The organism is Sphingobium sp. DN12 (genome assembly GCF_051058005.1).
Lineage (GTDB): Bacteria > Pseudomonadota > Alphaproteobacteria > Sphingomonadales > Sphingomonadaceae > Sphingobium > Sphingobium yanoikuyae.
In genome coordinates this window covers 673,575-902,578 of the sequence record NZ_CP173717.1, presented here as the reverse complement: position 1 = coordinate 902,578, position 229,004 = coordinate 673,575, and the positions used below count along the sequence as shown (strand labels likewise).

Sequence of the window (229,004 nt, the reverse complement as noted above, 5' to 3'; positions counted from 1 at the left end):
GCTATGTGCCGGTGCTGGCCGTCTTCGCCGTCGCCGCGCTGCTGGCGCTGGCGCTGGCGATCAACTGGCTGACCTTGGCGCCGCTCATAGGCCTGCTGACGCTGGAGCGGTTCATCGCCATCGCCATGATGCTGCTCGCCATGCTGAAGCTGCAGGATGTGGAGCGGTTCGCCACCATGTTCCTCAACTATGACCTGCTCGCCCGCCGCATCATTCCCTATGGCCGTATCTATCCCTTCCTGGAACTGGGCGCGGGCGCGCTGATGCTGACCGGCCTTGCCCCCTGGCTGTCGATCCCGGTCGCCCTGTTCATCGGCGGCATCGGCGCGATATCGGTATTCAAGGCGGTCTATATCGAGAAGCGCGAACTGAAATGCGCCTGCGTCGGCGGCAGCAGCAACGTGCCGCTCGGCTTCGTCTCGCTGACCGAGAATGTCATGATGGTCGCCATGGCCCTGTGGATGCTGGCAGGCATCCACTAAATTGGCAGGACGGGGAGATTACTCCCCGTCCCGTCCATAGTCGTCGGGCAGGAACTGCACCCCGTCCGCCGTCGGCACCACCGTCAGATAGGTGAGATAGACCGGCACTGGCCGGGGCAGCAGCACATATTGTTCGGGCGCATCGCTCTCCGCCGTCGGCGTCTTGCCGAAGAACCAGCGCCCCAGACGCTGCGCATCCTCCAGCCGGACGCAGCCATTGCTGAAATGGCGCACCGGCTTGGCGAACAGCGCCCGGTCGGGCGTATCGTGCAGATAGATGCCTAGGTCATTGGGGAACATGAACTTGATCTTCCCCATGGCATTATTGCCGCCGGGCAACTGGCGCACGCGCAATTCGCGCTGCCCCGCTGCCACCGCCTGCCAGTCGATCTCGCTCTGGTTCAGCGTCTGCGCGTCGGCGGTCCAGTCGCTCAGCGCCTCATAGCGCATCTTCCTGAGCGTCGCCCCGTCCAGGATCTTGGGGGCGATCTTGCGCTCGACCAGATCGGGCGGGACATTCCAATAGGGGTTGAGCGTCGCATAGCGGATCATGCCCGCCATCATCGGCGTCTGGCTTTCCTTGGCGCCGGCCACGACCTTCATCGATCCGTCCAGTTCGCCGCCGCTATAATAATAGAGCCGCGCCGATGCCGCATCGACCTCCACATGCCGCACCCATGGACCGGGCAGCAGCCGCGCACGCTCCAGATTGAGCGTCAATATCCGCCCATAATGGCCCGGACCACGATTGAGCGCCTCGATCGTCTGCGCGCCGGCAATGCCGTCGGCATCCAGCCCATGATCGGCCTGGAACAGCTTGACCTTGGCCGCCAGCGCCTTGTCATAATCGACCCCGTCGGGCAGCCCCAGCCGATGGCGCAGGATCGCGATCTCGCCGCTCGATCCGCCCGGCCGCAGCTTGACGTCGGTCGGCACGCTCACCGCCGGCAGGCCGCCCCAGCGCGTCGCATAGGCGCCGCTCGCCGCGCGCAGCTTCATGTAGAGCGGGCTCATCCAGCCCGCCTTCTCGACATAGGTGGCCAGCGACGGCGCCACCGCCGCCGCGCGCAGCACCTCGGCCGCATCGGGCGCCTGCGGCTCCACCTCAGGGTCGAGATAGCGCATCTTCACCGCCTTGGACGGGCGGCGGACATCGGCGACATAGGTGGCCAGCGCCTTCGACAGGGCGACATCGACCCGCGCCAGCGCCTTGGGGTCGCCCGAGGCATCGGCCTCCTTGATCGCCCGCAACAATCCCCTGGCATCATAGTCGCGCGATCGCAGCCCGTCCTGATCGGCACTGTCGAGCAGCGCCAGCAGCGCTTGCGCCGGTTCGGCGCGGACCTTGCCCTTGTCGCTCCACAGCGGCCAATAGCCGCGCGTGCCATAGAAATCGCGCAGCTTGCCGCTTGCCGCCGACCGGATTTCAGCAGCCACGCTCGACCGCGCCGCCGTGTCGCTGGCGGCCGGCTGCGCAGCCGCCATCCCCGGCACGGAACCGGCGATCAGCATGGCGAGGATCAGGGAAACAGGATGTCGGGGGGCGCGGCGGGGATGCCGCGCCCGGAAAGGAAGATTGCTCAGCCGCGTTCTCCGGAACGGGGCGGTGCCGGCGGCGGCGGAGGCGGCGGACAGGGCGGCCCCTGGATCGGGTGATAGATGCCATCCGACGTGTAATAGCCGTCGACATAGCCATCGCCGTTGCGGTCGGCGGCCACCGTGCCGGCAATCGCGCCCGGCCCGAGCGGCGGTGCGCTGGTCACCGGCGCATCATTTTTCGAGCAGGCGCTCAGCGCCAGCAGGCTACCGGCGACCAGCGCCATTGTCTGGATTTTCATACCATCTCCCTGTGCGCCACGATCCTGTCGCGACGCCAATTGGACCCACTGCCGGGATGCAGTGCGACGACAACGGTTCAGGGGCGAAATGGAATCCATTACCCTTGTGCAATGACGGCAGGACGTGCCTCAAGCGCGCCCAGCCGTTAGGCATATGGGATTAGTCGCGGACCCAGTCGGCCGAAGCGATGCCCTGCGCATAGAGCAGCACCGACAGGTCGCCATGGACGATCTCGGCCGCTGCCGCCGCGCGGGCCTTGGGCTTGGCATGATAGGCAACGCCCAGCCCCGCCCCCTCGATCATGGGAATGTCATTGGCGCCGTCGCCCACCGCCAGCGTCAGCGCACGGTCGATCCCACCGTCGATCGCGGCCTCCAGTTCGGTGCGCTTGCGCGCGGCATCGACGATCGGCACGGTGACGGTGCCAAGCAGCGCGCCGTCGGCGATTTCCAGCACATTGGCGACATGGACGTCGAAGCCGATTTCCGCCGCCACCGGCCCGGTGAAGCGGGTGAAGCCACCCGACACCAGCAGGGTGCGCGCCCCGCGCGCCTTCATCGTGCGCACCAGTTCGCGGGCACCGCCCATGATCACCACCCGCTCCTCGCGGCACTGGTCGATCGCGCTGTCGGGCAGGCCTTTCAGCAGGGCGACGCGGCCATGCAGCGCACCCTCGAAATCCAGCTCGCCGCGCATCGCCCGCTCGGTGATCTCGGCAATCTGCGGCTTGATCCCGGCATAGTCGGCCAGTTCATCGATGCACTCGACCGTGATCATGGTCGAATCCATGTCGGCGATCAGCAGCGCCTTCTCGCGGCCCGCCGCCATCTGCACGATCACGTCGACGCGGTCGCCAATATCGGTCAGCGCCGCGCGGGCGGTGACGGGATCGCTGCCGAAGAAAATATCGGCCGCCTTGCCCTCGTCCAGCCAGACGCTATCGACCGGGGCGCAGCCGGCAGAGGCCAGCCGTCCGGCCGCTTCGGCAATATCCGCCTGTTTCAGGGTCTCAACTGCCACTAAGGTCGCGACGAACATGAACACTCCCGCACATATGCCGGGCGAATCCCGCCCACCGGTCGCGCTTATTGCCGGGCCGACCGCCAGCGGCAAGAGCGCGCTCGCCGTCCGCCTGGCCCAGATCGCCGACGGCGTCGTCATCAATGCCGATGCCAGCCAGGTCTATGCCGACCTCGCCATCCTGTCCGCCCGCCCGTCGCAAGAGGAAATGGGTGGCGTGCCGCATCGCCTGTTCGGCCATATCGATGGAGCGGAAGCCTGCTCCGCCGCGCGCTGGGCCGCCGAGGCCAGGGCAGAGATCGACGCCGCCCATGCGGCCGGCAAGCTGCCGGTACTGGTCGGCGGCACCGGCCTTTATATACGGACCTTGCTCGACGGCATCGCGCCGGTGCCGGAAATCGACGCCGATATCCGCACCGCCGTCCGCGCCATGCCGGTGGCGCAGGCGCATGAAGCATTGCGCAGCGAAGACCCGGAGGCCGCCGCCCGCCTCGCCCCGGCCGACACCACCCGCGTTGCCCGCGCGCTGGAGGTAGTGCGATCGACCGGCAAGCCGCTGAAGATATGGCAGCGGCACAAGCAGGGCGGCATCGCCGACCGCATCAGCCTGTCGCCGATGATCCTGCTGCCGCCACGCGACTGGCTGATCGAACGGTGCGACCGGCGTTTCGAACTGATGATCGATCAGGGCGCCGTTGCCGAGGTGGAGGCGCTGCTGCCCCGCAACCTCAATCCCGACCTGCCGGTGATGCGGGCGATCGGCGTGCCGGAAATCGCCGCCTGGTTCAAAGGTGACATCGATCATGACACGATGATGGCCCGCGGCCAGCTTGCCACGCGCCAATATGCCAAACGCCAATATACCTGGTTCTCCAACCAGCCGCCGCCGGACTGGCATCGCGAAACGCGACCGATTGATGCTAAAATCGCCAATCAATTAGCAATTAAATTACAACAATAGGGGTTGACCACGCATTTTATGTCCTCTAGATGCTGGCGCCTTGCCAATGCGGGCGCGACGGCGCAGACCCGCGAGCCAGCATCTTAAAAAAGAGGAGTTTCATCGTGGCCGAAAAGAGCGGCGCGGACATTTTGGTCGAGTGCCTGGTTGATCTGGGCGTCGAAGTTGTGTTCGGCTATCCGGGCGGCGCCGTGCTGCCCATCTATGACGCGCTCTATAATCACCCCACGATCAAGCATGTCCTAGTGCGCCACGAGCAGGGCGCGACCCATATGGCTGAAGGCTATGCCCGTTCGACCGGCAAGCCCGGCGTCGTCCTAGTCACCTCCGGCCCCGGCGCGACCAATGCCGTCACCGGCATCACCGACGCGCTGCTGGATTCGATCCCGATGATCGTCATCACGGGTCAGGTGCCCACGCAACTGATCGGCACCGACGCCTTCCAGGAAGCGGACACGGTCGGCATCACGCGCCACTGCACCAAGCATAATTATCTGGTGAAGGATCCGGCCAAGCTGGCCGGCGTCGTCCATGAGGCGTTCCATATCGCCACCACCGGCCGCCCCGGCCCGGTCGTCGTCGACATTCCCAAGAATGTCCAGATCGCGACCGCGCCCTATGCCCGGCCGGAACTCAAGGTCCATGCCAGCTATCATCCGCAGACCAAGGCGGATGCCGCCGCGATCGACACGGCGGTCGAGATGCTGGCCGCGGCGGAACGGCCGATCTTCTACACCGGCGGCGGCGTCATCAATTCAGGTCCGCAGGCCAGCGCGCTGCTGCGCGAACTGGCAGCGATGACCGGCGCGCCCGTCACCTCGACCCTGATGGGCCTGGGCGCCTTCCCCGCTTCGTCCGACCAGTGGGTCGGCATGCTGGGCATGCACGGCACCTATGAAGCCAATTGGGCAATGAACCAGGCGGACCTGATCCTCTGCATCGGCGCGCGTTTCGACGATCGCGTCACTGGCCGGCTGGACGCCTTCGCGCCCAACAGCCGCAAGGTGCATATCGATATCGACCGCAGCTCGATCAACAAGATCGTCGACGTCGATGTCGCGGTCGTCGCCGATGTCGGCAGCGCGCTGGAGGACATGATCGCCCTGTGGAAGCAGCGCGGCCATGAAAAGGCGGACTTGTCGGCCTGGTGGGCGCGGATCGCCGAATGGCGTGCCAAGAAGAGCCTGTCCTACCCCGAAAGCGGCAGCGAGATCATGCCGCAAAAGGCGATCGCGGACCTCTACAAGGCGACCCGCGCGACCGGCAAGGACATCATCATCACCACCGAAGTCGGCCAGCACCAGATGTGGGCGGCCCAGCATTTCGGTTTTGAAGACCCCAATAAATGGCTGACCTCGGGCGGCCTGGGCACGATGGGCTATGGCTTCCCCGCCGCCATCGGCGCGCAGATGGGCAATCCCGACAGCATCAGCATCTGCATCGCCGGTGACGCCTCGATCCAGATGAACATCCAGGAAATGGGTACGGCCAGCCAATATCGTCTGCCGGTCAAGATCTTCATCCTGAACAATGAATATATGGGCATGGTCCGCCAGTGGCAGGAACTGACCTATGAAAGCCGCTATTCCAACAGCTATTCGGACAGCCTGCCCGACTTCGTGAAGCTGGGCGAAGCCTATGGCTGGACCGGCATCCGCATCGAAGGACCGCAGGAACTGGAGGCCGGCATCCGCCAGATGCTGGAAACCGACGGCCCCGTGATCGTCGACTGCCGCGTGGCAAAGCTGTCCAACTGCTTCCCGATGATCCCGTCGGGCGCGGCCCATACCGAAATGCTGCTCGATCCCAACCAGATCGAAGGCGTCATGTCGGACGAGGCAAAGGCACTGGTGTGACCACCCCCGCCAAGGTCCGCATTTTCGTGACCGAACCCTGGGATTTCGAACGGATCACAGGCACGACCGAACTCACCGGCTGGACCAGCGACCATGCTGACCCCGACAATGAGGAATGGGAAGTGCATCTGGATAGCGGGTTCGAATATCATGGCCTGCAGGTCGATCGGCTGCTGGCAGGCCCACGCTATGTGGGCGAACATCTTCTGCGGATGTTCGACGCGGTGACGGCCTTCCCCGTCCGCCTCGCCCACCCGCAGGACGATGATTGGCACTATGCCTTTATCGGCATGATCTCGCCGCGCCCCGAGCGCGAAGAAATGGAAGACGGGAACAGCATCTGATGCATATCCACGAAGAACAGAGCGAGCGGCACGTCCTGTCGCTGACGGTGTCGAACGAGGCGGGCATCCTGGCCCGCATCGCCGGCCTGTTCACCGCGCGCGGCTATAATATCGACAGCCTGACCGTGGCCGACATTACCGACGATCATGCGATCAGCCGCATCACCATCGTCACCAACGGCCCGCCCAAGGTGATCGACCAGATCATCGCCCAGCTCGACCGGCTGGTCCCGGTCCACAAGGTCACCGACCTGACCGACGCCGGCCCGTTCGTCGAGCGCGAGCTGGCACTGGTCAAGGTCGCCGGCACCGGCGAGGACCGGATCGAGGCGCTGCGCCTGGCTGACGTGTTCCGTGCCAAGGTGGTCGACACCACGATCGAGAGCTTCATCTTCGAGATCACCGGTACGACCGAGAAGATCGACAATTTCGTCGGCCTGATGCGCCAGATCGGCCTGGTCGAAGTCGGTCGCACCGGCGTTGCCGGCCTGATCCGCGGCAAGGAGCCGGCCTGATATCTGCCCCTCTCCCACCGGGAGAGGGAGGGGCCCATCGCGCAGCGATGGGAGGGTGAGGGCGCGAAATGCGCCGACGCCCGGTGGTTCCCCCTCACCAACTTCGACTAGGGCCGGTCGGCCCAAGTCTTCGTATCCTCTCCATCCAGGGAGAGGGTCAGGATATGAAAAGGGAAGACGAACAATGAAGGTTTATTACGATCGCGACGCGGACATCGGCCTGATCAAGGGCAAGAAGGTCGCCATATTGGGCTATGGCTCGCAGGGCCACGCCCATGCGCAGAATCTGCGCGACTCCGGCGTTGCCGAAGTCGCCATCGCCCTGCGCCCCGGTTCGCCCAGCGCCAAGAAGGCCGAAGGCGCCGGTTTCAAGGTGCTGCCGAACAAGGAAGCCGCCCAGTGGGCCGACGTGCTCATGATCCTGGCACCCGACGAGCATCAGGCCGCCATCTATGAAGCCGACATCAAGGGCAATCTGCGCCCCGGCGCCGCGCTCGCCTTCGCCCATGGCCTGAACATCCATTTCGGCCTGATCGAAGTGCCCGCCGACATCGACGTCATCATGATCGCGCCCAAGGGTCCGGGCCACACCGTGCGCGGCGAATATCAGCGCGGCGGCGGCGTTCCCTGCCTGATCGCCGTCCATCAGGACGCGACCGGCAACGCCCATGACATCGCCCTGTCCTACGCTAGCGGAGTCGGCGGCGGCCGCAGCGGCATCATCGAGACCAACTTCCGCGAGGAATGCGAAACCGACCTGTTCGGCGAGCAGGCCGTTCTGTGCGGCGGCGCCACCGCGCTGGTCCAGGCTGGTTTCGAAACTCTGGTCGAAGCCGGCTACGCCCCGGAAATGGCCTATTTCGAGTGCCTGCACGAGCTGAAGCTGATCGTCGACCTGATGTATGAAGGCGGCATCGCCGACATGCGCTACTCGATCTCGAACACCGCCGAATATGGCGACATCAAGACCGGCCCGCGCATCATCACCGAAGAAACCAAGAAGGAAATGAAGCGCGTTCTGGCCGACATCCAGTCGGGCCGTTTCGTCAAGGACTTCATCCTCGACAACCGCGCCGGCCAGCCCGAACTCAAGGCCAGCCGCAAGCAGGCTGCCGCCCACCAGATCGAAAAGACCGGTTCGCAGCTGCGCGCCATGATGCCCTGGATCGGCGCCAACAAGCTGGTCAACAAGGACAAGAACTAAGCGGATAGCAGCCCCTCCCTTCCAGGGAGGGGTTGGGGTGGGTGCGAGCGTAGCGAGCCTGTGCCCTAGCGAATTGGCGCCGCAAGTGCGGCGCACCCACCCCCTGCCCCTCCCTGAAAAGGGAGGGGAGAAATAGCGGCAAACCGGAACGATCCGTTTCCGGTTACGCCTCTGGAACAATCGAGGGACGTGGCATATTCTGTGCCGCGTCCCTTGAATGCTTTTGGAGAGCGTTTCCCATGCGCAAATATCTGATCTCTGCCGCTGCCCTGATCGCGGTCGCCGGCGGCACTGTCGTCATCGCCCAGGCCCCGATGGCCGTCCCCGGCAGCAAGGATGTCGCCAAGGTCACCGGCGGCACCTACAGCGTCGAACCCAGCCACACCCAGATCGTCTTCGCCTATGACCATATGGGCTTCACCAACAATATGGGCGTCATCACCCAGCCGACCGGCACGCTGACGCTGGACAAGGCCAACCTCTCGGCTTCGAAGGTGTCGATCACCCTGCCGATCGCCAACCTCACCACCGGCATCCCGGCGCTGAACGAGCATCTCGCCAAGCCCGAATTTTTCGACGCAGCCAAGTTCCCGACCGCGACCTTCGTGTCGACCGGCGTGAAGCCCGACGGCGCAACCGGCGCGGACATCACCGGCGACCTGACCATCAAGGGCATCACCAAGCCGGTGACGCTGGACGCCGAATTCTATGGCGCCGGTGCGAACCCGATGAACAAGAAGGAAAATGTCGGCTTCGTCGCGACCGGTACGATCAAGCGCAGCGATTTCGGCATGGGCGGCTTCGTTCCCGTCGTCGGCGACAATGTCGAACTGAAGATCATCGTCGCCTTCCAGAAGTGATGCGATGATCCCCCGCCCGGCCCGCGCGATCCTGCTTCTGAGCCTGATCGCGTGCGGGCCGGCGGCGGCCAGTCCGGATGGCGGCCCTGCGCTCTATGCGCCGGGCCGCTACCTGGTGGATGGCGCAGCGACCAAAGTTCACTTCCATGTGAAGGCGCTGGTCGGCGGCTATGAAGGCGATTTCACCCAGCCCGAGGGCATGGTGATGATCGACCCCACTCGGCCTGAACGGGCCGACGTCGACATCAGCTTCCCGGTCGAGAAGATGACCACGGGCGATGCTTCGACCGACGCCATGCTGAAAGGCGACAGCTTTTTCGACATGGCCCATTTCCCGACCGTGCGCTTTACCGCCAGGGACGCGCCGCTGGCCGGCAGCGACGGCGCGACGATCATTCCCGGCGAACTCACCATGCACGGCCAGACCCGCGCGGTCGCCCTGTCCGTCCGGCTGACCGGCGTCACGCCCGACGAAGCGCCCGGTATCGCCACCCTTCATTTCACCGGCAGCATGAGCGTGGAACGCAGCCATTATGGCATGGGCTTTGGCCGCCCCTTCGTGTCGGACAAGGTCGACCTGACCATCGACGCAATTTTCCGTCGCGCCTGACGCCCCTTTCGCAAGAAACGGCTTTACGCTCCTCCCGTCCGCGTTTATGGGGACAGCATCATGCAGAGCGTCGCGCTTCTTACCCTGCTACGACTTACACGCCCTTAGGCGTGGCTTTTGTGCTGCCTTCCGGCTAAGGGCAGCGTCGATCCGCCTAAGGGCATTCATCACAGTCAAGTCGTACCCCGGAGCGCGCCATAGCGTCCCGAGCCAGGAAGTAGTTTGATCCCATGATGCTGACCGATCCTTCGCAGAAATACCGCCCCTTCCCTCAGGTGGACCTGCCCAATCGCCAATGGCCGTCCAAGGTCATCACCAAGGCGCCCCGCTGGCTGTCGACCGACATGCGCGACGGCAACCAGTCGCTGATCGACCCGATGAATGCGGAAAAGAAGCGTCGCTTCTTCGACCTGCTGGTCAAGGTCGGCGTCAAGGAGATCGAGGTCGGCTTCCCCGCCGCCGGTGCCACAGAGTTCGACTTCATCTCGGGCCTGGTCAAGGAAGGCGCGATCCCCGACGATGTCATGCCCCAAGTGCTGACCCAGGCGCGCGAAGACCTGATCGCCACCACCTTCGAAAGCCTGCGTGGCGCGAAGCAGGCGATCGTCCATGTCTATAACGCGATCTCGCCGGCGTGGCGCAACATCGTGTTCCAGATGGAACGCCCCGAAATCAAGCAGATCGCGATCAACGCCGCCAAGCTGCTGCGCGACAATGCGGCGCGCATGCCCGACACCGACTGGCATTTCGAATATAGCCCCGAAACCTTCTCGACCGCCGAGCTGGATTTCAGCCTGGAATGCTGTGAGGCGGTGATGGACATTCTGCAGCCGACGCCGGAACGGCCGCTGATCCTGAACCTGCCCGCCACCGTCGAGTGCGCGACGCCCAACATCTATGCCGACCAGATCGAATGGATCTGCCGCAACATCTCGCGCCGCGACAGCGTGGTGATCTCGCTGCACACCCATAATGACCGGGGCACCGGCGTCGCCGCTGCGGAACTGGGCATCATGGCCGGCGCCGACCGCGTCGAAGGCTGCCTGTTCGGCAATGGCGAACGCACCGGCAATTGCGACCTGGTGACCGTCGCGCTCAACATGTACACGCAGGGCATCGACCCGGAACTGGACTTCAGCGACATTGACGAGGTCATCCAGACGGTCGAATATTGCAACCAGCTGCCGGTCCACCCGCGCCACCCCTATGCCGGCGAACTGGTGTTCACCGCCTTCTCAGGATCGCATCAGGACGCGATCAAGAAGGGCTTTGCCGCACAGGAAGCGCGCAACGACCTGTTCTGGAACGTCCCCTATCTGCCGATCGATCCCAAGGATCTGGGCCGCGACTATGAAGCGGTGATCCGCGTCAATTCGCAGTCGGGCAAGGGCGGCGTCGCCTGGGTGCTGCAGCAGGACAAGGGCTACAAGCTGCCCAAGCGGATGCAGGCCGATTTCTCGAAGGTGGTGCAGGCGCTGGCCGACCAGTCGAGCCGCGAACTCAACGCCGCCGACATCTCGGCCGCGTTCGACGACTATTATCACCAGACCGGTGACCAGGCCTACAGCCTGATCGACTATCATGAGAGCGGCAGCGCAGGCGACCGCATCTTCACCGGCAAGATCGTCCATGAAGGCGGCGAACGCTCGATCTCGGGTCGCGGCAACGGCCTCATCTCGTCAGTGCTGGCTGCGCTGCGCGACGAACTGGGCGTGGTGCTGGAGGTCGCCGACTATAATGAGCACGCCATCGGCGCCGGCACCGACGTGAACGCCGCCGCCTATGTCGAATGCCGCACCGCCGACGGCCGCACCGTCTTCGGCATCGGCACCGACAGCGACGTCGCGACCGCCTCGGTCAAGGCCGTCCTCTCCGCCGCCAATGCGGTGGCCGTGCGGGGCTGATATTTGCCGACGCATGCATAAATAGCCGTCATTCCCTCGAAAGCGGGAACCCATCTCCTGACCTTGCCCAACAGACCGACCTTCGGGATATGGGTCCCCGCTTCCGCGGGGATGACGAAATTTTCTAGCGGCGGCCGTTACTTCGCCAGCGCCCGCACCACGCTGTCCCACTGGGCCAGTGATGCGGCAATCCCCGCCACCGGCACCCGTTCATTGAGCCCATGGGCGAAGCCGTCCTCGGCCTTCATGAACAGGCTGGAGACGCCATAGCTGGGCACGCCCAGCGCGCGAAAATAGAGGCTGTCGGTCGCACCGGCCGACATGCCCGGCATCACCGTGATCGCGGGCGAGCGCGCCTTGATCGCGGCGGCCACCGCCTTCACCACATCGTCGCGCAACGGCGAGGCATCGCTGCCGGTCGGGTCGTTGAGCGTGGTGAAGGTCGCGCTTTGATCATCCACCACCTTGACCAGCTGCGCCTTCACGTCGTCGATCTTGACGCCGGGGAAGATGCGGCAATTGACGCTGACCCTGGCGCTTTGCGGCAGGGCGTTGAGCGCATGGCCGCCCGACAGCATGGTCGCGACGCAGGTGGTGCGCACCTGTCCCACAAATTCGGGCCGGCTCGACAATAGTTCCGCAGAGGCCGGATCCTGGGTCGCGGCATAGAGGCGCATCGCTTCCCCTACATCGCCGCCGATCCGCTGCGCCGACAGGCTGAGCGACGCCTTGGTCAGCTCGTTGATCATCGGCGGAAACTGATAGGCCGCGATCCGGTCGATCGCCTTGGCCAGCCGATAGATCGGGTTGCCCGGCGTCGGCGCGCTGGAATGGCCGCCTGGATCGGTGAAGCCGATCTCGAAATCGGCATAGGTCTTCTCGCCCGCCTGCAACTGGTAGAGGACGGGCTTGCCACTCTCGTCGAGCAGGCCGCCGCCGCCATCGCCGTTCAGCAGCAACTCGGCATCCTTATATTTGGCCGCCAGCGCCTTGGTGGTGACCATGTTGGTCTCCTCGTCGCCCGACAAGAGCAGGATGACGCTGCGGCGCGGGGTCCAGCCCTCCTTCTTGAGCTGCGCCAGCGTCGCGACCATCATCGCCACGTCATATTTATTATCTTCCGAGCCGCGCCCGAAAATATAGCCATCCTCCTCGACCGGGACGAAGGGATCGCGTGTCCAGTCGGCCCGGTTGGCGGCCACCACGTCCATATGACCGATCATCAGCATCGGCTTCAGGCTGGGGTCGCGCCCCTTGATCGTCGCCGCCAGCGTCGCAGTCTCGCCCATCGGGGTGATAACGATATCGGCATCGGCAAAGCCGGCCTGCTTGAGCACCGACGCATAATAGGCGGCCAGCGCAGGCACCTGCCCCGCGCCCTCGACCGTCTTGAACGCGACCGATCGCTTCAATATCTCCTTGGCCGCGCCGGCATCTGCTGCCGCCTGCGCCCCGATCGGCATTGCCAGCATCACCCCCGCCAGCAATATCCCCCGCAATTGCATATATTTATACTCCCTGATGGACCCGAGCGGTGATTGTGGCATAGCGGATCGTGCCGTTCCATGCGTTTGATCGGACGGCGCGCGGAAAGAGGGCCACCTTATCCGCACTGAACCCCTTGAAAGAATTGCTTGCGCGCAATCGGATAGATGCCATCCGATATAGCGCGCCGGTCGTCCAAAGGAAAAATGCCATCATGGCCCTCAATTATCGCAGCTTCGGCTTCCAGGTTCTGCTCGGCATGGTCGTGGGCCTTGCCCTCGGTCTCGTCGCGCGCCAGATCGGCGCAGGCCCCGATGGTGACCTCAACTGGCTCGCGACCACGCTCAAGACGGTCGGGTCGATCTTCGTCTCGCTCTTGAAGGCGATCGTGCCGCCTCTGGTCTTCGCCGCGATCGTCGCGTCGATCGCCAATCTGCGCGCGCTCGACAATGCCGCCCGTCTCGCCGGCCAGACTCTGCTCTGGTTCGCGATCACCGCACTGATCGCGGTCAGCATCGGCCTCGCCATCGGCCTGATCGTCCAGCCGGGTGCGGGCCTGCACGGCACCGCGCTCGCCATGGGCAAGGCGGATTCGGTCGGCGGCTGGCTCGATTTCCTCAAAGGCCTGGTCCCCGGCAACAGCCTGGCCCTGTCGGGTAGCACCAAGATCAGCGACGGCAGCGCCAGCACCAGCATCTCGTTCAACATCCTGCAGTTACTGGTCATCTCGATCGCGGTCGGCCTTGCCACGCTGAAGGTCGGTGACAAGGCGGAACCCTTCCTCTCCTTCGTCCGCTCGCTGCTCGCCGTCGTCCGCGCGATCCTGGGCTGGGTCATCCGCCTGACGCCGATCGGTTCGGCCGCGCTGATCGGCACCGCGATCGCCACCTATGGCTGGAGCGCGCTGGCGCAGCTCGGCACCTTCACCGCCGCCATCTATCTGGGCCTCGGCCTCGTGCTGCTGGTGGTCTATCCGCTGCTGCTGATCGCCAATGGCCTGAAGCCCGGCCCCTTCTTCGCCAAGGCCTGGCCTGCAATCCAGCTCGCCTTCGTCTCGCGCTCGTCGGTCGGCACCCTGCCGGTGACCGAAACCGTGACCGAACGGCTGGGCGTCGACAAGGGCTATGCCGCCTTCGCGATCCCGCTCGCCTCGACCACCAAGATGGACGGCTGCGCGTCCATCTATCCCGCGCTGGCGGCGATCTTCGTTGCGGGCTTCTATGGCATCCCGCTGCACTTCATCGACTATGTGCTGATCGTCTTCGTCTCGGTCATCGGCTCGGCCGCGACCGCCGGCCTGACCGGCGCGATCGTGATGCTGACGCTCACCCTCTCGACGCTGGGCCTGCCGCTCGAAGGCGCCGGCCTGCTGCTGGCGATCGACCCGATCCTCGACATGGGCCGCACCGCCGTCAACGTCGCGGGCCAGGTGCTGGTCGGCGTGATCGTCGCCAAACGCGAGGGCATTCTCGACGAGAGCGCCTATTATGGCGAGGGCGAACTGGTCGCCGCCTGATCGAAAACCGGGCGGCGCGGGCATTCCGCGCCGCCGTCAGGGCAACTGGCCGCGCCCGGTCGCCGTCCAGTAGATGCCGCCCATCAGATGGTCGAGATAGCGCGGATCGCGATACATCTCGCCATTATGGCCCAGCGTGGTGACGAACACCCGCCCCTTCTCATAGTCATGATACCAGGCGACGGGATGCTCCCGCCCCATCGGCTTCGCTACCTGTCCCGGCCAGATTTTGGTCGGGTCGTAGCTGCTTTCCTCGACATCCAGCACCGGATGGATCGTCACCTTATAGGGGTTGGCGGTGACATAATATTCGTCGGTCCAGATCCAGCGATCGGGCAGGCCATAGGTGGCGGGAAAGCCCTTGTCGGTCGGCGTCACCACCGCCGTCTGCACCATCGGATGGATGACGAAACTGCGCCCGACCATCTTCTCGTACCAGGCCCATTCGCCCGGCGGCGTGATGAGCGCGCGATGCACGACGATGGCATTGCCGCCCGCCCGCATATAGGCCTCGAACCTGGCGCGCTGGGCCGGGTTCAGTTCCTCGCCCGGCGTGTTGAGGAACATCACCGCCGCATATTGGCTGAGATCGCCGTCAAAGACTGAGGTGTTGTTGGCCCAGGTGAAGCTGAAATCATGCAGCTTCCCCAGATGCTCCAGGCTGTCGCGCGCGATCGGGATATATTCATAATGATATTTGTTCGGGATGGCGAGGACCAGCAGCTTATACTGGTCCTCCGCCTGCACCGCTACGGGCACCGACAGCGCCAGCAGGGCGATGAGTGCCCCGACCTTGTTTCTCATCCGCCTGTCTCCTTCGCTCGCCTATCGCTAGGACAGGCAGCGACGGAAAGATAGCGCTCCCATGGTCGTAGTCAGCCCGGCAGCAGGCCGATCGCGTCCACTTCGACCAGACAGCCATGATGAAGCTCGGGTGCGGGCACCACCGTGCGCGCCGGCCTGGCATCCCCCATCAGCTGCGCATAGATGGCGTTGAAACGCGGCCAGTTCTCGACGCCGACGATATAGGCGGTGACGCGCGCGATCCGCTCCGGCCCGCATCCTGCCTCTGCCAGGATCGCCAGCATATTGCCGATCGCCAGCCGTGCCTGATCCTCGAACGACTGGTCGCTGCGCGGCCCCTGCCCCGCCACCACCGGCAATTGCCCCGACACGAAGATAAAGCCATTCGCAATCGTCGCCTGCGCATAATGGCCGGCGGGCGCCGGCGCCTTGTCGGTCTCGATCCGCGTCACGTCCATCACCATCCTCCAAATCGCGGCCAGACCGCTTCCACCGCATCGCTGCCGGGCCGCACCACATGATAGCGATCATGCTGCGCGCCGGTGGCACAGGCATGGTTGGGCAAGATCCGCACCCGATCACCCACCGCCAGGTCCGGCAGCACACCCGATGCCCCCGGCCGCAGCGCGATGATGCCATGCTCCTGATTGGCATCGACCAGGACCAGATCGCCATAGGGCCGCCCGTCCCGGTCGCAGACCAGGCCATAGCCCTGATCGACATCCTGCTTGGCCGTCCCGCGATCGCGCGACATCGCCATCCAGCCGGCATCGACCAAGATCCAGCCCTTGTCCCGCTGGTGCCCGATCACCGTCGCCAGCACCGACAGGGCGATGTCGTCCACCGAACAGATGCCGATCCCGGCCATCACCAGATCGAAGAAGACGAAGACGCCGGCGCGCACCTCGGTCACGCCGCTCAGGTCCGTGGCATGATGGGCGGTGGGGGTCGATCCGACGCTGATCACCGGGCAGTCATGTCCCGCCTCTTTCAAGGTCCGCGCCGCCGACACCACGGCATCCCGCTCGGCATCGGCGCAGGCGCGCAGTTCCGCCGCGCCGCGCGCGCCATAGCTGCCGCCGGCATGGGTCATCACGCCGCGCAATGCGCCGCCCTGCGCCAGCGCCGCGCCGATCGCCCGCAACCGCGCCGCATCGCCGGGCTGCACGCCCGACCGATGGCCGTCGCAATCAATCTCGATCAGGGCCGGAATGGCGGTTCCGGCCGCGCGCGATGCGGCCGCAACCGCCTCCGCCTGCTCGACCGAATCCAGCACGATCGCCAGGTCCACGCCCTGCGCCCGCAGCGCCAGTATCTCGGGCAATTTGGCCGGGCTGATGCCGACCGCATAAAGAATGTCGCGCACCCCGGCCGCCGCAAAGCGACGCGCCTCCTGCAGGGTCGATACCGTCGCCGGCCCCTGCGGCGTCGGCATCAGCCGCTGCGCGACCTCGACCGACTTGGCGGTCTTGAGATGCGGCCGCATCCCCACGCCCAGCCCGTCCAGATGCGCGCGCAGCCGCGCGATATTGCGATCCATCCGGTCTGCATCCAGCACCAGGCAGGGCGTCGACAAGGTATCGAGGGAGGCAGGATCGTCGGAAAGGGCAGACATAAGAGGCTCCGTTGCTGACCCGCAGATTGCCGAGATGCGGCGGCTTTTCAACGGGCTCGACGGATTTCGGCAATTTTTCCTCCTCCGCCGCAGCCCCTTGCCCGACTCACTTCATTCCGTTATTTCTGTTTTTACAGAAAGGAACGTCATGCCACTTCTCGACCATCCCGATGCCAAGGCGTTCCTGCTCCACTGGGGTGAGATGGGCACCCAATGGGGCGTCAACCGGTCGGTCAGCCAGGTCCATGCGCTGCTCTATCTGTCGGACCATCCCCTGCCCGCCGACGAGATTGTCGACCAGCTCGGCCTTGCCCGCTCCAATGTCTCGACCGCGCTCAAGGAACTGCAATCCTATGCGATTGTCCGCCGCGTCCATGTCGAGGGCGACCGACGCGACCATTTCGTCGCGGAAACCGATCTGTGGGAAATGCTCACCCGCATCGCTGCCGAGCGCAAGCGGCGCGAGATCGACCCGACCATCGCCCTGCTGAACGACCTCGCCCAGCGGTTGACCAAGGATGAGAGTTGCCCGCCCCATGTGCGCGAGCGCATCACCCGCATGCATGAATTCATGTCGACGCTCGGCAACTGGTATGAGCAGGTGAACAAGCTGCCCAAGTCGACCCTGATCGCCCTCATGAAGCTCGGCAACAAGATCGCCCGCTTCATCCCCACCGGCAAGAGCAAGGACTAGTCGCTGCTGATCGATGCGCCCCGACGCCCGATCGCGCCCGCAAGTTTCGGAGTTTACAGAAATGTCTGACACGAACGACAAAAACCCCGATCCCATCACCCCGCCCGTTCGCACCGGATCGGCCCCGCTGCGCATCGCCTCGGCTGTCGCTCTGGCCATGGCCTTCGCGATCGGTGTCTATCTGCTGCTCGACGCCACCCGCGTGAACGGCCTTGTCAGCTTCACCTTCCTTCTGCTCCTGCCCGCCGCGCTCACCGCATTCGTTGCCTATGTCGGCGACCCCTGGGCGGAGCGGTCGCGCCGCTATTATATGACGATGCCGCTCTGGCTGCTGGGCGCAACCATCCTCCTGTCCGTCCCGGTGCTGAAGGAAGGAGTGATCTGCATTGTCATGCTCGCCCCGCTGTGGATCGCCAGCGGCCTGGCAGGCGCCTATGCCACCTATCGGCTGCGCGGCCGCGCCGGCGATCGCGGCACCAGCTATTGCATGGCGGTGCTCGCCATGCCGCTGATCGCGATGCAGGTCGAACCGATGATCCCCCTGCCCGACGCCACCGCCACGGTCAGCCGCTCGATCATCGTAGAGGCCAGTCCGAACCGGATCTGGCCGCTGCTGCGCGGCATTCCCGATGTCCGGCCGGGCGACGGCACATGGACCTTCACCCAGGATGTGCTAGGCGTGCCCCGGCCGCTCGGCGCCCATATGCTGGGCGACGGGATCGGCGCGATCCGCATGGCCGACTGGGGCCGGCAGGTGCGGTTTCGCGAGCATATCATCAACTGGCAACCGGGCCGCAGCATCGGCTGGCGCTTTGATTTTCGCGGGCTCGACGCCTGGCAGTTCACCGACCGGCACCTGATGCCCGACAGCGCCTATTTCAAGGTGACGACCGGCGGCTATCGCATGGAACCGGCCGGCCCTGGCCGCACCCGCGTCATCATCGACACCCATTATTGGATGCAGACCCCGGTCAATGGCTATTCCCGGCTGTGGGGCGAACTTTTCCTGGGCGACATCGAAAAGAACCTGCTCGCCCTCATCAAGCAGCGCGCCGAACGGTCTGTCGCGCCCACCATCCTCTGACCGCCAAAAGGAGATGAACCATGGTTGAAACCGCCTATGCCCTCTATCTGGTCATCACGCTCGCCATCACCATCTGGGTCGCGCGCACCCTGTCGAAAAATGGCGAGGTCTTCCTGACCCAATGTTTCGGCCATGATGCGCAACTGGCCCGCTCGACCAACCATCTGCTCGTCGTCGGCTTCTACCTCGTCAATATCGGCTTCATCACCCTGACGCTCAGCCTGGGCAAGGAACCGACCAGCTATGCCGAAACGATCCGCTTCCTCAGTGCCAAGATCGGCCTCGCCGTGCTCGTGCTGGGCGGCATGCACTTCTTCAACATGGGCGCGATCGCCCATTTCGGTCGCAAGGTGAATGGCTGGCTGCACGACGGCCATCCCCAGGCCGCCTGATCGCCAGCCGGAAGGGTGCGCCCCACCCTTCCCCTTTTCCGGGAGGTTCCGATGACCCATGCCGATCCTGCCCATCTGCGCGGCGCCGCCCGCGCGATCCTGACCGCCGGCCCGTTGTTCATGACACTCTATCTGGCCGCCGATCTCTATCGCCGCATACCCGATGCCATTACGGTGGATCTGGGCATCCTCATCATCCTGCCCCTCATATTGCTCTTCGCGTTGATCTTCGGCCCCTTGGTTGCCGCCATCCCGATCATCATCGGGACGACGTCGATGCGCGTCCTGGCATATCATTGTCCCCTTTTTGCCCCCCGCGCCTTCTGGTTGCTCGCCGGTGCCGCCATCGGCTTCGGCGTGGCTTATGGCTGCGACCTATTGGGGGAAGTCCCTGATTTGAGCTTTGCCCTGATCGCCACCAGCGGCCTCAGCGGCTGGCTGGCCTACACGCCGGAATAGTATTTCCGCGCCCCTGTCCTATTGAACCATGCCCCGCTATACTGATTGCATCTCATAACAATATGTCCCACTGGCGTTTGGAAATTGCCGAATGTGCGGGAAAAGTGCGAAGTTAAGCGAAATATGTCCAATCATCAGATCCATGTCATCGGCGGCGGTCTCGCCGGTTCGGAAGCCGCCTGGCAGCTCGCCCAGGCCGGTATCAAGGTCCGCCTGTCGGAAATGCGCGGCACCGGAGAGATGACCCCGGCGCACCAGACCGATGGGCTGGCGGAACTGGTCTGCTCCAACAGTTTCCGTTCCGATGACGCGGACAAGAATGCCGTGGGCCTGTTGCATCAGGAAATGCGCCGCCTCGGCTCGCTGATCATGGACCGCGCCGAACCGGCCAAGGTGCCGGCCGGCTCTGCCCTGGCGGTCGACCGCCATGTCTTTTCCGACGGCGTCACCCGCGCGCTGGCCGAACATCCTAATGTCGAGATCGTGCGCGAGCGGATCGACACGCTGCCGACGGAGGGCATGACCATCGTCGCCACCGGGCCGCTGACCGCAGCGGCGCTCGCCAGCAGCATCGGCGAAGCGGCCGGCATGGAGCATCTCGCCTTTTTCGACGCGATCGCGCCGGTCATCCATTTCGACAGCATCGACATGGAAGAATGCTGGATGGCCAATCGCTGGGACAAGATCGGCCCCGGCGGTGGCGAGGGCAAGGACTATATCAACTGCCCGATGAACAAGGAGCAGTATCAGGCCTTCGTCCAGGGGCTGCTCGACGGCGAGAAGACCGAGTTCAAGCAATGGGAGTCGAGCACCCCCTATTTCGAGGGCTGCATGCCGATCGAGGTGATGGCATCGCGCGGACCGGAAACGCTGCGCCATGGCCCGATGAAACCGATGGGGCTCGACAATCCCAAGACCGGCCGCTGGCCCTATGCCGTGGTCCAGCTGCGCCAGGACAATGCGTCGGGCACGTTGTGGAACATGGTCGGTTTCCAGACCAAGCTGAAGCATGGCGCCCAGGTCGAGCTGTTCCGCACCATTCCGGGCCTGGAAAAGGCCGAGTTTGCCCGGCTGGGCGGGCTGCATCGCAACACCTTCATCCAGAGCCCCAAGCTGCTCGACCCGACGCTGCGCCTGAAAAGCGCGCCGCATATCCGTTTCGCCGGGCAGATGACCGGGTGCGAGGGCTATGTCGAAAGCGCTGCCATCGGCCTCATCGCCGGGCGTTTCGCTGCGGCCGAGATATTGGGCCAGGAACTGGCGCCGCCGCCCGCCGACACGGCACTCGGTGCGCTGCTCGGCCATGTCACCGGCAATGTCGAGACCGCCGACTATCAGCCGATGAATGTCAATTTCGGTCTTTTCCCGACGCTCGACGACGTCAAGAAGAAGCAGCGCAAGGAAGCCTATACCGCCCGCGCCCGCGCCTCCTTCGGTCGCTGGCTGGGTGAGGTGGTGGAACCGGCCTGACCTTTCCGGGACAGGCTCAGCATTTGCAGCGCGGTTTCGCCGCCCGCTTCGGCGCTGTGGTGGCGAATTCGGCCGGGGTCAGCTTGCCATCCTTGTCGGCATCGGCCCCAGTGAAGCGATCGGCCGTCGCCACCGCCCATTCCTCGAACGACAGGAGATTGTCCTTGTTCGCATCGAGTTGCTTGAACGCGGCAGTGCGGCTGCCCAGCATCTCGATCCGGCTGATGATGCCGTCGCGATTGCGGTCATAACGGGCGAAGCGCTTTTCCTCGCGGCTCTGCGGGCTGGCTTCGCCGGGCATCGGTGGTGCCTCCCCGACCGCATCGGGATCGCCCTCGGGCAGGGCTTCGTTCGCTAGCGGCGGCGGTGGCGCGAGCAGCGCCTTGGGCGGCGGCTCGTTGGTCGCCTGCCCCTGCCACCAGAACAGGCCGGCCGCGACCAGCAGCAACGCCCCCATGCCCCCAGCCAGCAACCGTCCCATCGCCCGCTCCCCACTTCGTGACGGCAGCGAACCTATCGCGATCGACTAGCGCCCGACAAGCGCGATCCGCATCAGCCGCCAAGCCATGTTCCGCGTCAGCCCGACCGGCGCCCGCTGTCCCCGCTCGACATCATGCCGCGCCAGCAGATAGGCGATGCGCAGCGGCTTCCACGCCCTGGGCCACACTGGATCGCCCACCTGCGGCAACAGATCGCGGGCAAGGCCGATGGCGGCGTCCGCCAGTGCGTCGTCGCCGCTATGGGCGGACAGATCCCACAAGGCCCAGACCTTGCCGGCCGCGATCAGCCAGTCGGGCGCATCGGCCACATCGGCCAATGCCTGGAACAGCCCGCCGCCGCGCCCGGCGGCATAGTCGCGCAGGCCGGTGAGGTCGATCTCCGGCTCCACCACCAGCACTTCCCAACCGTCGAGCATCGCCGGGATACCGGGCGCGGCCAGCGCACCGATCGCGCGCAGCCAGTCGACCACCGGTTCGCCCTGCCCCTTGACACCCGCCTCGTCCGTGACGACGCCCAGCCACCAGGCAAGGCGCATCTGCCCGATCGCCGGATCGCTGGTGGTTCGCGCAATTTGCGCAAAGCGCTGGTCCAGCGCCCAGAGCGCCCGATGCCGCTCGGCAAAGCGCCCGGCATGCCCGGAAAGCAGGCGCGCCAGCGGCGCCAGATCGTCCGTGCGATCCATCATTTCGATCCCGATCTAAAAATGGCTTATCAATCCTTTAACCAGACTTCGCATAGAGACCCTAACCAGTCCCGTTGCATGGCCGACGATGGCCCTGTCCAGATTTCTGGGGGGAAACGGGCGACATGGGTGAATGCGGAACATGGGCAAGCAGATCAAGCGCGCGATGACATTCCTTGGCCGGCTTCGGCGCAACCAGGCGGGCAATACGCTCGCCATGGTGGCCGCAGCCATCATCCCGCTCGCCGGCCTGATCGGTGGCGGCGTGGACATGAGCCGCGCCTATATGGTCCGCGCGCGCATGCAGCAAGCCTGTGACGCCGCCGCACTGGCGGGACGGCGTGCGATGACCACCGCGTCAATGACGGATGACAACAAGGCCGAAGCAAAGAAATTCTTCGACTTCAACTTCCCGCAGCAGACCTTCGGCGCCGCGAGCTTCACGCCCGTGATCCAGAGCAAGCCCGGCGAGACGACGACCGTCCAAGTGTCGGCCGAAACCACCATCCCGACCACCATAATGCGCATCTTCGGCGTTCAGACATTGTCGTTGGCCGTGAACTGCGATTCGCGTTTCGACATTGGCAATACGGATGTGATGCTGGTGCTGGATACCACCGGGTCAATGAAGGATTCGATCTCCACCGGTTCCGGCAGCGGAACGACCACGAAACTGGCAGCGCTGCAACAAGCGGTGAAGGATTTCTACGACACGCTGGGGCCGGGTTCCGATATCACCGGCCGCATCCGCTATGGATTCATGCCTTATAGCAGCACGGTCAACGTCGGAAAATCACTACCTGCCAGCTATTTGCAGGGTGGGACGTCAGGCGAAACCTGGGATTATCAGACCCGGCGCTGGGGTTTCTGGGGCAATTATGACACCACCACGACCTATGGCACCTGGACGAAGCTTTCCGGCAGCGAGAGCACCAGCACCGGCACGGAAAGCAGCAGGAACAGTTGCCCGTCGATCCCCAGCAACACGGGCACGACCACGACCAGTAATTCGAATGTCCAATCGACAACCGACAGCAAGGGCGTGATCACCGAAACGGCGACCGTCACACGCACGCGCAACGGCATGTTCTACACCGCATCAGGCAATTGCTACTATTCCAACAGTCGCTATCGACAGGATTGGGAAGCAAAAAATTATAGCAGCTATAAGGATCAGACCACCGCAACGACGACCCGCACGCCCAAATATGAGTGGCAATATACGCAACTGCCGCTGGACGTGACGCAATTCGTGAAGGGTAGCGCGGTGGCGAATCCGGCCTACAACTCCGAATCCAACAGCGACGGACTCTCATCGACATCCACCTGGAATGGCTGCATCGAGGAACGCTCCACCGACAGCAGCATCACCAAAGATACGTCGACCGCGTCCATCCCCAGCACGGCATATGACCTTCAGATCGATACCCTGCCCAACAGCAAGGATACAAAATGGCGCCCTCACTGGCCCGACGTCGAATTCTCGCGCAGCGGGACGGGAATGGCCTATACCGGCAGTTGGCTGAACAGCGCGGGCAATATCAGCGGCGGCTATGTGGCCTGCCCGACCCAGGCGCGCAAGCTGACATCCTATAGCAGCCGGACGGCCGTGCCCACCGGTCAGACCAGCAGCTATAACAGCTATGTCGACAGCCTCGTCGCGGTCGGCGGCACCTATCACACCATCGGCATGATGTGGGGCGCTCGCTTCCTCTCACCGACCGGCATCTTCTCGGCCGACAATGCAGCGGCGCCCAACGGGTTCAACGTTTCCCGCCACATCGTCTTCATGACCGATGGCAAGATGAGCGCATATAATAACGTCTATGGTGCATGGGGTTATCAGGCGCTCGACCAGCGCGATGGCCCTTCCGGTGCCAGCAATGACGATCTGACCGCCATCCACAAGCGCCGCATGGAAATGATGTGCAACGCGATCAAGTCGAAGGGCATCACCATCTGGGTCATCGGTTTCAGCGACGAGGACGTGATGAGCAGCGAGCTCCAGAATTGCGCCAGCAGCGCAAACCACTGGAGCATGAACTATACATCGGCCTCCCTGAAGACGACCTTCCAGAATATCGCCAAGAATATTGGCGGCCTCCGGTTGTCGAACTGATGCGCTGGCTCTCCTCCCTCCCCCGCAGGCTGGCGCATGACCAGCGTGGCGCGACGCTCATGGAATTCGGGCTGATCGTCACGCCGCTCTGCTTGTTCATCATGGGCGTTGGCGACTTGGGCTATCAGTCCTATCTGCGCTCAGTGACCCAGGGCGTGCTCGATAGGGCCTCTCGCGCGGCATCGGTCGGCACGCTCAGCAGCACGCAGATCGACGCCTATATCGACAGCCAGATGCAGGCGATCAACAGCAAGAACGGCTCCACTTCAGTGACCAAGAAGAGCTATTACAACTTCTCGCGTGTGGGAAAGCCCGAGAAGATCACCACGGATACGGCACCGCTTGGCAGCTTCAACACGGGCGATTGCTTCGAGGATTCCAACGGCAATGGCAGTTACGATAGCAGCGCGGGCTCCACGGGCCTGGGTGGTGCTGACGATATCGTCTTCTATCAGGTGACCGTGTCCATGCCCCGCCTGTTCCCGATGGCCAAACTGCTCGGCTGGAGCGCAACCCAGACCGCCACAGCCAACGCCACCATCCGCAACCAACCCTGGTCCAACCAGGCCACATTGCCGATCATCTGCACATGAAACCGACCCATCTCCCCCTTGCGCGCTGGGCGCGCCGTCTGCGCGACGATCAGTCCGGCCTGGCCCTGATCGAATTTGCCTATTCCTTGCCGGTGCTGATGGTCCTCTCCATGGGTGGGCTGGAAATCGCCAATCTGGCAACCGCCCATATGCGCGTTAGCCAGATCGCGATGCTGGTGGCCGACAACGCCTCGCGCGAGCGAACCTCGATTGACGAGGCGGATATCAACGAAATCTTCACCGGCGCCGAACTGGCCGGCGCCAACCTCAAGGATTTCAAGGCGAATACCCGCATCTTCCTGTCCGACCTGGAACCCAATACCCAGACCGGCACCAAAGCGGGCCAATATATTCGCTGGCAGCGCTGCTGGGGCGGCGGCGCTTTCACCTCCACCTATGGCAAAGCGGGCGACGGCACCAGCGACGCCACATTGGCGGACGGACTGGGCCCTACCGGGACCAAGATCAAATCGGGCAGCGGTACCGCCGTCATGTTCGTCGAGGTGGCCTATACCTACCAGCCACTGGTATCCGACAGCATCTTCGGCACCAAGGTCATCCGCTACACCAGCGCCTTCAACGTCCGTGAACGCACGGATCAGCAGATGAAGAATGCGGGCAAGCTGACGACCGCTCAGACAGCCGCTTGCCCTACCTGAAAATCGGCAGAAACAACGTGAATAGAAAAAGGGGCGATCCGATCGGACCGCCCCTTTTTCATTCTCACTTGTAGCAGACCTTCTTGGCCGCTTCGACCACGCGGGCCGCGTCGATCAGTGCCAGCTTTTCGAGGTTGGCGGCATAAGGCAGCGGCACATCCTCGTTGGTGACACGCAGGACCGGGGCGTCGAGGTCGTCGAAGCCCTTTTCCATCACGACGGCGGCGATTTCCGACGCGATCGAGCAGGTCGGCCAGCCTTCTTCCACCACCACCAGGCGGTTGGTCTTCTTCAGGCTTTCCAGCACGGTCGCGGTGTCGAGCGGACGCAGCGTGCGCAGGTCGATCACTTCGGCGTCGATGCCTTCGGCAGCAAGCTGCTCGGCCGCGTCGAGCGCCAGGCCCACGCCGATCGAGTAGCTGACCAGGGTCACGTCCTTGCCCGGACGCATGATGCGCGCCTTGCCGATCGGCAGGACATAGTCGTCTACCTTGGGTACGTCGAAGCTGCGACCGTAGAGAAGTTCATTCTCCAGGAACACGACCGGGTCGGTCGAGCGGATCGCGGCCTTAAGCAGCCCCTTGGCGTCGGCCGCGTCATAGGGCGCGATGACGATCAGGCCGGGAACCGCGGCGTACCAGGGGCCGTAGTTCTGCGAGTGCTGCGCGCCGACGCGGCTGGCCGCACCGTTGGGACCACGGAACACGATCGGGCAGCGCATCTGGCCGCCGGACATATAGTTGGTCTTGGCCGCCGAGTTGATGATGTGGTCGATCGCCTGCATGGCGAAGTTGAACGTCATGAACTCGATCACCGGACGCAGGCCACCCATGGCCGCACCAGAACCGATGCCGGCAAAGCCATATTCGGTGATCGGCGTGTCGATGACGCGCTTGGGACCGAATTCGTCGAGCAGGCCCTGGGTCACCTTGTAGGCGCCCTGATATTCGGCGACTTCCTCGCCCATCACGAAGACGCGCGGGTCCGACCGCATTTCCTCGGCCATGGCGTCGCGCAGCGCTTCGCGCACGGTGGTCTTGACGAACTCGGTGCCGGCCGGAAGGTCCGGATCCTGCACGGTCGCCTTGGCTTCCGACGCCAGCTTGGAGGTACCGCTTTCCGCCTTCTTGGGAGCTTCTTCAGCCTTGGGCGCTTCGGCCTTCTGCGCAGGTGCCGGGGCCGCTTCGCCGCCCTCGCCCGCCATCGTCGCAATGACGGTGCCGACCTTCACGCCTTCGGTGCCTTCGGCGATCACGATCTGACCGATCTTGCCTTCGTCGACGGCTTCGAATTCCATCGTCGCCTTGTCGGTCTCGATCTCGGCGAGGATGTCGCCGGACTTCACTTCATCGCCTTCCTTCACCAGCCACTTGGCCAGCGTGCCCTCTTCCATCGTCGGCGAGAGCGCCGGCATCTTGATTTCGATACCCATTAATATTGCTCCACCAGCACGTCGGTATAGAGTTCATGCATCTCAGGTTCGGGCGAGGTTTCGGCGAAATCGGCCGCTTCGGCGACGATCTTGCGGATATCCTGGTCGATGACCTTGATCTCGTCCTCGCTGACGCCGGCGTCGATCAGATATTTCTTCACGCCCTCGATCGGGTCGCTGTTGTCGCGCACCGCCTGAACCTCGTCACGCGAACGATATTTGGCCGGGTCGGACATGGAGTGGCCGCGATAGCGGTAGGTCTTCATTTCGAGCAGGATCGGGCCATTGCCGCCCTGGACCCACTTGAGCGCTTCCTCGGTCGCACCGCGCACCGCCAGAACGTCCATGCCGTCGACCTGGATGCCGGGGATACGGAAGCTCTCGCCACGGCGATAGAGCTGGTCTTCCGACGAGGCGCGGTTGACGCTGGTGCCCATGGCATATTGGTTGTTCTCGATCACGAAGATGATCGGGAGCTTCCACAGCTCGGCCATGTTGAACGATTCGTAGACCTGGCCCTGGTTGGCCGCGCCGTCACCGAAATAGGCAACGCACACGCCGCCATCATCATTATACTTGTGGGCAAAGGCCAGGCCCGCGCCGAGCGACACCTGGGCGCCGACGATGCCGTGGCCGCCATAGAATTTATGCTCGACGCTGAACATGTGCATCGAACCACCCTTGCCGCGCGAAATGCCGGCTTCGCGGCCCGTCAGTTCGGCCATGATGACCTTCGGATCGATGCCATAGGCGAGCATGTGGCCGTGGTCGCGATAGCCGGTGATCACGCTGTCCTTGCCGGGCTTGAGCGCCGACTGGATGCCGACCGCAACCGCTTCCTGGCCGATATAGAGGTGACAGAAGCCGCCGATGAAACCCAGACCATAAAGCTGGCCGGCCTTTTCCTCGAAGCGGCGGATCAGAACCATCTGCCGATAGAATTCCAGCAGCTCTTCCTTGCTGGCCTTGTAGTCGGTGGGCGTTTCGGGGCGCGGACGATTATGGTCCGCACCGGCCGGCACTGCGGCCTTTGCCTTTGCGCTGTCGGCGCGCGGCGTGGTTGGTTTCGCCAAGGCTATTATCCTTTTGCGTGGGTAGGATGGAAGGAAGCCCGATATGCGTCAGAGTTGCATAGATTGCAACGGCGGACCCCACGGAATCCCGGCATAATGAATGTCCCGAGTGCAAAAACGACAATCCATGACAACGCTGTCGAAAACGGGTCACGAACGGCTGGCAACAAAATGTTGCCGCGACATGATTTTACCAAATAAATGGAAAGCGCACTCCGTCGGAGTGCGGATCAGTTCAGCGGAACGATCACTTCGTCATGGTGAATCACGCCGAGCTGGCGACGGATCAGCTCGTCCGACAGATCAGGATCGACGCGGCGCGGATTGAGCAGATCGACCCGGTTGCGCAGCTCCTGGCGATGCAGCTGGACGATCTTGAGCTCAGCCTTCGCATCGCGCAGCTGGCGCGAATAATCGCCCCAGGCAAGCACGCCATTGGAGCCGAGGACGACGTAGCCGGCGAAGAACAGCAGCAACAGCACCGCGATTGCCGGCCCGAGGGCCGACATCAATAGCATGCGGAGCTTTGCGATATGCGCCATGAATCGCTTGAATCACAGGATTCGACCGGTCGCAAGCAAAAACATGCCCGATGCGACCAGCCGAATCCCTAACCTGAAATCAGCCGTGGATCAGCGGAAGATCGAACGACCGGCATAGACCGCCATGTCGCCCAGCTCTTCCTCGATGCGGATCAGCTGATTATACTTGGCAAGCCGGTCCGAACGGGCGAGCGAGCCGGTCTTGATCTGACCGCAATTGGTGGCGACGGCGAGGTCGGCGATGGTCGAATCCTCGGTCTCGCCCGAACGGTGCGACATGACCGCCGTGTAGCGGGCACGGTGCGCCATATCGACGGCGGCGAGCGTTTCCGACAGCGTGCCGATCTGGTTAACCTTCACCAGCAGCGAGTTGGCCAGCCCCTTGCCGATGCCCATCGACAGGCGGGCTGGGTTGGTGACGAACAGATCGTCGCCGACCAGTTGGACCTTGTCACCGATCTTGTCGGTCAGTGCCTTCCAGCCCTCGAAATCATCCTCGCTCATGCCGTCTTCGATCGACTTGATCGGATAGTCGGCGGCCAGCGCGGCGAGATAGTCGGCCATTTCGACCGGCGAGAGCGACAGGCCTTCGCCCGAAATCTCATATTTGCCGTTCTTGAAGAATTCGGTCGCTGCGCAGTCCAGCGCCAGCACGACATCGTCACCGGGCTTGTAGCCGGCCTTTTCGACCGACACCATGATGAAGTCGAGCGCATCGCGGGTCGAGGCGATGTTGGGGGCAAAGCCGCCCTCGTCACCGACCGAGGTCGCCAGGCCCTTGTCGTGCAGGCCCTTCTTGAGCGTGTGGAAGATTTCCGAACCGATGCGCACGGCGTCGGCGATGCTCTCCGCACCGACCGGCATGATCATGAATTCCTGGAAGTCGATCGGATTGTCGGCATGCTCGCCGCCGTTGATGATGTTCATCATCGGCACCGGCAGGACATGCGAGGAGACGCCGCCGACATAGCGATAGAGCGGCAGGCCGCGCGCGTCGGCGGCAGCCTTGGCGGTGGCCAGCGACACGCCCAGGATCGCGTTGGCGCCCAGACGCGACTTGTTCTCGGTGCCGTCGAGCGCGATCATCGCGGCATCGACTTCGCCCTGATCCTCGGCATCGAGGCCGATGAGCTGCTCGGCAATTTCGTCATTGACGGCGGCGACAGCGGCCAGCACGCCCTTGCCCAGATATTTGCTCTTGTCGCCGTCGCGCTTTTCGACCGCCTCATAGGCACCGGTCGATGCGCCCGAGGGCACGGCGGCGCGGCCGAAGCTGCCATCTTCCAGCATCACATCGACTTCGACGGTCGGATTGCCGCGGCTGTCGAGAATCTGGCGGGCGTGGATATCGAGAATGGCGGTCATGATCGCTCCCTGATCTGGGCCCGGACACGCGCCGGGCGGCCTTTTCGCGGCCCCGCTTAGCCAGCAGCCCCAAACTTGGCAATCCGGGGGGACTTGCCATCGGACAAAAAATGCCGATGCTCAAAATAGTAACGGCGCCGGAACTGTAGGCCGCCGCCAAGCATTAGGATCATGACAGCCCGCCCCGCGCGGGACCATGAGGTTGAGCTTTAGGGAGACTTTGGACAATGGCCGACACCCCGGAAACCCCGCCCGTCAAGCGCGCGAAGAAGGCGGTTGCCGCCAAGGCGAAGCCGGCGTCGACCAAGGCCTCCACCCCGGCCGTCAAGGCCGCGCCGGTGAAGAAGGCCGCCACCCGCAAGGCCCCCGCAAAGCCCGGAAACGGGGCCGCCCATGGCTGGTCCGCACAGATCGCCCCAATCAAGGCGCAAGCCGAAAAGGCCGCCAAGGCCGCAACCGACAAGATTAATTCGGTCGACTGGAAGGCGCATATCGATCCGATCAAGGAACAGGCCGGCAAGACCGCCAAGTCTGCGGCAAGCAGTGCCAAGGACAAGACCGGTTCGGCCATGCAGAGCCTGTCGAAGCTGATTGCGGATACCGCCGGCACGGTCGATGCGAAGCTTGGCCCTCAATATGGCGACTATGCCCGCCAGGCGGCGGAATCGGTGGCCAGTGCCGCAGATACGCTGGACAGCAAGGATGTCGACCAGTTGATGACCGAGGCGCGTGATTTCGTGCGCAAGAGCCCGGCCGTTGCCATCGGCGCAGCCGCCGTGGTCGGCTTCGTGTTGATGCGCCTTGCCAAAGGATCGTCCGACAGCGACGCCTAACGAACGCAAGACAGGATTATCGTGACGGCTAACCGCAGGCCCCGGTTGACGGGGCGGAGGGGCAATTGACGCAGGAACCAGCGGATACGGTGGCAACGCCGCAGACCGAAGGGAATGAGGAGTCTGTCCGCGCGACATTCGCCCGCCTCTATACCGATGGCCGCGCCTATGCGCAGGCGGAGGTCGAGCGCCAGAAGCTGCGCGCGGGCATTGCCGGCGCCGGCGTCCGTAACGCCGCGATCCTGGGGATCGTCGCCCTGATGCTGCTGTTCGCCGCGATCGTGACCCTGTTGATCGGGTTGGTGATTGCGCTGTCCGCGATGATCGGGCCGCTCTGGGCAACGCTGGCGGTGTTCGGCGGCGCCGTACTGATCGCCGTCCTGCTGCTGCTGCTGGCCAAGGGGCAGATCAGCCATATGTTGAAGACGATCAAGTCATGAGCCGGGAACAGGCCTATCGCGAAGCGACGGAACGCGCGGCGCATCTGCGCAGCAAGGCGGTCCTGAGCCTTGCCGATGCTCAGGCGCGGATCGCACCCGATCGGCTGAAGGCCGATGCCGAGGCGAAGATCACGGCGACCGCGCTCGACGGCGTCGCCTATGTCGGTGCCAAGGTGCGCCAGCGGCCGGTTGCCACCAGCGCGGCAGCGACCGGCATCGTCCTGTTTCTCTTCCGCCGCCCCCTCACGGCACTTTTCGGACGACTGTTCGTTCGACTGAGGAACCGTAACACGGAAATTTCGGAGATTGATGATGGCTGACATCCGCGCCCAACTGACCCGCGTCCGCGAAGCGGCCAATGACGCCGCCGGCAGCGCGACCGACATGATCAAGGACAGCACCGGCAAGGCGCGCGAAAGCGCCGGCGAGCTGATCCAGACCGGCAAGGACAAGGCGAGTGAAGCCTATGGCGACGCGCGCGATCGGGGCCAGCGGGTCGCTGCCCGCGCCAACGAGATCATTCAGGAGCATCCGGTTGCGGCCGTGGCCGGCGCGGTCGCGGCCGGCGCAGTCATCGCCTGGATGTTCCCGAAGAGCCGGAAAGTGATGAAGGCGCTGCCGGGCCTGGCCGCCACTGCCGGCGCGCGGGTGCTGGAAGCAGCCGCCACCGCCCGCACGGCCGCGAGCGAGAATAGCGAGTCGCTGCGCCACAATGCGGGCGAAGCGCTGGCCAGTGCGCGGGACAATGCCGGCGAAGTGCTCAGCAAGGCCCGCGAAACGGCCAGCCATGCGCTGTCGAGCGCCAAGGAAAGCGCAAGCGACACCGCGACGGCGGCCCGTGACGCTGCGGCATCGGCCGATCTTGGCGGCAAGGCATCGAAGCTGGCGGACGAACTGGTCGCGCTCGTCTCCACCCGCGTCGAGGCGTTGGGCGACGCGATCAAGGCACGATTGCCGAAAAGCTAATCGCGATTGCCGCAAACGCAATCGACACAAAGGCCGCTTTCCTTGGCGGATCGCAGGGACGATGCTAAGGCACCGCGATCAGTCAAAGGAGAACATATAACGCCATGAGCAAGATGCATCTGGTGATGGGCGGCCGCGTAACCAACCCGCAGACGCTGGAATTCCAGGACCTGAGCAAGGTCGACTTGGTTGGCGTCTTCCCCGACTACGCCTCGGCCGAAAAGGCTTGGCGCGGCGCGGCGCAGCGCACCGTCGATGACGCCGAAATGCGTTATGTGATTGTCCATCTGCACCGCTTGCTGGAGCCTGAGCTGCCGGCAGCCTGATGGCCCGTTTCGGGCGAGACCGGATCATGCCCCGGTTTCGCCCGAACACAGTTTATCGAACGATCAATTGATAGCCTGGGGCCGTTTACGGAAGCGCCAGCGCAGCAAGGGCCGGGTCAAGGCCAGCCCTGCAAGGAAGCCGCCGATATGCGCGGCAATCGCGATTTGACCCAGATCGCCCAATCCCCCCGCCGTCGCCACGCCGATCATCAGCTGGATCGCGATCCAGGCGGCCGCCAGCCACAGCACCCGCACAAAATTGGCCGACAAAGGCCCGATCCGCCGCACCTGTTGCTGGCTGTAGAGCAGCGCATAGGTTGCGATGATCGCGGAAATGGCGCCACTCGCCCCGACCATCGGATTGACCGATTCCGGCGTGATCGCCCATTGCGCGAAGCAGGCCGCATAGGCGCCGACGACATAGAGGATCAGCGTGCCGGTGCGGCCCAGCACATGCTCGACCTGCCGACCGCAGAAAAGCAGCATCAGCAGGTTGAAGCCGATGTGCAGCCAGCCGGCATGGACGAAGGTGCAACTGAGCGGCGTCAGCCACCAGGGCACCGCCGCCATGCCGTCCAGCAAGCCGGGGTTGCCAATGCGGGCGGGAATGAACCCGCCCAGCAAGGCCGCATTGTCGATCTGCCCGGTTGCCAGCAGCAACAGGAACAGGACGAACGTGACCAGCGCGATCGCGTTGGTCGTGCGTCCGGCAGGCAGTTTCACGGGATCAGATGAACGCGATCTTGTCGACCAGGTAGAATTTGTCGCCCGACGGGACCGACACTTCCACCTCGTCACCGACCTCGCGGCCGATCAGCGCACGGCCCAGCGGGCTGTTATAGCTGATCATGCCCGCCTTGGCGTCCGCCTCGGCCTGGCCCACGATCTGATATTTGACCGGCTTGTCGTCCTCGTCCAGCAGGGTCACGGTCGCGCCGAACACGATCTTGTTACCCGACAGGGTGGTCGGATCGATGATCTGGGCGCGCGACAACTTGTCTTCCAGGTCGGAAATCGTTGCCTCGACCTGCCCCTGCCGTTCCTTGGCGGCGTGATATTCGGCATTTTCCGACAGGTCGCCGTGGGCACGAGCTTCCTCGATGGCGTCCACGATCAGAGGGCGCTCGGCCTTCAGTTCGCGGAGCTGCGCATTGAGCTTGTCATAGCCCACCTGCAGCATCGGCATCTTCTCGACGGTCGCCATTATTGCAAATCCTTCGTCAAAACTTCCCTTTGGCGGCGCCGAACGTGGCGCCACCCGCAGCATGCTTCCTGGTGAAGGTGATCAGGCGTGCGACCCAGGATAATAGGACTGGAGCGAGCGCACTTCAAGGGCGCGGTCCCGCAAAGCCTCGATTGCGTCCGCCGCAGCGACGCTGGCGGTCGCGGTGGTGAAACTCGCAATCTTTGCGCGTAGAGCACTGGTGCGGATCGCCTTGCTGTCCTTCAGGGACTGCCAGCCTTCGGTGGTGTTGAAGATCAGCTGCACGTCGCCATCGGTGATCCGGTCGACAATGTGCGGGCGCCCTTCGGCCACCTTGTTCACATGCTCGACGGCGATCCCCTGCCCTTCCAGATAGGTGGCGGTGCCGCCGGTCGCGATGATGGTGAAGCCCATGCCCGCCAGCTTCTGCACCGCCGGCAGGATCACCGGCTTGTCGCTGTCCTTGACCGACACGAAGACGGTGCCGCTGGTCGGCAGCACGGTGCCCGCACCCAGCTGCGCCTTGGCAAAGGCGGTCGCAAAATTGCTGTCGATGCCCATGACTTCGCCGGTGCTCTTCATTTCCGGCGAGAGCACGGGGTCGACGCCGGGGAAGCGGTTGAACGGGAAGACGGCTTCCTTGACCGCGACATGGTCGATCGCGTTGCGATCGATCCTGGGCAGATCCTTGATCTTTTCACCGGCCATGACGCGCGAGGCGATCTTGGCGATCGGGGTGCCGATCGCCTTGGCGACGAAGGGCACGGTCCGGCTGGCGCGCGGATTGACCTCGATCAGATAGACGATGCCATCCTTGACCGCGAACTGGATGTTCATCAGGCCACGGACCGACAGGGCACGGGCCAGCACTTCGGTCTGACGCTCGATCTCGGCAATCACCTCGTCCGACAGGCTGTAGGGCGGCAGCGAGCAGGCCGAGTCACCGGAGTGAACGCCGGCTTCCTCGATATGCTGCAACACGCCGGCGACAACCACATCGTCGCCGTCGCACAGCGCGTCCACGTCCACCTCGACCGCATCACGCAGATACTGGTCGATCAGCACCGGGGAGTCGCCCGACACCTGCACGGCGGTGGTGATATATTCTTCGAGCTGGGCCTGGCCGTCGACGATTTCCATGGCGCGACCGCCAAGGACATAGGACGGACGCATCAGCACCGGATAGCCGATGCGATTGGCGACCGCGATCGCCTCCTCGCGGCTGCGGGCGATGCCGTTGGCCGGCTGGCGCAGCTTCAGCTTGTCGATCAGCGCGGCGAAGCGCTCGCGATCCTCGGCCAGGTCGATCGCGTCCGGGCTGGTGCCCAGGATCGGGATGCCGGCATCTTCCAGCGCCTGTGCCAGCTTGAGCGGCGTCTGGCCGCCAAACTGCACCAGCACGCCCGCCAGCGTCCCCTTCGACATTTCGACATGCAGGATTTCCAGCACGTCTTCGGCCGTCAGCGGCTCGAAATAGAGGCGGTCGGACGTGTCATAATCGGTCGACACGGTTTCCGGGTTGCAGTTGACCATGATCGTCTCATAGCCGGCTTCGCTCAGCGCAAAGCAGGCATGGACGCAGCAATAGTCGAACTCGATGCCCTGGCCAATGCGGTTGGGACCACCGCCCAGGATGACGACCTTCTTGCGGTCGCTGGGCTGCGCCTCATTCTCCGGCTCGCCGAAGATCGGGGCTTCATAGGTCGAATACATGTAGGGCGTCTTCGCCTCGAACTCGGCGGCGCAGGTGTCGATGCGCTTGAACACCGGACGCACGCCCAGCTTGTGGCGCAGGCTGCGCACCTCGTCCTCGGTCACGCCGCCGGTCATGGCGACGACGGCATCGTGGATCAGGCCGCTACCGCGCGCGACGCCGCGCTCATTGCCGCGCAGATTGGCGGACTTGAGCGCCAGCCAGGCGAGACGCTTGTCGGAAAAGCCCATGGCCTTGAGCCGGCGCATGCCGTCCGCGTCGCGCGGCAGGCCATGTTCCAGCACCTCATTCTCGGCCTCGACGATTTCCTTCAGGCGCTCCAGGAACCAGGGGTCGAACTTGGCGATATTGTGGATTTCCGCGACGGTCAGCCCTTCACGAAGGGCTTGCGCGGCGACCAGCAGACGATCGGGCGTCGGCTGTGCCAGGGCGGCGATGATGTCGTCCTTGGGCGCGCCGACCAGATGATCGACCTGGTTGAAGCCGGACAGGCCGGTTTCCAGACCGCGCAGCGCCTTCTGCATCGATTCATGGATGTTGCGGCCGATCGCCATGACTTCGCCGACCGACTTCATGGCGGTGCCCAGCAGCGGTTCGGCGCCCTTGAACTTTTCGAAGGCGAAGCGCGGGATCTTGGTCACGACATAGTCGATGGTCGGCTCGAACGAAGCCGGGGTCGCGCCGGTAATGTCATTCTCGATCTCGTCGAGCGTGTAGCCGACGGCCAGCTTCGCCGCGACCTTGGCGATCGGGAAGCCGGTCGCCTTCGACGCCAGCGCCGAGGAGCGCGACACGCGCGGGTTCATCTCGATGACGACCAGGCGGCCATCCTTGGGATTGACCGCGAACTGGACGTTGGAACCGCCGGTCTCGACGCCGATCTCGCGCAGCACAGCCAGGCTGGCGTTGCGCATGATCTGATATTCCTTGTCGGTCAGCGTCAGCGCTGGCGCGACGGTGATGGAGTCGCCGGTATGGACGCCCATCGGATCGACATTTTCGATCGAGCAGATGATGATGGAATTGTCGTTGCGATCGCGCACGACTTCCATCTCATATTCCTTCCAGCCGAGGAGCGATTCCTCGATCAGGACTTCGGTGGTCGGCGAGGCATCCAGGCCGCCACGGACGATGTTCATGAACTCGTCGCGATTATAGGCAATGCCGCCGCCAGTGCCGCCCATGGTGAAGCTGGGACGGATGATCGAGGGAAGGCCGGTGAACTCCAGCGCTTCCATCGCCTCTTCCATGGTGTGGGCGATGCGCGAGCGGGCCGATTCCAGGCCTATCTTGTCCATGGCGTCGCGGAACTTGATCCGGTCCTCCGCCTTGTCGATCGCCTCGGCGTCGGCGCCGATCATCTGGACGCCGTATTTCTCCAGCGTGCCGTCGTTGAACAGCGCCAGCGCCGTGTTCAGCGCGGTCTGGCCGCCCATCGTCGGCAGCACCGCATCAGGCCGCTCCTTCTCGATGATCTTCGCCACGATTTCGGGCGTGATCGGCTCGACATAGGTCGCGTCGGCAAATTCCGGATCGGTCATGATGGTGGCCGGGTTGGAATTCACCAGGATGATGCGATAGCCCTCTTCCTTCAGCGCCTTGACCGCCTGCGTGCCCGAATAATCGAACTCGCACGCCTGGCCGATGATGATCGGACCAGCGCCGATGATGAGGATGGAGGAGATGTCGGTTCTTTTAGGCATCGGGCTTTTCGCAATCCAGTTGCATGCGTTGTGGCTTAATCGGGAAGCCGGACCAGTGAAGTTTTTTAAGAAGCTTCGAAAGGGGCGGAGCGCCATCGCTGGCTTTGAACGTTATTCTTTCGCAGTTGTGTTCGGCGACCTCGCGCTTGATCAAATTCCAACCCATTGGCTCGGCTCGTTTTGCAATCCGGTCGCACATCCAACCTGCTGCGCAGTACTGAAAGTACTTGATGTCATCACAATCAAAAGCTTCGATTTTTCGAAGATCAACGATGAACTTGGCCAGCAGCGAGCCCGCCAGAAAAATGAGGAATACCGTAATGAGAACGGCTCTCCAATTGACGAAGAGCCAATCGAGCATCAATGCACGCCCCCCGCCTGCGCCTCGCAGCCCCAGCCGTCATATTCGACGCCGCAGAGGATTTCGATCTGGAGGCACTTTTTGGTCAGCACGCGGATCGAGGCTTCGTCGACCGGCTGCACGCATTCCAGGAACAGGAACAGGTCACCTTCCTCATCTTCCTCACGGTCCAGTTCGACGAAGCCGAACTGGCTGGCGATGGTCAGGACACGCTCGAAATCCTTCTCGCTGCCCCGGAAGCTGACATCCACGGGCCGCGCGAGACGCGCGACGTCGCCATTGCACTTGAGATTGGCGAGGACGGCCTTGTCCGCCTCCCACTCTGCGGCAAGGCGCGCTTCGTCAACCGGGGGCAGGTTCTGGCTCACGCGGCGACCGCGCCCTTGAGGCCGTCGACGAACTTCTTGAACAGATAGAAGCTGTCCTGCGGGCCGGGCGAGGCTTCGGGGTGATACTGGACCGAAAAGGCATTCTTGTCGGTCAGTTCGATGCCGCAATTGCTGCCGTCGAACAGCGAGACATGGGTCGAGCGCGCATTGGCCGGCAGCGTGTCGACATCGACGGCGAAGCCATGGTTCATGCTGGTGATCTCGACCAGGCCGTCCGACAGGCGCTTGACCGGATGGTTGGCGCCGCGATGGCCCTGATGCATCTTGATCGTCTTGGCGCCGACGGCGAGGCCAAGCAGCTGGTGGCCGAGGCAGATGCCGAAGACGGGAATGTCGGCGGCCAGTACCTGCTGGATCACCGGCACGGCATATTCGCCGGTCGCGGCCGGATCGCCAGGGCCGTTCGACAGGAACACGCCGTCGGGATTGAGCGCCTTGACCTGGTCAAAGGTCGCGGTGGCGGGCAGCACGGTGACGCGCGCGCCGGCCTTCACCAGATTGCGGAAGATGTTGTTCTTCGCGCCATAATCGATGGCGACGACATGGGGGCGTTCCTCACCCGCTTCATTGAGGCCATAGCCGTGGCCGATGGTCCAGATGCCGTCCTTCCACAGGCGGCTTTCCTTGCCCGTGACTTCGATGGCGAGGTCCATGCCTTCAAGGCCCGGCCAGGCGGCCGCCTTGGCAGCGAGCGCGGCGATGTCGAAATTGCCATCCGGATCATGGGCGAGGACGACGTTGGGGGCGCCCTTCTCGCGGATCATGCGGGTCAGCGCGCGGGTATCAACACCGGCGAGGCCGATGCGCCCCTTGTCCTTCATCCACTGGTCGAACGGTTCGACATTGCGGAAATTGCTGGGCGCGGTGACGTCCTGCCGCACGATGCAGCCCAGCGCATAGGGGCTGTCGGCTTCGACATCGTCGAGGTTGGTGCCGACATTGCCGATATGCGGGAAGGTGAAGGTGATGATTTGCCCGGCATAGGAGGGATCGGTCATGATCTCCTGATAGCCGGTGATCGAGGTATTGAAGCAGAGTTCGCCGACCGCGTCGCCGACCGCGCCGAAGCCGCGACCGAAGACGGCGGAGCCATCGGCAAAAACCAATACCCCTGTCGCTCCTTTGGGCACAATGAGGGTCTTGGCGTCAGCCATGGTCTGCGGTCCTTTATGCTTTTGCGGGAACCCGTCTGGTGCGGGTTAAACGGCCGGTCACCTATTCCCGCAACGCGTGAAGGTCAACGTCTGTTAAAAATCTCTTTTCGCATTATATCTACTCCTTTCCCGAGAAACAGGATTAATTCGCCCATGATTCGCGACACCATCAAGAGCGCCCAAGTGGAGTCCATGAAGGCCGGCGACAAGGATCGCCTGGCTGCCGTGCGCCTGATCCTGGCCAAGCTCAAAGATCGCGACATCGAACTGCGCACCGCCAGCAACGTGCCCGACGACGATACGGTCGTGGTCGAGGTGCTGCAGAAGATGGTGAAGCAGCGCCGCGAATCGATCGACATGTTCAAGAGCGGCGGACGCGACGAGCTGGCCGCCAAGGAACAGGCCGAGCTGGACGTCATCGAAACCTTCCTGCCCGCGCAGCTGAGCGAGGACGAGACCAAGGCGGCGATCGAGGGCATCAAGGCCGAGATCGGCGCGGAAAGCGTCAAGGACATGGGCAAGGTGATGGCCGTGCTCAAGGAACGCCATGGCGCGGTGATCGACATGAGCAAGGCGAGCGGGCTGGTGAAGGCGGCGCTGAGCTGATCTCTCGCTGGGCTGACATGCGCGTGCGATACTGACATAATAGCCCCTCCCTTCCAAGGGAGGGGTTGGGGTGGGTGATGGCGCTGCGCATCAATGCGAGACTCGGGCAATTTGCGCGCGAGATGCGGCGGGAGCCTACGGAATATGAACGCCGCCTTTGGGGCGCCCTACGCGGCTCCCAGCTGGAAGGCTTCAAATTCCGCCGTCAAGCCGTGATCGAACCCTATATCTGTGACTTTCTCTGCCCCCTCCTCGGCCTCATCATAGAAGTCGATGATGATAGCCATGATGCTATCAAGGATCGAGATAGAGACTTTGACCTTGCACATCAGGGCTATCTGGTTTTGCGCTTCTCCAACTTCGACATTCGGGACAATCTGGAAGGCGTGCTGAGCGTCATTCTGGATCGTGCCCGCGCCATGCCGGAAAGGCAGAAGATCACCCACCCCAACCCCTCCCTTCGAAGGGAGGGGCTTTAAGTTGACCCTCACGCCCCAATGGCTGGACGAACTGCGCGCGCGGACGTCGCTTTCAACCTTGATCGGCAAGACCGTGAAGGTGCAGAAGGCGGGCCGCGAGTATAAGGCTTGCTGCCCCTTCCATAACGAGAAGACGCCCAGCTTCACTATCAACGACGAGAAGGGCTTTTATCACTGCTTCGGCTGTGGCGCGCATGGCGATGCGATCCGCTGGATGACCGACCAACGCGGCCTGCCCTTCATGGAGGCGGTAAAGGAGCTGGCCGCGACCGCCGGCATGGACGTGCCCGCCGCCGATCCGCGGGCGGCCAAGCGCGCCGAGCAGGCCAAGGGGCTGCATGACGCGATGGGCGCCGCGCAGAACTTCTTCGAGGACCAGCTTGGCGGCATCGACGGCGGCGACGCCCGCGCCTATCTCGCGAAGCGCGGCATCAGCGACGCGACCCGGCGCACGTTCGGCTTTGGCTATTCGCCGGATTCGCGTGGCAAGCTCAAGACATCGCTGCGCGATTTTGGCGAGCCGATGCTGGTCGAGGCTGGCTTGCTCATCGACCCTGACGGTGCCGAGCCGGATGGCGGCCAAACCAAAAAACGTGACACATATGACCGGTTCCGTGGTCGCCTCATGCTGCCGATCCGCGACATTCGCGGCCGGGTGATCGCCTTTGGCGGCCGGATCATCGGCCAGGGCGAACCCAAATATCTGAACTCGCCCGACACGCCGCTCTTCGACAAGGGGCGCACCCTCTACAATATCGACCGTGCCTCCCCCGCCAGCCGGCAGAGCGGCCGGGTGATCGTGGTCGAGGGCTATATGGACGTGATCGCTCTGGCCCAGGCGGGCTTTGGCGATGCGGTCGCGCCGCTCGGCACGGCGCTGACCGAGCATCAGATCGAACGATTGTGGAAGATGGTCGAGGTGCCGATATTGTGCTTCGACGGCGATGCGGCCGGGCAGAAGGCGGCGATCCGCGCGGCGACGCGCGCCCTCCCCCTGCTGCGCCCTGGTCACAGCCTGGCCTTCGCCACCCTGCCCGCCGGGCAAGACCCCGACGACCTGCTCCGCGCCGAAGGGCCGCGCGCGATGGACGCCGTGCTGGCTGGCGCCCAGCCGCTGGTCGATCGGCTGTGGGAGCATGAGCAGAAGGTCGGTCCGCTCGACACGCCCGAGCAGAAGGCCGCGCTCAAGCAGCGCCTGGCCGCCCATAGCGACTCGATCCAGCATCCCGATGTCCGTGCGCTCTATGGCCAGGCATTCCGGGAGCGCTATGACGCGCTCTTCTTTGCCCGGCCGGATCGCTTCGGCGGCGGTCCGCGCGCGCCGCGCGGCGCTGGCGGCGGCGGTGCCCGCGCCGGCTGGCAGCGCGACAAGAAGGGCAATTGGAAGCCCCCCGTCCCGCCCGCCGGCAACGAGGCGCGGGAGATCGGCGCGAGCGGCATGGAACATCGGCTGCTGCGGGCGATATTGGCCAGCCTGCTGCGCGATCCGGAGCAGATTGCCCTGCACCGCGAGACGCTGTCAGGCCTGCGAATCGGCGATCCCGCGCTGGCGCGATTGCTGGATGCGATGATCGCCGCATCCTTCCGCAAAGAAACAGTTGAAACGCAGGCCCTCCTTACCATATTGGGGCAAGGTGACTTGTATAATATGGCTAAGGGGATGCTCCGGGCCGATACGTTCACATTCACCCCACATAGGATGACAACCGACCCCAGTCGCGTGCAACGCGACCTGGACGAGGCCATCCGGGTGATGGCGCAAGGACCGGAGCTGGAAACGGCGCTGGCGGAGGCTACTAGACGGTTCGAGAGCGACTTCAGCGAAGAGAATTTCGCTGAACAGCAGCGCATCCGCGCGCTGAAAGCCGATCACGACAGCCGCCTGGCGGAACTGGCGCAGTCCGAAGACATTGTTTGATTGAGGCTCGTTCCTGTCGGGACGACGGAGTTAAGGCGAATAGATGGCGACCAAGGCGAACAGCAAGAATGGCGGGATGGGCGATGGCGAGGATGGCGATGCCCCCCTGCTCGACCTCAACGAAGCGTCCGTCAAGAAGCTGATCGCCCGCGCGAAGAAGCGCGGCTACATCACCTATGACGAACTGAACGACGCCCTGCCGCAGGACCAGATGTCCTCCGAGCAGATCGAGGACATCATGTCGGCGCTCAACGAGATGGGCGTCAACATCGTCGAGAATGAAGAGGCGAGCGAAGACGGCGACGAGCAGCGCGAGCGCGAGGAAGCCGACGACGCCGACGATGATTCGAGCGACGATGACGGCCCCAAGCTCGTCACCGAGAAGAAGAAGGAAACGGTCGATCGCACCGACGATCCCGTGCGCATGTATCTGCGCGAGATGGGCGCCGTCGAACTGCTCAGCCGCGAGGGCGAAATCGCCATTGCCAAGCGCATCGAGGCCGGTCGCGACACGATGATCCTGGGTCTGTGCGAAAGCCCGACCACCTTCAACGCGATCATCGAATGGTCGACCGCGCTCAACAATGGCGAGATGCAGCTGCGCGAGATCCTCGATCTCGACGCCATGCTGTCCAAGGATCCTGCTCCTGAAAATATGGAGGAAGGCGCCGAGGATGATGATGGCGAGATCAGCGAGAAGACCGCTGGCCCCAGCTTCAAGGAAGAGGAAGAGCCGGAGGAGGAATCCGCCGACGGCGACGAGGACGAGGATGGTGCGCCCCGCGCCCGTCGTGAGGAGGACGAGGAAGAGGACAACACCCTGTCCCTCGCCCAGATGGAAGAAACTTTGAAGCCGATGGCGCTGGAGAAGTTCGCGACCATCACCGAAATCTTCCGCGCCTTCTCCAAGGCCCAGGAATCGCGCATGGTCGCCATGGCCAATGGCGAGAGCCTGAGCCAGAAGGCCGAGGACAGCTATCATGAGCTGCGCGAGCAGCTGACCGCCGAGGTCGAGAGCGTCCAGTTCCACCAGCAGAAGATCGAATATCTGGTCGATCAGCTCTATGCCTATAACCGGCGCCTGACCGCGCTGGGTGGCCAGATGCTGCGCCTGGCCGAGCGCCACAAGGTCAGCCGCAAGGATTTCCTCGAGCGCTATATGGGCCATGAGCTGGACGATGCCTGGCTGGAAAAGGTGCAGGGCCTCGACAAGAAATGGGCTGCCTTTGCCGCTGCCGAAGGCCGCGCTGTCGAGCGCATCCGTAACGAAGTGAGCGAGATCGCCCAGGCCACCGGCATGTCGCTCAGCGAATTCCGCCGCATCGTGAACATGGTGCAGAAGGGCGAGCGCGAGGCCCGCATCGCCAAGAAGGAAATGGTCGAGGCGAACCTGCGCCTCGTCATCTCCATCGCGAAAAAGTACACGAACCGCGGTCTGCAGTTCCTGGACCTTATCCAGGAAGGCAATATCGGCCTGATGAAGGCGGTGGACAAGTTCGAGTATCGCCGCGGCTACAAGTTCAGCACCTACGCCACCTGGTGGATCCGTCAGGCGATCACCCGTTCGATCGCGGACCAGGCGCGGACCATCCGCATCCCGGTCCACATGATCGAGACGATCAACAAGCTGGTCCGCACCAGCCGCCAGTTCCTGCACGAGCAGGGCCGCGAGCCGACGCCGGAGGAAATGGCCGAGCGCCTGTCCATGCCGCTCGAAAAGGTGCGCAAGGTGATGAAGATCGCCAAGGAGCCGATCTCGCTTGAAACGCCGATTGGCGACGAGGAAGACAGCCATCTGGGCGACTTCATCGAAGACAAGAATGCGATCATCCCGGTGGATGCCGCGATCCAGGCGAACCTCAAGGAAACGGTTACCCGCGTCCTTGCCAGCCTGACCCCGCGCGAGGAACGCGTGCTGCGCATGCGCTTCGGCATCGGCATGAACACCGACCATACGCTGGAGGAAGTGGGCCAGCAGTTCAGCGTGACCCGCGAGCGTATCCGCCAGATCGAGGCGAAGGCGCTGCGCAAGCTGAAGCACCCGAGCCGCAGCCGCAAGATGCGCAGCTTCCTCGACCAGTAAATCCGGTCAGATTATCGCTTCAAACAAGGGCCCGGCCGGACATTCCAGCCGGGCCTTTTGTTTTTCAAGACGATAGCATCATTTGTTAACCATAACGGCCTAGACCATTGGTGCCACATTTGCGACCAGCCGAAGCGACAAGTTTAACCCGGCGTTTACGCACCTTGCCCTAAATTATGCCCAGCGGCGCCCCTTACGCCGTTGCCACAGGGAAATTTCTATGAGCGAAGTGACGGCGCTGCGCCGGGGCGACGATATTGCGCAAATCCTGGACATGCTGGTTCGGGCCGATGGCAGCTATAGCCACAGCTATATTGCCCAGGCGAGCCAGGATGCCCGCTCGCGCGATGGCCTTGGCCTGCCCGACCTTGCCGATGCCGCCTATTATCTCTGCCTGCTCCATGGTCGCCATCCTGGCGTGATCGATCACGCGGCCACCCGCTCGGTCGACAATGCTGCGCGCCGCTGGCTGATCGAGGCCGCCGACGCCTTTGCGCGGGAGCGCGCCTATCTGACCCAGGTCACCGTGGCCGCCGGCCCCGCCCCCAGCACGGCGGGCCAGAGCAGTTGCGAAACCATCATCAGTCAGCAGCGCCATGCGCTCGACATGCTGGCCCAGTCCGACCGGCGCGGTTGCGCCATGGGCGCAGCGATCGCGTTGGTGCTGGACTGGCGCGCCGTGCGCAAGCTGCTGGACATTGCCGCGCTTCGTGCTGGCATCGAACCGGTTCCCTGCTCCTTGCCCGATCATCGGGCAACGCTGAACGTGGCCCGCGCCATTGGTGGCGACCCGGCGGTTGATCGCGCGATCCAGTTCGGCATGCGCCAGCTGCTGGCCCAGCATCGCCGCCTATGGGATGTGCTGGAGGCGCGCGCCGCCATCCGCCGGCAACAGCAGGACTGATCCATCGCCCCACCGCTTGCCGCAACGCACAAACGCGTTGCGCCGCTATCCCGCTTTGCCTAGTCCGGTCCTCCAGCAATGATGGAGCGGAAGAAAGCCATGCGCTTTGAGGGCACCCAGGATTATGTCGCCACCGACGATCTGAAGGTCGCGGTCAATGCCGCCGTGCTGCTGCGCCGGCCGCTGCTGGTGAAGGGCGAACCGGGCACCGGCAAGACCGTGCTGGCCCAGGAAATCGCCAAGGCCATTAACGCCCCCCTCATCGAATGGAACGTCAAGTCGACGACCAAGGCGCATCAGGGCCTGTATGAATATGATGCGGTCGCCCGCCTGCGCGACGGCCAGCTGGGCGACGAGCGGGTCCATGACATCGCCAACTATATCCGCAAGGGCAAGCTGTGGGAGGCCTTCACCTCCCCCACCCTGCCCGTCCTGCTGATCGACGAGATCGACAAGGCCGATATCGAATTTCCCAACGACCTGTTGCAGGAACTCGATCGCATGGCCTTCCATGTCTATGAAACCGGCGAGACGGTCGCGGCCAAGGAACGGCCGGTCGTCATCATCACCTCGAACAACGAGAAGGAATTGCCCGACGCCTTCCTGCGCCGCTGTTTCTTCCACTATATCAAGTTTCCGGATCGCGAGACGATGCAGGCGATCGTCGATGTCCATTTCCCCGGCATCCAGAAGATGCTGGTCAGCCGGGCGATGGATATTTTCTACGACATTCGCGAGGTGCCGGGCCTCAAGAAGAAGCCCAGCACCAGTGAATTGCTCGATTGGCTGAAGCTGCTGCTGAACGAGGACATGCCGCTCGACGTGTTGCAGAATGCCGATCCGACCAAGGCGATCCCGCCGCTGCACGGCGCGCTGCTCAAGAATGAGCAGGACATCATGATGTTCGAGCGCCTGGCCTTCATGGCGCGGCGCCAGGGGCGCTGAGGCCACCCGCCAGCCTTGCCGAATCGCGATCCTGACATTGACCGCACCCGGCCCGGTCGTGGCCGAAGGCGTCATCCGGACCGATGCTGCGCCGCAATAGGCCTGTCACGGCCCGCAATTGTGGCAATTTCCGGGGCAAATAGCACCGGCAGCGTGAAGGCGGCTTGCGCCCCTGCGAAATCCGTGATTTCCTGATCCTCTGTCATTCAAGGCCGCGCCAAGACGGTCTGGATCGAGAGAGAGGATGCCAATGCCCCGACGTGCGTTGTTCCTATGTTCGATGGCCCTCTGCCTGGCCCTGCCCTCGCTGGCGCAGGCGGCGGACGATATCGAGGCATGGACGCCCAGTGATACTGCCATACGTGCCACCGCCGCCGGCATCAGCCTGCCGCAGACGGTCGCCAGCCTGTCGCTGACCAAGAGCGGCGAAGTATCGAACGGCGGCAAGGGCATCGACAATTACGCCCAATATATTTCGCAGGATGGCGCCATCCAGGCGACCCTCTATGTCTATTTGCCCGCCTATGCCGACGCTTCACTCGCCGCCTACATGACCGACAAGGCGGTGATGGAGCGGTTCGGCGGCAAGACCCATCGCACCGCTTATGACAGCGTCGCCGCCGGCGGCCGCGCGGGCACGGCCATCCGCGCCGTCTATGATGATGCCGCCGATGGCGCGCTGACCACGGCGGCCGCCTTTGCCCATGCCGGACGCTGGATGGTGAAGCTGCGCGTCACAGGGCCGACCGAACGCCGCGCCGAGGTGCTGGCCGGATTGGACGGCATGCTGGCCGGCCTGAAATTTGACGATGCGACAAGCCTGCACGAGACCAGCCCCGCCAGCTTCAGCGCCTGCCCGACCGGCGATGGCGGCGACGCCCGCCTGACCAAGGCCGTGCCAAGCGGCACCGCCGGCCAGCCCGTGCCGCAGGAAGTCCGCATCCCGCGCGAGGGCAAGGACAATCTGTGCATTCGCGGCACCGTCCAGACCGCGCAGGGCAGCTATGACATGCTGCAGCAGACGGGGCGCAGCGATGGCGCGATCATCGTGCCGGTCGACGATAGCGGCACCGTTCTCGCCTTCGATCCCGCCACCCGCGACCTTGGCTATCAACTGTCGATCCATATGGTCGGCCAGACCGATCTTTACGGCGTCTATGACAAGGTGCCCAGCGGTCGCCAGATCGCCGCGATCCTGGACGGCAAGGATCCCCAGACTGCCCAGGCCGAAGCCACCGCACTCTACGCCGCCAATGGCGAAGTGACGATCAGCCAGGGGGCACGCAAGCCCAACTGAGGCAGTTTTGAACGAGCGGCCGGCACTTCGGACATTCCAAAGTGCCGGCTGATTTTCCCCTTCCAATCAGCGGCTGGGGCAAAGACCAACACGCTTGCCCGACAATTCGGTCTTTACGGTCGCAAAGAAAGCCGGCTGCTGCATACCCTTCCCACGCAAGCCTCTTCCTCCAACGGTCTTATGTTCGGCGGACGCCTCCAGGGTATCGCCCGTGACTGATCCGGTCATCCTGCCATAGGAGTTTCCGCCATTAGGACGGCTGCAATTTAGACGTCCCTCGAATTTGCTGCCCGACAGCGTGACCCGCCATTGATGACACTCGCGCTGGATCCGCGTTCCCGCCGGCAAAGGCGGCCCCTCCACGGCATAGCGGATCGCCAGGTCATCGCGGCGATCGGGGATGCATGCCTCCCACTGGCGGGTGCCGGGAGGATGATGTCCGGACATGCTGCTTACATAGGTGCCGATCTCGGTAAAGCGCCACAGGCCCGGATTGATGACATGGCGCGCGCCGGTGACGATGATCGCGTCGGATTTTTCGGCTTCGTCTGCTTGTGCATCCTGCCCGGCAGCGGCGGTTTCAAGCGCGGCCTCGCTCACCAGCGCAGGCAGGGTGCCACGATGATTGGCGAGATCGTCGATCCGGGCATTGACGCATCGCTTGGCCTCTTCGCGCCGGGTCTTCCCGTCGAGCAGGCATTGCTGCAGCAACATGCAGATCGCTCGGTCGGCCGCCGGCGTGCCGGTCGTCCCGTCGAGATTGCAGGCCTTGAGCCAGGGGCCACGAAGCGCATATTCGATGTTGATGATCTTCATCCGGGCGGCGATCACGATGATCTCGTCCTCGGCCTGCTGGGGCGTATCGGTCCCCAGCGCCGCGCCCGAAGCGCCAAGCAACGCCAAAGCCAGACCTCGCGTCCATTGCCGTCCCGCCATCGGCAGCCTCTCCTCATTTTTGTCGTTCCGTCAGCTTAACGATCATGCGCGCGCTGCAAAGCCCTTTCGTCGGGGCCGGAATGATTGGCGTCCGGGCCGTGGCGCGCTAGACATGGGGGCATGAACGACCCCACGGGCGCGACCCGCTTTGCGCGGTTACGCGCCCATCTGGAATCGGTCCGCGTCGTGGCGGGGCCACGCGCCTGGACCTATGAGTTCCTGCTGTTCGGCTTCAAACAGGGCTGGGCCTGCCTGTTCGGCGGACTGATGCTGGCGCTGCTGCTCGCCACCCATCTATTCTACCCCGCCGGCGCGCCGCTGCATCGCTATGATTTCCTGACCCTGGCCGCGATCACGATCCAGATCGCGATGCTGGCCCTGCGGCTGGAAAGTCCGCGCGAGGCACTGGTGATCTGCGCCTTCCACCTGATCGGCACGATCATGGAATTGTTCAAGACCCATGCGGGAAGCTGGGTCTATCCGGAGGCCAGCCTGCTCCATATCGGCCCGGTACCGCTCTTTTCCGGCTTCATGTATGCGGCCGTCGGCAGCTATATCGCGCGGGTCTGGCGCATCTTCGACTTCGGTTTCAGCCGCTATCCACCCGTCTGGGCGACGGCGCTGCTGGCGAGCGCCATCTATGTCAATTTCTTTGCCCACCACTGGCTGCCCGATGTCCGGATCGCGCTGTTCGCCGCCGCCATCCTGCTGTTCGGGCGAACGTGGATCTGGTTCACGCCCTGGCGGGAAGCACGGCGGATGCCGCTGCTGCTCGGCTTCTTCCTGGTGGCGCTGTTCATATGGCTGGCGGAGAATATCGGTACCTTCGCCAATGCCTGGACCTACCCCAGCCAGCGCCATGGCTGGGAGATGGTCAGCCTGATGAAGCTAGGCGCCTGGTATCTGCTGATGATCATCTCCTTCGTGCTGGTCTCGCTGATCCACGGCGTCAGGCGGGTGGATCAGATCAGATAGCCGACCTCATAGAGACCCCAGCGGCGCCCGGCGAAGCGCAGCGGCACGAACACACTGCGCAGTGCCCGATAGCGCCCCTCCCCCAGATTCTGGCGATAGGTGAAGAGGTAAAACTCATCGTCGCCGTCGAGCGCGCGGCGGGTCTGGGCGTCCATGAAGATTTGCCGATTGCGGGCATGCTCCATGTTCCAGCGCGGGTCGCCGATGCGCTGCGGCTGGCTGCGCGCGCTGATATGGGTGGGCAGATAGCCGTCCATGTCGATCAGGCAGCAGCCGATGATCGTCGCGTCCTTCGCGGTATGCCGGTCGAGCAGCGGCCGCACCCGCAGATCGGCATAGGCGGTGAAACCAGTCTGATATTGGGTCGGTTCGGACCCCGCTATCGGGCGATGGCTGCGATCGAACAAGGCCTGTTGGGACAGTTCGCCGCGGGCCAGCGCCTCCTCGATCAGCGCCGCGACCTCCGCCGCGCCATCCTCGGCCAGCGCGATGTAATGGCTGTTGCGGGTACGCAGCCGGCTCTGCGCCGCGGTGTTGAGCATGTCGTTGGCCAGGCTCTCCAGCGTCTCGATCTTGTCGCGGGCCATGTCGACACGCCCCGCGCTCTCGGTCGAGGAGCGGCCGAACAGCGCCAGCCCCTGATCCAGTGCCGCGACATGGGCGTCCGCCTCGTCAGTGCAGGCGACGATCGCGCTGGATCGCTCGCCGAACTGGGTCACCAGCGAGGCGATTTCCGCCATGGACAGGCGCAGCTGGTCGATATGAGTGCCGACGTCGCGGCCGCGCTGGATATTCGCCTCCACCCCGCCGATCAGATGGCGGGCATCGCGGTCGAGCTGGCCAAGCTTGCTGCCGACCGAGGCCGAGGATTCGGCCGCCTGCTCGGCCAGCCGGCGGATTTCCTCCGCCACCACGGCAAAGCCCATCGTCGCCTCGCCGCCGCGCGCCGCCTCGATCGCGGCGTTGACGCCCAGCAGGCGTGTCTGCCGCGCGATCGTGCCGAGCTGGTCGGAAATACCGCCCACCGCCTCGATCACCTGCAGGAACTGGCGCAGATGGCCTTCAAGGCCGGTGACATGCTCGACCAGTCCCGCCACTTCGCCCAGCGACAGGGTGATGACATCATGCCCCTCGGCAATGATGCGCCCGGCGCGCCCTGCGGTGAGGCTCAACTCCTGGGCCGCCGCCACACTCTCATTCTGGCTTGCGGTCAGCGTCTGCATGTTCGCCTGCAGGTCCGACAGGCGCGCCGAATCGCCCTGGATCCGGCGGTTCACTTCGCCCAGAAATCCAGCGGTTTCGCTGCATTGCAATGCTATGTCGCCCGACCGTTCCCCCAGGTCAGCCAACAATTCTCCGTTTTCCAAGCCGCCCCCGCAACTTAACTGTCACAATGAATACTGAACTGTTTACCGTGCGGCGCAACACTTAATATTTCGCCAATGCGATCCGCCCGGCGCTTGCATCACCGGGCGCGCTGGCCGACAAGATCGGCACCATGATGCTCAATTTCCTCGACGCGCTGCGCGCCGCCGGCATCCCCGCCAGCATCAAGGAGCATCTGCTCCTCCTGGAGGCGCTCGACCGCGACGTGATCGAGCGACGGCCCGAGGATTTCTATTATCTCGCCCGCGCCACCTATGTGAAGGATGAGGGGCTGATCGACCGGTTCGACCAGGTCTTTGCCCGCGTGTTCAAGGGACTGCTGGGCCAGGACGGGGTCGAGGCGGAGATACCCGAGGAATGGCTGCGCCTGGTCGCGGAGAAATTCCTCAGCCCCGAGGAGATGGAGAAGATCAAATCGCTGGGCGACTGGGACAAGATCATGAAGACGCTGAAAGAGCGGCTGGAGGAGCAGAAGGAGCGCCACCAGGGCGGCAGCAAGTGGATCGGCACCGGCGGCACATCCCCCTTCGGCCATGGCGGCTATAATCCCGAAGGCGTGCGGATCGGCGGGGAAAGCCGACACAAGCGCGCGATCAAGGTCTGGGAAAAGCGCGAATTCGCCAATCTGGACAGCAATCGCGAGATCGGCACCCGCAACATCAAGGTCGCGCTGCGCCGGCTGCGCCGCTTTGCGCGAGAGGGGGCGGCCGACGAACTGGACCTGGACGCCACGATCCGCGGCACCGCACGGCAGGGCTGGCTCGACATCCGGATGCGGCCCGAGCGGCACAATGCGGTCAAGCTGCTGCTGTTCCTGGACGTGGGCGGATCGATGGACCCGCATATCAAGCTGTGCGAGGAGCTGTTTTCCGCCGCGACCAGCGAATTCAAGAATATGGAATTCTTCTACTTCCATAACTGCCTCTATGAAGGCGTGTGGAAGGATAATCGCCGCCGCTTTGCCGAGCGCACCCCGACCTGGGACGTGCTGCACAAATATGGCCATGACTATAAGGTGATCTTCGTCGGCGACGCGGCGATGAGCCCCTATGAGATCAGCCATCCGGGCGGATCGGTGGAGCATATGAACGAGGAAGCCGGTGCCGTCTGGCTGCAGCGCGTCGCCCATACCTATCCCGCGACCGTGTGGCTGAATCCTGCGCCGGCGGAACATTGGGGCTATAGCCAGTCGACCCGCATCATCCGCGACCTGATGAACGAGCGCATGTATCCGCTGACCTTGGAGGGGCTGGACGAGGCAATGCGGGAATTGACGCGCAAGCGCTAGGGGCGATCGACATCCAGCCCTGACGGCCTGCAAATGGCGGTTTCCCGCGCTTCCGGTGCTCACGTACTTTAAGTACGCTGCGCTCCGGGTCACGGAAAACCACCATTTTCGTCACGTCATCATCTGAATGTCGATCGCCCCTAGGGCTCGCCTCCACGGCGCACGGGCATATCCGACAGGTCAAAGAGCCGTCCGCATAGTGGCGGAGGGGCGTGGTGTAGGACAGCGCGAATTTGCCGCCTTGAAGGTCGGCCGGCCGGGCGAATGACGCGACAGTTTATTTCGGCCCGAAGTTCACAGTGTCGTCGGGCCATTTCGGGCCTTTTGCACTTGTGACGCGCCCGCGACGCGACACCTACGCGCCTGTGGCGCGACTATTGCGTCACGATCAGGGTCACTGTCCCGCACCACCGACGCGACAGTCAGGCGACAGGGACGCGACAGCGGCGCGACAATTCTGGACATGCTTGCGTAAGGGGGCGGTTGTTCATGGCTGGAGTAGATCATGAACGGGCCGAATAGGACAGACGGGGTGCGGCCTTGGTTGGGTCGCGCTCGCAAAGCAAGAAAAGCGGGATGCCGGGTCAAGCCCGGCATGACGGGGTGGGGATGGAAGATAGCGACCAAAATCGGTCAGTTAGTCGAAAATGCACGGTGCTCAGAAGGAGACGCTGACGGCAAACGCCTGTTATTGGCTATCGGACGTTAACGGACATAATCGATGGTGAGTTGTTGTTGTCTGCGCTAACCACGGTGCATGTGCGATCAGAGCAAATTCATTTTATGGTTTGAAGGTGGCGATGACTTAAGCCAGTTCAACGCGACCGTCACAGCCAACGGCTTTTCGGGCGAAACTGGGTATGTCACCTCCCCGGATCAAATTAACGATTTTCTTGACAGGCTTACCAGTTTCCCGATTGCAGACCTCATCACCTTGACAATTGGGGAAGAGTTCCAAGATGGTCCCTTGCTGGTGCTGACCATCGAACCAGCAGACCGACGCGGTAGCCTACGTGTGCAGGTGTGCTTGGCAGCAGACGACAACCGGAGCAGGAAAGTCTCTACCGACTTTTTGTGTGTTTATTCGGATGTCGAGCGCTTTGCTCGCGGGGTCGAAAGCGCCTTACGGTTGGGCGGCGTGGCAACCCTCAGCGCGAGCATTAACTAATAGGCCGTCAGCCACCGGCAAAGTGTCAATCGGCAGCAGGCCAGAGAAAGCAATTTCCCGACCGCTATTCTGACGACATGTCAGCGTCTGATAGTTAAGATATCTGATTGAAAGCCGACAGTCCCCTACCCCCCCCCAACTCCGTCATCCCCGCTCAGCGTGGCGGATGGAGGCCGGGGATGTTGTCGATCGTGACCCAGCCCTGCACATAATTGGCATAATAGAGGCCGAACAGGATGGCCGAGAGCAGGGTGGCGCGGAGTATGACGCGGCCGGGGCGGAAGTTGCTGGGGGCGCTGTCCGCCTGGCCTTTCAGCAGCACCTCCCCCGTCTCGTCGGGCGTGCGCAGGCCGAAGGGCAGGACGAGGAAAGCGCTGATCACCCAGAACAGCACATAGATGGCGAAGATGGCGTACCAGTTCATCCGGCCCGCCCGTTATTGCAGCGCATGCCCCTATCCTCTCCCGTCATCGCGGCGCTTCGATTGCCATGACGATTCAACTTTGATCTGCCCGAGCCTAGAGCGAGATGATATGAGATCAACCCATGCCGTCATCTCGCTCCAGATGTTTCCGGCTACGCGCGAAAGCGCCGTCCGCATCTGCCCAAAGGTCGGACGCGAACGGCAGTCTGGCCTAAATCATCCGCGGATCAGCAGTACGTCGACGATCGGCTTCTTGCCGGTCCAGCGGGTGGCGGTACGGCGCACGGCGAGGCGCAGGCGTTCCCGCAGGGCTTCCTGCTCCATCGAACCCTTGGCGACGGCGGCGGCCGCTTCCTCGGCCGCTTCGGCGAGGAAGGCATCCTTGTCTTCCTCCACCGGCACGCCCTGGGTGCGCAGCACGGGTTCGCCGATCAGCCGGTTCTTGGCATCGAGTGCCACGGCGACGCTGATCTGGCCGTGCAGGCCGAGCTTGCGCCGTTCGTTCATGGTCGCGCCGTCGGCGGGCAGGATGACATCGCCGTCGAGGACCAGACGGCCGGTATCCTCATGGCCGATGATCGTCGGCTTGCCCGGCGCCAGGCGCAGCAGGTCGCCGTTTGACTGCACCACGGCATCCGGGATGCCGGTGGCGAGGCCAAGCCGCGCCTGCTCCGCCATGTGGCGACGCTCGCCATGGACCGGCAGCAGGATGGCGGGGCGGATCCAGCGATACATGGATTCCAGTTCCGGGCGGCCCGGATGGCCCGAGACATGGACCTCGGCCTGGCGGTCGGTCACCATGATGATGCCCTTGGTCGCCAGCGCATTCTGAATGCGGCCGATCGCTATCTCATTGCCCGGAATCTGCTTGGACGAGAAGACGACGGTGTCGCCTTCGGCCAGCTTGATCGGGTGGCTGTCAAAGGCGATGCGCGACAGGGCGGCGCGCGCCTCGCCCTGGCCGCCGGTGGCGATGAACATCACTTCCGAGCGGGGCAGGTCCATCGCATCGTCCCAGGCGACCAGCGGCGGGAAATCCTTGAGATAGCCGGCGGCCTTGGCGGTGCTGATGATGCGATCGAGCGAGCGGCCGGCGACGCACAGCTTGCGCCCGGTGGCGGCCGCGACCTCGCCCAGCGTCTGCACGCGCGCAGCGTTCGACGCGAAGGTGGTGACCAGCACGCGGCCCTTGGCTGCCGCGACGGTCTGCATCAGGCCATCGCGCACCGTGCTTTCAGAACCCGATGGTTCTGGATTGAAGACATTGGTGCTGTCGCACACCAGAGCCAGCACGCCCTCGTCACCGATCGCGGTCAGCTCCTCCGGCGTGGAGGGCTGTCCGAGCAGCGGGGCGGCGTCCAGCTTCCAGTCGCCAGTGTGGAAGATGCGGCCGTGCGGCGTGTCGATCAGGACGGCATTGCCCTCCGGGATCGAGTGCGCCAGCGGCACATAGCGGAAGCCGAACGGGCCGAGATTGAAGCTGCCTTCATTCTCGATGACGTGGAGCTTCACCTCCTTGGTCAGGCCCTCTTCCTCCAGCTTCAGCCGGATCAGGCCGGCGGTGAAGGGCGTGGCATAGAGCGGCACGCCCAGGTCCGCCGCCAGATAGGGGATGGCGCCGATATGATCTTCATGGCCATGGGTCAGCACGATGCCCAGCAGGTCGTCCTTGCGCTCCTCGATGAAGGCAAGGTCGGGCAACACCAGTTCGACGCCGGGATAAAGCGGGTCGGCAAAGGTCAGGCCGAGATCGACCATGACCCATTTGCCCTGGCAACCATAAAGATTGACGTTCATGCCGATCTCGCCCGAGCCACCGAGGGCCAGGAAGAGCAGCTCGTCCTTGGGTGTCATTCTGTCTGTAAACTCCGTTCGTACAGCAATGCGAGGCCCTGGATCGTCAGGTCGGGCGCGATCGCATCGAAAATATCGCTATTGTCATTGAAGAGGACGGCGAGTCCTCCGGTCGAAATCACTTTGGTCGGGCGGCCGATCTCGGCGCGCATCCGGGCGACCAGCCCCTCCATCATCGCCACATAGCCCCAGAAGACGCCGATCAGCATGGCGTCGGCCGTGGTCCGACCGATAACCGATCGGTTCTCCGGCGGGGCGATCGCGATGCGGGGCAGCTTGGCCGCGGCCGCCACCAGCGCATCGAGCGACAGGTTGATGCCCGGCGCGATAATGCCGCCCTTATAGGCGCCGCGATAATCCACCACGTCGAAGGTCGTCGCCGTGCCGAAGTCGATGACGATCAGGTCGCCCTCATAAAGATGGTGGGCCGCGATCGCGTTTACAACCCGGTCGGCGCCGACCGAGGCCGGTTCCGCCACGTCCAGTTCGATGCCCCAATCGACCGGTGACTGACCGGCAACCAGCGCCGTCGTCTTGAAATATTTGTCGGCCAGCACCTGAAGATTGTGGAGCGCACGCGGCACGACCGTGGCGACGATCACCGCGTCGACATCGGCCATGGCATAGCCTTCCAGCATCAAGAGCTGGTTCAGCCACACCGCATATTCGTCAGCCGTGCGGCGCGGGTCGGTGGCGATGCGCCAGCGCGTCTTGATCTCACGCCCGTCGAGCAGCGCGAAAACGACATTGGTGTTGCCCGCGTCGATCGCGAGAAGCATGGCCGAACCCTCAGATGAGAAAGATATCGCCGGCATGAATGGCACGGGTGTCGCCATTCGCCAAGCGCAGGATCAACATGCCCTGGCTGTCGAGCGTGCCGAAGCCACCCTCCACCACGTCGCCGTCGGGCTGGACGACACGCATCGGCGTGCCGGTCGGGTGGGCGTTGAGCAGCCAGTGGGTGCGCACCGGATCGAGCCCCTGCGCGCGCCAGATCGCCAGCCAATGGCCGAAAAGCTGGGCGAGGCGCTCCAGCAGCGCCGCGGCATCCGCCCCCTCCCCGCCCGCGCCCTGGGCTGCGAGGCTGGTGACCGGACGGTCGAGACCTTCAGGAAAATGGGTGACGTTGATGCCGATGCCGACGACCACGGCATCGCCGGTGCGTTCCAGCAGGATGCCGGCGATCTTCGCGCCATCGACCAATATGTCATTGGGCCATTTGATCCGCGCCTGCCCGGCACAGAGCGGCGCGACCAGCGCATGGACGGCGTTCGCCGCGACCAGCGCCAGCGTGTGCGCCATCGGGTCGCCCGGCTGCAGCCGGATCAGGGTCGAGCAATAGAGATTGCCGACCGGGCTTTCCCACGCCCGGCCCAAACGACCGCGGCCTCCGGACTGTCGCTTTGCGCGCAGCCAGAGGCCCTCGGTTTCACCCTGCTCCGCCAATGCCAGCATGTCGGCATTGGTGGAACCGGTTTCTTCTACGGTGCGAAACTGCGTCAGAACAGCGAAGCCGCCGCAGCCGCGCTGGCCTTGTCCAGCAGCGGGTTGAGCAGATAACCAAAGACGATCACGATGGCGCAGGCGGCCATGATGATGTTTTCGACCGCCCCGCCCTTCGCCTCATAGGGCGCGGCCGGCTCGTCGAAATAGATCGTCTTGATGATCTTGAGATAATAGAAGGCGCCGATCACCGACATGGCGATGCCGAAGGCGGCGAGCGCGGTAAGGTTGGCAGCGACCGCGGCATCGAACACCAGGAACTTCGCCCAGAAGCCGAACAGCGGCGGGATACCGGCCATCGAGAACATGAAGATCGCGAAGGCGGCCGACAGGCCCTTGCGCGACTGCGACAGGCCGGCAAGGCTGGCGATCGTGTCGACCGGCTTGCCGTCGGCATCCCGCATCTGAAGAATGCAGGCGAAGGCGCCGATGGTCATGACGACGTAGATCGCCATGTAGCTCATCGTCGCGGCGACGCCGGCGGGCGTGCCGGCGGCGAGGCCAACCAGCGCGAAGCCGACATTGTTGATCGACGAATAGGCCATCAGACGCTTGATGCTGGTCTGGCCGATCGCCGCAACCGCACCGAACAGGATCGACGCGAGCGCAACGAAGATGATGATCTGCTGCCAGTCGAGACCGGCCGGGCCGAGCGCTTCGATCGCAACGCGGACCATCAGGCCCATCGCGGCGACCTTGGGCGCGCTGCCGAAGAAGGCAGTGACCGGCGTCGGCGCACCTTCATAAACGTCGGGCGTCCACATGTGGAACGGCACGGCGCTGATCTTGAAGGCAAGGCCCGCGAGCACGAAGACCAGGCCGAACAGTTCGCCCTTCGACACGCCGTCACCCATGGCGATGGCGATGCCGTCGAACGCGGTCGAACCGGTGAAGCCGTAGAGCAGCGAGATGCCGTAGAGCAGGATGCCGCTGGCCAGCGAACCGAGCACGAAATATTTCAGGCCCGCTTCCGACGACTTTTCGTCCTGGCGCATGAAGCTGGCCAGCACGTAGGACGCAAGGCTGTTCATTTCCAGGCCGACATAGAGCGTCAGCATGTCGCCGGCCGAGACCATCATGCCCATGCCGATGGCGGCAAAGACGATCAGGACGGCATATTCGGGACGCAGCGCGCCGCCGGTGGCGAAGAAGCGCGGGGCCAGCAGGATAGCCGCACCGGCCGCGCCATAGATCAGCGCCTTGGCATAGACCGAGAAGGCGTCGGCACGGACCAGGCCGTCGAACGCGACCGGGCCATGCGCCATCGAGGTGCAGAGGCTGAGGCCGGCGGCGAGCAGTGCCAGCACCGCCAGCCAGTTGACGGCATGGGTCGAGCGGTCACCACCGAAGGCGGCGATCAGCATCAGCACCAGGCCGGAGCCGGTGAGGATGAGTTCCGGCAATACGGCCAGAAGGGAAGCGGTTTCGATCATTAGTGCGCCTCCCCGTGCGCAGCGGCTTCTTCATGATGGCCCTCGCCTACCGGCTTGGGCGCACCCATCTTGATCTGGGAATCTCCTGCGGGAGCCGCAGGGGCGAGACGCGCTTCGAGCGCGCGGATGTCGGGACGCATCGGGGCCAGGAAGCTTTCCGGATAGACGCCCATCCAGAGCACCGCCGCGGCAATCGGGGCGAGCAGCCAGATTTCACGCGCCGACAGGTCGGGCATGGCGGCGGCATCGGCGTTCACCTGATCGCCGTAGCAGATGCGGCGATAGAGGTAGAGCATATAGGCCGCACCCAGGATGATGCCGGTGGTGCAGATCAGCGCCGCCCAGGTCGAAACCTGATAGATGCCCATCAGCGACAGGAATTCGCCGACGAAGTTGCTGGTGCCCGGCAGACCGACCGAAGCCATGGTGAAGAGCAGGAACAGCACGGCGTAGCGCGGCATGTTGATCGCGAGGCCACCATAGCGGTTGATCTCACGGGTGTGCAGGCGGTCATAGATGACGCCGACGCACAGAAACAGCGCGCCCGACACCAGGCCGTGGCCCAGCATGACCATCATCGCACCTTCCAGGCCCGCCTGGTTGAAGGCGAACAGACCGATGGTGACGATCGCCATGTGCGCGACCGACGAATAGGCGATCAGCTTCTTCATGTCCGACTGAACCAGCGCGATGAGGCTGGTATAGACGACGGCGACCATCGACAGGCCCCAGACCCAGGGCGCGAGCTGCGCCGAGGCTTCCGGGAACATCGGCAGCGAGAAGCGGATGAAGCCATAGCCACCCATCTTCAGCAGCACGCCTGCCAGGATGACCGAACCGGCGGTCGGCGCCTGAACGTGCGCGTCGGGCAGCCAGGTGTGGACCGGCCACATCGGCATCTTCACCGCAAAGCTGGCGAAGAAGGCCAGGAACAGCCAGATCTGGATCTTCGGATCGAAGTTGTAGGCCATCAGGTCGGGAATGCGGGTCGTGCCGGCCTCATGCACCATCCACATCATCGCGATCAGCATCAGGACCGAGCCGAGCAGCGTGTAGAGGAAGAATTTGTACGAGGCGTAGATACGGTTCGCACCACCCCAGATACCGATGATCAGATACATCGGGATCAGGCCGGCTTCGAACATGATGTAGAAGAGGTAGAGATCCTGCGCGGTGAAGACGCCGATCATCAGCACCTCCATGAACAGGAACGCCGCCATATATTCGCCGACGCGCTTGTTGATCGCGTTCCAGCTGGCGCCGATGCAGATCGGCATCAGGAACACGGTCAGCGCGATCAGCAGCAAGGCGATGCCGTCGATCCCGAGCGCCCACGCGAAGCGGCCGAAGATCGGCGCATATTCGGTGAACTGCCACTGGGCGCCGGCGCCCGACTGATCGAAATTGACCCACAGGACGATGCCCAGGACCAGATCGACCAGCGTGGCGATCAGCGCAATCCAGCGCGCATTATTGGCGCCAGCGAAGAGGCAGGCGATGGCACCAGCCATCGGCACTGCCATCATCAGGGAGAGGATGGGGAAGCCGTCCATTATCGTGTCATCGCCCAGGTTGCAGCCGCGGCGAGGCCAATCAGCATCACCAGCGCATAGGTGTAGAGGTAGCCGGACTGAAGCCGACGGGTGATCTTGTTGCCCTGCACGACCAGAGCAGCCAGCCCGTTGGGGCCGAAGCGGTCGATGAAGCCGACGTCACCGAACTGCCAGAAGAAGCGGCCGATGGCGAAGGCGGGCTTGACGAACAGGAAGTTGTACAGCTCGTCAAAATACCACTTGTTCAGCAGGAACTGGTGCAGGGCGCCGAAGGTGGCGACGAAGCGCCGCGGCCAGTCGGTGTTCTTGATGTAGGCGAGCCAGGCAATGACCAGGCCGGTCAGCATCACGGTGAACGGACCGAACTTGACCCAGGTCGGCACTTCATGCGCGGCGTGCATCAGGTGGCTGTCGAACGCGAGCGCGCCCTTCCAGAACTCGATGCCCCCTTCCGGACCAATGAACTGGTCGTGGAAGACGAAGCCGGCGAACACGGCGCCCAGGCTGAGCACGAGCAGCGGGATCAGCATGACCAGGCCGCTTTCATGCGGGTGGTAGCCACCGGTGCCGTCGCCAGCGTCATGGGCATGATGGTCATGGCCATGATCGGCGTGGGCATGGGCATGATCGTCATGATCATGGCCGGCATGGGCGTGATCGTCATGGCCGTGGCCGTGATCGTCGTGCCCATGGGAGTCATGGAGGGCATGCTGGATATGTTCCGACTGGGTCCAGCGCGGCTTGCCGAAGAAGGTCAGGAAGACCAGGCGCCAGCTGTAGAAGCTGGTCAGCAGCGCGGCGAACACGCCGACATAATAGGCCCCGATGCCCGCACCGCCCGAAGCGAAGGCCGCTTCGAGAATGCCGTCCTTCGAATAGAAGCCGGCGAAACCGACGCCGACGAGCGGCAGGCCGACGCCCGTGATGGCGAGAGTGCCGAGCGTCATGGTCCAGAAGGTCACGGGGATCTTCTTACGCAGGCCGCCATAGTAGCGCATGTCCTGCTCATGGTGCATCGCATGGATGACCGAGCCGGCGCCCAGGAACAGCAGCGCCTTGAAGAAGGCGTGGGTGAAGAGGTGGAACATCGCCGCGCCATAGGCGCCGCAACCGGCCGCGAAGAACATGTAGCCCAGCTGCGAACAGGTCGAATAGGCGATGACGCGCTTGATGTCGGTCTGCACGGTGCCGACGGTGGCAGCGAACAGACAGGTGGCGGCACCGACATAGGTGACGACGGTCAGCGCGGTCGGCGACATTTCGAACATCGGCGACAGACGGCAGACCATGAAGACGCCGGCGGTGACCATGGTGGCCGCGTGGATCAGCGCCGACACCGGGGTCGGGCCTTCCATCGCGTCGGGAAGCCAGGTGTGAAGGCCGAGCTGCGCCGACTTGCCCATCGCGCCGATGAACAGCAGCAGGCAGAGCACGGTCATGGTGTCGAAGCGGTGACCCAGGAAGCCGATGGTCGAACCCGCCATCGACGGGGCCATTTCCAGGATTTCCGGGATCGAGATGGTATTGAACACCAGATAGGTGCCGAAAATGCCCATCATGAAACCAAGGTCGCCGACGCGGTTGACGACGAACGCCTTGATCGCGGCCGCGTTGGCCGAGGGCTTACGGAACCAGAAACCGATCAGCAGGTAGGAGGCCAGACCCACGCCTTCCCAACCGAAGAACATCTGCAGCAGATTGTTCGCGGTCACGAGCATCAGCATCGCGAAGGTGAAGAGCGAGAGATAGGCGAAGAAGCGCGGCTGATCCGGCTCTTCGTCCATATAGCCCCAGCTATAGAGGTGGACGAGGCTGGACACGCTGGTGATGACCACCAGCATGACCGCCGTCATGGTGTCGACCCGCAGCGCCCACTGGGCGTCGAAGCTGCCGCTTTCGATCCAGGTGAAGACGGGCGCGACATAGGGTTCGGCGTGGCCGGTCAGGAAGCTGATGAAGATCGGCCAGGACATGGCGCAGGCTGCGAACAGCGCGCCAGTCGTGACGATCTTCGCCGGGATCTTGCCCAGGGCCTTGTTGCCTAGGCCGGCGATGGCTGCGGCGAGCAGCGGGAGAAGGACGATAAGCTGGATCATGGGATTTGGCTCAGCCCTTCATCCGGTTGACATCGTCGACGGCGATGGTGCCGCGACCACGGAAGTAAATGACGAGGATGGCGAGGCCGATGGCCGCTTCACCCGCCGCGACGGTCAGCACGAACATCGAGAAGACCTGGCCCACCAGATCGCCCAGGAAGGCGCTGAAGGCGACGAGGTTGATGTTCACGCTGAGGAGGATCAGCTCGATCGCCATCAGGATGATGATGACATTCTTGCGGTTGATGAAGATGCCGAGCACCCCCATCACGAAGAGGATGGCGCTGACCACCATATAATGTTGAAGGCCGATCACAGCTCCACCCCCTGCCCCACGGGCTGATTGATGTTGCGCACGGCGTCCTGCGGACGACGGCGGTTCTGCTTGGCAACATTCTGGCCACGGACGCCGCCACGGGCACGATGGGTCAGCACGATGGCGCCGATCATCGCGACCAGCAGGACGATACCCGCCGCCTCGAACAGGAAGATGTAGCGGGTGTAGAGGATACCGCCGATCGCCTGGATGTTGGAAAGTTCCGGATTGGCCGGGGCCGCACGCTGCGCGAGTTCGATCGGGCCGGCGCTCCACAGGCCGATGCCCAGGACGATTTCCGCCAGCAGCACCAGCGCGATCAGCAGGCCGAACGGCAGATAGCTGACGAAGCCGGCGCGCAGTTCGGCGAAGTCGATGTCGAGCATCATGACGACGAACAGGAACAGCACCGCGACCGCACCGACATAGACGATGACAAGCAGCATCGCGATGAATTCGGCGCCGAGCAGGATCATCAGACCGGCAGCGTTGAAGAAGGCCAGGATCAGCCAGAGGACCGAGTGGACCGGGTTGCGCGACAATATCGTGAGCGCGCCGCTGCTCACCACCAGAATGGCGAACAGGTAAAAGGCGAGGACGTGGATCACAGGTTCATATTCCCTTTGACGCCGGCGGCTTAACGATAGGGGGCATCGGCAGCAAGATTGGCAGCGATCGCGCGCTCCCACTTGTCACCGTTTTCCAGGAGCTTGGCCTTGTCGTAGATCAGCTCCTCGCGGGTTTCGGTCGCGAACTCGAAGTTCGGGCCCTCGACAATCGCATCGACCGGGCAGGCTTCCTGGCAGAAGCCGCAATAGATGCACTTGGTCATGTCGATGTCGTAGCGCGTGGTGCGGCGGCTGCCATCGTCGCGCGGCTGCGCCTCGATGGTGATCGCCTGCGCCGGACAGATGGCCTCGCACAGCTTGCACGCAATGCAGCGCTCTTCCCCGTTGGGGTAGCGGCGCAGCGCATGTTCACCACGGAAACGCGGCGAAATCGGGTTCTTCTCATAGGGGTAGTTGATCGTCGCCTTGGGCTTGAAGAAATACTTCAAGGTCAGCCAGTGCGCCTTCACGAACTCCCAGAGGGTGAAGCTTTTGACGTAGTAACCGAGGCTCATTGTGCGCCTCCATAGCGCGTCAGCATGAGGAAGCCCGAAACCAGGAAGACGAAGAAGAGCGAGGTCGGCAGGAAGATCTTCCAGCCCAGCCGCATCAGCTGGTCATAACGGTAGCGGGGCACCGTCGCCTTCACCCAGGAAAAGACGAAGAAGAAGAAGGCGATCTTGAGCAGGAACCAGATGATGCCCGGCACCAGGTACAGCGGCGCCCAGTCGAACGGCGGCAGATAGCCACCCCAGAACAGGATCGCGTTGAGGCCGCACATCAGGATGACGTTGGCATATTCGCCGAGCCAGAACAGGGCGAAGGCCATCGACGAATATTCGGTCTGGTAACCCGCGACCAGTTCGGATTCCGCTTCGGTAAGGTCGAACGGCGCGCGCGCCGTTTCCGCCATGGCCGAAATCAGGAACATGATCGCCATCGGGAACAGCAGCGGGTTGAAGCCGTTGCCGTTGAGGAAACCATAATACCCCTTCTGGCTTTCCACGATCGCCGACATGTTGAAGCTGCCGGCCCACAGCACGACGGTGATCAGGATGAAGCCGATCGAGACTTCATAGCTGATCATCTGCGCACTGGCGCGGATCGCGGAGTAGAAGGGATATTTGGAGTTGGACGCCCAGCCCGCCAGCACCACGCCATAGACGCCGAGCGACGAGATGGCGAGGATGTAGAGCAGGCCGACATTGATGTTCGACACCAGCACGCCGACGCCGAAGGGGATGACGGCCCAGGCCATCAGCGCCACGGTGAAGGTGATGATCGGCGCGATCAGGAACAGGGCCTTGTTCGACGCCGAGGGAACGATGGTTTCCTGCAGGAAGACCTTGAGGCCGTCCGCGAAGGACTGAAGCAGGCCCAGCGGGCCGACGACGTTGGGACCACGGCGCAGCGCCATGGCGGCCCAGATCTTGCGGTCGGCATAGATGATCATGGCGACGGCCAGCATCAGCGGCAGTGCGATGACCAGAATACCGATAATGGTCGAAAGCAGCCAGGCGCCCTCGAAAGGCAGGCCAAGGCCTTGGAAGAAAGCGGTCACTCTGCGGCCTCCGCGAAGCTTTCACCATGGATCAGCTCGGCCGAGCATTGCTGCATCGTCGGGCTGGCGCGGCAGATCGCGTTGGTGAGGTAGAAATCCTTGATCGGCGAACCCAGCTCGCCGGTCGCACCGGTGGGCAGCGACGGGACCGACCAACCATAGTCGGCGATACCTTCGACGCCCAGCGCGGGAACCGCCTTGACCATTTCGGCGCGCAGCGCGTCGAAGCTGTCGAACGGCAGCTTGGCACCCAGCGCTTCCGACAGGGCGCGCAGGATCGACCAGTCCTCGCGGGCGTCGCCCGGCGCGAACACGGCCTTTTCACCGAACTGCACCCGGCCTTCCAGGTTGACGTAGGTGCCGGCCTTTTCGGCATAGCTTGCGCCCGGCAGGATCACGTCCGCCGCGTGGGCGCCCTTGTCACCATGATGGCCGACATAGACCTTGAAGCTGCCCTCGAAGGCCGAATAGTCGACCTCGTCGGCGCCCAGCGAGAAGAGCAGCTTCGGCGCGGCCGCAGCCACCGCCTTGATGCCGCCCTTGGTCGCATAGCCCAGCATCAGGCCGCCCATGCGGGCCGCCGCGAAGTGCAGGACATTGTAGCCGTTCCAGCCGTCCTTGATCAGGCCCAGCGTCTCGACCAGCGCCAGCGTGTCGCCATGCGCGCCGTCCTTGGCCAGCACGCCGCCGCCGACGATCATCGCCGGACGGGCAGCGCCCTTGAAGGCTTCGAGCACGGCGTCCGGCAGCTTGGCCAGCAGCGACGCGTCATTGCCCAGCCATTCGACCTTGTAGGTCAGATCGAATTCGGGACCGACGGCGAAGACCTTCGCGCCCTTCTTGATCGCCTTGCGGATGCGGGTGTTCACCAGCGGCGCTTCCCAGCGCAGGTTGGTGCCGACCAGCAGGATGACGTCCGCGGTTTCGAGATCGGCCAGCGGCGTGTTGAACACCACCGACGACAGGCTCGACACGTCGTAGGACAGGCCGGTCTGACGGCCTTCCAACAGCGAACCGCCGAGCTTTTCGACCAGCGCCTTGCCGGCGAACATGGTTTCGCAGTCGAGCAGGTCACCGGCGATCGCCGCGACGCTGCCGCCATGCTGGACGGCGGCGACGGCGGCAAAGGCTTCCGCCCAGGTCGCCGGAACCAGCTTGCCATCCTTGCGGACGAACGGCTTGTCGAGACGCTTGCGGACCAGACCGTCGACATTGTGACGGGTCTTGTCCGACGCCCACTCCTCGTTCACGTCATCATTGATGCGCGGCACGGCGCGCAGCACCTGACGACCACGGCTGTCGAGGCGGATGTTGGTGCCGAGCGCGTCCATCACGTCGATCGCATGGGTCTTCTTGAGTTCCCACGGACGCGCTTCGAAAGCGTAGGGCTTGGCGGTCAGCGCACCGACCGGGCAGAGATCGACCACATTGCCCGACAGCTCGCTCTTGGCGGCATGTTCGAGATAGGTGGTGATCTGCATATTTTCGCCGCGATAGATGGCGCCGATTTCCGGCACGCCCGCGACTTCCTCTGCAAAGCGCACGCAACGGGTGCACTGGATGCAGCGGGTCATGACCGTCTTGACGATCGGCCCCATATTCTTCTCGGTGACGGCGCGCTTATTCTCGTCATAGCGCGACGAGCCACGGCCATAGGCGACCGACTGGTCCTGCAGGTCGCACTCGCCACCCTGGTCGCAGATCGGGCAATCCAGCGGGTGGTTGATGAGCAGGAACTCCATCACCCCTTCGCGGGCCTTCTTGACCATTTCGCTGTCGGTGCGGATTTCCTGGCCTTCGGTGGCCGGAAGCGCGCACGACGCCTGCGGCTTGGGCGGCCCAGGCTTCACCTCGACCAGGCACATGCGGCAATTGCCGGCGATGGAAAGGCGCTCATGATAGCAGAAACGGGGGATTTCCTTCCCCGCCTGCTCGCAAGCCTGGAGGACTGTGGCGCCCGCCGGGACTTCGAGTTCTACGCCGTCTACTTTGACCTTCGGCATGGTTACTCCGCTGCCTCCATGACGGGGGCACTACCCTTGTTCTCGTTGATCCGGCGCTCGATTTCCGGACGGAAGTGCCGGATCAGCCCCTGGATCGGCCATGCCGCTGCGTCGCCAAGCGCGCAGATGGTGTGGCCTTCAACCTGCTTGGTCACCTGGAACAGCATGTCGATTTCGCTCTGGTCGGCGTCGCCGGTGCGCAGACGCTCCATGACGCGCCACATCCAGCCGGTGCCTTCGCGGCACGGCGTGCACTGGCCGCAGCTCTCATGCTTGTAGAAGTAGGAGAGACGCGAAATGGCGCGGACGATGTCGGTCGACTTGTCCATGACGATGACGGCGGCGGTGCCCAGGCCCGAGCCCAGCGCGCGCAGACCGTCAAAGTCCATCGGTGCGTCCATGATTTCCTTCGCAGGAACCAGCGGCACCGACGACCCGCCCGGAATGACCGCGAGCAGATTGTCCCAGCCGCCACGGATGCCGCCGCAATGGCGATCGATCAGTTCGCGGAACGGGATCGACATCGATTCCTCGACGACGCAGGGCTTGTTCACATGACCGCTGATCTGGAACAGCTTGGTGCCGCGGTTATTCTCACGGCCAAAACCGTTGAACCAGGCGGCGCCGCGACGCAGGATCGTCGGCGCAACCGCGATCGACTCCACGTTGTTCACGGTGGTCGGGCAACCATAGAGGCCCGCGCCGGCCGGGAAAGGCGGCTTCAGGCGGGGCTGGCCCTTCTTGCCCTCGATGCTTTCGATCTGGGCGGTTTCCTCGCCACAGATGTAAGCGCCGGCGCCACGATGGACGAACACGTCGAAATCATAACCCGAACCGCAGGCATTCTTGCCGATAAAGCCCTTTTCATAGGCCTGCTCGACGGCGGCGAAGAGCACCTTCGCCTCATAGATGAACTCGCCGCGGATATAGATGTAGGCGGCACGCGCCCGCATCGCGAAACCGGCGATCAGCGCGCCTTCGATCAGCTTGTGCGGATCGTGGCGGATGATTTCGCGGTCCTTGCACGAACCCGGTTCGGATTCGTCGGCGTTGATGACCAGGAAGCTGGGACGGCCGTCCTTGCTTTCCTTGGGCATGAAGCTCCACTTCATGCCGGTCGGGAAGCCGGCGCCGCCGCGGCCGCGCAGGTTCGACGCCTTGATGGTGTCGATGATCGCGTCCTGGCCGATTTCCATCAGCTTCTTGGTATTGTCCCAATCGCCACGCTTCATCGCGGCGTCGATGCCCCAATCCTGGAATCCGTGGACGTTGGTGAAGATGCGGTCCTTGTCGGACAGCGGCCCGACGAAGGGGGCCGGTGCGGGTGCATCGGTCATGCCGTCGCTCCTTCGTTCCATTGACCGCGATAGTCGTGATTTTCGCCGACCATCTCCTTGAGGGTGGTCGGGCCACCTTCCGGCGCGCTGGTCTGGCGATCGATCTGCGGGCCGATCTTGGGCTGGCCGCCGGCGGCCAGCGTTTCCAGGATGGCGATGGTGCTGTCGTAGGTCAGATCTTCGAAATTATCGTCGTTGATCTGGACCATCGGCGCGTTGGCGCAGGCACCAAGGCATTCAACCTCATTGAGGGTGAACAGGCCATCGGGGGTCGTGCCGCCCTTGACCAGGCCCTTGTTCTTGCACGCGGCAAAGACATCGTCCGACCCGCGCAGCATGCACGGCGTCGTGCCGCAGACCTGCACATGGTAGCGGCCGACCGGCGCCAGATTGTACATGGTGTAGAAGGTCGCGACCTCATAGACGCGCATGTACGGCATATCGAGCTGGCGCCCGATATATTCCATGACCGGGACCGGCAGCCAGCCATTGGTCTGGGTTTCGGCACCGACCTGGCGCTGGGCCAGATCGAGCAGCGGCATCACCGCCGACTGCTGGCGACCAGCGGGATAGCGCGCGATGACCTTCTTGGCCTGCTCGGCATTTTCGGGCGTCCACTCGAACGCGCCCCAGCGCGCGCGGGTTTCGGCCTCATCGGGGATATGAACTGCGTCAGCCATTATCGGTCACATTCTCCGAACACGATGTCCATCGCGCCCAGTACAGCGGTTGTATCGGCCAGCATGTGGCCCTTCATCATGAAGTCCATCGCCTGCAGATGGCTGAAGGCGGTCGGGCGGATCTTGCAGCGATAGGGCTTGTTGGAGCCGTCGCTGACCAGATAGACGCCGAATTCGCCCTTCGGGCTTTCGGTCGCCACATAGACTTCGCCCGCGGGGACGTGGAAGCCCTCGGTATAGAGCTTGAAGTGGTGGATCAGCGCTTCCATGTCCCGCTTCATCTCGCCGCGCTTGGGCGGGGAGACCTTGCGGTCGAAGCTGGCGATCGGCCCTTCGGGCATTTCGCTGAGGCACTGCTTCATGATGCGCGCGGACTGGCGCACTTCCTCGACGCGGACCATAAAACGGTCATAGCAGTCAAACGCAGTGCCGACCGGAACGTCGAAGTCCATGCGGTCATAGACGTCGTAGGGCTGCGCCTTGCGGATGTCCCAGGCGATGCCCGAACCACGCAGCATCGGGCCGGAGAAGCCCCACTTCAGCGCATCTTCCTTGCTGACGATCGAGATGTCGACATTGCGCTGCTTGAAGATGCGGTTGTCGACAACCAGGCTCATCGCGTCCTCGAACAGGCGCGGCAGACGGGTGTCGAGCCAGTCGGCGATGTCGGTCAGCAGCTTGAGCGGCACGTCCTGATGGACGCCACCCGGCCGGAAATAGGCCGAGTGCATGCGAGCGCCCGACGCGCGCTCGAAGAAGTTGAGGCAATCCTCGCGGATTTCGAACAGCCACAGGTTCGGCGTCATCGCGCCGACGTCCATGACGTGCGAACCCAGGTTCAGCATGTGATTGCAGATACGGGTCAGTTCCGCGAAGAACACGCGCAGATATTGCGCGCGCAGCGGCACTTCCAGGTTCAGCAGCTTTTCGACCGCCAGGACATAGCTATGCTCCATGCCGAGCGGCGAACAATAGTCCAGCCGGTCGAAATAGGGCAGCGCCTGCATATAGGTCTTGTGCTCGATCAGCTTTTCGGTGCCGCGATGCAGCAGGCCGACATGCGGGTCGCAGCGCTCGACGATTTCGCCGTCCAGTTCCATGACCAGACGCAGAACGCCGTGCGCCGCAGGGTGCTGCGGACCGAAGTTGATCGTGTAGTTCTGGATTTCCGTGTCACCATAGGCCGGATCGGCCGCATCGGTGACATGATCCATCTTTTCGAGATAGTCGGACATCAGGCCTTGCCCTCCGCCTTTTCGTCGCCCGGAAGCACGTATTGCGCGCCTTCCCACGGGCTCATGAAGTCGAAGCTGCGGAAGTCCTGGGCCAGCTTCACCGGCTCATAGACGACGCGCTTGTCTTCTTCGGAATAGCGCAGCTCGACATAGCCGGTCAGCGGGAAGTCCTTGCGCTGCGGATGCCCCTTGAAGCCATAGTCGGTCAGGATGCGACGCAGGTCGGTATTGCCGTCGAAGATGACGCCATACATGTCGAACACTTCGCGCTCCAGCCAGCCGGCGACCGGCCAGAGGTGCGTGACGGTCGGCACCGGCGTATCCTCGTCGGTCGACACCTTGACGCGGACGCGGTGGTTCCGCGTGACGCTGAGCAGGTGATAGGCGACCTCGAACCGGTCCGGACGTTCCGGATAGTCGACGCCCGCAATTTCCATCAGCTGCTGGTAATGCGCCATGTCGCGCAGCGCGACCATGGCATTGGCCAGGTCGTCGCGCGCGACAACGAAGGTCAGCTCGTCGGCATGATCGATGGTTTCGATCAGCATCGACCCCAGCAGGGCGCCGATTTCCTCGGCGATCCCTTCGGGGTTCACGATCTTGGGTGCAGAATGGCCCATATTAACGCTCAATCGTCCCGATCCGGCGGATCTTCCGCTGCAGCTGCATGATGCCGTAGAGCAGAGCTTCGGCAGTGGGCGGGCAGCCCGGCACATAGATGTCGACCGGCACGATGCGGTCACAGCCACGGACGACCGAATAGCTATAGTGGTAGTAACCACCGCCATTGGCGCAGCTGCCCATCGAAATCACATATTTCGGGTTGGACATCTGGTCATAGACCTTGCGGAGCGCCGGCGCCATCTTGTTGCACAGCGTGCCCGCGACGATCATCACGTCCGACTGGCGCGGAGACGCGCGCGGCGCGGCGCCGAAGCGCTCCATGTCGTAGCGCGGCATGTTGACGTGGATCATCTCCACGGCGCAGCAGGCCAGACCGAAGGTCATCCACCACAGCGAACCCGTGCGGGCCCACTGGAACAGTTCCTCGGTCGAGGTGACAAGGAAGCCCTTGTCGCTGACTTCACTGCTGAGCGCGTTGAAGAAGTCCTGGTCGGGCTGCGTCCCCATCGGCGGCATGGTGCCGGGAATGGGGCTGGTCAGTTCTACTCCCAATCGAGTGCTCCCTTCTTCCACGCATAGACGAGGCCGAGCACCAGCTCCGCTATGAAGATCATCATCGTCGCCCAGCCGGCCCAGCCGATCTGGTCAAGGCTCACCGCCCAGGGAAAGAGGAATGCCGCTTCCAGGTCGAAAATGATGAACAGGATGGCGACAAGGTAGAAACGCACGTCGAACTGGCTGCGCGGCTCTTCAAATGCGGGGAAGCCGCATTCATATTCGGACAGCTTGGCAGGATCGGGCTTGTGCGCACCGGTCAGGCGGCCAACCAGCATCGGCAAGAAGACGAAGGTGCTGGAGAGCAGCAGAGCGATCCCGAGAAAGATCAGGATCGGCAGATATTGGCTGAGATCGACCAATGGAATCCCCTGGGCGAAAATTGTTCTGGGGGGCCTTTAGGCCTGCTGCATATGCGAAGCAAGGGGCGAACCTGTGAGAATGATTCGCAACAATTGCAAAGGCTTGATCGCGTTACCAAAAGCGCAAGAGACGATTGCCGCAGACACAAAAAAACAGGCGCCGGACCACCTTTGGAAGCCCGAAGACTCGCCGCGGTGGGCCGACGCCCTTTGCTCTTAAATCAGAAGCTTAGCAGAGCATGATTCACGCCATCGGTGGAAACGCGGAGCGCCTCCCCCAACGCGGCCAGGTACTTAGCGCAGCGCGCCGGCCACCAGCTTGTGCAGCTTGCTGTGGGTCGCGTCATTGCCCGCGATCACTTCCTTGCGGTCGATCATCTGGTCGCCGCCACGGAAGTCGCTGACGAAGCCGCCGGCCTCGCGCACCATCAGGATGCCGGCCGCCACGTCCCAGGGCTGCAGGCCGCTTTCCCAGAAGCCGTCATAGCGGCCCGAGGCGACATGGGCGAGGTCGAGCGAAGCGGCACCGAAGCGACGCAGGCCAGCGACCGAAGGCGCCACCGCACCGAAGATGCGGGTCCATTCGGCCATGTTGCCATGACCCATGAACGGGATGCCGGTGGCGATCAGGCAGTCGGCGAGGTCACGGCGGGCCGAGACGCGCAGACGCTGGTCATGACGCCAGGCGCCACGATTCTTTTCCGCCCAATAGCTTTCGTCGGTGACCGGCTGATAGATCAGGCCCGAGGTCACTTCGCGCTTGCCGCCGAACAAAGGCTCCTCGACCGCGATCGAGATGGCGAAGTGCGGGATGCCGTGCAGGAAGTTGGTGGTGCCGTCGAGCGGATCGATGATCCAACGCGGCTTGTTGGGATCACCCTCGATCACCCCGCCCTCTTCCAGCAGGAAGCCCCAGTCGGGACGCGCCTTCTGCAATTCCTCGACCAGCGTCTGTTCGGCCTGCTTGTCGGCCTTGGACACGAAGTCCGCCGGCCCCTTGCGCGACACCTGCAGATGCTCGACCTCGCCGAAGTCGCGGCGCAGCTTAGAGCCGGCCTTGCGGGCGGCGCGTTCCATGACGGTGAGAAGGCCGGAATGGGATACCATGTAAAATCTCCGCCGCCCCGGTGGGCGGCCTTTGCTTTATTTCTTGGGGGCGGGCTTGGCGGCGGCCGGACGATAGCCACAGGTGCCGGCGATCACCGCCAGCATCTGCGAGGGATCCTTGCGGTTCACCTTGCCCGGATTGCCCGCGATCACCTTGTCGGTCGCCGCACTGATCTGCGACAGCGAATTGCTGTAGAGGCATTCGAACAGCGCGGTCTTGACCGGCTGCTCGACGTCCTTCGACTCCAGCGCGCTGCTGATGACCTGTAGCACATAGGCCGCACTGTCGATCTGCGCCTTGGACGGCTTGTTGACCGTCTGGGCAGGGAGCGCAGCCGGCAGGGCGCCGATCGCGAGGATGACGGCGACTGCCATGCTGCGCCCGAACCGCATCAGTCGGCCCGCTTCACATATTCGCGCTCATAGACATCGACCACGATGCGCGTGCCGGTGACGATGTGCGGCGGAACCATGACGCGGACGCCATTGTCGAGGATCGCCGGCTTGTAGCTGGCCGATGCGGTCTGGCCCTTCACCACGGCGTCGGCTTCGACGATGGTCGCTTCGACCGTCTCGGGCAGCTGGACGCTGATCGGACGTTCCTCATACATTTCCAGCATGACCATCATGCCGTCCTGCAGGAAGGCGGCGGCATCGCCGACCAGGTCCATCGGCAGGTTGATCTGGTCATAGGTTTCGGTGTCCATGAACACCAGCATGTCACCCTCGGGGTAGAGATACTGGAAATCCTTGGTGTCGAGGCGAATGCGCTCGACGCTCTCGGCCGAGCGGAAGCGGACATTGTTCTTGCGGCCATCGATCAGGTTCTTCAGCTCCACCTGCATATAGGCGCCGCCCTTGCCGGGCTGGGTGTGCTGAATCTTGACGGCGCGCCACAAGCCACCCTCATATTCGATATTGTTGCCGGGACGAATGTCCACGCCGCTGATCTTCATGGGAAGAGCCTGCCTATATGTCTGAATGTGGAAAAGAGCCGGCCTCTGCGAGGCTGGCCGCGCCTTTACCGCGAGACGGCGCCAAGGGCAAGAGGGCGGCGTTTCCGCTTAACTTCGCACATTTCCCGCACATTTTGAAATTCGCTTTCCTACTTGAGCAATTTTCGATCGCGGCCAGCCCCGATGATAGCCGATCGCGGACCGATAGGACAGGTCATTGGCCGACCAGCAACGGATAGGGATTGACCGGCTGGCCACCATACCAGGGATCAGCCGGCGCCATGCGGTTGACGGCGAAATGGAGGTGCGGCGCGGCGGGATCGGCATTGCCGGTGCTGCCCAGGGTCGCGATCGTCTGCCCGCGCCTGACCAGCTGCCCTTCGTGCAGGCCCGGCGCATAGCTGTCGAGATGGGCATAATAATAGAGGGTGCGCCCGTCGGGCGAGCGCTCATAGAGGGTGCGGCCACCCGCCTCGCTCCAGAAGATCTTCTCGATCCGGCCGTCGGCGGCGGCCAGCACCGCCCTGCCCCGCGCCGCCATGATGTCGATCGCATCATGCGGACGGGCGCCGCCTGCCCGCGCCTGGGCGAAGGTGTCGGTGAGCGCAGAAGCTGGCACGCCCTCCACCGGGATGAGCAGCGCGCCGTTGCTGACGGCTGGCGGCGCGGATGCAACGGATCGCACCGGCGCATCGGCCGGGACGATCCGCACGCAATAGCGGGCGAAGGCGATGCAGAGCAGCAGCGCGAACGCGACACCGCCCCACAGCCGGACATTCATGCCTGGAACTTCGCCTTGACGCCGCTCTTCACCATCTGCGCCAGCCGCGCGGCATCCCAGTTGGTGAGGCGGATGCAGCCATGGCTTTCGGTGCGGCCGATCAGTTGCGGCTCGGGCGTGCCATGGATGCCATAATGATCCTTGGACAGATCGATCCACACGACGCCGACCGGGCCGTTCGGACCGGGCTTCAGCACCGCCTTCTGGTCCTTGGACGCAGCATCCCAGAACAGGTCGGGATTATAATGGAAGTCGGGATTGCGGCTGACGCCCTTGATCGTCCATTCGCCCAGCGGCAGCGGATCATGCTGTGATCCGGTGGTGACCGGGAATTGCGCGATCAGGCGGTTGTCCGCGCCATAGACCTTGAGCAGCCCTTCCGACTTGTCGACCACCAGATGATCGGCCTGTGGCTGGTCCCTGGCGACACCGAGGCTGGCGAGCGTTTCGCCCCAGCCGCGCTCGTCGCCCTCGATCCGTGCCACCGGCTGATTGGCGATCGCCGGCACGCGGATGGTCGCGCCTGCCGCGACCTTCGTATCGGGCGGGTTCATGCCGGTCAGCACTTCAGGCGTGGTGTGGAAGCGCTCGGCCAGCTTTTCGAGCAGGTTGCGATAGGTGAGCGCGGGCAGGCTCGCCTGATTGTTCAGCCCCTTGGGAATGTCGAAGAAGGGCCCGCGAGCAAAACCATCAGGAATGCGCACCAGCCAGGTGGTCGGCTTCGCCTCCCCCTCCAGCAGTGCGGCCGACGTCTTCTGGTCATAGTCGCCGGTGACCGGCAGCTTGTTCGCCTCCTGGAAGCCGCGCAAGGCCGCCTTGAAGCTCATCCCGTCCTTGCCGTCGATCACGCCGGGCGAGAAGCCCCAGCGATCGAGCGCCACCTGCGCCTGCAATATCTGGTTGGGCTGCCAGGGCTTGCCGCCGGGTTCCTTCACGACCTGGAAGGCATAGGCGGCCGAGGGATCGGGCGCGGCCTGGGTCTGGTTGATCGGCGCCTGGTTGGCTGGTGCTGCTGGCTGGCTTTCATTGGCGTCGGTGGTCGACACATTACAGGCCGCGCACAGCAGCGGCAGGCCGAGAAGACGATATTTCAAGGCGATACTCTCCCACATCATGGAAGAGACAACGCAGCAGGCGCCGGAAAGCTGCCTGCGCCGCTGCGATCAGATGGCTTCGGCCTCCGCCTTGGCCTTCTCCCGCTCGCGTATGGCTTCCAGATCGCGGTCGAGGAAATAGTTGAGGAAGGTGCGGATGGCGGCAATCGCCCCCAGCTTGCCGATTTCCGCCCAGGTCGGGGCGATGCTGGTTTCGACGATATCGGCCGCGAGCTGGAAACTCAGCCCGGCGACCGCCCAGCGGCCAAAGCTCATCCAGACCGGCATGAGCTTCGATTCGTCCGCCTTGAAAAGCAGCAGCCCCGTCAGGCCGATCGCGCCCTGAACCGAGCCGATGGCGATCGCCAGGATCGCCAGCAGATTGACCAGCAGCGCGACATATTCCGCCAATTGATGGACGAATTCTTCCAACGCCATGCCCAGCACCCCTTGCCCGATTGCAGGGATGCTGGCCCGGCGGCGGCCCTTTGCCTATCGGGATAAACCCGCGATTAGGCGCCGCCCAGCACCGACGCGAAGGCGGCGACGCCGGCTTTTGGCCCTTCGGGGTGATTCCACACCGTTCCGCTGACCGCCAAGAAATCGGCGCCGGCTGCGATCAGGGGGGCGGCATTGTCCGGCGTGATGCCGCCGATCGCGACGCAGGGCAGTTCGAACAGGGTGGTCCACCAGCCCAGGATCGACGGTTCGGCGCGGTGCGTCGTTTCCTTGGTCGTGGTCGGGTAGAAGGCGCCGAAGGCGACATAGTCGGCCCCCGCCTCGCCCGCTTCCATCGCCAGATGACGGCTGTCGTGACAGGTCACGCCGATCTGCACCTTGGGACCAAGCTGCTTGCGCGCCTCGCGCGGGTCGCCATCCTCCTGCCCCAGATGGACGCCGTCGGCGTTCAGCCGCTTGGCAAGGCCGATGCTGTCATTGATGATGAAGGCGACCTCACGCTCGGCACAGAGCGCCTGGATCGGCCCGGCCAGCGCGGCAATGGCATGATCGTCGATCCCTTTGAGGCGCAGCTGGAAGGCGGCGACCTTGCCGCCGTCGAACGCCTGGGCGAGCTGATCGACGAAAGTCTCGTCGATCGCCGGCGGCGAAATCAGATAGAGTTGGCAGGCGGGGCGAAAGCCCTTTTCGAACTGCTCGGCAAAATGGGGGTCGAGCGCCAGTTCTTCGTCAGTGAAATCGGTCATGCGCGCCTTATAGCCGCTCGCGCGGCCGCGCCAAGTGCGGCTATGACCGCGATCACAATACCGAAGGATATTCCATGCGCCACGCTTTCGCCGCCCTGCTGCTCCTGTCCGCCGCGCCCGTGCTGGCGCAGGAGGCGCCCCGGCCGCGCGCGCGGGAAGCTGGCGTAACCGTCGGCATCCTCCAGCCCGGCCCGCTCAACGCGATCACCGACGTCGCGGGGGTGAAGGTGGGCCAGGTGACCTTGCCGCGCAGCAAGGACGTCAACACCGGCGTCACCGCGATCCTGCCTCATGGCGGCAACCTGTTCCAGGACAAGGTGCCGGCCGGCTTCGTCGCCTATAATGCGTTCGGCAAGTTCATGGGATCGACCCAGGTCGCGGAGCTGGGCGAGATCGAGACGCCGATCCTGCTGACCAATACGCTGAACGTGGCCGAAGCCGGCGCGGCCTCGGTCGAATGGACGCTGGCGCAGCCGGGCAATGAGGAGGTGCGGTCGGTCAATGCCGTGGTCGGCGAGACAAATGACGGCATGCTCAATGACATTCGCGGGCGCCATGTCACCATCGCCGACGCGCGGCGCGCGATCGAGAGCGCCAAGGCCGGCCCGGTCGAGGAGGGCGTGGTGGGCGCGGGCACCGGCACGGTGGCGTTCGGCTTCAAGGCGGGGATCGGCACATCCTCCCGCAAGCTGCCGGCGTCGCTCGGCGGATGGACCGTGGGCGTGCTGGTACAGGCCAATTATGGCGGCGTACTGACGATCGCGGGCGTACCGGTGGGGGTGAAGCTTGGCCGCTATGACTATCGCCAGCAGGTGGAGGAAAAGAAGGCGGATGGATCGGTCGTGATCGTGATCGCGACCGATGCGCCGCTGTCCGACCGCAATCTGCGCCGCGTCGCCGAGCGCGCCTTTGGCGGCATCGCGCGGACCGGCTCCAGCTTCTCCAACGGGTCGGGCGACTATGCCATCGCCTTTTCGACCAGCGATGCGGTGCGGCGCACGGCGGCGAAGCGCAATGCGGTGGCGGCGGTCGATGACCTGCCCAATGACCGTATGTCGCCGCTGTTCCAGGCGACCATCGAGGCGACCGAGGAAGCGGTGTTGAACGCGCTGTTCAAGGCGCAGACCGTGGTCGGCAATCGCGGGACGGCAGAGGCGCTGCCGCTCGACAAGGTGCTGCCGATGCTCAAGGGCGCGCGCTGAATGCGGCAATGAAGGCAGCGGGATCGTCGAGCCGGTGGGCGAGGTAGCGGATCGTGCGCCGCCCTGCTTTAGCCGGTGGGTCGAGCGCGATGACGATGTTGGGGTGGGCGATCAGCGCGCCGTTGAACAGACCCGCCGCCTTGAGATCGGCCAGAGTCCAGTCGTCGCGCAGACCCGCAACTTGCGGCCAGGGAATGGTGAGGCTGCGTAGCTTGCCGATGGGCCAGACCAGCCCGCCCGGGCCGATCCGCACCGGATGGTGGCGCAAGGCGCGAATGAAAAGGATGAACCAACCGATCGTGGCGAGGCTCAGAAGCGAGAGGATCAACGCCGCGCGCGGACTCCACAGCGCGACCAGCAGATGGACCACGGACGTCTCGACGACCATCAAGCCCAATAGAACCCAGAGCATCGGCGCAACCGCGCGATGATAGGAAAAGGCGGCGCCGGCGGGATCATGCCCCTGCCCGGCGCCGTCCATATGCGTCAGGCCGCGACCGGGGTCTTGGTGGCCGAAGCGGTATAGATGTCGTCGATCGCCTCACCCAGCGCAGCGTCGAATTCGGCTTCGCTCATCTGATAGCGAAGGTCTTCCAGCAGCGCGCGGCTGAAGCTGGCGATGATGCCGCGATTCTTGGCCAGTTCGACGCAGGCTTCCGGACGGGCATAGCCGCCCGACAAGGCAACGACGCGCTGAACGCGCGGATGATCGACCAGCGGGTCGAACAGGCCCGGATTGGCGGGCAGCGACAGCTTCAGGATGACCTTGTCGTCACCCGGCATGGCGTCCAGGCCCTTGATCAGTTCCTCCATCAGGATCTGGTCGGCTTCGGCACGCTCGGGGCTCTTGATGTTGATCTCGGGCTCCAGGATCGGCACCAGGCCGGCGGCGAGCACCTGCTGGCCGATCTCGAACTGCTGCTTGGCGACGGCGGCGATGCCCTCGCGATTGGCGAGATTGATGACCGCACGCTCCTTGGTGCCATAGACGCCGAGCTTCTTGGCGCGCGCGAGCAGTTCGTCCAGGCCCGGCATCGGCTTCATCAGCTGAACGCCGTTCTCCTCGGCTTCCAGACCCTTGTCGATCTTCAGGAAGGGCACCACGCCCTTGTCGATCAGCGCCTGGGGCACCGGCTTGCCGCCGGCCTGACCGTCCATGGTGCGCTCGAACAGGATCGCGCCCAGCACCTTCTCCCCGGTGAAGGACGGCGAGGTGATGATGCGCGCGCGCATCTCGTGGATCAGGCCGAACATCTCCTCGTCATTGCTCCAGACGCCTTCCTCCACGCCATAGCCCTTGAGCGCCTTGGGCGTCGAACCGCCGCTCTGGTCGAGCGCGGCAATGAAGCCCTGACCGTCGGAAACCTTCTTGACCATGTCCTGATCCAGCATCTGCACATACCTTCTCTTGGGGCGCGCCGCCCCCTCGGCAGCGCGGAAAGATGGAAGCCATCGGGCGAACCCGAGGGCATGACTGTAGCGGGCCATCAGGTCCGCCGGTATCCGGGCTGTTAGCTAGTCCCATGTCGCACCGCAAGATGCTTGGATCGTTACGGCGACGGGACGGCCGCCAATATCGTTGGCGCGTGCGAAGGCGCCTGATAGGCTTTTGGCCAGGACATGGAATGGGGGACGAATGGGGATCGGGAAGATGCAGCTTGTCATGGCCGCTGCCTTGATGCTGGGGCTGCTTGATACCGGATCGGCGCGGGCGGCGACCAAGCCGGTGGTCGGCGAGATGGCGCCGGATTTCGAGCTGACGCTGATCGACGGCAGCAAGGTGTCGCTGGCGGAGCTGAAGGGCCAGGTGGTGCTGCTCAATTTCTGGGCGACATGGTGCGTGCCGTGCCGCAAGGAATTGCCCACGCTCGACAGCTATTATGGGCTCCAGAAGAAACATGGGCTGAAGATGTTCGCGATCACCACCGAAGGATCGGTGCCGGTCGCGCAGTTGAAGCAATTGTTCGCGGCGATGCACATCCCGTCGGCCAGAAGGATCAAGGGCCCCTATGGCCCGCTGACCGGGGTGCCCACCAATTTCGTCATCGATCGGGCGGGCCGGCTGCGCTACGCCAAATCCGGCGCGTTCGAGCTGGAGGATCTCAATGCGCTGCTGGTGCCCTTGCTGAACGAACAGCCGCCCGCCTGAGGCGATTTTCAGTTGCATTGCACAATGAAATTTCTGTCATCCGGTTGAAAGCCGGACCGGGGGTGACCATTAGGGCGGCATGACTAGTTCCGCCGCCCTGCCCCTGCCGCGCGATGATGCGCCCCTGTCCCGCTTTGCCATATTGTTGATGGCGGTCGCGTGCGGGACGATGGTCGCGAACCTCTATTATGCCCAGACGCTGATCGACGTGATCGGGCCGGAGATCGGCATGTCGGCCGGGGTCGCGGGCCTCATCACCACGCTGACACAGCTCGGCTATGGCCTGGGCATCATCCTGGTGGTGCCGCTGGCCGACCTGTTCGAGAACCGGCGGATCGTGCTGATATCGGCAGTGGCGACGGTGCTGGGCTGTATCGCCATCGCCCTGTCCAATGGTCCCGCCACCTTCCTGATCGCGTCGGTCATGACCGGCGTTGGTGCAACCGGCGTGCAGGTGCTGATCCCCCTCGCCTCCCATCTGGCACCGCCCGAGCGGCAGGGCCGCGTGGTCGGCACGGTGATGAGCGGCCTGTTGTTCGGCATCATGCTGTCGCGGCCGATCGCCAGCTTTCTCGCCGGTTCGATGGGCTGGCGCGCGACCTTCCTGCTGTCGGCCGGGGTGATTGCGCTGGTCGCGATCGCGCTGCTGATCGCCTGTCCGCAGCGCCGGCCCAAGGGCGGCATGCATTATGGCGAAGTGCTAAGCTCCACCTTCTCGCAGCTCGGCAAATATCGCGTCGTGCGGATGCGCGCCTTCTATCAGGCGTCGATGTTCGCGGCGTTCAACCTGTTCTGGACCGCCGCGCCGCTGAGCCTGATCCATGACTTTGGCCTGGGTCATAATGGCATCGGCGCCTTTGCGCTGGCGGGTGCGGGCGGCGCGCTGGTGGCGCCGGTGGCGGGCTGGCTGGCCGACCGGCGCCTGACTGGCCCGGCCTCGCTCGGCGCGCTGATCGCGCTGTCGATCGGCTTCCTGCTGGCGGACTGGACGGTGGCGGCAGGCAGCCTGATCGGCTTCACCATCATGGCGGTGCTGATCGACGCGGCGGTGCAGGTCAGCCAGATCACCGGGCAGAAGCTGATCTTCTCGCTCGATCCGCATGCGCGCGGCCGGATCAACGCGGCCTATATGACGGTGATGTTCGTGGTCGGGGCGCTGGGATCGGTGATCGGATCGACCACCTATGAAGCGGGCGGCTGGAGCCTGAGCGCGATCGCCGGTGCGGCGATCGGCGGCGTGGCCGCGCTGGTCTTCATCCTGTTCGACCGGGGCGCCAGCGCCACGCGCTGACGCCCCTGCCGTCAAAAGGCTTAAGCGTAGAGCGCCTTCACGCCCGGCAGTTCCTTGCCTTCCATCCATTCGAGGAAGGCGCCGCCGGCGGTCGAGATGAAGGTGAAGTCGGCGGCCGCGCCGGCATGGTTGAGCGCGGCGACGGTGTCGCCACCGCCCGCGACCGAGACCAGCTGGCCTTCCTTGGTGAGCGCCGCCGCCGTCTTGGCAAGGGCGACGGTCGCCGCGTCGAACGGTGCGATCTCGAACGCACCGAGCGGACCGTTCCACACCAGGGTGCGGCAGTTCTTGAGCGCATCGCCAAGCGCCTCGACCGCAGCCGGGCCGACGTCGAGGATCATCTCGTCCTCGGCGACTTCATGGACGTTGCAGGTGCGCACCGACGGCGGGTTGGCGGCAAATTCCTTCGCCACGACCACGTCATAGGGCAGATGGATGATGCAGCCGGCTTCCTCGGCCTTGTCGAAGATCGCGTCCGCCGTGTCGGCCAGATCCTTTTCGCACAGCGACTTGCCGACATCGACGCCGCGGGCGTGGAGGAAGGTATTGGCCATGCCGCCGCCGATGATCAGATGATCGACCTTGGTCACGAGATTGTTGAGCACGTCGAGCTTGGTCGACACCTTGGCGCCGCCGACGACGGCCGCGACCGGCTTGACCGGGGCACCGAGCGCGGCTTCGAGCGCGTCCAGTTCCTTCTCCATCGAGCGGCCGGCAAAGGCCGGCAGCTTGTGGGCCAGCCCCTCGGTCGAGGCATGGGCGCGATGCGCGGCGGAAAAGGCGTCGTTGACATAGAGGTCGCCGATCGCGGCGATCGCATCGACCAGCGCAGGGTCGTTCTTTTCCTCGCCGGCATGGAAGCGGGTATTTTCGAGGATCGCGATGTCGCCGTTGCGCATCACCTTGATGCCGTCGGTCGCGGCCTCACCCTGGCAATCGGGAATGAACTGCACTTCGCGACCCAGCACCTGGGTCAGCGGACGGGTGATCTTGCTCAGCGAAAATTCCGGGTTCTTCTGACCCTTGGGCCGACCGAAATGGGCCAGGATCAGCACCTTGGCGCCGCGATCGGCCAGTTCCAGGATGGTCGGCATCGCCGCGCGCAGACGGGTGTCGTCGCTGACCGAACCGTCCTGCATCGGCACGTTCAGATCCTCGCGCACCAGCACCACCTTGCCGGTGATGTCGCCCATGTCGTCGAGTGTCTTGAACGGCTTTGCCATGATCGCTCCTAGAATTTGGAATTATATCAGAAGAAAAACCCCGCCGGTTGGTCCGGCGGGGCTGGGAAGGCTTAGAGGAACTTCGCCATGACACCCGAGGTGTCGATCATGCGGTTCGAGAAGCCCCATTCATTGTCGTACCAGCTGAGCACGCGGACCAGGTTGCCCTCGATCACGGCCGTTTCCAGGCTGTCGACGGTCGAGCTGCGCGGATCGCCGTTGTAATCGATCGAGACCAGCGGCTCGTCCGAATAGCCCAGGATGCCCTTGAGCGGGCCGGATTCCGAGGCCGCCTTGAGCAGGCCGTTGACTTCCTCGACCGTGGTGGCGCGGCTGGGGATGAACTTCAGGTCGACGACCGAGACGTTCGGGGTCGGCACGCGGACCGACGAACCGTCCAGCTTGCCCTTGAGCGCGGGCAGAACCTCACCCACGGCGCGGGCGGCACCGGTGGTGGTCGGGATCATCGACAGGGCAGCGGCGCGGGCGCGACGCATGTCCTTGTGGATCTGGTCCAGCGTGTTCTGGTCGTTGGTGTAGCTGTGGATCGTGGTCATGAAGCCGCGTTCGATGCCGATCGAATCGTTCAGCACCTTGGCGAGCGGCGCCAGGCAGTTGGTGGTGCAGCTGGCGTTCGAGATGATGATGTCGTCGGCGGTCAGCTCGTCATGGTTGACACCGAAGACGACAGTCTTGTCGACATTGGTGCCCGGTGCCGAGATGACGACGCGCTTGGCGCCGGCGGTCAGGTGGGCGCCGGCCTTGTCCTTGCTGGTGAAGATGCCGGTGCATTCCAGGGCGATTTCGACGCCCAGTTCGGCGTGCGGCAGGTTGGCGGGATCGCGCTCTGCCGTCACCTTGATCTTCTTGCCGTCGACCACCAGGAAATCGCCGTCGACGCTGACTTCGCCGGCCCAGTTGCCATGGACCGAGTCGCGCTTGAACAGCAGGGCATTGGCCTTGGCATCGCCCAGGTCGTTGATGCTCACCAGTTCCAGATCATGGTCGGTGCGCGAGAGGATGGCGCGCGCCACCAGACGACCGATGCGGCCGAAACCGTTGATTGCTACCTTCGTTGCCACTGCACTTGTCTCCCGGTTTGCGTGTAGGTCTTGGGCTCAGGCGCCGAGCGCGGCCTTGATCTGCGGAGCGATCTTGGCGGCGGTCAGGCCGAAATGGTCGTAGAGCACTTCGGCCGGAGCCGACGCGCCGAAGCTGTCGATGCCGAAGCGCAGGCCGTCAAGGCCGGTATAGCGTTCCCAGCCGAAGGTGGTGCCGGCCTCGATCGAGGCGCGCAGCACGCCGGCGGGCAGGATGTCGGCCTTGTAGGCGGCGTCCTGCGCGTCGAAATGGGCCCAGCTGGGCATCGAGACGACGTCGGCGCCGATGCCCTGTTCTTCCAGCGCCTTGGCGGTGGCGACGGCGATCTCGACTTCCGAACCGGTGGCGAGCAGCACGACCTTGCGATCGGCGGTCGCGGCGACCAGGCGATAAGCGCCCTTGGCCGACAGATTCTCAGCTTTTTCGAGGCGCAGCTGCGGCAGGTTCTGGCGGGTCAGCGCCAGCACCGACGGACCGGTTGCATCCTTCAGTGCCAGTTCCCAGCACTCCGCCGTCTCGACGATGTCGGCCGGACGATAGACGTCGAGGTTCGGGATCATGCGCATCGACATGACATGCTCGATCGGCTGGTGGGTCGGGCCGTCTTCGCCCAGACCGATCGAGTCATGGGTGAGGACGTGGATCACGCGCTGTTCCTGCAGCGCAGCGAGGCGGATGCCGGCGCGCATATAGTCGGAGAAGACCAGGAAGGTGCCGCCATAGGGGATCACGCCGCCATGCAGCGCCATGCCGTTCATCGCGCAGGCCATGCCGAATTCGCGGATGCCATAATAGACATAGCGGCCCGAATAATCGTCGCGGGTCAGCGGGCCGGTCGACTTGGTCTTGGTGTTGTTCGAGCCGGTAAGGTCGGCCGAGCCGCCGACGGTTTCGGGCAGCAGATCATTGATCGCGCCCAGCGCCAGTTCGCTGGCCTTGCGGGTGGCGACCTTCTGCGGGTTGGCGATCAGGCTGTCGATATAGGCGTCGAGCGAGAAGCCGGCCGGCAATTCGCCTGCCATGCGGCGCGAAAATTCAGCGCCCTCCGAGGCATTTGCCAGGCGACCTTCCCATGCGGCGCGAACATCGCGACCCTTGCCACCGATCGCCTTCCAGGCGGCGTCGATGTCGGCGGGAACGACGAAGGGTTCGGCGGTCCAGCCCAGGAACTCGCGGGCGGCGGCGACTTCGGCCTCGCCCAGCGCCGAGCCGTGGACGCCCGAGGTGCCGGCCTTGTTCGGCGCGCCATAACCGATCTTGGTGGCACAGGCGATCAGCGAGGGACGCGGATCGGCCAGCGCTTCGTCGATGGCGCGGCGGACGTCGGCAACGTCATGGCCGTCGCACGACACGACATGCCAGCCGGTGGCGGCATAGCGGGCACGGACATCTTCGTTGCTCGACAGGTCGACGGCGCCGTCGATGGTGATCTTGTTGTCGTCCCACAGCACGATCAGGCGCGAGAGGTTGAGGTGACCGGCAAGGCCAATCGCCTCATGGTTGATGCCTTCCATCAGGCAGCCGTCGCCGGCGATCACCCAGGTGCGGTGATCGACCAGATCGTCGCCGAACTCGGCGTTCAGGTGACGCTCGGCAATGGCCATGCCGACGGCGGTGGCAAGGCCCGAACCCAGCGGGCCGGTGGTCGCTTCCACGCCTGCCAGCTCGAAATTCTCCGGGTGGCCGGCGCAGGGGCTCTTGAGCTGGCGGAAGTTGCGGATGTCGTCCATCGTCGGGCTGGCATAGCCGGTCAGGTTCAGCAGCGAGTAGATCAGCATCGAGCCATGGCCGGCCGACAGCACGAAGCGGTCGCGATCGGCCCATTTCGGCGCGGCCGGATCGAACTTCACATAATCCTTGAACAGCACGGTGGCGACATCGGCCATGCCCATCGGCATGCCGGGATGGCCGCTATTGGCAGCCTGCACGGCGTCCATGGAAAGCGCCCGGATGGCGTTGGCGAGCTGCGTGTCGGAAACGGTCATAGCGGGAAGATGTCTTTCATGACTGGCATGGAATGCCCGCGCGAACGGGCGAGTCGATTTGGGTTCCCTTTGTCGCGTCAATCCCCATGCGTCAACCGCAGGCGGGGCGTGGTGCGCGGCAAGCCGTCCAAACAGCGCTTTTGCAAGGCGAAAACATTGGCTATGCAGAAAATATGGCAAGCGACCGCATGATGCAGGCGATCGGCACGCTGGAGCGCGCGATCAGTCGGCTTGAACAGAATGTGGCCAGCCTTTCGCAGGCTGTCCCCCACGCCAATTCCGGCATCGACCAGATGGCCGCCCAGGCGGCATTGCAATCGCTGGACGATCTGATCGGGGAATTGCGAGGGCGCACCGATGGCTGAAATCATGCTGCAGATCGCCGGCCGCCCCTATCAGCTGCGCTGCCGCGATGGCGAGGAAGCACATATGGCGCATCTGGCCCAGATCATCGAGGACAAGGCCTATCAGGCGCAGCGCAGCACGCCGGGGCTGACCGAGGTGCGCACCTTGCTGTTCGCGGCGCTGTTCATGGCGGACGAACTCAACGAACTGAAGCGCGCCGCGGCGGGCCGGCAGGAGCAACTGGCGCTGGTTGGCGATGACGAACCGGCCGCCCGCGCGGTCGAGGCTTTGGCAGCGCGCGTAGAAAAGCTGAGCGAGGCTCTTGCCGCCCGCGCCGCCGACGCCTAGATTGGCGGCGACGGGCACTGCCTGGTGCGAGCTTTAGCGAACATCCCTGAGGCGATAATCACATCCACGGGGGCTGTCCCTGGGCGGGCTCTGGCCCGATCTACATGGTCCCCACCTGACGTTGAGGCGTCAGAGGATATTCCAGCAAACGGCCAAGGCGGTCCCGTCACCCTGCCCCTACCAGCAAAGGCACCCCATGCCCGACGACAGTGATGCCGCCGACAAGTCGACCCTGCGCGCGATCGCCCGGCAGCGACGGCGCAACTTCGTCGCCTCGCTCGACGCGCTGACCCACAGGCTGGCGTTCAAGGCCGTCCCCTCCCCGCTCGCCCAGCGCATCGCCGACGCGCAGGTGATCGCGCTCTACATGGCGCTGGATGACGAGGCGCCGGCGCAGCGGCTGGCCCCGCAACTGGGCGTGATGGGCAAGCAGGTGGCGTTGCCGCGCGTGCTCGATCGGCTGGGCAGCATGGACTTCCTGCTGTGGCGGCCCGAGGACCAGCTGTTCCCCGGCCTGTTCGGCACCAGCCATCCCGAACCGTCGGGCGGCGCGGTGGCGCCGGATGTCATCATCGCGCCGCTGCTGGGTTTCGACCGACGAATGAACCGCCTCGGCCAGGGTGGCGGCTATTATGACCGCGCCTTTGCCCGCCATCCCGATGCCTTGCGCGTCGGCCTTGCCTGGTCGGCGCAGGAACTGGATGATGTGCCGGCCGACCCCTGGGATCTGCCGCTCGACATGATCCTGACCGAAACCGCCGTGATCGAGGCAGGCTGAACCCGATGAGCATCGACCCGCGCCATTATCATCAGCCCAGCTGGCGCAAGCCCGCTGGCATGTTCGCGATCCTGGGGCTGATCCTGGGCTGGGCCGTGCTGGTCGGCAGCCTGTCGCCGCTGATCGGCCAGTTGCCGATGTGGGGCCAGGTGCCGGTCTATATTTTCCTGGGCCTGATCTGGATCTGGATCCTGCCGCTGCGGCGGCTGCTCGCCTGGATGGAAACGGGGCGCTGGCGTCAGGGTTAATCCCGATGCCCAGCCCATGGCGTTTCGCCTTATCCCTGAGCGTTAGGCGACCATAGCGGACGCATCGCGGCCATGCGCGATGCAGGCGGCTCGCCGGAAACGGGGGCAACGGCATGTCCATGCGCCAGTCACCAGCATCGGCCGCCCATGCCGCGGACGGCTCCCTTCGATCATCCTGCATTCTCCGGGCGGCGCCACCCCGCACCGGTCCCAAGCCATGTCCGGTGGCAGGCGCACAGTGCAACAGGAGGCGTTGATGGTTCCATTGAGCAAGCGGTTGTTTGCCGAATGTTTCGGTACATTCTGGCTGGTGTTCGGCGGGTGCGGCAGCGCCGTGCTGGCGGCGGCCTTTCCCGATGTCGGCATCGGCCTGCTGGGCGTGGCCCTGGCCTTCGGCCTCACGGTGCTGACCATGGCCTTTTCCATCGGCCATATTTCGGGCTGCCACCTCAATCCGGCGGTAACGATCGGCCTGTGGGCCGGCGGGCGCTTCCCGGCCCGCGACATCGCCCCCTATATCGTCGTGCAACTGGTGGGCGCGGTGATCGCAGCCGCCCTGCTGCTGTTCATCGCCAGCGGCCAGCCGGGCTATGAGTTGGCGCCCAACGGCCTGGCGGTCAACGGCTATGGCCTGCATTCGCCGGGCGGCTATACGCTCTCATCGGGGCTGGCGATCGAGATGGTGCTGACCTTCGGCTTCCTGAGCGTCATCCTGGGCGCGACCGACAGCCGCGCGCCGGCGGGCTTTGCCCCGATCGCGATCGGCCTGGCGCTGACGCTGATCCACCTGATCAGCATCCCGGTCACCAACACATCGGTCAATCCGGCGCGCAGCACCGGCCCTGCCCTGCTGGTCGGCGGACTGGCGCTGCATCAGCTCTGGCTGTTCTGGGTGGCGCCGATCATCGGCGCGCTGGCCGCCGGCGGCGTCTATCGCTGGCTCGCCAACGAACCGCTGCCACCGCATGTGACGGGCGAGCATCTCTGAGACGAATCGTCACGGGCCGATGCCGTTGGTGTCGGTCCGCTGGCCTGTATCAATGTGAGGGAAAAAGGATCGCCTGGCGATCGGATCACTTCGGGAATGAAGTGGCGCGAGTGACGGGGCTCGAACCCGCGACCTCCGGCGTGACAGGCCGGCGCTCTAACCAACTGAGCTACACCCGCGCAGGGCGGCATCCTATCGTGACCCATGGCCACCAGATGATGCAAATCTGTTTACCTTCCAACTTTCCGGTCAGGGAAAGTGGCGCGAGTGACGGGGCTCGAACCCGCGACCTCCGGCGTGACAGGCCGGCGCTCTAACCAACTGAGCTACACCCGCGTTCGGTGTGGGCGGCCGTCTATGCGGGTCCGGCCAAGCTGTCAACCGTCCTCGCCATCAGTTTCTTCACTTGTTGCATTTTCTTTGCGACGGCTGACCGTCAGCGTCCCCTGTTCGAACAGGAAACCGGCGATATCCGGGGTGCCGGCGGCGGCCACGACGGTCTGCACGATGATGAGCAACGGCACGCCGAGCAGCGCGCCGGGCGTGCCCCAGACCCAGCCCCAGAAGGTCAGCGAGACGAGAATCAGCAGTGGGTTCATCGTCAGGCGACGGCCAAGGATGGTGGGCGTGATGACATTGGCCTCCACCAGATGGAAACCGATCTGGAGAAAGGCGGGCAGCAGCGCTGTCCAGACATCGTCGAACACCATGAGGCCGCCCAGCGCCAGCAGCACGGCGGCCAGCATCGGACCGAAATAGGGAATGAAGTTGAGCAATGCGACGATGCCGCCCCACATCCAGGGCGATGGCATGCCGATCAGCCAGAGCGCCAGCGCCACGGCGAGGCCGAGGCACAGGTTGATGGTGGCGATCGTCATCACATAGGCGGAGGTTGCGTCGACCACATTCTGGATCACCCGCGCGACCGCCATGGCGCCGTCGAAACTGCCCCGGCTGTTGATCGTGCGACGGCGCAGCCGGGTCCAGCCGGCAAGGAAGAAATAGATGATGAGCAGCGCGAACACCATCTGGATGATCGCCGACGGGGCGGAGGCGGCCGCGAACTGCAGCAGCGACCCGGGCGTTTCCACCGCCGCCCGGTGCGCGACCGATGCCGGACCCGCGACCAGCATCTGGACGGTTTCGTCGACGAATCGCTGGGCCTGTGAATAGAAATCGATGAGCGGCGCCAGCGTCGCCTGAATCTTGGGCAGACGCTGGGGCAGGATGCGGAACCAGTCGGTCGCCGGCACCACGATCAGCACCAGCGCGGTATTGGCGACGCTGAGGAAGGCGACGACCGCCAGCAGTGCCGACAGGCCCGAGGGCAGCCCGCGCCGCTCCAGCCATTCGAGCAGCGGCACCAGCGCGATCGCGATCACCAGCGCGGCGGTCAGCGGCAGGAAAAATTCGGCGCCCGCGCGCAGGGCGAAGGGCAAGGCCAGCAACAGGCCGACGCCCGAGGACAAGGCGATCGACGCCAGCAAACGGTCGCGCCGCCGATTGACTTCCAGTTCCTCGTTGGTGGTCACGCCCGATCCGTCCCCTGTACAGCAGCCCTGCCGCTCTGCACCCGGCGCTGCGGCCGGTCAAATGCCATCGGCGAATCGCATCAGGAAGACGGCAAACAGGGGCTTAACCAAATATTGGGGAGACTGGCCGTAGGAGATGCGGACATTCGATAAGGGGGATATCGCATGGCAAGAAGGTTGATCGCGGGCCTGGGCCTGATCGCAGGCATGACCGCATCCTTGCAGGCCGGGGCGCAGGACATGCGGCTCGACAGCCGGACCTTCGTCGAACGGGTGCAGACCGACATTAATGGCCGCCCGCGCCGCACCGTCGCCAATGCCGAACGCGCCATGTCGGGCGACCAGCTGATCGTCGTGGTCGACTGGCGCCATGAAGGCAGCCGGACGGCCCATGGGCTGACCGTGGTTCGCCAGGTGCCGCGCGGCACCCTGCTCGACCTGACCGATCCCGCCATGCAGGCATCGGTCGATGGCGGCGCCCATTGGGGCCGACTGGAGCAATTATGGCTGCCGACGCCGCTGGGCGGTGTCCGCCGCGCCACGCCCGAGGATATCACCCATATACGCTGGCGCCTGCCCGACAGCGTGGCGCCGGGACAATCGGGACGGCTGACCTATCGGGCGCAGGTGCGCTGACGCCGGCGGGACCGGAGCGACAATGGCCGCCCCGATCCCGTGCAATCAACCCTCGAACAGCAGGACCGGCGTTTCCAGCAGCTTGCGCACGGCCTGGACGAAGCTGGCCGCATCCCAGCCGTCGACGACGCGATGGTCGCAGCTGATCGACAGGTTCATCAGCTTTGCCGCGACGATCTCCTTCCCCCGGAACATCGGCCGCTCGATCACGCGGTTGGGGCCGATGATCGCCACTTCGGGCCGGTTGATGACCGGGGTGGTGGCGATGCCGCCCAAGGGCCCGAGCGAGGTCAGGGTCAGGGTGGAGCCCGACAGTTCGGCCGATGTCGCCTTGCCGCTGCGTGCGGCGTCGGCGAGGCGGCGGATCTCGGTCGCCAGCTGCCAGACATTCCTGTCCTGCGCGTCGCGGATCACCGGGACCATCAGCCCCGCGTCGGTCTGCGTCGCCATGCCGAGATGGACGGCGCCATGGCGCGTCACCACGCCCGCCTCGTCATCATAACGGGCATTGAGCATGGGGAAGTCGGGCAGCGTCCTGCAGATCGCCACGATCAGCAGCGGCAACATGGTGAGCTTGGGCCGATCGCCGCGATGCGCGTTGAGCTGCGCCCGCGCCTCCTCCAGCGCGGTGACGTCGATTTCCTCGACATAGGTGAAGTGCGGGATGTGGCGCTTGGACGCGGCCATATTCTCGGCAATGCGGCGGCGCATGCCGATCACCTTCACCTGTTCGTCGGCGCGCGGTGCTGTGCGGCCGGCCGGGCGATAGCCCTGCCCCGAACCGTAGAGCAGATAGGCGTCGAGATCGGCGTGGCGGATATGGTCGCCATTGGGCTTCACCAGCGCGAGGTCGATACCCAGTTCCCTGGCGCGTGCGCGGACGGCGGGGGAGGCAAGGATGGGGCTATCCTCCCCGGCACGGGGAGGGGGACCAGCCGCAGGCTGGTGGAGGGGGCTGTCCGCTTTCGCAAGCTGGGGCGTGATGGCCGGTTCTTCGACGGGCGCGTCCAGCGGCGCCCCCCCTCCACCATTCGCTTCGCGAACGGTCCCCCTCCCCGTATCGGGGAGGAATGGGGTCTCGGCCTCGACCGTTTCGACCGACGGCGCAGGGGCGGCAGCCGTCCCCTCGCCTTCCGTCTCGATCTCCACCAGCATCGATCCGATCGACACCTGATCGCCCGGCTCGCCGGCCAGGCGGACGACGGTGCCGGCGACCGGGCTTTCCATCTCGACCGTCGCCTTGTCGGTCATCATGTCGGCGATCGGCTGGTCTTCCTCGACCCGGTCGCCGACCTGGACGTGCCAGCCGACAATCTCCGCCTGCGCAATGCCTTCGCCGATGTCCGGCAGCTTGAATGTGAAAAGAGCCATGGCGCTCAGTCCTTCATGATCTTGTTGATGGCTTCGCGGATGCGCACGGGGCCGGGGAAATAGGCCCATTCCAGACTGTGCGGATAAGGCGTGTCGAAGCCGGTGACGCGCTCGATCGGCGCTTCGAGATGGTAGAAGCAGCGTTCCTGCACCAGCGCCGACAGTTCGGCGCCAAAGCCGGACGTCCGCGTCGCTTCATGCACGATCAGGCAGCGGCCGGTCTTCCTGACCGAGGCCTCGATCGTCTCGATGTCGAGCGGCACCAGGCTGCGCAGGTCGACGATTTCGGCATCGATGCCCAGCTTTGCCACGGTATTTTCGACGACATGGACCATCGTGCCATAGCAGAGGATGGTCAGCGCCTCGCCGGGTCGGGCGATCCGCGCCTTGCCGAGGTCGATGCGATAATAGCCCTGCGGCACCTGCGCATCTGCATGGCCCGCCCAGCTCTTGGCCGGCGTGTCATAATGGCCGTCGAACGGGCCGTTATAGATGCGCTTGGGCTCGAAGAAGATGACCGGGTCATTATCCTCGATCGCCGCGATCAGCAGGCCCTTGGCATCATAGGGGGTGGACGGGATCACCGTCTTGACCCCGGACACATGGGTGAAGATGCCTTCCGGGCTCTGGCTGTGGGTCTGGCCGCCAAAGATGCCGCCGCCAAAGGGCGAGCGCACCGTCATCGGCGAGATGAACTCGCCGGCCGAACGATAGCGCAGCCGCGCCGCCTCGCTGACGAGCTGGTCGAGCGCGGGGTAGATATAGTCGGCGAACTGGATTTCGGGCACCGGCCGCAGCCCATAGGCACCCATGCCGACCGCGACGCCGATGATGCCGCATTCGGTGATCGGCGTGTCGAACACGCGGTTCTTGCCATATTTCTGTTGAAGGCCCGCGGTGGCGCGGAACACGCCGCCGAAATAGCCGACATCCTCGCCCATCACCACGACGTCGGGGTCGCGGCCCATCATCACGTCCAGCGCGCTGTTGATCGCCTGGATCATGTTCATCTGGACGGGTTCGTCCGGGCCGCCGGCGGCGACCGTTTCCATGCGCATGTCGTTCACAGCCCTGCCGCCTTCCATTCGTCGAGCATCTGCTGCTGCTGTTCTTTCAGGTGCCAGGGCATGTCCTCGAACACGTCCTGGAACATGCTTTCCATCGGATGGTGGAGGCCATGGCCCAATATGCCGTTCTTTTCCGCCTCGCGCGCGGCGTCGCGGACCATCTCGGCCAGTTCCTGGTCCATCGCAGCGTGGCGTTCCTCGTCCCAGATGCCCAGCGTGATGCAATGCTGCTTCAGCCGCGCGATCGGATCGCCTAGCGGCCATTTGCTGCTTTCCTCGGCCGAGCGATAGGCGGTCGGATCGTCGGACGTGCTGTGCCCTTCGACGCGATAGGTGAAATGTTCGATCAGGGTTGGACCGCCATTGGCGCGGGCGCGATCCGCGGCCCAGCGGGTGGCGGCATAGACGGCGAGCACGTCATTGCCGTCGACGCGCAGCCCGGCAATGCCATAGCCGATCGCGCGGGCGGCGAAGGTGGTCGCCTCCGCACCGGCAAAGCCGGAGAAGCTGCTGATCGCCCACTGGTTGTTCACCACATTCATGATGACCGGGGCGCGATAGACGCTGGCGAAGGTGCAGGCCGAATGGAAGTCGCCCTCCGCGGTCGAGCCCTCGCCGCACCAGGTGGCGGCGATGCGGGTGTCGCCCTTGGCCGCGCTCGCCATCGCCCAGCCCACGGCCTGGGGATATTGGGTGGTGAGATTGCCGGAAATGGAGAAGAAGCCGGCCTCGCGCGCCGAATACATGATCGGCAGCTGGCGGCCCTTCATCCGGTCGCCCTTGTTCGAGTAGATCTGGTTCATCATGTCGACGATGGACCAGTCGCGCGCGATCAATATGCCCTGCTGGCGGTAGGAGGGAAAGCACATGTCGTCGCGCGACAAAGCGAGCGCGGCGCCGATCGACACCGCCTCCTCGCCGGTCGACTTCATGTAGAAGCTGGTCTTGCCCTGGCGCTGGGCGCGGAACATGCGGCCGTCAAAGGCGCGGGTCAGCGCCATGTAGCGCAGCATCTTGAGCAGCGTGTCGGCCGGCAGCTTGGGATCCCAGGCGCCGACCGCATGGCCATCCTCATCCAGGACGCGGACCAGCCCATAGGCGAAGTCGCGCATCTGCGAAGGATGGGTTGCCTCGTCCGGGCGCGGTGCCGCGTCAGCCGCGGGAATGTCGAAATGGGTAAAGTCCGCGCTCTCGCCGGGCCGCGCGGGCGGCTCGGGCACATGCAGCTGCAGCGGCGGCAGGTTGCGTCCCTGCCCGTCCGTCACAGCGCCGGATTCGATCGAATCGGTCATCCTGCCTCCTATTGTGCGTTGCAATAATATTGCTTGTGGCAATTATTATATTTCAACGCCGCGCAAGGCAAGCCTTACTGACCCAATTCCTTTTCGCCTGTCGCCTTCGCTGTCACCTCAGACGGCGACGGGCGCGGAAATATGGGCCTGCGGCGCATAATCCTGCACCTCGAAATCCTCGATCCCATAATCGAAAATGCTCGAAGGCCGGCGATTGATCCGCAGCTTTGGCGCACCCGCCGGGGTGCGGCTGATCTGCTCCTCCACCAGTTCGGCATGGTTGAGGTAGAGATGGACGTCGCCGCCCTGCCAGACCACCTCGCCCGGCTCCAGATCACATTGCTGGGCTAGCATCCGGGTGATCATCGACAGGCCGAAGATGTTGAAGGCAAAGCCCAATCCCAGGTCGCAGCTGCGCTGGAAGAGCAGGCCGTTGAGGCGGCCGTCCGACACCTGGAACTGATAGGTCATGTGGCAGGGCGGCAAGGCCATCTGCGCGACTTCCGCGACATTCCAGCCGGTGAAGAGCAGGCGGCGCGAACCGGGGTTGGTGCGAATCGCATCGACCAGCGCGGCGATCTGGTTGTGGCCCTGTGCTGCCCGGCGGAACAGGCCGTCGCCGGCCGGCTCGTAGCGCGGCCAGTTCACCCATTGGGCGCCATAGACCGGGCCGAGATCGCCCCATTGCCGGGCGAAGGCTTCGTCTTCGATGATTCGCGCCTCGAACGCGTCGCGGTCGATATTCTCGCCGGTCGCCTTGCGGTAGCTGTCGAGCGGCCAGTCGGTCCAGATATGGACATTCTGCTTCACCAATTCGCGGATATTGGTGTCGCCGGTCAGGAACCAGAGCATCTCGCGCGCGGCGACCTTCCAATAGACCCGCTTGGTGGTGAGCAGCGGCACCGCGTCGTCCGCCAGCGAGAATCGCAGGGTCGCGCCCAGGATCGACCGGGTGCCGACACCGGTGCGGTCGATCCGTTCGTCGCCATGGCGCCAGATATGGCGCATCAGGTCGAGATATTGCTCTTCATAATGGGGCGGCTGCTGCGACATGGCGTGCAAGGTCGATGATCCTGGGATGGGAATGAATCTGGGCGTCACGTCCATGTAGCATCCCCCCTGCCCCGCTGTCCCGGCCAAAGGTCGCGCCATAACGGATGCGACTACCATCCCGGCCCGCTCCGTTCCGCCACTACGGATCATTCCGCGTCTCCACTCCCGGCCCATTGCTGACAGGCTGCGTGCCCAGGGGGTGCGATGCTGACATTGATGATTCTCGACGAGGACGGCCAGCCGCGCGACCGGCTGCATCCTGATGGCAACTGGCCCTGCCTGGTCGCCCATCTGCTGGCCAGCGATGCCCGGCGGGTCATCCTGCACCAGCAGCGGGGCACGGCGGCGCCGCAGCCGGTCGACATCGCCCTGACCCGCAGCCTGCACCGCCGGCTGCGGGCGCTCGACATCCACCTCGCCGACCATCGGATCGACACGCCGAGCGGCTGTTTCAGCTTCCGCGATGCGGGTCTTTTGTAGAATTTTCAAAAAAGCGCATCAGGTGGCTTGCCAGCCCTCAAACCCCTCTCTATAGGCGCACTCCTGCCTTACGGGGCCGCCCCAAAAGCGGCTTCGGCACCGGTCGGGGAATAGCTCAGCCTGGTAGAGCACTGTCTTCGGGAGGCAGGGGCCGGAGGTTCGAATCCTCTTTCCCCGACCATTTTCACCCTCGGGTGAGGCATAGAAACCCAGCGGAAACGCTGGGTTTTTTGCTGTCCGGGGTATCGATAAGATTTCAATGCGGACAGGGGCGGAAGGTTCAGTTTGAACCTTCACTCAATTTTTCGCTGCTGAGCAATTTTCTCCCCGACATGCCTGAGATAGCCCGGCGAAAATCGGGCGTAGTGCTTTTGAGTGGTGCGGTCATCATCATGGCCCATGAATTGGGCGATATCAGGCATCGGCACACCGGCCTCTGCCGCCCAGACTGCGCCCGTGTGACGCAAGGTGTACGGCGTCGCTTTTACGCCACTACGCTCGCTGGCAGCCTGGAAAGCTTTCTTGATGCTTTGGATCGGTTGAGCACCTCGCTCGATGATCGTGGCCCCTTGACGTGCCGGATAGGCATCCATCAGAGCTTCATAAAGCGCTGAGTTGATGGGCACTACCGGGCGCTTTTTTGATGTTTGCTTCCTGCCTGGCGGGTTCAGTTCAATTTGCCGCCGCTTGAAATCGACTTGACGCCATTCGAGTTGCAAAAGAGCACTCGGTCTCGCCATCGTGTGCAGGCCAAGGAGTACATAAAGTCTGGCGTGGGGCGCCTTGACGGCCGCGAAGAATCTTTCGAACTCATCGCGTTCGAGATATCGAACCTGATACTCGTCCTTCTTTGGAAGCCAGACGTCCCGCCTGTGGGAAATGTGCTTGCCGTCGACAGCCCAATTTAAAGCTGTCGAGAGCATCAGTAGTTCATAGCGGGCAGTCGCATCTGCGACCGGCCGTTCATCACGATAATCTTTGCACATTTCGGCGTCTATCAAGTCCGGATCCACGTTCTCCCAAAAGTGGCACATCGCCTTCCATGCGTCCTGCCTACGCCTGAGCGAAGACACTCCTTCTGATGCGAGATGATCGATGTACCCCTTGATGATCCGCCCGACTGTCCAAGGCGTTTCATGCCTCTCCTCCCAGAGCTTGCGCGCTTCGGCTTCGGCGCTGGGGCGATCGACAGAGGCCAATTGACGACGATGCCGCTTTTCATCTTCGTACCAGACGAGTGCATAACCTCCTCGAAATTTTTGGACCGTGTAGGGGATCACTGGCGACATTCGAACCTCCCGACTTCTTCTGCGGGGATGCGAATGAGGTCGCCGATCCGGAAATGGCTGATTTTCCCCGCTCGGATGAGGTTGCGCACAGCACCTTGGGAACAATCCCATCGCGCCGCCAGCGATCGCACTGAAAAAGGCGGCGCTTCTGCGAGCATGGCCTCGATTTCTTTATGGGCAGAAGCCGGCTTCACCCCGGTTCCGTTAACTCCGCCGATTGCCGGGCGAGCCAAGGGAACCAGGGTATCGATTGCGCTGGCGTTTTTAATACCGCGATTTTGAATGTCGCACAGATCTTCGGGATTGCGGATATTGATGGATGATCCGACCTTCGCCCTCCCCTTCCTGCTCAGTAACTTATCGTGAAAACTCACTTTTTCCTCCTTGGAATGTCTTTCACGACATCCAAGAAGCCTTTTCTCATCCTTCTTTTCTCAGCGGTGGGAGCAGACGCTCTCCACCAACCGGCCCAGCTGCAGAAGCAGCTTCATTCTGATCCGCCGGGGCCGCGGCCATTGGCTCCTCGTTAACATCTTCCCAATAGGCCCAGCTAGCATTCGGACCTCCGCTCGCTGGCCTGAACCGAGTGCGAGCCTCCTCGAGATTGATGACTACAAATTGCCCGGCCTTTGCGTCGGATATCGCACCGAATTCGCGCAGTTGGGCCAAATACCACGCCAGAGTGAAGTCCGTTCGCGAGTGCTTCCCTTCATGTTCAGGAGAAACATATTTTAAAACGTCATTGCGCGGCTGATGCCGTTCAAATGCATCACGAAGATTTCTCCGGCTGAACTTCACACCTGGGCGACCGCTTTCAGTAATCCAAGCCACTAGGTCAATAATGGCAAGCCAAGTTTGGTCCTGATCGATTGGCCTGCGCGGCCCAGCGTGGTCCGCCTCACCAAACGACTTGGCGTTGCGCTCAAAAATTCCTGGAAACTGTTCTGATATGTCAATAAAAGCGCCATGTTCCTTCACACGAACAAGCGCGCGCGGGCGCAAATCTGCGCCCATTGAATTGGCCTTCGCTGTCGACAGAAACAGCACGTCACGAACGCTCAATTGGGGGTATTGGACCAGCACCTGGTCTACATTGTCATTTTGCGTGGCACAGCGCAGTTCGATCACTGTGCGAGGCGTGGTTGACCACATGGCTGACCCTCGCAGCCGTTCAACGGCTGGATCGTCGGTCTTTTTGGCCGCATCCTTCGGCGTGTGACCGATGATAGCCCAGAACATTCCCTGCCGACGCGACATGCGGTTTAGATGGAAGAGGAAGTTGGTAGTCGCCTCGGAATGCGACATTTCAAACCCGGCCATCGAAACCGCCGAATCGAGAACGACGCCTACGAAGCGATCTTCTGGTCGGCCACTAGCGACAGCCTCTCGATTCGCCTCATCGAGGAATTTCTCAATGCTGTCGAGCGACGGGGTGGGTCCCCACTCGCCTTTGTCTCCAACTCGAGAAAAAAGGGAAGGGTTTAAATCCCCGAACTCTTCGTTGCTCATCGACAGGAATGGCATCACATGGATTCTGGAGCAGACGTCCTCGATCTGCTCCTCGGCCCAGCCGGTTTGCTCGCTCATCCACCATGCGATATCGCCGATGCGCTTGAACAAGTGCTCTCGTAGATCTTCGGCGGAGAGAACCAAGATCTTGCCCGTAGCTCTCACTTTTGCATCGAGCCATTTTTCGGGCTTTTGCTCGCCGCGTGCCGCGATATGCATCGCAAGCCAAAGCAGAAGCTGCGTTTTCCCGGTACTGCCGGTTCCAAACAGCACAGTAGCGCCCGTGGCAGGCAGAAGCCCGTCGATAGCCCAGTCCATGACGAAGTCGGCTTTTGCCGCTGCGCTTGCGTTATAGGCGCCTCGCCGCGCGAGTACGGTCCAATTCTCATCGCTCATGCTAATTCCTTCCGTAGGCACCCCCTAGATGGCGATAGTTAACCGATTGCTATAATTATAAAATTTCCTAAATCAGAGTTCGTTTACCTTTTAGTAACACCTTTCCCTGATACAAATCCGAACGGGGGTAGGGGGCAGAGGGAGAGAGAGGAGCTTTAGTCCTCAACTCTCCCTCTGCCCCCTACCCTTTCGGTAACTCAGGCAGTGATGCTCGGTATGGAAATTTCGAGCTCGCACGCGCAGAGTGCAACGCTCAGTCGCTCGCTGCTTAATCTCAGTTCCCTGTCATAGCCCATCCGACTGGCCGCTGCCTCGGTCGGTATAAAGACCGTTGCTGCGCGGCTGACGCGGTTGGACGGTCCGATCCAGACCGAACTATTTTAAATCCGTTCCGAAGAAAATCGCGAGTCCAGAACTTCTAAGTTTTGGCCGAGGGCTGTTTTGCGGTGACTTTCGGGGTCGAAAGATACCGAGAAGGGAAAAGAACTAGGCTTGAAAAGGTCAGGGTAAGTTTTGACCCTGAAAGGAAAAAGAAGTGAGCCGAGTTGCGTATTTCCGAGTGTCGACCGCAGATCAGCTAATCGATGCCCAGCGCGCAAAAATGGAGGGACCATTCGACCGAGAATTCGTAGATAATGCCGTCAGCGGATCTACCATGGCGCAGAGCCGGCCGGGGTTTTCCGCAATGCTGCAATATGTCCGTGAGGGGGACACTCTTTACCTCTACGCAGTAGATCGCCTTGGCCGCGATGCCATCGACATTCAGACGAATGTCCGAGAACTGTTAGAAAAAGGCGTTACGCTCCACGTTCGTGGATTGGGGCCAATCGGTCGAGGCGTGGGAGAGCTAATCATCGCGGTCCTTGCTCAAATCGCTGAGATGGAAAGACAGCGGATCTTTGAGCGCACTCAAGCAGGCCGTGCCGCAGCCATGCGATCCATAGCCGCTATGGGCCGCACTCACCGTGGCAAAGAGAGTCTGGGCAGACCGCAGGCGTGCGATCCTACCGAAGTTCGCCAATGGCGCCAAGAAAACAATGCCAGCATTGCCGTGACCTGTCGGCAGTTCGGAATCTCGCCTTCCACGGTGAAACGCTATTGCCGCACGAGCAAAGGAAAGTGACCGTACGCAACATGGTCCCACTGCGATGGGACCACTTGGATCACTGGTCTGCGAAGAAATCCTCGTCAAGCCGCTTGAATTCGATCTTGCGGCTGACACGGACACCCACGCCATATTCGATCATCAGGTCGGTCAGCCGGTCCCCGTCGATCAAAATCACGCGTTGGGCGAGGTGTTTGACATAATCCCGCGCCTGGCTGCTGAAGGTGGAGGTGGTAACGAACACGCCTTTGGTCGCGCCATGGCCGACCAGGCTGCCGACGAACGCCTGCACATCGGGACGGCCGACCGTCGTGTCGGCATAGCGTTTGGCCTGTACATAGACCCGGTCCAGACCCAACCTGTCCTCGTTGATGACGCCGTCCACGCCGCCGTCGCCAGAACGACCGAGTTGAGTTGCCGCATTCTTGTGGGATCCGCCATAGCCCATGGCGATCAGCAGATCGACGATCAGTTGCTCGAAGAAGGCCGGGCTGTTTTGAACGATGCGTTCCAGCAGTTCCGCCTGGAGCGCCGATTGCATGGCCTGATAGGCGGCTTCAATCTGCTCCTCCGGCGTGCCGGTTTCGACTGACGGGCTGCTGACGGCAGGAGCGGTATCGTTGTCAGCGGATTTCTGCCCGCTGTAAAATTCGCGGAAGCCTTCATAGTCCTTCAACTCGTTCACGCCAATACGCGGGGGATTGGATGCCAGCAGCGCCCGCCCCGCATCGGTCGCGATGAAGCGGCCCCGTTTCGGCGACGTGACGAGGCCCGCCTTGGACATATAGAATTTCGCCCAATGGATGCGGTTGTGGAGCAGGCGTTGCCGTCCGCTGGGCAGCATTTCCTCGCGTTCGTCAAGGCTGAGGCCGAGATCATCGGCAATGCGTTCGGCGGCATCGGCCACGCGCTGTTCGTCAGCAGCGGCGAGGCGCAGGACCGGCAGCATCAATGCCTGATAATCGGGAATGGCCATGGAATCAGGCAGTCTTCTTACGGCCGCGCTTGACCTTTGGCGCGGCAGCGCGCTCCGCTCGAATGCGGTCGAGCAAGACGCTGGCGGGTTCGTCGGCGGGGTCTTGTGGCACCAGTTCGCCTTTGAAGGCCTTGACCAACACCGATTGATCGAGGTGATTGATCAGCTTGTAGGCGCTGTTGGCATCGCCTGCGAGGCGATTTACCCAAGACATAGCGGTATCAATCTTCCGTACGATTTCGACTTGTTCCGCGTATGAGCATAGTGGCACCGGAAGATTGCGACATATTTCCAGCGTTAGATTGCTTTGACCAGCGGTCGCTTTCGATTTGGACACTGCCCATCTCGTGAGGACATCCGTAAGCAGCCATCGAGATAGATATGCTGGCAGAACCGAAGGAATCGCACGAAAAACCGCAATGGCTTGGTTGATGTTCCACTCTGCGTGTTGGCTTGGAACGACACTGACCTTTCCTAACGGCGGTCCTACGATATTCATCAAAACGTCGCCGGGGAGAACCTTAGAGCGCCCGAGAAAACCTTTGTGAGTGGCGTTGGAAACAAATGTAGGGTCGACCGAGAAATCAAGTGTGCCGTCAAAGGTAAGATTGTAGACCTTAATAAAAGGAACTTCGCCATCGCTGGGCGACATCAACTTTGATCCAGGTGTCGAACCTTTTGTTATGAAGCCACAGATTGCCTCAGCCCGAACCCAATTCCAGCCAGCAGGAAGTTTAAAAGGTCGGTCGGTCTCGACTACGCTGATGCTATCGCATTGTTTCAAACGCTGCTCATGCGCCTCTAGCAATCTCCTACGTTCGTGCGAAACCGTCGTCGCGGACAGTGGCTCGGGATCATTCTTTTTGCGCCATTCACGCGTCAAATCACCCCGGAATGCGGCCGCGAGGATGGCTTGTTTGTATTTTTCGACGAGGCGGGGGATGTGGTCGAGATGGTCGCGGGCGCGTTTGGATTTGCCGGTGAGGCTGTCGATCTTCGCCACGATCCGCCGCTGCTCCGGGACCGGCGGGAGAGAAAGCTGAAATGCGGCGATTTCATCATAACTGACACGCGGCCGATCTCCCTTGTCGAGCATAGCCGTGAAATCGAGAAATCCTCTAGTCATGATATTACGACGCACAAATTCCGCTTCAGCGGCATCACTCGGCTTCAGCGCGAGAATTTCGGCAGAAGCCACGCCCGGAAAGTCAGGTCGAGCCACCTTGTTGAGGTAAGGTCGTAGGCGACTGTAAAGCACGTCACCGGCTTCGAAGCAGGCTACAGAACTCTTGACTTCCGATGCCTGCCCAACTCGCAAAATCGCAGAGGTGTGAGGTTCGATATCTTCAAGGCCGATAAACGATTTTTCGGGGATGCTGGCTGGATCGACCTTGTCCCCTCGCAAAGTCACAATCTCGCCCAAAGTCGTTGCCACCCACCCCTGCGGCAACGCACTCATTCTGCCGCCTCCGCAACGGCAGCGGCCTCTTCAACGCTATCCGGCTCCAACTCGTCCGACAGCGTTTCAATTTCCTCCAAGGCTGCTTTCAGATGGCCGATGATGGCGGCGGCAATGTCCTCCGGTTCGGTCAGCGCCTCTTCGGTTTCCGCTTCGGTATCGCGAAGCCAGCTGATGTCGAGATTGTCCTTACGGTCTGTGACGACTGCGCGATCAAACTTGCGCCAGCGGCTGTCTTCCCCCTGATCCTGCCGGGCAGCTTCGCCGTTGGCATCCGTGCCATAAGCAGCCTCGAAATCCGCGAAGTCGGCAACCGTCAGCGGGCGAGTCTTGCCATAGGCAGGAGCATTTGCCCGCATGTCATACACCCAGACCGCCTTGGTGTTGCCCTTGTCGCTTTTGCCGCGCCGGAAGAACAGCACGTTGGTCTTGACGCCCTGCGCATAGAAAATGCCGGTCGGCAGGCGCAGGATCGTGTGCAAGTCGCACAGGTTCATCAGCCAGGTGCGCAGGCGACGGCCGGTATTATCCTCGAACAGCACGTTATCGGGGACGACCACGGCAGCGCGGCCGCCGGGGGCCAGTGCGCGCACGATATGCTCAACGAAGGCAAGCTGCTTGTTCGACGTATCCGCCGTGATCGAGAAATCGGATCGGGTCGGACGCCCTCCGCCCTTCTTGGTGCCAAAGGGCGGATTGGTCAGGATCAGATTAGCCTTCGGCAGCGCCTCGCCATCGGGGGAGAGCGTGTCGATATTCTCCATGCCGCCTTCGATGCCGTGCAGCAGCAGGTTCATCATGCTCAGGCGATGGGTATCCGGCACCAGTTCCGCACCAGAAAAGGCGCTGTGCCGCTGGAAAAAGGCCTGCTGCTCGGTCAGCGTGTAGAGATCGTCGGTGTGATCCTTGATGTAGCGGTCGGCGGCGACGAGGAAACCCGCCGTTCCGCCTGCCGGGTCCTGGATCACTTCCCCTGGCTGCGGCTGCATCAGGCGCACGATGCAGTCGATGAGCGGGCGCGGCGTGAAATATTGCCCGGCACCGGATTTCTTGTCGGCCGCGTTCTTTTCCAACAGGCCTTCATACAGGTTGCCCAGCCCCTCTTCGCGGGCAGAGAACCAGTCGAGCTGATCGATGTTGGAGGTCAGCGCCTTCAAGTTGGTCGGCTTGCGCAGGCGGGTCTGGGCGTCGATGAAGATCGCGCCGACCAGCGCGTCCTTCGCCTTGCCGAGTTCGAGTAACATCGCCTTGTAATAATCGAGCTGTTCCATGCCCTCGCGCTTGGCGAGCAGGCCCCAGCGCCACCCTTCCGGCAGCCGCTCTTCCTTGCCGGTTTCCTCCAGCATCTTGAGGAACAGCAGGTAGGTCAGCTCCGTCACATATTCATTATAGGTGACGCCATCGTCGCGCAGGACGTTGCACAGGCCCCATAGCTTGGCGACGATATCAGTGGTGGTGCTCATTTACGCGGTCTTCTTCCACAATTCTTCGTTGATCCCGGCGAGGATGCTTTCCAGCTCCCCGCCGAACACCTTGTTCAGGCGATTGAAGCCGCCATCGGCGATGAACGGCTCCTTGTCGATGGCCGCACGGTCCACCACGATTTCTTTTTCAATCTGGTCACCGATCCGCTTGAGCCAGCGTTTCTGCGGGTCGGTCCATGCACGGCTCGCCATGATGGTGCGCATGGCGTCGCGAACACGGTCTTCATAGGGTATCAGAGCATCGCCCAGCGCGGCCTGACGCACGAAGCCGATGACCGAGGCGGCGATTTCCTCATTGCGGGCATCGGCCCAGGCGCGGCGCAGATTGGCGTCGGAAAAGCCCTTCGAGTCCAAGGCGAGGCGCAGTTCCTTCAGATCGGCTCGGGTAAGATCGCGGGGCCGCTGTACGACGAGCTTCAGTGCGGCGATGGTGTTGATATTGTCGCGCACGAAGGCGGCGAAACTATCTAGAAAATCCTCTGGCTTCGCACCGCTGCCATAACCGCGCGACACATCGACGACCTGATCCTGATGGTGGGAAATCGGGACATAGCCCGGATTATCGCCATCAGCCTGCCAGTCGAGGATGGGGCCAATCGCGGCGCGGTCCTTCAGCCAGGCGGCAAGACCCGGTGCATCACCGGACATCACCCGTTGCAGCATCGCCTCCGGCGTTTCGCCCGCTGCGGCCTCGAACTGCTGCCTTGCCTCATCGGTCAGCTTCTTGATCCGGCGGCGTAATTTTACGGCAAGCTGCTCGCGAATGGCCTCCCGCTGCTCATCGTTCTGCGCCTCCGTCATTTCGCGGACGAGCTGGGCGAAGCTGATCGACGGGTTGACGACGACAGGCTTCATGTCGGTCATGTTCTGAAGGTGGGGATAGAGATCGACGGCGTCGAAAATCCGGAAAATCTCCTTGCCTATTTCCGGACACTGGCGGGTCGCCCGGCCGATCATCTGTTCATACAGAATGCGGCTGTTCACGCGGCGCAGGAACACGAGGTTCGTGATCTTCGGCACGTCGATGCCGGTGGTGAGCAGATCGACGGTGACGACGATTTGCGGGTTGGCATCGTTGCGGAACGAGCGAATCCAGTTCTTCACCTTGTCCACGCTGCCCGTGATTTTTTTCACGGCTGCGTCGTCGATCTCGCCATATTGCTCGGCGAAAGCAGTCTTGATGGCGCTGACCACCATGTCCGCATGGGCATCGGTCGCGGCAAAGATCAGCGTTTTGCCGGGTAGCGCCGGATCGATGTGCCGCGCCAGTTCCTCTGCCACGACGCGGTTGAACTCCGGGGTGATAACCTGCCTGTTGAATGCCTCGACCTCAAAACGGATTTCGTCAGGCGCGTGGGCCAGATCGACTTCGCCGGTCCGAGTGTTGAGCAGTTCAAGCTCCTCGTCCTTCTGGAACATAATACCCGCACGCGCCAGCGCGGTTTCGATGCGGATCGGCGGCTCATGGTCGATCAAGAAGCCATCGACCACCGCCTCACGGTACGAATAGGTGAAGACCGGATCGCCGAAAATATCCGTGGTGTGCAGCGCGGGCGTGGCAGTCAGGCCAATTTTTACCGCGTCGAAATAGTCCAGCACGCGCCGATATTTCGAGATATAATCGTCCTGCCCCCGGAAGCTCAGTTCGGCATCGGACATTTCCCGGTCGAGCAGATAGCCGCGATGGCATTCGTCGATGACCATCAGGTCATATTGATCGACGGGCGGCACGGATGCGCCATCGGCAGCGAACAGGACTCGCTTCACCAAACCCTGAATCGTGCAGATGTGGACTTTGGTTTCCACATCCGGGGTCACGTCGCCCAAGCCCTTGAGGCCAAAGATTTCGGCAAATGTCTTGCCGGACACGACCTTGGTGGTCGAAAATTCGCCCTCGGTCTGATCGCCAAGAGCGCTCCGATCGACCACGAAGCAGATGCGCCGGAACCGTTTGGCAGACAGCAAGCGGTACAACATGGCGATGGCGAGCTTGGTCTTGCCGGTGCCGGTCGCCATAGCGACCAGGACGGCGCGTTGTTCGGCAGACAAGGCACTCTCTACGGAGCGGATCGCGCTTTCCTGATAATGGCGAAGCGGGAAACCGAATTCGAATGGCTGCGCCCTAAGCGCCGCATCCGCCGCGTCCTGATCGACTTCGAGCTGCCCGGTGAGGCCTTCGGGTGTTGGCCAGTCTACCAATGCACGGCGATGGTTCGCGGCGCGGCGGGTATCGCGGAACCAGATGCCGCTCTCCGTCTCAATCTGCTTGAGATAAGATCGGCCATTCGCGCTGAACACAAATGGCACTTTGTGTTCAGCCCAAGGGCCTCCTGCGTAGCTGAAATCGGCACTGTCTCTGAATCCGGTCGAGTATCGCTGAGCCTGGTCGATCGCGGCTGATACATTCTTCCGCCGCCGCTTCGCCTCCACAACGCCGATCAGATTCGTGCCAGCGAACAGGGCATAGTCAGCGGGACCGTTTGCGGTCGGCCACTCAGCGATGGCGAGATTGCGGCCCTTAGCAGGGCGAACACCGTTGCTGTATCGAAGGTCGCGAGTATCAACCTCCCATCCACGATCGCGCAACTGCTGGTCTATGAGCGCACGGGTTTCTGCTTCGTCGAGATCGATTTTTACCGCAGCCTTTTCGCCGCGCTCGACCAATTGTGCAGCCTCAGCGCGAGGTACAGTTTCGGCTTCGGCTTGAAGGGCAGCGAGCTTGCTTGTGACTTCAGCCTTCTCGGCATCAATATCTTGGGCGATCTTCTCCCAGGCGGCTCGCTCCTCGGCCTCGCGTGCCCATCTCACTTCTATGGCCTCGCGCGCGTGGGCCTGTTCTTCTGCTTCAAGGCGAGCGCGAGCCGCGTCGCCTTCTGTTTCTGCCACCTTCTGCCTGAGCTTTTCAATCTCTTCGCGCAGGGCAACAGTCGCATCAACAGGCTGGCGCGGCGGGACGAAAGCACCAGACTGGAAATTGGCAGCGCGGCCATAGGTCCGATGAAACCAAATGCCCAGCGACCAAGCGAATTTCAGCGCCGTCAGAGCAGTGGAATGATTGCCCTTTGCTTCATGCACGGCGCTGTTGCCTGCTTTCCGCAGGGCATGAAAGATATCGGCGGCCTCCTTGGGGATTAGGCGATCATACGACAGTCGGCGCAGGGTTTCTTCGAATGTTTCGCGCTCATCGCGATAAACGGCGTGATGCGCTGCGACCATCTTCGCCATCAATTCAGCGAACTGGCGGAGCTTGACGATGGCGGTTGAGGGATCGCTTGAGAAATAGCGTTCCGCCAGCCCTCCCAACGTCACCAACTGCTTATCGTGGGCCTCAAGGAAGCCGAAATTCAACGATTCCACCTCGCCCCCTCGTCCGTCGACATCACCACAATTCACACATCCGACACTAAGGTGGTACTTGGAACCGATCCGCCAGGGCAAATGCTAAGTCGTCCAGAAATCAGACATTTTGCAAATTCCTGTCAGCGGCAGAAAAATCTCGCGCTCGGGCACCATCAGCGTGACCTTTGGCCACGCAAACTGTTGGCGAGGGCCTGTAATCGCTCGAATTCGACATCCCTTTCCGAAGCGGTCAGCGTTGTTGAGCGTTGTTGGTCGAAGATTTGAGCAGTCTTCTGCGCCTGAGGACGGTCCTGATGCTTCTGCGCCTGAGGACGGTCCTGATGGCGTTGGACTGCCGGCGATTTCACAGGCGCCTCCCGCTCGCGATTTGACCAGTACATGTCAGCGAGCGCCAACAAATCCGCGATTGGTTTGTATGTCGACCATGAGGACAGTGTATCAGCCAGTGCCTGATCCGAAAGCTTCACATCCCACCCCTGCTCCGACCGCCAAACCGTCCGGCTTTTCCCGAGTTTCAGGTCGGCAATCGCACGTTGGGCCACATCCACTCGCTTCGCTTCAGACACGTCCAACCAGGGAGAGGCTGCGCGCTCTCGCATCGCGGCGGCTATCACTGGATGATCGCCAAATACCTCAATGGTTATGTCCCACCCCGATTCCTGCGGCGCGATTCTCAGGCGCCCCTTTTCATGTACCACTCTCATGCACGGGTCCGATAGCAAAGCGACCCTCAAGCTCTCTACGGCCGCATCGCGAGCGGGGTCGGGTTTTGGCTCCGGCTGAAGGGCAGGTACCATCTGGTCAATCAGCTGTCCGGCCAACTTTTCTGAACGCTCATGATCGAGCGCAATGCCCCTTTCAGATAGCGCTTGCGGATTCAGGTATCTTCCGTTCTTTCGTGGACCGTCCATCATAGTGGGTCGATCCCGCGGTCCCACCCCACGGACAAGCTCCACCTTTCCCACCTGCAATTTGCTGGCAGCGATTTCTCTAGCCTGAGCAAACACCCCCTTCGCTCGGGGAATCTGTACAGTATTCACATTGCCGTCTGCTGCTTCGGCCGAAGAGATATGCTTGGAGCAAGGCAGCTCGCCTCCAGCCTCTTGAAGGGACGCACCAGAGGAATCGAGCTCCTTCTCCACCTGATTGGCCACCTCAGGTTCGGTCACGCCGAGACTGAAAGGTGATAGCATGCCCACGACATTTGTTTCACTGGCAACCTCCTTCCCCCTCGGTTGAACCGCTATGAGTGCCGCAACGTCCGGGCGGCCTTTATAACGTTGCAATAGTGCTGCTGCAGTTGGAAGTCTGGCCAATCCTTCGATACCATGGGACTTGATCGCCGCGCGCAAGCGCCCGACTTCCGCATCCTGAATTTTAAGTTGTGACTTAAGAAAGGCAGGTGCCCTCTTTTCTAGAGGCTGAGACCGCAAGAGCGCTCTGCTAGCGGCATCCAACGTTGGGACGTCAAACCCTTCAGCGGTACGAATTATGACGGGCTTGTCGCGAAGGATGCGCTCGCGCAAAGCCGCCCACCGCAACGTAATTGGACGAACTGATGGGGTACTTTCCAGACGAGCGCCCGCCTGCTGGCGCCCCGACAGCTTTTCCAGCTCTACTCGAAATTCGGCGAGTATGCCTTCGATTTCTTCAACCATTTTCCGCACGTCACGCTCGGCCGTCCGCCGATCTGACTCATAGGGCGCTAGAGTCGTCGTGACATGGTGGAGGTGCACCACAGCCTCGTGACGGCGACGTTCAATCTTGGCATGATCCCGCACAATCGAAGGCTTGGCCTTACCAGATCGAATGCCAGCAAGCATCCGGTCACAGTTGCGCTGCACCAGTTCGGCGCGTGACTTGGCGAGGAGCTCGAACAATTTCAGGGTTTCAAGTGCCGCTTCTGCACCTTTGACGGCGTAAAGCAGGTCACGCAATCGGTCCCAAGCTTGATCAAAATGACGATACCAGTCAGTTTTTTTGTCTGCTTTTGCCAAAACGTCAGCCATCTGCTGCGCTAGCGCAAAGCGATCGGCAAACCTCGTCCGCTCCCGATCATCGATTTCTTTCAATTCAGCCTGAAGCGACCTGTACATATTTTCAGTTTCGACTTCGGTGGAGACGCCGAATTTGGAAAGCCGCGCGGCCGCCGGCCCCATGTGCATCTGCGGCTTTCGTTGCAAGCCGGCCTCCACGAAACTTCGCGGATCTAGCCGGCGCTTGACCTTCAACTTTTCCAGTTCTGCATTGCAAAGGTCTGCAAAATGGGCCCGCATTTGAGCGACATCTCGAGCGCCTGCCTCCCAATACGCGCCATCCGATTCCTTTCCTGGGCGGCGCTTTTTTGCCAACTTCACGTTGTATTTTTTGCGCTCCGCGGCGCTGAGTTCAATGTCCCATTTCGCCGCAGACTCAATGAAATTGCAGGCACGGTCGTGACTGATCACATGCACATGCGAATTGCGCCGATCATTATCGGCATCCGCATCATGCAACACCAACGTGTACATAGTGCCTGTGTCATCGAAGGTGGCGGCCAAGCCGCGAAGAACAGGATCCAAGGCTTCGGGCGCGGCCGCAATCTCGACTGGAATTTCAAAAACCCACCGGTTCTGAACGCGGCCATTCCGGGTCCGAGGTATCGTCACGGGGGGGCGATCCACATCCCAGCCGTCGATGGCGGACAGTCGTTCGAGAACCGAGGCTGCGAGCCCAGCGGCGCAATCTACCCGAACCGGCTTTCGATCACGCAGCCGTTCAGAGCGTGCCAAGCCGGTCGTCTGCAGCGCGATAATCTTGCTCAGCGGATCCTGAACACCTTCAACATCAGCCAGTACCTTCTTTGCGCCCTCCCAAAATGCCGACGGCGCTCGGTCCGGGAAAAAGGCAACGTGTGGAGCCGAAGCGCGCCGTTCATTCTGTTCGACCGCTTTCCAAAACCCGCTCCGGACGACCGGATCTGCCGAAATATTCGATATGACCCTTGCTACGCGCGAGTGGTCTGACTCGTCCCCTGTTTCGCAGGGGGGCAGAGCCGCATATCGTTCAAACTGGTCCGAACCGATTGCGGGCGCTTCCAAAGCCACCGCTTCCTCCGCGACATAGATTTCGAAGCCCGCCGCATCTTTCCTTTTGTCCGGCCCAGAGGCAGCACTTTTCTTGCGGCTTCGGCCAGCAACCTCTCCGCCTCTTCCGACGCTTTCAAACTTGCAATGGAACGATGATCCTCCACTCGCCATCGTGGCGCGCCCTGACAGTGCCACCGGCATAAAGAAATCGACGGGCTGGCCAAACGGCCCCTTCCCGCTTTTGCCCTTTTCATGTTCGATGGGCCTCCGGAAATTTCCGAAACGGATACTGCCAACGAGCTCATCGCGCTCATTGAGCGCGATGAGGCGACGGACTTTGTCCGTGATCGAGTGAATGTTGGCGGCGATGACCATAACGTCTTCTTAGCGGTCTGCCCAATGCTTCCGGAAGCACCCCCTCATTAAAAATTCTTCCGAAGGACCACTCGCACAGCGAGTCAAAAGATATATCTAGGTCAAAACTCCAAAACATAAGCAATGCTAACTCTCAATTTTCAAATTGAGGGTTAGCGTTATTGCGCAAATTTCCTCCCCCAAACTCAGCAAGAAGACATAAATCTAATCCAATCCATGAGAGATTTAGCTCTTTATATAGCTTTAGCTCATTTCTCGAAATCGTGAAATGCACTGACGCGCGCGAAATTCGGTCGAAGCGTTCGAGATATTTTTTATGCTGGTCGGCGTCCCTGCGCCGGCGGTCAGCTTGCCAGAGGTGCCTCGATACTCTCCACAAATGTCACGTTCGACGACGACAAAATCGTCGGTTGCATCGACATGAAGGGTCTCTCGATGCACATCCGGTGAGGCTTCTGCCAGAACAACCCGACTATTCGAGCACCTGCCACACGGTGACGATCAGCGTTGCGCGATGCCAGCCAAGGTTGCAACACAGGAGGCTTCCCGAGCTTCCAAGCGTCCCAAAGTATCGATTTACGCCATCAGGCCGAACCAGGCGGCGCGTAAGTGACCGTGCATTGCCGACGGTCGTTATAGAGAGCTTCCAGCCCGCGGCCGATCGTCAACTCGTGTCGCTTCACGGCGCCGCCGGCATGACGAATGTCGAATTCGACAAAGCGGTCATGAAAATCATCGTCATAGGAACGCTTGCGCCGACGGGAAAGCGTGAGCCTCGGAGCCGAACCGGCGAAGGTCCCGGCAAATGTGGCCCCGAAATCGCGGCGCGAGCCCATGTCGTCGAGGTCGCCTTCGATTTCCGGGGCGTATTCCACCAGCACGGTCTCCAGACTGCCGACGGTTTGCTTCAGATCCATCAGAAACTTGATCTGGGCGGAACGTGCTTCCCGGGTCCCAAGTGCGTAAGGGTCGCGAATGGTGACCTGAGCAATATTCCGGCCAGCGAAGAGCTCCAGGATATCTTGGGTTGGACGAGGTTCGCCGGGGCCGCGACGCCACATACGGATCTGACTGCCTCCAACCACCTTCGGCAATGACAGGACGGGCCGCAGCGTTTCCTTGCCTTCATCGTCGGCTGCCACCTTGTCTTGCCGCTCGTCGTCGTGCTGCTCTCCGTCCGATCCATTATCCTGTGACTCGAGAGACAAGGCCTCCTCGCGACCATGGCTTTCTGGCTCTTCGGACTGGGGTTCTGCAGCCTGCGCGAAGTCCTGGGCTTCTGCCGGCACCGGCTCTTCGGCAGGCACTTGCGGGATTTCCCGTTCAAGCGATACCTCACGGAAGAGATCGCCCAGTTCGCCGTCACTGGCATCTGGCGGAAAGAAAAGGTCCTGTGTCAGCTTTCGCTTGCGATCGATCAGCGCATTGAGACGAAGGTCGAAACTTGAGGGCGCCAAGTCGGGATCGGGATGCACGGCCATGGGAAGGTAGACATGGACATCCCGAGTCTGGCCGATGCGAAAGACGCGGTCAGTCGCCTGGTCTTCGACCGCAGGGTTCCACCAGCGAGACAAGTGAATGACGTGATTGGCCGCGGTCAGAGTGAGTCCAACGCCGCCAGCTCGCGGCGAAAGCAGCATCACGTCGAAGGAATTGGGGCGTGACTGGAAGGCCTCAACCAGCCCCTGCCGCTTGTGCCCTGCAATAGTACCGTTGATCCTGATAGGCCGGCGGGCCAGAGAGAATCGCTGCTGGATCAGGCCGGTAAGGCGCTCCTGCATGGCAAGGTCCTCGACGAAGACGAGCGCCTTCTCCCGCGCAGCGGCAACCTTCTCGAGAATTGCGAGGGTCTGGGAAAGACGCGCTGAGTCCTGCGCATAGGCATCGAGGTCATCCGGCGCATGTCTCGGATCCAGGGGATGAAGCGAAACGCCGCGCATCTGCGCGAGCGTTGTCAGCATGCCCCCCTTCCCCAAGTTGCCAGCCGCGCCTGCGGCCGCGGCCCGGATCACGAGATCACGGTAGGCATTGGCCTGAGTTGCCGGCATCGCCTGCTCAAGGGGATGAACGGTCTTGGCGGGCATGCCATCAAGCACTTCGCTCTTGAGACGGCGCAGCATGTAGGGAGGGCGACCCTTGAGCGGATCCGTCAGCTGCGACTTGAGTCTGGCAAGGGCATCGGAATCGTCGGAGGGATGACGTTTTTCGAAGTCACGGCTCGCTCCCAGAAAGCCCGGGGCAACCACATTCATGATGGACCAGAGGTCCTGGAGCCGGTTCTCGACCGGCGTGCCGGTCATGCCGAGCGTGAACTCGGAATTGATGGCCATCGCCGCGCGAGTCATTTGACTGCCCGGGTTCTTGAGCTTCTGAATCTCGTCATAGATGACGAGGCCGAAGCGGGTTCGCGCAAAACTGAAGTGGTAGTCGCGCAGGGTCTCGAAGGTCGTCAGAACAACGCCAGCGTCCTTCCAATTGGCTGCATTGAGCGATGCCTTGCCGGTCTCGATGTCCCGCGATCCGAAGCTGTCTTCCTCACGCAGTAGCTTCAGGTTGCTGCCAAACGCCGGGATGAGATGTCCGAGATGGGGTTCACCTAGGTGCTTCTCAATTTCCATTCGCCAAGTGCCGAGCAGGCCCGTCGGGGCGACAATCAGGAAGGGCGCGCGCTGACGCCTTCCGGCCTCGGCTTCATCCTGAAGCCAGGCCATAAAGGCAATGGCTTGGAGGGTCTTGCCCAGCCCCATGTCGTCGGCAAGCAGCGCGCCGGGACGCCCCACCTGCGCACACTGCGCCAGCCAGTTCAGGCCTTCCACTTGGTGGGTCTTGAGCGTGGCTTGCAGCCTTGAAGGCGATTGAACCGGCCGAGCTGGCTCTTCCTCAAGGGTTTCGGTCAGTCCGATCGGCGCGTAGTCGACCTCTTCGAAATTGTCGTGCACCACGAGGAAGAGCTTGCCATTGAGCTCGGCATTCCAGCCGGCAGGCTCGATCTCTCCGGCTTCATAGCTGTCTTCTGTACTGACGGCATCGGCAAAGGGAGCAATGCTTGCGATGGACCGCCGGACCTGTTCGTTGACTGGGATGCGGCTGGGCGGAGGCGAACCTACCTCGTCCACGGGCTTGAGCAGTCCGTCGACATCGACATCGGGATGCCCTGCCTCTGCCGCCTCGTCGACGCGCTTGACGATTTCGGGGACGTTGTCTGCCGGCACGGCAAAATAGTCTTCCCCGATGCGCAGACCGAACTGTTCCGGAAGCCAGCAGTTCTTCTTCGACGGCACAATCCAGGGCAGGACCGGCGCGCGCCAGATATCAACGCCGGCAACGCGGGCGGAAAATTGCTCCGTATCGATAAAGAGCTGCTCAAGCCCGAGGCGGTCTGCCTCCTCGTCACCCAGTACATCGCGCAGCGCCTTCCGCGGGTTGAGGACGAAAGCTCGGCGCTGCTCTTCGGGTGCATCCTGTAGCCTGCGTACAACGTTGAGAGCCGGCCTCAGCGCAGGATCGATGAAGAGGTATTCGCCGTTCCTTAGGACATAGACGGGACGCGCCTCGCCCTCACGCCGGAACCTGTCGCTGGCGAAGAGCTTCTGCGCAGCAGGAGCAAGGATGCTGTCTGCTTCCTCGTCAAGCGTGACACCACTTTCCCCAGCCTCGGAAACAGCCTGCGCACTGAACAGGACGGGGTCAAAATCGGTGGTTTCCGGTGTGAGGGTCTTGAGTTTCAGGGAGAGACTAGCGGCATAATGCACGCGCAGGTCCTGCAGATAGGCTTCGCTTTCGACCGGAAGCTGCGGATCCTCCGGCCAATGCTCACGCAGCCGTGCCAGAGCCGCAAAGCGATCGGGCTTTTCCATTGCACGCGTGAGCGGCTCTGCCGCGGTGAACAGCGAAAAAAGTGGTTCTGGCACGCGCCGCGGCCCAGCGTCGGTACGCAGGATGGCACCCTGCATCTTCCAGCGTACCGGATGCCCGCCTGGACGCACCCATCGCACGACGAGACGAAAATCATCCTGATCGATGCGGTTCTGGGCCTTGAGATCAAGCGCCAAGGGCGTAGCCGGGGGAATGCCAAGCGCAGAAGATGTCGCAGAGTCGATGGCCGCAACTGCCCGTGCTGAGAGCCTGAGATGGTCGTCTCCCACTTCGACATATGCCTCGCCGTCGGGGCCTTCATCGTCATTCAAGGCCACCGCATCGATCGCGCCCGAAACATCAGGGCGGGTGGCATGCCACTGCGCGAAGGGCAGCGCCTTTCCGGCATGCTCGAGCTTGATGATCAGGTCTTCGCCCTGTTCGCTCCAGGTGAAACCGGCCTGTTCCGCCCGGCCAAACAAACGCTTGAACATGTCAGGGCCTCCAGGCCTTCTTGGGTGTAAGGCACTGGCGTCCTTCGATTATCGAGGCGAGCCGCTTTTGCCAGCTAAAGGTCTTTGGCGAGACGTGACTCTCCTGCAAAGGCGCACTGTAAAGCGCCCCATACCGATATTCAGACAGGAACAATTGAGGTACGCCTTTGTCATCACGCTTCCAAACCTGATATTTGGCGGAATGACTCCAATCGACGATGGTCAGGTCACCCATCTGCAGAATGAGAGCAGCATGCTGTGCTGACTTGTCATTCTGGATCCCGAATGCCGTGAAGGACTTGTCCCCGCTTGCCCTGGCAGCCTGACGGGCAAGGCGCGCACCATCTGTACCGAAGGCGACCCAGGCCGCATTGATCCCGGGCGAATTTCCGTCACTCAGCAGATAGGACATCCAGAACGCCCGCCGGTAGGCCCACATGAGCTTTGCGGCTGGATCGGGCATCAGTCGATCGACGATATCGAGGAACTGGAGGACCGAAGCACGGGTAAGCCAGCGCATGAGGACCGCGTAAGCGCCCGGCGCTGTATCCATGACGGTGCGCCACCGCTGCGGGTTGGCTCGCGGATCCCCGCCGCCAAAGCGCTCGAGCATCGCGATAAGCGCTGACTTGTGTTCTTCGCTCGGCTCGACAACTTCCCATGGCACGAGGCTCGCCTTGACGAAGTCCGGCCAAGCCCGCTGATAACCGAATTTTCCGGTTTCATCTGCTGCCCAAGCGATGAGGATGCGCTGACCATCAACAGCTTCCTGACCCTTCCTGCCCATGACCAGATGGCACGCGGAACGAAAGGCAGCCTGTGCCAGGCTTCCGAACCGCCGACCGGGCGTATTGAGCCCCGCTTCTTCGAATACCATCCGCGGATCCGCATCCCCTGCCAGTATTCGCTCGGCGAGGAGCGCAGGCGCCTTGGCAGGATCCAACAAGGAAAAATCCCGAATCCGCTCCGACCATTGGTCGCCCTGCCGCCAAGGCCATCGCCCGGCCAAGGCCTCAAGCCTGCCAGCAAGTGAAGTCAGAGTTTCATCTTCACCATCGAAGCCATCGAGGTATGCGTCTATAAGTGCAAAGAAAGCTGCCCTGCGCTTGTTGTGTTCGACTTCGCCCAGGAGCCCAGCGAGCAGGCGTGGATCGCGTGCTGGCGCGTGCGGCGGCTGAAGGACAACCTTGCACCCTTCCCGCAGATCACGCCGGGTGATGCTCGAAAGCGAGCCCGCTGCGGCCATCCCCGCTATTCGCTGCTGCAATATCCCGACCTCTTCGACGGAGATGCCTCGCCCGTCGGTTTGCGATGCAAGCCTTTGTACCTCTCGCCTCAAGGCCGCCGGCTCTGCCTTTCCTGCACGCATGCGCGCGACGAGGGATTTAGGATCGGCAGCGACGCTCTGGAGATACATCATTTCTGGGAGAGCCTGTCGGCCAGTGCGCGCTGTGCCTCCCCGGCATCAGGGGTTTTCATGATCAATCGCAAGTCAATGCGCCGGTTATGTGCCTTGCGCTCCTCTGACGTTCCACCAGGCTCCTGGGGCACAGGTCTTTGCGGCCCATAGCCGCTGACACTCAGGATCGGATCGCACTGATTCCCTTTCAGGGCACAAAGGGCGCCTAATCTCTGGTCAAAATCGATCAGCGCCCGGTAGGTATTGGTCGCCCGGACAACCGAGAGATCCCAGTTGTCCTTCAGACCGCCCCTGCCGAAGAACCGGTCACTGTCGGTGTGCCCTTCCACATAGACAGACTCGATGCGATGATCGGACTTGGGGCAGCTGGCGCTCCTCTTCACGCCCTCGCTATAACAAGGAAGCACGTCCATGAGGGCTTCTGCGAGATGCCCCACCGCTTCGCGCCCCTCGTTCTTCAGATCCGATTGTGCGCTGTCGAACAAGATGGAATCGGGCAGGCGCAGGACGCCATCCTCTCGATCGATGATGACGGGGACGCCTTTTTCCTTGAGCGTTTTCTCGAGGTCTTCGAGGATCTGGGTCCTTGTCGCATTAGCACCGGAAAGCTCTTCGGTAACGTCCTGGAACTGCAGCGCGAAATACATGAGGAGGATGATGAAAACAAAGACTAGGCCCACCATGAGGTCGGTCATGGAGACGAAGTAGTTTTCCTCTTCGGCAACGAGCTCCTGAGCCTCCTCGAGGATCATTCAGCCGGCTCCGTCTCGTTGCGCATTTCTTCAACATACTCATCGAGGGCTTCGGCGTATTCTTCGATGTTGGTCAGGGTGATTCCAAGCTTACTGACCGCAGCGGCCAACTCGCGGTCCGTATCCTGCGCAAACTTGCGGTATTCAGTGAGACTGTCCCCCAAGGTTTCCGCCAGGTTTGAGGTTGCGTCGGCAAGAGACCGGTCAACGCTTTCGAAGCGGGCGCGATAGTCATGCCAAGCCTGTTCCGCTGCAGCATGGGTGTGACGAACGCCTTCGGCCAAGGCCTGCATTTCCGCTAGGGCCTTGGTGTCAGCCGCCCGGTCGTCCTCGATGGTCTGTACGATGCGACCAGCAGCCTGCGAGAGCGTGCTGGCCGCCTGTGCAACGGGTCCTGCCACATTGGCAAAGCCAGTAGCAGCTTCGCCTAGCGAGGCTGCTGCAGTTCGGGCGTTATCCGTCACTGTCAGCATGGCACTGGCGGTGCTGTCAGCCCGATCACTTGATTGCTTAAAACCGGCGCTCGCCCGCTCGACCTGACCCGCGGCATCCGAGACGGCCGTAATGAGTTTGTCCGCTGCGCCCTGCAACGACTGTCCGGATTCCTCAAGCGCTACCTTGAAGGTCTGCTGACTTGCCTCGACCCCGTCCTTCAAGGCATCGCCCAGTTGTCCTTGCATGGACGTTGCAGCGTCGGTTCCTGCCTTCTTCAACTCAGCCAGCGCATTATTGATTATCGCGGCTGAGTCAGCCTGGGTCTTCTCGAATTGACTAATGATCTTTTCCAGCGCCTCGTTCTGCTTCGTGCTTGCAGCTTCTCCATCTGCTTTTAGGCGGGTACCGACCCCTTGGACATCGCTCTTCAGCGATTCAAACGCCCCCCTGATAGCATCGGCTGCGGCCTTGAAATCCGCACCTGCGTTCCTGATCTGTCCCGCCGCATCCGAACTCGACGAGCCTACGGCCTTGCCGATGTTGTCCAACTTGGTTGTGAGATCTGCAAGCGTACTGCTCAGCCCCTGCAACTGTTCGCCGCTGACCTTCTCGATGGCCTCACGCGCGCCAGCCCCAATGCCCTGCGTAACAGAGGTCATGTTGTCGTTGAGCGCTGTCAGAGAATTTGCGACCGGCTTGATCGCCTGGGTGAACTGCTGGCCAATCCGCTCCGATAGTTGGAGGGCAAAATCGGTATTGAACATTTTGAGCTGATCGCGCTGTTCGCGGAGCACGTCGAGTTGTTCAACCGCCAGCCGCTGGGGCGAGACGTAAAGCAGCCCGCGCTCAAGCAGTTCGCAGATGAGATCCGTTTCCTTGCGGACCTTTAGGCTGAGACCGTGCTCGGCAAAGCGGAGCCAGATCGAAGCCCCCAGACCGGCAACCGACGTGAAGAACTTGGCGCCAGCAACAGTCAGGAGATGCTCAAGCGAAGCCTTGGCCTGATCGATGTCCAGCCCCATGTTTCGGGCTGCGGTATTGAGCGCGACGATCAGCCCGAGGAACGTCAGGATGAGGCCGGCACCGACGAAAATGTTGGAGGAGAAAGTGAGCATCGTAAGGCGCGGCGCCGCCCGATTGAAAAAGGCGGCGGGCCTGTTGGTGTTCCTGACCGGATCCGCCTGTTCATCGACCATGGATTCCTGAAACTCGCGCCAGGCAAGAACGAGACGATGCGCCCCCTTCCCATCCGCGTTCATTGCCGTCGAGACCTGGAGGTAGTTTGCCGCGAAAGACCGGCGCTCTTGCGACGGATCATCATCATTGCCCAGCGCGGACCGGATTGCCTCGACCCGATCCTGCGCGGCGGCAAGATAAGGGCGCACCAGCCGCACAGCCCTCCAGTGAACCCAGCCGGCAGCGAGGAACATAATAGGAAGCAATATGAACGGCGCGACCCATCGCTTGCCATAGACCAAGTCCAGCAAGCCCAGGATCATATCGAGTAGGTCGTTCATTCAGCCCCCGCAGTAGTTCAGTATCACTACAATGCCCCAGCCAAGCGCCTGATCGGCCAAATTGGCCTTACCAGCCCCTAATTGGTGCCAAATTCTGTTGATTTTCTTCCCCACATGCAAATCCATTTTCTGGACCGGAATGTCAGTGCCCCTTATCAGGTCAACTGCCTGACTTAGGCAAGTGCCGAGATCAGCCAATCCGATCGCGGCGGTACTCAGAATATCAGAAGTACTAACGATCCTGTGCTTGGTCTGCACGCCTGTGACTTGGTTCAGTCCGTCGTGATGTGGATAGAGTAGCATCAACCGGGGGCAATCATAGATACGGGCAGAGGCCATCATCTGACAGTTGTCGGAGTGGCTCACCCCTGTTTGGGATCGTCGATTATCGGAGCCAGACGTTTAAATTTGGTATCGATGATGAGAACGGGCTGGCGCTGCTAACGCAAGATAATGTCCCGGCTTGATCTGGCGTCATGGCAATGCGCAATACAAGCGGAGGGGGGATGCCCCTCCGGTATCAAAGCGTCCAATCAGCTTGCTCAAGCGCCTGCTTGGTTTCAGCACCATTCCGAAGTACGATATGCTGTGTGCGCGCTTCTTTATTTTCTGGCGCATCGTTCAAGCCGAGACGCTTGAGCACGTAGAACAGCATAGCGTAACGAACTTCGATGCTTTTCGTACCATCAGCGTCCATGCTGTAGTCCTTGATGACCATCGCTTGTTGCTGTGGGCTCAGGTCAGGGTGCGGAGCGATGATGATCGCGAATTTTTCGTGCCAGAACCGATCCAGTTTACCGTTTTGACCAGGCTCGCCGAAGTCGCGGGTCTCAAAGATGCGGGGGATCAAGAAATCCTTGTACAGTCTTGACTGATGGCAAAATGCGCGGACATGCCATCGGAAACCGTCGTATCCCATCGCATGGGGCGTAATGCGCCGCCACACTGGAGTTGGACGCTCCTTGCCCATTGATTGGTAGAAGATGTCCAGCGACCGTTCTTCACGGATCGCTCGAAGAACGCTGTGGAGGCATTCCTCGTTGACTTCGCGTGTCGGACTTACAACGACATCTATCTCCGGAGGCTTGCCGATCCAGCTTTCACCCGATTCGAGAAGTCCTTCGCCCAGCGAACGCAGACGGCGCAGATAGTCGGTCGAGCCAGCCTTTAAAAACACGGGCTTGCAACCTTCCGCCGCGACATAGCGCTTGGAGACCTTATCGTAGGTCGCGTTCTCAGGCGCCATCTCCTGATACAACGTCAGGTCCTTGGAAGCCTGAGGTTCGGAGACGCTGAACATCTTCATGATGTCCGAACGTCGGATACCATCTTCCCAGAGCAATCGGAACTCGATGAACTCGAGGCGGCGTTCGACGCCCCATTTGATCTTCGATTGCTCTTCGGACATAAAACCTCACATGGGCGTAGAAAATATGTGGACATAGTTTTAATGCCCACGTAGAAACTACTCATATCGACGAATCATGTCAATCGCATCTCCCCAAGAACCGCGTTTCTTGGGCCCGGCCGCGCTTTGCCTTGAACGCACGATAACTCGATACCGTTTCACAAGGACTCTCCCAATGCCTCTCAGCAACACCCAATTGCGCTATTACGATAGCAACGTGCTGCGGCTTCCCGCCGACAAGCGGACCGAATATCACCAGCAGGTCGATCGCCTGATCGAGAACCTGCGCAAGAACGTCCGTGATAAGACGGAGATTAAGATCACGAAGGTGGTGAAGGCCGGCTCGTTTGCCAAATACACCATCCTTCGCAAGTCCGCTGACAGCCCGGTCGACGTTGACGTTGTCTTCTATGTCAGCGGCAAGGACGCCGGTTCTGAAACGGGCGAGAGCCTGAGCAAGCAGATTTACGATCTGCTTCTGGATCAGTACCCCAACAAGTCGGTCGAGGACTTCACGATCCAGCGTAAGGCTGCGACCGTGCAGTTCGTCAAGAGCGGCCTCAGCGTCGACATCGTCCCGGTTGTCCAGGATGAGAGCCGTGAGGATTATGGCTGGCAGTTCGATGTTCAGGACGGCACCAAGGTTCAGACCTGCGCGCCTTGTCAGATCAAGTTCGTCAAGGATCGTAAGGACAAGGACAGCGATTACCGGACGTTGGTTCGCCTGGCTAAGAAGTGGCGCAACCACACGGAGCTCAAGCCGCTCAAGTCCTTCGCCATTGAGTTGATCATGGCCTACCTTCTCGACAAGCAGGGGAAGGGCGGGAGCATCGAAGAGCGGTTCCGCCAGTTCCTGCTCTACATCGCGCAGTCCGGCCTGAAGGATGTGATCTCGTTCCCTGAGAACAGTGTCATCCGACCGGCCTTCAACGACCCGGTCGTCATTCTCGACCCGGTGTGCAGCTCGAACAATGTGGCTAGCCGTATCACCGAGGACGAGCGCAAGCAGATCGTTGCCGCCGCTCACAAGGCTTGGGAGACCGTCCACTTCGCGTCGACCGAGGATGACGATTCGGTCTGGAAGGAAGTGTTCGGCCGCTCTTTCAAGACGGAGGGTTCGTAATGAACACGATGACGCGCACGGCTTCGGCCTCCTACACGAGCACCGACGTCGAAAAGGTGGTTCTGCGCCTGAAGGCCGATTTTCGGATGATGGCTGAGAGCACTGGCGCTTGGTCCCTCGAAGAAGCTGATCGGTACGCTCACGACGTCGAGCAGCTCGCCAAGAAGGGCTATCTCGCCTGGGTGGATGTGACCCACCTTTACGGCACCACCGAGCTTCAGGCGGTCAAATACCATGTCGACACCGACGCGGGTAGCCTGACCAGCAGCAGGCCGGGCGGCGTGCGCTGGGATAAGGTTTCTGGTGCCTGGCTCCGGGTCGTCCTGCGGTACACGGCGGATTACGACGCTGACGCCAAGGACGCCATGAAGAACAAGCTCAAGGTCCTATGGAGCCCCACGACCGACGATACTAGCCACACCTCTCTGAGCGGGGGTGATGGTCGCAACTACACCAGCAACAGCTTCGGGCTGCAGCGGAAGGATTGGAAGAAGTGAGCAAGCCCTCTATTTTCGACAGCGAGACGGTCGTCCCTGACGCCACGCTGGCGCGGCGGGAGGCTACGCTTCTCGGTTTCGAAACGCGTTACGCGCGTGTCCATGACCAGATGCGTTTGCTGCTGAGCGGCGACAAGTTGCAGGCGTGGAGTCGTCAGTTCCATGGCGAGCGGTTGGCTATCTGTGACCGGGTCTCGGACCAGTACCCGTTGGTCATTTTCCACGGCGACGTCGGCACCGGTAAGACGGTGATGGCAGAAACCATCGCCAACAAGCTCATGACTGAAGCGAGGGTGGAAGACAGCGTGCTGTTCCGGCTCTCGAACCGCGTGCGTGGGACCGGCATGGTGGGTGAAATGGGCACGTTGCTCACTGAAGCCTTCCGCCAGGTGATCGAGGCTGCGGGCAAGAGCCGCCGCGCGGTCCTGGTTATTGACGAAGGCGATAGCCTTGCTGCGTCTCGTACGCAGGATCACAGCCATCACGAGGACAAGGTCGCGGTGAACACGCTGATCCAGGCCATCGATGATCTGCGCCGCTTCAATGGCCGTATCGCAGTCATCTTGTGCACGAACCGGCTGAGCGCCCTCGATCCGGCGCTGCGCCGGCGTGCGGCGGTGGTCGAGAAGTTTGAGCGTCCCACCGATCAGGAGCGTGAGCAGCTTCTCCAGATGGACTTGCAGGGCTTGAACCTCAACAGGTCGCAGCTCAGCGAGCTTGTTTCGGCCAGCGGGCCGCGCAAGGAGGAGCCGGGCTGGACGTTCTCTGACTTCCGTACGCGGTTCTACCCCGCCGCTGTCGCGCGCGCTTTCCCCAACGGCCCGCTGACGTTCGATCATCTGAAGTCGACGGCGCTGACCATCAGCGGCTCCAGTGTGATGGAGGACAAGTGATGCCAAGGTCTCCTCTTTTTGGTCGTCGGATCCATATCTCCGGCAGCATCGACAAAGATCCGTCGGTGGCGAAGGCCACCGACGTGGAAGCGAGCCGTGAGTTCGTTGCTGCGCTCGTGAAGCGTCTGGTCAAGCTCGGCGCCAACTTCGTGGTGCCGGTCGATGGTGAGCCTCACCGCGAAGTGGACGGCCTGCCGATCTGTTTTGACTGGCTCATCTGGGAATCGATCCGTGATGCGTACACCCAGCGGCCTGCCGGGGTTCCTGGGCCGATGGCCGTTGCCGTGCAGCATCATAAGACTAGGGACCAGATCCCGGCGCAGTTCGCTGAACTCTGGGACGAGCTGCGTGCCGGATCGATGGTTCGTCTGGAGAACGCCTCGCACTGGAACATGGCGGCTAAGCGTATGGAAGCCCAGGCGCGCAACGGTGACATCTTGATCACGTTGGGCGGGACTGACGGGGTGCTGTATCTTGCCAACCTTTACCACGAGGTTGGGCGCCCGGTCGTTCCGCTCTGTCTTCCTCTGGTTGGTCAGTCCGAGGGTAGCCGTCGCCTGTTCGATTTTGGGATGACTGGCGACAACAGCAGCCGACTTTTCCGAATCGCTGATGGGGGAAGTTCGCATGATGCGATGAACCGTATTTGGTGGGCGGAGCGAGACAGTCTTCAGAAGCGCGTCGACAGTTTGATTGACTTGCTGGAAGCCTTGGATAGGCCCCGGGCGTTCGGCGTGCGCCTGCTTGCCCCCAACGACCCTGACTTCGAAGACGTGCAGAATTTTTTCGATACGGTGGTCGAGCCGGTCATGACGGAAGATCTGGGCTATCAGTACGCGGTGATCGACGGCGTGCAGGGCTATGACCACGCTCGTATCGATCAGGACATTTTCGAGAAGCTGCACCGCAGCAGTTTCGTGATCGCCGACACCACTGGCTCTCGCCTGAACTGCTATCTCGAGTTGGGGTATGCGCTCGGTCGTCGCATCCCGACCATGGTCACCGCTCGTGAGAATTCGGAAACGCCGTTTGACCTGAAGACCTACTCGGCCCACCACTGGAAGACTGGTGGCACGGTGAAGGAAAAGCAGCGCGCTTTCCTTGAGCACTGGACGGCTATCCAGAACCGTCCGCCGTTGGTCGATGCTGGAGGACTTATCCTGTGAGCGATGCAAAGACCGAGGTGTTCATCTCGATCGACGTCGAGACGGCTGGCCCGATCCCTGGTGAGTATAGCATGCTCACCTTGGGGGCCTGCTTGGCGTATCCGCCCGGCACCGCCTTCTCTTGCGAGATCAAGCCGACCAGCAACAAGTTCGTGCCGGCCGCCCTTGAGGTGTCCGGCTTGTCGCTGGAACGACTGCAGGAAACCGGCCTTACCCCGCAAGATGCCATGAGCCAGTTCGCAGCATGGATTGGCGAAGTCTGCGGCCCTGATGGCCAGCCGGTCTTCGTCGGTCTGAACGCGCCCTTCGATTGGGCGTTCGTGAACTACTATTTCCATAAGTTCACCGGCGCCAATCCGTTCGGTTTCACCGCCTTGGACATCAAGGCGCTGTATATGGGCAAGACCGGCTGTTCGTGGGGCGATACGCGCTCGAGCCGCATCGCAGAGCGCGTGTCTCCGACAACTGAAAGCGATCACGATGCACTGCATGATGCCGTGTTTCAGGCGGAACTGTTCCGACTGGTCATGGCCCTGGCGTGACGGACGAGATCGTGTACGGTGAGCCGCCCTCCTTCTGAAAGCTGAGCCAGGCATTCCATGCCTCCTTGCAGCCATAATCCGAACAGACGTCGCGGGCTTGGCCGGTAAATCCATTCATCGACAATCGGCGTGCCGGAAGCAGGATATGGACGTGAGCGGCATTTGATGAACCCGCCAGATAGGGCAGATGGAGAACCATCAGCGCGGCCAACTGCTCCTGACGGACAAAGTAGCTCCGAACCCACGCCCGCACCAGCTCCCACCCCACATGCGGTGGCTGATCTGATGGCAGGGTCAGGGTGAACTGGGCGTAGCCGGTCCGCTCAGCCGCGGGCAGCATCGCATCATAGCGCTGCAGCAGATAGCTGAGGTCCATATATTCACCGCTGGCTGCATCAGGCAGCAGCAGGTCATGACGCGATGCCTTGTGCCCGGCGGGCGCCAGCTTCGCCAGGACCATTTCGGCGATACCGGCACGGTGGGCATCCTGCTTGTAGAAGTAGCGGATATATTTGAAGCTGCCGTCATCGGCAGGGCTCAGCGAGAAGCTGGACAGCAGTTCCGGCTCATTGGCCGTCGCAGGCTTTGATTTGCGCTTGCTCATGCCGCCTCCTGCCACTGCGTGCTGGTCTGCGCCGCCAGCGAGAGGCCGGCCTCGAAGCGCCGGGCATCGGGGAAAGGCGCATGGGAGGAGAATTGCAAACCGCGCCTGTGTGCCAGGATGAATGGCTGATCGACGTCGTCGGGCGGGCACAACCAGAAGCGGTCTTTGAACCATGCGCGCTGATAGCCGGTGAACCATTGGTCGTCTTTGCAACGGTAAATGTCGTAAGCCGCGACTGGACCTGAGAAGCGCGCAACCAGCAGGTCCATGGCATGTCGCCTGGCGATCGCGCCGAAATCATATAGCCCGATGTTCGATCCGGTCCTGGTTCCGACGATCAGGAGATTGGCGCCTCCCAGTAACACGGCATGCTGCGTGCCGTGAAAGCGCCGTTCCGGGCTGAAGTCGATCTGCCCGCCAATATCCGCCGCCAGCATCATGATCGCGCGATGGGTTGCTGCTTTGATCCACGGCAAGCCGTTCGCGCTCCCGAAGGAGCACGGTGTAACATTATTCTGCATATTGAGAGACTTTCGCGTTGAGGGCGCGCGGCAGCCGAGCGGTGCCGCGCCTTGCCCCTTTTTTCATTCCATTTGCTCAGCTGCCTGAGCCACTTCAAACTTGGCCTTCGCCGTAGCAGCGGCGCCTACTCGTCCGAGATTTTCCCCGGCTTCATGTAAATTGTGACCACCGGCGGCCTTTCTGGCTTGGAAAAGCCATCGCCGTGGGCCGGACAGAGGGTGGCAACGATGCGATTACGCATCAGCAGTTCTCCCGGCTCGCCGCATTTTTGGCAGGTAACCTTGGACCGCTCTTCGGCTGCGGCGACATAGGGTCGTGCTTCGGGAACCCTGGGCTCAAGATAAACCCGGAGCGATCCGAATTTCTCTTTCGCCTCGTCCACGCAGACTGAGATGCCGTTCGCGGCGAGATCAGCCAACAGGTCGCGGTAGAGCTGCGCCCAACCGGTCGGCAGGTGGTCCAGCCATCGAAGATTGTCGGTCCCGCTCATGCGTAATGTCCTCCGATCGACAGCTGCCAATGGCGTTTGGCGATCCAGAAACCTCGCCGTTCCGCTTCTGCCGTTGACCAAGGCAGAGTTAGCAGCGGACGAATACCGCTCTGATCGACCATGAATGCGCGCTTCTCGTCGCCTCCATCAGGATTTGTGGCCAGGTGGATCGGTCCGACAGGTTCCTGAAGCCACAGCCAGAGGCCCGTGACGAATTGGACCTCACCATCGCGGCACAGCAAGAGCGTAATATAGTTGCCGCCCTGCTTTCCTGAGCCGTGGCTCGGCTCGACCAGGAGAAGATCAGTTCGACACTCGGCAACGGCCTTGATGAGGGCGCCAAGCGAGAGCTTCTTGTGCCAATGTGCCATCACGATGTTGGCGCGGTCTACATATTCGAAGTCCGCCAGCACGGGCGGCATTATCGATGTGCAAGGCACAGGCGTCCAGCCGACCATCCCGGCGAATGCGCGAGCGGCTTCCTTCGCAAGCGCGGTGCGCTTGCGGTCTTCTTCACTGACATAGATCATTTGAGGTGGGTTCTTTCTCTCCGCCCTGCGGCGGCTGCGGCCGTCAGGGTGAGGATCAGATTTTCATTTCAACAGTGCAGCCAATCTCCCCCATTCAGCTGCCCCAGTTCCCCTAAGTTGAGAATCCGGAAACTCGAGAGCTTGCCAATCCGACTTGAGCGAAACGTAGCGGGACATCGAAACTGGCTCCGCAAAGTGAACGAAACTGCCTCGCCGTTGCACTAGAGACTCGTCGATGCGGGGTTGATCATCGCGCTAATGGATTAGGGAGGTGTCTGCGACGCGCCCAATCCAAGTCATTCAGCTTGCCAGACGGCTTCTTCAGAACCGGTCGTTCAGAGAGTCCCAGTAGCCATGATTCGGATTTTTCACGGAAACGCGGTTCGGCGGTTTGACTAGGCGCTGCCCGCGCGGCATTTGGAAGACGCCGATGATCGGCAGGGGGAGAGGTATGCCCACTGCCGACCGCCAAGCAAAGGGTGACGAGAAATTCGCATGGCCAAGCCGAAAAAGGCCAAACTGAAGCTTATGCTGTCGTCGGCGGTTTACGGCATGGAGGACCGGCTCGACCAGATCCACGGCCTACTGACCGGCTACGGCTACCAAGTGTGGAACTCGCACAAGGGCAGCCTGCCGGTGGTGCCCGGGCTGAGCGCGTTCGACACCTGTCTTGCCGCGGTCGATGCCTGCGACATCTTCTTTGGCATTATCCGCCCGCAGTACGGGTCGGGCGTGGCGGCGGCGGGTGAGAATTCGATAACGCACCGGGAACTGTCACGGGCGATCGAACTCGGCAAACCCCGATTTTTTGTCGCCGACGCAGTCGTAGTCAATGCACGGCGTCTTCTAATGGACCTTGGACACAAGGGGCCTGCCGGACGCGCCGACCTGAAGCTGGCAAAGGGCGCGAAGCTGATCGACGACCTCAGAGTGATCGACATGTACGAAGAAGCGATTCAGGACGCGATTCCGGTTGCGGATAGGACGAACAATTGGGTTCAGACCTACGGGGACAGGGATGACATTCTGCGGTATGTGGAAGAACAATTTGACCGGTACGAGGATTTGGAAGCTCTTGTGAAGAAGGCATCCCCTGCGGCCGCAGGAGACCCCACGGTATGATGGAGAAGACACTTCTTGTCCGTTTTCGCAAAGGCGAGGACGCCTCAAACGAATTCGTCGCCCGGGCAACTGCGATCGAGGCAATCGGGAAGACCGCGGCCGCATTCCTCAACACCGCGGGCGGAACAATCTACGTCGGGGTCGGCGACGATGGCTCACTGCACGGCGTCAAGGAGCCGGTTGAACAGTGCGTCGGAATGATCGAGCGCGAACTCAGCAAAAGGCTGTCGCCGTCCTCCTTCGTGACGGTGACCGTTGAGGATGTCTGCGATGTGCCGATCATCGTCATTGACGTACCTGCAGGGCAAGACCGGCCCTATGTCTTCGACGGTGCGATCTTCACCCGATCGGGTAGCCGCACCAGACATGCCGACAGCGCTGCAATTCGCAAGTTGGTCCACGTTCAGGTCGAGGCTCCAGAGCGTTGGGAGCGCCGTCTCTCGCCTTCGATGACCGAAGAGGATCTGGCGGTCGATGAAGTGCTGGCGACGGCGCGCGATGCGCGCGAGCAAGATGAGGGGTTTGCCGACCTGCGCGAGCCGCACGAAATCCTGCGCAGACTATCGATGTGGCGCGGCGAGGGATTCACGCAGGGCGGCGATGTCCTGTTTTCGCTGGACCCCTCGGTGCGGCATCCACAGTGCCGGGTCCAGTTTGTCGTTTTCGAGGAAGACAAGACCGGTGATGAATACCGCAATCTCAAGTGGTTGACTGGCCCACTGCTCGATATTGCCGAGCGGATCTCACGTGAACTCGAAAGCGTCAACGCCTCCCGCGTGTCCTTTTCAGATAGCCTCAAGCGCGACCAGCGTTCTCGTTATGCCCCGCGCGCCTTGCGCGAGGCGCTCGTCAACGCGCTCGTCCACCGCGACTACTCAGCCTATTCGGGAGGCGCTCGCGTCGCCGTCTATCCTTCGCGGATCGAGTTCTGGAACTCGGGGAGTCTTCCAGACGAACTCAGCACGTCGGATCTCAGGCGGGAGCATCCTTCGGTTCCGATCAATCCTGACATCGCCAAGGTCTTCTACCTGCGAGGGCAGATGGAGCAACTTGGTCGCGGGACCTTGAAGATCATCAGGGCCTGCGAGGATATCGGAGCTCGCAAACCGAAATGGGAGAGCCGAAAGTCCGGGGTCACGCTAACGATTTACGCCGCTGGCGAGAATCGGGGTGAGACGTCCGACCTGAATGATCGGCAGACCGCATTTCTTAGTGATGCAAACCCCGGATTCGCGATTTCGCCTGCCGACTACGCATCCGCTTACGCTAAGGGCCTGACTGCCCGCTCAGTGCGGCGCGATTTGGTCGATCTCGAGGATCGCGGTTTTGTCCGGCGTGAGGGCGCGGGTCCCGCGACGGTCTATGTGCGTCTCGACATGTAATCCGGACATATGGGGACATCGTTGACAGAAGAGATGTCCGGTTTTGCAGCGGTACCGTCCCCGGTTTGCGCTATGCACAGCCTGACTATGCGGACATCAATTGCTGGATGCGGACATTCGAGAAGTCTGTAGGATGTCCGAATTACACAATTTATAAACCGCGCCGCCGACCGAGATTGGGAAATCCAAGAGGGGCGTAAAGCGCCTCGCGTCCCGGTCGACCCGCTCCTCGGTGGTGGATCAAGGCTATTCGAAGCTACCGCTGGTTCGCCGCGAACACGAAAGGATTGCTGGCGTCCGGCGATGAAGACAGTTTCCATTTCTTTCTTGTGGATCACCGCATCACCACGCTCCCGAAACTGGTCGCTGCCATGCCGCGACTTCAGCACGGCATGGCAGCGCTGCAGGATGCGGTCCGATGGCTTAATGTAGCCAACTCGCGCCCAAGCAATTTCTCAAGCTTTGCCTCACGCAATTCCTTCCTTGTGGATGAATGGCTACTCGCCGGTAGCGCGCTTTTTTTTCAAGTTCGCCATATCCGCTTTGCGCCCATCCTTGCCACTCAATTCCAGCTATCCAGCGCCAGGAAGCCGACCTTCAGCTATGACGTGGCATGGGACAGTGCTGCCGTTCCAAATTGATAGATCGGATGGCAGCTCCTGTCTGGAGCCGACATACATCGTTTGCCTGACTGGCATCACAGATCGGCAGAAAGTGGGCCGATTGTTGACCGTCCTCTTTTGGGGAGAAATCGGCTAAAGCTGCCGTCAAGCAGCTGACTCTTAATCAGCGGGTCCTAGGTTCGAGCCCTAGTGCGTCCACCACATTTCCCTTTTTCGTAAATCAGATACTGAGCTTGCGAGATCGGGCTATTGAGAGCATTTTTTTTGCTAAGCAGCTCTCTAGGTAGCAGAGCGCTAATTCGGCGCTGCAGTGCAGTGAACGGTTCATGGCCTGCGCTCTGTCGAACTGAGCTTGAGCGAGTAATCGGCTCACCTTCCCGCCAGCGGCGCACGCTGGGATGGCAGCTCGGAAACTCAGGCAGCGCGGTGTCGTGCTGACAGCTAGGCCGCCCGAGCGCCCGATGGACAAGAATGACGCCCTTGGCTGGATGCCCTGCCAGCTCGGATACGCCCCATAGACGGTAAGAACGGTCAGACGGTTATTCGTGGAGGCTAAGAGCAGATTGGGGCCAGGGGCGCGATAGGCCTGGTGCTCGAACCGTCAGTCGCGCAGCACCCGCTCGATAGCGGTGTCGACACTGGTCCGATCACCGCACCGCTGAGCGCCTACCGCCGATCCGGTTTGCGTTCTGTTCCTTCGAGCGATAATATCGTCATCTGACGCTAAAGCATCTCGAGTGGACGGCGGTCGCGGGGCCTGGGAAATTCCGCATCGAGTGTCGCAATGTCGGCGTCGGAGAGCACGATATCTGCGGCCGCGCGGTTCTCCCGCACATGTGCAATCGAACTCGCTTTCGGGATGGCGATAAGGCCATCGTGGCGCAACGTCCAGGCAAGTGCGACCTGCGCAGGGGTTGCGCCAACCTGGGCCGCTACTTTGTCGAGGGCGGGATGGCTTGAGAGGCGTCCCTGCTCGACGGGACTATACGCCATCACTGGCACTTTGTGCTGGGCGAGCCACGGCAACAGGTCCAACTCAGGGCCTCGACGGACGAGATTGTAGAGGATCTGATCGGTCACGCAGCCATCCCCGCCGGCAGCGATAAGCTCGTCCATATCGTCGGTATCGAGATTGCTGACACCCCAATGCCTGATTTTCCCCGCTGATTTGAGCGCCTCCAATGCCTCCACAGTCTCAGCGAGCGGCACCGATCCCCGCCAATGGAGCAGGTAGAGGTCCAGCCGGTCGGTGCCGAGCCGCTTCAGGCTCGCCTCGCATGCATCGGCAAGGCGGGAGCGCGATGCGTTCTGCGGATATGCCTTGCTGACGAGGAACAACTGGTCGCGAACGCTGCCCAGCGCCTCGGATATCAGCGTTTCCGCCGCACCATCGCCGTACATTTCGGCGGTATCGATGAGCGTCATGCCCAGTTCGACACCGGCGCGTAGCGTGGCGATCTCATCGGATCGGCGCTCGGCACGTTCGCCCATCTTCCAGGTGCCTTGACCCAGTGAAGGAACCACTTCCCCGCCGGGCAATGTCACGTGTTTCATGTGCTTTCGTCCTATGAGATGAGTTCGACTGTTCGGTCGGGGGGCAGATTGGCAGATGACCACCATGAAACGATCATATCGCGGCCGGCCATCGATCGAGCGCCATTTTGGCGATGGAGAGCAGTTCGTTGATCGTAGCGCCGTCGCGCGCCTGAACGGACATGCCTTCCATGACCGTATTGATGAATTTGCCTAGCACGGCCGGATCGGTGTTGGCCGCAAGCTCGCCCTGCGCGGCGCCGCGTTGCAGACGCTCGATTAGGAGGGCCTCCGCCGCGATACGCTTGTCGCGCAGCAGGCATTCGATGGCGGCGGACGCCGGCGAAACGGCTGCCGCTGCCGAATACATGAAGCAGCCGGCCGGCGTTCCAGGTTCCGAGAATGATGACGCCGCTCGTTCCAGCAGGCCTTTGACGGCTTCGTAGGTGGACAACGCCGGATCGTTGATGGGTGCATAGAGGTGGACGCTGAACGTCGCGGCGTAACGTTCGATCACCGCCGCAAACAGCCCCGCCTTGTTGTCAAACGCTGCATAGAGACTGGCGGCGGCGACGCCAGTCTCCGCCACCAGATCGGCCATCGATGTCGCCTCGTAGCCGCGCTGCCAGAACAGCCGCACCGCCTTGTCGAGCGCAGCGTCAGTGTCGAACACACGAGGGCGACCTGCGCGGCGACGGGCTTTCGTCTCTGTCATCTCTGATGCACGATATGGAACGATCGATAAATAATATCTTGAAACGGGTGGTCCGCTCCCTTACAGAACGATCATTAAATAATCAAGGAGTCTCCAATGAGCCGCATCGTCCGTATCCATGAATATGGCGACGCCAGCGTCCTCAGGATTGAAGATGTGGCAGTGCCCGGGCCCGCGGCCGATGAAGTGCAGATCGCGGTGAAGGCGATAGGCATAAACCGCGCCGAGGTGATGTTCCGCAACAATGCCTACCTTCAGGAAGCCGAGTTCCCGAGCCGCCTCGGCTACGAGGCTGCCGGCACTGTCGTTACGGTCGGCGCGGACGTGACCGGGTTTGCGGAAGGCGAAGCCGTCAGCGTCATCCCCCCGCTCGATATCGCACGCTGGGGCACCTATGGCGAAGTCGCCAACGTGCCCGCCCGCCTCGTCGTCAAGCATCCGGCGGCGCTGTCGTTCGAGGAAGCGGCGGCCGTGTGGATGCAGTATGTCACCGCCTGGGGTGCACTGGTGGAGCAGGCGAAACTCGGCGAGGGCGATTTCGTCATCGTCACAGCTGCCTCCAGCAGCGTCGGCCTTGCGGCCTTCCAGATTGCGCGGATGGTCGGCGCGACGGTAATCGCGACGACGCGTACCGGCGCCAAGCGCCAGGCCCTGATCGATGCCGGTGCGCATCATGTCGTCGCGACCGGGGAAGAGGACCTGGTAGCGAGGGTGATGGAGATAACCGATGGTCAGGGTGCGCGCGTGGTGCTCGATCCGGTCGGAGGCCCGTCGTTCGAGCCGCTGACCGAGAGCATGGCACGCGGCGGCATCCTGCTCGAATATGGCGCGCTCAGCGGCGAACCGACGCCGTTCCCGTTGTTCTCCGTGCTGGGCAAGAGCCTCACGCTCAAGGGGTATCTCTACAGCGAGATCGTCTCGGACGATGCCGCCCTCGATCGCGCCAAGGCGTTCATCGTGGCGGGTCTGGAATCGGGCGCGCTCAAGCCGCGGATCGCGCGCACTTTCCCGCTCGACGCCATCCAGGACGCTCACCGCTTCCTCGAATCGAACGACCAGATCGGCAAGGTCGTCGTTACGGTCTGACCGGCATACCGGGGGAGTGAGCGATCGCTCCCCCACGAATTTGCGCTGACGCAACGGCCTCGCACCAGCAATCAGTTTAACTCAACGAGGGTATCCCAACATGAAATCTCGCGCCGCTGTAGCCTTCGAGGCGGGCAAGCCACTCGAAATCGTCGAGATCGATGTCGCCCCACCCCGGAAAGGCGAAGTCCTCATACGGGTGACGCACACCGGTGTGTGCCACACCGACGCGTACACTCTGGCGGGGAGTGATCCGGAGGGTGTTTTCCCGGTGGTTCTGGGCCACGAGGGCGCGGGCATCGTTGTCGAGGTCGGTGAAGGCGTCACCAGCGTCGTGCCGGGCGATCACGTGATTCCGCTCTACACCGCCGAATGCGGCAAGTGCGACTTCTGCCTGTCGGGCAAAACCAACCTGTGCGTCGCTGTCCGCGAAACGCAGGGCAAGGGCTTGATGCCCGATGGGACCACCCGCTTTTCGTACAATGGTCAGCCCCTCTATCATTACATGGGCTGTTCAACCTTTAGTGAATATACTGTCGTCGCCGAAGTCTCGCTCGCCAAGATCAATCCCGAGGCAAACCCCGAACATGTCTGCCTGCTCGGCTGCGGCGTCACGACCGGCATCGGCGCAGTCCACAATACCGCCAAGGTCCAGCCCGGCGACTCGGTCGCCGTGTTCGGCCTCGGCGGCATCGGCCTCGCGGCGATTCAGGGTGCGCGCCAGGCGAAGGCGGGTCGCATCATTGCCATCGACACCAATCCGTCCAAGTTCGAGCTGGCACGCCAGTTCGGTGCGACCGAGTGCATCAACCCCAAGGACCATGACAAGCCCATCCAGCAAGTGCTGATCGAGATGACGGGCTGGGGCATCGATCATACCTTCGAGTGCATCGGCAACGTCCAAGTCATGCGCGCCGCGCTTGAATCAGCGCACCGTGGCTGGGGTCAGTCGATCGTGATTGGCGTTGCCGGCGCGGGCGAGGAAATCTCCACCCGCCCATTCCAGCTCGTCACGGGCCGCGTGTGGAAGGGGTCCGCTTTCGGCGGCGTCAAGGGACGGACACAGCTTCCCGGCATGGTCGAGGACGCGATGAGAGGCGATATCGATCTGGCTCCGTTCGTAACCCACACGATGGGCTTGGAGGAGATCAACGAGGCCTTCGAACTGATGCACGAAGGCAAGTCGATCCGCTCGGTCATTCACTACTGACCCGCCGATCCGAATCGGCGCGAGGCGCCCGGATCGACAACTCGCGCGTCATCATGCCCGACCCGGCCATGATGACGCTCGCTCTGGCAAAGTCGCAACGCGTCGCGATGCGGTAACAAGCGTCGAAGTGCGATCGTTACATGCCGATAGCGGCACGGACCAGGGCCGCCTGGCCCAGACGCTTACCAGCGGAGTGCGTGTGGCCTCGTCGCGCGACCCAACGGGAAAAATGGTTTTGTCGTAACCTTTGTCTGATGCTGGAAAAATATTTCAAAGGTGCCGAACATCGGGCCAGCCTGGCCGTTGGATGCATTGGGTCGGAAATGTGTTCATCTGTTGCCCGACCGTGATGAACCCCGGGCCGCACAGGCGGATATGGCAGGAAGACTGAATTGAAGAGCAAGGATATTCACGCGGCGACGCCGGCCACCGATCATGGGCATGCGGGGCCGCCTGCTTGCGTGCAGGTTCGCGGCGCGCGCCAGAATAACCTCAAAAATATTGACGTCGATCTACCGCGTGACGCCTTCGTGGTGTTCACCGGCATATCGGGCTCGGGCAAGTCATCGCTGGCGTTCGGCACCCTTTATGCCGAAGCCCAGCGGCGTTATCTGGAATCGGTTGCGCCCTATGCCCGTCGGCTGATCGACCAGGCTGGGGTTCCGGAAGTCGACGCGATCGACGGTTTGCCGCCCGCGGTCGCGTTGCAGCAGCAGCGCGGCTCGGCCAACGCGCGGTCCTCGGTCGGCAGCGTGACGACGCTCTCCAGCCTGGTGCGGATGCTCTACTCGCGCGTCGGCGAATATCCGCGCCATCAGCCGATGCTCTTTGCGGAGGATTTCTCCCCCAACACGGTCGCGGGGGCCTGCGCGACCTGCCACGGCATCGGCCGCGTATATGACGCGACCGAAGAGACGATGGTTCCTGACGACAGCCTCACCATTCGAGATCGGGCGATCGCCGCCTGGCCGGCTGCCTGGCATGGCCAGAACCTGCGCGATATCCTCGTTTCGCTCGGCTATGACGTCGATACGCCGTGGCGCGACCTGCCGAAAAAGGATCGCGACTGGATCCTCTTCACTGAAGAGACGCCGACGGTGCCGGTCTATGCGGGACTGACGCCCGAACAGACCCGGACGGCGCTCAAGCGCCGCATGGAGCCGAGCTACCAGGGCACCTTCACCGGCGCGCGCCGCTATGTGCTGGAAACCTTTGCCAACACGAAAAGCGCGCTGATGAAGAAGCGCGTCTCGCAATATATCATCGGCCGCGATTGCCCGACCTGCGACGGCAAGCGCCTGAAGCGCGAAGCACTGTCGGTCAAATTCGCCGGCCTCGACATTGCCGAGTTCGGCGACCTGACGGTGCTCAAGCTGAAGGACTTGCTGATCCCCGTCGCGCATGGCGAGTATGGGGCAGTCTCCGCCCCCTCAAAGGGCCATGTTCTGGAAAAAGCGGCCCGCGATGCAGCGGTTGAACAACGGGTTGCGGCGGGCGGCTCTGCGCACAAGAGCGCGCCCGACGTACGCCGCACGCCCAATCTCTCCGACGAGAAGCGGATCGCTGCCCAACGCCTCGCCTGCGAATTGATCGAGCGGCTAGAGCCGCTGATCGATCTTGGCCTTGGCTACATTTCGCTCGACCGCAGCACGCCGACGCTCTCCTCCGGAGAGCTGCAGCGCTTGCGGCTTGCCACGCAATTGTCGTCAGAGCTTTTCGGCGTGGCCTATGTGCTTGACGAGCCTTCGGCAGGGTTGCACCCGGCAGATGGCGAAGCCTTGCTCACCATCCTCGAGCGTCTCAAGGCGGCGGGCAACTCCCTGTTCGTCGTCGAACATGATCTCGACGTGATCCGCCGCGCGGAATGGCTCGTCGATGTCGGGCCTGGAGCCGGGGAAAAGGGCGGTGAAGTCCTCTACAGCGGGCCGATAGAGGGGCTTGCCGACGTCGAGACTTCGATCACCCGCCGCTACCTGTTCGCAGAGCCGCTCCGCAGTGAGCGCACACCGCGCCATCCCAAGGCATGGCTACGCCTGGAAGGGATCAGGCGGAACAATCTCCATGGTCTCGACGTCGAGTTTCCCATCGGCTGCTTCACCGCTGTCACCGGCGTTTCGGGATCGGGCAAATCCAGTCTTGTCAGTCAGGCGCTGCCCGAGCTCGTCACGGAACACCTCGGCGGCTCCCCCGTGGCCGAGGAGGAGGATATCGATCCGCTGCTCGATGTTGCGCAGAACGACACTGAAGGACGCATTGTCGCAGGCATGGAGCATGTTCGCAGGCTGGTGCGGGTCGATCAGAAGCCGATCGGCCGCACGCCGCGCTCGAACCTATCCACCTACAGCGGCATGTTCGACCATGTGCGACGGATCTTCGCTGATACGCCGCTCGCCCGCCGGCGGCACTACAGCCCGGGAAGGTTCTCGTTCAACGTTGCGCAAGGCCGCTGCCCTGTGTGCGAGGGCGAGGGATACGTCATGGTGGAGCTGCTGTTCCTGCCGAGCGTTTTTGCCCCGTGCTCGACCTGTCATGGCTCTCGCTACAACCCGCAAACGCTCGAAGTCGAATGGAACGGGCGCAATATCGCCCAGGTGCTCGAACTGACGGTCGACGATGCGTGCGATTTCTTCGCTGGCGAGGCATCTGTGATGCGCTCACTCGACGTGTTGCGGGAGATCGGTCTTGGCTATCTGCGGCTCGGTCAGCCAGCGACCGAGCTGTCTGGCGGGGAGGCGCAGCGCATCAAGCTGGCGACTGAACTGCAACGCGCTCAACGCGGCAACACGATCTACATCCTCGACGAGCCAACTTCGGGGCTTCACCCCTCCGATGGCGACCGGCTGATGCAACACCTGCAGGGCCTCGTAGACGCTGGCAATACCGTCGTAGTCGTCGAACATGACATGCGCGCCATCACGCAGGCGGACTGGATCATCGACCTGGGACCGGGGGCCGGGGAAGATGGAGGCCGTATCGTTGCCAGCGGCGTCCCTGGCGTTGTTGCGGAAGCGGAAGGCAGTCTCACCGCCCGCTATCTCAAGGCGGCGCTGTAGGTCGTAAATCTGGCCGAACGCACCTTCGATCAGGTGCATCTCGACCACACGTTGGAATGGGTCGAATCTGGAAGCGGGAGCCGGCGATGTGTCACCGCGGTTGACGCGGCTTAGGGTTTGACTGCCCGTCAGGTGCGCCGTGTTCGTATGATACGCAGCGTGGCGGACAGCCAGCAGCGTGGCGGACAGCCAATCGCTGGCCATCCGCCACGCTTGCTTTGTGCGGACCTTCTCCAGGAAGAGGGCCCTCACATGGTTCGTCGAAACGCCCCGTCTTAATTCCCTGCTGCGAGCGCTGCGCCCACACCTTCTGCGATTTCCTCAACGAGTTTGGCGCAGAAGGCGGGCAAATCATTGGGATCGCGGCTGGTAACAAGGCCGTTGTCGACCACGACTTCCTCATTGGTCCATGCACCGCCGGCGTTCTCGATATCGACCTTCAGCGTCGGGTAGGACGTCACGGTGCGACCCTTAAGCACGCCCGCCTCGATCAATGTCCAGGGTGCATGGCATATAGCCGCAACAGGTTTTTTCTGATCGAAGAAAGCCCGGATGAAAGCAATTGCCTCGACGCTGCCGCGCAGCTTGTCGGCACCGACAGTCCCTCCGGGCACAACAAGTCCGTCGAAATCGTCGGCTTTCACCTCGGAAAACGTCTTGTCGATAGTATAGCTGGCGCCCTCGTCAAGATCGCTATTGACTGTGCGAGCCTTGCCCGGTTCAAAACTGATCACGGTCACTTTGCCACCAGCGTCCTCGACAGCTTGCTTGGGCTTCGAGAATTCTGGTTCTTCCGTCCCTCGGGGTGCAATCAGAATGGCAACCGATTTGCCTTCCAAAGTCATAATTTATTTCCTATTCCGTCGAAGACTAAGGTCAGGTGCCCGGCTTGAGCACGACCTTCGTCCAGCCTGCATCGCGCTCGTCGAAATGCTTGTAGGCGTCTGGTGCCTGATCGAGCGGCAGTCGGTGCGAGATGATTTTGGCAGGATTGGCCCGGCCTTGCTCGATAAGCTTCATCAGTCGCCGGTTGTAGTGCTTTACATTGCACTGGCCGGTGCCAATCTTCTGGCCCTTGAACCAGAAGTTGCCGAAGTCGAACGCCATCTTGCCTTCCTTCTGGAGATCGTCGGGCGCGTTCGGGTCTTCCGGAATGAACACGCCGACGACGCCGATTCCGCCGGTGGCCTTCGTGCTTTTGACGAGGCAGTTCATCGTGTAATTGCTGCGCTCCTTGCCGTGGCGATCGCAACACTGATACCCGACCGCCTCGACCCCCCGGTCGGTCCCGAGGCCGCCAGTCGCGTCAAGGATCTGCTGGGCGGGATCGCCCTTGCGCATATCGATCGGAATAGCGCCCATCGCCTCGGCCAGTTTCAGACGGTCATCGTGAGAATCGACGACAAAGATCTGAGAGGCGCCGCGGATTTCGGCCGAGTGCGCGGCCATTAGACCGACCGGACCGGCGCCGTAGATCGCAATGCTTTCGCCAGGCAGGAAACCCGACAGTTCGACGCCATGCCAACCGGTGGGGAAGATGTCGGAGAGCATGACATAGTCATCCTCCTTCTCCTCAGCGTCCTCAGGCAGCTTCAGACAATTGAAGTCCGCATAAGGAACGCGCATCAACTCGGCCTGACCACCTTGCCACGGACCCATCTCGGCAAAGCCATACGCTGCGCCGGCGGTTCCAGGGTTGGTCGTGAGGCAAAAACCCGTCAAACCGCGTTCGCAATTTTCGCAGAAACCGCAACCGACGTTAAACGGCATGCACACGCGATCGCCCTTCTTGATACGATCTACGGCAGCGCCAACTTCGATGACCTCGCCAAGGTTTTCGTGACCGAAGACCCGGCCCTTTTCGAAGCTGGTACGGCCCTCATACATGTGAAGGTCCGACCCGCAGATATTGGTCGTGGTCAGCCGGATGATAACATCGGTCTGCTTTTCAATCTTGGGATCATCGATGGTACTGACAGAAACATCTTTGGGCCCGTTGTACACGACAGCTTTCACGGATCCTTTCCTTTCGCAGCTCTTCTCAACGCGTCATCAAATCGAGACCTTGCTGATGATCCGGTCCATCGCAGCGGCGGAGGACATCGCACCCTTCCAAGTGATCTCAGTTTCCTGAACCTTGTGCTACCTGAGAGGTTCCTTCCCGTGGGCTATCCTGGGATCGATTCACGGCGGTTTTCTGAATAACTGGGCCAGAATGGCCGAATAACGCTCTAAACGGAGGCGACCCGCGCCGCGCGGGAGGCGCGCCCGCCGCCGTCGACTGAACCGCCTTCGACTAAGCGGGCACCGCCGCGCCCAGCTCCGCGCTCCAAGGCTCAGCCGCGCGCGAACGCCTGCGCCGCTGCCTCGGCCACGCTCTCGTCCTCCTTGCCGGTGCCGCCCGACACGCCCACCGCGCCGATCACCGTCTCGCCCTCCTTGATCGGCACGCCCCCGGCGAAGATCATCACCTTGCCGTCGTTTGAGGCATGGATGCCGTAGAAGTCGGCGCCCGGCTGGGCGAGCTTCGCCAGCGCCTTGGTCTCGACGTCGAACGCGCGCGCCGCCCACGCCTTGCCGATCGCGATGTCGACGCTGCCGCGCCACGAATCGTCCATCCGCGCGAACGCTAGGAGGCAGCCGCCCGCGTCCACCACCGCGATGTTCATCGGGTTGCCTGTCCGCTCGGCCTCCGCGATCCCCAAATCGATGATCGTCCGCGCGTCGTTCAGGTCGAGCGTCTGGGTGGTGCGCATGGAGTATCTCCGTGGCCGGTTCGGGGAAAGCCGCTCAACGCACGCCGCCGCGCCCGGGCCCCCCACGCGGGCGATGAGAGCGACGCGCTAGGGTGCCGACCGCTCGGCTATTTCGCGGCCAGCAGGGTGAACTTGTGAATCTGCGGCGGTTCAGAAAACAGTTCTTCTGCCTTGTCCATCAGTGCGGCGGCAACCTTGCCGTCAAGATGGGCCTGCCGATCCTCCTCCGTGTCGAACGTATCGAAGATCGCGTACGCACCGGGACCTTCCTCGATCGCATACCAGGTCAGAGTGCCCGGCTCAGCTTGAACGAGCGGCAATGCCGAGGTCAGGAAATCGGCGACATCGCGCTCTTTTCCGGGCTTGGCCTTCAGTGGTACATACAGGGCAAGTTTGGGCATAAATCACTCCTCAAGTTGAACGCTCAGCTATTCTTCGGCAAAGTAACGGACGAGCGGGCCGGTACGTTCCCCACGAGGCGGAGCACACGCGGCCCCGCCTCCTCGTCGAAATCAGAACTCCTGTGCAGTCGGCCTGATGACGATCGCGTTGACATCGACGTCATCAGGTTGTTCGACAGCGAACGCGATAGCACGCGCCACCGATGCCGCCGGGATGGCCTGCTTGTAGAAGTCCAGCACCGTCTCGGCGGCCGCGCCAGAGGTCGTGAACTTCAAATCGCTTTCGACAGCTCCAGGCTCGATTGACGTGACCCGGACCTTTTCCCCCACCTCGTGGCGCAAGCCCTCGCTGATCGCGCTGACGGCGAACTTGGTGCCGGAATAGACCGTGCCGCCCGGTGCGAAGACCTTGATGCCCGCAACCGAGCTTAAGTTGATGATGTGACCGCTGCCCTGCTCGAGAAAACCGGGAAGGGCCGCCGCGATGCCGTAGAGCGTACCCTTCAGATTGACGTCGATCATCTGGTCCCACTCGTCGGTGTTGACCTCGGCCATCGGACGGATCGGCATCAGCCCGGCGTTGTTGATCAGCACGTCGAGGCGGCCGAAGTCGGCAATGATTGCGGCGACGACGGACTGGACCGCCGACTTGTCGGTGACGTCGAGCGCATAGGCGCGTGCCGTTCCGCCCGTTGCGGCAATGTCCGCGACGACCTCGTCGAGCCTGTCCTTGCGCCGCGCGGCGATGGCCACTTTGGCGCCGCGGTCAGCGAGAAGACGCGCAGTTTCCGCGCCGATGCCGCTGCTGCCGCCGGTAATGAGAATTACCTTGCCTTCGATACCCTTGGTCATGATTGTGTTCCTTCAAGTCAGTTGTTGATTTTTCGCCGGATCGCGGTCCCGCGCGAGCCCGCCCGGCCTGATGGGTTCACCGCGAGCGCAACAGGACGGGAGCGGCGCCGACCTTGATGCGGAGCAGCTCGTAGGGCTTGCGGCGCAGGTCCCGCCCGCCGTGGAAGCCGGGCTGGCGGTGGAGCTGGTTGGCGGTGAAGTAGAGGTAGCCGTCGGTGCCGATCGATAGCGTGTCGGGCCAGCTGATGCGCGGGTCGCTGACCACCGTCGTCCAGCGGCCCTGGTCGAGCACGCGGATCGCGTTGTTCTCGTAATCGCCGGCGAACACGCGGTCCTTGTCGTCCTCGGCTATCCCGTCCGAGGCGCCTTTGCGCCCCAGGCTGCGGACCGCGCGGCCTAACGCCTCCTCGGACACCGCGGGATCGCGCAGCATCGCCGTGGGCACCGCGTGCAGCGTGCGGCCCGACAGTGGCCCGTAATACAGCAGGCTGCCGTCGGCGCTGAGCGCAATCGCGTCGCTTGCGATCGTGACCGGCGTCGCGGGGCCGTCGGCCGGGCGGTTCATGAGCACCGCGCCGTCGACGACCGGGGTGAAGCCGGGCTCGGGGTTGGTCGTCGCATGGTTCGACAGGCGCCGGATCGCACGCCCGCTGGCGATATCGACGACGATGATGCCGCCGACGCCGTCGTTGCTGCTGTCGGTGATGTAGGCGACGCCCTCGGCGCCCTGACGCAGATCGAAGCGCACATCGTTGAGGTAGGTCGTGGGCAGCACCACGCTGGGCGGCAGGACGATCGTCTTCACCACCCGGTTGGTCGCAAGATCGATCGCCACCAGCTTTGCACCGCCGGCCCGTGGTTGAGAGAATTTGGGCGCCGCCGTGTCGAGCACCCACAGGCGATCGGCGCCGTCTGCCACCACGCTCTGCACCGAGATGAAATGCCCCGCCGGGTCGGCCGGATCGGGCCGGTTGGTCGCGGCGTCGGGATAAGGCACCGCCTTGCCGTCGACCAGCTCGGCAACCGTGAACGGCGCGTTGTCGCCCCATTGCGGGAAGTTGACGAAGATGCGCCCGTTGGGGGCGACGGTCACGCCAGTCGGCATCGCGCCATCGAAGGTCGCGACCTGTTCGATCCGGGGCGCGGATGCACCCTCCCGGGTCGTCGCGCAGGCGGCAAGCGAGAGGGCAGCGCCAGCGGCCAGAAGCAGTTTGACGGAGATTTTCATGGCGTCATTTCCTTGAGAATGCGGCCCACTTCGTGAGGCTCGGACCGGAAATATTGCGGGGGCGCCTTGACCGATGCACCAAGCGCGGCGGCGGCGTGCCAGGGCCAACGCGGATCCCACAGCGCAGCGCGGGCAATCGCTATGGCGTCGGCATGCCCGTCTTCTAGGATGCGCTCCGCCTGGTGCGGATCGGTGATCAAGCCGACAGCGATTACAGGCATAGCGACCGCGTCCTTGACCGTGCGGGCCAGCGGTACCTGATAGCCGGGGCCGACCGGGATCTGCTGGCGCGGGTCGAGCCCGCCGCCGGAGACGTGGATCGCCGCGCAACCGCGCCGCTTCAGTTCCTGCGCAAACCTTGCGGTTTCTTCCGCTGTCCAGCCGCCTTCAACCCAGTCAGTCCCGGAAACGCGAACGGTCACCGGGCGGTCGGCCGGAAACGATTCGCGCACGGCATCGAACACTTCCAGCGGGAACCGCATCCGGTTGTCGAGGCTGCCGCCGTATTCGTCGCCGCGCCGGTTGGAGATCGGCGAAAGAAACTCGTGAAGCAGATAGCCATGCGCGGCGTGGATCTGGACGGCTTCGATGCCGAGCCTGCCGGCGCGCCGGGCGGCATCCGCGAACGCCTCCCGGATGCGGGCAAGCCCTGACTTGTCCAGTTCGACAGGGGGATGGTCGTCCGGAGCGAAGGGAATGGCGCTGGGTGCCACGGTCTGCCAGCCATTCTCCGTATCGGGGGGAAGCTGCGCTCCGCCGTGCCACGGCTTGGCGCTGCTCGCCTTGCGGCCGGCATGGGCCAGCTGGATGACGAGCGGCATGTCCGACCACTGACGGACGCTTTCTAGCACGCTTCGCATCGCCGCTTCGGTACGGTCATCGTACAGGCCGACGTCACCGTAGGTGATGCGACCTTCGGGGCTGACAGCGGTCGCCTCTATCGTCAGCGCGCCCGCGCCCGACAGCGCCAACTGGCCGAGATGCATCCGGTGCCAATCGGTCATCGCGCCGTCCTCGGCAGAATACTGGCACATCGGCGCGATAACGATGCGGTTGGCAAGCCGCAGCCCCGCGACCTCGAGCGGTTCGAACAGGCGCGCCATCACCATGCGCCCGTGTTGGGCATGGAGGCCCAGGGTTCGGCCGGGGCCATGTGTTCGCCTTTTTGGAGCAGTTCGATCGAGATCCCGTCCGGCGAGCGGACGAACGCCATGTATCCGTCGCGCGGGGGGCGATTGATCGTCACGCCGCCCGCTTGCAGCCGCGCGCACGTCTCGTAGATGTCGTCGACCCCGTAGGCGAGATGGCCGAAGTTTCTGCCCCCCGTGTAAGTCTCGGTAGCGCTGCCGTCCTCGGGCGGCCAGTTGTACGTCAGTTCGACCTCGGCATCGCCCTGCTCGCCGTCGCCGCGGAAATCCTCGTCGGCGGCAAGGTAGATCAGCGTGTAACGCCCGGCCTGGTTCTCCATGCGCCGGGTCTCCTTAAGACCCAGCAGCGTGAAGAACCGGATCGCTGCCTCGGGATCGGCGACGCGCAGCATGGTGTGGAGATAGCGCATGATCAGGCGACCTTGTCCTTGAGGGCTTCCATCACGAGCTCTGCGGTGAGGGTAGCGCTGGCGGGGTTCTGGCCGGTCACCAGATTGCCGTCGCGCAGGGCGAAGGGGGCAAAATCGGGGCCGCCCTCGTGCTTGCCGCCGAGTTCCTTGAGACGCGTTTCGAGGAGGAACGGCACCGCCTGATCGAGACCGACCGCGCGTTCCTCGCTGTCCGTGAAGCCCGCGACACGGCGGCCGGCGACGAAGGGCGTGCCATCGGCCTTCTTCGCCGAGACCAGCCCTGCCGGTCCATGGCAGACGGCGGCGACGATCTTGCCTTCGCGGTCGAAGCGTTCGACCAGGCGGGCCAGTTCGTCACTGACGGGGTAATCGAACATGGTGCCGTGGCCGCCCGGCAGGAACAGCGCGTCGTAGCCGGCGGGATCGATGCTTGTGAATACAAGGGTGCTGGCAACCTCGCCCTTCAGGGCCTCGTCCTTCAGATAGCGCTCGACCGAAGCGTCGTTCTCGCCGTCGGCGTTGACGCTACGCTGGTCGACGGGGATGGCGCCACCCTTGATCGAGGCCAGCGTAACCTCGGCGCCCGCATCGCGGAACGCGTAGTACGGGGTGGTAAGTTCCTCGAGCCAGACGCCCGTCGGTTCGGTGCCGGGAGTCATGCGGTCGGCGGAGGTGGCCACCATGAGAATGCGGGTCATCGTCAGTTGTCCTTTTCTAGTGATGTCGGAAACACGAGCAAACGCACCCGCCGGCGCCGCGCCCGCCACCAGGACAGCGGTGAGGGCTTGGAGCAATTGGCGGCGATTTTGCTTCGATCGTTCCTTTCGGCGGCTTAGATACGCAGGGAACGGCATCATGAAATCCAGCGGGAATGGCGGACGGCCATAAATCCGGTTATGGAACCGGAATGTCCCTCCTGCAGTTGCGCACCTTCGTCGAAGTCTACCGCCGTCGTTCACTGAGCGAGGCGGCCCGGGCAATCGGCATCACCCAACCGGCTGCGTCGCAGCACATCGCATCGCTCGAGGCGCAATTGGGCCGTCCCTTGTTCGATCGTCATTCGCGGGGTGTTCGACCAACAGCGATTGCCGACGATCTCGCGGCTTCGATCGGAAGCAGCCTCGACACGGCGGAATCGGCACTGGCCAGCGCGCGGGCCCGATCGTCGCGCATCTCGGGCACGGTCCACATCGCCGCGCCGTCGGACCTACTGGGAGAGATGATCGCGCCCCGACTGGCGCCGCTGCTGGATGCGGGGCTAGACCTGCGCCTGCATATCGGCGGGCGCGAGGCGCTCTATGCCTTGCTGCTCGAAGACAAGGTGCACCTAGCCGTCACCGCCTCGCAGCCCGAAGATCCGCGGTTGGCCTTTCATCCGCTGGGCGAAGAGCACCTGCGCGCCGTAGCCTCGCCCGCCGTTGCCATGCGGATTGCCGAATTGCCGCTTGCCGACGGGCTCAACCGGACGGCCCACCTCGCGTACGACCTCGACCGACCGCTGCTGCGTACCTGGCTCCATGCAAACCAGATCGAGCTGACGAGCCAGCCCGCGTTGACCGCGCCCGATCTGAGGGTGCTACGGTCGGGATTGTGCGCGGGTCTCGGCTGGACGGTGATGCCTGGCTATCTCACCCGCAGCGAACGCGCTGCCTGCACGCTGATCGAGATACCTGCCCCGGTCACGGTGCCGCGCAACGCTTACTACCTCGTCTGGGCACGCTCATCGCTGCGACACCCGCGCGTGGCCATGGCTCGGGACGCCCTGATTGCTGCACTCCGAAAATAATGGTGGCCACGCCTGTTGGGCCGTGAGCGCAATGTCGGGTCTGAACCAGTTGAGCGCTGGCGAAACGAATGGCGGCTTTCGGGATCGTCGGCTACAAGGCCGAACGTCCGAATTTAGGGCGCATTGCTGCCAGACGGTTTCACGGCGACCGAGCGGCAGGTTTTGGCAGAAGCTGTCGTTGAAAGCGCGACCGGCGAACGACGCATCTTGGTCGCGAGCTGCCTGCGCTTGAGCGGCAGCTATCCCCGCCACCCGGCTCCGAACCAGACAGTCGCCTACCGGCCCTCTTGCTGCCTTGATCGGACACAAGTGTCCGATCGCCGAATTGCTCAATCCGAGGCGCGAGGGTCAGCAATCGTTCCGGCCCCAGTTCGAAGGCATGCCGTTCGAGCCATTCAGCAAAGCTCTGTATTCGTAGCGCCATGAACCCCACGCCGTGACATCACTCTGAAAGAAAGGCACTTTTTCTACTCTCCACGAAGACAGGGGTTGTAGGTTCGGTGTGAACCTTACACCGTGAACAAATCGAGAATACAGCGTTGTAAACGGCAAGAACCCCTGACGAGAAAGCGCGGAAAACTGCCAAAAATGCGCAGGTACACTGTCTTCGGGAGGCAGGGGCCGGAGGTTCGAATCCTCTTTCCCCGACCAACTTATTCGTCCGGACTTCGGTTCGGGACGATAAGCAGAAAAACCCCGGACTTCCATCGGAAGTCCGGGGTTTTTGCGTTCTGTTTCCTTGCATGCCCTTCGGACCGCGGACCGACCGAGGGCATAACGAACCCGGTTCGGCATGCCCCCTGTCCTGACTTCAAGAGCCTATCACCCCTGGGTTGCCGGCACCGCCAATTTGGCAATCGCGTCGATCAGGTCGGCGACCTTGAAGGGCTTTTCGATCACCGGCACCGCATCGAACGCCTCGGGCAGATGATCGCGCCCATAGCCGCTGACGAACAGGAAGGGCATGGCCCGGTCCGCCAGGACGCGCGCAACCTGCTCCACGCCCTCACCCTGGAGATTGCCGTCAAGCAGCACCAGGTCGCACTCTGCCTGATCGATCAGGGCCAGTGCATCGGCCACGGTCGCAGCCTGCCCGACGATATGGCCGCCCGCATCCTCCAGCGTCGCGGCCAGTTCGAAGGCGACAAGCGGCTCATCCTCGATCAGCAGCAGCCGGCGGCCGCCCAGATGCGCCTTGCCGTCACTGCCATTGCCGCTCGCGCCCTGCTCGCGGGGCGCTGGACGTGCCTTCTTGCGCAGACGCGGGCTGGAGGCATAGGGCAGCGTCAGCGTCCATCCCATGCCCTCTGGGCCGTAATGGGGCTGGGCACTGCCGCCGTCGGAACGCAGGCTGCGTTCGATCAGCGCGGTGCCGAAGCCGCGACGGCTGGGCGGCGCAACCGGCGGACCGCCCCGTTCGCGCCAATCCAGAACCAGTTGATCATTGGTCAGACGCCATTCCAGTTCGACACGGCCGGTCGGCGCCGACAGCGCGCCATATTTATGGGCGTTGGTCACCAGTTCGTGCAGCACCAGAGCCAGGTGCAGTGCCGGTTCGGGCCGCAGATCGACCTCCGGCCCGTTCCAATGGAATCGTTCTCCGTCGATCGCGCCGATCGTCACCTGCCCCTCGATCAGATCGCCCAGCCGCGCGGCCTGCCAGGTTTCGCCGCTCAGCAACGAATGAGCGCTGGCCAGCGCGTGGATGCGACCGATGAAGGTCGGGGCGAAATCGGACGGGCCGGACGAATGGCGCAAGGTCTGGGTGGCGATCGCCTGGACCGACGCCAGCGTGTTCTTCACCCGGTGATTAAGCTCGCCGATCAGCAGCTTCTGCGTTGCTTCCGCCCGCTTGCGGTCGGTCACGTCGAGTATCTGCAGGCTGATCGAGAAGAGCCGGCCGGCGGCATCGCGCAGCGCCGAGCAATAGCATTCGCAATCGAGGGTCAGTCCCTCGGTCGTGTGGAAGCGCAGCAGGCGGTTGGTGCGCGGCACGGTACCAGCGATCATCTCGTCCATCAGGCCGGCAAAGTCGCCACGCTGGCTGTCGTCCAGCCATTTGAGTTCGGACGCGCCAAAGCCCGCCACCTCTGCCGCACGCCAGCCGAACAGTCGTTCCGCCCCCTTGGACCAGGCGACGACATGACGCTGGGCGTCGATTTCGACGATTGCCAGCGGACTGTTGTCGCCATGGGCCTGGATGCGGGCCAGCGCCGCGGCATGGCTGTCACGTTCCCGCGCCAGCTCCTGCCGCTGCTGGAACAGCTCGACGAACAAGGCGACCTTGTGCCGCAGGATATGGGGATCGACCGGCTTGAACAGATAGTCGATCGCGCCGCTTTCATAGCCGCGAAACTGGCGCCGCTCGTCGGTCGCCACGGCGGTCAGGAAGATGATCGGCACGCGCCGGGTCCGTTCCGTGCCGCGCATCAGTTCGGCCAGCTCGAACCCGTCCATGCCCGGCATCTGCACGTCGAGCAGCGCCAGCGCGACATCCTCCACCAGCAACAGTTCGAGCGCCTGCATGCCCGATCGCGCCTTGATGAGGGTCACGCCCTCGTCCGCCAGCAGCGCTTCAAGCGCGGTCAGATTTTCCTCGACATCGTCGACCGCCAGGATCTTGGTGGGCTCAGGCTGCATGGTCGAGCGCCTTCAGATCCTGCAGGTTGCGGCGATAGATTTTCTCGCCCTCGTCGAAATCGGCAAAGCCATCGGAATAGCGCGAGAAGCGCAGCGTTTCCTTCGAGCCCAGCCCCAGGAAGCCGCCGCGGACCAGCGATTCCCCGAACAGGCCGAGCGCGCGGTCCTGCAATTCGCGATCGAAATAGATGAGCACATTACGGCTGGACACCAGCTGTACCTCCCCGAAGACCTGGTCGCTCGCCAGATTATGTTGTGCAAAGACCGCGCGGCGACGTAGCGTCTTGTCGAAGACGGCAGCGCCATAGGCGGCAGTATAATAATCGGACAGCGAGGCCTTCCCGCCCGCAAGCCGATGATTTTCGCTGAATTGCGGCAGACGATCGATCGCGTAGATGCCCGCCTCCGCCTTTTCGAGCGCGGCCGGGCTGATGTCGGTGCAGTAGAAGATCGTGCGATCCTCCAGCCCTTCCTCGCGGAACAGGATCGCGAGCGAGTAGAATTCCTCGCCATTGGCGCAGCCGGCGATCCATATCTTGAGCGAGGGATAGGTCTTGAGATGCGGCACGACCTGTTCACGCAATGCCCGGAAATAGGCGGGATCGCGGAACATCTCACTCACCTGGATGGTGAGGAAGCCCATCAGGTCGGCGAACACGGCGGGATCGCGCAGCAGCAGATGCTGAAGCTGGGACAGGCTGTCGCAGCCATGCTGATGCTGGGCACGGGCCAGCCGGCGATGCAGCGATCCGCGCGAATAGCCGCGAAAGTCGTAATGATAATGGCGGAAGATCGCTTCGAGCAGCAGGTCGAGCTCCAGCTCGTCCCGCGGCCCGAAATGCTCCTCCATCAGCGCGGCATCCATACACGCACCAGGCTGAGCAATTTGTCGACGTCGAGCGGCTTGGCGAGATAATCGTTGGCACCGGCGGCCAGGCATTCCTGCTGGTCCTGCGCCATCGCCTTGGCCGTGAGCGCGATGATCGGCAAGCCCACGCCCCAGCCCTGCTTGCGGATCTCGCGCATCGCGGTCAGCCCGTCCATTTCGGGCATCATCACATCCATCAGCACAAGATCGACCTTGGGCGCATCGGCGCGCGCAGCCTCTTCGAGCGCGACAAGCGCCTCGCGGCCATTGCGTGCGATACGGACATGAACCCCATGGGGTTCGAAAATGCTCGTGAGGGCATAAACGTTCCGTATATCGTCCTCGACAACCAGAATATTTTTGCCTTCCAGCGCCTCGTCGCGGCTGAGCGAACGAGCGATCAGCTGCTGCTGGGGTTCGGGCAGTTCCGACACCACCTGATGCAGGAACAGCGTCACTTCATCGAGCAGCCGTTCGGGCGACTTGGCGCCCTTGACGATGATCGACTTGGAATAGCGGCGCAGGCGCAGTTCCTCCTCCGCGCCAAGGTCGCGGCCGGTATAGACGATGACCGGCGGGAAGCCGACGCTGTCGTCCGCGCTCAACCGTTCGAGCAGGTCGAAACCGGACGCATCGGGCAGGTTGAGATCGAGCACCATGCAATCGAAGGTCTCGCGGCCCAGCATCTCGAAACATTGGGCGGCCGAATGGGCCTCCAGCGTCTCCACCTCGCGCGAGGCGAGCAGCAGCTTGATGCTCTCGGCCTGCTGGGCGTCGTCCTCGACCACCAGAACCCGGCGCATGCGCTGGGCCATGCGCGCCTCCAGCCCTTCGAGCATGTCGATCAGCGCATCGCGCTTCACCGGCTTAAACAGATAGCCGATCGCGCCGCTGGCCAGCGCCGCCTGGCTGTCATCATCGACCGACACGACATGGACCGGGATGTGGCGGGTGCGCATGTCGCGCTTGATCCGGTCGAGCACCGACAGGCCGGTATGGTCGGGCAGGTTCATGTCGAGGATGACGGCATGGGGCAGATATTGCCGCGCCATCAGCGCGCCTTCGTCGGCGGTGCCGGCGATCAGGCACTGGAAGCCCTGTTCATGCGCGATGTCGCACAGGATGCGGGCGAAGACCGGATCATCCTCCACGATCAGGATCAGGCGCGAATCCCCGGACAGGGTTTCGCGATCGTCCTGGGTGTCGACCAGGCTGGCGACACGCTGGCGCGCGGGCGTCACCGGCTGGGGGCGCGGTGCTTCGGCCAGGCTGATCGAGGGCAGATGGCTGAGCGCGGGATCAAAGCGATCGGGCAGCAGCAGCGAGAAGGCACTGCCCTCGCCCGGCTGGCTTTCGACGCGCAGTTCGCCGCCCAGCAGCCGCGCCAGTTCGCGCGAGATGGAGAGGCCAAGGCCGGTGCCGCCATATTTGCGGCTGATCGTGCCATCGGCCTGGCGGAAGGGTTCGAAGATCAGCTTCTGCTGCGCTTCCGCAATGCCGACGCCGCTGTCCTGCACGGTGAAGGCGACCCGGCCATCCGCATGCCGGCCGACGGTCAGCGCGACCTCGCCCCGATCGGTGAACTTGATCGCGTTGGACAGGAAATTCTTCAGCACCTGCTCGACGCGCTGCGGATCGGTTTCGATCTCGACCGGATCGGCGCCGGCGGCAAGGCGGAAGGACAGGCCCTTGGCCTGGGCCGAGGGCGCGAAGATCGCCTGCAGCTTGTCCAGCATCGGCGCGACCCGCACGGAACGCGGCTGCAATTCCAGCTTGCCCGCCTCGATCTTCGAAATGTCGAGAATGTCGTTGATCAGGGTCAGCAGGTCATTGCCGGACGTCTCGATCGTTTCGGCATGACGCACCTGATCGGCGCTGAGATTGCCGGCACGATTTTCCGCCAGCAGGCGTGCCATGATGAGCAGCGAGTTGAGCGGCGTGCGCAGCTCATGGCTCATATTGGCGAGGAATTCGGACTTGTAGCGGCTGGCCTGATCCAGCTCGGCGGCCTGTTGCTGGAGCGAAAGCTGGGCGCGGGCGAGATCATCGCGCTGCGCCTGCATGTGGCGGGCCTGCTCCTCCAGCTGGACATTGGTCTGTTCCAGCTCGCTCTGCTGCGCCTCCAGACGGGTGGCAGAGTCCTGAAGCTGGCGGCTCTGGGTTTCCAGCTCGTCATTATTGGCGCGCAGTTCCTCGCCCTGGGCCTGCAATTCCTCGGCCTGACGCTGGGTTTCCTCCAGCGCGTCCTGCAACCGGGCGCGGAAACGGGCCGAACGCAGCGCGATGCCCATGCCAGCGCTCGCTTCCTCCAGCAGTTCGAGCACGCGGTCGTCGACCGGATCGAAGGCGCCCAGTTCGAGCACCGCATTGACGATGCCGTCCGTCACGGTCGGCACGATCAGCAGATGGCGGGGACGATCGCGGCCAAAGGCCGAGCCGATCGTCAGATAATGATCGGGCACATCATGCAGCAGTTGCGCCCGCCCTTCGGCCGCGACCTGGCCGAGCAGCCCTTCCTTGGCGACGAAGCGCTGCGGCATGTCGGCATCGGCCGGCACGCCGAGCGTCGCGACGCGATTGAACTGGCCATCCTCGCCCTTGAACAGGGCACCGCCCTGGAAGCCGAGATAGCGCGCGAGGAAGGCTAGGATCGCCTCCCCCAGCTGCTCGACGCTCTGGTCGCCGCGCATCGCATCGGACAGGCCCAGATGCCCCGCCTGCAACCAGGCCTGGCGCGCGCGCGCCTTGCTGTTGCGGCGCACCAGCAGATAGACGGCGATGGTCAGAACCACGCCCAGAAGGCCGGTGACAAGGCCCGACATGATCGCGGTCTGCGAGGCCGATGCCATGTCGGCAAGGCGGATTTCCCGCAATCGCAGTTCCTCTCGGGCCATGGTGTCGAGCTGGGCCCGGACGGCGTCCATTTCCTGCTTGCCGCGGCCGGTGGTAACGATCGTCAGTGCCTGGATGATGCTCTGGTTGCGCCGCGCCTCGATCGTTTCCCTGAGTTCGGCAAACTTGGCATCGACATGACGCCGCAGGCGGGCGAGATTATTCTGCTGGGTCGGGTTGTCGCGGGTCAGCCTGGCCAGCGCATCGAGCCGGCCCGGCATGGTCGCCACCGCATTCTCATAGGGCTCCAGATAGCCGCGGTCGCTCGTCAGCAGATAGCCGCGCTGGCCAGTCTCGGCATCCTGCGCGGTCGAAAGCAGCTCGTCGAGCGCAATCAGCACATTATGAGTATGGCGGATCGCCCGGTCGCTCTCGCCCAGGCCCTGGATATTGAGATAGGCGACGGCGCCGCTTACCAGGAAGAAGGCAATTCCGAAGAACAGGCCCAGCGCCGCCCATGCATCCGTGCGCCCACTGACGGAGCCAAATTTCGCCTTGCCCATTATCATCCTGTTGTCGTTGCCGTGACGGAGGTGCCGACTAAGGGGCATTTCCGCGCGAAAGCAAGCGCCACCTTGCGCCGGAGCGCCAGGGCTGATCGAGATCAACCTTTTGATGTGCCTGATCGCATCCCGAGCGCCCGCGACCATTGCGCACAGGCTGCGCCATTGCCATCATCGCGCGACACGGAGTGGCGGGAGGCCGGCGATGGAGACGATCGGGCGCGATCTGCGGGAGATGCAGCGTGTGCCGCTGACGGCCGAGCATGTCGCGGCGCTGCGGGCCGAGGGCACCGAGGCCATCTATCCCGCCGGCACCTATATCGTCCGGCCCGGCGACCCGGTCGACCGCTTCATCTATGTCGAGGATGGCGAGATCGAGGTGGTCAATCCGTTCGGCGAAGAACGGCATGTCCCCTCCACCATCGGCCCGACCCAGTTCATGGGCGAGATTTCCTTTCTGGGCGGCGGCAGCTGGTCGATCCCGATGCGGGCAGCGCGCGATACCCGCGTGCTAGAAGTGCCGCGCCCGGCGATGCTGCGGCTGATGGCGGCGATCCCGGAAATGTCGGACATCATCATCACCGTGCTGGCCGCACGACGTCGGCGGCAGCTCGACATGGGCGACAGCACCCTGGTGCTGATCGGCGAGGATGAGGATCGGGCGGTGCGCTGCATCGCCGAGTTCGCCAGCCGCAACCGCCTGCCCTACACATCCCATGCGCTGGGCAGCGACGATGCCCGGCGGGTCGCCGCCAGTTGCGGGGCGCAGGCCGACCGGCCCGCCGTGATCTTCGGTCGCGACAATGTCGTTGCCGATCCCACGCCCGAGAAGGTCGCCCGGCTGTTTGGCCTGGATCGCGGCTTTACCGAGAATGAGACGGTCGACCTGCTGATCGTGGGCGGTGGGCCGGCCGGCGTGGCGGCGGCCGTCTATGCCGGGGCCGAAGGGCTCAACGCGCTGGTGGTGGAGGATATCGCGATTGGCGGCCAGGCGGGGACGTCGAGCCGGATCGAAAATTATATGGGCTTTCCCACCGGGATTTCGGGCGCCGACCTGGTCTGGCGCGGCGAGGTGCAGGCGATGAAGTTCGGCACCCGCTTCCTGATGCCGCGCCGGGTGACGGCGCTGGAGGAAACCGGCGACGGCCATTATTGCGGCGTCTTCGACAATGGCCAGCGCATCTGCGCCCGCGCAGTGCTGGTCGCGACCGGCGTCGAATATCGCCGCCTGCCGATCGACCGGCTCGCCGAGCTGGAGGGGGCCGGCATCTATTATGCCGCGACCGAGAATGAGGCGCGCTATTGCCGCCAGGCCGAAGCCGTGGTGGTCGGCGGCGGCAACAGCGCCGGCCAGGCGGCGATGTTCCTCAGCCGCAGCGCGCGCCATGTCCATCTGCTGGTGCGCGGGCCTTCGCTCGCCTTGTCGATGTCCAGCTACCTGTCCAGCCGGCTGGAGGCCGACCCGGCGATCACCATCCATTATGACACCGAAATTGACACATTGCATGGCGATGCGCAGCTCGACGCGGTGACGATCCGCAAGGCCGATGGCAACCAGCGCGAGATCGCCTGCTGCGCCCTGTTCATCATGGTCGGCGCGGCGCCCAATACCGGCTGGCTGTCGGGACTGGTGTCGCTCGACGACAAGGGGTTCGTGCTGACCGGCGATGCGGTCGAGGCCCCCTCCCCCTATGAAACCTCCCGCGCCGGCATCTTCGCGGTCGGCGACGTGCGCGCCGGATCGGTGAAGCGCGTCGCCTCTGCCGTGGGCGAAGGATCGGTCGTGATCTCGCGCATCTGGAGCCATGTGAATGGGTGAAGCATGAAGGCAGCGCTTCTTTTCCTGCAGGCCGCCACCGGCGCCGTCGCCCCGGCCCCGACGATGGAAACCATGCGCCAACAGGTGACCGATGCCTATCGCCAGGAGGAGGCGCGACAGGCCGCATTGCCACCGGCGAAGGACGATGCCGAGAAGATCATCCGGCTGGGCACGCTGGATCAGGTCGGTCGCATCACCATGATGAAACTGGACTGGTCATCGGTGCCCGCCGACCAGCAACCGATATGGCGCGGAGCCATATTGGCCGAGATCAGTCGCCATGACAGGCTGAATCAGGAACGGCTCAAGACCTTGATCCCGGACGAAGGATGGTTCCGGATCAGCGTCTACGGCAAGGAAACGGCCCGCGCCGCCTTCCTGATCGTCCAGCATGCCGTCGACGATCCGGCGCTGATGCGCGGGACACTGAACCGGATGGAGGCCTTGCTGCCGGGCGGCGAGGCCGAGGGCCAGGCCTATGCGATGCTCTATGACCGGGTGGCGATGACATTCGACAAGAAGCCGCAGCGCTATGGCACCCAGGTCAATTGTGTCGACGGCCGATGGCAGCCGACCGACCTGGAAGCGCCCGACGCGGTGAATACGCGCCGCCAGGCAGTCGGCATGACGCAGACGATCGAGCAATATCTGGCGATGTTCGACAACGCCCAGTGCCCCAAGGCATAGCGCGCCCGGTCAGGCCGCGCGCTGCAGCTTCTCCCGCAGCGTGACCAGCGACTGGTTGAGCGCGGCGATTTCCTCGATCGAGATGCCGACGGCCTCCATCAGTTCGGCGGGGACGCAGGTTGACACGTCCTGTGCCACCGACTGCCCCTGCTGCGTCAGGCGCACCCGCACCACCCGCTCATCCTTGGTGTCGCGCTGGCGGGTGACGAGGTCCGCCGCCTCCAGCCGCTTGATCAGCGGGGTCAGTGTGTTGGATTCGAGGAAGAGCTGACCGCCCAGCTCGCCGACCGTCTGGTCGTCGCGCCGGGCCAGCGCCACCATCACCAGATATTGGGGATAGGTGAGGCCGTAGCGATCGAGCAGCGGCTTGTAGAGCCGGTTGAAGGCCAGCCCGGTCGAATAGACGCCGAAGCAGAGAAAATCGTCGAGCGCGCCGCGCGCGGTATCTTGGGTGGTCATGGCGGGGGTGGTCATGGCGATGCTCCTTGACCGGAAATATAAATCGCACGCGATATGATCGCAAGGGTTGACGACTCAGATCGGCAGGCACATATAGATCGCACGCGATTTAATCGCATACGATTAAATGAAAGGACCGATCGATGAGCAGCAAGATCCTCTATTCCACCAGCGCCACCGCAACCGGCGGCCGTGACGGCAAGGCCGCAACCACCGACGGCAGCTTCGCCGTGACGCTGGGCACGCCCAAGGAACTGGGCGGCAATGGCCAGGGCAATAATCCTGAACAGCTGTTCGCATCGGGCTATGCCGCCTGCTTCCTGGGCGCGATGAAGTTCGCCGCCAGCCAGGACAAGGATCTGCCCCGCGTGCCTGCCGACGCCAGCGTCACCGCCACGGTCGGCATCGGCCCGCGCAGCGACAAGGGCTTTGGCCTGGACGTCGCGCTGGAAATCAGCCTGCCGGGCGTCGACAAGGCTGCTGCCGAGGCGCTGGTCGCCGAAGCGGACACGATCTGCCCCTATTCGCACGCCACGCGCGGCAATATCGACGTGCGCCTGAGCGTCGCCTGACGCGCGGCAATCCGGCACAAAGAAAAAGGGCGGCCTGTGCGGGCCGCCCTTTTCATCATCAGCCGATCATCATCAGGCTGGCATTGCCGCCCGCGGCGGTCGTGTTGATGGAGGTCGACACCTCCTCCAGCAGCCAGTCGAGATGCCAGGCGCGCTCGTCGCCCGGCGCGGCTGCATGGACAGTGACGATCGGCCCATCCAGTTCGGCCACTGCCTGGGTTGCGGCGAGGATCTGGTCGGCATCCCCCTCCACCAGCATCGCGGCAAAGGGCGCGTCGGGCTGGGCGAGGAAATGGGCGGCGACGCTGGCGGGCAGCCCCTGTGGCAGCGGCGCCCCTTCGATCACCGCGCGATTGCCGGTTGCCAGCACGGCGGCCATCTGCGCGAGCAGGCCGCGCCGCGTGCCCGGACGCAGCAACAGCAAGCCGCGCGGATGCAGCGCATAGAGGTTGGTCTCGCCGACCGGGCCGGGCAGCGCCAGTTCAACGCCGAGCGCCGACGCATCGCCATAATGGCGCGCAACCGCCGCCGCCTCATGATCGTCCTGCGCTTCCAGCCAGTTGACGAAATCATGGATTGGCGAGGCGAGATAGCCGACCCGCTCGGCAAAGACCGGCGCGGTGCGGGTCAGGCGGCCGAGATAGAGCGGCCCGCCCGCCTTGGGTCCGGTGCCCGACAGGCCGCGCCCGCCGAACGGCTGAACCCCGACGATCGCGCCGATGACATTGCGGTTCACATAGATATTGCCGGCCTTCACCCGCGCGGTGACGCGGGCCACCGTCTCGTCGAGGCGGGTGTGCAGGCCGAAGGTCAGGCCATAACCGGTGGCGTTGATCGCATCGACCAGCGCATCCATCCGCTCGCGACGGAAACGGATGACGTGCAGCACCGGGCCGAATATCTCGCGGGTGAGGTCGGCGATACTGTCCAGTTCGATGATGGTCGGCGCGACGAAGGTGCCGTGCGCCGCCTCCTCGGGCAGGTCCTGCTGCTCGACCTTACGGCCGAGCGCGCGCATCGATGCGATATGCTGTTCGATGCCCGCCTTCGCCTCGGCGGTGATGACCGGGCCGGTATCGACCGCGAGCCGATCAGTGCGGCCAATGCGCAATTCCCTGAGCGCGCCCTTCAGCATGGTGAGGGTGCGATCGGCGACATCCTCCTGCAGGCACAGGATGCGCAGCGCCGAGCAGCGCTGACCAGCGCTGTCGAAGGCGGAGGCGATGACGTCGGCCACCACCTGTTCCGCGAGCGCTGAACTGTCGACGATCATCGCATTCTGGCCGCCGGTTTCGGCGATCAGCGGGATCGGCTTGCCGGCGGGCGACAGGCGGGTGGCGAGCTGGCGCTGGATGAGGCGAGCAACCTCGGTCGAGCCGGTGAACATGACGCCTGCCGTTTCCGGCGCGGCGACCAGCGCGGCGCCGATCCGGCCGTCGCCGGGCAGCAATTGCAGCGCATCGCCGGGCACGCCGGTTTCATGCAGCAGGCGCACGGCTTCGGCCGCGATCAGCGGGGTTTCCTCGGCAGGCTTGGCCAGCACCGGATTGCCCGCGACCAGCGCGGCCGCGACCTGTCCGGTGAAGATGGCGAGCGGGAAATTCCAGGGACTGATGCAGATAATCGGTCCCAGCGGCAGCTGATCCGGGCCGAAGGTGCCGCGTGCCTGCGCCGCATAATAACGCAGGAAGTCGATCGCCTCGCGCACTTCGGCGATGGCGTTGGGCAGCGACTTGCCGGCTTCGCGCATGATGAGGCCGAGCAGCACCGGCATCCGGTCCTGCATCGCGTCGGCCGCCCGATCCAGCAGGACGGCGCGATCGGCGACGGGCGTGTTGGGCCAGCAGGCGTTGGCGGCGCGGATCGCGGCGGCGCGGGCGTGATCGGCGCTCGCTTCCCAGACGGTGCCGACAATGTCGCGATGGTCGGCAGGATTGCAGACCGGGCGCGCTTCCCCTTCCCCGCCCTCTGGCGCGGCGGCCCAGGCGATGGTGGCGCTGTGTTGCAGCGCCTGCGTCAGCGCGGCAAGCGCGCCTTCATCGCTGAGATCGATGCCATCGGAATTGCGGCGATCGGGATAGAGACCGGCGGGCGAGGCAATCTGGTCGTGCCGGGCGCCGGGATGCGGCATGGCGCGAACGATCTCGACCGGGTCGGCGATCATCTCGTCGATCGAGACATCGGGATCGGCGATGCGGTTGACGAAGCTGCTATTCGCGCCATTTTCCAGCAGGCGGCGGACGAGATAGGCGAGCAATGTCTCATGCGTGCCGACCGGGGCGTAGATGCGGCACGGGCGGTCGAGCTTGTCCTTGCCGACGACCTGTTCATAGAGCGGCTCGCCCATGCCGTGCAGGCACTGGAACTCATATTTGCCAATCGCGAAGTCCGGCCCGGCCATCTGGTAAATGGTGGCGAGCGTCTGGGCATTATGAGTCGCGAATTGCGGGAAGACGGCGTCGGGCGCAGCCAGCAGCTTCCTAGCGCAGGCGACATAGGCGACGTCGGTATGGACCTTGCGGGTATAGACCGGGAAATCGGCGAGGCCGTCGACCTGCGCCCGCTTGATCTCCGCATCCCAATAGGCGCCCTTGACCAGACGCACCATCATCCGGCGATTGGCGCGACGGGCGAGGTCGATGATCCAGTCGATGACGAAGGGACAGCGCTTGCCATAGCCCTGGACGACGAAGCCCAGGCCATCCCAGCCGGCGAGGTCTGGGTCGAGCGCCAGGCTTTCGAGCAGGTCGAGCGAGAGTTCGAGCCGGTCGGCTTCCTCCGCGTCGATGTTGAGGCCGATGTCGTAGTGCTTCGAGAGCAGCGCCAGTTGCTTCACCGCCGGCAGCAATTCGCCCATCACCCGGTCGGCCTGCGCGCGGACATAGCGCGGATGGAGCGCCGACAGCTTGATCGAGATGCCGGGGCCAGCATAGATGCCGCGACCGGCCGACGCCTTGCCGATGGCGTGGATCGCCTTTTCATAATCGGCATAATAGCGCGCGGCGTCGGCGGCGGTGGTCGCCGCCTCGCCCAGCATGTCATAGCTGTAGGCGAAGCCCTTGGCCTCCAGTTCCTTGGCGCGCTTGACCGCTTCCTTGATCGTCTCGCCGGTGACGAACTGTTCGCCCATCATCCGCATGGCAAGGTCGACGCCGCGACGGATCACCGGCTCGCCGGCACGGGCGACCAGACGGGCGAGCGCCGCCGCCAGGCCGCGATCATCGACGCTGCCGACCAGCTTGCCGGTGACGACCAGGCCCCAGGTCGCGGCGTTGACGAACAAAGACTTGCCGCCGCCCAGATGCGAACTCCAGTCGCCGTCGGCGATCTTGTCGCGAATGAGGGCGTCGCGCGTGTCATTGTCCGGGATACGCAGCAAAGCTTCGGCGAGGCACATCAGCGCCACGCCCTCCTGACTGGAGAGCGAATATTCCTGGACCAGCCCCTCGACCCCGGTGCCCTTGTGATTGGCGCGCAGGGTGGTGACCAGATGGCGCGCCGTGTCCGCCACGGCGGCGCGGGTGGCGTCGGGCAGGGTCGCCGCGTCGAGCAGCGGGGCAAGGCACTCCGCCTCATCGCGGCGATAGGCGGCGGTGATCGCCTGGCGCAGCGGCGACTGATCGCGGATGGCGGGGGCGAAGGCGGCAAAGGGATGCTGGTCGGTCATGCGACCAGAATATCCGATCGGCGCATTTCATTCCGTCTTATGAATGCCCCGATAAATGCCAAAGTGACTTATTAATGGCGGCATGATAGGCAAATTGCATGAGCAACAAGCCTGCCATGGTCGAAATGGATGAGTTCGACCGCCGTATCATCGCCGCGCTGGTCGAGGATGGCCGCATGACCGTGACCGATCTGGCCGCCAGCGTCGGCCTGTCCAAGACGCCCTGCCAGGTGCGGTTGAAGCGGTTGCAGGAGAGTGGCGTCATTCGCGGCTTTCGCGCGATCGTCGATCCGGCCAAGCTGGGGATGGACCATGTCGCCTTTACCGAGGTGAAGCTGAGCGACACGCGGGAGAGCGCGTTGCGGGAGTTCAATGCGGCGGTAAGGCGCATCCCGGAGGTCGAGGAATGCCATATGCTGGCGAGCAATTTCGACTATCTGCTCAAGGTCCGCACCTCCGATATTCGCCGCTATCGCATGGTGCTGGGCGAGAAGATTTCCGCCCTGCCCCATGTCGCCAGCACATCGACCTTCGTGGCAATGGAGACGGTGCTGGAATCGGGCAGCAAGCGGCCGCGCCGTTAACGCGGGACCGAAGGCCCTTCTACCCGGATGCCGCGCCGCTGAAGCTCGGCCCGCGCCGCCTTCTGATGCGGGGTCAGGCGATGATAGTCGGTGGTCGAACGCCAGATGTCGAGCACATCCTGATCGCTGCGGATCGCGACGTCAGCCTCTGCATTGGCATAGTCCTGCAGACGATATTTCCTCGGCGCTTTTTCGATCACCCGTCATCCCTTTCGCGGGAGACGTAGCGGATTTTACGTAAAAGCCGCGTGATGGCCATCACGCGGTTAAGGCATGTTAATCAAACAGGGTCAGCGGCACGGCGTCACCCATTGCGCGATAGCCGGCCGGATTGGGATGGAGCGCATCGCCGCCATCATAAGCAGGCAGCAGCCGGTCGGGGCGCGCGGGATCGCGGGTGGCGCGGTCGAAATCGACCAGCCCGTCGAAATGGCCCGGCGTGCGTATCCAGGCATTGACCGCCTGCCGGTCCGCCTCATTCTGGGCATCGGCATGATAATAATCATTGCCGACGAAGGGCATGATGGTGGCGCCGATCACCTTGATCCCGCGCGCATGGGCGCGGGCGATGATCTGGCGATAGGCGCCGATGATGCGGGCGACATGGGCCTTGTGATCCTCGACACTGACCGGCGCCTCGCGGGTCAGCGTGCCAAGATCATTGACGCCTTCCAGCAGGACCAGATGGGTGACGCCGGGCTGGGCCAGCACATCGCGGTCAAGCCGGGCGAGCGCATTGGGGCCAAGCCCGTCGTTCAGCAGCCGGTTGCCGCCGATCCCCTGATTGACGACGGCGATGTCGCGGCGCTTGGGGTCCGCCTGCAACCGCTGGGCGAGCCGGTCGGTCCAGCGATCATTGCCGTTGGTGGTCGAACCCTTGCCATCGGTGATGGAGTCGCCCAGCGCCACGACCAGTCGTGCGGGCGCGCAGCGTTCGACCTCCACCGCGGCGAGATTGAACCAATGGTCGAACGAGGCGGCGCCCGCCATCGCCGTGTCGGTCAGATGATCGCCGGGCAGATGCCAGGAGGTGGCGCGCGAGCCGGGATGCGAGGTCTGTTCCGGTTCGCCCTGATAGCGGATGGTGACGGCGATATTGTCGAGCGCGGCGACCGGCAGCGACACCGGGTCGGAGAGATAGTCGGCGCCGGCCGGCACGATCAGATCCGGGCTGCCATCGAAGCGCAGCGAAATGAGCGTGCCGGGATCGATCGCCGGCGATGTGCTGGCGGGGGCGCGGGCGATGCTGACGCCGGCGATATGGAGCGGCGCGGTGCCGGCAAGGTTGGAGATGCGCACCCGCAGCCGTTCGCCGGCGATCGAGGGGCGGACGATCTGGCGCAGCGACTGATCCTTGAGCGTGCCGGCGGCCAGTGCCGCGTCGCCGGTCGGGCGGAATTGCGAGGAGGCCCAGCCCGACACCCAGGTCGGCGTGCAGGTCTTTGCCATGGCGGGCTGGGCCAGCAGCATTGCCAGCGGCAGGCTGGCGAGCAAGGGGCGGATCATCGGCTTCCTTTCGGTCGGGGATGGCGGGCGGCGCGTCCCAAAAATGGGCATATGAGGATCACGGTATCGAAGTTCACAGTGTCGTGCGGCAGGCGTTGACGCATTTCCGCGCCTTTCCGGGCCGGCCGCGACCTGCGACGCGCCGGTGACGCGACACCAGGGTCATGGCCACGCGCCAGTGACGCGCCCATGAGGCGACAGGTACGCGACGATCGGGTCACGACGAGGTCATGGCAAAGGCGTCCGCGAAGACGGGTTCATGGCCAAGGGTAGACCAAATATCCTCCAACATTGGAAGGCCCTGCCCTACGCCGAACCGCGCTCCCAACCACTCCCAAGAAAAAGGGCCGGCGTTGCCGCCGGCCCTGTCAGTGCATCCCTGGGGGAGGATCAGAAGTTGGCCCGGATACCGGCCAGCACGGTGCGACCGGGATAATAGACCGAATAGGCCGCGTTCGAATATTCGAAGGTGGTGCGGATCGGCTCGTCGGTGATGTTCAGCACATCGAGCGTCAGGCGAAGCGCCTTGTTGAAGAAGGGCAGCTGATAGCCGGCCGACATGTCGAGCTGGCCACGGGCGTCGGACTTGAGGTCGGCGCCGTTGATGCCGTTCTGCGGACCGTTCACGGCGATCGCCTCGTCATTCCAGACATAGTTCACGCTGACCGACAGACCGCCATTTTCATAGAAGCCCTGCAGGTTGTAGCTCCAGGGCGACACGCCGGTCGCGACCAGGCCCGACGAGGAGGACTGCTTGAGATAGGTGCCGTTGGCCGAGAAGCCGAGGCCCTTTACCAGGAAGTCGAGCGGCTGCACCCAGGTCGCTTCGATACCCTTGATCTTGAGATCGCGCAGGTTGACCGGACGGTTCACGGTGATCGGCAGCTGAGCGACCGGGATGCCGGTCTGGAGCGACCGGTCGTTGAGGGCGTTCTGCTGCGTCGAGATCAGGCTGTCGAACGGAATGTTGAGCGACCCGAAGGCAACCTGTTCGGAGGTGGTGACGGTGAAGCCCTGGATGTTCTTCATGAACAGCGACACGCCGACATAACCGATGCCGCCGGTGTAGATTTCGCCGCCCAGGTCATAATTGTCCGAGGTGTAGGGCTTGAGGTTCGGGTTGCCCGCCGTGGCGGTCAGCGCCGAAGGATCGGAGAAGGTGATGCCCGGCAGGATCGCGCCGGCATCCGGGCGGGTCATCGTCCGCGAGGCCGACGCACGCAGCTTCACATTGTCGGCGACATCATAGGTCAGGTTGATCGACGGCAGGAAATTTTCGTAGGTCGAGGACGAGGTGATGTCGACGATCGCCGTGCCGACCTGGCTCGGCCCGACGACCAGCTGGTCGGTGTGGGCGTAGCGCATGCCGGTGTTGATGTGCAGGTCGCGGCCGGCAATGGTCGTGACGCCGTTCAGTTCGAAATAGGCACCCCAGACCTTTTCATCCATGTCGCCGGTCGCACCGCCAGTGACGGCACCGCGTGCTTCGGGCGCGCTGTCGCGATAGCTGGCATAGTTGGTGGCCTGCTTGAGCGCATCGAAGTCCGGCACGATGAAGCCGGCGGTCGAGGAGCTGCGCAGATACTGAGCGATGGCGCTGGTCGGCACGGTGCCGGTGGCGCCGGTGCAGCCAGTGCCGCAGACCGACAGCTGATAGGCGGTGCTGTTGTCATAGGCGCGGATCGAACGGGTCGCCTGATCATAGGCGCCGCCGACCTTCACGTTGAACATGTCATCGCCATAGGTCACGTCGAGATGCGCGCCCTTGGTCTCGGTCTTGCGACGGACCAGCTGGATATTCTGGCGATACCATTGCCAGCTGCCGTTGTTCGGATCGTTGAGGTCGAGATTGCTGGTGATCGACGGATAGTCGCCACCGGTATTGTCATAATAGGTTTCGACGCCCGACTGCGGCGTGGTCTGGAAGGCCCAGGTCGGCTGTTCGCGGAAGAAGCGGCTCTTCGACCAGTTGGCGCTGAGGTCGACCTTCAGATCCTCGGTCGGCTGCCAGCTGACGCTCGGGTTGACGTTCCAGAATTTGGTCGTCTGCTTGAACAGGCTGGCTTCGAGGAAATAGGAGGAGTTGGCGAAGGTGCCGCTGGTGACGACGCCATTGTCATCGACGGTCAGGTCGATCGGCACCATGCCGCCGGTCGACTGGGCACTGGTGCCCGGCCCCGAGTTGCGGACCTGCCAGTTCATGTTGACCTTGCTGTAATCGCGCTTGGATTTGGCCCAGATGCCGTCCAGGGCGAAATGCAGCTCGTCCGACGGGCGCCATTCGAGCGAGGCCAGCGCCGAGATGCGCGAGCGATCGCCTTCGGTCAGGCTCTTGCGGCCAAGACGCGGGATCAGTGCGGTGCTGAGCTGGTCGCGGGTCAGACCCGACGTGGCGACAACATCGACCGGCTGGCCGGCGACCAGGCCATGGCCGGTATTGTTGGGAACGACCGAGGCCCAGGAGAAATTATTGCCGCCGGCGTCGCCGGTGCCGAGATTACCGTCGGTCCAGCCGACCGATTCAAAGCCATCGACGCGGGTCTTGGTCTTCACGCCGGCAACGCCGACGAGGATGCCGAACGTGTCAGTGGTGTGGCTGGCGACGATCGCGCCGCGCGGGCTGAACTTGTCGTTATTGTCGGTATATTGGCCCTGCGCCACGACGGTGACATGGGTGCCTTCCTTGTCGAAGGGACGGGCATTGCGCAGGTTGACGGTGCCGGCGATGCCGCCTTCGAGCGTCGAGGGCGACGGGCTCTTGGCGAGGTCGAGGCGGGTGAAGAGTTCCGACGGGAAGAAGTCGAGATCGACTTCGCGGTTGGCGCTGCCGCCGTTGGTGCCGCCATCCGATGCGACCTGAAGCTGCGAACCGTTGAGCAGCACGCGAGTGAAGCTGGGGCCAAGGCCGCGGATCGCGACCTGGGTGCCTTCACCGTTGATGTCGCGGTTGAGGCGCACGCCGGGCATGCGGTTCAGCGTTTCAGCGAGGTTGGTAGCGGGCAGCTTGCCGATATCTTCGGCGAAGATGGAGTCGCCGAAGGCAACCGCATTCTTCTTGGCGTTGGTGGCGCTTTCCAGCGAGGCGCGGATACCGGTGACGACGATGTCGGCGGTTTCGCTGTCCTGCGGCGCAGCGGCGGTTTCGGCCGGTGCAGCGGCATCCTGCGCAGCGGCGGCCTGGGCCAGGCCCAGCGCACCGAAGGCGGATGCGGCGAACAGGGCCGCACGGATATTATGGTGGCGTGAAACGTTCATACAACCTCTCCCCGAGCGCTGCCCCCGACTATCCGGTGGGCGTATCTGGTAGCGCTATCAGATGCAGACCAATAAAGTGCCCGTCCCAATTGTCAAGATATGGGACGGGCGAAAATGGTAACGTTATTAATTTTCAGCGGACTGTGGCATTTGTGCTGATGACGGCCTGCGCCGCGGTCAGGCCCGGTGCGCTGGCGCGGACGGTCACCCGCCCCTTCTCGCCCGGCTTGGCCTTCACGATCACTAGCGCCAGGCCATTGAAAGCCTTGCGATCTTTCGACGGAAAGGCAGTCAGATCGGTCGGGTCGCCATTGTCGGTGGCAATGATCTCGCCCGGTCCCTCGATCGAGAAGCGGATTTCCTGCTTGGCGGCAGGGACGACATTGCCGTCCTTGTCGAGGACCTTGAGCGTCACGAAACTGAGGTCGCGGCCGTCATCGGCGATGGCGCTGCGATCGGCGGTCAGCGACAGTTTCGCCGCCTCGCCCACGGTGCGGATCATCTCGGTTGCCCAGGGCTGGCCCTTCTTCCAGGTGACGACCTTCACCTCGCCCGGTTCATAGACGACATAATCCCAGCGGAAGCGATATTCATAGTCGCGCTTCTTGACCTTGCCCTGCGACTTGCCGTTGACGAACAGTTCCGCCTCGTCGGCCGAGGAGAAGACATGGACCGGCGTGATCTGGCCGACGCGGTCGGGCCAGGTCCAGTGCGGCAGGATATGCGCGAATTTGAGGTCGGGCCGCCAGCGCGCCTGGTAGAGCCAGAAGCGGTCCTTGGGGAAGCCGGCGAGATCGAGGATGCCGGAATAGCTGCTGCGCGACGTGTAATAGGGGGTCGGTTCGCCGAGATAATCGAAGCCGGTCCAGACGAACTCGCCCGCGACATAGGGGTTCTGGTCATCGGCGGCCCAGACCCGGTCGGGCGAGGAGCCGAAATCGGCGGCATGCATCTCATAGGCCGACACCTGATGCGTGTCGGGATTGCCGCCGGACCAGGGACGGACCGGGCCGCTGATCGCGCCGGCGACCGGGAACATATATTCGCCGCGACTGGAAAGGGCCGAGGCGCTTTCGGTGGACAGGATGACCTTGTCCGGGAATTTCGCGCGGAAGGCGGGATATTGGCCGACGATGCCGCGAATGCCCGCGCCTTGATAATTGAGGCTGATGACGTCCACGGTGGTCGGCAGCAGCATGTCCGCCTTGGCATAGTTCATCGCGCTGGTGGCGGGACGGGTCGGGTCTTCCTGATGGGCGATGGCGACCAGTTCGCGGCCGATCTTCGCCCCCGCCTCGCCATCATATTGTTCGCCGACCTCGTTGCCGATGCTCCAGATGATGATCGAGGGATGGTTGCGGTCGCGGCGCAGCATGGCGCGCGCGTCGGCCTCATGCCAATCCGGGAAGATCAAGTGGAAGTCGTGCGGGGTCTTCTTCTTCTCCCAGCTGTCGAACACCTCGTCCATCACCAGGAAGCCCATGCGGTCGGTGAGTTCGAGCAGTTCGGGCGCGGGCGGATTATGGCTCATGCGCACGGCGTTGGTGCCCATGTCGCGCAATATTTCGAGCTGGCGCTCGGCCGCGCGGGCGTTGAAGGCGGCGCCCAGCGCACCGAGATCATGATGATTATTGACGCCGCGCAGGGGGATCTGCTCACCATTGACGATCACGCCCTTGTCGGGATCGAACTTGATGTCGCGCACGCCGAAGCGGGTTTCGTAGCTGTCGATCAGCTTGCCGCCCTGGGTCACGGTGGAGACGGCGACATAGCGGTTGGGTTGCTGCGTCGGCGGCGGACCCCAGAGGCGCGGGTTGCTGAGGATCGTGCTGCCCTTCAGCTCCGCCTTGCCATGGGGGGCGATGCTGGTGGACTGGCGGGCGATGCTGGCGACCGGGCGGCCGATGCGCTTGCCGCTGGCGTCGATCGCATAGAGGGCGGTCGCGACCTCGACCTGCGCCGGGGTGTCGCCGTCATTGTCGAGGGTGAGGCTGAGGTCGACGCTGGCCTGCGCCTTGCTGACCTGCGGCGTGCGGACGATGCTGCCCCACTGGCCGACATGGACCTTGTTGGTGGTGGTGAGATAGATGTCGCGATAGAGGCCGCCGCCCGGATACCAGCGCGCCGAAGCCTGGGGATTGTCGAGGCGGATCGCCAGCTGGTTCTGCCCGCCCGGCACCGCATAGGGGGTGAGGTCGAGGCGGAAGCTGTTATAGCCATAGGGCCAGCCGCCGACGAGCTTTCCGTTCAGCCAGACGGTGGCGTAGGACATCGCCCCTTCGACATCGAGGAAGATCGACTTGCCCTTGTCGCTGGCGGGGATGGTCAGCGCCTTGCGATACCAGCCAATGCCCCAGCTGGGCAGGCGGCCCATGCCGCCATAGGGGCCATCCTTGATGAAGGGGCCGGCGATCGCCCAGTCGTGCGGCAGGTCGACATGGGTCCAGCCGCTGTCGTCGAAGCCGGGCTGGACATAGGCGACGGTGCCGCCCGGATTGCCGGCGGGACGGGTGTGATGCTTGGCGGGATCGGCGATGAAGGGATTGGCGCTGGGCAATATCCAGGGCTTGAGCACGCGGGCGCCGCTGTCGTCCACCTGCACCGCTGCGTCGGGGCGGGCATCGGCCACCTTGCCGTCGCCGGCATCCTCGATCGGCGGGCGTACATCATAGCGCAGATCCTCGGTCAGGCCGGCGGGATCGCCCTTGGTGAAGCGCCAGTCGCGGCTGATCGAGACGCTGTCGCGCGGCGCGGCCAGCAGCGTCGCGGGGCTGAGCAGGCAGGAGGCGAGCAGGATGGTGCGCAGGGTCTTCATCAGGGGCTCCGTCAGAGCTGGGCGAGCGCGGCGCGGGCACCGTCGGCTTCGAGAATGGCGAGCCAGCGGATCAGCGCGGCGCGGAAGACGGCATTGCCGGCAAGGTCGGCGGGCACCACGGCGTCGAAGGCGAGGATCGCGTCGATCCGTGCTGGCGTAGAGGATGCGTCGGCCAGCCGGGCGGCGATGGCGGCGGCGAGCGGATCGTCGACGACATGCGCTTCGCCCCGGTCATCGACGCCGGCCTGCCAGCGGATCCAGGCGGCGACGGCGAGCGACAGGGCATCGATCCCCTGCCCTGCCGACAGCCGCGCGGCGATGGTGGCGAGCAGGCGCTGGGGCAGCTTCTGCGACCCGTCCATCGCGATCTGGCGGGTGCGATGCTGCAGGGTCGGGTTGTCGAAACGCGCCATCAGTTCGCGGCGATAGGCGGCGACGTCCAGCTCGGGCGGCGGCGACAGCGTGGTCTGCGCCTCGTCCCACAGGGTTTCGACGAAATGCCGGGCTTCGGGCAGCGCGAGCACTTCATGGACATGATCGATGCCGGCGAGGCCGCCGAGATAGGCGATGCCGCTATGCGCGCCGTTGAGCAGGCGCAGCTTCGCCTCCTCCCAGGGGGCGACGGCGGCGGTCACCTGAACCCCGGCGCCGAAATCCGGGCGCGGACCGCAGAATTTATCCTCGATCACCCATTGCAGGAAGGGTTCGGTCTTGACCATGGCCTGGTCTTCCACCCCCAGCCGGTCGGCGAGCGCGGCGATGTCGGCGTCGGTGGTGGCGGGGACGATGCGGTCGACCATGGTTTCGGGGAAGGCCCCTTCCGCCGCGATCCAGTCGGCCAGTGCCGGGTCGTGCCGGGCGGCGAGCGCCAGCACGGCGTTGCGCAGCCGCGTGCCATTGTGCGGCAGATTGTCGCAGCTGATCGCGGTGAAAGGCGGCAGGCCCGCCGCCCGGCGCGCGGCCAGCGCGGCGACGAGGAAGCCGGGCGCGGTCTGCGGCGCGGCGAGCGAAGCAAGATCGGCGGCGAGCTGGGGATCCCCCTCGATCAGGGCGCCGGTCGCGGGGTCGAGCTTATAGCCCTTCTCGGTCACGGTCAGGGTAACGATATGGGTATCGGGCGCGGCGAGCGCGGCGACCAATGCGGCCGGGTCTTCCGGGGCGACCAATACCTGGCTGACCACGCCGATGATACGCGCCTGCTCTGCAGCCCCATCGCGCACCAGCATGGTGTAGAGGCAATCCTGCGGCATCATCTGGTCGCGCACGCCGGGCGACCGCAGCGACGCGGCGATCACGCCCCAGCGCAGGTCGCCGGCGGTCAGCGCATCATCGAAGATGACCGCCTGATGCGCGCGGTTGAAGGCGCCGATACCGAGATGAACGACGCCGGGGCGAACCGCCGCGCGATCATAGCCGGGACGGACGATATCGGCGGGCAGGCCGGCGAGCGTGGCGGACGATAGACGGGTCACAGGATCAGGCAGCCTCTTGCGAGAGAGTCACGGGCGCATAGCGCGGGACGATAAGGTGCAGCACCAGCAGCGCCAGCAGATAGGCACAGGATGCGACGATGAAGATCGGCTGGAAGCTGCCGACGGTTTCCAGGATGATGCCGGCGAACTTGGCCATCAGCATGCCGCCGATAGCGCCGGCCAGCCCGCCAAGGCCGACCACCGACCCCGCCATCCAGCGCGGGAAAAGATCGCCCGGCAAGGCATAGACATTGGCCGAGAAGCCCTGATGCCCGGCGCAGGCGAGGCCGATCAGGCCGACCGCAATCCACATATTGGGCGCCTGCGCGGCAAAGGCGATCGGCAGGGCGCAAAGCCCGGCACAGAACATCGCCGTCTTGCGGGCGCGGTTGATGGCCATGCCCCGGCCCATCAGCCGCGACGACAGCCAGCCACCGGCGACCGAGCCGACATCGGCGAGCAGATAGACGGCGATCAGCGGCGGACCGAAGTCCAGCATCTTCACGCCATATTGCTTGTTGAAGAAATCGGGCAGCCAGAAGAGGAAGGTCCACCAGACCGGATCGATCAGGAAGCGCGAAGTCATATAGGCCCAGGTCTGGCGATAGCGGAACAGGGTGCGCCACTTGACCGGACGGGCCGGTTCCTGCGGGTCCGCCTCGATCCAGGCCAGTTCCTCGGCGCTCAGCCCCTTCTTCTCGCGCGGGCGGCGGTAGAAGCCCAGCCAGGCGGCAAGCCAGAAGACCGTCAGCAGGCCGGTGAGGATGAAGGCCCAGCGCCAGCCCAGGGTCACGGCGATGACCGGGACGATCAGCGGCGTCAGGATCGCGCCGACATTGGAGCCGGCATTGAAGATGCCGATGGCGAAGGCGCGTTCCTTCTTGGGGAACCATTCATTGGTGGCGGCGATCGCCGCCGGGAAGGTCCCCGCCTCGCCGATCGCCAGCGGGATGCGGGCGAACAGCATGCCGGCGGTCGAGGTGAAGAAGATGTGCATGACATGGCCGGCCGTCCACAGGCCCACCGCCAGCGCATAGCCGGCCCGCGCGCCGATCCGGTCGATCAGCCGGCCAAAGGCGACATAGGCGATGCCATAGCCAGCCTGGAACCAGATGGCGAGATCGGCATAGCCGCTCTCGCTCCAGCCATAGCGGGCCTGCAGATCGGGCTTGAGCGTCGGCAGGACGAGCCGGTCGATATAGCTCAGCACCACCGCCGCAAAGAGCAGGCCGCAGACGATCCAGCGGATCTTTCCGGACGGTTTGGGAATCGTGGTCATTGGCCACTCCGACAATGTTTCGTCATTCCCGCGAAAGCGGGAATCCACCTCCGGACCTCGCGATTGGGGCTATGGCAGGAGATGGATCCCCGCTTTCGCGGGGATGACGGCGTGGAGTGGCCAAAGCAGGTCAAGCGATCACCAGTTGAACATGGTGCCGTCTTCGAGCCGGTTCACCGGCAGGAAGGCGCGATTATATTCATATTTGGCGGCCAGTTCCTCGTCGATGTCGACGCCCAGGCCCGGCTTGTCGCCCGGATGCATCGCGCCGTTTTCGAACGTGTAAGCATGGGGGAAGACGGCGTCGGTCTCGGGCGTGTGGCGCATATATTCCTGCACCCCGAAATTGGGCACCGACAGGTCGAAGTGGAGCGCGGCGGCCATGCAGACCGGCGACAGGTCGGTCGCGCCGTGGCAGCCGGTGCGGACCTGATAGAGATCGGCCAGGTTCGCGATCTTGCGCAGATGGCTGATGCCGCCGGCATGGACCACGGTGGCGCGGATATAGTCGATCAACTGGTTCTGGATCAATTCGCGGCAATCATGGATCGAGTTGAAGATCTCGCCCACCGCCAGCGGCGTGGTGGTGTGCTGGCGGATCAGCTTGAACGCGTCCTGATTTTCAGCCGGCGTCGCATCTTCCAGCCAGAAGGGCCGATATTGTTCCAGATCCTTGCCCAGACGCCCGGCCTCGATCGGGGTCAGGCGATGATGGATGTCGTGCAGCAGATGCACGTCCCAGCCCAGCGCCTCGCGCGCGGCCTTGAACAGTTCAGGGACGATGCGCAGATATTTGCTGGTGTTCCAGACATTTTCGGTCGGCAGGTCGGCGTCGGCGGGTTCGTAGAAATATTTGTCCTTCGACACGCCATAGGTCGACGCCATGCCGGGGACGCCGCACTGGATGCGGATCGCCTTGTAGCCCTGCGCCTGATATTCCAGCGCGACCTTGACCGTATCCTCGATCGTCGTGCCATTGGCATGGCCATAGACCATGACGCTTTCACGGCTGGCACCGCCAAGCAGCTGATAGACCGGCAGGCCGGCAATCTTGCCCTTGATATCCCACAGCGCGGTATCGACGGCGGCGATGGCCGACATCGTCACCGGGCCGCGACGCCAATAGGCGCCCTTGTAGAGATATTGCCAGATATCCTCGATCTGATGCGCGTCCCGGCCGATCAGGCAGGGAATGACATGGTCCTGCAGATAGGAGGCGACGGACAGTTCGCGGCCATTGAGGGTCGCATCGCCCAAACCATAGACGCCCTCTTCGGTCTCGATCTTGAGGGTGACGAAATTGCGGCCAGGGCAGGTGACGATGACCTTGGCGCCGGTAATCTTGGGCATGGATGCTCCCCTAAAACTGGTATGACCAATCATGGCCATAGGCGATAATCAATTTGCCTTCAACGATATTGGTCAGGCCAATACCATCAGGCGATTTCCAATATAACCGTCTGAAGCGTGGCGCTGTCCGGCCCGACCATGATGTCGAACAGGCCGGGTTCCACCACTTCGCGCATGTCGAGATTCCACAGCGCGAAGGCTTCCGGGCCGATGGTCAGGCGCACGGTGCGGCTTTCGCCCGGCGCCAGCGCGATCCGCTCAAAGCCCTTCAGTTCCTTGAGCGGGCGGGTGACCGAGGCGGTCTGGTCATGGACATAGAGCTGCACCACCTCTTCGCCCGCGACAGTGCCGACATTGCGGACATCGACCTCCACCGTCACGTCGCCGCCCACGCCGATGCGGCTGGCCGACAGGCGCGGCGGGCCGAAGGCGAATTTCGTGTAGCTGAGGCCGAAGCCGAACGGGAAAAGCGGGCTGGCGTCGGCGAAGAGATAGCCGCGCCGCGAGGATGGCTTGCGATTGTAGAAGATCGGGATCTGGCCCGCGTCGCGCGCGACGGTGACGGGCAGCTTGGCACCCGGATTGACGTCGCCGAACAATATGTCGGCCATGGCCGTGCCGCCCTCCTGCCCCGGATACCAGCATTCAAGCAGCGCATTGGCGCCATCGACCACGGCGGGATAGCTGGGCGGGCGACCGTTGATGGCGCACACCACCACCGGCTTTCCGGTCGCCTTCATCGCGGCGAACAGGTCATTCTGTTCACCGACCAGATCGAGGCTGGTGCGATCGCCCAGATGGTTCTTGGCAAAGCCTTCGCGGCTAGTCTGTTCGGTGTCGCCGATGGCGAGCAGGATGATGTCGGCGGTCTTCGCAACCTCGACCGCTTCGGCGATCAGCTGGCGGTTCTTCGCCGGATCGGCCAGCAGCACTTCGTCCACCGAGCGATCCTCGCTCTGGGTGATGAAGACGCCCTGGGCATGGACGATGTCCGCCCGGTTGCCGAGCTTCGCCCTGATGCCATCGAGCAGCGAAACCGCCTGGCGCGGGATCGAGGAATAGCCGCCCAGCCGCGCGATCGCGGCATTGGGGCCGATCACCGCGACCTTGCGATGCGCGCCGGGTTTCAGCGGCAGGACGCCGTCATTCTTGAGCAGAACGATCGACTTGTGCGCCGCCTTGAGCGCCAGCGCGCGCGCCTCCGCATTGCCGGTGAGCGCATCATAATCGGCGCGCGGCCAGGGATTTTCGAACAGGCCCGCGCGGAACTTGAGCGTCAACATGCGCGTGCAGGCGAGGTTGACGGCCTCAAGGGGCACTTTTCCGGCGCGGACCTGTTCGACGAGCGTGCGATAGGCCAGGCCATCGGGCAGCTCGCAATCGACCCCGGCGCGGAGCGCGGCACGGGCCGTCGCCTCCAGGTCGGGCTGGACATGGTGGATGGTGTCGAGTTCGGGGACGGCGCCATAGTCGCTGACCACGGCGCCATCAAAATGCCATTCGCCACGCAGGATATCGCCAAGCAGCCACTTGTTCTGGTGGCTGGGGACACCGTCAATCTCGTTATAGCTGGGCATGACGGCAGCGATGCCGGTGCGCTTGACCACCTGACGGAAGGGCGGGAAGAAATTCTCGCGCAGTTCGCGCTCGCTGATCGGCGCGGGCGCGATATTCTCGCCAGCCTGCGGCTGGCCATGGCCGGTCATATGCTTGAGCGTGGCCATGACCTTGTCCGGGCCGATCTGCTTGCCCTCCCCCTGCAGGCCCAGCACGGCGGCGACGCCCATCTCGCCGCAGAGATAGGGATCCTCGCCAAAAGTCTCCTCAATCCGGCCCCAGCGCGGGTCGCGGGCGATGTCGACCACCGGCGAAAGGGCAAGATGGACGCCGCGCGCGCGGACTTCCCGAGCGATAACCGACTGGACATCGGTCATCAGCTGGCGGTCGAAACTGCCGGCAAGGCCGATCGCCATCGGGAACATGGTGGCGTCGGTCGCCATGTAGCCGTGGAGCGATTCCTCGTGGAAGAGGATCGGGATGCCGAGGCGGGTGTCCTCCACCGCCCATTTCTGGACGGCATTGATGAAGGCGACGGTATCGGCCGGGGTGCGCCAGCGCGCACCGACGCCGCCGGCCTGGGTCGATCCATTGGGCGCGCCGCGCCGGTCGGACGGGCGGGTGATCTGGCCGAAGCTCGCCGGATAGGCCTTGCTCGCCTTGGCCGGCGAGAAGGTGAGATCCTCCATGATGTCGGCCTTGGTCGCCCAGAGCGCGATGATCTGGCCGACCTTTTCCTCCAGGGTCATGCGGCCGAGCAGGTCGCGTACGCGCAGGTCGATGGGGGCGGTCGCATCCTTGTAGAGCGGGCCGCCCTTCCCCTTCGCCGCCAGCGGGGCGGCGGCGAGCGCGGAGGTGGAGGCGAGCAGACCAAGGGCCTGGCGGCGGGCGAAGCGGGTCGTCATCATGGCTTATTGCACCGTCAGGGTGGTGGACTGGAGCGCGACCGAACTGTTGCCGGTCATGATCTCGAAATCGCCGGGTTCGACGACACGGTGCATCTGGTCGTTCCACATTTGCAGCGCTTCGGGGCCGACGGTGAAGGTGACGGTGCGGCTCTCGCCGGGTTTGAGCGTGACGCGCTGGAAGCCCTTCAGCTCCTTGACCGGGCGGGTGACCGAGCTGACCTTGTCGCGGATATAGAGCTGGACGACCTCGTCCCCTTCCCGCGCGCCGGTGTTGCGGACATCGACCGAGACGCTGGTCTTGCCGCCGGTGCCGATCCTGGTCGCTGACAGGCGCGGCGCCGACAGGCTGAAGCTGGTGTAGCTGAGGCCGAAGCCGAAGGGATAGAGCGGGTCGGTGGTGTCGAACAGATAGCCGCGCCGGGCCGAGGGCTTCATATTGTAGAAGAGCGGCAACTGGCCGGCCGAACGCGGCACGGTGACGGGCAGCTTGCCACCCGGATTGACGTCGCCGAACAGGATGTCGGCCACGGCATTGCCGCCCTGCTCGCCCAGATACCAGCCTTCGAGGATGGCGTTGGCCTGTTCGCTGGCCTTCACCGTGGAGGCGGGACGGCCGTTGATGAGGACAACGGTGATCGGCTTGCCTAAGGCTTTCAGCGCATCGAACAGCTCCTGCTGCTCGCCGACCAGGTCGAGGCTGGGGCGGTCGCCCAGATGATTGTCGGCCCAGCCTTCACGGCTCGACTGTTCGGTGTCGCCCAAGGTCAGGATGATGCGGTCGACATTGCGCGCCGCCTCGACCGCCTGCGCGATCAGCTTGCGATTTTCGGCCGGATCCGACTTGGTGACGCTGTCGGCCCACCAGTCGTCATCCTCGGTGATCTTCACGCCCTGAGCGAAGACGATGTTCGCCTTGGTGCCGACCCGCGCCTTGACCCCTTCGAGGATCGAGACGCTGTGCGGCGGCTGACCATAATAGCCGCCCAGCCGCGCCACCGCCGCGCTGGGGCCGATCACCGCGATCGTGCCTTCGGGCTTCAGCGGCAGCATGCCGTCATTCTTGAGCAGGGTGATGGAACGCTGGGCCGCGGTGCGGGCGAGCGCGCGGGCCTCTTCATTATTAGTGATAGCGGCCGCCGCATTGGCGTCGGCATAGGGATTCTCGAACAGGCCGGCGCGGAACTTCAGCTCCAGCATGCGGCGCACGGCGAGATCGACCTTCGCCTCGCTGACCTTGCCCTCACGCACCAGCTTGCCGAGCGTGGCGTAGGACAGGCCTTCGGGCAGGTCCGCGTCGACGCCGGCATCGAGCGCGCGCATCGCCGCCTCTTCCAGATTGGCGGCGATATGGTGGATGCTCATCAGCTGATCGACGGCCGAATAATCGGAGACGACGGCGCCGCGAAAGCCCCACTCTTCCCGCAGGATATTTTCCAGCAGCCAGCGATTGGCGTGGCTGGGCACGCCATCAATCTCGTTATAGCTGGCCATCACCGCCTCGATGCCGGTGCGCTTCACTACCTGCTCGAAGGGCGGGAAGAAATTCTCGCGCAGTTCGCGTTCCGACACCGGCGCCGGGCCGATATTGGTGCCGCTTTCCGGCTGGCCATGGCCGGTCAGATGCTTGAGCGTGGCGAAGACATGATTGGGCTGGAGCATGCGCGAACGGCCAACGCCCTGCAGCCCCTCCACCGCAGCAACGCCCATTTCGCCGACCAGATAGGGATCCTCGCCATAGGTTTCCTCGATCCGGCCCCAGCGCGGGTCGCGAGCAATGTCGACCACAGGCGAGAGCACCATCGGCACGCCGCGCGCGCGGATTTCTCGGGCGATCACCTGATTGACCTGGCGCAGCATGGCCGGATCCCAGCTCGACGCCATGGCGATCGACTGGGGGAAGCTGGTCGCGCCAACGGCGGCATAGCCGTGCAGCCCTTCTTCATGGAACAGGATCGGGATGCCGAGCCGGGTCTGCGTCATCGCCCATTTCTGCAGGCCGTTGACCAGCGCCACGGTGCGGCGCGGATCGCGGCCGGGCACGACGCGCGGGCTGAAACTGCCGCGGCCGTCCGACGGACGGGTGAAATGGCCGATGCCGTTGGGGAAGGTCGGGCCGAGCTTGCCGGGGTCCAGTTCGCCCTGCGCGTCCAGCAGCTTCACCTTGTCGGTCCAGACGGTGGTGATCTGGGCGATCTTTTCATCCAGCGTCATGCGCGCCAGCAGATCATCGACGCGCGCCTCGATCGGTGCGGACGCATCCTTGTAGAGCGGGCGGGCCGACTGGCCGGTTGCGGGCGCAGCCGTAACGGGCGTGAGCGGCGCCGCCATCACCAGCGACAGCGCTGATGCTGCGCACAAAAACTGAACTGACCGGATCACGACGCCCCTCTCCAATTTTGTCGCGGCTTTCCTTTTTGCTTGCCGCCGATCAACTGATAGCGTTACCATCACAACCCAAGAGCTGCTTGTCAATGCCACCGTTGGCAATGCACCAAAAAATTGCCTGCGGGCCAAGGGGGAGAGGACCGAATGTTTGCGCGCCTGTTTTGCTGGATCATGGCCAGTATCTTGCTAATTGGCGCCCTTTTGATCGGCGCGCCGCGCGCCTGGGCCGAGGATGGCTATGATCTGTGGCTGCGCAATGCGCCGGCCGATGCCGCCACTGCCCAGCGGATCGGGGCCAGCGCGCGCGGCATTGTCGGTGCTGACACCCCCACCCTGGCGATCGCCCGACAGGAATTGCAGCGCGGCATAGCCGGGCTGACCGGCGCCACCGTGCCCCTGACAGCAACAGTGCAGCAAGGTGCGATCCTGCTGCAATCGGCCGCGCAGCAGGACAAGCCATCGGTGCCGACCGACGGCCTGGGCGCGGACGGCTATGCGATTCGCACCATGACGGTCGCGGGCAAGCCGGTGACCGTGATCGCCGGCGCGACCGATGTCGGCGTGCTGCACGGCGCCTATGCCTGGCTGCGCCTTGCCCGCACCGGCGCGGCGCTCGACCGGATCGATATGCGCAGCGCGCCGCGCATCGGCCTGCGCCTGCTCAACCATTGGGACAATCTGGATGGCACGGTGGAGCGCGGCTATGCCGGCCAGTCGATCTGGGACTGGTGGCGCCTGCCCGATTATAAGGGGCCACGCTATACCGACTATGCCCGCGCCAATGCCTCGCTGGGCATCAACGGCACGGTGCTCAATAATGTGAACGCCAAGTCGGACAGCCTGACCGCCGCCTATATCGCCAAGGCGGCGGCGCTGGCCGACCTGTTCCGCCCCTATGGCATCAAGGTCTATCTGTCGGTCAAATGGACCGCGCCGATGGAACTGGATGGCCTCAAAAGCGCCGATCCGCTCGATCCGGCAGTTGCCGCCTGGTGGAAGGCCAAGGCCGACGAAATCTACAAGGCGATCCCCGATTTCGGCGGATTCCTGGTGAAGGCGAACAGCGAGGGCCAGCCCGGCCCGCAGGATTACAAGCGCACCCATGCCGACGGCGCCAACATGCTGGCGGCCGCGGTCAAGCCGCATGGCGGCATCGTGATGTGGCGCGCCTTCGTCTATGCCCATGACAATCCCGACGATCGCGCCAAGCAGGCCTATAGCGACTTCAAGCCGCTCGACGGCCAGTTTGCCGACAATGTCATCGTCCAGGTGAAGAATGGCGCGATCGACTTCCAGCCGCGCGAACCCTTCCACCCGCTGTTCGGCGCGATGCCCAAGACGCCGCTGATGATGGAATTCCAGATCACCAAGGAATATCTGGGCCAGTCGACCCACCTTACCTATCTGGGCACGCTGTTCGAGGAGACGTTGAAGAGCAACACGCTGGCCAAAGGCAAGGGATCGACCGTCGCCAAGGTGATCGACGGATCGCTGGAAGGCCACAAGCTGACCGGCATTGCCGGGGTCGCCAATATCGGCGTCGACCGCGACTGGAGCGGGTCGATCTTCAACCAGGCGGACTGGTATGCGTTCGGCCGCATGGCGTGGGACACCGACCTGACCGCCGAGGCTGTCGCGCGCGAATGGGCGGCGCAGACCTTCTCCCCCGATCCCAGGGTGGTTGCGCCGATCGTCGCGATGATGATGGGATCGCGCGAGGCGGCGGTCGACTATATGACGCCGCTGGGCCTGGCGCATATCATGGGCACCGGCCATCATTATGGCCCCGCCCCCTGGGTGTCCGAACTGGCACGCCCCGAATGGAACCCGGTCTATTATCACAAGGCCGACAGGCAGGGCATCGGCTTTGACCGGACCAGGACGGGCAGCAATGCCACCGGCCAATATGCGCCGGCGCTGGCGAAGCTGCTCGACAATCCGAAGACCACGCCGGAGCGCGAGTTGCTGTGGTTCCATCACCTGCCCTGGGACTATCGCTTGGCTTCGGGCGAGACGCTGTGGGACGGCCTCATCCACCATTATGACCGGGGCGTCGAAACGGTCGCGGCGATGCAGCGGGACTGGGCCAAGCTGAAGCCCCAGGTCGATGCCGAGCGCTTCGCCCAGGTCGAGACCTTTCTGGCGATCCAGCATCGCGAAGCGATATGGTGGCGCGACGCCTGCATCGCCTATTTCCAGTCGGTGTCCGGCCGCCCCCTGCCCGCCGGCAGCGCGGCGCCCGCCCATCCGCTCGACTGGTACAAGGCGCTGAGCTTCCCCTATGCGCCGGGCCACCCGAAATGAGATTTTACTTAAGCTTGCGCAATGATCCCGCTAGCAGAGAGGTTTAGTCCCATGTCGAAGGCCCCGAAAAACTGATGGAAGCCAGAAGTTCCCGCCGCCAGCGCAACGCGCCCACCATCAACGATGTGGCGAAACATGCCGGCGTGTCGCCGATGACGGTGTCGCGGGTGATCAATGGCGAACAGGTGGTGCGGGCGGCAACCAAGGAGAAGGTGGAGGCGGCGATCGCTGCGCTCAACTACTCCCCCAGCGCCGCCGCGCGCAGCCTGGCGGGTGGCGACGAGACGCGGATCGGCCTGCTCTATTCCAACCCGTCGGCATCCTATCTGTCGGAATTCCTGGTCGGCAGCCTCGACCAGTCGAGCCGCGCCGGCATCGACCTGGTCGTCGAGAAATGGGACGAGCAGACCGCGATCAAGGCGGTGGTCGACCATCTGGTGCGCGGCCGGATCGACGGCGTCGTGCTGCCGCCGCCGCTGTGCGACCATGAAGCGATGATCGATGCCCTGCGCGAGGCGGGCATCCCCGCCGTCGTGGTGGCGACCGGCCATGCGCCCGCCAGCCTGGCCGCGGTCAGCATCGACGACCGGGGCGCGGCCTATGAAATGACCCGGCACCTGATTGGCCTTGGCCATAACCGCATCGGCTTCATCAAGGGGCATCCGAACCTGAGCGCGAGCGAGGAACGGTATCAGGGCTATATCCGCGCGCTGGGCGAAGCCGGCATCGCGCTGGACGATGCGCTGGTGGAACAGGGTTTCTTCACCTACCGATCCGGCCTGGACGCGGCCGAGCATATATTGGCGCGGGACAATCCGCCGACCGCCATCTTCGCCAGCAATGACGACATGGCCGCCGCGACGGTGGCGATCGCCCATCGCAACGGGCTGGACGTGCCGGGCGACCTTACCGTCTGCGGCTTCGACGATACCTCGCTCGCCACCACCATCTGGCCGGAACTGACCACCATCCGACAGCCGATCAGCGCCATGTCGCGGGCGGCGGTCGACCTGCTGGTGCGCCACATCAAGGGCCGCCGCGCCCAGAGCGAGGATGGCCCGCCGCACATGCTGCTGGACTATGAACTGGTCCGTCGCCAGTCCGACGCGGCGCCGCGGCTGCGCCCCAAGCACAAGGGCCGAAAATAGGATCGGCCGCGCTTAACTTCGCATATTTCCTGCACATCCTGACATTTTCGTGCGCGAGTTGGAAATCTTCGTGCGAGGATGGAGGGTGCGCGGACGATGGGAAAGAGCCTTGGCCCGGTGTAGCAGGGTGTGCGGGGTGTAGGACAGGTTTGGGTGGAAACAAGACATTCCTCCCCGTCACGGGGAGGGGGACCGCTCGCGTAGCGAGTGGTGGAGGGGCACAGGCCGGATAGCGCAGCGCTAATAGGCACCTGCCCCTCCGTCAGCGCTTCGCGCTGCCACCTCCCCGTGCCGGGGAGGAATGTCCGCTTCTGGTCGTGTCGCGCCGGGCAGCTTTTCCGGCCATAAGCGGACAGGCCGCTGCGGGGAGCGCTTTGTAGCGATCGGCTTTGTGGACAGCGATCGAGGGTGGGTTGCAGCCATCCCACCTACGTCATGCTGAACTTGTTTCAGCATCCATCAAGCCTAACAAGCCATTGGTCTATTGGGAGGAATGGACCCTGAAACAAGTTCAGGGTGACGATGATGGGATGGGCCGCTTCTGATCGCTTCCAGACCATCCTTCCCTGAAAGGGTAGGAATTTACAGCAGCAATTAGTCGGAGCCTGCCAATCACCATGGACGTCATCCTGACGAAAGTCAGGATCCATTCTGCGCTACGACGGATGGGGAGCGTTGAATGGATCCCGGATCAAGTCCGGGATGACGACGATGGTGAGGGCACCTCTTGGTCGCCAGCGGGCAAAACCCGTTATCGTCATGACTTCGCCATGCTCGCAAGGACGAAAAAGGGCGCCGGACCGGGTGGTCGGGCGCCCTTTTCTTTACTGTCGCGCGGTGCTGGCCGCGCGCGGGGTCAGGCTTCGCCGAAGACGCGGGCGAAGATGGTGTCGACCTGGCGGAAATGATAGTCGAGGTTGAACTTGTCCTCGATTTCCTGCGCGCTCAATGCCTTGGCGACGTCTTCGTCGGCCTTGAGCAGTTCGAGCAGCGAGAGCTGGCCGTCGGATTCCCAGACCTTCATCGCGTTGCGCTGGACGTAGCGATAGCTGTCTTCGCGGCTGACGCCGGCTTGCGTCAGGGCCAGCAGCACGCGCTGCGAGTGGACGAGGCCGCCCATCTTGTCGAGATTCTTCATCATCCGCTCGGGGTAGACGAGCAGCTTGTCGATCACGCCGGTCAGGCGGCCCAGCGCGAAGTCGAGGGTGATGGTGGCGTCGGGGCCGATATAGCGCTCGACCGAGGAGTGCGAGATGTCGCGCTCATGCCACAGCGCCACATTTTCCATGGCGGGCAGCGCATAGCTGCGCACCATGCGGGCGAGGCCGGTGAGGTTTTCGGTGAGGACCGGGTTGCGCTTGTGCGGCATGGCCGACGAGCCCTTCTGGCCGGGCGAGAAATATTCCTCGGCCTCCAGCACTTCGGTGCGCTGCAGGTGGCGGACCTCGACGGCGAGGCGCTCGATCGAGCTGGCGATGACGCCCAGGGTCGCGAAGAACATGGCGTGGCGATCGCGCGGGATCACCTGGGTCGAGACCGGCTCGATCGCGAGGCCGAGCTTCTGCGCGACATGCTCCTCGACGCGCGGATCGATATTGGCGAAGGTGCCGACCGCGCCCGAAATGGCGCAGGTGGCGACTTCCTCGCGGGCCGCGATCAGGCGGGTCTTGCAGCGCGAAAATTCGGCATAGGCTTCCGCCATCTTGAGGCCGAAGGTGACCGGTTCGGCATGGATGCCGTGGCTGCGGCCGATGGTCGGCGTCAGCTTATGCTCGAAGGCGCGGCGCTTGATGACGTCGAGCAGCTTGTCGAGATCCTCGATCAGCAGGTCGGCGGCGCGCGTCAACTGCACGGCCAGGCAGGTGTCGAGCACGTCGGAGCTGGTCATGCCCTGGTGCATGAAGCGGGCTTCGTCGCCCACCTGTTCGGCGACCCAGGTCAGGAAGGCGATGACGTCATGCTTGGTGACGGCTTCGATCGCGTCGATCGCGGGCACGTCGATCGCGGGGTTGGTGGCCCACCAGTCCCACAGCGCCTTGGCGGCGGACGGCGGGACGACGCCCAGTTCGCCCAGCTTCTCGGTCGCGTGCGCCTCGATCTCGAACCAGATCTTGAAGCGGGCTTCCGGCTCCCAGAGGGCGGTCATTGCGGGACGGGAATAGCGGGGGACCATGGGCGAATCCTGCGGCTGGAGGGTGGATATTGCCGCGCCGCCTAGCAGCCCGCGCCCCTTGGGGCAATTGAGGAGGCTCCCCTGCCCCGCGCGCGCCTCATCCGGCCGCAATTATCCAAGCAAAGACAGTCGAACCGAAGCATTTCATAAGTCCAAATGCGTAGATGAACCGATGTTCAGGAACTTTTCCTAGTCTTCATGTATTATGTGATGGCAATTAAGGCATGAAGCCAAAGCAGGCGCCCAATGCAGGCCCTGCGCGTTTCAATGATATAAAGGATGTCGCCATGATCCGCACCTTGCTTCTGACGAGCGCCATGCTGGTCGCAGCGCCCGCATTGGCGCAGCAGGCTGCGCCGGCCGATCCGGCAGCGCAGGCCGCACAGCCAGCCGCGCCCGCGAGCCCGGCCGAACCGCAGGCCGCGCAGCCGGCAAACCCGGCCAATTCGGTCGCCGCGATCGTCGAGTCGGAATTCCCGGCCTATGACACGAACAAGGACGGACAGCTGGACCAGGGCGAGTTTTCGCGCTGGATGGTGGCCCTCAAGGATCAGGAGATGAAGGCCACTGGCAAGACGCTGCCGCCGGCCGAAGTCACTGCCTGGGCCAGCGGCGCCTTCACCACTGCCGATGCCGACAAGAGCATATCGGTCAGCAAGCCCGAACTGATCAGCTATCTGAGCGGCAGCGCGGGCGCATAAACATTTCCCTTCCCGTCACGAAGGCAGGGAAAATACAGAACCCCAAGCGGGTCGCACCGGGGCGGCATGTCACAGAACATGCCGCCTCCTTTTTTTTATGGCGGATGGCCGCGGGGCCGGGAACAGGCCCCGACCGGCTCAGCGACGCTTCTTGGTATAGAGCAGGGCGGCGACGATCGCGGCCGAGCCGATGCCCACGGCAGTGCCCATCCACACGGCCTTTCCGGCAGACTTGCGCGCCGCATCGGCGAGATCGGGGGCATTATCCTCGGGCTGGAGGGCTTCTGCGCCGGCGTCCGGCACGCTCTCTTGGTTCTTCTTCATAGTCCCCCTTCTATGCCGCAGCCCGGCGGGACTGAAAAGGGCTGACGTAGCGGCAAGGCCGGAAATTCGCCGTGCCATGCGCACGCCATGACGCCTGGCCCGCACCCAGCAAAGCCCCGACGCCCCGTCGCTGCGAGCGATTTTCATCAGGGGGTCTTGACTTGCACCGCCCTTCCATGTTGGTAGCGCTATCAATCAACAACCAGGTGCATAGGAGAAGATGATGCCGGGGGATACCGCCTTGCTTGACTGTCTGCCGCATGACTGGCGGACCGGGCTTTTCTTGGGCCGCATCCAGACGAACGCGGGCCCGAGCCCGATCCTGGTGTCGCAGGGCATCGTGTACGACATGAGCGCGATTGCGCCGACCAGCGCCCAGCTGGTCGAGAAGCTGCCCTTCGTCGCCGCCACCGATGGCGAGAAGATCGGCGATCTGGACGCGATCGAGGCGGCGCTGCTGAGCCCGGTCGACCTGCAATGCGTCAAGGCCTGTGGCGTGACCTTTGCCCTTTCGGCGCTGGAGCGCGTGATCGAGGAACGGGCGCGCGGCGACGCCGGCGCTGCCGCCGAAATCCGTGGCCGCCTGGAAGAGCGGGTGGGCGGATCGATCCGCGCCGTGGTGCCGGGCACCGAGGAAGCCGCAGCGCTGAAGGCCGCGCTGATCGAGGACGGCCTGTGGTCGCAATATCTGGAAGTCGCGATCGGCCCGGACGCGGAAGTCTTCACCAAGGCGCCGGTGCTGGCGACGGTCGGCCCGATGGCGGAAATCGGCATCCGGTCCGATTCCACCTGGAACAATCCCGAGCCTGAAGTCGTGCTGCTGGTCAATGCCGATGGCCAGGCCGTAGGCGCGACGCTGGGCAATGACGTCAACCTGCGCGATTTCGAAGGGCGCTCCGCCCTGCTGCTGGGCAAGGCGAAGGACAATAATGCGTCCTGCTCGCTCGGCCCGCTCGTTCGCCTGTTCGACGGCGACTTCACCATCGACGATGTGCGCAATGCCGAAGTCGGCCTGACCATCGAGGGGCCGGAAGGCTATATGCTCGAAGGCACGAGCCGGATGGACCAGATCAGCCGCGATCCGCTGGAACTGGTGCGCCAGACCCTGTCGGAACATCAATATCCCGATGGCTTCGCGCTGTTCCTGGGCACGCTGTTCGCGCCCGTGCAGGACCGTGACGAGGAAGGCCGCGGCTTTACGCACAAGGTCGGTGACATCGTTGCCATCTCCACCCCGCGCCTGGGCAAGCTGATCAACCCGGTGGTGACGTCGAAGGACGCCGCACCCTGGACCTTTGGCCTGACCGCGCTGATGACCAATCTTGCCGGGCGCGGTCTGCTCTCGGCCGTCGACCAGAAAGAAACTGCATGAGCCGCGCCATCTACCCGAGCCTGAAGGGCAAGCGGGTCTTCATCAGCGGCGGCGGCAGCGGCATCGGCGAAGGGCTGGTCGAAGCCTATGCGATGCAGGGCGCGCATGTCGCCTTCTGCGACATCGCCATCCCCGAGAGCGAGGCGCTGGCCGCACGGCTGAGCGGCTGTGCCTTCACCCCGATCTTCCACGCCTGCGACCTGCGCGACATCGACGCGCTGCAGGCGATGATGGCGCGGGTCGAGGCGGAACTGGGCGGGATCGACATCCTGATCAACAACGCTGCCAATGACGATCGCCATGCGATCGAGGACGTGACCCAGGCCTATTGGGACGAGCGGATGGCGGTCAACCTGCGCCACCAGTTCTTCGCGGCGCAGGCGGCGATCCCGGCGATGAAGCGTGCGGAGGGCGGCGTGATCCTGAACTTCGGTTCGATCAGCTGGCACCTGGCCCTGCCCGACCTCATCCTCTACCAGACCGCCAAGGCGGCGATCGAGGGGCTGACGCGCAGCCTGGCCCGCGACCTTGGCCGCGACAATATCCGCGTCAACACCATCATTCCGGGCAATGTGAAGACGTTGCGCCAGGAAAAATGGTACACGCCCGAAGGCGAGGCCGAGATCGTCGCGGCCCAGTGCCTGGACGGCCGCATCCTGCCGGTCGACGTCGCCGCGCTGGCCATGTTCCTGTCGTCGGACGATGCGCGCTATTGCACCGGCCATGACTATTTCATCGACGCCGGCTGGCGCTGAGATGCGCGACGCCGCACCGCGCAGCGTCCTGTCGGTCGGGGCGATGCTGGGCGAAGGGCCGATCTGGGTCGAGCGCGAGGCGGCCTTGTGGTTCGTCGACATCAAGGGCCATGCGATCCACCGCTTCGACCCGGCGCTGGACGTGTCCAAGAGCTGGACCACGCCGGGCCAGGTCGGCTGGATCGTGCCGACCGACGACGGGCTGTTCGCGGTCGGCCTGCAATCGGGCGTGCATCGCTTCGATCCCAGGAGCGGCGCCTTCACCCTGCTCCACGCGCCCGAGGCGCATCGGCCGGGCAACCGGCTGAACGACGCCACGGTAGCGCCCGGCGGTGCCCTGTGGTTCGGGTCGATGGACGATGCCGAGGCAGAGGAAAGCGGCCGTTTCTATCGGCTGCATCGCGGCGACCTGGTCGAGAGCGGGCTGGCCGCCGTGTCGATCACCAACGGCCCTGCCCTCTCGCCCGACGGACGCATCCTCTATCATACCGACACGCTGGGCCGCGCCATCTGGCAATGCCCGGTCGATGCTGATGGCGTCGCCGGCGCCGCCACCCTGTTCACGCGGATCGAGGATGGCGCGGGCTATCCCGATGGCCCCACGGTCGATGCCGAAGGCTGTCTGTGGACCGGGCTGTTCGGCGGATGGGCGGTGCGCCGCTATGACCCGGCCGGGCGGCTGATGCGGGAAATCCGCTTCCCCGTCGCCAACATCACCAAGATCGCCTTTGGCGGCCCGGACCTGATGACGGCCTATGCCACGACGGCGCGCAAGGGACTGGATGTGACAGCGTTGACAGAACAGCCCCTGGCGGGCGATCTGTTCGCCTTCGACGCCGGCGTCGCGGGGCTGCCGGGCCATGTCGCCACGATATAGAAGAAATAGAGAGCTGGAAGGACAAGCAGATGAGTGAGGGGAGCGCCGGGAAGGTCAATATGGCCTTCATCGCAGCGATCGTGGCCGTCGCCACGATCGGCGGTTTCATGTTCGGTTATGATTCGGGCGTCATCAACGGCACCCAGAAGGGGCTGGAAGCCGCCTTCGACCTGGGCAAGCTGGGCATCGGCGTCAATGTCGGCGCGATCCTGGTCGGGTCGTCGATCGGCGCGTTCGGCGCAGGTCGCATGGCCGACATCATCGGCCGTCGCGGCGTGATGATGCTGGCGGCGATCCTGTTCCTGGTGAGCGCGCTGCTGGCCGGGGCCGCCGGCTCCTCCGCCATCTTCATCATCGCCCGCATCATCGGCGGTCTGGGCGTGGGCGCGGCGAGCGTGATCTCGCCGGTCTATATTTCCGAAGTCACCCCCGCCTCGATCCGCGGCCGGCTGTCGAGCGTGCAGCAGGTGATGATCATTTCCGGCCTCACCGGCGCGTTCGTCGCCAATTTCGTGCTGGCCCGCTATGCCGGCGGTTCGACCGCGCCCTTGTGGCTCGACTTCCCGGCCTGGCGCTGGATGTTCTGGCTGCAGGCGATCCCGGCCGCCATCTATTTCCTGGCGCTGCTGGTGATCCCGGAAAGCCCCCGCTATCTGGTCGCGCGCGGCCAGGACGAGCGCGCCCGCGCGGTCCTGACCAAGCTGTTCGGGGCCGAGGAAGCCAATCGCAAGGTCGGCGAGATCCGCGCCAGCCTGGCCGCCGATCATCACCGCCCCAAGCTGAGTGACCTGATCGACAAGGCCAGCGGCAAGGTGCGCCCGATCGTGTGGGCCGGCATTGGCCTGGCCGTGTTCCAGCAGCTGGTCGGCATCAACGTGGTCTTCTATTATGGCGCCACCCTGTGGGAAGCCGTCGGCTTTTCCGAGGATAATGCGCTGCAGATCAACATCCTGTCGGGCGTGCTGTCGATCGGCGCGTGCCTGGGCACGATCATGCTGGTCGACAAGATCGGCCGCAAGCCGCTGCTGCTGATCGGCTCGGCCGGCATGGCGGTGACGCTGGCGATCGTTGCCTATGCCTTCTCCACCGCCGTCACCGGCGCGGATGGCGGCGTGGTGCTGCCGGGCCATAATGGCCTGATGGCGCTGATCGCGGCGAACCTCTACGTGATCTTCTTCAACCTCAGCTGGGGTCCGATCATGTGGGTGATGCTGGGCGAGATGTTCCCCAACCAGATCCGTGGTTCGGGCCTGGCCGTCGCCGGCTTTGCCCAGTGGATCGCCAATGCGGCGATCTCGGTCAGCTTCCCCTCGCTCGCCGTGTCGCCGGGCCTGGTCGTGACCTATACCGGCTATGCCCTGTTTGCCGCCATTTCCTTCTTCTTCGTGCGCAGCATGGTTCATGAGACCAAGGGCCGCGAGCTTGAGGACATGGTCGGCTGAGCAAGATCGTCACCCTGAAGGCGGGCGCGCTCAGCTGCGCGCTCGCCCCGGATATCGGCGGATCGATCCTGTCCTTCGATCGCGACGGCGTGGCGCTGCTGCGCCGCGCGCCGCAGGACAGCCTTGATCCGCTGGACATGGCCAGCTTCCCGCTGGTGCCCTATGCCAACCGCATCGCCCATGGGCGCTATAGCGTGGACGGGCAAAGCTATCAGTTGCCGCTCAATTTCGGCGACCATCCCCACAGCATCCATGGCTTTGGCTGGCAGCGGCCCTGGCAGGTGCTGGAGCAGTCGGGCCATGACGTCAGGCTGGAACAGACGCATGACAGCGATGCGGGCTGGCCCTGGGCCTGGCGCGCGCAGCAGCATGTCCGCCTGAGCGAGGATGCGCTGGAAGTCACGCTGCTGGTGCAGAATCTGGGCGACAGCCCGATGCCCTGCGGCCTTGGCTTCCATCCCTATTTCGCGCTGGACGCGGACACGATGCTGCGCTTCCACGCCGACACGCTCTGGCTCTCCTCCCCCGACATGCTGCCCGAACGGGAAGTGCCGGCCGATGCGCTGGGCGACTGGTCGCAGGGTGCGCGCGTGACCGGCGACAGCCTGATCGACAATGTCCATGGCGGCTGGGACCATGTGGCGGTGGTCGATCGCGGCGACGGCATCCGCCTGACACTGAGCGCGCAGGGTGCGGACTGGCTGCATGTCTTCCGCCCACCCGCCGGCGACTTCTTCTGCCTGGAGCCGGTCAGCCATATGCCGGACGCGATCAACCGGGCCGAGGGCATGGCGATGCTGGCGCCGGGCGCCACGCAAAGTCTGTCGATGATGGTCGCCGTCCGCGAAATCTGAACAGGCGCTTTCGCCTTTCGCCAAAATCGCCTAGGCTGACCGCCCTATCAGCAGCGAGAGGATCGCCGATGCAATTTCTGCGGACTGCCTTCTGGGTCGTCATCGCCGTCGCCCTCGCCTTCTTCTGCATGGCGAACTATGTCCCCGTGACCGTGCGCCTGTGGGGCGACATGGTGATGGAAACCAAATTGCCGGTGCTTCTGATCGGCGCATTCCTGCTGGGCGCCATGCCCTTCTGGATCATGGCCCGCGCGACGCGCTGGCGCATGAAGCGCCGCCTGGAGAGCACCGAGCGCGCGCTGGTCGCCGCGACCGCTTCCGCCGCGCCGGCCACGCCTGCGACGGTGACAACCCCGATCTTGCCCGACGCCACGCCGTCGCCCCTTACCCCTACAGGACAAGCATGAGCAGCCCGATCTATGTCGCCATCGACACGCCCGACCTTGCCAAGGCCCAGCATCTGGCCGGGCAGGTCCGCAACCATGTCGGCGGGCTGAAGCTGGGGCTGGAGTTCTTCTGCGCCAATGGCCATCATGGCGTGCATGAGATGATGAAGTTCGGCCTGCCGATCTTCCTCGACCTCAAGCTGCACGACATTCCCAATACGGTGGCCAAGGCGGTGCAGGCGCTGCACGGGCTGGAGCCGGCGGTGCTGACGGTCCATGCCGCCGGCGGCCGGGCGATGCTGGAGGACGCCAAGGCGGCGGCCGGCACCAAGACCAAGGTGGTGGCGGTGACGGTGCTCACCAGCCTCGACAATGGCGACCTTAACGACATCGGCGTCAATGGCGCGGCCGAGGAGCAGGTGACGCGGCTCGCCGAACTGGCGCGCGACGCCGGCCTCGATGGCATCGTCTGTTCCGGCGAGGAGGTCGCGCTGGTCAAGAAAATCTGGCCCGACGGCTATTTCGTCGTGCCCGGCGTGCGCCCGGCGGGCGGCGCCATGGGCGACCAGAAGCGCGCCGTGACCCCGCGCGAGGCACTGGACCGGGGCGCGTCGATGCTGGTGATCGGCCGCCCGATCAGCCAGGCCGAAGATCCCGACCAGGCGGCGCGCGCGATCGAAGCGACGCTGTAGGGATGGCGGATCGCACCGGCGGCGCTGCGCCGATCCGGTGCGATCCTCCCCTGCCCCCTATTTCTGGAAAAACGTCTTCAGCCGCTCCGCTTCCGCCGGGGTGATCGGGATGACGGCACCGTGCTTGGGCTGGGTGAAGTTGGTGGCCTTCATCGGCGATCCCGGCGCGTTGAAATGGCCGATGTCGCGGAAATGGACGAAATCCTCCGTCTCCGAAAAGCCCATATTGTTGACCGGCTTGGCGCCGAACACATCATACATCAGCACATAGGTGTCGGTGCCGTGGCGCCGCCACAGATTGGGCGCTTCGGTGCCGACCGTTTCCGGGTCGATCTTGGCCGGATCGAAGACATAGCCGCCATCCATGCGCGATGAGGTCGCCTGACGCAGATGGCCGGGCTTGTCATGGGCGACATAAAAGAGGCGGTAGCGATCGCCGACCCTGGTGATGTCGCCGTCGATCGTGCCGATGCCGGGCTTGGGATAGGTGAACAGGTCGCGCGGTTCGCTGGTCAGCGTGGTGAAGGCGTCGTTCGCATAGGCATAGACCATATGGTCGGTCTCCTTGCCGTTGCGGGTGCTGAAATAGACCATGATCTTGCGCTTGTCGGGATCGTAGATCATTTCCGGCGCCCAGGCGGTGCCGGCATTGGCGGTCGACTTGAACAATTGATCTATGGTCACGGACGCGAGCGTCCAATGGGTGAGATCATAGGATTTCATGAAGATCATCGAGCGGTTATTGCCCCAGCCATAGCTGTCGGTCGGCCGCTGCCAGTCGGTATCGCGCAACCCTTCGCGCCTGGCGAAAATATGCAGGTCGGTCATGGCGAGGTAGAAGGCATTGTCGGGACCGCGCATGATGTAGGGGTCGCGGATGCCCTTCTGTTCGGCGACGTCGCGGCCATTGAGGACCGGCGCACCGTCATTGACGTCGGTGAAGCTGTAGCCGTCCGCCGAGGTCGCGAAATGCAGCGAGTGGGTCTCATCCTTGAAATAGACGAGGAGATAGGACGTCCGGGCGCTGGCCTCGTCCTTCGCTTCCGGCTTGGCCTTGGCGATGCGCTTGACGATGTCGAGTTGGCGCGGCGGCGTGGCGGGGGCCGCGATCGCCATGGTGGCGCTGCCCAGCAGCAGGCCAAACCCCAGATATCTCATTCCCGACTGCCACCGCATCAACGCCCTCTCCCTCATCCATCGGGCGAGCGCATGATGATCGACAGACGCGCTTCGCCGACAGGGCCGCAGCGGAGGGCGCGCTTCGCCGCCCCGTCACCGGCCCCTTATTTGTCGGACTAATGCAAACATCCGGGCAAGGGTCAAGCGCGTTCCCACGCTGCAACCATGCCATTCACATAATGGGATCAGTCGGCGGTGGTGCCGCTGTCGTCGGGCGCGAAGAAATGCTGCATCACTTCGCGGGCAATGCGGGCCGGGCGCAGGGTGGAGGCATCGACGCAGCACCAGCTCGACTTGACCTCGGCCAGCACTTCCTCGCCACGGCGGATCACCGTTTCGTAGAAGGCACGGGCGCCCTGCACCTTTTCGAGGAGGACGGTGGCGATCACCTCATCATCCAGGAAGGTGGGCTTGCGATAGGTGATCTCATGCTTGAGCGCGACCCAGAGATGCTGGGCCACCGCCTCGGCCGGGGCGAGCGCGCGCCAATGGTCGAGCACGGCATCCTGCACCCACTTCAGATAGCTGGCATTGTTGACATGACCCATGAAGTCGATGTCGTCGGGCTGGATGCCAACCGGGTACAGGTGGGGAATCGCGTTACTCACAAGTGTGTAAGTAACACCCCCGCAGGACGGCTGATAGAGGCTAAGGGCGGATGCTGCAAAAAAGGGGCCGATCGGTGACCGGCCCCCTTTCCGTATCGTCTTAGAAGCGCGCTGCGTTCAATCCGACGCGGATCGCGCGCTCTAAGTTTTTGTTGTCGCATCGTTTTAAGCGCAAAACCGGTTCCCACTTTTGCGCACGATGCTTTAGAAGCGCCAGCCGACCGAGGCGACGACCTGATGGCGGTCGGTGTCGACGTCGAATTCGCTGCTGGTCGAGCCGTCCATGAAGTCGATATGGGCGCTGTCATATTTGGAGTAGCGATATTCGATCTTGGCGAAGGTGTTGGCGTTGAGCGCCCGCTCCACGCCACCGCCGACGCGCCAGCCGTCCAGCTTGAACGAGGTGTCGGTGACCTGGTTGGTGTCGCCGGCCAGCACACCCAGCTTGGTGTTGGTGTAACCGCCCTTCACATAGATGAGGGTCGAGGGATCGGCGAGGATACCGGCGCGGGCACCGATATAGAGATCGCGGCCCTGCTTGACGCGGCCATAGCCGAACTGGTCGGTGAAGTCGTTGCGGCTGCTCTTGGCGGTGGAGTCGGTGAACTCGCCCTCGACGCCGACGACGGCGCCGCCGACATTCACGTCATAACCCGCGCCGACACCATAGAGCAGGCCGTCGATCTTCTGATCGTCGCTGCCATTGTCATTGTCGATCGAGCTGCCGGCCCCGGTATGGTCATAACCCAGAATCGCTTCGACACGCGGGCCGGTGAAGGTCGGGGTGGCATCCTGTGCGAGCGCCGGCGCGGCGACTGCACCACCGGCCAGCAAAGTGGCGACCATCAACTTACGCATAAACATCACTCCGTTGTCTTTCTCTTCCCCTTGGGGGTGAGACGCTCAAGCCGGAGCGGTCATATTTGTTTCATGAACCTCAGATAAACAGCTGATAATGTGGCATTAATGCCACGAAAGCCATTCAGTTCGGCGCGTTTCCGTGGGTCGGGAGCGACGAAATGAGGCGGCGTTCCTTCAGCATTCCACGACATTGACGGCCAGGCCGCCAAGCGATGTCTCCTTGTAGCGGCTGGCCATGTCCTCGCCGGTCTGGCGCATCGTCTCGATCACCGCGTCGAGGCTGACGATATGGCGGCCATCGCCCTGGAGGGCGAGATAGGCGGCGTTGATCGCCTTCACCGCGCCCATGGTGTTGCGTTCGATGCAGGGGATCTGGACGAGGCCGCCGATCGGATCGCAGGTAAGGCCCAGATTATGCTCCATGCCGATCTCGGCGGCATTTTCGACCTGGCTGTTGGTGCCGCCCAGCACGGCCGCCAAGCCCGCCGCTGCCATCGAGCAGGCGACGCCGACTTCGCCCTGACAGCCCATTTCGGCGGCCGAGATGGAGGCGCGCTTCTTGTAGAGGAAGCCCATGGCGGCGGTGGTAAGGAGGAAACGGCGCTCCCCTTCCCGATCGGCGCCAGGCACGAAGCGGCGATAATAATGAAGCACCGCCGGGATCACGCCGGCCGCGCCGTTGGTGGGTGCGGTGACGACCCGGCCGCCGGCGGCATTTTCCTCATTCACGGCGAGCGCGAACAGGCTGACCCATTCGAAGATCTGGGCGGGGCCGACGCTGGCGCCCTGCAACCGCAGCTTGTTGTGGATCGCCTTGGCGCGGCGGCGCACCTTGAGCCCGCCGGGCAGCAGGCCTTCTTCCTTGAGGCCGCGATCGATCGAGACGGACATGGCGTCGATCACGCTGTCGAGAAAAGCCTCGGTCTCGCCCTGGGCGCGCCAGGCGCCCTCGTTGCGGAGAACCAGCGTGGCGATGCTGAGGCCGGTCGCCTCCCCCTGCGCCAGCAGTTCGGCGCCGGACGAGAAGGGAAAGGGCTGGACCACATTATGGCCGAGCGGAATATCCGGGTCGGCGGGAATAGCGCCGGGCAGCACCGCGCCGCCGCCGATCGAATAATAATCGCGCACCAGCGGATCGTCCCGGCCCGGCAGCCAGGCAGTAAAGCGCATGCCGTTGCTGTGCGCCTCCAGAAATTCGCCCATGCGGAAGACAAGGTCGCGCGCTTCCTCGAACGGCACCCAGTCGAGATGGGCGCTGCCGGCGCGAATGCGGCCATCGTCGCGGATCGCCTGAAGAATGGCGGGGATTGCATCGGGATCGACATTTTCGGGGCTGTGGCCCGACAGGCCGAGCAGGATCGCGCTGTCGGTGGCATGGCCCCGGCCGGTCAGCGCCAGCGACCCGTAAAGTTCGCACTGCACCCGCACCGGACAGGTGGGCAGCGTATCCATGAACATCAGCGCGGCGCGCATCGGCCCGACCGTGTGCGAGCTGGACGGGCCGATGCCGATGGTGAACAGGTCCATCACGCTGATCGCGGCGGCGCTGTCGATGCGCGATTTGGTCACGTCAATAATCCTTGGAAATACGCAGGTTGGCGCTCTGGCGGCCGAGGGTGGAAATGGCGCCTAGCAGGGACAGCCAGCGTGTCACCTGATATTCCATCCGGGTGGCGCTGTAGCCCTGCCCGTCGCTGATCAGTTCGACATAGGTCTTGCGGGTCAGATATTTGCCGGCGGCAAGCGAAGTGCCCTGCCCCTGGGTCGGATCGGCCGCGATGATGCGCAGACGATCCAAGCCCGCCGCCTTGCGCACTGCATTGATCGGATCAAGCCCGCCCTCACCCTGGAGCGAGCCGACCGCCGAGGCGAGCTGGAGCGCTTCGGGCGCGGACAGGTTGGTGATCGAGGTGCCGAACAGGATGCGCGAGAGCAGTTCGTCCTGCGGCAGCGATGGCACGGAATTGAAGCTGATGTCGGGCTTGAGGCCGGTGCCGCCGACATGGATGGTGGCGGTGAGGTCGCTGACGTCCGCCTCCGCATCGATGTCGAGCGTCGGGTTGACCGGGGTCTTGCCGTCGAACTGGATGCGGCCTTCGCGCAGTTCGAAGCGGCGGCCGGCAAATTCATAATTGCCGCGCACCAGTTCGGCCCGGCCGGCGATCGCCGGATTGGTGACGGTGCCGCCAATGTTGAGATCGGCGCGCCATTCGCTGTCGAGGCCAAGGCCGGTCACGGTCAGGCGATTGCGCGCCCGCGCCTTGACCGCCATGGTCCAGGGCTCGGCCGCGCGGGGGCGTTCAATCTCCTCGCCGCGCCGGTTGATCTCGATCACCTTGAGTTCGGGGATCTGGGCGACGGCGGCGGCACGCCCCATGGTGAAGCGGCTCCTGTTGAGGGTGACGTCGCCGCCAATCTCGCCGCCCTTGCCGTCGGAGCGGATGGTGAGCGGGCCGGTGACGGTGGCGGCGATATCGTCGCGTTCCAGCAGCGCGGCATTGTCCGCCTGGAAGGCGAGGTCCATGCCGACCCCGCCAATGCCGTTGAAGGTAAAATTGCCGGTGCCGGTCACGCTACCGCCATTCTGGGCATTGGCGGTGAAGCTGGAGAAGACCAGTTGCGCCCCGGCGAACCGGGCGCGCGCCTTGACGTTGCGCAGGCGCATGCCGGTGACCGGGCTGTTGAGCGCGGCATTGTCCGTCGCGAGCGAGCCGGTGATGACCGGATCGGCAAGCGTGCCATGCGCGTCGGCGGTGACGCTGACCGGGCCGGCAATGTCGACAATCTCCACGCCGGTGAGGCGCCAGAGCGTGTCGGCGGTGCCATTGAAGCGAAGCTGCGCGATCAGCGGCGCACCGTTGAGCCGTTCGACCAGACTGCCGGTCGAGATGAGCGGAGTGAGCAGCGCCTGGCCACGGCCGATGGTCTGGCCGTCGGCGACGAAGACCATGCGGGTGGCGAGCCGGTCGAGGGTCAGCACGGCGTTGACGCCGACATCGACCGGGCGGGAGCTGAGGGACAGGCCCGAGCGCGACAGGCCACGGATGCGCAGTTCCGCCTTGCCGGTCGGCAGGCCGCCGCGCGGACGGCTGTAGCTCAAGGTGCCGGTGGCCATGCCGCCCAGCCCCAGATTGTCATAGGCGATGTCGAGCAGGGCGAGCGGCATCTTCTGCGCGCGCGCCTCAATCCGGGTGGTTTCGCCGCCCAGTTCGCCCGCCAGTTGCAGCGTGCCGCCGGCATAGCTGATGGTCGCGGGCGACAGGCGCCAGCCATCCTCGGCGCGGGTGAAGAGCGCCGCGCGGGTCAGGCGGATCGGCCGCTTGTCGATCGTGCCGCTGGCCGACAGGCGGACCCGGTCGAGATCGACCTGGGCCTCACCCTTGAGGTCGAACAGGCGGCCGCGCTGGCCCGAGAGATTGCCCGAGACCTTGCCGCGCCCGTCGACCAGCGCGGCGGTGGCGTCGAGCCGGCCAAGCAGCATGCCGCCGACGCGCAGCCCGCGTGCCTGGGCGGTGGCGTTTATCGAGGTGCCATCGGGATCGAGCAGGATGGTGGCATCGAGCGAGCCGCGCCGCACGGCAATGGTCGAAGGGCCATCGAAGCTGGCGTCATTGGCGTCGAGATCGAGCTTCAACTGCTGGATGCCGCCGACCGGCTGGAAGCCGATCGTGCCGCTGACCGGGCCGGCGACCAGCAACTGGCCGTCGAGGCCGCCGGTGACGGGGCGGATGTCGCCGCTGGCGGTGACGCCCGAGACCGCGATGCGCGCGACGCGGACCACCGCCTGGCCGCCGGGCGGCAGCAAGATGCTGCCTTCGCCGGTGAACGGGCCGAGCGTCGATCCGCCATTGGCGGTGAAGCTGTAATTGCCGTCGGCGCCGGGCAGAAATTCGCCGCGCACGTCGCGCAGGCCGAGCGCATCCATCGGCCGCGCAAGCTGGACATGGACGATCGGCCGGTCGATCTTGCCATCGAGCACGACATTGACCGGGCCATATTGCTTGTGGCTGCCATTGCCTTCGAGATGGACGGTGCCGTCGCGGTGGCGCACGCCCTTGGCGTTGAGGCTGATGAGCGGCGCGTCGAGCCTCATGTTGGAGAAGCCGATCTCGCCGCCCGGTAATAGCGTCAGCGCGCTGCGGACCGTGGGCAGGCCGCCGCCCAGCCCCTTGAGGAAGGCATTGTCGAGCCGGCGGACCTTGGCCACCGCATTGCCCGACAGGCCGAAGGCGCCATTGGCGCCGGGGGCCGCACGCAGTTTCGAGTCCAGATCGACGATGCCGAGGCCGCGAATGAAGAGACCGCTGATCCGCCCGTCGATGCCGACATCATAGCGGCCGCTCTTAAGGTCGGCCATGACCAGCAGCTTGCCATTCAGGCGGTCCGACCGGAAAGGCATGGGGTTGCTGACGATCTGCTGCCCCTTGAACTGCAGCACGCCGTCGAGCGCGAAATTGCGGACGATGCCGGCGACCAGATCACCCTGCCCGTCGAGGCTGCGGGCGCGCAGCCGGACCGGCAGCAGCACCGGCCCGCTTTTCGCCTGGCGGCCCTTGCCGTCGATGCGGACATCGTTGATCTGGGTCTTGCCGAAGGCGAGTTGGCGCGCGGTGAGCAGATATTCATAGCCGAAGCCCGTGAATGGACCGTCGAGCCGGACCTTCGCCACCACGTCGCGGCCGCGCATATCCTTGAGCAACGCTTCGGGCCCGGCGAGGTTCATGTCGACGCGCAGATTGTCGAAGGCATTGTTACGCAGGTCGATGGCGCCGTCGGCGACCATGTCGATCGCGGCCGAGCGCAGCGTAAGCCTGCCATCGACCACCCGGTCGGCCAGCGTGCCCTGCGCGCCGATGGTGAGGCGCGGCGAGGCGAGACGCGGCAGCAGGCCCTTGCCGGGAATGGCGCTGCCCTCGATCGTGCCCTGGATGGTGTAGGCGCCGCTGCGCGCACCGAGTTTGAGGTCGGCGACGGGATTGCCGGCCAGGGTGGCGGCGAGGCGCCCATCCCATCTGGTCCAGCGCCCCTTGCCGCTGATGCGCAGATTGCCGTCCTGATTGAGGCCGGCCATCGCCGCCAGCACGCCGCCCCTGGGCGCATTGACGGTGACCGCCAGGTTGAACCGGTCATCGTCGGGCCGGCTGTCGAGCGTGAGGTTCAGGGCATCCTCCGCGCCGATCACGCGGGCCGACAGGTCGATGATCGCGCGGCCACCGCGAATGTCCGCATCGCCCGACAGGGTCGCCAGTTCGACCTTGCCGGTGACGGCGGGCGCGACGGTCAGCCGATCGACCGAGAACTGCATCAGGCGAATGTCGAAGCCCGGCAGGATCGGCCCCTGCCGCTCGCTGGGATTGAGTTTGGGCAGTTTGTGCAGGGTCGCCTGCGGGATCACCAGCCGGTCGATGTCGAGCCGGTTGGAGAGCCAGGCGAAGGGCCACCAGTCCAGTTCCACCCGCGGCGCGTCGAAGAAGCGGCCCTTGGGATCGGACAGGACGAGGCCGCGCAGCACCGCCTTGCGATAGATGCTGCCTTCGATCCGGTCGACATGGATGCGCAGGCCCGATGGCGGGCTGACGGCGGCGATGCGCGAGACGAGGAAGCGATGGCCGGGCGCGCTGTCGAGCCAGGCCAGCGTCGCCACCACGACCAGCAGCGCGAGCGCCAGTGCGCCCGCCAGCCAGCGCTGCCAGCGCCCGTCCCAGGCACGGCGGCGCGGCGGCGCGGCGGGGGGCGGCGGCACAGGCGGCTGGCTGTCGGGCGGCGGCGTTGCCATCAGAAGGCCTGCCCCAGCGAGACATAGACGGCGACCTTGGCATCGCCGGGCTGCGGATTGATCGGCGTGCCGACATCGACGCGGATCGGGCCGAAGCTGCTATAATAGCGCACGCCAAGCCCCGTGCCGACGCGCAGGTCGCGGAAGCGCGGCAGGAATGTGGTGGAGATATTGCCCGCGTCGAGGAAGGGGACGACGCCGAAATTGCCGAAGCGGATGCGCGCCTCGGCGGAAAATTCGATCAGGCTCTTGCCGCCGACCGGATCATCATCCGGGCCGTAGCGCGGGCCGATCGCCTGATAGCCATAGCCGCGCACCGACGCACCGCCACCGGCATAGAAGCGCCGCGAGGGCGCAATGCGATCGACCGTGGAGCCGAGGATGGTGCCGAGCCGGGTGCGCCCGGCGAGCACGACACGATCATTGATCGGCTGATAGGCGCTGGCGTCGACCTGCGCCTTGGCATAGCCGAAGGTCGAACCCTGAAAGGAGAGTTCCGGGCTAAGGCGGCCGCCGAGGCGGAAGCCCTTGCTGGGGTTGAGCAGGTCGTCGCTGCCATCATAGGTGAGGCTGAGCGGCACCGCGCCGATGAAGAAGGTACGGCGGCTGCCGCCGGAAAAGGCATCCGCTTCGTCCGAGGCGATGAGTTCGGCACCGACGCGCCAGACCCAATGCTTCTGGAACAGGATGTTGGTCTGCCGCTCCAGCCCGCCCGACAGGGTGATGGTGCGCGCGTCATAGGCGTCGCGGCGGATATTGCTGTAGGAGACGAGGCCAGTCAGCACATGGTCGCGCTCGCGGAAATTGTTGCGGCGATAGGTGGCCTGCGCCGTCTGTTCCTGGGTGCCGAGCACGCCGCGCAGGGTGAGCGATCCTTCGGGCGGGAACAGATTGCGATGCTGCCAGCTGACTTCCGCGCGATAGCCTTCGCCCGTGCCATAGCCCAGTTCGCCGGCAATGGTGCGCATCGGTGCCGGGCGCAGATCGACATCCAGGTCGACATGTTCGCCATCGCCCGCGTCCTTCGGCGTCAGGGTGACGGAGGAGACGAGGCCGGTGGTGACGATGGCACGACGCAGATCCTCCACATCGGTCGCGCGGTAGGTTTCGCCGGGTTCGAACCGCGCCATGCGCTGGAGATGGCGGGCGCTGAACACATCGTCATTGTCGAGCAATATCTGGCCGAAGCTGCGATAGCCGCCGGGGGTTACGATGATGTCGAGATCGCCATTGCGCGCTTCATGGTCGATCCGCACTTCGGGTTCGTCCACCCTGGCGAAGGGATAGCCATTTTCGCCCAGCTCCGTCGCCAGCGCGGTCTGGCCCGCCAAGATGCGGTCGGCGTTGATCGGATCGCCCGACTTCATCGTGAAGGCGCCGCGCAGCGTCTCCTCCCGCGGGCCGGTCTCGGCAAGGCCGGCAATCTCCACCGTGTCGAGGAGATAGAGAGGGCCCGGCGTGACATCGAAGATGACGGACAGCTTGTCGCTGCCGGCGGGCGGCGGCGCGACGCTGCCGCGCACCCGCGCGGCATAATAGCCGTCGGCGCGCAGCAACCGATCGAGCAGGTCGCTGTCTTCCTTCACCCGGCGGTTGATCTGGGCAAGGTTGGCGGCCTTCCCCTCCGACTGGTGCAGCACCGACAGGCTGTCGAAACGGGTCGCGACCTGATTGTCGCCGATCGCGTCGATACCGCGCAGGGTGACGCCATATTTGCGCTCCTCCCCGGCGTCGGTGAAGGTGACGACTTCCTCGGCCGGGCCGGTATCGGCGGCGTCGGCGGCCTGTTGCGCCGGCTGATCGGCCATGTCGGGCTCGCTGGCTGCAACCGGATCCTCCGGCAGCGGGGCGACCGTATCGGGCTGGCCCATGTCGGGCCAGTCGATGCCGATGTCGGGCATGGCATCGAGCGACGCGGAGGGATCGACCGGCGGACTGGCGGGATCGGCAGCGGGATTGGGCGCAGGCTGGGCCGCCTGCGCGAACGCAGTGCCGGCGGTGCAAAGCGCCAGGGACAAGAGACATAGCCCTGCGGCGCGCGGATCAACGGGAAAGCGGCGCCCTGTCCGCAAGCCATGGGTCATGCAGCCGGTCTAGACCAAGTCGGGGCGATTATGCCAGCCAAGAGATGGCGATGGCCCAATGGTCAGAAGGCGGTGTTGAGCCGATCCATGAGGGCGCGGGCCGGACTGTCGGCCAGCGGCGCGTCCGGCGACAGCATCCGCTCCTCCAGCCGAGCGACCCGGCCATAAAGCTCCTGGCTCGCCTCGATCAGCGAACGGGCGGCGAAGGGGAAGTCGCCGGCGATGCCCGGATCGGTGGCGGTGGCGCGGCCGAGCCGATATTTCTCATCGGCCACATCCGCGTCGCCAATCTCGCCGCGCTGCCAGGCGCGCTGGCTGAGCAGCCAGGCAATGATGTGCATCAGCCGGGTCGTCACCTTGAGCGATTCACAGGCGAAGGACACGCGGCGCAACGGATCGTCGGCGGCAAACTGCCCGGCCTCGTCCGCGTCGAAATAGGAGCGCGCCTCATCCGCCATCACCATCGCCTCCATATAGAGGCCATCGACAAGGCGGCGATGAAGGCCGGGATCAAGGGCGGCTGCGTTGCGCATAGGCCTAGCTGACATATCGCGATGCGATTGTCAGGGCCGTGGATGGCACCGGAAGCCCGCCTGTCCCATTTGGGATCGCTTTACGCCGCAGTCCCGCAATTTTGCGACGCGGCGGACGCATCAGGCGATGATGTCCGGGACAAGCGCATCTTCGAGCGCGACGATCTCGTCCCGCAGCCGCAGCTTGCGCTTCTTGAGGCGCGCGACCTGCATCTGGTCGCCCACCCCGCCATCGACCAGCGCCGCGATCGCGGCGTCGAGATCGCGATGCTCGACCCGCAGCAGCTCCAACCGGCGCATAATGTCTTCCCGGCTCACCAAGCCCCCGCCTTCCGAACCCAACATAGCCTCTCCTGATAGCCCGGCGCAGGCGCGCGGGCCATCGCAATTTTACCGACGACCCATCGCAAAGCGCGAATCATCGCGAGACAGGTCCGCCGAATCATGATCTACTTCGTCATCCATCACCCTCGTAAGGAGAATGTCATGGAAAATTCCCACGTTTCAGCTCTTTCCGCAAAGCATGCCGGGCTCGAAGCCCGGATCAAGGCCGAGTCGAGTCGGCCGATGCCCGACGACATTCTCGTCGCCTCGCTGAAGAAGCAGAAATTGCGGGTCAAGGAAGAGATGCAGGGCCGACATTAAGCCCGTTCCGCACGGAAAAGGCCGGGGCCGGATCACCGGACCGGCCATTTTCCTGCCAGCGGGACGCACAGCATCGATCCGGCCGGAACCCCGGCCAGATTTTCGACATAGTGCAACGGATGACGCCTAGCCGGGGAAGATGACCTGGCGATGACAGGCGTTCAGCGTGGCAACCTTCGCCTAGCGCTCACCCCAAGTGGAGGCGTCGCGGCGGCATGGAACAGGCCGCATATGAAAAGCCCCGCGCGGCGAACCGGCGGGGCCTTTTGCCAGCCCAACTAAATCATTGATATCAGCGGCGCGTGATCGTCGCGGAACGCAGATAGTCCGGCAGGGCCTGCCGCGACACGCCATTGGCAACCGGCTTGCGCGCCAGTTGCGGATCGATCGGCGCGTCGAAGGCAAAACCGATCTTGTCATCGCGCGACCAGGCGACCGCCCCCTCGACCAGGCCGACGCCGCGCAGTTCAAGACGAAGCCGCGTGCCGGCCGGGATGGCGCGTTCGCAATCCGCCATCAGGCCGGTGGCCGACAGATTGCGCACGCGCGCCTTGCCCAGATCGACGCCATCCAGCGTGCTGAGGCTGGTGAGCAGGAACAGGCTGTCGCGCGGCGCGGAACGAGCCGGTCCCCGATCAGAATTTCCCGTTTCCTTGTCCATGACTATTCCCGCAAAATGACACTTGGCCAACAGGATAGTCATGCGACGTGGAGAAAGGGTTAACCGCCACAGCGGGTTAATCGTCGCGGGAGACTTTTTCCTGACGCTCGTGCCGCTCCTGCGCCTCGACCGTCATGGTCGCGATCGGACGGGCTTCCAGCCGGCCCAGCGAGATCGGCTCGCCGGTGACTTCGCAATAGCCATATTCGCCTTCGTCGATACGGCGGAGCGCCGCGTCGATCTTGGAGATCAGCTTGCGCTGGCGGTCGCGGGTGCGCAGTTCGATCGACCAGTCGGTCTCGCTCGATGCGCGGTCATTGAGGTCGGGTTCGCGCAGCGGCTCATTCTGCAGCACGGCGAGCGTGCCTTCCGCTTCCGACAATATCTGCTTCTTCCAGTCCCAGAGACGCTGCCGGAAATATTCCTGCTGCAGGGGGTTCATGAATTCTTCGTCAGCCGACGGACGATAATCGTCCGGGAGTGTTACGGTCGATTTTGGCGGCTTCACACCGTCTTTATCGGAATTCAGTACCGATGCCATCTGGCTCTCCGACTCGAGAGGCCCCGGCGCTGTAAGTTCCGGGCGCCCATGACTTTTGTTTGAGCGGGCCTCATAGCCACCGCGACGAGGCGATACAAGCGGACAATGCGCACTCCGGCGCATCCCCTAGGCCAGCTGACGCACCCGGAACGGACAGCGCGACTCCATCAGGGTTTTCCCCGATCCGGCCATCGGGATGTCCATGCAGCCCATCCTTAACGTTCCACAATGACACGTTAACCATTGCGATTGACTCAAACGCCCGGTTTTTCGGACCTTTTACGGCGCAAAGATGGTTAATGCCCTTGCAGTTAACGCTTTATTTTGCGTTGGTATGCAGTAGGGAATGGCAGGGTTCACGCTACGGAAGGGTCCGATGGCGCGAATGGGTAAACAGGACTAGAGAAGATCCTATGTCGGTTCGGATGGCTTTGGCAAAATTGTGCGCCTGCACTTGTGGCGGCGCCATCATTGGCGGGGGCGCCGTCCATGTGGCGGAAAATGCGCGTCCGGCAACGGTCTACAGCACCAAGAGTGTGAAGGCCAAGCCGCGCCAGCGCGTCCTGGCCACGGCCAAGCGCCCGCCGGCCAAGAAGCCCGACCCGATCCGCGTGACTGTGACCACGCCGTCGCCGCCCATCCCGCTGCCCCCGCCGCCGGTGCAGGCAGCCCTGCCCCTGATGGCTGGTGGACCGACTCCGACCGCAGCGCCGATCGGCGGCAGCAGCGGCTTTGGCGGCAGCAGCGGTTTCATCGGCGGCTTCTTTGGTGGCGGCAGCAGCGGTGGCGGCACGGTGGTGATCTCTACCACCGGTTCGACGGGATCGACCGGTTCGAGCGGCTCCAACTCGCCCACGCCGCCAACCTCCACCACCAGCACGACGACCACGTCGAGCGGTTCGGATTCGCCGACTCCGCCGGGTGGAACGACCACGACGACCTCGACGTCGACCTCCACGTCGACATCGACCTCTACGTCCACATCGACGTCGACCTCTTCCTCGTCGGGCGCGACATCGACTTCCACGTCCAGTTCGACCTCGACCGGATCGTCGAGCTTTGGCAGCACGTCGACGAGCAGCTCGACCAGCAGTTCGTCGTCGACCTCGACATCGTCGGGCACCTCTTCGGGAACGCCGCCCGGTCCGCCGCCGCCGACCGATGTGCCGGCGCCGCCGATGGTGCTGCTGTTCGGTGCCGGTGCCGCCGCGCTGCTGATGCGCAAGCGCCTGGCCGATCGCAATACGGAGCTGTCGATCGAGGGCCATGGCCCGGCCAAGCCTATCCCGATCATCCGCACCGGCGACATCTGATAGAAAAAAGGGCGGCCCTGGGGCCGCCCTTTTCTTTTGCCGATTGGGTTTTCCACTCAACTGCGGGCGATGATCTTCTCGATTTCGGCCACGGGATGATTGGCCAGATCCTTGGCGATCTCCCCGACCAGCCGGTCCTGCACTTCCTTGTGATAATGTTTGCGCATCTCGCCCAATGCCGTCGGCGGGGCGACGATGATCAGCTTTTCATAATCCTGGGCAAAGGCGCGGCGCTTGAGCAGGTCGGCCGCTTCCGCCGCGAAGCGTGCCTCCTCCAGTTCATGGAAATCGGTCTGTTCCATACTGCTGCGATGGCTGCCGACCGAATTGAAGGCGCGGCCGGGGGCATCCGAAGCCTGGTCCCGGTCGGCTGGATTATCCTGCACCTTCACCTCTTCCGCCTCCAGCTGGGGAAAGGCGCGGTCGCCCTTGTTGCGGAAGAAGAGCAATTTGCGCCCGTCCGCCACCAGCACCATCGCATCATGATCGATCTGCATCGCCTTCTCCTTCATTTTGTGGATGCATCACCAACGGACGAAGGCGCACAGGGTTGCGTGGCCTCGTCCGCGACGGCATAGGGCAGCGATGCACGACATCCGCTTCATCCGCGAAAATCCCGCCGCTTTCGACGCCGCCCTGGCGCGCCGTGGCCTGGCCCCGCTGTCCGCCGACATATTGGCGCTGGACGAGAAGAGCCGGGCGCTCAAGACGGAGCTGCAGCAGGGGCAGGCCCGCCGCAACGAGGCGAGCAAGGCGATCGGCCAGGCGATGGCGGCCAAGGACATGGCAAAGGCCGAGGCACTGAAGGCAGAAGTCGCGACGCTCAAGGAAGGCACGCCGGCGCTGGAAGCGGAAGAGGCCGAGGTCGGCGCGGCGCTCAACGCCATGCTGGCGGCGATCCCCAACCTGCCCGCCGACGACGTGCCACAGGGCGCGGATGAAGCCGGCAATGTCGAGCTGAGCCGCTGGGGCACTATCCGCGCGTTCGATTTCGCACCGCAGGACCATGCCGATTTCGGCCCGGCGCTGGGGCTGGATTTCGAGGGCGGCGCGGCACTGTCAGGCGCGCGCTTTACCGCGCTGCGCGGCCAGATGGCGCGACTGCACCGCGCGCTGGCGCAATATATGCTCGACACCCAGAGCGGCACCAACGGCTATGAGGAAACCAACCCGCCGCTGCTGGTGCGCGACGAGGCGCTGTTCGGCACCGGCCAGTTGCCCAAATTCGCCGAGGATCTGTTCCGCACCACCGATGGTCGCTGGCTGATCCCGACCGCCGAAGTGTCGCTGACCAATCTGGTCGCCGAGCAGATCGTGCCGACCGACGCCCTGCCGGTGCGGCTGACCGCGCTGACCCCCTGCTTCCGGTCCGAAGCCGGTTCCGCCGGACGCGACACGCGCGGTTTCATCCGCCAGCATCAGTTCGAGAAGGTCGAGCTGGTCGCGATCTGCGCGCCCGAGGATTCGGACGCCGAGCATGAGCGGATGGTGCAGGCGGCCGAAGGCATCCTCCAGGCGCTGAACCTGCCCTATCGCAAGATGCTGCTGTGCAGCGGCGACATGGGCTTTGGCGCGCGCAAGACCTATGACCTGGAAGTCTGGCTGCCGAGCCAGGCGACCTATCGCGAGATCAGCTCCGTATCCAACTGCGGCGATTTCCAGGCGCGGCGGATGAACGCCCGCTACAAGCCGGAGGGGGAGAAGGCGACGCGCTTCCTTCATACCCTCAACGGATCGGGCCTGGCAGTGGGTCGCACGCTGGTCGCGGTGCTGGAAAATTACCAGCAGGCCGATGGCAGCGTGATCGTGCCCGACGTGCTGGCGCCCTATATGGGCGGCATCACCAGGCTGGAGCCGCGATAAAAAAGGAACGGGCGATGCGCATCCTCCTCACCAATGACGATGGCGTTCATGCGCCGGGGCTGAAGGTGCTGGAGGCGATCGCCCGCACCCTGTCCGACGATATCTGGATCGTCGCGCCCAGCGAGGAACAGTCGGGCGCGGGCCACAGCCTGACGTTGACCCGCCCGCTGCGCATTCGCAAGCATGGCGAGAAGCATTATAGCGTCACCGGCACGCCGACCGACGCGGTGATGATGGCGGTCGGCCATCTGATGAAGGATGCAAAACCGGACCTGGTCCTGTCGGGCGTCAATCGCGGCGCCAATCTGGCCGAGGACGTGACTTATTCGGGCACCGTCGCCGCCGCGATGGAGGGCGCGATTTCCGGCATCAAGTCGATCGCGCTGAGCCAGGTCTATGCCCGCGAGGCGATGGGCGACGCGGTGCCCTTTGCCGCCGCCGAAGCCTGGGGCGAACGGGTGCTGCGCCCGCTGATCGCGATGCCGGCCAGCCCTCGCCTGCTGTTCAACGTCAATTTTCCCGCGATCGACCCGGACAAGGTGAAGGGCGTGCGCGTGGTGCGGCAGGGCTTCCATGATATCGACCGGACGAAGATCATCGAGGGCACCGATCCGCGCGGCTATCGCTATTACTGGTTTGGCCTGGGCCGCAGCGATTCCGCGCCCGAGGGCAGTGATCTGGCGGCTATCGCAGAAGACTATATCGCGGTGACGCCGCTCCATTATGACCTGACGCAGGATGGCGCGCTGGCGGCGACGGCGCAGGCATTTTCGGACTGACTTACGCTCCGGGGGGAGACCATATGGCTGGACATTCAAGGGGGCGGCGCTGGCTGCCCATGGCGCCGCTGCCGCTGCTGCTGGCGGGCTGCATCCCTGCCCCCGTGCAGGACAGCGCGCCCTATGCCGCGCCCCTGCCCCCGACCCAGGCGGCGCCCGCCATTCCGCCATCGCCCAGCATGCCACCGCAGCCGGCCCAGCGCCCCTCGTCCGAACCGCAGATGATCGAGCGCAAGCCGGTCTGGACCGCGCAGCAGGTGACGACGAATGCGCGGACAGTGACCGCCAGCACCTATAGCGTGCAGCCGGGCGACACGCTGCGCGGCATTGGCAACCGCACCGGCGCGGGATCGGACGCGATCGCACGGGCCAACGGGCTGGCCCCGCCCTATGCGCTGCGGCCGGGGCAGAGCCTGTCGATCCCCGGCGGCCGCTATCATGCGGTGGCGGAGGGCGAGACCGGCATCGCCATCGCCGTGGCCTATGGCGTGCGCTGGAGCGACATTGTCGACATCAATGGCCTGACCGAACCCTATGTACTGCGGCGCGGGCAGCGGCTGCTGCTGCCCGGCGGCGAGATGCCGGCCGCCCCGGTGGCAGCGCAGCCGGTGCGGGCGCCCGCATCCAGCCTGGAGCAGCGCGCCGCCGCCTTCCGCATCGATATCGACGATGTGCTGACCGGCGGCCAGCCCGCCGTCGCCGAGGAGAAGCCGCGCACGATGGCCAAGACCCAGCCCCGCCCCCTGCCCTCCAATGTGCCGATCGCCCAGCCCAGCGGCTTTTCCGGCCCATTCGCCTGGCCGCTCAAGGGCAATATCCTCTCGCGCTTCGGCCCCGGCGAAAGCGGCGCCAAGAATAATGGCATCGACATTGCCGCGCCGATCGGCACGCCGATCAGGGCCGCGGCCGACGGCGTCGTCGCCTATGCCGGCGACAGCATCGCCGTGTTCGGCGGCCTCATCCTCATCACCCATGGCAGCGGCTGGGTCAGCGCCTATGGCCATGCCAACCGGATCGACGTGGTGCGCGGGCAGAAGGTGACGAAGGGCCAGGTGATTGGCCTGAGCGGTGACACAGGCTATGCCAGCAAGCCGAAGCTGCATTTCGAGCTGCGCAAGGACCGGGTGCCGATCAATCCCATGACCCAGCTGCCCACCCCATGAAGATCGCGCCGCCACCATCGGGATCGTCCATGGCCGGCTTTCTGCGGCGGCGATCGGCGCTGCCGGTCTGGGCGGACCTTGCCTGGCGGGTGGTGCTGGTCTTTGGCCTGATCGCGATCGTGCTGGCGCTCCACTGGTTCGGGCGCGATGGTCTCAAGGACAATTATGACGACCAGATCAGCTTCATCGACGTGCTCTATTTCACCACGGTCACCGTCACCACGGTCGGCTATGGCGATATCGTTCCGGTCTCGCCCGAAGCGCGCCTGTTCGAATCCATCTTCGTCACGCCGATCCGGCTGTTCGTCTGGATCATTTTCCTGGGCACCGCCTATAATCTCTTCTTCCGCAACATCCTCTACAGGTGGCGCATGGCACGTATTCAGGCCGATCTGCACAATCATATCGTCGTCACCGGTTTCGGCACCAGCGGCCAGGAGGCGGTAAACGAACTGCTGGCGCGCGGCACCGACCCGCGCGAGATCGTGGTGATCGACGGCAGCGAGAAGGCGCTGGACCATGCCGAGGCGCTGGGCTGCAACGTGCTGTGCGGCGACAGCACGCGCGACAAGACGCTGAAGGATGTCGCCATCCACCGCGCCCGCACGATGATCGTGTCGGCCGGGCGCGACGACACGTCGATCCTGATTACACTCACCGCGCGCCATCTGGCCCCGCGCCTGCCGATCAGCATTGTCGTGCGCAACGAGGATAATGAAGTGCCCGCGCGCCAGGCCGGCGCCACCACGGTCATCAACCCGGTCAGCTTTGCCGGGCTGCTGCTGGCCGGCAGCACCAGCGGCAAGCATATCGCCGATTATATGGCCGATCTCGCGGCATCGGGTGGCCGGGTGAAGCTGCACGAACGGCCAGTGCTGCCGCAGGAAATCGGCCAGCCCCTGTCCGCGATCGGCACCGGGCTTGGCGTGCGCATCTATCGCGGCGACCATCCCATCGGCTTCTGGGAGGAAGGTGCGCGCGCCCTGCAGACCGGCGACTGCATCATCGAGATCGTGGAAGAAACCGGCGCCACGCCCCGCGCCGACGATCAATAGGTTCAAACCAGCGACAGACTGAACATGTTTGTTGCGCCATAGCAACATATGGCAAAATTCGTGCTACCCACGGTGCAGCGCAGCATGAGGCCAATTGCCTTGCTGTCATAGAATGGCAACACTCCCCCTCAGGTCTGATTTTTGAGGGGTAGAATATGCGCTTGAAAAATGTCCTGAAAACCGGCGTCCTGCTGTCCGCCTTCCTTTATAACGCACCGTCTTTCGCCCAATCCACCGCGCCGCAGGCCGATGATGCCGGGGCCATCATCGTCACCGGATCGCGCATCCGCCAGAATCCGCTGGACCAGGACAAGCCGATCGTCACGGTCGATCAGGAAGCGATCGCGCGGACCGGCCTTTCCTCGATCGCCGACGTGCTGCAGCGCATTCCCAGCGCCGCCGGCGGCCTCAACACCAAGGTCAACAATGCCGGCAATATCGGCGGTCCGCCCGACGGCACCGGCGTCAGCTCCGGTTCGGCCGAAGTCGACCTGCGCTATCTGGGCGCCAAGCGCACGCTGATCCTGGTCGACGGCATGCGCTATGTGAACGGGTCGGCGGCCGGCGGCATTCCCGCCTCGGTCGACCTCAATTCGATTCCCGCCAACATGATCGAACGGGTCGAGGTGCTGCAATCGGGCGCCTCCCCGCTTTATGGTTCGGATGCGATCGCCGGCGTCGTCAACATCATCACCAAGCAATCGCAGAAGGGGCTCGACCTGTCGGCCCAGTTCGGCACCTATGAACAGGGCGATGGCGACACCTGGGACATCAATGCCAGCTATGGCGTCCAGAGCGAGCGCGTGTCGATCGTGTTCGGCGCCAATTATGTGAACCAGGGCAGCGTCGGCACGTCGGCCCGCTCGATCTCGCAATGGCCGACGCCGGGCGCCACCAGCTGCGCTGCCGGCGGCTGTTCCAGCGCGACACCCAATGGCCGCTATGACGTGCTGGGCCAGAGCCTGACGCTGAGCGCCCCGATCCTCGACCGGGCACCGGTGCTGTCGGACTATCGCAACTATAGTTCGGCAACCGACTCCTTCAATTTCCAGCCCTATAATTATCTGCTCACCCCGTCGGAGCGCTATGGCGGCTTCATCAACCTGAAGGCGGAGCTGAGCGACAATATCAACCTGCGCACGCGCATGGTCTATCAGCATCGCGGATCGACCACGATCGCCGCGCCGCTGCCGCTGTTCATCGGCCCGGATGCCGGCAACGGCAATCTGCTCGACACCATCTCGATCGATGCCAGCAACCCCTATAACCCGTTCGGCGTGACGCTCTCGTCCGGGGCGGACGGAACGCCGGCCAATTATTCGACGGTTCGCCGCCGCTTCGTCGAAGGCGGGCCGCGCACCTTTACCCAGAGCGTCGATACCATGACCATGGCCGCGACGCTGGACGGATCATTCGATGTCGGTTCGCGCACCTGGTATTGGGACGTCAACGGCATCTATGGCAGCAACAATGCGCACCAGACCTTCACCGGCAACCTGAACGCATCCAAGCTGGCCCAGGCGCTGGGTCCGGTCGGCAACTGCACCGGCGAATGCGTGCCGTTCAACATCTTCGGCGGCGCGGGATCGATCACCCAGGCCATGCTGGATTATGTGACGTTCGACGAACATGACCGCAGCACCCAGGAATTGTGGGACGCCACCGCCAACCTGTCGGGCGAATTGTTCGACCTGCCCGGCGGCGCGGTCGCCTTCGCGGTCGGCTATGAACATCGCGACCAGCGGGCGAGCTACACGCCCGATCCGATCATCACGGCGGGCCTGGGCGCCGACGTGCCGACCAGTCCGGCGGCGGGCAGCTTCAATGTCGATGAAGTCTATGGCGAAATCCGCATCCCGATCCTCGCCGACGTGCCCTTCTTCCAGAAGCTGGAGCTGGACGGCGCGGTCCGCCATTCCAACTATAGCAGCTTTGGCAGCAACACGACCTTCACCGCATCGGGCCTGTGGAAACCGGTCAAGGATCTGTTGTTCCGCGGCGGCTATGCCGAAAGCCTGCGTGCGCCAAGCATCGGCGAACTCTATGCCGGCCGTTCGCGCACCGACGCGACGATCGACGACCCCTGCACCAGCGCGGCGGGCGGCGCGTTCCAGACCAATGCCACGGTCCGCGCCAACTGCATCGCCAATGGCGTGCCGGCCGATGGCAGCTATGCCGAACCGACCGGTGGCCAGCTCGGCATCTTCTCGCAGGGGTCGACCGCGCTGAAGCCGGAAACGGCCAAGACCTGGACGCTCGGCGGCGTCTACAGCCCGTCCTGGGCGCGCGGCAATTATGCCACCACCCTGACGCTGGAGGTCAATTACTATAATATCAGCCTCAAGAACGCGATCGACTCGGTCCCGGCCTCGCTGACCCTGTCGCGTTGCGCCTATGAGGCCGATCCGGTGAGTTGCGCCGCCATCAGCCGCACCGGCAGCGGCAGTGTCGCGGGCATCAACGGCGTGTTGCAGAACCTGAACGCCATCAAGACCGACGGCATCGACGCCTCGTTCAACTATCGCTCGCCGGTGATTTCGAACGGCACGATCGGCCTGAACGTCAACGCAGCCTGGCTGTTCAAATATAATGTCGAGCCGCCGGCCGACCTGAATGCGCCGACCCAGAAATATGCCGGCACCGAACGGGGCAGCCCGGATCAGGCCTATCCCAAGTTCAAGGCCAATGCGACGCTCGACTGGTCGACGCCGGGTTATGGCGCGTCCTTCACCGGCCGCTACATCAGCGGCGTCGATGAACGCGACGGCGAGCATTCGCTGGGCCGCACCTTCTATGGTGACATCCAGCTCTATATCTCGCCGGCCTGGATGGACCATCGCACCCGGCTGACCTTCGGCGTCAACAATCTGTTCGATCAGGATCCGCCGGCCTGCTTCACCTGCGACAGCGCCAATTTCGACCCGACCACCTATGATGTGCCGGGCCAGTTCGGCTACATCCGCCTGTCCTACAAGATGTGATAGATTAGTCGCTTAGCCATGGCGAAGGGCGCGCCCATTTGGGCGCGCCCTTTGTCTTTTCGGCTACCCCGTGACATTTGGCGCAAAAATCCCTATGTGCGCGCCGATCATGGCAACCAAAATCCCAGACGCGCCGAAGATCGGCATGGTTTCGCTCGGCTGTCCGAAGAACCTGGTCGATTCCGAGCGTATCCTGACCAAGCTGCGTTCCGACGGCTATCAGATGTCCGCCGACTATGCCGGCGCCGACGTCGTGCTGGTCAACACCTGCGGCTTTCTCGATTCCGCTAAGGAAGAATCGCTCGAAGCGATCGGCGAGGCCATGGCCGAAAATGGCCGCGTCATCGTGACCGGCTGCATGGGCGACGAAGCGGACGTGATCCGCGCGAAATTCCCGCAGGTGCTGGCCGTCACCGGCGCGCATCAATATGAGCAGGTGGTCAATGCGGTGCATGACGCATCGCCGCCCATCCCCAACGCCTTTGTCGACCTGGTGCCTGAAGGCGGGCTGAAGCTCACGCCGCGCCATTACAGCTATCTGAAGATTTCAGAGGGCTGCAACCACCGTTGCTCCTTCTGCATCATCCCCTCGATCCGCGGCGACCTGGTGTCGCGGCGCATCGACGCGGTGCTGCGCGAGGCGGAAAAGCTGGTCGCGGCCGGCACCAAGGAATTGCTGGTCATCAGCCAGGACACGTCGGCCTATGGCGTCGACACCCGCCACGAGCCGCGCATGTGGAAGGGCCGCGAGGTCCGCGCCCATATGACCGACATGGCGCGCGAACTGGGCCAGCTGCGCACCGCGGACGGCGTCGCCCCCTGGGTCCGCCTCCACTATGTCTACCCCTATCCCCATGTCGACCATGTCATCCCGCTGATGGCCGAGGGGCTGCTGACGCCCTATCTCGACATTCCCTTCCAGCATGCTTCGCCGAGCGTGCTCAAGGCGATGAAGCGCCCGGCCAATGAAGCCAAGGTGCTGGATCGCATCCGCAAGTGGCGCGACATTTGCCCCGACATCGCGATCCGCTCCAGCTTCGTCGTCGGCTTCCCCGGCGAGACCGAGGCGGACTTCCAGTATCTGCTCGACTGGCTGGACGAGGCGCAGCTCGACCGCGTCGGCGCCTTCCGCTTCGAGCCGGTCGAGGGCGCAGCCGCCAATGACCTGCCCGGCGCGGTGCCCGAAGAGGTCAAGGAAGAACGCTATCAGCGGATCATGGAAAAGACCGCCGCGATCAGCGCCGCCAAGCTGCAGGCGAAGGTCGGCCGGGTCATGCCGGTGATCATCGACGAGGTCGGCGAGCCGGACGAGGAAGATGGCAGCATCGGCGCGACCGCGCGATCCCAAGCCGACGCGCCGGAAATCGACGGCAATGTCTTCCTGCGCGACGTCGGCGAAGGCCGCAAGGCGGGCGACATGTTCGACGTGCTCATCGAGGATGCCGACGATCACGACCTGTATGGCGTGCCGGCCTGAACAGGATCGTCATTGCGAGCGCAGCGTCGCAATCCATGGATTGCCGCGGCGCTTCGCGCCTCGCAATGACGGCTATTCTCAGGGTCTGACGAACGCGTCCTGATATTCGGTCTTGATCGCCTTGTAGATCGCCGCGTCGACCGGCAGCTTGATGTCATAGCTGCCCTCGGCATAGGGGCCGGCGCCATAGGGGCCGATCGTCACCTGGATGCCGTCGATCAATTTGCCGTCGCGCGATGTCGGCGCCAACACCTGCTTCATCGGATCGATGCATTTGGTGAAGTCGTCATCGCCGGGCACCACCGGCGCGCCGCGCTTTTCCGCCCGCGCCCGATCCAGCGCCTTGCAGAAACTATCATGGATCGCCGCTGCAAAGGCCGCTTCGGACGTCAGCAGTGCGCCGAAATCGGTTTCGCGCCGCCGCTCCCTGTCCCACAGCAACGCTTCATAGCCGGTCATGCCATGGGCGCCGCCGGTATACATGTAATTGGCGGATTCGAGCGCCAGGAAGCGCGGCGTATCCGCCATCACGCTCCAGTGCGTCTCGCGGCTGTGGGCGTGGAAGGGGAAGCCGGCCTTTTTCGCCGAATCCCGGTCCTGCGTCGCCATCTTGAGCGCATCGGCCTTGTTCTCGGCCATGGCGCGGGCGAAGCGATCGACCAGCGTCGGAATCGCCGCCGCCTGCGCCGGATAGGCGTAGAGAAATTCCAGCAGCTCGGTCTTGTCCGACTGCTCGAATGGTTTGGCGGGTGGGGCAGCGGGTCGCGTGGTCCCGGCCATGCGGTCGACGAAGGCGCGCATCGTCGCATTGGCGGGCATGTTGCCGCCGGGCGTGTCATCCTCAGTCGATTTCGAGCAGCCGGACAGCAACAGGGCTGCGAGCAGCAGCCCCGTCGTCCCGTTCCCCCATCCTGCCCGCATCAGTGCGGCTTGGCCGTCAGGCAGCGCTCGCTGATCGCCTTGCGCGCATAGTCGCCGGCGAGCGCGCGATGGATATTGGGCCAGCCTTCGGCCACCAGCGCCTGCTCGACAGCATGGGCGTTGGCGAACTGGCCGCTTTCGGCCAGCGCGTAGGCGCGGGCGCGCAGCGCCTGCAGGCCGCTATTGTCGGAACGGATCATGGCTACTCTCCTTGTCGTCTGTATGACCTGGAACCTAGGCACTCGGGCCACAATAGGCAAATGCCCTGACGGCCGGCCGGGTTTCCACCGGGACGAAAGAAGATGCAAAAAATGGCCCGTTCCCATGAGGAGCGCTTTCTCCTACATCCCTGTGCATGACCGAATTTGCCGACCTGCTCAAAGCCGATAATGGCCAACCCGCCCGTTCCATCCAGCTGATCGAAGCGGCCGAACTGGATGCCTGGTTCACCGCCCAGCCCGAGCGGGTCCGCGCCCTGATCAGCGCCCAGAAATTCCACGCCAAGCCGAACGAATATGCGATCGTCCCCGGCGAGGGGCAGAGCGACTGGTCGGTCGTCGCCGGGGTGGCCAAGCGCGACGCGCTCGGCAGCTGGTGCCTGGCCAGATTGGCCGAGAGCCTGCCCGAAGGCAGCTATCGCCTGACCGAGGGGAGCACCGGCGCGGCGGCGCTGGGCTGGCTGACGGCGCAATATCGGTTCGAACGCTATCGCAAGGATGAGGGCGCCGTAGGCCCGCGCGTGCTGCTGACCGGCGACGTCGCCCGGATCGAGGCGATCGTGCAGCAGGCCGAGGCGGTGGCGCTGGTTCGCGACCTGGTGAACACGCCGGCCGCCGACATGGGGCCGCAGGATCTGGAAGATGCCGTGCGCCAGCTGGCGCAGGCCCATGGCGGCGAGATGCAGGTGACACGCGGCGACGCGCTGGAGCAGGGTTTCCCGATGATCCATGCCGTCGGCAAGGCGGCGGACAAGAGCTTTGCCCCGCGCCTCATCGAAATGAGCTGGGGCGACCCCGCCGCGCCGCGCATCGCCGTGGTCGGCAAGGGCATCTGCTTCGACAGCGGCGGCCTCGACATCAAGCCGTCGTCGGGCATGCGCCTGATGAAGAAGGATATGGGCGGCGCGGCCCATGCGATCGCGCTGGCCCGGCTGATCATCGGGGCGCGCCTGCCCGTGCGGCTGCACCTGCTCGTGCCGACCGCCGAAAATGCCATCAGCGGCAATGCCTTCCGCCCCGGCGACATATTGCGCAGCCGGCAGGGGCTGACCGTGGAGATCGGCAATACCGACGCCGAAGGGCGGCTGGTGCTGGGCGACGCACTGACCCGCGCGGGCGAGGAAAAGCCCGAGCTGATCGTGGACTTCGCGACCCTGACCGGCGCGGCGCGCGTCGCCGTTGGCCCGGACCTGCCGGCGCTGTTCACCAATGACGAGGCGCTGGCGACCGACATCGCGGCGGCCGGCACGGCCGTCGACGACCCGACCTGGCGCCTGCCGCTGTGGGACGGCTATTATGACATGCTGAAGTCCGACATTGCCGACATGAACAATGCCGGCGAAGGCGGCTTTGCCGGCGCGGTGACAGCCGCCCTGTTCCTGCAGCGCTTCGTGCCGGAGGGCACAGCCTGGATCCATCTCGACACCTTCGCATGGCGACCGGCCGCCCGCCCGGGCCGGCCCAAGGGCGGCGAGGCGCTGGGCCTGCGCGCGGTCTTCCGCCTGCTCCAGCAACGCTATGACGGCGCGCGATAGCCAAACTGCAATATCCTGCGATCCGTTACGCAACCGGATTGGCTATCATGCGTTAGGGGGGCATGAACGCGCTCGCTTCCCCGCAACAGGCCGCCCAGATCGACCGTCCCGGCATACAGCCGCTCAGCCAGTGGATGCGGACCCTGGTGGATTATGTGCGGTCGGGAAAACCCGACCTCACCAACCGCCAGATGGCCCTGATGCTGACCGTCTATATCGGCGATGGCCCGCATACAGTGCGCGGCCTGGCCGAACAGTTGCACGTATCCAAGCCGGTCATCACCCGCGCGCTGAACAAGCTTTCGGCGCTCGGCTATCTCCGACGAGAGCGGGATGCGGCCGATCGGCGCAATATTTTCATCACCCGCACGTCGAAGGGCGCGGAATTCCTTGACGCCTTTCACCATTTCATCGCAGGAACCGCGCGCGATGACAGGCCAGATCAACACCACGCGGAACGCACCGCCTGAAAGAACCCGGTTCAAGCTGGACGGCAGATCCGTAGCGCTCGACCACCGCGTCCATGCGGCGCGTGGCGACCTTGCGGACATCTCGCTCGCCGGCGTGCTCTTTTCCGCCCATTATGCGCGCGCGGTCGAACTGACCTGCGTGGCGCCCGGCGCGCCGATCCTGTCCCAGCCCTCGCACAATGCCGAGGCGGTCAGCGAATTGCTGCGCGGCGAAAGCTTCCATGCGCTCGACGTCACGACCGACTGGGCCTGGGGCTTTTGCGGGCATGACGGCTATGTCGGCTATATCCGCCGCGACGCACTGGACGTGAAGGAAGCGGTCAGCCACCGCATCGTCAACCAGAGCGCGCCGCTGTTCAGCCGCGCCGACATCAAGGCACCGATCGCCGATCACTGGCCGCTGGGCGCCCGCTTCGGCGGCGAGGCCGAGGACAGCTTCCTCGCGACCGGCGACGGCTTCATCCATGGCCGCCATGCCGCCCCGATCGACTCGCCGGAAAGCGACTGGGTCGCGGTGGCGCAGCGCTATCTGGGCCAGCCCTATGTCTGGGGCGGCCGTGGCCATCGCGGCATCGACTGTTCGGGGCTGGTGCAGGTTGCGCTGGGCGAATGTGGCATCGCCGTGCCGCGCGACACCGACCTGCAGTGCGAGGGCATTGGCGCGCCGATCGAGGCGAGCGCGCCGTTGCAGCGCGGCGACCTGGTCTTCTTCCCCGGCCATGTCGGGATCATGACCGACGCCACCCATATGCTGCACGCCAACGCCCATTGGATGGCCGTGGTGGTCGAGCCGCTGGCCGATGTCGTCGCCCGGCTGGCGCCCGACCATGAACAGCCGATCATCGCGCGGCGGAGGATTGCCCCATGACGACGAAGATCTTCATCGACGGCGGCCATGGCACCACCGGCATCGAGATTGCCGATCGCCTGGCCGACCGGCCCGAACTGTCGCTGATCACGGTCGACGAGAAGGATCGCCGCAACATGGCGGCCCGGCGCGACGCGCTGAACGCAGCCGATATCGTGATCCTGTGCCTGCCCGACGATGCCGCGCGCGAATCCGTGTCGATGATCGACAATGACCGCACCCGCGTGATCGACGCATCGACCGCGCACCGCGTCGCCGACGGCTGGACCTATGGCTTCCCCGAACTGGAGCCGGGCCATCGCGAGCGGCTGGCCGACAGCCGCTTCGTCGCCAATCCCGGCTGTTGGCCGACCGGCTTTCTGGGTCTGGTCCGTCCGCTGGTGCTGGCCGGCCTGCTGCCGGCCGACTGGCCGGTGACGGTGTCGGGCGCATCGGGCTATTCGGGCGGCGGCAAGGCGATGATCGCCGAATATGAGGGCGCCGAAGGCGCACCGACCGCCTTCCGCGCCTATGGGCTGAGCCTGGCGCACAAGCATGTGCCGGAAATGACCCGCTATTCGGGCCTGGCCCATCCGCCGCTGTTCGCTCCGGCCGTCGCCAATGCCTATCGCGGCATGCTGGTGGAAGTGCCGTTGCAACTGCGCGCCATGCCCGGCACGCCATCCCCGGCGGATATCCATGCCGCGCTGGCCGCCGCCTATGAAGGATCGCCGATCGTCAGCGTGACGCCATTGGCCGACAGCAGCGCCATGGCACAGATTGAGGTCGAGCATGTCGGCGCGACCGACCGCCTGTCGCTGTCGGTGTTCGGCAATGCGCAGAGCGGCCAGGCGCGCCTGGTCGCCACGCTCGACAATCTGGGCAAGGGGGCTGCGGGTGCCGCCGTGCAGAATCTCAATATCCTGGCCGGCCTGCCGGAAACCGCCGGCCTGCGGCTCTAAACCGCCTTCAGCCAGACAGCAAAAAGGGCCGGAGCGTTCCATGACGCTCCGGCCCTTTTGCGTTCAGACGATCAGTGGATCGTGCCGAGCGGCTGGTGATGGGCGAGCAGCACGATCAGCCGCTCGATCTGGCGCCAGTGACAGAAATGGATGTGATTGCCGAGGTCACGACTGCGATCGGCCCGCGCCGCCGCCTCATAGCCGGCATTGGCGCCGAAGGTCGCGATCAGTTCCGTCGCATCCTCATAGCTCTTTCGATCCGAAAGATATGGCATGTGCATGCGACCCCCGATTTTTGCGCGCCCTTTCCCCTCCCCTGTCAACCCCCATGCCAGTTTGGCGCTTTGGCGCAGCAGGCCGACGACGAGGGTGAACGGGTGGTTAGCCAAGTCCCGCAGCGGGACAGGCGCGCCATTTCGGGACGCGAGCCGTTCCGATCCGGGACAGGGGAGACGCGGGCGACAAGCGACTGGCCATGAGCGGCGGGCCATGGCAAGGATGGACCATGAACAAGGCGAAGAATCCGACCGGCGCGGGCGCCATCATCGCATTGCTGATCATGGCCGGGGCGATCGGCGGCGGCCTGCTGGGCCAGCCCAGCATCGGCCTGCTGGTCGGCACCGGGGCCGGCATCCTGATCGCCCTGCTGCTGTGGCTGCGCGAACGAAAGGCTTAGGAGGCTGTTTGGAAAATGCGCGGAAGAGCGCATTTTCGATGCGGCACCGGCCTTCAAACGAGGCACGTGACTCGTTTGAACCCCACCCGACCACCCATCAGGATACCATGTCTGGGCGGTCGGGTGGGGGTGCGGGCCGGTGCGGATGCGCCAAAGGCGCATTTCCAAACAGATTCTAAGTCACACCCGCGCAACGGAGCGCCTTGCCGGGCGTCGCATCGCCGCATAGATGTGGCGACATGAAGAAGCATTTCATCGCCATCCCCCTCGTCGCGCTGGTCATTGCCGGCGGCGCCTTCCTCTACTTCGCGCAGGGCGACACGGCCCAGTTGCCGGCCGGTGCCGATGTCGGCCGGGAGCCGCGCTTCACCACGCCGCGCAACGAGTTTTTCCCGACCGTCAACATCGCCGAGGTCAAGCCGTGGAAGGCTGGCGAGAAGCCGGTCGCGGCCAAGGGGCTGGTGGTCGAGCGCTTCGCCGAGGGGCTGAGCCATCCGCGATCGCTGCTGCGCCTGCCCAATGGCGACATATTGACGGCCGAGACCAACAGCCAGCCCCGCCCGCAGACCGGCATCGTCAGCCGGGTGATGAATTTCCTGATGAACAAGGCCGGCGCCGGCGTCCCCTCGCCCGACCGCATCAGCCTGCTGCGCGACACCGATGGCGATGGCAAGGCGGACACCAAGACGGTGTTCCTGAGCGGCCTCTATTCGCCCTATGGCATGGCGCTGATCGGCGACACCCTCTATGTCGCCAACACCAATGCGCTGATGGCCTTCCCCTATAAGGAAGGCGAGACCAAGATCAGCGACAAGGGTCGCAAGATCCTGAACCTGCCGGCCCAGGCGCCGAACATGCACTGGACCCGCAGCCTGACCGTCGGCCCCAACGGGCTGCTCTATGTGGGCGTCGGATCGAACAGCAATATCGGCGAAAATGGCCTGGAAAGCGAAGCGAACCGCGCCGCCGTTCTGGAGGTCAATCCCAAGACCGGCGACTATCGCATCTATGCGTCGGGCCTGCGCAATCCGGTCGGCCTGGCGTTCGAACCCAAGAGCGGCGTGCTGTGGGGCGTGGTCAATGAGCGCGACATGCTGGGCGGCGACCTGGTCCCCGACTATCTGACCCGCGTCGAGTTCGGCGCCTTCTATGGCTGGCCGTGGAATTACTGGGGCGGCTATGAGGATCGCCGGGTCCAGCCGCAGCGGCCGGAAATCCGCGAATATACCAAGCGCCCAGACTATGCGCTGGGCAATCATGTCGCGCCGCTGGGCCTGAGCTTCTCCAAGGATGCGCAGCTTGGCGCTGCCTATGGCAATGGCGCCTTTGTCGGCCTGCATGGCAGCTGGAACCGCAAGCCGGCCGCCGGCTACAAGGTCGTGTTCATTCCGTTCGAGGATAATGGCGAAGTCGGCAAGGCCAAGCCGACCGACGTGCTGACCGGATTCCTGGACGCGCAGGGCGCGGCGCGTGGTCGCCCGGTCGACGTGACCGTGGACGCCAAGGGCGCGCTGCTGGTGGCGGACGATGTCGGCGGTGTCGTCTGGCGGGTGACCCGCGCACAATAATCTTGGGCGCCCGGCCGATGCGTCGAAAAAACTTGTTCGCAAGACCAGACGCTTAATTTCGGCCGGGCAAAAGCCGGGATATATTGCCCCGTTCGCGCGCTGATACGCGATGCGACAGGCGTCCAAGATGAAACCGATCGAACCGGCGGAGCTATATCAGCTGCGGGCGGACAGCGCGCGGCGATCCCTTCATCACTTGCGCATGGAAGCGCTGGGCCAGCCGGACCGACGACAAGGCTATGATCTGGAGCATGACCGACGGCTGGCGGAAATGTATTTCAACACCTTCGCCGCCCTCGCCCATCGCCAGCGTCACAGCGACACGCTGAGCCTGGCCCGCGTCATCAAGACGATGGCCGATGCCGCGCCGCTGTGCGACACCGCCGTCGATCCGCCGCGTTGCCGCAAGGAACTGGACCGACTGGTCGACGAATTTCTGAGCCTGGCCGAAAAGGATGGCGACTGAGAATCAGACCGAGAGGCCGTGGCGGCCGGCGAGTTCGACCACATATTGCCAAGCAACGCGGCCCGAGCGGCTGCCGCGCTGGGTGGCCCACTGGATCGCGTCGAGCGGCTCGACGCTGAGGCCCAGCGCCTGGGCATAGCCCTCGACAATGGCGACATAGGCGTCCTGATCGAGCGCATGAAAGCCGAGGCTGAGGCCGAACCGGTCCGACAGCGCCATCTTGTCATCGACCACGTCGCGCGGATTGATCGGATCATCCTGTTCCGACAGGTTGCGCGGCACGATATGGCGGCGGTTGGACGTCACATAGAGGCGGACATTGGCCGGACGCGCGGCGGTGCCGCCCTGAAGCAGCGAGCGCAGCGCGCGGGCATCGCCCACGCCTTCGTCAAAGCCCAGATCGTCGAGGAACAGGATGAAGGGCCGGGTCGTGCTGCGCAGCAGGGTGAAAAGCGCCGGCAGGCTGGCCAGTTCATCGATCGCGCATTGCAGCAGGGCGATGTCCTGTCCTTCCGCCTGCAGCTTGCCGACCACCGAAGCCACGGTCGCCGACTTGCCGGTCCCCCGCGCACCCCACAGCAGCACGTCATGGGCGGCATGGCCGGCGGCATGGCGGCGGCTATTGTCCAGCAGCGCGCTCTTCTGCGCATCGATGCCGGTCAGCAGATCATAATCCACCGGGTCGAACGCATCCACGGCGCGGATCGCCACCCCGTCCCACACATAGGCGGGAGCAGCCGCAAGGTCGGCAGAGGAAGCCGGCGGCGGCGCGAGCCGTTCCAGCGCTTCGGCGATACGGGTCAGCAGGGCGTCGTTCATGGCGCGGGATTAGCCGGGCCGCGCCGTTGCGGCAAGCTTTGCCAACAATGTCATGTCACTGTCGCAATGGCCTTTTACTGCAGCGTTCCGGGGTCTATATCGCGGGGGTCGTGACTATCCCAAATCCAGCCTTTTCCACCAGGGTCTGCCGCTATGGCGCGGAAGCGCTTCGCGAGGCAGCCTTGCTGATCCGCGCCGGCGAGCCCGTCGCCGTTCCCACCGAAACCGTCTATGGCCTGGCGGCCGATGCCACCGATTCCCAGGCGGTCGCGGGCATCTACAGCGCCAAGGGGCGGCCCAGCTTCAACCCGCTGATCGTCCATGTCGCCGACATGGAGATGGCTCGGCGGCTGGCCGATTTCTCGCCCCAGGCCGAGCAGCTTGCCGCCCGCTTCTGGCCGGGCGCGCTGACCATGGTGCTGCCCGTGCGGGCCGATAGCGGCCTGTCCCCGCTGGTGATGGCCGGCCTGCCGACCGTGGCGCTGCGCCTGCCGGCCCATCCCGCGATGCGCGCGCTGATCCGCGAGAGCGGTAGGCCGCTGGCGGCGCCGTCGGCCAATCGCAGCGGATCGATCAGCCCCAGCCGGGCCGAGCATGTGCTGGCCAGCCTCAACGGCAAGATCCGCATGATCCTGGACGAAGGCCCGACCAGCGAGGGGCTGGAATCGACCATCGCCGCCCCCGAAGCGGACCGCATCCGCCTGCTGCGCCCCGGCCCGGTGACGGCCGCGATGCTGGAGGAGGCAAGCGGCCTGCCGGTCATCACGGGGAAGGACAGTGCGAAGATCGAAGCGCCCGGCCAGCTCGAAAGCCATTATGCGCCGTCGAAGCCGGTGCGGCTCAACGCGCTGCGGGCGGAGAAGGATGAATATCTGATCGGCTTCGGGCTGATGCCCTGCCATCTGAACCTGAGCGTCGACGCGGACCTGCGCGAGGCGGCAGCCAATCTGTTCGCGGCACTGCACGTCGCCGACGCCAGCACCCAGGAGCGGATCGCGGTCGCACCCATCCCCGACGAGGGGATCGGCACCGCCATCAACGACCGGTTACGCCGCGCCGCGGCCTGACCGCTCGATCCGGCTCAGCCGCAATTGTCGTAGCCGGCCTTGCGGCATTCGCGGCGGCGCTGTTCGTCGGCCTTCTTGCGCGCCTTGCCTTCCTCGGCCTCCTGCTTGCGCATTTTGCGGCCATAATTGCGGTCGGCTTCGTCCTGGCTGGTCGTCGCCCAATCCGCCGCCTGCGCACCTGCGCGCACCGGCAGGGTCACGATATCCACCGCGGTCCTGGCAATGCAGCCCGGCAGCATCAGCAGCATCGCCGGCGCCAGCAGCATGATCGTCCTGGTCATTCTCAAAGTCCCCCGACTCGTCCGTTGCGCTGCATCTGCCATGGTCGACATTAACCATAGGCTAAGAACGCGGCGAAACGGGACGAGCCGTCGGGAAATCGGCCAGGCCGAGGATTATTCCTCGATGCGGGCGGCAAAACCCTTGCGCAGCTTGGCCAGCTTGGGCGGGATAACCGCCATGCAATAGGGATTCTGGTCGCCGACCCGTTCCCAATATTTCTGGTGATAATCCTCGGCCGGATACCAGGGGGCGTCCGCCTCGATCGCGGTCACGACCGGATCGACCTGGTCCACCTGTGCCCGCGCGATGCCGGCCAGCGCTTCGGCCTGCTGCTCGGCCGAATGGGGGAAGATCGCCGAACGATACTGCGTCCCGATGTCGTTGCCCTGGCGGTTCAGCGTCGTCGGATTGTGGGTGGCGAAGAAGATGTCGAGCAGGTCGGCATAGCTGATGACGGCCGGGTCGAAGGCGATGCGGATCGCTTCGGCATGGCCGGTATTGCCGGTGCAGACCTCCTCATAGGTCGGATCGACCTTGGTCCCGCCGATATAGCCGCTCTGGACCGATTCCACGCCCTTGAGCGTCTGGTAGACTGCTTCCGTACACCAGAAGCAGCCACCAGCCAGCGTTGCGATTTCCTGCGCCATATATCGATAATCCTTATCCAGCTTTGGCGCGCTAGATAGGAGCAATCAGGCCGCGGTTCCAGTCTGCGCCGCATTCTGGGCCATCGCCTGTTCGGCCTTGGCGCGTTCTTCCGCGACCAGTTCCTTGCGCGACAGCTTGCCGACCAGCGTCTTGGGCAGGCTGGCCCGCACCTCGACCTCGCAGACCCGCTCATGCTTGCCCAGTTGCGGGTTCAGCCAGTCCTTGAGCCCCGGCCCGTCGATGGTCGCGCCTTCGTTCAGGGTCACGAACGCCTTGGGCTGCTCGCCGCGATAGCGATCGGGCACGCCGATCACCAGCGCCTCCTTCACCGATTCATGATGATAGAGGACCGATTCCACCTGGCTCGGGAAGACCTTGAAGCCGCCGACGGCGATCATGTCCTTGAGCCGATCGACGATCCGCACATAGCCGTCGTCATCAACCTCGCCAACGTCGCCGGTGCGCAGGAATTCGCCCACGAACACCTGCGCGTCCGCGTCCGGCCGGTTCCAATAGCCCTTCATGATCTGCGGACCGGCAAACATCAGTTCGCCCGGCTCGCCTTCTGGCGGGGGCTGGGTCGGATCCTCGCGGCTGACGATCTTGACGCGGGTGCCCGGCACGGGCTGGCCGACGGTGCCGGTCTTGTTCAGCCCCTCATAGGGATTGGCGCAGACGATCGGGCTGGTTTCGGTGAGGCCATAGCCTTCGATCAGGCGCGCACCGGTCACCGCCTCGAACTTCTGCTTCACCTCCATCGGCAGCGGCGCGCCGCCCGAAATGCAGGTGCGCAGCGACGAGAAATCGATGTTCGGCAGGGCCGGATGATCGAGCAGCGCCTGATACATGGTCGGCACGCCGGGCAGCGACGTCGCCTTGGTCCGCTGCACCGCCGAAAGCACCTGCACCGCCTCGAACCGGGGCAGCATCACCATCTCGCCACCATTCATCACGGTCCGGTTCAGCGTGCAGGTATTGGCGAAGACGTGGAAGAAGGGCAGCACCGCGATGATGCGGTCGTCGCCCTCGCCCGCATGCGGGTCGATCCCCTGCGCCTGGCGCGCATTGGCGGTCAGATTCTGGTGGGTCAGCATCGCGCCCTTGGGCGTCCCAGTGGTGCCGCCGGTATATTGCAGCAGCGCGACGTCGTTGACCGGATCGATGTCGGCCACGATGCATTCGCCGGAATTGGCGATCAGCCGGTCGTAGCGGATGACGCGCGGATCATGCGGCAGCGGCGTCGTCTCGCCGCGCTTGAACAGGCGGAAGAGGATGCTCTTGGCAGTCGGCAGCACCTCGGCGATCGAACCGACAACCAGCTTTTCGAGGCTGCTATTGTCCAGCACCTTGAGCGCGGTCGGCAGCAGTGCCTTGGCCGACAAAGTGAACAGGATCTTGGTGCCGCTATCCTCGACCTGATGCTCCAGTTCGGCGGCGGTGTAGAGGGGGGAGAAGTTGACGACGATCGCGCCGGCCAGCAGCGCGCCATAATAGGCCGCGACATAATGGGGGGTGTTGGGCAGGTAGAGACCGACCCGATCCCCCTTCTTCACGCCCATGGCCTGCAATCCGCAGGCGATGCGCCTGATGTCGTCCATCATCGCGCCATAGCTGAACTTACGCCCCATGAAGTCGATCATGTGGGCCTGCGGGTGGGCGGTGGCGCTCTGCGTTACCATGTCCCCCATCGACATCGGCGGGAACGTCTGCTCCCACGGCGTAGGGTGCTGATAATGCTCGCGCCAGATCTTTTCTCTGCTCTCCATTTACAGAAGTGTAAGTGGCCCGAGCGCTTTACGCAAGCGTCAACCTGTGTCTGGATTGTAGCAAAAAGGCCGCGCCGGAAAGCCGGCGCGGCCCTTGAAAATGCTGCATTGCAGCGGGTCGGAAAGAGCGTCGGGTGACGCTACGTCTTCAGACCTCGCCCTTGTTGCTGCTGAACGGATCGAGGATCGTCGCGGCGCCCGAAATCAGCTCGGACTCGCTCTTGAGCGCCTGCTCGATGCGGCGCGCATTGTCCTCGCGCTCGCGGCGCAGTTCCTCGATCAGCGCCTCGCGATCACCATCCAGACGCGAATCGGTCGGCATCTCGATGCCGGCCTTCTTCGCCGCCTTGCTGACCAGCGCATCCAGTTCGCGCTGCGAGCACAGGCCCAGCGTCACCGGATCCTTGGGCGTGATGTTGCTGATGTTCCAGTGGCTGCGATCGCGGATCGCGGCGATGGTGGTGCGGGTGGTGCCGATCAGCTTGCCGATCGCGCCGTCCGAAATTTCCGGATGGTTGCGCAGGATCCAGGCGATGCCATCGGGCTTGTCCTGGCGCTTGCTGACCGGGGTGTAGCGCGGCCCCTTGGTGCGGCGGACCGGCTCGGGGCCCTTGAGCATCTTGAGCTTGTAGTCGGGATTGCTCTCGCCCTTGTGGATTTCGTCCATGGTGATTTCATGGGCGCGCACGGGATCGCGGCCGGTATATTTGATGCCGGCAGTGTCATCGGCAATGGCCTGGACTTCCAGGATGTGGAGCCCGCAGAATTCCGCGATCTGGTCGAAGCTCAGAGCGCTATTGTCGACCAGCCAGCTGGCGGTCGCATGGGGCATGAGGGGCTGGGACACGGGGTCTTCTCCGGCTCTAAAAACGATAAGGGCCGCCCAAGCAGGGCGGCCACGACATGTCAGGGATAGAGCATCACGGGGCGTGCGGCAAGGAAAAGCGTCAGGCGGCGCTGTCCATCAGCGCCGGTGCAATCGGACATAGGCCGGCCAGGAATTCCTGTGCGCTGCGTTCCCAGCTGAAGCTGCGGCCATAGGCGGCACAGGCCGCCCGATCGCACAGCAGCGCGGCGGCGATGGCATCTTCCAGCCGCTCCGACAGGGCACCCGTTTCCGGCGTGACGATATCGATCGGCCCGGTGACCGGATAGGCCGCGACCGGCGTGCCAGCGGCCAGCGCCTCGATCATCACCAGCCCGAACGTGTCGGTGCGGCTGGGGAAGACGAACACGTCCGCGCCGGCATAGATCGCCGCCAGATCGGCACCGAACTGCGCGCCCAGGAAACGGGCATCGGGATAGGCGCGTTCCAGCGCACCGCGGGCCGGGCCGTCGCCGACGATCAGCTTGGTTCCGGGATGCTCGCTCGCCAGGAAGGCTTCCAGATTCTTCTCGACCGCGACCCGCCCGACATAGAGCTGGATCGGGCGCGGCAGGTCCGCCAGCAGGGCCGAGGGGGTGACACCCCCGGCAAAGGTGTTGAGGTCCACGCCCCTGCCCCATTTGCGGACATTGGCGACGCCATGGGCACGCAATTGCTGCCGCACCGACCGGGTCGACACCAGCACAGCCTGTGCCGGGCCGTGGAACCAGCGAATATAGCGCCAGAACCAGGCCGCCGGCAGGCCGGTGCGCTGCGACACATAATCGGGAAAGTGGGTGTGATAGGCGGTGGTGAAGGGCACATTGCCGCGCAGGCACCAGCGGCGGGCGGCAAAGCAGAGCGGCCCTTCGGTCGCCAGATGGACAGCATCGGGCCGGAAGGCGGCGATCGCCTGCCCCACCACGCCCGAACGCACCAGCGCCAGCCGGATTTCCGGATAGGTCGGACAGGGAATGGAGCCATAGAGATCGGGCGAGATCACCTTCACGTCATGGCCCATATGCTCCAGTTCGGCCTGGATCGTCTGCAGCGTGCGCACCACGCCATTGACCTGCGGCGTCCAGGCATCAGTGACGATCGCGATCCGCATATCCCGTCTCCGCGTCAGGCCGCCATCAGCGCCGGCGACGCCGCGCCCCGCTTGGCGATCTCGTCGGCCCAGTGCAGCACTTCCATCGCGCCGCTGGCATGCTCCACCAGCGCGGTGCAGCCCTCCACCCAGTCGCCATCATTATAATATTGGATGCCCTCGATCTCGCGCATCTCGGCATTGTGGATATGGCCGCACACCACGCCGTCGACGCCGCGCGCGCCAGCTTCATGCGCCACCACTTCCTCGAAGCGGGAGATGAAGGACACGGCATTCTTGACCTTGTGCTTGGCCATCTTACTCAAGGACCAATAGGGCAGGCCCATGCGCCGGCGCACCGCATTGACCACCACGTTGAGGCGCATCAGCGTCGTGTAGGCCGCGTCCCCCACGAAGGCGAGCCAGCGATGGGCCAGCATGATCGTGTCGAACTCGTCGCCATGCAGCACCAGCAGCTTGCGCCCATCGGCGGTCTCGTGGATCGCCTTGCGCCGGATCTCGACCCCGCCGAAATTCATGCCGGTGAACTGGCGGAACATCTCGTCATGATTGCCGGGAATATAGACGACACGGGTGCCGCGCTTGGCCCGCTTCATGATCCGCCACAGCACGTCATTATGCGCGGCCGGCCAGTAGAAGCGCTTCTTGAGCCGCCAGCCATCGATGATGTCGCCGACCAGATAGATGGTGTCGCTGTCGACGCTGTCCAGGAAATCGATCAGCATCGTCGCGTTGCAGCCGCGCGTGCCCAGATGGATGTCGGAAATCCAGATGGTGCGATAGCGGCGACGCGCGCCTTCCCGCTCGGGGATGTGGAAACGGTCGTCAGCCCCCTCTTCCAGTTCGCTCAGGAAGGGCAAGCGCGTGATGGCGTCCATGTCTACGTCCTCAAGGGCTGTTGTCCTTGAGGCCG

General features: G+C 63.8%; 207 protein-coding genes, 3 tRNA genes, 1 other RNA gene and 1 pseudogene (1 of these 212 only partly in view). 88 read left to right on the top strand and 124 right to left on the bottom strand.

Features of this window, described 5'->3' with window-relative positions:
• Positions 1-482, top strand: the 3' portion of a protein-coding gene (locus ACI6S0_RS04345; protein WP_434405072.1) for a MauE/DoxX family redox-associated membrane protein. 274 nt of this gene lie to the left of the window's left edge; the window shows 482 of its 756 coding nt (coding positions 275-756); the start codon falls outside the window, past its left edge; its stop codon occupies positions 480-482.
• A gap of 18 nt (positions 483-500) precedes the next feature.
• On the opposite strand, the gene ACI6S0_RS04340 is transcribed toward ACI6S0_RS04345, so the two are convergent.
• The 3 genes from ACI6S0_RS04340 to serB form a co-directional block, all read right to left on the bottom strand.
• On the bottom strand, positions 501-1,994 hold the full coding sequence (locus ACI6S0_RS04340; RefSeq protein WP_434405070.1) for a L,D-transpeptidase family protein: 1,494 nt from the start codon (positions 1,992-1,994) through the stop codon (positions 501-503).
• A 68-nt stretch (positions 1,995-2,062) separates the two neighbouring features.
• Complete coding sequence (locus ACI6S0_RS04335; RefSeq protein WP_125987268.1) at positions 2,063-2,320, bottom strand: hypothetical protein; 258 nt, start codon at positions 2,318-2,320, stop codon at positions 2,063-2,065.
• A gap of 160 nt (positions 2,321-2,480) precedes the next feature.
• The gene (gene serB / locus ACI6S0_RS04330; protein WP_434405069.1) at positions 2,481-3,359 is read right to left on the bottom strand and encodes a phosphoserine phosphatase SerB; all 879 of its coding nucleotides are present in this window, start codon (positions 3,357-3,359) and stop codon (positions 2,481-2,483) included.
• Here serB and miaA point away from each other — a divergent pair.
• The 8 genes from miaA (at position 3,358) to leuA (ending at position 11,595) form a co-directional block, all read left to right on the top strand.
• Positions 3,358-4,302 (top strand): tRNA (adenosine(37)-N6)-dimethylallyltransferase MiaA, encoded by a 945-nt coding sequence (miaA, locus tag ACI6S0_RS04325; RefSeq protein WP_434405068.1) that lies wholly within the window; start codon positions 3,358-3,360, stop codon positions 4,300-4,302. The two genes, serB and miaA, sit on opposite strands and share 2 nt — an antisense overlap.
• A gap of 104 nt (positions 4,303-4,406) precedes the next feature.
• Positions 4,407-6,158, top strand: coding sequence for an acetolactate synthase 3 large subunit (locus tag ACI6S0_RS04320; protein ID WP_313229632.1), 1,752 nt, complete (start codon positions 4,407-4,409; stop codon positions 6,156-6,158).
• A complete protein-coding gene (locus tag ACI6S0_RS04315; RefSeq protein WP_010337168.1) occupies positions 6,155-6,502 on the top strand; it encodes a hypothetical protein in 348 nt (115 codons plus the stop codon). Before ACI6S0_RS04320 ends, ACI6S0_RS04315 begins: the two co-directional genes overlap by 4 nt.
• Positions 6,502-7,017 carry an acetolactate synthase small subunit gene (gene ilvN / locus ACI6S0_RS04310; RefSeq protein WP_004211828.1) on the top strand — a complete coding sequence of 172 codons (516 nt, stop codon included), beginning with the start codon at positions 6,502-6,504 and terminating at the stop codon, positions 7,015-7,017. The genes ACI6S0_RS04315 and ilvN overlap by 1 nt, the downstream gene beginning before the upstream one ends.
• 184 nt (positions 7,018-7,201) lie before the next feature.
• Complete coding sequence (gene ilvC, locus ACI6S0_RS04305; RefSeq protein WP_004211826.1) at positions 7,202-8,221, top strand: ketol-acid reductoisomerase; 1,020 nt, start codon at positions 7,202-7,204, stop codon at positions 8,219-8,221.
• A 239-nt stretch (positions 8,222-8,460) separates the two neighbouring features.
• Entirely contained in the window at positions 8,461-9,081 is a 621-nt protein-coding gene (locus tag ACI6S0_RS04300; RefSeq protein WP_434405066.1) for a YceI family protein, read from the top strand.
• A gap of 4 nt (positions 9,082-9,085) precedes the next feature.
• Positions 9,086-9,691, top strand: a complete 606-nt coding sequence (locus ACI6S0_RS04295) for a YceI family protein (protein ID WP_434405065.1) — start codon at positions 9,086-9,088, stop codon at positions 9,689-9,691.
• A 230-nt stretch (positions 9,692-9,921) separates the two neighbouring features.
• On the top strand, positions 9,922-11,595 hold the full coding sequence (gene leuA, locus ACI6S0_RS04290) for a 2-isopropylmalate synthase (RefSeq protein ID WP_097382649.1): 1,674 nt from the start codon (positions 9,922-9,924) through the stop codon (positions 11,593-11,595).
• 137 nt (positions 11,596-11,732) lie between these two features.
• Here leuA and ACI6S0_RS04285 read toward each other — a convergent pair whose 3' ends face one another.
• Positions 11,733-13,100: a M20/M25/M40 family metallo-hydrolase gene (locus ACI6S0_RS04285; protein ID WP_434405064.1), complete on the bottom strand. Its 1,368-nt coding sequence runs from the start codon at positions 13,098-13,100 to the stop codon at positions 11,733-11,735.
• 194 nt (positions 13,101-13,294) lie between these two features.
• Between ACI6S0_RS04285 and ACI6S0_RS04280 the strand changes: the two genes are divergently transcribed.
• Positions 13,295-14,596 carry a dicarboxylate/amino acid:cation symporter gene (locus ACI6S0_RS04280; protein ID WP_026109219.1) on the top strand — a complete coding sequence of 434 codons (1,302 nt, stop codon included), beginning with the start codon at positions 13,295-13,297 and terminating at the stop codon, positions 14,594-14,596.
• Between the two features lie 36 nt (positions 14,597-14,632).
• Here ACI6S0_RS04280 and ACI6S0_RS04275 read toward each other — a convergent pair whose 3' ends face one another.
• The 3 genes from ACI6S0_RS04275 to ACI6S0_RS04265 all read right to left on the bottom strand — a co-directional run bounded on the left by ACI6S0_RS04275 (position 14,633) and on the right by ACI6S0_RS04265 (position 17,015).
• Positions 14,633-15,400, bottom strand: a complete 768-nt coding sequence (locus ACI6S0_RS04275) for a ThuA domain-containing protein (protein ID WP_434405062.1) — start codon at positions 15,398-15,400, stop codon at positions 14,633-14,635.
• A gap of 71 nt (positions 15,401-15,471) precedes the next feature.
• On the bottom strand, positions 15,472-15,858 hold the full coding sequence (locus tag ACI6S0_RS04270) for a RidA family protein (protein ID WP_434405060.1): 387 nt from the start codon (positions 15,856-15,858) through the stop codon (positions 15,472-15,474).
• Positions 15,858-17,015 (bottom strand): DSD1 family PLP-dependent enzyme, encoded by a 1,158-nt coding sequence (locus ACI6S0_RS04265; protein WP_434405059.1) that lies wholly within the window; start codon positions 17,013-17,015, stop codon positions 15,858-15,860. The genes ACI6S0_RS04270 and ACI6S0_RS04265 overlap by 1 nt, the downstream gene beginning before the upstream one ends.
• 148 nt (positions 17,016-17,163) lie before the next feature.
• Between ACI6S0_RS04265 and ACI6S0_RS04260 the strand changes: the two genes are divergently transcribed.
• The 5 genes from ACI6S0_RS04260 to trmFO all read left to right on the top strand — a co-directional run bounded on the left by ACI6S0_RS04260 (position 17,164) and on the right by trmFO (position 21,114).
• Positions 17,164-17,709 carry a GbsR/MarR family transcriptional regulator gene (locus ACI6S0_RS04260; protein ID WP_434405057.1) on the top strand — a complete coding sequence of 182 codons (546 nt, stop codon included), beginning with the start codon at positions 17,164-17,166 and terminating at the stop codon, positions 17,707-17,709.
• Between the two features lie 61 nt (positions 17,710-17,770).
• Entirely contained in the window at positions 17,771-18,793 is a 1,023-nt protein-coding gene (locus ACI6S0_RS04255) for an SRPBCC family protein (protein WP_434405056.1), read from the top strand.
• 20 nt (positions 18,794-18,813) lie between these two features.
• Positions 18,814-19,185: a hypothetical protein gene (locus ACI6S0_RS04250; protein WP_097382644.1), complete on the top strand. Its 372-nt coding sequence runs from the start codon at positions 18,814-18,816 to the stop codon at positions 19,183-19,185.
• Between the two features lie 51 nt (positions 19,186-19,236).
• The gene (locus ACI6S0_RS04245; RefSeq protein WP_270092650.1) at positions 19,237-19,644 is read left to right on the top strand and encodes a hypothetical protein; all 408 of its coding nucleotides are present in this window, start codon (positions 19,237-19,239) and stop codon (positions 19,642-19,644) included.
• Between the two features lie 123 nt (positions 19,645-19,767).
• On the top strand, positions 19,768-21,114 hold the full coding sequence (trmFO, locus tag ACI6S0_RS04240; RefSeq protein ID WP_169861415.1) for a methylenetetrahydrofolate--tRNA-(uracil(54)-C(5))-methyltransferase (FADH(2)-oxidizing) TrmFO: 1,347 nt from the start codon (positions 19,768-19,770) through the stop codon (positions 21,112-21,114).
• Between the two features lie 16 nt (positions 21,115-21,130).
• Here the strand turns inward: trmFO and ACI6S0_RS04235 are convergent, their stop codons facing one another.
• Together ACI6S0_RS04235 and ACI6S0_RS04230 are read right to left on the bottom strand one after the other, a co-directional pair.
• The gene (locus ACI6S0_RS04235; protein WP_434405054.1) at positions 21,131-21,595 is read right to left on the bottom strand and encodes a hypothetical protein; all 465 of its coding nucleotides are present in this window, start codon (positions 21,593-21,595) and stop codon (positions 21,131-21,133) included.
• A 45-nt stretch (positions 21,596-21,640) separates the two neighbouring features.
• On the bottom strand, positions 21,641-22,300 hold the full coding sequence (locus ACI6S0_RS04230) for a hypothetical protein (protein WP_434405053.1): 660 nt from the start codon (positions 22,298-22,300) through the stop codon (positions 21,641-21,643).
• 139 nt (positions 22,301-22,439) lie between these two features.
• On the opposite strand from ACI6S0_RS04230, the gene ACI6S0_RS04225 reads away from it, so the two are divergent.
• From ACI6S0_RS04225 to ACI6S0_RS04215, 3 genes are read left to right on the top strand one after another with little or no spacing between them, the layout of a single operon-like run.
• Entirely contained in the window at positions 22,440-24,416 is a 1,977-nt protein-coding gene (locus ACI6S0_RS04225; protein WP_434405052.1) for a pilus assembly protein, read from the top strand.
• A 59-nt stretch (positions 24,417-24,475) separates the two neighbouring features.
• A complete protein-coding gene (locus ACI6S0_RS04220; RefSeq protein WP_254792260.1) occupies positions 24,476-25,009 on the top strand; it encodes a TadE/TadG family type IV pilus assembly protein in 534 nt (177 codons plus the stop codon).
• Complete coding sequence (locus ACI6S0_RS04215) at positions 25,006-25,668, top strand: TadE/TadG family type IV pilus assembly protein (protein ID WP_434405050.1); 663 nt, start codon at positions 25,006-25,008, stop codon at positions 25,666-25,668. Before ACI6S0_RS04220 ends, ACI6S0_RS04215 begins: the two co-directional genes overlap by 4 nt.
• Positions 25,669-25,732: 64 nt before the next feature.
• On the opposite strand, the gene ACI6S0_RS04210 is transcribed toward ACI6S0_RS04215, so the two are convergent.
• The 4 genes from ACI6S0_RS04210 to eno all read right to left on the bottom strand — a co-directional run bounded on the left by ACI6S0_RS04210 (position 25,733) and on the right by eno (position 30,080).
• Positions 25,733-27,100: a pyruvate dehydrogenase complex E1 component subunit beta gene (locus ACI6S0_RS04210; protein WP_434405049.1), complete on the bottom strand. Its 1,368-nt coding sequence runs from the start codon at positions 27,098-27,100 to the stop codon at positions 25,733-25,735.
• The gene (pdhA, locus tag ACI6S0_RS04205) at positions 27,100-28,173 is read right to left on the bottom strand and encodes a pyruvate dehydrogenase (acetyl-transferring) E1 component subunit alpha (RefSeq protein WP_004211796.1); all 1,074 of its coding nucleotides are present in this window, start codon (positions 28,171-28,173) and stop codon (positions 27,100-27,102) included. Before pdhA ends, ACI6S0_RS04210 begins: the two co-directional genes overlap by 1 nt.
• 230 nt (positions 28,174-28,403) lie before the next feature.
• Positions 28,404-28,715 (bottom strand): FtsB family cell division protein, encoded by a 312-nt coding sequence (locus ACI6S0_RS04200; RefSeq protein WP_004211795.1) that lies wholly within the window; start codon positions 28,713-28,715, stop codon positions 28,404-28,406.
• Positions 28,716-28,805: 90 nt separating this feature from the next.
• Positions 28,806-30,080 carry a phosphopyruvate hydratase gene (eno, locus tag ACI6S0_RS04195; RefSeq protein WP_434405047.1) on the bottom strand — a complete coding sequence of 425 codons (1,275 nt, stop codon included), beginning with the start codon at positions 30,078-30,080 and terminating at the stop codon, positions 28,806-28,808.
• 227 nt (positions 30,081-30,307) lie between these two features.
• Between eno and ACI6S0_RS04190 the strand changes: the two genes are divergently transcribed.
• The 5 genes from ACI6S0_RS04190 (at position 30,308) to ACI6S0_RS04170 (ending at position 32,645) form a co-directional block, all read left to right on the top strand.
• Positions 30,308-30,913 carry a hypothetical protein gene (locus ACI6S0_RS04190; protein WP_037507498.1) on the top strand — a complete coding sequence of 202 codons (606 nt, stop codon included), beginning with the start codon at positions 30,308-30,310 and terminating at the stop codon, positions 30,911-30,913.
• Positions 30,914-30,978: 65 nt separating this feature from the next.
• Positions 30,979-31,353: a phage holin family protein gene (locus ACI6S0_RS04185; RefSeq protein ID WP_004211792.1), complete on the top strand. Its 375-nt coding sequence runs from the start codon at positions 30,979-30,981 to the stop codon at positions 31,351-31,353.
• Entirely contained in the window at positions 31,350-31,673 is a 324-nt protein-coding gene (locus ACI6S0_RS04180) for a hypothetical protein (RefSeq protein WP_434405046.1), read from the top strand. The genes ACI6S0_RS04185 and ACI6S0_RS04180 overlap by 4 nt, the downstream gene beginning before the upstream one ends.
• Positions 31,666-32,319 carry a hypothetical protein gene (locus tag ACI6S0_RS04175; protein WP_017501337.1) on the top strand — a complete coding sequence of 218 codons (654 nt, stop codon included), beginning with the start codon at positions 31,666-31,668 and terminating at the stop codon, positions 32,317-32,319. The genes ACI6S0_RS04180 and ACI6S0_RS04175 overlap by 8 nt, the downstream gene beginning before the upstream one ends.
• Positions 32,320-32,423: 104 nt before the next feature.
• Positions 32,424-32,645: a DUF4170 domain-containing protein gene (locus tag ACI6S0_RS04170; RefSeq protein WP_004211788.1), complete on the top strand. Its 222-nt coding sequence runs from the start codon at positions 32,424-32,426 to the stop codon at positions 32,643-32,645.
• 63 nt (positions 32,646-32,708) lie between these two features.
• Here ACI6S0_RS04170 and ACI6S0_RS04165 read toward each other — a convergent pair whose 3' ends face one another.
• The 6 genes from ACI6S0_RS04165 to carA all read right to left on the bottom strand — a co-directional run bounded on the left by ACI6S0_RS04165 (position 32,709) and on the right by carA (position 39,170).
• Complete coding sequence (locus ACI6S0_RS04165; RefSeq protein ID WP_434405045.1) at positions 32,709-33,368, bottom strand: rhomboid family intramembrane serine protease; 660 nt, start codon at positions 33,366-33,368, stop codon at positions 32,709-32,711.
• A gap of 4 nt (positions 33,369-33,372) precedes the next feature.
• Complete coding sequence (greA, locus tag ACI6S0_RS04160; protein ID WP_004211784.1) at positions 33,373-33,849, bottom strand: transcription elongation factor GreA; 477 nt, start codon at positions 33,847-33,849, stop codon at positions 33,373-33,375.
• A gap of 81 nt (positions 33,850-33,930) precedes the next feature.
• The gene (carB, locus tag ACI6S0_RS04155) at positions 33,931-37,266 is read right to left on the bottom strand and encodes a carbamoyl-phosphate synthase large subunit (protein ID WP_037507507.1); all 3,336 of its coding nucleotides are present in this window, start codon (positions 37,264-37,266) and stop codon (positions 33,931-33,933) included.
• Positions 37,259-37,627 carry a hypothetical protein gene (locus ACI6S0_RS04150; protein WP_434405043.1) on the bottom strand — a complete coding sequence of 123 codons (369 nt, stop codon included), beginning with the start codon at positions 37,625-37,627 and terminating at the stop codon, positions 37,259-37,261. Before ACI6S0_RS04150 ends, carB begins: the two co-directional genes overlap by 8 nt.
• Positions 37,627-37,995 carry a ribonuclease E inhibitor RraB gene (locus tag ACI6S0_RS04145; protein WP_434405041.1) on the bottom strand — a complete coding sequence of 123 codons (369 nt, stop codon included), beginning with the start codon at positions 37,993-37,995 and terminating at the stop codon, positions 37,627-37,629. The genes ACI6S0_RS04150 and ACI6S0_RS04145 overlap by 1 nt, the downstream gene beginning before the upstream one ends.
• Positions 37,992-39,170, bottom strand: coding sequence for a glutamine-hydrolyzing carbamoyl-phosphate synthase small subunit (carA, locus tag ACI6S0_RS04140; protein WP_434405040.1), 1,179 nt, complete (start codon positions 39,168-39,170; stop codon positions 37,992-37,994). The genes ACI6S0_RS04145 and carA overlap by 4 nt, the downstream gene beginning before the upstream one ends.
• A 153-nt stretch (positions 39,171-39,323) precedes the next feature.
• Between carA and ACI6S0_RS04135 the strand changes: the two genes are divergently transcribed.
• The 7 genes from ACI6S0_RS04135 to ACI6S0_RS04105 all read left to right on the top strand — a co-directional run bounded on the left by ACI6S0_RS04135 (position 39,324) and on the right by ACI6S0_RS04105 (position 47,402).
• Positions 39,324-39,776, top strand: coding sequence for a GatB/YqeY domain-containing protein (locus ACI6S0_RS04135; protein ID WP_099231727.1), 453 nt, complete (start codon positions 39,324-39,326; stop codon positions 39,774-39,776).
• Between the two features lie 77 nt (positions 39,777-39,853).
• Complete coding sequence (locus ACI6S0_RS04130; protein WP_214865383.1) at positions 39,854-40,255, top strand: endonuclease domain-containing protein; 402 nt, start codon at positions 39,854-39,856, stop codon at positions 40,253-40,255.
• Position 40,256: 1 nt separating this feature from the next.
• The gene (gene dnaG, locus ACI6S0_RS04125) at positions 40,257-42,173 is read left to right on the top strand and encodes a DNA primase (RefSeq protein ID WP_434405038.1); all 1,917 of its coding nucleotides are present in this window, start codon (positions 40,257-40,259) and stop codon (positions 42,171-42,173) included.
• Positions 42,174-42,216: 43 nt separating this feature from the next.
• Entirely contained in the window at positions 42,217-44,256 is a 2,040-nt protein-coding gene (gene rpoD / locus ACI6S0_RS04120) for an RNA polymerase sigma factor RpoD (RefSeq protein ID WP_004211766.1), read from the top strand.
• 220 nt (positions 44,257-44,476) lie between these two features.
• Positions 44,477-45,160 (top strand): DUF6975 family protein, encoded by a 684-nt coding sequence (locus ACI6S0_RS04115; protein ID WP_434405037.1) that lies wholly within the window; start codon positions 44,477-44,479, stop codon positions 45,158-45,160.
• 99 nt (positions 45,161-45,259) lie between these two features.
• The gene (locus ACI6S0_RS04110; protein WP_010337204.1) at positions 45,260-46,105 is read left to right on the top strand and encodes an AAA family ATPase; all 846 of its coding nucleotides are present in this window, start codon (positions 45,260-45,262) and stop codon (positions 46,103-46,105) included.
• 250 nt (positions 46,106-46,355) lie between these two features.
• The gene (locus ACI6S0_RS04105; protein ID WP_434405035.1) at positions 46,356-47,402 is read left to right on the top strand and encodes a hypothetical protein; all 1,047 of its coding nucleotides are present in this window, start codon (positions 46,356-46,358) and stop codon (positions 47,400-47,402) included.
• Between the two features lie 66 nt (positions 47,403-47,468).
• Here the strand turns inward: ACI6S0_RS04105 and ACI6S0_RS04100 are convergent, their stop codons facing one another.
• On the bottom strand, positions 47,469-48,338 hold the full coding sequence (locus ACI6S0_RS04100) for a DUF3617 domain-containing protein (RefSeq protein ID WP_434405034.1): 870 nt from the start codon (positions 48,336-48,338) through the stop codon (positions 47,469-47,471).
• 120 nt (positions 48,339-48,458) lie between these two features.
• On the opposite strand from ACI6S0_RS04100, the gene ACI6S0_RS04095 reads away from it, so the two are divergent.
• The gene (locus ACI6S0_RS04095) at positions 48,459-49,313 is read left to right on the top strand and encodes a DUF817 domain-containing protein (RefSeq protein ID WP_434405032.1); all 855 of its coding nucleotides are present in this window, start codon (positions 48,459-48,461) and stop codon (positions 49,311-49,313) included.
• Here ACI6S0_RS04095 and ACI6S0_RS04090 read toward each other — a convergent pair.
• The gene (locus tag ACI6S0_RS04090; protein ID WP_434405031.1) at positions 49,301-50,665 is read right to left on the bottom strand and encodes a methyl-accepting chemotaxis protein; all 1,365 of its coding nucleotides are present in this window, start codon (positions 50,663-50,665) and stop codon (positions 49,301-49,303) included. The two genes, ACI6S0_RS04095 and ACI6S0_RS04090, sit on opposite strands and share 13 nt — an antisense overlap.
• 146 nt (positions 50,666-50,811) lie before the next feature.
• Between ACI6S0_RS04090 and ACI6S0_RS04085 the strand changes: the two genes are divergently transcribed.
• Together ACI6S0_RS04085 and ACI6S0_RS04080 are read left to right on the top strand one after the other, a co-directional pair.
• Complete coding sequence (locus ACI6S0_RS04085) at positions 50,812-51,987, top strand: vWA domain-containing protein (RefSeq protein WP_434405029.1); 1,176 nt, start codon at positions 50,812-50,814, stop codon at positions 51,985-51,987.
• A gap of 757 nt (positions 51,988-52,744) precedes the next feature.
• Positions 52,745-53,155 (top strand): hypothetical protein, encoded by a 411-nt coding sequence (locus tag ACI6S0_RS04080; RefSeq protein WP_434405028.1) that lies wholly within the window; start codon positions 52,745-52,747, stop codon positions 53,153-53,155.
• A gap of 154 nt (positions 53,156-53,309) precedes the next feature.
• Here the strand turns inward: ACI6S0_RS04080 and ACI6S0_RS04075 are convergent, their stop codons facing one another.
• The 25 genes and pseudogenes from ACI6S0_RS04075 to thiE form a co-directional block, all read right to left on the bottom strand.
• Positions 53,310-53,579, bottom strand: a complete 270-nt coding sequence (locus ACI6S0_RS04075) for a DUF1467 family protein (protein WP_434405026.1) — start codon at positions 53,577-53,579, stop codon at positions 53,310-53,312.
• Positions 53,580-53,795: 216 nt separating this feature from the next.
• Positions 53,796-55,433: a ribonuclease J gene (locus ACI6S0_RS04070; RefSeq protein WP_434405025.1), complete on the bottom strand. Its 1,638-nt coding sequence runs from the start codon at positions 55,431-55,433 to the stop codon at positions 53,796-53,798.
• Positions 55,430-56,212 carry a type III pantothenate kinase gene (locus ACI6S0_RS04065; protein WP_037507523.1) on the bottom strand — a complete coding sequence of 261 codons (783 nt, stop codon included), beginning with the start codon at positions 56,210-56,212 and terminating at the stop codon, positions 55,430-55,432. Before ACI6S0_RS04065 ends, ACI6S0_RS04070 begins: the two co-directional genes overlap by 4 nt.
• 10 nt (positions 56,213-56,222) lie before the next feature.
• Positions 56,223-56,936 carry a biotin--[acetyl-CoA-carboxylase] ligase gene (locus ACI6S0_RS04060; protein ID WP_434405901.1) on the bottom strand — a complete coding sequence of 238 codons (714 nt, stop codon included), beginning with the start codon at positions 56,934-56,936 and terminating at the stop codon, positions 56,223-56,225.
• Entirely contained in the window at positions 56,933-58,369 is a 1,437-nt protein-coding gene (gene nuoN / locus ACI6S0_RS04055) for an NADH-quinone oxidoreductase subunit NuoN (protein ID WP_004211750.1), read from the bottom strand. The genes ACI6S0_RS04060 and nuoN overlap by 4 nt, the downstream gene beginning before the upstream one ends.
• The gene (locus tag ACI6S0_RS04050; RefSeq protein WP_007714750.1) at positions 58,369-59,922 is read right to left on the bottom strand and encodes an NADH-quinone oxidoreductase subunit M; all 1,554 of its coding nucleotides are present in this window, start codon (positions 59,920-59,922) and stop codon (positions 58,369-58,371) included. The genes nuoN and ACI6S0_RS04050 overlap by 1 nt, the downstream gene beginning before the upstream one ends.
• On the bottom strand, positions 59,922-62,018 hold the full coding sequence (gene nuoL, locus ACI6S0_RS04045) for an NADH-quinone oxidoreductase subunit L (protein ID WP_434405023.1): 2,097 nt from the start codon (positions 62,016-62,018) through the stop codon (positions 59,922-59,924). Before nuoL ends, ACI6S0_RS04050 begins: the two co-directional genes overlap by 1 nt.
• Before the next feature lie 10 nt (positions 62,019-62,028).
• Positions 62,029-62,334 carry an NADH-quinone oxidoreductase subunit NuoK gene (nuoK, locus tag ACI6S0_RS04040; RefSeq protein WP_004211745.1) on the bottom strand — a complete coding sequence of 102 codons (306 nt, stop codon included), beginning with the start codon at positions 62,332-62,334 and terminating at the stop codon, positions 62,029-62,031.
• Complete coding sequence (locus ACI6S0_RS04035; protein WP_004211740.1) at positions 62,331-62,942, bottom strand: NADH-quinone oxidoreductase subunit J; 612 nt, start codon at positions 62,940-62,942, stop codon at positions 62,331-62,333. The genes nuoK and ACI6S0_RS04035 overlap by 4 nt, the downstream gene beginning before the upstream one ends.
• A gap of 29 nt (positions 62,943-62,971) precedes the next feature.
• Positions 62,972-63,457, bottom strand: a complete 486-nt coding sequence (nuoI, locus tag ACI6S0_RS04030; RefSeq protein ID WP_004211738.1) for an NADH-quinone oxidoreductase subunit NuoI — start codon at positions 63,455-63,457, stop codon at positions 62,972-62,974.
• On the bottom strand, positions 63,454-64,503 hold the full coding sequence (nuoH, locus tag ACI6S0_RS04025) for an NADH-quinone oxidoreductase subunit NuoH (protein WP_434405019.1): 1,050 nt from the start codon (positions 64,501-64,503) through the stop codon (positions 63,454-63,456). Before nuoH ends, nuoI begins: the two co-directional genes overlap by 4 nt.
• Positions 64,500-66,506, bottom strand: coding sequence for an NADH-quinone oxidoreductase subunit NuoG (nuoG, locus tag ACI6S0_RS04020; protein WP_434405017.1), 2,007 nt, complete (start codon positions 66,504-66,506; stop codon positions 64,500-64,502). The genes nuoH and nuoG overlap by 4 nt, the downstream gene beginning before the upstream one ends.
• A gap of 2 nt (positions 66,507-66,508) precedes the next feature.
• Positions 66,509-67,843, bottom strand: a complete 1,335-nt coding sequence (gene nuoF, locus ACI6S0_RS04015) for an NADH-quinone oxidoreductase subunit NuoF (RefSeq protein ID WP_434405016.1) — start codon at positions 67,841-67,843, stop codon at positions 66,509-66,511.
• Positions 67,840-68,523 (bottom strand): complex I 24 kDa subunit family protein, encoded by a 684-nt coding sequence (locus ACI6S0_RS04010; protein WP_004211734.1) that lies wholly within the window; start codon positions 68,521-68,523, stop codon positions 67,840-67,842. The genes nuoF and ACI6S0_RS04010 overlap by 4 nt, the downstream gene beginning before the upstream one ends.
• The gene (locus ACI6S0_RS04005; RefSeq protein WP_303761681.1) at positions 68,523-69,758 is read right to left on the bottom strand and encodes an NADH-quinone oxidoreductase subunit D; all 1,236 of its coding nucleotides are present in this window, start codon (positions 69,756-69,758) and stop codon (positions 68,523-68,525) included. Before ACI6S0_RS04005 ends, ACI6S0_RS04010 begins: the two co-directional genes overlap by 1 nt.
• Positions 69,759-69,763: 5 nt before the next feature.
• Positions 69,764-70,378 (bottom strand): annotated as a pseudogene (locus tag ACI6S0_RS04000) (NADH-quinone oxidoreductase subunit C); the annotation flags it as partial.
• A 1-nt stretch (position 70,379) separates the two neighbouring features.
• Positions 70,380-70,934, bottom strand: coding sequence for a NuoB/complex I 20 kDa subunit family protein (locus tag ACI6S0_RS03995; protein ID WP_004211730.1), 555 nt, complete (start codon positions 70,932-70,934; stop codon positions 70,380-70,382).
• Positions 70,925-71,299, bottom strand: a complete 375-nt coding sequence (locus tag ACI6S0_RS03990) for an NADH-quinone oxidoreductase subunit A (RefSeq protein ID WP_004211729.1) — start codon at positions 71,297-71,299, stop codon at positions 70,925-70,927. The genes ACI6S0_RS03995 and ACI6S0_RS03990 overlap by 10 nt, the downstream gene beginning before the upstream one ends.
• Positions 71,300-71,593: 294 nt before the next feature.
• Positions 71,594-72,406, bottom strand: coding sequence for an inositol monophosphatase family protein (locus tag ACI6S0_RS03985; protein WP_004211727.1), 813 nt, complete (start codon positions 72,404-72,406; stop codon positions 71,594-71,596).
• 36 nt (positions 72,407-72,442) lie between these two features.
• Positions 72,443-72,781, bottom strand: coding sequence for a hypothetical protein (locus ACI6S0_RS03980; RefSeq protein ID WP_434405014.1), 339 nt, complete (start codon positions 72,779-72,781; stop codon positions 72,443-72,445).
• A 17-nt stretch (positions 72,782-72,798) separates the two neighbouring features.
• A complete protein-coding gene (efp, locus tag ACI6S0_RS03975) occupies positions 72,799-73,362 on the bottom strand; it encodes an elongation factor P (RefSeq protein ID WP_004211725.1) in 564 nt (187 codons plus the stop codon).
• A gap of 214 nt (positions 73,363-73,576) precedes the next feature.
• Positions 73,577-74,143, bottom strand: coding sequence for a M23 family metallopeptidase (locus tag ACI6S0_RS03970; protein WP_434405013.1), 567 nt, complete (start codon positions 74,141-74,143; stop codon positions 73,577-73,579).
• The gene (locus ACI6S0_RS03965; RefSeq protein ID WP_434405012.1) at positions 74,140-75,258 is read right to left on the bottom strand and encodes a L,D-transpeptidase family protein; all 1,119 of its coding nucleotides are present in this window, start codon (positions 75,256-75,258) and stop codon (positions 74,140-74,142) included. Before ACI6S0_RS03965 ends, ACI6S0_RS03970 begins: the two co-directional genes overlap by 4 nt.
• 48 nt (positions 75,259-75,306) lie before the next feature.
• The gene (locus ACI6S0_RS03960) at positions 75,307-75,675 is read right to left on the bottom strand and encodes a DUF1622 domain-containing protein (protein WP_099232409.1); all 369 of its coding nucleotides are present in this window, start codon (positions 75,673-75,675) and stop codon (positions 75,307-75,309) included.
• 74 nt (positions 75,676-75,749) lie between these two features.
• Positions 75,750-76,442 (bottom strand): thiamine phosphate synthase, encoded by a 693-nt coding sequence (gene thiE, locus ACI6S0_RS03955; RefSeq protein WP_010337227.1) that lies wholly within the window; start codon positions 76,440-76,442, stop codon positions 75,750-75,752.
• Positions 76,443-76,516: 74 nt separating this feature from the next.
• Here thiE and ACI6S0_RS03950 point away from each other — a divergent pair, with 74 nt between their 5' ends.
• Positions 76,517-77,644, top strand: coding sequence for a P1 family peptidase (locus tag ACI6S0_RS03950; RefSeq protein WP_434405009.1), 1,128 nt, complete (start codon positions 76,517-76,519; stop codon positions 77,642-77,644).
• Here the strand turns inward: ACI6S0_RS03950 and ACI6S0_RS03945 are convergent.
• Both ACI6S0_RS03945 and ACI6S0_RS03940 read right to left on the bottom strand, forming a co-directional pair.
• Positions 77,628-78,125, bottom strand: coding sequence for a hypothetical protein (locus ACI6S0_RS03945; RefSeq protein ID WP_434405008.1), 498 nt, complete (start codon positions 78,123-78,125; stop codon positions 77,628-77,630). The genes ACI6S0_RS03950 and ACI6S0_RS03945 overlap by 17 nt on opposite strands.
• Positions 78,126-78,130: 5 nt before the next feature.
• Entirely contained in the window at positions 78,131-79,036 is a 906-nt protein-coding gene (locus ACI6S0_RS03940) for a fructose bisphosphate aldolase (protein WP_434405900.1), read from the bottom strand.
• Positions 79,037-79,295: 259 nt separating this feature from the next.
• On the opposite strand from ACI6S0_RS03940, the gene ACI6S0_RS03935 reads away from it, so the two are divergent.
• Together ACI6S0_RS03935 and ACI6S0_RS03930 are read left to right on the top strand one after the other, a co-directional pair.
• Entirely contained in the window at positions 79,296-79,793 is a 498-nt protein-coding gene (locus ACI6S0_RS03935) for a TlpA family protein disulfide reductase (RefSeq protein ID WP_434405007.1), read from the top strand.
• A 79-nt stretch (positions 79,794-79,872) separates the two neighbouring features.
• Positions 79,873-81,084 carry an MFS transporter gene (locus tag ACI6S0_RS03930; protein WP_434405006.1) on the top strand — a complete coding sequence of 404 codons (1,212 nt, stop codon included), beginning with the start codon at positions 79,873-79,875 and terminating at the stop codon, positions 81,082-81,084.
• 20 nt (positions 81,085-81,104) lie between these two features.
• Here the strand turns inward: ACI6S0_RS03930 and ACI6S0_RS03925 are convergent, their stop codons facing one another.
• The 3 genes from ACI6S0_RS03925 to tkt all read right to left on the bottom strand — a co-directional run bounded on the left by ACI6S0_RS03925 (position 81,105) and on the right by tkt (position 85,393).
• Positions 81,105-82,307: a phosphoglycerate kinase gene (locus tag ACI6S0_RS03925; RefSeq protein WP_037507546.1), complete on the bottom strand. Its 1,203-nt coding sequence runs from the start codon at positions 82,305-82,307 to the stop codon at positions 81,105-81,107.
• A 71-nt stretch (positions 82,308-82,378) separates the two neighbouring features.
• Positions 82,379-83,389: a type I glyceraldehyde-3-phosphate dehydrogenase gene (gap, locus tag ACI6S0_RS03920; protein ID WP_004211711.1), complete on the bottom strand. Its 1,011-nt coding sequence runs from the start codon at positions 83,387-83,389 to the stop codon at positions 82,379-82,381.
• A 36-nt stretch (positions 83,390-83,425) separates the two neighbouring features.
• Positions 83,426-85,393, bottom strand: coding sequence for a transketolase (gene tkt / locus ACI6S0_RS03915; protein WP_434405004.1), 1,968 nt, complete (start codon positions 85,391-85,393; stop codon positions 83,426-83,428).
• Between the two features lie 32 nt (positions 85,394-85,425).
• On the opposite strand from tkt, the gene ACI6S0_RS03910 reads away from it, so the two are divergent.
• The 6 genes from ACI6S0_RS03910 (at position 85,426) to aqpZ (ending at position 88,100) form a co-directional block, all read left to right on the top strand.
• Positions 85,426-85,758 carry a hypothetical protein gene (locus ACI6S0_RS03910; protein ID WP_143560216.1) on the top strand — a complete coding sequence of 111 codons (333 nt, stop codon included), beginning with the start codon at positions 85,426-85,428 and terminating at the stop codon, positions 85,756-85,758.
• Complete coding sequence (locus ACI6S0_RS03905) at positions 85,751-86,086, top strand: cell division protein ZapA (RefSeq protein WP_434405003.1); 336 nt, start codon at positions 85,751-85,753, stop codon at positions 86,084-86,086. Before ACI6S0_RS03910 ends, ACI6S0_RS03905 begins: the two co-directional genes overlap by 8 nt.
• An 11-nt stretch (positions 86,087-86,097) precedes the next feature.
• Positions 86,098-86,254: non-coding RNA, 6S RNA (gene ssrS, locus ACI6S0_RS03900), on the top strand.
• 28 nt (positions 86,255-86,282) lie between these two features.
• Entirely contained in the window at positions 86,283-86,864 is a 582-nt protein-coding gene (locus ACI6S0_RS03895) for a 5-formyltetrahydrofolate cyclo-ligase (protein WP_099232388.1), read from the top strand.
• A gap of 5 nt (positions 86,865-86,869) precedes the next feature.
• The gene (locus ACI6S0_RS03890; protein ID WP_010337236.1) at positions 86,870-87,112 is read left to right on the top strand and encodes a DUF2842 domain-containing protein; all 243 of its coding nucleotides are present in this window, start codon (positions 86,870-86,872) and stop codon (positions 87,110-87,112) included.
• A gap of 256 nt (positions 87,113-87,368) precedes the next feature.
• The gene (gene aqpZ / locus ACI6S0_RS03885) at positions 87,369-88,100 is read left to right on the top strand and encodes an aquaporin Z (protein WP_048937381.1); all 732 of its coding nucleotides are present in this window, start codon (positions 87,369-87,371) and stop codon (positions 88,098-88,100) included.
• 102 nt (positions 88,101-88,202) lie between these two features.
• On the opposite strand, the gene ACI6S0_RS03880 is transcribed toward aqpZ, so the two are convergent.
• The 3 genes from ACI6S0_RS03880 to ACI6S0_RS03870 all read right to left on the bottom strand — a co-directional run bounded on the left by ACI6S0_RS03880 (position 88,203) and on the right by ACI6S0_RS03870 (position 89,632).
• Positions 88,203-88,279: transfer RNA gene (locus ACI6S0_RS03880), tRNA-Asp, on the bottom strand.
• A gap of 80 nt (positions 88,280-88,359) precedes the next feature.
• Positions 88,360-88,436, bottom strand: a tRNA-Asp gene (locus ACI6S0_RS03875).
• Positions 88,437-88,477: 41 nt separating this feature from the next.
• The gene (locus ACI6S0_RS03870; protein ID WP_004211703.1) at positions 88,478-89,632 is read right to left on the bottom strand and encodes an AI-2E family transporter; all 1,155 of its coding nucleotides are present in this window, start codon (positions 89,630-89,632) and stop codon (positions 88,478-88,480) included.
• 165 nt (positions 89,633-89,797) lie between these two features.
• Between ACI6S0_RS03870 and ACI6S0_RS03865 the strand changes: the two genes are divergently transcribed.
• Positions 89,798-90,268 carry a hypothetical protein gene (locus tag ACI6S0_RS03865; RefSeq protein WP_434405001.1) on the top strand — a complete coding sequence of 157 codons (471 nt, stop codon included), beginning with the start codon at positions 89,798-89,800 and terminating at the stop codon, positions 90,266-90,268.
• Between the two features lie 45 nt (positions 90,269-90,313).
• Here ACI6S0_RS03865 and ACI6S0_RS03860 read toward each other — a convergent pair whose 3' ends face one another.
• From ACI6S0_RS03860 to thyA, 4 genes are all read right to left on the bottom strand, one after another.
• Positions 90,314-91,639 carry a dihydrolipoamide acetyltransferase family protein gene (locus tag ACI6S0_RS03860; RefSeq protein ID WP_434404999.1) on the bottom strand — a complete coding sequence of 442 codons (1,326 nt, stop codon included), beginning with the start codon at positions 91,637-91,639 and terminating at the stop codon, positions 90,314-90,316.
• 5 nt (positions 91,640-91,644) lie between these two features.
• Positions 91,645-92,649 (bottom strand): alpha-ketoacid dehydrogenase subunit beta, encoded by a 1,005-nt coding sequence (locus ACI6S0_RS03855; RefSeq protein WP_099232408.1) that lies wholly within the window; start codon positions 92,647-92,649, stop codon positions 91,645-91,647.
• Between the two features lie 53 nt (positions 92,650-92,702).
• Positions 92,703-93,998, bottom strand: a complete 1,296-nt coding sequence (locus ACI6S0_RS03850) for a 3-methyl-2-oxobutanoate dehydrogenase (2-methylpropanoyl-transferring) subunit alpha (RefSeq protein WP_010337241.1) — start codon at positions 93,996-93,998, stop codon at positions 92,703-92,705.
• A gap of 117 nt (positions 93,999-94,115) precedes the next feature.
• Positions 94,116-95,051 (bottom strand): thymidylate synthase, encoded by a 936-nt coding sequence (gene thyA / locus ACI6S0_RS03845; RefSeq protein WP_434405899.1) that lies wholly within the window; start codon positions 95,049-95,051, stop codon positions 94,116-94,118.
• Between the two features lie 204 nt (positions 95,052-95,255).
• Between thyA and ACI6S0_RS03840 the strand changes: the two genes are divergently transcribed.
• Both ACI6S0_RS03840 and ACI6S0_RS03835 read left to right on the top strand, forming a co-directional pair.
• Positions 95,256-95,531, top strand: coding sequence for a JAB domain-containing protein (locus ACI6S0_RS03840; protein ID WP_434404998.1), 276 nt, complete (start codon positions 95,256-95,258; stop codon positions 95,529-95,531).
• Between the two features lie 104 nt (positions 95,532-95,635).
• A tRNA-Pro gene (locus tag ACI6S0_RS03835) sits at positions 95,636-95,712 on the top strand.
• 112 nt (positions 95,713-95,824) lie between these two features.
• Here ACI6S0_RS03835 and ACI6S0_RS03830 read toward each other — a convergent pair.
• Genes ACI6S0_RS03830 through ACI6S0_RS03820 form a run of 3 tightly spaced genes read right to left on the bottom strand, consistent with a single transcriptional unit; the run spans position 95,825 to position 98,725 of the window.
• Entirely contained in the window at positions 95,825-96,820 is a 996-nt protein-coding gene (locus tag ACI6S0_RS03830; protein WP_313229694.1) for a tyrosine-type recombinase/integrase, read from the bottom strand.
• A complete protein-coding gene (locus ACI6S0_RS03825; protein WP_375178080.1) occupies positions 96,808-97,194 on the bottom strand; it encodes a hypothetical protein in 387 nt (128 codons plus the stop codon). Before ACI6S0_RS03825 ends, ACI6S0_RS03830 begins: the two co-directional genes overlap by 13 nt.
• 46 nt (positions 97,195-97,240) lie before the next feature.
• Complete coding sequence (locus ACI6S0_RS03820; RefSeq protein WP_375178079.1) at positions 97,241-98,725, bottom strand: AAA family ATPase; 1,485 nt, start codon at positions 98,723-98,725, stop codon at positions 97,241-97,243.
• 535 nt (positions 98,726-99,260) lie between these two features.
• On the opposite strand from ACI6S0_RS03820, the gene ACI6S0_RS03815 reads away from it, so the two are divergent.
• Positions 99,261-99,848 (top strand): recombinase family protein, encoded by a 588-nt coding sequence (locus tag ACI6S0_RS03815; protein ID WP_375178078.1) that lies wholly within the window; start codon positions 99,261-99,263, stop codon positions 99,846-99,848.
• Between the two features lie 40 nt (positions 99,849-99,888).
• Here the strand turns inward: ACI6S0_RS03815 and ACI6S0_RS03810 are convergent, their stop codons facing one another.
• The 10 genes from ACI6S0_RS03810 to ACI6S0_RS03765 all read right to left on the bottom strand — a co-directional run bounded on the left by ACI6S0_RS03810 (position 99,889) and on the right by ACI6S0_RS03765 (position 120,433).
• On the bottom strand, positions 99,889-100,806 hold the full coding sequence (locus ACI6S0_RS03810; RefSeq protein WP_375178077.1) for a restriction endonuclease: 918 nt from the start codon (positions 100,804-100,806) through the stop codon (positions 99,889-99,891).
• 4 nt (positions 100,807-100,810) lie between these two features.
• Entirely contained in the window at positions 100,811-102,265 is a 1,455-nt protein-coding gene (locus ACI6S0_RS03805; protein WP_434404996.1) for a hypothetical protein, read from the bottom strand.
• A complete protein-coding gene (locus ACI6S0_RS03800) occupies positions 102,262-103,728 on the bottom strand; it encodes an N-6 DNA methylase (protein WP_434404995.1) in 1,467 nt (488 codons plus the stop codon). Before ACI6S0_RS03800 ends, ACI6S0_RS03805 begins: the two co-directional genes overlap by 4 nt.
• Positions 103,729-107,106, bottom strand: coding sequence for a type I restriction-modification system endonuclease (hsdR, locus tag ACI6S0_RS03795; protein ID WP_434404993.1), 3,378 nt, complete (start codon positions 107,104-107,106; stop codon positions 103,729-103,731).
• Positions 107,107-107,261: 155 nt separating this feature from the next.
• On the bottom strand, positions 107,262-110,552 hold the full coding sequence (locus ACI6S0_RS03790) for a MobA/MobL family protein (RefSeq protein WP_434404991.1): 3,291 nt from the start codon (positions 110,550-110,552) through the stop codon (positions 107,262-107,264).
• A gap of 584 nt (positions 110,553-111,136) precedes the next feature.
• Complete coding sequence (locus ACI6S0_RS03785; RefSeq protein WP_313231886.1) at positions 111,137-114,901, bottom strand: DEAD/DEAH box helicase; 3,765 nt, start codon at positions 114,899-114,901, stop codon at positions 111,137-111,139.
• 1 nt (position 114,902) lies between these two features.
• Positions 114,903-116,321, bottom strand: a complete 1,419-nt coding sequence (locus ACI6S0_RS03780; RefSeq protein WP_434404989.1) for an EH signature domain-containing protein — start codon at positions 116,319-116,321, stop codon at positions 114,903-114,905.
• Positions 116,318-117,073, bottom strand: a complete 756-nt coding sequence (locus ACI6S0_RS03775; RefSeq protein ID WP_313231888.1) for an OmpA/MotB family protein — start codon at positions 117,071-117,073, stop codon at positions 116,318-116,320. Before ACI6S0_RS03775 ends, ACI6S0_RS03780 begins: the two co-directional genes overlap by 4 nt.
• Positions 117,070-119,025 (bottom strand): anti-phage ZorAB system protein ZorA, encoded by a 1,956-nt coding sequence (gene zorA / locus ACI6S0_RS03770; RefSeq protein ID WP_313231889.1) that lies wholly within the window; start codon positions 119,023-119,025, stop codon positions 117,070-117,072. The genes ACI6S0_RS03775 and zorA overlap by 4 nt, the downstream gene beginning before the upstream one ends.
• Positions 119,026-119,545: 520 nt before the next feature.
• A complete protein-coding gene (locus ACI6S0_RS03765; protein ID WP_434404988.1) occupies positions 119,546-120,433 on the bottom strand; it encodes a WYL domain-containing protein in 888 nt (295 codons plus the stop codon).
• A 175-nt stretch (positions 120,434-120,608) separates the two neighbouring features.
• Between ACI6S0_RS03765 and ACI6S0_RS03760 the strand changes: the two genes are divergently transcribed.
• From ACI6S0_RS03760 to ACI6S0_RS03740, 5 genes are read left to right on the top strand one after another with little or no spacing between them, the layout of a single operon-like run.
• Complete coding sequence (locus ACI6S0_RS03760) at positions 120,609-121,556, top strand: CBASS oligonucleotide cyclase (RefSeq protein WP_434404987.1); 948 nt, start codon at positions 120,609-120,611, stop codon at positions 121,554-121,556.
• A complete protein-coding gene (locus ACI6S0_RS03755; protein ID WP_434404985.1) occupies positions 121,556-122,053 on the top strand; it encodes a hypothetical protein in 498 nt (165 codons plus the stop codon). The genes ACI6S0_RS03760 and ACI6S0_RS03755 overlap by 1 nt, the downstream gene beginning before the upstream one ends.
• Positions 122,050-122,946, top strand: a complete 897-nt coding sequence (locus ACI6S0_RS03750) for an ATP-binding protein (RefSeq protein ID WP_313229702.1) — start codon at positions 122,050-122,052, stop codon at positions 122,944-122,946. Before ACI6S0_RS03755 ends, ACI6S0_RS03750 begins: the two co-directional genes overlap by 4 nt.
• Positions 122,946-124,112 carry a hypothetical protein gene (locus ACI6S0_RS03745; protein WP_313229703.1) on the top strand — a complete coding sequence of 389 codons (1,167 nt, stop codon included), beginning with the start codon at positions 122,946-122,948 and terminating at the stop codon, positions 124,110-124,112. The genes ACI6S0_RS03750 and ACI6S0_RS03745 overlap by 1 nt, the downstream gene beginning before the upstream one ends.
• The gene (locus ACI6S0_RS03740) at positions 124,109-124,654 is read left to right on the top strand and encodes a 3'-5' exonuclease (protein WP_434404983.1); all 546 of its coding nucleotides are present in this window, start codon (positions 124,109-124,111) and stop codon (positions 124,652-124,654) included. The genes ACI6S0_RS03745 and ACI6S0_RS03740 overlap by 4 nt, the downstream gene beginning before the upstream one ends.
• Here the strand turns inward: ACI6S0_RS03740 and ACI6S0_RS03735 are convergent.
• The 4 genes from ACI6S0_RS03735 to ACI6S0_RS03720 form a co-directional block, all read right to left on the bottom strand.
• Complete coding sequence (locus tag ACI6S0_RS03735) at positions 124,638-125,258, bottom strand: hypothetical protein (protein WP_313229705.1); 621 nt, start codon at positions 125,256-125,258, stop codon at positions 124,638-124,640. The two genes, ACI6S0_RS03740 and ACI6S0_RS03735, sit on opposite strands and share 17 nt — an antisense overlap.
• Entirely contained in the window at positions 125,255-125,734 is a 480-nt protein-coding gene (locus ACI6S0_RS03730; RefSeq protein WP_434404982.1) for a hypothetical protein, read from the bottom strand. Before ACI6S0_RS03730 ends, ACI6S0_RS03735 begins: the two co-directional genes overlap by 4 nt.
• Before the next feature lie 170 nt (positions 125,735-125,904).
• On the bottom strand, positions 125,905-126,270 hold the full coding sequence (locus ACI6S0_RS03725; protein WP_313229708.1) for a hypothetical protein: 366 nt from the start codon (positions 126,268-126,270) through the stop codon (positions 125,905-125,907).
• Positions 126,267-126,800: a hypothetical protein gene (locus tag ACI6S0_RS03720; RefSeq protein ID WP_313229709.1), complete on the bottom strand. Its 534-nt coding sequence runs from the start codon at positions 126,798-126,800 to the stop codon at positions 126,267-126,269. The genes ACI6S0_RS03725 and ACI6S0_RS03720 overlap by 4 nt, the downstream gene beginning before the upstream one ends.
• 495 nt (positions 126,801-127,295) lie before the next feature.
• Here ACI6S0_RS03720 and ACI6S0_RS03715 point away from each other — a divergent pair, with 495 nt between their 5' ends.
• The 3 genes from ACI6S0_RS03715 (at position 127,296) to ACI6S0_RS03705 (ending at position 129,945) form a co-directional block, all read left to right on the top strand.
• Positions 127,296-127,922 carry a DUF4062 domain-containing protein gene (locus ACI6S0_RS03715; RefSeq protein ID WP_313229710.1) on the top strand — a complete coding sequence of 209 codons (627 nt, stop codon included), beginning with the start codon at positions 127,296-127,298 and terminating at the stop codon, positions 127,920-127,922.
• Positions 127,919-129,304 carry an RNA-binding domain-containing protein gene (locus ACI6S0_RS03710; RefSeq protein ID WP_313229712.1) on the top strand — a complete coding sequence of 462 codons (1,386 nt, stop codon included), beginning with the start codon at positions 127,919-127,921 and terminating at the stop codon, positions 129,302-129,304. The genes ACI6S0_RS03715 and ACI6S0_RS03710 overlap by 4 nt, the downstream gene beginning before the upstream one ends.
• 287 nt (positions 129,305-129,591) lie before the next feature.
• Positions 129,592-129,945: a hypothetical protein gene (locus ACI6S0_RS03705; protein ID WP_434404980.1), complete on the top strand. Its 354-nt coding sequence runs from the start codon at positions 129,592-129,594 to the stop codon at positions 129,943-129,945.
• A gap of 705 nt (positions 129,946-130,650) precedes the next feature.
• Here ACI6S0_RS03705 and ACI6S0_RS03700 read toward each other — a convergent pair.
• Entirely contained in the window at positions 130,651-131,481 is an 831-nt protein-coding gene (locus tag ACI6S0_RS03700) for an aldo/keto reductase (protein ID WP_031297415.1), read from the bottom strand.
• 73 nt (positions 131,482-131,554) lie between these two features.
• Entirely contained in the window at positions 131,555-132,133 is a 579-nt protein-coding gene (locus ACI6S0_RS03695) for a TetR/AcrR family transcriptional regulator (protein WP_198382195.1), read from the bottom strand.
• Between the two features lie 138 nt (positions 132,134-132,271).
• Here ACI6S0_RS03695 and ACI6S0_RS03690 point away from each other — a divergent pair, with 138 nt between their 5' ends.
• From ACI6S0_RS03690 to ACI6S0_RS03680, 3 genes are all read left to right on the top strand, one after another.
• On the top strand, positions 132,272-133,261 hold the full coding sequence (locus ACI6S0_RS03690) for a zinc-dependent alcohol dehydrogenase family protein (protein ID WP_066858773.1): 990 nt from the start codon (positions 132,272-132,274) through the stop codon (positions 133,259-133,261).
• 100 nt (positions 133,262-133,361) lie between these two features.
• The gene (locus ACI6S0_RS03685; protein ID WP_066858775.1) at positions 133,362-134,471 is read left to right on the top strand and encodes an S-(hydroxymethyl)glutathione dehydrogenase/class III alcohol dehydrogenase; all 1,110 of its coding nucleotides are present in this window, start codon (positions 133,362-133,364) and stop codon (positions 134,469-134,471) included.
• A 392-nt stretch (positions 134,472-134,863) separates the two neighbouring features.
• Positions 134,864-137,524 carry an excinuclease ABC subunit UvrA gene (locus tag ACI6S0_RS03680; RefSeq protein ID WP_269747232.1) on the top strand — a complete coding sequence of 887 codons (2,661 nt, stop codon included), beginning with the start codon at positions 134,864-134,866 and terminating at the stop codon, positions 137,522-137,524.
• Between the two features lie 275 nt (positions 137,525-137,799).
• On the opposite strand, the gene ACI6S0_RS03675 is transcribed toward ACI6S0_RS03680, so the two are convergent.
• The 9 genes from ACI6S0_RS03675 to ACI6S0_RS03635 form a co-directional block, all read right to left on the bottom strand.
• Entirely contained in the window at positions 137,800-138,369 is a 570-nt protein-coding gene (locus tag ACI6S0_RS03675; RefSeq protein ID WP_066858777.1) for a type 1 glutamine amidotransferase domain-containing protein, read from the bottom strand.
• Between the two features lie 31 nt (positions 138,370-138,400).
• The gene (locus ACI6S0_RS03670; RefSeq protein ID WP_021225594.1) at positions 138,401-139,540 is read right to left on the bottom strand and encodes a glutathione-independent formaldehyde dehydrogenase; all 1,140 of its coding nucleotides are present in this window, start codon (positions 139,538-139,540) and stop codon (positions 138,401-138,403) included.
• 320 nt (positions 139,541-139,860) lie between these two features.
• The gene (locus tag ACI6S0_RS03665) at positions 139,861-140,280 is read right to left on the bottom strand and encodes a GlcG/HbpS family heme-binding protein (RefSeq protein ID WP_021225595.1); all 420 of its coding nucleotides are present in this window, start codon (positions 140,278-140,280) and stop codon (positions 139,861-139,863) included.
• Positions 140,281-140,387: 107 nt separating this feature from the next.
• Positions 140,388-140,681: a putative quinol monooxygenase gene (locus ACI6S0_RS03660; protein WP_009823882.1), complete on the bottom strand. Its 294-nt coding sequence runs from the start codon at positions 140,679-140,681 to the stop codon at positions 140,388-140,390.
• 111 nt (positions 140,682-140,792) lie between these two features.
• Positions 140,793-141,533, bottom strand: a complete 741-nt coding sequence (locus ACI6S0_RS03655; protein WP_021225596.1) for an SDR family oxidoreductase — start codon at positions 141,531-141,533, stop codon at positions 140,793-140,795.
• Positions 141,534-141,609: 76 nt separating this feature from the next.
• Entirely contained in the window at positions 141,610-142,761 is a 1,152-nt protein-coding gene (locus ACI6S0_RS03650; RefSeq protein ID WP_009823880.1) for an L-dopachrome tautomerase-related protein, read from the bottom strand.
• Complete coding sequence (locus ACI6S0_RS03645; protein ID WP_152528027.1) at positions 142,758-143,864, bottom strand: NADH:flavin oxidoreductase/NADH oxidase; 1,107 nt, start codon at positions 143,862-143,864, stop codon at positions 142,758-142,760. Before ACI6S0_RS03645 ends, ACI6S0_RS03650 begins: the two co-directional genes overlap by 4 nt.
• The gene (locus ACI6S0_RS03640; RefSeq protein WP_031297871.1) at positions 143,864-144,322 is read right to left on the bottom strand and encodes a VOC family protein; all 459 of its coding nucleotides are present in this window, start codon (positions 144,320-144,322) and stop codon (positions 143,864-143,866) included. Before ACI6S0_RS03640 ends, ACI6S0_RS03645 begins: the two co-directional genes overlap by 1 nt.
• Positions 144,322-145,017 carry a type 1 glutamine amidotransferase domain-containing protein gene (locus ACI6S0_RS03635; protein WP_009823877.1) on the bottom strand — a complete coding sequence of 232 codons (696 nt, stop codon included), beginning with the start codon at positions 145,015-145,017 and terminating at the stop codon, positions 144,322-144,324. The genes ACI6S0_RS03640 and ACI6S0_RS03635 overlap by 1 nt, the downstream gene beginning before the upstream one ends.
• Before the next feature lie 209 nt (positions 145,018-145,226).
• Here ACI6S0_RS03635 and ACI6S0_RS03630 point away from each other — a divergent pair, with 209 nt between their 5' ends.
• Positions 145,227-146,105: a LysR family transcriptional regulator gene (locus ACI6S0_RS03630; protein WP_031297874.1), complete on the top strand. Its 879-nt coding sequence runs from the start codon at positions 145,227-145,229 to the stop codon at positions 146,103-146,105.
• 822 nt (positions 146,106-146,927) lie between these two features.
• Here the strand turns inward: ACI6S0_RS03630 and ACI6S0_RS03625 are convergent.
• From ACI6S0_RS03625 to ACI6S0_RS03615, 3 genes are read right to left on the bottom strand one after another with little or no spacing between them, the layout of a single operon-like run.
• The gene (locus ACI6S0_RS03625) at positions 146,928-148,745 is read right to left on the bottom strand and encodes a response regulator (RefSeq protein ID WP_434404976.1); all 1,818 of its coding nucleotides are present in this window, start codon (positions 148,743-148,745) and stop codon (positions 146,928-146,930) included.
• Positions 148,735-149,610 carry a CheR family methyltransferase gene (locus tag ACI6S0_RS03620; RefSeq protein WP_099231441.1) on the bottom strand — a complete coding sequence of 292 codons (876 nt, stop codon included), beginning with the start codon at positions 149,608-149,610 and terminating at the stop codon, positions 148,735-148,737. The genes ACI6S0_RS03625 and ACI6S0_RS03620 overlap by 11 nt, the downstream gene beginning before the upstream one ends.
• Positions 149,595-153,008 carry a response regulator gene (locus ACI6S0_RS03615; RefSeq protein WP_434404974.1) on the bottom strand — a complete coding sequence of 1,138 codons (3,414 nt, stop codon included), beginning with the start codon at positions 153,006-153,008 and terminating at the stop codon, positions 149,595-149,597. Before ACI6S0_RS03615 ends, ACI6S0_RS03620 begins: the two co-directional genes overlap by 16 nt.
• Before the next feature lie 205 nt (positions 153,009-153,213).
• On the opposite strand from ACI6S0_RS03615, the gene ACI6S0_RS03610 reads away from it, so the two are divergent.
• Together ACI6S0_RS03610 and ACI6S0_RS03605 are read left to right on the top strand one after the other, a co-directional pair.
• A complete protein-coding gene (locus ACI6S0_RS03610; protein ID WP_434404972.1) occupies positions 153,214-154,827 on the top strand; it encodes an FAD-dependent oxidoreductase in 1,614 nt (537 codons plus the stop codon).
• A gap of 3 nt (positions 154,828-154,830) precedes the next feature.
• A complete protein-coding gene (locus tag ACI6S0_RS03605) occupies positions 154,831-155,514 on the top strand; it encodes a DUF6624 domain-containing protein (RefSeq protein ID WP_434404970.1) in 684 nt (227 codons plus the stop codon).
• Positions 155,515-155,523: 9 nt separating this feature from the next.
• Here ACI6S0_RS03605 and ACI6S0_RS03600 read toward each other — a convergent pair whose 3' ends face one another.
• Complete coding sequence (locus ACI6S0_RS03600) at positions 155,524-155,988, bottom strand: MarR family winged helix-turn-helix transcriptional regulator (protein WP_434404968.1); 465 nt, start codon at positions 155,986-155,988, stop codon at positions 155,524-155,526.
• A 128-nt stretch (positions 155,989-156,116) separates the two neighbouring features.
• On the opposite strand from ACI6S0_RS03600, the gene ACI6S0_RS03595 reads away from it, so the two are divergent.
• Positions 156,117-156,545 carry an organic hydroperoxide resistance protein gene (locus ACI6S0_RS03595; protein ID WP_004211445.1) on the top strand — a complete coding sequence of 143 codons (429 nt, stop codon included), beginning with the start codon at positions 156,117-156,119 and terminating at the stop codon, positions 156,543-156,545.
• Between the two features lie 58 nt (positions 156,546-156,603).
• Here ACI6S0_RS03595 and putA read toward each other — a convergent pair whose 3' ends face one another.
• Entirely contained in the window at positions 156,604-160,212 is a 3,609-nt protein-coding gene (gene putA / locus ACI6S0_RS03590; protein WP_434404965.1) for a trifunctional transcriptional regulator/proline dehydrogenase/L-glutamate gamma-semialdehyde dehydrogenase, read from the bottom strand.
• A 98-nt stretch (positions 160,213-160,310) separates the two neighbouring features.
• Between putA and ACI6S0_RS03585 the strand changes: the two genes are divergently transcribed.
• Positions 160,311-160,796: an Lrp/AsnC family transcriptional regulator gene (locus tag ACI6S0_RS03585; protein ID WP_004211443.1), complete on the top strand. Its 486-nt coding sequence runs from the start codon at positions 160,311-160,313 to the stop codon at positions 160,794-160,796.
• Here the strand turns inward: ACI6S0_RS03585 and ACI6S0_RS03580 are convergent.
• The 9 genes from ACI6S0_RS03580 to ACI6S0_RS03540 all read right to left on the bottom strand — a co-directional run bounded on the left by ACI6S0_RS03580 (position 160,793) and on the right by ACI6S0_RS03540 (position 177,266).
• On the bottom strand, positions 160,793-160,996 hold the full coding sequence (locus ACI6S0_RS03580) for a hypothetical protein (RefSeq protein ID WP_037521352.1): 204 nt from the start codon (positions 160,994-160,996) through the stop codon (positions 160,793-160,795). The two genes, ACI6S0_RS03585 and ACI6S0_RS03580, sit on opposite strands and share 4 nt — an antisense overlap.
• Positions 160,997-161,072: 76 nt before the next feature.
• On the bottom strand, positions 161,073-162,302 hold the full coding sequence (locus ACI6S0_RS03575) for an SGNH/GDSL hydrolase family protein (protein ID WP_434404964.1): 1,230 nt from the start codon (positions 162,300-162,302) through the stop codon (positions 161,073-161,075).
• Positions 162,303-162,692: 390 nt separating this feature from the next.
• Complete coding sequence (locus tag ACI6S0_RS03570; RefSeq protein ID WP_037507560.1) at positions 162,693-165,557, bottom strand: TonB-dependent receptor; 2,865 nt, start codon at positions 165,555-165,557, stop codon at positions 162,693-162,695.
• A gap of 133 nt (positions 165,558-165,690) precedes the next feature.
• Positions 165,691-168,372: a beta-galactosidase GalB gene (gene galB, locus ACI6S0_RS03565; protein ID WP_434404962.1), complete on the bottom strand. Its 2,682-nt coding sequence runs from the start codon at positions 168,370-168,372 to the stop codon at positions 165,691-165,693.
• 11 nt (positions 168,373-168,383) lie between these two features.
• A complete protein-coding gene (locus ACI6S0_RS03560; protein ID WP_434404961.1) occupies positions 168,384-169,844 on the bottom strand; it encodes a mannitol dehydrogenase family protein in 1,461 nt (486 codons plus the stop codon).
• A gap of 4 nt (positions 169,845-169,848) precedes the next feature.
• Positions 169,849-171,123 (bottom strand): MFS transporter, encoded by a 1,275-nt coding sequence (locus ACI6S0_RS03555; protein ID WP_434404959.1) that lies wholly within the window; start codon positions 171,121-171,123, stop codon positions 169,849-169,851.
• Between the two features lie 138 nt (positions 171,124-171,261).
• Positions 171,262-172,473, bottom strand: coding sequence for a D-mannonate dehydratase ManD (gene manD, locus ACI6S0_RS03550; protein WP_004211435.1), 1,212 nt, complete (start codon positions 172,471-172,473; stop codon positions 171,262-171,264).
• An 86-nt stretch (positions 172,474-172,559) separates the two neighbouring features.
• Positions 172,560-174,938: a glycoside hydrolase family 3 N-terminal domain-containing protein gene (locus tag ACI6S0_RS03545; protein WP_434404957.1), complete on the bottom strand. Its 2,379-nt coding sequence runs from the start codon at positions 174,936-174,938 to the stop codon at positions 172,560-172,562.
• A 3-nt stretch (positions 174,939-174,941) separates the two neighbouring features.
• A complete protein-coding gene (locus ACI6S0_RS03540) occupies positions 174,942-177,266 on the bottom strand; it encodes a glycoside hydrolase family 3 N-terminal domain-containing protein (RefSeq protein WP_434405898.1) in 2,325 nt (774 codons plus the stop codon).
• A gap of 201 nt (positions 177,267-177,467) precedes the next feature.
• Between ACI6S0_RS03540 and ACI6S0_RS03535 the strand changes: the two genes are divergently transcribed.
• Complete coding sequence (locus ACI6S0_RS03535; RefSeq protein ID WP_434404955.1) at positions 177,468-179,627, top strand: alpha-glucuronidase family glycosyl hydrolase; 2,160 nt, start codon at positions 177,468-177,470, stop codon at positions 179,625-179,627.
• Positions 179,628-179,701: 74 nt separating this feature from the next.
• Entirely contained in the window at positions 179,702-180,775 is a 1,074-nt protein-coding gene (locus tag ACI6S0_RS03530) for a LacI family DNA-binding transcriptional regulator (protein ID WP_017503410.1), read from the top strand.
• Positions 180,776-181,631: 856 nt separating this feature from the next.
• Here the strand turns inward: ACI6S0_RS03530 and purB are convergent.
• Positions 181,632-182,948, bottom strand: a complete 1,317-nt coding sequence (purB, locus tag ACI6S0_RS03525) for an adenylosuccinate lyase (protein ID WP_010337965.1) — start codon at positions 182,946-182,948, stop codon at positions 181,632-181,634.
• Positions 182,949-183,235: 287 nt separating this feature from the next.
• On the opposite strand from purB, the gene ACI6S0_RS03520 reads away from it, so the two are divergent.
• Entirely contained in the window at positions 183,236-183,649 is a 414-nt protein-coding gene (locus tag ACI6S0_RS03520) for an EF-hand domain-containing protein (protein ID WP_026109251.1), read from the top strand.
• Between the two features lie 138 nt (positions 183,650-183,787).
• Here ACI6S0_RS03520 and ACI6S0_RS03515 read toward each other — a convergent pair whose 3' ends face one another.
• On the bottom strand, positions 183,788-183,973 hold the full coding sequence (locus ACI6S0_RS03515; RefSeq protein ID WP_004211421.1) for a hypothetical protein: 186 nt from the start codon (positions 183,971-183,973) through the stop codon (positions 183,788-183,790).
• 223 nt (positions 183,974-184,196) lie between these two features.
• Here ACI6S0_RS03515 and ACI6S0_RS03510 point away from each other — a divergent pair, with 223 nt between their 5' ends.
• The 7 genes from ACI6S0_RS03510 (at position 184,197) to pyrF (ending at position 190,351) form a co-directional block, all read left to right on the top strand.
• Entirely contained in the window at positions 184,197-185,345 is a 1,149-nt protein-coding gene (locus ACI6S0_RS03510; protein ID WP_010337963.1) for a fumarylacetoacetate hydrolase family protein, read from the top strand.
• On the top strand, positions 185,342-186,100 hold the full coding sequence (locus ACI6S0_RS03505) for an SDR family NAD(P)-dependent oxidoreductase (protein WP_434404953.1): 759 nt from the start codon (positions 185,342-185,344) through the stop codon (positions 186,098-186,100). Before ACI6S0_RS03510 ends, ACI6S0_RS03505 begins: the two co-directional genes overlap by 4 nt.
• 1 nt (position 186,101) lies before the next feature.
• Positions 186,102-186,977 (top strand): SMP-30/gluconolactonase/LRE family protein, encoded by an 876-nt coding sequence (locus ACI6S0_RS03500; RefSeq protein ID WP_434404952.1) that lies wholly within the window; start codon positions 186,102-186,104, stop codon positions 186,975-186,977.
• Between the two features lie 29 nt (positions 186,978-187,006).
• Entirely contained in the window at positions 187,007-188,419 is a 1,413-nt protein-coding gene (locus tag ACI6S0_RS03495; RefSeq protein WP_434404950.1) for a sugar porter family MFS transporter, read from the top strand.
• Between the two features lie 65 nt (positions 188,420-188,484).
• A complete protein-coding gene (locus tag ACI6S0_RS03490) occupies positions 188,485-189,273 on the top strand; it encodes an aldose 1-epimerase (RefSeq protein ID WP_434405897.1) in 789 nt (262 codons plus the stop codon).
• Between the two features lie 68 nt (positions 189,274-189,341).
• The gene (locus ACI6S0_RS03485) at positions 189,342-189,680 is read left to right on the top strand and encodes a lipopolysaccharide assembly protein LapA domain-containing protein (protein WP_010337958.1); all 339 of its coding nucleotides are present in this window, start codon (positions 189,342-189,344) and stop codon (positions 189,678-189,680) included.
• On the top strand, positions 189,677-190,351 hold the full coding sequence (gene pyrF, locus ACI6S0_RS03480; protein WP_010337957.1) for an orotidine-5'-phosphate decarboxylase: 675 nt from the start codon (positions 189,677-189,679) through the stop codon (positions 190,349-190,351). Before ACI6S0_RS03485 ends, pyrF begins: the two co-directional genes overlap by 4 nt.
• A gap of 57 nt (positions 190,352-190,408) precedes the next feature.
• Here the strand turns inward: pyrF and ACI6S0_RS03475 are convergent, their stop codons facing one another.
• From ACI6S0_RS03475 to ACI6S0_RS03440, 8 genes are all read right to left on the bottom strand, one after another.
• Entirely contained in the window at positions 190,409-191,509 is a 1,101-nt protein-coding gene (locus ACI6S0_RS03475) for a glycoside hydrolase family 43 protein (protein WP_434404948.1), read from the bottom strand.
• Positions 191,510-191,715: 206 nt separating this feature from the next.
• Complete coding sequence (locus ACI6S0_RS03470; RefSeq protein ID WP_026109254.1) at positions 191,716-192,138, bottom strand: acyl-CoA thioesterase; 423 nt, start codon at positions 192,136-192,138, stop codon at positions 191,716-191,718.
• A 204-nt stretch (positions 192,139-192,342) separates the two neighbouring features.
• A complete protein-coding gene (locus ACI6S0_RS03465) occupies positions 192,343-192,996 on the bottom strand; it encodes an outer membrane protein (protein ID WP_004211411.1) in 654 nt (217 codons plus the stop codon).
• Between the two features lie 177 nt (positions 192,997-193,173).
• Positions 193,174-194,568, bottom strand: a complete 1,395-nt coding sequence (locus ACI6S0_RS03460) for an L-serine ammonia-lyase (protein WP_434404947.1) — start codon at positions 194,566-194,568, stop codon at positions 193,174-193,176.
• A gap of 1 nt (position 194,569) precedes the next feature.
• Complete coding sequence (locus ACI6S0_RS03455; protein ID WP_434404946.1) at positions 194,570-198,775, bottom strand: translocation/assembly module TamB domain-containing protein; 4,206 nt, start codon at positions 198,773-198,775, stop codon at positions 194,570-194,572.
• Complete coding sequence (locus tag ACI6S0_RS03450; protein ID WP_434404943.1) at positions 198,775-200,793, bottom strand: autotransporter assembly complex protein TamA; 2,019 nt, start codon at positions 200,791-200,793, stop codon at positions 198,775-198,777. Before ACI6S0_RS03450 ends, ACI6S0_RS03455 begins: the two co-directional genes overlap by 1 nt.
• Positions 200,794-200,921: 128 nt before the next feature.
• Positions 200,922-201,392 (bottom strand): DUF1465 family protein, encoded by a 471-nt coding sequence (locus ACI6S0_RS03445; RefSeq protein ID WP_010337951.1) that lies wholly within the window; start codon positions 201,390-201,392, stop codon positions 200,922-200,924.
• Between the two features lie 120 nt (positions 201,393-201,512).
• Positions 201,513-201,692: a YdcH family protein gene (locus ACI6S0_RS03440; protein WP_037492086.1), complete on the bottom strand. Its 180-nt coding sequence runs from the start codon at positions 201,690-201,692 to the stop codon at positions 201,513-201,515.
• A gap of 186 nt (positions 201,693-201,878) precedes the next feature.
• Here ACI6S0_RS03440 and ACI6S0_RS03435 point away from each other — a divergent pair, with 186 nt between their 5' ends.
• Positions 201,879-202,037: a YdcH family protein gene (locus tag ACI6S0_RS03435; RefSeq protein WP_010337949.1), complete on the top strand. Its 159-nt coding sequence runs from the start codon at positions 201,879-201,881 to the stop codon at positions 202,035-202,037.
• 292 nt (positions 202,038-202,329) lie between these two features.
• Here ACI6S0_RS03435 and ACI6S0_RS03430 read toward each other — a convergent pair whose 3' ends face one another.
• From ACI6S0_RS03430 to ACI6S0_RS03420, 3 genes are all read right to left on the bottom strand, one after another.
• Complete coding sequence (locus tag ACI6S0_RS03430; protein ID WP_017501570.1) at positions 202,330-202,698, bottom strand: PilZ domain-containing protein; 369 nt, start codon at positions 202,696-202,698, stop codon at positions 202,330-202,332.
• Between the two features lie 76 nt (positions 202,699-202,774).
• Positions 202,775-203,239, bottom strand: coding sequence for an RNA polymerase-binding protein DksA (gene dksA, locus ACI6S0_RS03425; RefSeq protein WP_004211401.1), 465 nt, complete (start codon positions 203,237-203,239; stop codon positions 202,775-202,777).
• Positions 203,240-203,759: 520 nt separating this feature from the next.
• The gene (locus ACI6S0_RS03420; protein WP_434404942.1) at positions 203,760-204,362 is read right to left on the bottom strand and encodes a hypothetical protein; all 603 of its coding nucleotides are present in this window, start codon (positions 204,360-204,362) and stop codon (positions 203,760-203,762) included.
• 55 nt (positions 204,363-204,417) lie between these two features.
• On the opposite strand from ACI6S0_RS03420, the gene ACI6S0_RS03415 reads away from it, so the two are divergent.
• Entirely contained in the window at positions 204,418-204,552 is a 135-nt protein-coding gene (locus ACI6S0_RS03415) for a hypothetical protein (protein ID WP_257211453.1), read from the top strand.
• 56 nt (positions 204,553-204,608) lie between these two features.
• Here the strand turns inward: ACI6S0_RS03415 and ACI6S0_RS03410 are convergent, their stop codons facing one another.
• Positions 204,609-205,049, bottom strand: a complete 441-nt coding sequence (locus tag ACI6S0_RS03410; RefSeq protein WP_168708741.1) for a host attachment family protein — start codon at positions 205,047-205,049, stop codon at positions 204,609-204,611.
• A gap of 88 nt (positions 205,050-205,137) precedes the next feature.
• Here ACI6S0_RS03410 and serS point away from each other — a divergent pair, with 88 nt between their 5' ends.
• From serS to rimO, 6 genes are all read left to right on the top strand, one after another.
• A complete protein-coding gene (gene serS / locus ACI6S0_RS03405) occupies positions 205,138-206,415 on the top strand; it encodes a serine--tRNA ligase (RefSeq protein ID WP_434404941.1) in 1,278 nt (425 codons plus the stop codon).
• Between the two features lie 14 nt (positions 206,416-206,429).
• A complete protein-coding gene (gene surE / locus ACI6S0_RS03400) occupies positions 206,430-207,194 on the top strand; it encodes a 5'/3'-nucleotidase SurE (RefSeq protein WP_122129388.1) in 765 nt (254 codons plus the stop codon).
• 23 nt (positions 207,195-207,217) lie between these two features.
• Complete coding sequence (locus ACI6S0_RS03395) at positions 207,218-208,357, top strand: peptidoglycan DD-metalloendopeptidase family protein (protein WP_434404940.1); 1,140 nt, start codon at positions 207,218-207,220, stop codon at positions 208,355-208,357.
• Positions 208,354-209,412, top strand: coding sequence for a potassium channel family protein (locus ACI6S0_RS03390; RefSeq protein WP_434404939.1), 1,059 nt, complete (start codon positions 208,354-208,356; stop codon positions 209,410-209,412). Before ACI6S0_RS03395 ends, ACI6S0_RS03390 begins: the two co-directional genes overlap by 4 nt.
• 155 nt (positions 209,413-209,567) lie before the next feature.
• Positions 209,568-212,393: a TonB-dependent receptor domain-containing protein gene (locus ACI6S0_RS03385; protein WP_434404938.1), complete on the top strand. Its 2,826-nt coding sequence runs from the start codon at positions 209,568-209,570 to the stop codon at positions 212,391-212,393.
• Between the two features lie 94 nt (positions 212,394-212,487).
• Positions 212,488-213,870 (top strand): 30S ribosomal protein S12 methylthiotransferase RimO, encoded by a 1,383-nt coding sequence (gene rimO / locus ACI6S0_RS03380; protein WP_172438596.1) that lies wholly within the window; start codon positions 212,488-212,490, stop codon positions 213,868-213,870.
• 78 nt (positions 213,871-213,948) lie between these two features.
• Here rimO and ACI6S0_RS03375 read toward each other — a convergent pair whose 3' ends face one another.
• Entirely contained in the window at positions 213,949-214,791 is an 843-nt protein-coding gene (locus ACI6S0_RS03375) for a DUF4163 domain-containing protein (RefSeq protein ID WP_434404936.1), read from the bottom strand.
• A complete protein-coding gene (locus tag ACI6S0_RS03370; protein WP_004211387.1) occupies positions 214,791-214,991 on the bottom strand; it encodes a hypothetical protein in 201 nt (66 codons plus the stop codon). Before ACI6S0_RS03370 ends, ACI6S0_RS03375 begins: the two co-directional genes overlap by 1 nt.
• A gap of 155 nt (positions 214,992-215,146) precedes the next feature.
• On the opposite strand from ACI6S0_RS03370, the gene ACI6S0_RS03365 reads away from it, so the two are divergent.
• The 4 genes from ACI6S0_RS03365 (at position 215,147) to argC (ending at position 218,823) form a co-directional block, all read left to right on the top strand.
• Positions 215,147-216,544 carry a leucyl aminopeptidase family protein gene (locus ACI6S0_RS03365; protein WP_434404935.1) on the top strand — a complete coding sequence of 466 codons (1,398 nt, stop codon included), beginning with the start codon at positions 215,147-215,149 and terminating at the stop codon, positions 216,542-216,544.
• Positions 216,545-216,606: 62 nt separating this feature from the next.
• Positions 216,607-217,014 carry a MarR family transcriptional regulator gene (locus tag ACI6S0_RS03360; protein ID WP_004211384.1) on the top strand — a complete coding sequence of 136 codons (408 nt, stop codon included), beginning with the start codon at positions 216,607-216,609 and terminating at the stop codon, positions 217,012-217,014.
• The gene (locus tag ACI6S0_RS03355; RefSeq protein ID WP_099231408.1) at positions 216,974-217,882 is read left to right on the top strand and encodes an NlpC/P60 family protein; all 909 of its coding nucleotides are present in this window, start codon (positions 216,974-216,976) and stop codon (positions 217,880-217,882) included. The genes ACI6S0_RS03360 and ACI6S0_RS03355 overlap by 41 nt, the downstream gene beginning before the upstream one ends.
• Positions 217,879-218,823, top strand: coding sequence for an N-acetyl-gamma-glutamyl-phosphate reductase (gene argC, locus ACI6S0_RS03350; RefSeq protein WP_434404934.1), 945 nt, complete (start codon positions 217,879-217,881; stop codon positions 218,821-218,823). Before ACI6S0_RS03355 ends, argC begins: the two co-directional genes overlap by 4 nt.
• Positions 218,824-218,894: 71 nt before the next feature.
• Here argC and ACI6S0_RS03345 read toward each other — a convergent pair whose 3' ends face one another.
• The gene (locus ACI6S0_RS03345) at positions 218,895-219,098 is read right to left on the bottom strand and encodes a hypothetical protein (RefSeq protein WP_004211380.1); all 204 of its coding nucleotides are present in this window, start codon (positions 219,096-219,098) and stop codon (positions 218,895-218,897) included.
• Between the two features lie 230 nt (positions 219,099-219,328).
• On the opposite strand from ACI6S0_RS03345, the gene ACI6S0_RS03340 reads away from it, so the two are divergent.
• The 3 genes from ACI6S0_RS03340 to ACI6S0_RS03330 all read left to right on the top strand — a co-directional run bounded on the left by ACI6S0_RS03340 (position 219,329) and on the right by ACI6S0_RS03330 (position 221,533).
• A complete protein-coding gene (locus ACI6S0_RS03340) occupies positions 219,329-219,499 on the top strand; it encodes a hypothetical protein (RefSeq protein WP_010337933.1) in 171 nt (56 codons plus the stop codon).
• Positions 219,500-219,738: 239 nt separating this feature from the next.
• Positions 219,739-221,067: a PQQ-dependent sugar dehydrogenase gene (locus tag ACI6S0_RS03335; protein WP_434404932.1), complete on the top strand. Its 1,329-nt coding sequence runs from the start codon at positions 219,739-219,741 to the stop codon at positions 221,065-221,067.
• 127 nt (positions 221,068-221,194) lie between these two features.
• Positions 221,195-221,533 (top strand): hypothetical protein, encoded by a 339-nt coding sequence (locus tag ACI6S0_RS03330; RefSeq protein WP_230588606.1) that lies wholly within the window; start codon positions 221,195-221,197, stop codon positions 221,531-221,533.
• Positions 221,534-221,536: 3 nt separating this feature from the next.
• On the opposite strand, the gene ACI6S0_RS03325 is transcribed toward ACI6S0_RS03330, so the two are convergent.
• On the bottom strand, positions 221,537-222,352 hold the full coding sequence (locus tag ACI6S0_RS03325; RefSeq protein WP_004211373.1) for an ATP-binding protein: 816 nt from the start codon (positions 222,350-222,352) through the stop codon (positions 221,537-221,539).
• A gap of 110 nt (positions 222,353-222,462) precedes the next feature.
• Here ACI6S0_RS03325 and ACI6S0_RS03320 point away from each other — a divergent pair, with 110 nt between their 5' ends.
• Positions 222,463-223,419, top strand: coding sequence for an L-threonylcarbamoyladenylate synthase (locus ACI6S0_RS03320; RefSeq protein WP_434404931.1), 957 nt, complete (start codon positions 222,463-222,465; stop codon positions 223,417-223,419).
• A 14-nt stretch (positions 223,420-223,433) separates the two neighbouring features.
• On the opposite strand, the gene ACI6S0_RS03315 is transcribed toward ACI6S0_RS03320, so the two are convergent.
• The 6 genes from ACI6S0_RS03315 to ACI6S0_RS03290 all read right to left on the bottom strand — a co-directional run bounded on the left by ACI6S0_RS03315 (position 223,434) and on the right by ACI6S0_RS03290 (position 228,969).
• Positions 223,434-223,700: a hypothetical protein gene (locus ACI6S0_RS03315; protein ID WP_037517836.1), complete on the bottom strand. Its 267-nt coding sequence runs from the start codon at positions 223,698-223,700 to the stop codon at positions 223,434-223,436.
• A 114-nt stretch (positions 223,701-223,814) separates the two neighbouring features.
• A complete protein-coding gene (msrA, locus tag ACI6S0_RS03310) occupies positions 223,815-224,348 on the bottom strand; it encodes a peptide-methionine (S)-S-oxide reductase MsrA (protein ID WP_004211369.1) in 534 nt (177 codons plus the stop codon).
• Positions 224,349-224,393: 45 nt separating this feature from the next.
• On the bottom strand, positions 224,394-226,115 hold the full coding sequence (locus tag ACI6S0_RS03305; protein WP_026109646.1) for a long-chain-fatty-acid--CoA ligase: 1,722 nt from the start codon (positions 226,113-226,115) through the stop codon (positions 224,394-224,396).
• Between the two features lie 148 nt (positions 226,116-226,263).
• Complete coding sequence (locus ACI6S0_RS03300) at positions 226,264-226,947, bottom strand: DUF1013 domain-containing protein (protein WP_010337928.1); 684 nt, start codon at positions 226,945-226,947, stop codon at positions 226,264-226,266.
• A 115-nt stretch (positions 226,948-227,062) separates the two neighbouring features.
• Positions 227,063-228,091 (bottom strand): glycosyltransferase family 4 protein, encoded by a 1,029-nt coding sequence (locus ACI6S0_RS03295; RefSeq protein WP_434404930.1) that lies wholly within the window; start codon positions 228,089-228,091, stop codon positions 227,063-227,065.
• A gap of 14 nt (positions 228,092-228,105) precedes the next feature.
• On the bottom strand, positions 228,106-228,969 hold the full coding sequence (locus tag ACI6S0_RS03290) for a UDP-2,3-diacylglucosamine diphosphatase (RefSeq protein ID WP_099231401.1): 864 nt from the start codon (positions 228,967-228,969) through the stop codon (positions 228,106-228,108).
• Positions 228,970-229,004 lie beyond the last annotated feature (35 nt).

Bases quoted from the DNA above. Each gene is read 5' to 3' on its own strand.
- ACI6S0_RS03945 (WP_434405008.1), bottom strand. From the start codon at position 78,125: ATGGACGGCGCCGGGCAGGGGCATGATCCCGCCGGCGCCGCCTTTTCC.
- ACI6S0_RS03925 (WP_037507546.1), bottom strand. From the start codon at position 82,307: ATGGCAAAGCCGTTCAAGACACTCGACGACATGGGCGACATCACCGGC.
- ACI6S0_RS03535 (WP_434404955.1), top strand. From the start codon at position 177,468: ATGTTTGCGCGCCTGTTTTGCTGGATCATGGCCAGTATCTTGCTAATT.
- ACI6S0_RS03435 (WP_010337949.1), top strand. From the start codon at position 201,879: ATGGAAAATTCCCACGTTTCAGCTCTTTCCGCAAAGCATGCCGGGCTC.
- ACI6S0_RS03375 (WP_434404936.1), bottom strand. From the start codon at position 214,791: ATGCGGGCAGGATGGGGGAACGGGACGACGGGGCTGCTGCTCGCAGCC.
- ACI6S0_RS04105 (WP_434405035.1), top strand. From the start codon at position 46,356: ATGCCCCGACGTGCGTTGTTCCTATGTTCGATGGCCCTCTGCCTGGCC.
- ACI6S0_RS03505 (WP_434404953.1), top strand. From the start codon at position 185,342: ATGAGCCGCGCCATCTACCCGAGCCTGAAGGGCAAGCGGGTCTTCATC.
- ACI6S0_RS03585 (WP_004211443.1), top strand. From the start codon at position 160,311: ATGAGCAACAAGCCTGCCATGGTCGAAATGGATGAGTTCGACCGCCGT.
- ACI6S0_RS04075 (WP_434405026.1), bottom strand. From the start codon at position 53,579: ATGAACTGGTACGCCATCTTCGCCATCTATGTGCTGTTCTGGGTGATC.
- ACI6S0_RS03530 (WP_017503410.1), top strand. From the start codon at position 179,702: ATGGAAGCCAGAAGTTCCCGCCGCCAGCGCAACGCGCCCACCATCAAC.
- ACI6S0_RS03685 (WP_066858775.1), top strand. From the start codon at position 133,362: ATGAAATCTCGCGCCGCTGTAGCCTTCGAGGCGGGCAAGCCACTCGAA.
- ACI6S0_RS04010 (WP_004211734.1), bottom strand. From the start codon at position 68,523: ATGGCTGACGCAGTTCATATCCCCGATGAGGCCGAAACCCGCGCGCGC.
- ACI6S0_RS03615 (WP_434404974.1), bottom strand. From the start codon at position 153,008: ATGGGCAAGGCGAAATTTGGCTCCGTCAGTGGGCGCACGGATGCATGG.
- trmFO (WP_169861415.1), top strand. From the start codon at position 19,768: ATGTCCAATCATCAGATCCATGTCATCGGCGGCGGTCTCGCCGGTTCG.
- ACI6S0_RS03780 (WP_434404989.1), bottom strand. From the start codon at position 116,321: ATGATGTATCTCCAGAGCGTCGCTGCCGATCCTAAATCCCTCGTCGCG.
- ACI6S0_RS03410 (WP_168708741.1), bottom strand. From the start codon at position 205,049: ATGCAGATCGATCATGATGCGATGGTGCTGGTGGCGGACGGGCGCAAA.
- ACI6S0_RS03910 (WP_143560216.1), top strand. From the start codon at position 85,426: ATGCCCGCGCGAACGGGCGAGTCGATTTGGGTTCCCTTTGTCGCGTCA.
- ACI6S0_RS04005 (WP_303761681.1), bottom strand. From the start codon at position 69,758: ATGTCCGACTATCTCGAAAAGATGGATCATGTCACCGATGCGGCCGAT.
- ACI6S0_RS03800 (WP_434404995.1), bottom strand. From the start codon at position 103,728: ATGAGCACCACCACTGATATCGTCGCCAAGCTATGGGGCCTGTGCAAC.
- ACI6S0_RS03465 (WP_004211411.1), bottom strand. From the start codon at position 192,996: ATGCGTAAGTTGATGGTCGCCACTTTGCTGGCCGGTGGTGCAGTCGCC.
- ACI6S0_RS03295 (WP_434404930.1), bottom strand. From the start codon at position 228,091: ATGCGGATCGCGATCGTCACTGATGCCTGGACGCCGCAGGTCAATGGC.
- ACI6S0_RS03775 (WP_313231888.1), bottom strand. From the start codon at position 117,073: ATGATCCTCGAGGAGGCTCAGGAGCTCGTTGCCGAAGAGGAAAACTAC.
- ACI6S0_RS03630 (WP_031297874.1), top strand. From the start codon at position 145,227: ATGTCCCTCCTGCAGTTGCGCACCTTCGTCGAAGTCTACCGCCGTCGT.
- ACI6S0_RS03430 (WP_017501570.1), bottom strand. From the start codon at position 202,698: ATGGACAAGGAAACGGGAAATTCTGATCGGGGACCGGCTCGTTCCGCG.
- ACI6S0_RS03840 (WP_434404998.1), top strand. From the start codon at position 95,256: ATGCTGACATTGATGATTCTCGACGAGGACGGCCAGCCGCGCGACCGG.
- ACI6S0_RS03330 (WP_230588606.1), top strand. From the start codon at position 221,195: ATGAAACCGATCGAACCGGCGGAGCTATATCAGCTGCGGGCGGACAGC.
- ACI6S0_RS03790 (WP_434404991.1), bottom strand. From the start codon at position 110,552: ATGGTCATCGCCGCCAACATTCACTCGATCACGGACAAAGTCCGTCGC.
- leuA (WP_097382649.1), top strand. From the start codon at position 9,922: ATGATGCTGACCGATCCTTCGCAGAAATACCGCCCCTTCCCTCAGGTG.
- ACI6S0_RS03715 (WP_313229710.1), top strand. From the start codon at position 127,296: ATGGCCAAGCCGAAAAAGGCCAAACTGAAGCTTATGCTGTCGTCGGCG.
- ACI6S0_RS04095 (WP_434405032.1), top strand. From the start codon at position 48,459: ATGAACGACCCCACGGGCGCGACCCGCTTTGCGCGGTTACGCGCCCAT.
- carB (WP_037507507.1), bottom strand. From the start codon at position 37,266: ATGCCTAAAAGAACCGACATCTCCTCCATCCTCATCATCGGCGCTGGT.
- ACI6S0_RS04340 (WP_434405070.1), bottom strand. From the start codon at position 1,994: ATGCTGATCGCCGGTTCCGTGCCGGGGATGGCGGCTGCGCAGCCGGCC.
- ACI6S0_RS04265 (WP_434405059.1), bottom strand. From the start codon at position 17,015: ATGTCTGCCCTTTCCGACGATCCTGCCTCCCTCGATACCTTGTCGACG.
- ACI6S0_RS03735 (WP_313229705.1), bottom strand. From the start codon at position 125,258: ATGAGCAAGCGCAAATCAAAGCCTGCGACGGCCAATGAGCCGGAACTG.
- ACI6S0_RS03395 (WP_434404940.1), top strand. From the start codon at position 207,218: ATGGCTGGACATTCAAGGGGGCGGCGCTGGCTGCCCATGGCGCCGCTG.
- surE (WP_122129388.1), top strand. From the start codon at position 206,430: ATGCGCATCCTCCTCACCAATGACGATGGCGTTCATGCGCCGGGGCTG.
- ACI6S0_RS03600 (WP_434404968.1), bottom strand. From the start codon at position 155,988: ATGACCACCCCCGCCATGACCACCCAAGATACCGCGCGCGGCGCGCTC.
- ACI6S0_RS04100 (WP_434405034.1), bottom strand. From the start codon at position 48,338: ATGGCGGGACGGCAATGGACGCGAGGTCTGGCTTTGGCGTTGCTTGGC.
- zorA (WP_313231889.1), bottom strand. From the start codon at position 119,025: ATGAACGACCTACTCGATATGATCCTGGGCTTGCTGGACTTGGTCTAT.
- ACI6S0_RS03965 (WP_434405012.1), bottom strand. From the start codon at position 75,258: ATGATGTGGGAGAGTATCGCCTTGAAATATCGTCTTCTCGGCCTGCCG.
- ilvN (WP_004211828.1), top strand. From the start codon at position 6,502: ATGCATATCCACGAAGAACAGAGCGAGCGGCACGTCCTGTCGCTGACG.
- nuoL (WP_434405023.1), bottom strand. From the start codon at position 62,018: ATGATCCAGCTTATCGTCCTTCTCCCGCTGCTCGCCGCAGCCATCGCC.
- ACI6S0_RS03345 (WP_004211380.1), bottom strand. From the start codon at position 219,098: ATGCCATATCTTTCGGATCGAAAGAGCTATGAGGATGCGACGGAACTG.
- ACI6S0_RS03300 (WP_010337928.1), bottom strand. From the start codon at position 226,947: ATGCCCCATGCGACCGCCAGCTGGCTGGTCGACAATAGCGCTCTGAGC.
- ACI6S0_RS03595 (WP_004211445.1), top strand. From the start codon at position 156,117: ATGAGCAGCAAGATCCTCTATTCCACCAGCGCCACCGCAACCGGCGGC.
- ACI6S0_RS04235 (WP_434405054.1), bottom strand. From the start codon at position 21,595: ATGGGACGGTTGCTGGCTGGGGGCATGGGGGCGTTGCTGCTGGTCGCG.
- ACI6S0_RS04220 (WP_254792260.1), top strand. From the start codon at position 24,476: ATGGAATTCGGGCTGATCGTCACGCCGCTCTGCTTGTTCATCATGGGC.
- ACI6S0_RS03935 (WP_434405007.1), top strand. From the start codon at position 79,296: ATGCAGCTTGTCATGGCCGCTGCCTTGATGCTGGGGCTGCTTGATACC.
- nuoG (WP_434405017.1), bottom strand. From the start codon at position 66,506: ATGCCGAAGGTCAAAGTAGACGGCGTAGAACTCGAAGTCCCGGCGGGC.
- ACI6S0_RS04200 (WP_004211795.1), bottom strand. From the start codon at position 28,715: ATGGCGCATATCGCAAAGCTCCGCATGCTATTGATGTCGGCCCTCGGG.
- ACI6S0_RS04270 (WP_434405060.1), bottom strand. From the start codon at position 15,858: ATGGACGTGACGCGGATCGAGACCGACAAGGCGCCGGCGCCCGCCGGC.
- ACI6S0_RS03305 (WP_026109646.1), bottom strand. From the start codon at position 226,115: ATGGAGAGCAGAGAAAAGATCTGGCGCGAGCATTATCAGCACCCTACG.
- ACI6S0_RS03760 (WP_434404987.1), top strand. From the start codon at position 120,609: ATGCCTCTCAGCAACACCCAATTGCGCTATTACGATAGCAACGTGCTG.
- ACI6S0_RS03315 (WP_037517836.1), bottom strand. From the start codon at position 223,700: ATGACCAGGACGATCATGCTGCTGGCGCCGGCGATGCTGCTGATGCTG.
- tkt (WP_434405004.1), bottom strand. From the start codon at position 85,393: ATGACCGTTTCCGACACGCAGCTCGCCAACGCCATCCGGGCGCTTTCC.
- ACI6S0_RS04335 (WP_125987268.1), bottom strand. From the start codon at position 2,320: ATGAAAATCCAGACAATGGCGCTGGTCGCCGGTAGCCTGCTGGCGCTG.
- ACI6S0_RS04215 (WP_434405050.1), top strand. From the start codon at position 25,006: ATGAAACCGACCCATCTCCCCCTTGCGCGCTGGGCGCGCCGTCTGCGC.
- ACI6S0_RS03700 (WP_031297415.1), bottom strand. From the start codon at position 131,481: ATGAAACACGTGACATTGCCCGGCGGGGAAGTGGTTCCTTCACTGGGT.
- ACI6S0_RS03785 (WP_313231886.1), bottom strand. From the start codon at position 114,901: ATGTTCAAGCGTTTGTTTGGCCGGGCGGAACAGGCCGGTTTCACCTGG.
- ACI6S0_RS04295 (WP_434405065.1), top strand. From the start codon at position 9,086: ATGATCCCCCGCCCGGCCCGCGCGATCCTGCTTCTGAGCCTGATCGCG.
- ACI6S0_RS04275 (WP_434405062.1), bottom strand. From the start codon at position 15,400: ATGAGAAACAAGGTCGGGGCACTCATCGCCCTGCTGGCGCTGTCGGTG.
- ACI6S0_RS03415 (WP_257211453.1), top strand. From the start codon at position 204,418: ATGGTGCTGCTGTTCGGTGCCGGTGCCGCCGCGCTGCTGATGCGCAAG.
- ACI6S0_RS04110 (WP_010337204.1), top strand. From the start codon at position 45,260: ATGCGCTTTGAGGGCACCCAGGATTATGTCGCCACCGACGATCTGAAG.
- ACI6S0_RS04065 (WP_037507523.1), bottom strand. From the start codon at position 56,212: ATGCTTCTCGCGATCGACGCGGGCAACACCAATGTCGTTTTCGCGCTG.
- ACI6S0_RS03765 (WP_434404988.1), bottom strand. From the start codon at position 120,433: ATGTCCGAAGAGCAATCGAAGATCAAATGGGGCGTCGAACGCCGCCTC.
- ACI6S0_RS03520 (WP_026109251.1), top strand. From the start codon at position 183,236: ATGATCCGCACCTTGCTTCTGACGAGCGCCATGCTGGTCGCAGCGCCC.
- ACI6S0_RS03860 (WP_434404999.1), bottom strand. From the start codon at position 91,639: ATGGCTCTTTTCACATTCAAGCTGCCGGACATCGGCGAAGGCATTGCG.
- ACI6S0_RS03905 (WP_434405003.1), top strand. From the start codon at position 85,751: ATGGCTGAAATCATGCTGCAGATCGCCGGCCGCCCCTATCAGCTGCGC.
- argC (WP_434404934.1), top strand. From the start codon at position 217,879: ATGACGACGAAGATCTTCATCGACGGCGGCCATGGCACCACCGGCATC.
- ACI6S0_RS03970 (WP_434405013.1), bottom strand. From the start codon at position 74,143: ATGAATGTCCGGCTGTGGGGCGGTGTCGCGTTCGCGCTGCTGCTCTGC.
- ACI6S0_RS04050 (WP_007714750.1), bottom strand. From the start codon at position 59,922: ATGGACGGCTTCCCCATCCTCTCCCTGATGATGGCAGTGCCGATGGCT.
- pyrF (WP_010337957.1), top strand. From the start codon at position 189,677: ATGAGCAGCCCGATCTATGTCGCCATCGACACGCCCGACCTTGCCAAG.
- ACI6S0_RS04260 (WP_434405057.1), top strand. From the start codon at position 17,164: ATGCCACTTCTCGACCATCCCGATGCCAAGGCGTTCCTGCTCCACTGG.
- ACI6S0_RS03650 (WP_009823880.1), bottom strand. From the start codon at position 142,761: ATGAAAATCTCCGTCAAACTGCTTCTGGCCGCTGGCGCTGCCCTCTCG.
- ACI6S0_RS04135 (WP_099231727.1), top strand. From the start codon at position 39,324: ATGATTCGCGACACCATCAAGAGCGCCCAAGTGGAGTCCATGAAGGCC.
- ACI6S0_RS04300 (WP_434405066.1), top strand. From the start codon at position 8,461: ATGCGCAAATATCTGATCTCTGCCGCTGCCCTGATCGCGGTCGCCGGC.
- ACI6S0_RS04115 (WP_434405037.1), top strand. From the start codon at position 44,477: ATGAGCGAAGTGACGGCGCTGCGCCGGGGCGACGATATTGCGCAAATC.
- ACI6S0_RS03855 (WP_099232408.1), bottom strand. From the start codon at position 92,649: ATGAACATGATCCAGGCGATCAACAGCGCGCTGGACGTGATGATGGGC.
- ACI6S0_RS03510 (WP_010337963.1), top strand. From the start codon at position 184,197: ATGCCGGGGGATACCGCCTTGCTTGACTGTCTGCCGCATGACTGGCGG.
- ACI6S0_RS03385 (WP_434404938.1), top strand. From the start codon at position 209,568: ATGCGCTTGAAAAATGTCCTGAAAACCGGCGTCCTGCTGTCCGCCTTC.
- putA (WP_434404965.1), bottom strand. From the start codon at position 160,212: ATGACCGACCAGCATCCCTTTGCCGCCTTCGCCCCCGCCATCCGCGAT.
- ACI6S0_RS03390 (WP_434404939.1), top strand. From the start codon at position 208,354: ATGAAGATCGCGCCGCCACCATCGGGATCGTCCATGGCCGGCTTTCTG.
- ACI6S0_RS04130 (WP_214865383.1), top strand. From the start codon at position 39,854: ATGGCGCTGCGCATCAATGCGAGACTCGGGCAATTTGCGCGCGAGATG.
- ACI6S0_RS03805 (WP_434404996.1), bottom strand. From the start codon at position 102,265: ATGAGTGCGTTGCCGCAGGGGTGGGTGGCAACGACTTTGGGCGAGATT.
- ACI6S0_RS04280 (WP_026109219.1), top strand. From the start codon at position 13,295: ATGGCCCTCAATTATCGCAGCTTCGGCTTCCAGGTTCTGCTCGGCATG.
- eno (WP_434405047.1), bottom strand. From the start codon at position 30,080: ATGACCGCCATTCTCGATATCCACGCCCGCCAGATTCTCGACAGCCGC.
- ACI6S0_RS03570 (WP_037507560.1), bottom strand. From the start codon at position 165,557: ATGAACGTTTCACGCCACCATAATATCCGTGCGGCCCTGTTCGCCGCA.
- carA (WP_434405040.1), bottom strand. From the start codon at position 39,170: ATGGCTGACGCCAAGACCCTCATTGTGCCCAAAGGAGCGACAGGGGTA.
- ilvC (WP_004211826.1), top strand. From the start codon at position 7,202: ATGAAGGTTTATTACGATCGCGACGCGGACATCGGCCTGATCAAGGGC.
- ACI6S0_RS03495 (WP_434404950.1), top strand. From the start codon at position 187,007: ATGAGTGAGGGGAGCGCCGGGAAGGTCAATATGGCCTTCATCGCAGCG.
- ACI6S0_RS03755 (WP_434404985.1), top strand. From the start codon at position 121,556: ATGAACACGATGACGCGCACGGCTTCGGCCTCCTACACGAGCACCGAC.
- ACI6S0_RS03555 (WP_434404959.1), bottom strand. From the start codon at position 171,123: ATGACCACGATTCCCAAACCGTCCGGAAAGATCCGCTGGATCGTCTGC.
- ACI6S0_RS03710 (WP_313229712.1), top strand. From the start codon at position 127,919: ATGATGGAGAAGACACTTCTTGTCCGTTTTCGCAAAGGCGAGGACGCC.
- ACI6S0_RS03500 (WP_434404952.1), top strand. From the start codon at position 186,102: ATGCGCGACGCCGCACCGCGCAGCGTCCTGTCGGTCGGGGCGATGCTG.
- ACI6S0_RS03485 (WP_010337958.1), top strand. From the start codon at position 189,342: ATGCAATTTCTGCGGACTGCCTTCTGGGTCGTCATCGCCGTCGCCCTC.
- ACI6S0_RS03950 (WP_434405009.1), top strand. From the start codon at position 76,517: ATGCGCCACGCTTTCGCCGCCCTGCTGCTCCTGTCCGCCGCGCCCGTG.
- ACI6S0_RS03540 (WP_434405898.1), bottom strand. From the start codon at position 177,266: ATGGCGGCGCCGCTCACGCCCGTTACGGCTGCGCCCGCAACCGGCCAG.
- ACI6S0_RS03475 (WP_434404948.1), bottom strand. From the start codon at position 191,509: ATGAGATATCTGGGGTTTGGCCTGCTGCTGGGCAGCGCCACCATGGCG.
- ACI6S0_RS03660 (WP_009823882.1), bottom strand. From the start codon at position 140,681: ATGCCCAAACTTGCCCTGTATGTACCACTGAAGGCCAAGCCCGGAAAA.
- ACI6S0_RS04225 (WP_434405052.1), top strand. From the start codon at position 22,440: ATGGGCAAGCAGATCAAGCGCGCGATGACATTCCTTGGCCGGCTTCGG.
- ACI6S0_RS03290 (WP_099231401.1), bottom strand. From the start codon at position 228,969: ATGGACGCCATCACGCGCTTGCCCTTCCTGAGCGAACTGGAAGAGGGG.
- greA (WP_004211784.1), bottom strand. From the start codon at position 33,849: ATGGCGACCGTCGAGAAGATGCCGATGCTGCAGGTGGGCTATGACAAG.
- ACI6S0_RS04175 (WP_017501337.1), top strand. From the start codon at position 31,666: ATGGCTGACATCCGCGCCCAACTGACCCGCGTCCGCGAAGCGGCCAAT.
- ACI6S0_RS03655 (WP_021225596.1), bottom strand. From the start codon at position 141,533: ATGACCAAGGGTATCGAAGGCAAGGTAATTCTCATTACCGGCGGCAGC.
- ACI6S0_RS03445 (WP_010337951.1), bottom strand. From the start codon at position 201,392: ATGCGCAACGCAGCCGCCCTTGATCCCGGCCTTCATCGCCGCCTTGTC.
- ACI6S0_RS04255 (WP_434405056.1), top strand. From the start codon at position 17,771: ATGTCTGACACGAACGACAAAAACCCCGATCCCATCACCCCGCCCGTT.
- nuoI (WP_004211738.1), bottom strand. From the start codon at position 63,457: ATGAGCCTCGGTTACTACGTCAAAAGCTTCACCCTCTGGGAGTTCGTG.
- ACI6S0_RS03810 (WP_375178077.1), bottom strand. From the start codon at position 100,806: ATGGCCATTCCCGATTATCAGGCATTGATGCTGCCGGTCCTGCGCCTC.
- ACI6S0_RS03665 (WP_021225595.1), bottom strand. From the start codon at position 140,280: ATGCGCACCACCCAGACGCTCGACCTGAACGACGCGCGGACGATCATC.
- ACI6S0_RS04190 (WP_037507498.1), top strand. From the start codon at position 30,308: ATGGCCGACACCCCGGAAACCCCGCCCGTCAAGCGCGCGAAGAAGGCG.
- ACI6S0_RS03960 (WP_099232409.1), bottom strand. From the start codon at position 75,675: ATGGCGTTGGAAGAATTCGTCCATCAATTGGCGGAATATGTCGCGCTG.
- ACI6S0_RS03865 (WP_434405001.1), top strand. From the start codon at position 89,798: ATGGCAAGAAGGTTGATCGCGGGCCTGGGCCTGATCGCAGGCATGACC.
- ACI6S0_RS03335 (WP_434404932.1), top strand. From the start codon at position 219,739: ATGAAGAAGCATTTCATCGCCATCCCCCTCGTCGCGCTGGTCATTGCC.
- ACI6S0_RS03890 (WP_010337236.1), top strand. From the start codon at position 86,870: ATGAGCATCGACCCGCGCCATTATCATCAGCCCAGCTGGCGCAAGCCC.
- ACI6S0_RS03820 (WP_375178079.1), bottom strand. From the start codon at position 98,725: ATGAGCGATGAGAATTGGACCGTACTCGCGCGGCGAGGCGCCTATAAC.
- ACI6S0_RS03690 (WP_066858773.1), top strand. From the start codon at position 132,272: ATGAGCCGCATCGTCCGTATCCATGAATATGGCGACGCCAGCGTCCTC.
- rpoD (WP_004211766.1), top strand. From the start codon at position 42,217: ATGGCGACCAAGGCGAACAGCAAGAATGGCGGGATGGGCGATGGCGAG.
- ACI6S0_RS04210 (WP_434405049.1), bottom strand. From the start codon at position 27,100: ATGGGTATCGAAATCAAGATGCCGGCGCTCTCGCCGACGATGGAAGAG.
- ACI6S0_RS03625 (WP_434404976.1), bottom strand. From the start codon at position 148,745: ATGCAGCCTGAGCCCACCAAGATCCTGGCGGTCGACGATGTCGAGGAA.
- thyA (WP_434405899.1), bottom strand. From the start codon at position 95,051: ATGTCGCAGCAGCCGCCCCATTATGAAGAGCAATATCTCGACCTGATG.
- ACI6S0_RS04070 (WP_434405025.1), bottom strand. From the start codon at position 55,433: ATGACACCCAAGGACGAGCTGCTCTTCCTGGCCCTCGGTGGCTCGGGC.
- ACI6S0_RS03850 (WP_010337241.1), bottom strand. From the start codon at position 93,998: ATGACCGATTCGATCGAATCCGGCGCTGTGACGGACGGGCAGGGACGC.
- ACI6S0_RS03830 (WP_313229694.1), bottom strand. From the start codon at position 96,820: ATGTCGCCAGTGATCCCCTACACGGTCCAAAAATTTCGAGGAGGTTAT.
- ACI6S0_RS04285 (WP_434405064.1), bottom strand. From the start codon at position 13,100: ATGCAATTGCGGGGGATATTGCTGGCGGGGGTGATGCTGGCAATGCCG.
- ACI6S0_RS03515 (WP_004211421.1), bottom strand. From the start codon at position 183,973: ATGAAGAAGAACCAAGAGAGCGTGCCGGACGCCGGCGCAGAAGCCCTC.
- galB (WP_434404962.1), bottom strand. From the start codon at position 168,372: ATGAAGACCCTGCGCACCATCCTGCTCGCCTCCTGCCTGCTCAGCCCC.
- ACI6S0_RS04180 (WP_434405046.1), top strand. From the start codon at position 31,350: ATGAGCCGGGAACAGGCCTATCGCGAAGCGACGGAACGCGCGGCGCAT.
- ACI6S0_RS03575 (WP_434404964.1), bottom strand. From the start codon at position 162,302: ATGATCCGCCCCTTGCTCGCCAGCCTGCCGCTGGCAATGCTGCTGGCC.
- ACI6S0_RS03365 (WP_434404935.1), top strand. From the start codon at position 215,147: ATGACCGAATTTGCCGACCTGCTCAAAGCCGATAATGGCCAACCCGCC.
- ACI6S0_RS03940 (WP_434405900.1), bottom strand. From the start codon at position 79,036: ATGCTGGATCAGGACATGGTCAAGAAGGTTTCCGACGGTCAGGGCTTC.
- ACI6S0_RS03985 (WP_004211727.1), bottom strand. From the start codon at position 72,406: ATGGTATCCCATTCCGGCCTTCTCACCGTCATGGAACGCGCCGCCCGC.
- ACI6S0_RS04085 (WP_434405029.1), top strand. From the start codon at position 50,812: ATGATGCTCAATTTCCTCGACGCGCTGCGCGCCGCCGGCATCCCCGCC.
- ACI6S0_RS03440 (WP_037492086.1), bottom strand. From the start codon at position 201,692: ATGCGCCGGTTGGAGCTGCTGCGGGTCGAGCATCGCGATCTCGACGCC.
- serB (WP_434405069.1), bottom strand. From the start codon at position 3,359: ATGTTCGTCGCGACCTTAGTGGCAGTTGAGACCCTGAAACAGGCGGAT.
- miaA (WP_434405068.1), top strand. From the start codon at position 3,358: ATGAACACTCCCGCACATATGCCGGGCGAATCCCGCCCACCGGTCGCG.
- ACI6S0_RS03930 (WP_434405006.1), top strand. From the start codon at position 79,873: ATGACTAGTTCCGCCGCCCTGCCCCTGCCGCGCGATGATGCGCCCCTG.
- ACI6S0_RS04080 (WP_434405028.1), top strand. From the start codon at position 52,745: ATGTGCGATCAGAGCAAATTCATTTTATGGTTTGAAGGTGGCGATGAC.
- ACI6S0_RS03645 (WP_152528027.1), bottom strand. From the start codon at position 143,864: ATGGCGCGCCTGTTCGAACCGCTCGAGGTCGCGGGGCTGCGGCTTGCC.
- ACI6S0_RS03340 (WP_010337933.1), top strand. From the start codon at position 219,329: ATGAACAAGGCGAAGAATCCGACCGGCGCGGGCGCCATCATCGCATTG.
- ACI6S0_RS03980 (WP_434405014.1), bottom strand. From the start codon at position 72,781: ATGGCAGTCGCCGTCATCCTCGCGATCGGCGCCCTGCCGGCTGCGCTC.
- ACI6S0_RS04250 (WP_097382644.1), top strand. From the start codon at position 18,814: ATGGTTGAAACCGCCTATGCCCTCTATCTGGTCATCACGCTCGCCATC.
- ACI6S0_RS03745 (WP_313229703.1), top strand. From the start codon at position 122,946: ATGCCAAGGTCTCCTCTTTTTGGTCGTCGGATCCATATCTCCGGCAGC.
- ACI6S0_RS03610 (WP_434404972.1), top strand. From the start codon at position 153,214: ATGGAGACGATCGGGCGCGATCTGCGGGAGATGCAGCGTGTGCCGCTG.
- ACI6S0_RS03360 (WP_004211384.1), top strand. From the start codon at position 216,607: ATGAACGCGCTCGCTTCCCCGCAACAGGCCGCCCAGATCGACCGTCCC.
- ACI6S0_RS04230 (WP_434405053.1), bottom strand. From the start codon at position 22,300: ATGATGGATCGCACGGACGATCTGGCGCCGCTGGCGCGCCTGCTTTCC.
- ACI6S0_RS03545 (WP_434404957.1), bottom strand. From the start codon at position 174,938: ATGATGACGACCCGCTTCGCCCGCCGCCAGGCCCTTGGTCTGCTCGCC.
- ACI6S0_RS03605 (WP_434404970.1), top strand. From the start codon at position 154,831: ATGAAGGCAGCGCTTCTTTTCCTGCAGGCCGCCACCGGCGCCGTCGCC.
- msrA (WP_004211369.1), bottom strand. From the start codon at position 224,348: ATGGCGCAGGAAATCGCAACGCTGGCTGGTGGCTGCTTCTGGTGTACG.
- ACI6S0_RS03720 (WP_313229709.1), bottom strand. From the start codon at position 126,800: ATGATCTATGTCAGTGAAGAAGACCGCAAGCGCACCGCGCTTGCGAAG.
- purB (WP_010337965.1), bottom strand. From the start codon at position 182,948: ATGGTCCCCCGCTATTCCCGTCCCGCAATGACCGCCCTCTGGGAGCCG.
- thiE (WP_010337227.1), bottom strand. From the start codon at position 76,442: ATGACCGATTTCACTGACGAAGAACTGGCGCTCGACCCCCATTTTGCC.
- efp (WP_004211725.1), bottom strand. From the start codon at position 73,362: ATGAAGATCAGCGGCGTGGACATTCGTCCCGGCAACAATATCGAATAT.
- nuoN (WP_004211750.1), bottom strand. From the start codon at position 58,369: ATGATCGAAACCGCTTCCCTTCTGGCCGTATTGCCGGAACTCATCCTC.
- ACI6S0_RS04170 (WP_004211788.1), top strand. From the start codon at position 32,424: ATGAGCAAGATGCATCTGGTGATGGGCGGCCGCGTAACCAACCCGCAG.
- ACI6S0_RS03370 (WP_004211387.1), bottom strand. From the start codon at position 214,991: ATGATCCGTTCCGACAATAGCGGCCTGCAGGCGCTGCGCGCCCGCGCC.
- ACI6S0_RS04150 (WP_434405043.1), bottom strand. From the start codon at position 37,627: ATGCTCGATTGGCTCTTCGTCAATTGGAGAGCCGTTCTCATTACGGTA.
- ACI6S0_RS03895 (WP_099232388.1), top strand. From the start codon at position 86,283: ATGCCCGACGACAGTGATGCCGCCGACAAGTCGACCCTGCGCGCGATC.
- ACI6S0_RS03620 (WP_099231441.1), bottom strand. From the start codon at position 149,610: ATGGATGCCGCGCTGATGGAGGAGCATTTCGGGCCGCGGGACGAGCTG.
- ACI6S0_RS04245 (WP_270092650.1), top strand. From the start codon at position 19,237: ATGACCCATGCCGATCCTGCCCATCTGCGCGGCGCCGCCCGCGCGATC.
- aqpZ (WP_048937381.1), top strand. From the start codon at position 87,369: ATGGTTCCATTGAGCAAGCGGTTGTTTGCCGAATGTTTCGGTACATTC.
- ACI6S0_RS03675 (WP_066858777.1), bottom strand. From the start codon at position 138,369: ATGACTTTGGAAGGCAAATCGGTTGCCATTCTGATTGCACCCCGAGGG.
- ACI6S0_RS03725 (WP_313229708.1), bottom strand. From the start codon at position 126,270: ATGAGCGGGACCGACAATCTTCGATGGCTGGACCACCTGCCGACCGGT.
- serS (WP_434404941.1), top strand. From the start codon at position 205,138: ATGCACGACATCCGCTTCATCCGCGAAAATCCCGCCGCTTTCGACGCC.
- ACI6S0_RS03455 (WP_434404946.1), bottom strand. From the start codon at position 198,775: ATGGCAACGCCGCCGCCCGACAGCCAGCCGCCTGTGCCGCCGCCCCCC.
- rimO (WP_172438596.1), top strand. From the start codon at position 212,488: ATGTGCGCGCCGATCATGGCAACCAAAATCCCAGACGCGCCGAAGATC.
- ACI6S0_RS03635 (WP_009823877.1), bottom strand. From the start codon at position 145,017: ATGACCCGCATTCTCATGGTGGCCACCTCCGCCGACCGCATGACTCCC.
- manD (WP_004211435.1), bottom strand. From the start codon at position 172,473: ATGCCCAAGATTACCGGCGCCAAGGTCATCGTCACCTGCCCTGGCCGC.
- nuoF (WP_434405016.1), bottom strand. From the start codon at position 67,843: ATGACCGATGCACCCGCACCGGCCCCCTTCGTCGGGCCGCTGTCCGAC.
- dksA (WP_004211401.1), bottom strand. From the start codon at position 203,239: ATGGCATCGGTACTGAATTCCGATAAAGACGGTGTGAAGCCGCCAAAA.
- ACI6S0_RS03355 (WP_099231408.1), top strand. From the start codon at position 216,974: ATGACAGGCCAGATCAACACCACGCGGAACGCACCGCCTGAAAGAACC.
- ACI6S0_RS03325 (WP_004211373.1), bottom strand. From the start codon at position 222,352: ATGAACGACGCCCTGCTGACCCGTATCGCCGAAGCGCTGGAACGGCTC.